We start from the raw sequence: 230,686 nt of genomic DNA on the forward strand, positions 1-230,686 counted from the left end.
TCCCAAATCCACTCTTCCTGGAGCTAAAGATGACAAAACGTTGAAGATTTCAGCGACTTTATATGGACTGTAATGTTGAAGCATAACTCCGCCAGAACCTATTCGAATCTGTTTGGTTTTTGCCAGAAGGTAGGAAATGAGAGCTTCTGGCGCAGAGCCAGCTAATTCCTCTGAATTATGATGCTCAGATACCCAAAAACGGTGATAACCCCATTTCTCTGCAAGTATTGCCAGATCCACTGTTTGTTTTAACGCATCTGCTGCTGTATCATTTTCTCCAATCGGACTTTGATCAAGAATGCTCAATTTTATTGACACACTTTCTTCCCCCCTTGTTTATTTCTTTTCCTCACAGCCCTATTTAATGTGCCTCTAGAAGTCCAGTCAGCAAAAGAAGCTGCAAAAAAGGCCCCCCAGATAAGAATGCATATCTTATCTGGGGCGCCTCCGGTTGACCAGTGGGCAATTCTTTATTCTTTCAATTCTTTAAATTATGAAATTTTAGATCCATTGAAAGAATATTATTCTTATTTTTCCGATAAATCAAGTTGGTTTTATAAAAATATTTTCGGACTATACAAAGGTCTACTAATCAAGATAAAAAGTCAGCTGTTTCCTGTTCTTCCTTGTTCTGCGTTTTTTCACGCAAACTGATTTTCCGGAAATTCCAGACCTAAGCTCTCTCGAAGAGTGACACCTTCATACTCCGATCGAAATAAACCCCTTTCTTGAAGAATAGGAACAGCTAATTCTATAAAGTAATCAGTTGTCTATAGTCCATCGATAAAGAGTCTTTATTAATTATTAATTATTTATGATTTCTTCAACCGGTTTTTTTACTGGGATTTTGGTTCCGCCAAATTCCTTCTTTATGAATTCCTGAACTTCTTTCGAATGATATATACTGCTTAATTTTTTAAAATTTTCATTTTTTTCGTTTTCTTTTTGAGTAACAAGAATATTAATATTTGCCTGTGTATCTTGATTGACCTCTTCATGGTAAATAGAATCTTTAATAGAATTCAATCCAGCATCAAGAGCAATGCTGTTTCCAATTAAGGAGGCATCTACATCGGGAAGAGACCGCGCTGTAGATGATCCGTCTACTGGAACAAATTTAATATTTTTCGGGTTTTCTACAATATCTTGAATCGTTCCAAATGAATCAAAATCATCCTTTAACGTAATGACACCTGCATTTCGCAATACGCGTAGAGCTCGAGCTGTATTTGCCGGATCATTAGGAATGGCTATTCCAGCATTTTCCGGAATTTCTTCAAGTGACTTCAAGCGTTTAGAATAAATACCCATTGGTTCTAAATAAGTTGTTGCTATTGCGGCTAAATCTGCATTTTTACTTTTCACATAATCTTGAAAATATGATAGTGATTGAAAAGCATTTACATCAAGGATTCCGTCATTTGTAGCCTCATTAATTTGCAGGCCGTCATTAAATTCTTTTACTTCAATCTCAATTCCGGCTTCTTTGGCTGCTTTTGATTTTGAAATAAAGTTCCATACTTGAGCATCTGATCCAGATGAACCTACGACAATTTTGTTGTTTTCAGATGCATTTGAGTTTATGTTGCATCCTGATAAAATAATGAATATGATTCCGGCTAGAAGTGTAATCGATAATTTTTTCATTTTTGTTTTCTCCCTTTTTCATTTTTTTTAAATCCTTAATATTGCGAGTTCTCACCGCCCATCAAAAATTGCGTAAAATAAAAACCCTTTCTAAAATAAGAAAGAGTTTCGGATTAAACGAATATCTCATCTTATCTTTCAAGCACTTTCATGCTTGCTGGAATTAGCACAGTACTTTTATATAAGCCTGTTGCCGAGGTTTCATAGGGCCATTCCCTCCACCTCTCTAAATAAGAATATATGTTTTTTTCATCCATTAATGGATTCATCACTCCTTAATTAATCATGTTAAATGAACGAAAGGCTTCCATCTCAAGTTCTCAGGGTACTTGAGTGAAAGCCTCTGGTTATCCAGTGAGCGCTGTAATTGAAAAATTTGTTAATATTAAATTAATACAATAAATCATATGTGTCAAGTCGGAATTAAAAATAATAATTACTTTCTATACTGCATTGATTAAATCAATTATGCCTAATACACATTGTAATTACTGTTTATTTCTTGTATTAAGGGCATAAAAATTTATTCCTAATAACATTGCAATTCTTATCTCCTCCCAAAATTCTCTCTTTGAAAAATAGGAAAAAGAAAAATTGGTTTATTCATATTTACTCACATCAAGGTTGATTTAACTTTCTATTTGTTAATAAAAAAGACACCCCTATTTTTTGCTGCGTTGAAGGTAACTTCACGTGCAAATAGAAGAGTGTCTTTTTGAAAAACTATCAAACTGCTTTTAAAAAAGAATCGTTTTCACTTGATTTGTTTTAATTTTCGATTGTACTTTATTTTCTTCCACCTCTATAACTTCAGAACATTTTTCATTAAGATTTGCCGTATATGCTTGTTGAATAGAACGGTTTATTTTAAATGAAACGACCTTTTCTTCGTCGGTTGGATTATAGAAACGCAATACGAATTGATCATCCTTTTCGGCTTTCTTCAAAGTACTTAAAACAGAATCCTGATGTACTTCTTTTATAAAGCTGAAAGAGGCCGGCGTTTTAACATCCGCTGTATTAAGTTTCATTGCATTAAATGGAATTTTGTTATAGAGATCAATTGGTGTTAAGTACTCTTTAGCCATCCGTGCAGCATTAGCTTTTAATGCAGATTGCTGATGTGTAACAATCGCAAACTCTAACGTTAGTTTTCCAAGCATTTGTGAGTCTGGAGTAGGTAATTTAATTCCAGAAGGACGGCCCGGCCTTCTGAGCAGTTCTTCCTTACCCAGCACTCCTACACCTCTGAACAAGGTTATAGCAATTGTGTCGTATGCTTCACCGACAATCTCATACTCTCTTGTACTATTTGTTAGTACACTCACACCATATGCTTCATTGGATAGACTAACAAAACTTAACATTGGATAAATGGAATCTGGACGTTCATCCCATTCTTCCTGCTCCCAAATATCCATTGCACTATCGTAAACATCACGTTTCAAACAACCAAATTGGTTATCAGATACAGAAAATGCTGAAGCAATTCCCGTTGGAATTAACGCTCTTAAACGATGATCTTTAGCGTGATTATCTATCTCAAGCTTGATTTCAATAATTGGCTTGTGATTTGGAATGGTGAGTTTAATATGCACATCTGCAGAGCTATCTAAAATATGATCTTTTCTCTTATTTAGATCTTCTGGAATTGCAAGGGTATAACGAATATCTATAGTAGCCTCATACTGCCCCTGTTTAATTTCAACGTCCGCCTTTACGTTGTTACTATAGATTAGCGTTTCATCTCTTAATGGAGAAAAGTCATATTCATCTCCATCATCCCCTCCATCTTCAAGTAACAGAACATCGTTGAAGGTCTTGTTTAACTTCTTATCAAAAATATTCAACGAACCATTTGAATTTACGCTGATTTCGTAGAAATCTGTTGTAACTTCACTTTTTGGAGAAATTGAATTTTTCATTTCCCCATCATTTTCAACTATAAAATAGGTTTTATAGCCTAATGCAGGAAATTGGTCTTTTAATTGAACGGTATATTTAATAAAGGGATCATAGTTTCCGTAATGAACGATTTGACGGTCAATTAACCCAGGATCAATAACAACGCTGTCTATTACTTCAAACTCAATTTCCTTTGACATTTCATCAATTAACTTAAAGGACTTTAATTTTGTAGTAACTTCTGTTGTAATGACTTCCTCCCGATCATAGGGAAGTAAGTTAAAAGCAGAAAGACGATCATAATTCCATTCTGTATCTACTGAATCAACAATTTTTCTCTTATAGAAGCTGATAAGTTGATCGACTTTTTCTTCTGCAAGAAAAAATCGGTTAACAATTTCTTGATGGACTTTATCTGAGCAGCAGCATCCTATACTGTCATGCGCATGATTTTTCATAATTTCTTTCCAAATAAGTTCTATTAGACCGTGATGATATTCAAAACCTAGGCTGTACGCAAGAGTTGCAAGTGGTTCTAATATGTTTGTGAGCTTATTTTCAATTCTTGCATTGGCAGCTTTAATATCCATGCGTGTGGAATAAATACTTCGGTGAACGCGTGAATACTTTCCATCTATAAATTCACCCTGCAGTGTAGGAAGTTCCTCATTTTTTTCTAATTCACCAAAGATGTTTTCATATTTGCTCAAGAAAAACTCGCGGTCTGGGTACATTGCCTGCAGTTTATCCATAACAGTAAAGATATTTTTTTGAATAGGCATTTGATCATGACCATTTGGCAAAATGATATTCTCTGTCGTAGCACCGTGATCTAACACCTTAAAATACTTATCAATACGTTCTTGAAGCTTTTGTTCATCCTCCGGCAAATACTTTCCAATCGCGTATCCTAGAGGAAATAATTGTACCAGAACTTTAGAACCTTCATCTGTTTCCCAATAGAATTCCGTTTTGTCTGTGCCGTGACGTTCAGTAGCCCCTCGCCAAAAAATCGAATACTTAATATCAAAACCATTTAAAATTTGCGGCATTTGTGAAGATTGTCCAAAGGAATCTGGAAGGTATCCGATTTTCATGTGACTCCCGAACTCTTCACAATCTTTTATTCCATATAATAAATTTCGTACAATCGATTCTCCGCCAACCACCATCTCGTCTGTTTGTGTATACCATGGTCCAATGATCAGCTTTCCTTTTTGAACTAGACTTTTGACTCTTTCCTTACTTTCCGGCTTAACAGCAAAGTAATCCTCTAAAATTGACGTTTGACCATCTAGTACATAGTGTGGATAATCTGGATTATTTTCTAGCATCTCCATTATTTCTTCCATATTGTTAACCAAAAGAATTCTAGATTCTTCCGTTGAAAAATACCATTCTCTGTCCCAATGCATATGTGGAACGATATGAACTTTTGTCATGATGTCCTCCAATTACGATGTATTTGTATATCACTTAAGCAACTTAAGTGCGATAGATTATAACCGCCAAAAATCTAAGCAGCCATTCGGGAAGATTTTTTATTCTTTTCTCTTTTCAGCTTGCTTTTTCTTGTTGCAATCAACAAAATCGTTGAAACAACAGCACCAATTAATGCGGCGCCAAACCATATACTGGCTGCTAATAGCATCGGCTTTCCTTGTAATAGTGCAAGCGAGAAAATTCCGGCTCCAGGAACGTTTAAACCGATATTAAAATAAGATACAATAGCTCCTGTAATAGCAGACCCTGCAACTAAAGATGGAATTACTCGAAGTGGATCATTCATCATAAACGGAATAGCTCCTTCTGTAATACCAGCTAAACCCAATAACCATGTTTGTTTTCCTATTTCTTTTTCCTGTTTGGTGAAATTCTTCTTATCAATAAGTGTTGCTCCTGTTACGGAAAAGGCTGAAACCATTTTCACAGAGGCAAAGGCAGCATAAGGAATGAAATTTCCACTTGCCATTGCACCAATGCAAAACGTGTAAGCTGCTTTATTAATTGGGCCTCCCAGATCAAACGAAACCATGGCGCCTATTATAGCTCCTAAAATAAGCGCATTTGTTCCGGACATGCCTTGTAACCAATCAAGTAATCCTTGATTTAATAGGGCTAATGGTTTCCCTACCAAAAACAACATAACCGATCCAACAACAAGCGTACCAACAACCGGGTATACCCAAAAACTGATGAATCCGGCAAATGTTCCTTTTGGTTTTACATAATGCTTTAAGAATTTAAGGAAATAACCTGCTAAAATCCCTCCAAGCATACCGCCCAAGAAACCGCTGCCAATTAAATTCGCAGCTACCCCTGCTGCGAAACCTGGTCCTAATGCAGGTTTATCCGCAATTGAATAGGCCATGTATGCTGCAAGAATTGGCACCAATAATGTTCCTAATAGTGTCCCGCCTAACTGTCTCAACAACCAAAGCCAAGAACCTTCTGTATTATAGAGTTCTTGAAGATCAAAGGCTTGGGATAGCAGAACTGCTGCAGCGAGCGTCATGCCCCCAGCTACAATTACTGGAATGATGTACGATATACCTGTTAAGATAGAATCTTTTATTTCTGTCTTAAAGGATTTTTTTTCATCCTCATCTTCTTCAAAAGAGACACTTTCTTCATTAGAACTATCCTTCTTGGGAGCGTTTTCAGATTTCTCTAAAGCTTGACTGATAATCCCTTTTGCATCTTTCAATGGTGCTGCCACTGCCGTTTTAACTTTCGGAAGATGACTATATCTTTCTTCGTTTTTTACAGCTACGTCTACAGAGAAAATCACAGCATCAGCACTGTTTAATTGTCCTTTCGTGTGGCGGTCTTCAATACCGTTCGCACCTTGCTTCTCAACAAACACATCTACACCTAAATCTTTCCCTGCTTTTACTAATGCTTCTGCTGCCATGTAAGTGTGCGCAATACCTGCTGGACATGCAGTTACTGCTAATATGGTTTTATTTATCTTCTTTACTTCTGGCACTTCTTCTATTTCATCTTGACGATCCAGGTTATTAAAAAGCTCTAGATTTGTGTTAGATCTCAATAATCGATTTTTATACTCTTCATTAGACAACCTTGTCACTAGCTCTGATAATAAGGATAGATGTGTTGAACCAGCTTCATCATCTGGAATCGCTAGTAAAATAATTAGCTCTACCTGATTGGTTGGATCAATGCTTTCCCAAGTGCTCAATGGTTTCTGAAGGGTTGCGATGGCAAATGATGCTTCTTTTACTGCTTTTGACTTCCCATGAGGTATTGCTAGACCACCTTCAAAGCCTGTAGGTGATAACTTTTCTCTATCAATTACCGCTTGATACAGCTCTTCTTCAGAATGCAGTTTTCCTTCATTTGCTAACTGTCTAATTAAAAATTTTATAATTTCTTCTTTAGTGTCAAAGGATTGTTTGGTACTAACTAAAGTTGGTGATGTAAGACTTTTCAATAACATTTTTGTACCCCCTTCACTTTCTTTTTTCTGTTAATTAATGAGTGACCCCATAGTAGCATAAAAAAAAAGAAGAAGAGGTTATCTTCTTCTTTTTACACAGTCACACCTCCAAAATAGCGCTTACATGTGTATTTATACACAACTACTTAGTAAAATTCCAATAGAATTCAGATAATGTTCTGATGATAGCCATAAGTGGAGTTTTATCAGTGATATTATACCCATTCAGCAATTTCTTGGGAGTAAAACAAAATAAGTTTACATCTGCTAACTTCTGAAGAGCATTTCGATTAAAATGGGTGAGGGAAATGATTTTAATTCCTTTTTCTTTCCCTAACTCCGCAACCTCCAGAACCTGGGAAGTTTCTCCAGATAAACTAATGAGGAAAAGAATACCTTCATTATTAAGCTGATTGATTCCATGTATAATTTCATGACGATGAATAAAAAAATCTGATTCCTTCCCTGCAATTTTAAGATTTTTCGTCATCATCTCACAAAAAAGAGCCGTATCTCCCACTCCAAAAAAAAGAACTCTCTTCGCTTCATATATCATTTTGGACACTTTCTCAATAATATCTATATCAATTAAGTCAAATGTTGTTTTCAGATTATACTGTAAGCTGTCCTCTTGTTTTTCATGATCAGAGTGTAATTCTTCTTTAAGACTATTCTTCAAATGTGCATATCCATCGTATCCTAATTTTTTAGAAAATCTAATGATCGTATTAGGGACAGTAAATAAGTTGGCAGCTAAAGATTGAATAGATGCGTTGACCACTTGCTTTCTATTTTTTACTATATAGTCAATAATTTGGTCATCTGTATCGTTTAACTTATATTCGAATTTCCGAACGCGATCTTCAAAATACAACTTCAAATCACCTCTAAGCATCTTATTCTAATATTTATACTACTAATTTTTTATTATAACAAAAGTGTGTTTAATTCAGTACGAACAAAGCAAGGTTGGCTCCTCAGTTTCATTCCATTTAATGTTAAATGTCAAAAGAAATTTCACTTTTTACATAAAAAAAGTCGTCATCAAATTCTAGATCTGTTGTATAGCATTATTCATGTGAGGTTGACATACATGTCCTAACAGAAGTTCCTTATCACAAAATCCCTGGGCGACAAGGGGTTTCAATTTGTAACAATTTATTGTTTATGCAAGATTTTATAAATCGTTGATAAAATCAACGTTTACGTGCGCTTAAGCTCGCCTGATAGTTGCATGAAAAATGGGGTTTTATGCAAACTCTTATTCAATTAAATGGCCCTTTAATTGAATAACTTGACTAGCAATTAAAAACATCTTTATTATCATTCAACAAAAATCGTTCGAAAAAGTGTATTTTTTCTAACGGAGCATCGTTTTGAATCATATCTCTATCAAAGTCACCAAACCCAAATATGTTGTTCATTTTTAATTGAAATCGTATACAATAATAGTAATAACATACAAGGAGGCCATTTTCATGAAAAACATGACGAATCAAACAGCTTCAACATATAAGGGTGAAACACTTTCTTAAAGTAATCTGTGTACTCTCCCCTTATATGTGTACTTAAATAACACAAAAAGGGGTAAATCATGCGTTTTCCAGTAAAAAAATTTTTATCCTATTATAAACCGTATTTAACGGTGTTTTTTTCAGTATTGGCATGCGCCTTTATCGTATCAGCTGTGACTTTGACGTTTCCTTTACTAGTCAGGTATATCACAAAGGATGTTCTGGAAGGAGATTTGTCCATCGCGCTAAGTAAAGTGTATTGGATTGGCGGGCTGATGCTAGTGTTAGTCGCAGTTCAGAATATCGGGAACTATTTTGTGGACTACAAAGGTCATGAAATAGGTGCGCGTATGGAAAGAGATTTGCGAAGCGAGCTGTTCACGCACATGCAGAAGCTTTCTTTTAGCTTTTACGATAAGGAAAAGACAGGTCAGCTCATGTCGCGAATAACAAACGACCTGCTGCTGCTTTCCGAGCTGTACCATCATGGTCCAGAGGACTACGTCAAATACCTTGTCCGTTTTATTGGGGCGTTTGTTATATTGTTCTTTATAAATGCTCCATTAACGATTGCTGTCTTCTGTTTTCTGCCATTCTTAGGTGTCTTTGCCCTATACTTTAATAAAATGCTGAACAGGGCATTACGAAGCAATAAAGAAAGAATTGGGGACGTAAACGCACAGGTAGAGGATAGTTTATCTGGAATTCGCACAGTAAAGTCATTTGCCAATGAGCAAATAGAGATCGAGAAGTTCAACCGGGAAAATAATCGTTTCCTTCATAGCCGGAAAAGAACGTACCAGGCTGAAGCACTCTTATACAATAGTTTTGAAACGATTATACAGCTGATTACGATCACAGTGATTATCTTTGGCAGTGCCAGTATTGTCAACAACACATTAGATTTAGCGGATTTGATCACTTTTTTACTGTATATCAGCTATATGATCGAGCCAATTCAGCGATTGACTCATATGAGCACGCAGCTTCAGGAAGGAATCACTGGATTTCAGCGTTTTATGGAAATCATGAATCTGAGGCCGGCAATTGAAAATAAACCGAACCCTGTGACTTTGTCAGAAGTATCTGGTGAAATTGAGTTCAATCAAGTTTCCTTCAGGTACGAAGAACATTTGAACAATGTCATACAAAACCTGTCGCTTCGAATCCTTCCTGGAGAGTATGTTGCGCTAGTTGGTCCGTCTGGCGCTGGAAAAACTACCTTATGCTCACTCATCCCCCGCTTTTATGATGTGACAGATGGAGGCGTTTTCCTTGACGGAGTCAATGTCCGCGATATTGATCTGGAATCATTAAGAAATAATATCGGTATTGTACAACAGGATGTTTACCTATTTGCGGGAACAGTAATGGAAAATATCCGATACGGAGATCCGGCAGCCAGTGATAACGAAATTATTGAGGCGGCAAAGCTTGCCAATGCACATGACTTTATCATGAACTTGCCAAAAGGCTACAGTTCAGAAATCGGACAACGAGGAGTCAAACTGTCTGGGGGCCAAAAGCAGCGGCTTTGTATTGCTCGTGTATTTTTAAAGAATCCGCCAATTCTCATTTTGGATGAGGCAACGAGCGCACTAGATAACGAGAGTGAGAGCATCATCAAGGAATCACTGGAATTATTAGCAAAAGGCCGTACAACTATTGTCATTGCCCATCGCCTTTCAACTATCCGTAATGCGAAGCGGATTATTGTCATAACAGAAGACGGTATTGCTGAACAGGGGAATCACAATTCGTTGCTTGCATGTGATGGGTCGTATGCAAGACTTTATTCTAAGCAGTTTGAGTTACTATGATAAGCTATCTAACCAAAAACAGCTGCACTTCTTAACCAAGGAGAGCAGCTGTTTTTCCTTTTATTTAATTGATCATGCCCGACTATCAGCTTTGCCGGTATTACAAATGGTATTCCATTCTGGATATTTTTTTTCCGTACTAAATAAATGCTCCCATAGCAGCTCCATGAAAAAAAGATATAATGCTTCCTGCAAACTGGCACCCGGTTCATAAAGCTCAATATATATATCAATCTTGTATAAATGTTATCAAATGTTCAGCCAAGGTATAAGGTCTTCGTGTTTATAAGCATTCTCCGTTTCTAAAATGAGCTGAGTAAGGAGAATATCAAGGGAATCTGTTAATGAGGTTAGCGTCTGTTGAACAAATCCTTTCTCAAATTGATCTAATGGCTCTGGTAACTCATTCTCGTCTAAAATAAAGAAGTCTCCATTAGGAAGAACAATTATATCAATAATCAGATCCTCAAAGGATACCACCTTATCAGTTATATATGTATTTTTTACAATATTAAAATAGGAACCCAGGTAATCCCCCTTATGATCTCTCCAAATGTATAAATTATATGGACGATCGCTCCAGTAATACGCTATTGTATAACTGCCTCTGGGAATGGTTAATTTAGTTTGGTTTGCTGTCATCGAAAAGGATTCAAGTATTTTATGGAATAGCACGGCATTTTGATTTTTTGCTTTTAGAAGCATACAGGTATGTTCTACAATTTCTGAGTCGTACTTTATTTTTCTTTCTATTATTTTCACCAAGCGTTTGGACATCGCTTTCTTTACTCCTTTCAAATTAGTTTTCTACTCCAGAACAAATCTTAATTAAAATTATATCATTAGGAATTTGGCCTTCCATTGTTTTAGCCGTTTAGGCAAATCATTGATTTTGATTTCAGATAAAGCCTGCTCATTTCAAATAAACTAGTTTTAGACAACCACTTCTCTGTGAAAATGATCGAATACAAAAAAGACGCATTCATATAAAAGAATGCGCTGATTGTGGATTAGATTCACATGAAGCAGGTTTAAACTACTAAACAAACCTCCGATTGTTTAATAGAAAGGCAGAAGCCCTTGTTGCCAGCAGTCATTCAATAAAATACATCTTTCCATTCATTTCAAGAGACACCGATGATTGTTTCATCTCTTCCTTTAAATATTCAGCATAGGCGACTACTTGATTAATCTTTTTCTTGTCCAAATCTTCTGCAAAGCTATACACAATCGTAACCTTCTCCTTAATCAGCTGATCATTATCAGATAACCAGGATCCAGTTCCCTCAATGGCTGTTGCTCCTCCAAACATTTTTGTGAATTTCTCTAATGACCTGTTAACAAATGGAGTATTATCAATTGGCTGATCACCGTTATAGGTGGAAGGCACATAGATTTTCACCACGTCATCGAGATGGAATTGCCCCTTCAATGCAGAAGGTTGTTTTACATTAGATGATTCCTGGTGCCCTGCAGCGTACACAGCATTGCCTAAAAAGCCGATTAACAGAATCAAAGGGATGATCCAAATGAAGATTTTTTTCTTTTCCAACATTGCCACTCCTTTTTATTTAATAGTTTTGTAAGCAAAACAATTGTGAATTTCTATCTATGATTATAATTACAGAGAATGAATTTTTCATGGTAATTTTTTACTGATTTTCAGTTTAATCTTTTGTTTTCATTCAGAAAGAGAATGTTGAACTTTATTAAAAAATGGACCTTCTTAATAAGAAGGTCCGAACTTTGAATGTGAATTATTTTTTAATCTCTTGCTGTATTCATTCCAAAAATCTCATATATTTCTTCGTCATAATCATCAAAAATTCTATTATCTTCGGAGTTATCAAAGAATTTTTTTGCTTGCATGGCAAATGAAACTACTTGTTTTATATATTCAGTTCACCATGTTTATAAATCCGCTTAAAATTCACTTAATTCCTTCTATACCATCAATATCTCCCGTATGTCCTCTTCAGTAAGAGAGGAAGACCCTTTTTCCTCAGAATCGATGATTTCTTCAATCAGATGTTTCTTTTTCTCTTGAAGTTCATTCATTTTTTCTTCGATTGTGCCTTTGGCAACAAGCTTGATTACCTGTAGACGATTTGTTTGACCAATTCGATGGGCTCGGTCAGCTGCTTGTTCCTCAACTGCAGGATTCCACCAGATATCATATAAAATAACAGTATCAGCACCTGTCAGATTGAGGCCTGTCCCCCCCGCTTTCAATGAAATGAGAAATAAATCATGTTCTCCTGCATTAAACCGGCGGCAAATTTCCACTCGTTCTTCAGAAGGAGTTTGTCCATCGAGATAGAAAAAAGAATGCCCCTGAATCGTTAATTCTCTGCCTATAAGCTCAAGCATTTTCGTAAACTGGGAGAAAATCAGCACTCTTCTGCCAGCAAGCTTTGATTCTTCTACAATCTGCATCAGCTGTTCAAATTTCGCAGATTTCCCTTTATAGCCATCCACAAACAAGGCGGGGTGACAGCAAATCTGACGTAACCTCGTTAAACCAGCGAGGATTTTGATACGGTTCTTACGGAATGTATCCTTGTCAAGATGCTTTAATGTATCATGTCGCAGCTTGGCCAGATAGGCAGCATACAGCTTCTTCTGATCAGGAAGCAATTCTGCAGATTCCATTGACTCAATTTTTTCAGGCAGCTCTGGCAGGACATCCTCTTTCAGTCTTCGAAGTAAAAATGGCCTGATTCTTCGGGCTATCGTTTTTCTGGATAGGTTACTGTATTCCTTTAATCCCATAAATAGTTCGGGAAAAACAACGTGAAAAATGGACCATAACTCCTGCAGTGAATTCTCCACCGGTGTACCTGTGAGGGCGAACCGATGAGCTGCCTGGATCTTCTTCACAGATCGTGCTGTTTGTGTCATAGGATTTTTAAAGACCTGAGCTTCATCAAAAAACACAGTATGAAAGCCATGTTTTTCAAACCACTTTATGTCTCTGCGCAACAATGGATATGAGATAATGACTACATCCATATCCATTACATCCTTCTGTATCTTGAATCTTTCGGTTTTAGTGCCATCAACGACAATGGCCTGTACTTCCGGTGCAAATTTGCTGATTTCACTAAGCCAGTTATACGTCAATGATGAAGGTGAAACAATCAGGACCGGGAGCTTTTTTTTACGGATGACAGAAAGCTCTGATAGAATAAACGCAATGCTCTGCAGCGTTTTACCCAATCCCATATCATCTGCAAGAATTCCACCAAATCTATAGCTGGCAAGTGTTTTCAACCATTTAAAACCAAGTTTTTGATAGTCTCGCAATATCAGTTCTAAACTCTTTGGCACCTCGAATTCCAGACTATCCGGATTGCGGATGTTTTCCAAAAACTGACGGAACGATTCCTCTAACTTTAATAAAGAACGATCATTAATAGAATCAAGATGCTGAATCCCCCGAACAATTGGTACATTCATGCCGCTCTCCAGTTCTTCAATTTGGCCCGGAAGTTCACGAAGAAAACGATTCATTTCTTCAAATTCCCTCGTCTCCAATGAAAGCAGCGAACCGTTCTGCAAACGAAAATACTTCCGTTTTTCCTCTAAAGCTAGTAGAACCTCACGTTTTTGTTTTTCAGGAATGTTATCCATTTCAAATTTATATTCCAGCCAATTGGTCCGTTCTTTATTAATCTTTATCCTAACGTGCGGACGAGAATTACCTTTAAAAAGCCGATTTCTCACTGCGGTAGTTGCATATATCTGTACAAGCTTATGAAGTTTGGGAACGATATGGTACAAAAATTCATACTCCAGCTCTTCATTTTGCAAAAAATATCCTCCGTCCGTCTTTGCAAACATGCTATCTTCCATCAGCTTCAGGATGGCATCTTCCTTTTCCACGTCCCTAATAAGTTTGGAGCCTGCGTGGAGATCCTTATTTTCCAATGGATTAACGATTATATTTTCATAATGAAACTCAAGTCCTGCGAGCAAGCGATTTTTCACGCGATCCAAGTAGAGCTTGGTCACTAACGGTGTCTTTACAAACTGTTTGGATATAGCTTCGGATAACTGGACTTCTCCCAGTCTTTTCAAGCCTGGAACCACTTTTTCCATAAAAAAATCGATTTGCTCCTGAGTAATCGGAATTTGATTCGCTGCTGCAGCATCCAGCATCTGTTTTAGATCTGAAAGACGATTACAATCTTCCATTTTCATCTGTTTTAGTTTTCCTTCAAATAGGACAGACCTATATGAATTCATTATCACCATTCGATTAAGCCCTCTGATTTTAAGTAGATAGCCTTTACCCTCGCCTGCATCAAATTGGAATTGTAAAGGCAATGGTTCATTTGATAAGCGAAGACCCTCATAATTATTAGAGTCATACATCACCTTGACAAATGCTGCTTTCTCAAGTATAGGAAAAAGCCTGTCCCAAGAGGATGGAGGAATAATGAGTATATGTTTACCCCATACATCGCCTGATTTCTCGGATATCTCGTCAATATACGCTTTTTCATCATGAATTACTTGTATAAGCTGTTGAATCACTGCATCCGTATCATTTTGAAAGCAATGAAGACTTGGGTCGTAAATGAAAGAATTAGAAAGCAAGCTTGACAGACCTTTTTTCACATGCTCAAGAAAACCTCGTATATTTCGTACATTCGTCTGGCCAATCTTAACCTCAATTCCGAACAAGTATCGTCCCTTCCCAATGTTTACGGGTTTACAAATAAACTCTGCATCAAGTACTTGTCTTTTTTCAAAGTGCAGCTGCTGGCCCGCTGACCGTTTAGGCTGATCATTGAAAAGTGTCAGCAATTCTTCTGTCAGCGCTTGATTTGTTGAAGAATCAGAGTTTTCACCCCCAGGACCAATGGGAATTGTTCCTTGTCGCTGGTGTTCGTAAATCGATAGTAAAACGGCTGCTATATGCTGGCAATCCATTTTATAGGAATCTAGCGCAGGGCAGCTGCATTTCGTGCGCAAGCCTCCGCTCTCATCCTTTTCAATAAACACATGAAAATCTTCCTTGCCTGTAACCGTGGCTTTACAGCCATCAGGACAATAATTTTCAAATGTCACGTTATTACTTCGATAAAAAGAGTCTCCTTTCTTGAAGGAGACTGTACCGCATATTTCTTTAATGATTTTTTCATTTAATTTTATATTCAATTGCTTTGCTCCCTCTTTAGGATACTTCTCAAAAATGGAGATCTAGTATGAGCTCTTTCAGTCTTTCCTCTGATAAAATATTTACCACAATTGTATCATTAGGATGAAATAATATCCTGGGCACCCGATTGTTTAGGATCCATGAAGCTATAGAAGGCTGCCGCATATTAAAAGAAACACCATTAAAAAAACGCTCCTTACCATATTGTAAAGGAACGCAATTATGAATATCAAAATATGATTTCTTCAATTGAAAAATTATTTAAGTAAAGAAGTCATTTCCTTTTCTGCAGAAATGATTAAAAACATAGGTCTCCGGATTTCATCTTTCATATCAGGTACACTCTTTACCATTTCATCTGAAGGAACAGGTTCTTTGATTACTCTTATACTAAAACCAGCGCCAATTAAGTCATTAATATATGTGGAAATCGTACGATGATATTTTACAACGTTCTCAGTTAAGAATGTTGTTTCTCGCAATCCTTCTGATTGATAGTTGTCAACTGGCCAATGGATACGGATCCCCTGTTCATCTATAAACCAATCCTGTTCTTCTCGAGCAGTGAAGATTGGGTGTTCAACAGAAAAAACAAACGTACCGCCAGGTGCTAGACACTCATAGACTTTTTTGCATATTGTGTCAAATGACTTAATATAGTGAAAGGCTAATGAACTGATAACCACATCGAATTGCGAGTCTGAAAAATGAATCTCTTCTATTGGCATTTTGATATATGAAATGAAAGGATCATCTGTTTTTTCACGAGCCTTTTGAAGCATTTTTTCAGAAATATCGATCCCTGTAACTGACCTTGCCTGCTGCTCACGTGCATATCGGCAATGCCAGCCAAAACCGCATCCCAGATCAAGAACATTTTTATTAGACAACTCTGGTAATAATGCTTTTAATACATGCCATTCTCCAGCAGCTTTAAGCCCATCTATTGACCGGGGCATTTGTTCATATGCTGAAAAGAAATTTGCATCATCATACTTATTTTGTTTCATCAGATATCCATCTCCTGTAAATTGAATTAGCCTCCTAAAATGTTTCACTTCTAATTCAGGAGGCTGCCTATATTCTTCTAACCATTACTATCACCCCATGAGATTATAATCTTTATGCTATTAAAAACATTATTCTTGTTTACCTAAATTGAACTGTAATTTCCCTTATTTTACTAAACCTATTCATACTATCATTAAAGCCCAGCTTTTTACCAACAGTTCCACCTATCTCGTGCAGCAGAAGTGAGTCCTTATCATTTAATATACATGTAAATAAAGGTAAAAGCCCTCAAAATCAAAAAGTTTTCTGGATATCTAATTTAAATGAATTAAGGCGCCCTCTTTTGGATAAGCACCCATAGTAAGGAAAATCAGACTGAGAAAGTTCAAACTTTCGAAAAATCAATGAATCAGGGAAACCTGACAACTTCAGATGCAAGAGCTTTTTGCAGGCCACTTGAATTGTCATCGTGATTTGGACATCCGTATTTTTTAATGAAAGATTCCTGCTTTTATTACACTGATGTGATGTGTTAACAATACTTTTTCCTAATTTATAAGGACTTTTTTCCTCCGTATTAAAAAGAAGTCCATTTGGATCTCTATTTATTACAATCGTTAAATTCAATGAAATGAAAGACAGTTTCCTCAATAAAATCCATATTTTACCATAGAATTGAAACAATTTTACAAATGAAGTCATAATGCTCAACTTATGTAAATTTATGGATGAATTCTAGACTTATTTACATATTTATCCTTTAGTTGAAAATTAAGGATAAAATACCCTTAAAATTACCTTTCACAGGGTGTAATGTGGTGAAGTGTTTTAAAAATGTTTTGAATAATTGGAAAGAGGTGACTTTTTATGAATGTCTTTCGCAGAGTATTTACCTGTATTTCAATGACCCTTGCAGCTTTTTTTGTTCTTTTTGGCTCTCTGGATTTCACAGATAAGGTTTATGCAGAAACTCACGTCTATGATGGAAAAAGTCCTTATTACAATAGTTGTGCGGCTAGTGCAGTTACAAAGAAAAGTGTAAAAATTTATGCAAATGGGGCAACTGCCGATTTAGAGCTGAAATTCAGCACAAAATGTAAAACCGCATGGGCGAAAATTACACTTAGCAGACCTGCCAAAGCTGATGGTGAAGCAACTGCTTTAGTCGTGAGAAACACTGATAACAAACAATATAGCTGTTCCTCTTCCGGAGGAAATGGGGAAATAAATAAGGGGCAAACGTCTTGTTATACACCAATGGTTTACGATTTAGATCCAAGAAAAGCGAAGGCAGTTGGATTCTGGCCGTATACAGCTGGAGAAACAGACTGGTATTAATTTATCAGCAAAACCTTCATCTGCTTTTATTTACGAAAGGATGAAAAGATTGAAGAAAAAGATAGGTTTATCAATCATAATGACTTTGTCGATGGTCTTTGTATCATTTGGATTTGGGGCTGGCCAAACAAGTGCTGAAAATCATTCTTATGATGGAAAAAGCCCCTATTATAACAGTTGCGCAAGTTCTGCTGTGACAAAAGATAAAGTGTGGATTGATTCCGTTTCTTATGTGGAATTAAAATATAGCACCACTTGTAAAACTGCCTGGGCGAAAGTTACGGTTACTAGGCCGGCAGTATACACTCATGAAGCAGACGCAAGAATTATTCGAAGCACAGACGGCAAAGCTTATACGTGTAATAGCTCAGGAGGCAATGGGGTCGTAAATAAAGGTCAAACCTCTTGTTATACGTCAATGGTTTATGACTTAGACCCGCGAAAAGCTCAAGCTCAGGGAATTCACGCCATTCCTAATAGTGATGCCTATAAAAAAGCAGTAACAATTTGGTATTAGGTAAATAAAGCTTATTTACCACAAACATGAAAAACCTCCGTTCACTATCAGAACGGAGGTTTTTGTTTAAAAACAAAAAGAAAATAACATTTCAATAGCAGGCATTTACCCCTAAATCATCCATTTTTCTTTGCTGAATGAAAAAGCGTGCGAAACTGAAACTGCAGCATCGCACGCCTTGGACCAAAAATCAACTTTAAACAAAGCGAATGATCGTTTAGTTACTCAAATCATCTCTCCTGAGTATCTGCTGGGACACGCTTGCTTATTCCCAAAGCGTAATAACTAATTATCACGATGCCAAGGAAAACAATCCCTACTATAAGCGATATACGCGTTTCATCATTAAACCACATACCGATTAATACCATCATCAAGAAGGCAATTGTCAAATAGTTTGTAACAGGAGCAAAAGGCATTTTAAATGGATGTTTGGCCATTTCAGCCCCTTTTTCTCTTCTGAATCGAATTTGACTAATAAGGATGACAAACCATGGAATCATACCCGGCAGCACACTTGCACTGTATACGTACACAAATATCTTTGGCGGAGCAATATAGTTTAAAACAACACCAATGGCTAAACCGATAAGTACTGCAATCGTTCCATATAATGGCACTCCATTACGTGAGATTTTCGTAAATAATTTTGGCGCTTGACCATTCACTCCCAATGTATAGAGCATGCGCCCGGCACTGAATATACCACTATTACAGCCAGACATTGCTGCTGTAATTACAACAAAGTTAATAATACCAGCTGCTGCTGTAATCCCAATTTTCGCAAAAGTTGAGACAAACGGGCTTCCAAGAGTATCAAGCTGATCCCAAGGAAAAACAGTGACAATAACAAAAATAGCACCAATATAGAAGATTAAAATACGCCAAATAATACTTTGAATCGCGTTTGTGATCGTTTTTTGCGGATTTTTCGCTTCTCCAGCTGTAATCCCGATGAGTTCGACCCCTTGATAAGCTGCAATAACCAGTGATAATGCAAAGAAAAATCCTGACCAGCCGCCTGTAAAGAAACCGCCATGTGCCCAAAGGTTAGATAAACCGATTGCATCTCCTCCGTTGCCAAATCCGAAGAAAATAAGACCAATCCCTGCAATAATCATCAAGATTATTGTAACGATTTTAATCATCGCAAACCAAAATTCAAATTCACCGAATGACTTTACGGAAATTAAGTTGGCTGCACCAAGAATGACCATAGCGATGATACCTGGTATCCAAGCAGGCAGATCCGGGAACCAGTACTTCATGTATGCCCCAACCGCTATAATTTCTGATATTCCTACGACAACCCACTGGAACCAGTTACTCCAAGCAGTCATATAACCTGCTAATGGATGTATGTACTTATGGCCGAAAGTCGCAAATGAACCTGTACTTGGCTCTAAATACAGCATTTCTCCCATTGCACGCATAATAAAAAATATAAATATTCCGCAGATTGCATAAGCAAGCAGTACTGACGGACCCGTCCATTGGATAGTGCTAGCTGACCCCATAAATAAACCAACACCAATAGTACCGCCAAGAGCAATCATCTGAATGTGACGAGATTCCAAGCCTCTCTTCAGTTCTTTGTTTGCCATTCCATTTCCTCCCCTAACACTATTAATAACGCAAAACTTAAGCAAGATACGATCAATCTCTCACTATTCGGGACCGAAATGAAGAAGCAGGGCTTTCTTTTTTTCAATCTATTTTAGGAAGATTACCTCAAAATTCATTCTTTACTTCCCTTTAATCTCCATTCCTTATAGTTTGAAAGATTCATTATCTTAATAACGGTTTTTAATCGCCATTTATTTATTTTATAATAATAAATTTACTTAAAAAATACAAATGTTTTTTTCAGGTAAACACTTTACTATTAATAATCAAAATCCATTATTTACAAAACAGTAAATGTAATAATAAATATTTTAATACAATGAAAATTTAAAAAAATCCTTATAAGAATATACTTCTTATTGGACTCAGTTAAGCATTAGTTTTCTTTTTTATGAAATATACCTACGCTTTCATAGAATTTTCAAATAAACAATATCGCAATTTAAACCCCAATTCAATTTACAATAATCGGAATATCAATAGATCTATTTACACTTTTTCCACACTTTTTTTAATATAGATAAGATTTTGATAGAAAAGTATAGGTCTAAAACCCTCTAAAATTACCCCAATTGTTATTCATTTCATCTCACTATAAAATTCTATTAAATTAAGTGCCTCTTAAAAACCATCTGATCTTCAGCCAGAATTACATACTTCCATTCAGAATTGCTGATTAATTGGCCTAGGAGGTGTTTCTGCTCTATTAGCTGGTACTAAATTTCCTTTTTTTATGAACGATCTAGAAATTAATTCCCTGCTCCAGAGACATGACACATTCTAATTATCCGATTTTAGCTATTAGGAGGAAGTATTTTGAAAAAAATGAATATGAAAACGTTTTTAGCTGCCTCTCTTTCCACAGTTTTACTTGCTTCACCCCTTTATGATGTAAAAGCATCCGATAAAACGAATCTTGAAAAGTCATTGGAGAGTTCTGTGATTGTAAACAGTAAAAGCGGTCATGATGTACAAACCATTACCTTAATCACTGGGGATGTCGTTGAAATACGGACGATCGAAGGCGGCAAGAGTGTCATCAATGTAGAACCTGCTGATCGCAATGGAGCTGGCGCACAAGTTCTGAATATAGGTGAAGACACCTATGTAATCCCGAGTTCAGCCATGCCATATCTTGCGGCTGACAAATTAGACAAGGATTTGTTTAATGTTACTAAGTTGATTAAAAATGGATATGATGACAAGAAGTTTGCTTCATTACCGATTATCGTAGAATATGCAGACTCAAAATCCAGATCTATTCACCAAAAGAAACCAGCCCTTAAAGGAACTCAAATCGAACGAGTATTAGAAAGCATCAATGGTGCTGCTCTTTCGACTTCTAAAAAAGAAGCGGATACGTTTTGGGATGAGATTATCCCCCAAAATGCAACAGTACAAAAAGCAAAAACAGATTCTTTACAATTTGAGCATGGAATCGAAAAGATTTGGCTCGATGGCCGTGTAGAAGCAACGTTAGAAAATAGTGTTCCCCAGATAGGTGCACCGACCGCATGGGAATCAGGTTTTACAGGTAAAGGGATTAAGGTGGCGGTACTTGATTCAGGCATCGACCGGAATCACCCTGACGTTGCAGGACAGTTAGACGAGGCAGTAAGTTTTGTACCCGGAGAAACCGTAGATGATGGGAATGGTCACGGGACACATGTCGCTTCGACTGTATTAGGAACCGGAGCAGCTTCAGATGGAAAAAACAAAGGAGTTGCGCCTGAAGCCCGTCTAGTTGTAGGTAAAGTGTTAAGTGATCAAGGAAGCGGCTTAGATTCTTGGATTATTGACGGGATGGAATGGGCTTCTGAACGTGCAAAAGTAGTGAATATGAGTCTGGGAACCTCAGAGCCTTCTGATGGAACGGATCCAATGTCTCAAGCAGTAAACAGACTCAGCAAGAAAAATGGCACACTATTTGTTATTGCTGCAGGTAATAGCGGAGCAGAAGGCAGTATCGGTTCACCTGGTGCAGCTGATTCCGCGCTGACAATCGGAGCGGTTGATAAAACAGACAATCTTGCTTATTTTTCTTCAAAAGGACCTCGATTTGGAGATATGGGTCTAAAACCTGACTTGTCTGCACCAGGTGTCGGTATTATCGCAGCACGTTCCAATTTTGCACCGGGAAGCGGTTTTTATTCGAGTAAGGATGGTACTTCTATGGCAACTCCACATGTGGCTGGTGCAGCTGCAATCCTTTTACAGAAGAATCCTGACTGGAACGGTTCTCAACTAAAAGAAACATTAATGAGCACCTCCAAGAAACTAAATTACTCTGCTTTTCATGCTGGAACCGGCCGACTGGATGTACCAGCAGCATTAAGCGAAGTAAGTGCAACAGGTTCACTGTCGTTCGGATTTTTCAAATGGCCTCATGATCAAGTAGAGCCTGTTCAAAAAACAGTCACCTATACAAACGATGGCGATCAAGCTGTGACATTAAATCTCCAAGCTGATTTTAAAAATACAACTGGTCAAGATGCACCCGCTGGAATGTTAAGTGTATCTGAGAGCCAAATCACTGTTCCCGCAAACAGTAAGAAAGAAGTAACTGTAACCTTGAATGCTGATCTAGGTGAATTAGGCTCTCGCTATCAAGGGCATCTAACTGCAAAAGACCTTTCAGGCAAACAAATTGCACATACAGCAATGGGCATGGTGAAAGAAGAGGAAAAATACTCTCTTACATTTAAAGCCACTGACCGTAAAGGTGACCCTGCCCTTACGTATGTTGGTCTAGTCAACAAAGATATGGATGTCGAATTCGTTGCTGTTAACGGAACAACAGAATTACGTTTACGCCCTGGAACATATTCTGCTATGTCCATGATGGAAGTGGATACAGATACAGACCAGCATGGCATAGCTTTGGTGGGTACTCCTGAAATCAACTTAGACGGTCCTAAAACGGTAGAACTCGATGCGCGAAAAGCGAAAGAAATAACAACCGAAGTGCCGAAGAAAACAGAACCAAGCTACCAGCGTATGGAGTATTACCGATCAATTGAGGACAAATCTATCAATCATATCTATTTAATGCCTGTTTGGATTGATAAAATGTACGCTGTTCCAACAAAAGAAGTAGCGACCGGAGAGTTTGAATATTTGACTAGATGGCGATTAACGAAACCAGTTCTTGAAATTAATTTTAAAGGAAAAGTACTGGATGATATTCCGCTTGCGGGGAGTACGCCTCTTGATGGAAAATATAACTTATCAGCGGTCTATGCAGGAAAAGGAAGTTCTTCTGATTATGAGCGCTTGAAAGCAAAAGGAAAAGCGGTTCTCGTGGATCGCAGCAGTGAGGTTTCAACATCTGAACAAGCCATCGCAGCAAATGCAGCAGGTGCTAAGCTTCTTATTATCGCAAACTATGAAAATAAGGAATTTAGTGAGTATGCAGGAAATTCAGATTATACGGACTTGCCTCTGGCTGTTGCCTCAATAAGTAAAAGAGAAGGTGACAAGCTCATTACTGCTTCTCGCTCAGGTAATCTTAAACTTCAAGTAGAAGGTGAAGTAAATACACCTTACGTTTATGATTTAATGGATGTACATGAGGGCAACATTCCTAAAGATTTAACGTATGCCCCTTCAAACAATGAGCTAGTCAAAATTGATACTCGTTATAAATCAGACCGTGAAGCTCCTGGCGGAGAGTTCCGCTATGATCTGCGCCCGCATACAAGAGGAGCGGTAGGATTTTTATACAAATTAGCGTTGCCTTCTGTTCGAGCTGAATGGGTATCAGCAACGGAAGATACAAGATGGTATCACCAGGCAAATGTCATCGACAGTCCCTGGGAAATTCGTCAGCCTGCGGTTACTTATAAAAAGGGTCAAAGGCTTCAGGAAAACTGGTTCTCACCAGTATCACGTCCGCGGTTGGGTGAAGGATATTGGACTCCGTTCCGACAAGGGAACTCTTTCCAATTTAATATTCCGGCTTGGGCGGACTCAGGAAAAGGACATACTGGCGGAGCCACTTATGATGTTTCCATTAAAAATCAGACTCTCAAGCTATTTCAAGGAGATGCGCTTGTAAAAGAAGGTAAAGGGCAAGCTCTAAATATTTTCAGCGGAGTTTCTGAAGATCGTAAACAATACCGTCTGGTGAGTGATGCTGTTCGTGATGCCGAGCGCTGGTCCACGTCCGTGAGCACACATACAGAATGGACGTTCTGGTCACAAGAACAGGATGAAATGCGCAACAGCCTCCCGTTTTATTCTCTTGATTATAACGTAGAGACAGATATGAATGGGAACGCATTGGCTGCTCCCTCCACCACGCTTGATTTATCAGTGTCTAAACTGGAAGGTGCAGAAGGCTACGGCAACATTTCAGGTGCCGCTTTAGAAGTTTCGTTTAATGAAGGAAAGTCATGGAAATCAGTAAAACTTGAACAGAAAGCAAATGGTCAGTGGACAGCCAAAATCAACAATCCAAAATCTGGTAAATATGTTTCCTTAAGAGCAGCAGCTTGGGATGATCAAGGCAATAAAATTTCTCAGGAAGTCATTAAGGCATACGGTTTAAGATAACATACTGAATAAGTCAGAGTTCTGCAGCATATCCACATTAGATGGGTATGCTTATTTTTATCCAGTATCTACGCTGAAACAGCAAATAAAGAGCAAAATCACTAAAGATCTGCTCTTGCTATTTTATCCCCCAATTAGATATGTTCCAACTGTTATCCTGCTTTCAATAAAGGATCCAAAAAGCATTAGAGAAATTATCATTTTCACTCCAAGGCTTTCTCTTTAAGAAAGCCCTATCGCCCTCTTCCGGAGCCTTTTATGTAACGTAAAATCTTCTTAATTGCGTTCATACGAATACTCCTCACATTCGTTTTTTGACATTTTATATACAAGAAAATCCTTTTATTTCCTCCTAAACCATATCATATAACTCAAGAAAAATGGGTAATATCTGTTATTTTTCTAAATCCAAATAAAAAATGCAATCCCTGTCCCTGGATTGCATTTTTATATTCATGAACAGAGTCCGATTAGTTATTTATAGGCAGGTAATTACTATTTGGCCCTTTATATCTTTTAGGCATCTTAAAACCATGCTGAGACATGACTTCACGGAGACGGTCTGGATAATCAGTTATGATGCCGTCCGCTCCATCCTCTACTAGTTTGTGCATTGTTGGAGAATCATTTACTGTCCATGGAATCACTTTCATTCCGGCTTCGTGAGCATCTGCCACCATTTGTTTTGTTACGTATGGTTCGTAGTTTTCATCGGTGATTTTGCCGTTCTGTGGAAATCCGTGTACTGGCGAGATTGCATCTGCTCCAAATGATTTGGCGGCTGCAACTAAGTCTCCGTCAAAAGTGTCGATATCGATTCCACCCAGCCATGGAGATGCTCCCGGCTGGCCTGGCTGCAAAAATTGCGGACCGTTTGTCAGCGCTATGATAGGGAGACTTGGCTCAACTTCACGCATTCGCATAAGTGACCCCCAGTCAAAGCTTTGAATGGAGACTCTGTCAAGCATTCCTGCCTCACGGACTTCTCGGGCAACAATTTGAACAAATTCTTCACGCGGGGCGGTTTCATGAGGAGCACCCGCTTCTACCTTTGTTTCGATATTCATTCGGACCTTTTTTGCGTTGTAGCGTTTGACCAGATCGAAAACTTCAGTCAGCAGCGGCATCTTAGCTCCTGGACTAGTCTCCTGTCCTGGATACTGCGGCTTTGTTTTTGAACCGCAGTCAAGAGTGCGGATTTGCTCAAGCGTTAGATTTTTTATGTATTTTCCAACATACGGGTACTCGGGATCACCTGAAAATGCCGGAGCTGTATCCTGACAGTTTCCTCCTGAAATCTTGCGGTCATGTGTCACAACAGCTTGATGATCCTCAGTGATCTGCACATCTAGCTCAAGGGTATTTACTCCGAGTTCAAGAGCTTTAGAGAATGATGCAATAGTAGATTCAACTGTCAGCCCTATTCCGCCGCGGTGTGCCTGGAGATCAAATTCAGTTGATCCATAGCCTGTCCTCTCAGCCGCTGAAACGGTCTGTCCATCTCCAGTTGAAACCATAGTACTCACTATCAGTGCTGCAATTGCTGCATTAAAAAACTTTTTTCTTTTCATCTGACATCTCCTTTATACTCTTAAAAGTATTATCCGAATAAAGTATAAAGTGATTTTGTTAATTCTAGTGCATACAAATAATAAGAAAATATAAAGAAAAATAAGAAGAATGACATAGTTATAGTTACCTAGTTACTCCGCCGATACATTGATCAAACCTTTTTTGTTAATGAACAAATCCTCTTAAAATCAAACGAATCCTCTGTTCACTCGAGAATGTCTTTAGTGTTTTCTTCTCAACATAACGATGATTTATCGGCATGAAAATCTCCATCTTATCTTTTATATCTTTCGATGGGTGACTGACGATTCTTTCACCTTTTGCTAATCCTTGCAGCACCTCAGTGCGGTTATTTACCTCTAGCCCAAGATTTATTTCTCTTTTTTCCAGTCTTCCATTTTTAACAACGTAAACATAGGTTTTTCCTGCCTTTTTTTGAATAACGGAATCAGGTATGACAACAACTCCATTTCGCTCATCAAGAACGATATCAAGACTGATGTGATAGCCGTGATGCCAAGTTCCGTCAGCTTCGATCATTTCAGCCCGAAATGGATAAAAGCTTTCTTTTTCTTCGACGGATGGCACTCCGATTGGATCCATTTTCAATTCTTTTACCGTACCCTCTTTTTTCTGATCAGGCAAAACGTTTGCGGATGCGATTACTTTTTGTCCCTCTTTCACTTTGGCCGCTTGTTTTTCTGAAAGCTTTCCTTCAATGAGAAAAGGCTGATTTGAATTAATTGAGACTACAGCTTCATTCTCACTTTGTGGATATGGATTGATTTCAGTAACTGTTCCATCCATTTTGCTGGTAATCGTATATTTCGCTTTCTCCCCATGCAACTGGGTGATTTTCTGATTCACCCCGTCCACCTGCAAATTGAGATCCTCAATTTGATCCTGTTTGTCGCCAATTTGATTGCTTATCACTTCTTCACTGTTTTCATTATCTCTATTATCACTATTATTACTATCAATACTATTATTTTCAGTATCAAAGAGATCAGGTGAGGAGTCAGCCTGTGCCTCACTCAGCTGCTGCTCTAGAGAAGACAAATCAGATTCAGCTGAACTCATCCTGGCATTCAATCTGCTGATCTGCTGTTCCAGTCCCTCAATTTCAGCATCTATATGTCCAGTTTGATATTCAATGAGAATGTCCCCTGCCAAAATCACATCTCCCTCAGACACCTTTACTTCATTAATCGTTCCTAACGATTTATCATATTTTATGGAATAATTCGAAGAAGGAATCACGACTCCTTTAGTAGAAAGCAGTTTCTTTAAGTCCCCATTTTCAATATTGGAATACGAGTTTAATGCTTTAGACCTCTCTATGTGATCTGTGCTCAGAATGATGCTTATATTTATTATGATGAATGCTAGACTGATAGTGATGATAATCCCGATCAACGTTTGCTTTTTCATATATCCCCCTACAGCGAAATCCCCAGGTTTTGTGTTAATAAAACGAATGAAGCAGTAACCAAAATAAAAATGAAATAAGCAAATAGCACGATGCTTATGATTGATTTCATGGTTTTATCCGACATCTTCTGCAAAGCTATCATTTGGATCCAGGCACTCCATACCAGAAAGATTGTGACATGACTTAGTGCATTCACAAGAAATGGCTGGTTTGAAATTAACTGGATAAGGACGCCTAAACCGAATGGAGAGGATTCCGAATTAATTCCTAAATAATAGAAGAGCGGGAAGTTCAGCACTTTTTCTATGAATAACAGAAATGCCGGAAACAATCCGATTGTAAAAAGCCTGACCCACCCTATTTCATAAAAAAACACTCTATATACTAATGTAAAGAATAGAAGAGTGAATATAGGAGAAAGTAATCCCGATAAAAGTCCGCCAATCCCAAATAGAAGCTTAGCGAATTCCAGCTTCTCCTTTTCAATCGTATCCATCAATTTCATAATTTCTTCCGTATGTATGCCTAAATAAGCGCTGCCTGCAGCAAGGAGCAGACTTAATCCAATGAGTGCAGCAATTCTTAACCAGAGACCCTTCACTTTTTCTGATTGATGAAGCTTTTCAAAATGTGTAATTGGATCTAGTAAGCCTTCGAGTATACGAACTTGGTGCATGGTAGTCCTCCTGTCAAAAATAAAAACGGTTACTAGAAATTTATAGCATATTTTCACACTTAATAACAGTTACTTCCGGAATATAACATGAGAAAAATTGAAATGAATCTTAACTGGATATATTAAAAAATGAAACTATATATAAACGTTACTTTTAATGGAGAAGGAATCGGTTGGATATATACCATTGGCTCGACAATAGGATATATAATATTAATCAGCTAAATAAAACCTGCAAATTTAATCAATAATTTCTATATTTAGATTTTAGACTTCTCCCATTTCTAATTATACTAAAAAAATGCGACTCTTCTTCTTTTGAAGGATCGCATTTTTTTATTAAAAGATCTGACGTCCTATTTGCCCTAAAGCATACAGAATTCCGTGCTGCAGAGTTTGAAAACAATCAAATTTAGAGAAATCTATTTCCGATTGAGTGATTTGCATACTTAGTTCAGGAGAAATTCCCACAAGAACTGTTTTCGTGCCTGTAAGATTTGCTGCAGATCCAATTCTTGAAATAAAACTTGTTGTTTGCTCGCTAAGATCGTTATCTAAACCTGTCAAATCAAGGACAAGGTAAATTGCTTGATGTGATGGAAGATTCGATAACGTTTTTTCACAAAGTTCTTCAGATCTTTCCTCATCATATTTTCCAATTAAAGGAACAACCACAATTCCTTCAAGTACGGGAATGATTGGAGAAGAAAGTTGTTTAACAAGTGCTTTCAATTCTCTTGTTTTATCTTCAACTAAAGCTTCTAACTGTATAATTTGTTCGGTTTCCTTTTTTCTGGCTAATTGGTGAATGTTATTTGTTATAGTAATGTCTGATGGAAAGTATTCAATCACACTTTGTGTGTGTCCTTCGAGTTGATGCTGAACGACTTTGTACCATATATTTGCACCAAAAAGTCCAGTAAAAATCCCTGCATAATGTGCAGGAAGAAAATTGCCTCCCTTGGTCTTTCTTTGCGCTATATTAATCTTATGTTCCCAGCTGTCTTTCAGCTCAACTGTCAGTTTTTTTAAGTCTAAATGAATATGATTTATTTCAGCACGGCCCCAGCCAGCTGAAGCATATGTATTTGTAATTAACTCTGTCGCTTCTATAATACTGACATTTTTCAATTTCGCAAAGTACTCTCCAACCACTAGCCCCTGTCTGAATCCTGTAGTCTCAAAAACTAAATTAGATGCTTCCTCACCAGAAATTTCTTCAATAGTATCAAAGAACGTTTTCATTGCACTTGAAATCCAGAAAAGAACGGCATCTTGTTCCTCAAATAAAAATTGACCTTTTTCCAAGTCCCATTTAAAATCAAGACCGCCTATATTAATAGAAGAGTTCATTATTTTCTCCTTTTCGAATAAGTACCATGTATTTATATGTAAACTATATATATAATAGCATACTACTGTTGAACAGGAGCAGAGTGTCGGTTACTTCTTTAAATAGTGAATGATCATAATTTTAGTCCAATATTTCTAAATTTAATAAAAGTAATAATCGCAGAAGACACCTGAGTATAATGAGACCTCTCTAATAGTTCAGCAATAATCATTTTCTTTTGAGTATATAAGGAATTACATTGCTCAATTCCAGCTGTCCACCTGAAAGATGAAGATATTGTGCGGCCATCTCAGCATCCATCCATGTGATTTCTTCAATTTCTTCCGGCAATAAGATTTCTTGTTTTCCACCGATTATTCGGCCAATAAAAGTAAAGAAAATGACATGATGCCCTCTTTCTTCAAAAAATGCTTCGCTTACACTAATGATGCCATTAACGGAAACTTCTAACCCCGTTTCTTCTTTAACTTCTCGAATTGCAGCTTGCTCAAGGGTTTCACCATTCTCAACTGCGCCACCAGGTAATGTATAGTAGGAGGAAGGACGTTTTCCTTTATTTTTCACCATTAATATCTTGTTATTTTTATCATCGTATAAAAATACATAAGCTACATCTACTCTTTTCATTTGATGTCTCCCCCTTTAAACTAGTTTATTTCATAAAACAAATATAGTAAGTATTACAATATTTTAACATAGGAATTCTAATGTTCAGAACAATTTAAAAGCGAATACTATGCATTTTTATACGATTCATGGTAAACTTATCATTATTTTAATTTTCAAAAAACAAATGTTAAAAAGATGGAATCCATTCCAGTAAAAAGAGGTGCATAGAATGACGGTAAAAACAGAAATCATACAAGATCGTGATCATAACGCGGCACTGCGCCGTGATGTAAAGTTCCTTGGTAACATGCTGGGTGATGTGCTCGTTCACCAGGGCGGACAGCCGCTGTTAGATAAGGTCGAAAAAATCCGGGAGATGACAAAATCGCTTCGCAGCCATGCGGATGATTCTATATATTCCGATTTAAAAAGGGAAATAAGAACGCTTGAACCTCCGCTTAGAAAGCAGGTTATCAGAGCCTTTGCAGTCTACTTTCATTTAGTCAATATCGCAGAACAGAACCACCGAATCAGACGAAAACGCGATTATCAATTTCAGGAAGAGTCTGTGAAACAGCCAGGTTCATTGGAAAATGCCGTTGCTTCTTTAAAAGAAAATGGTATTGCTGCTGACGTTATTCAGAATCTGCTCAAGACCCTTTCGCTGGAGCTGATTATCACAGCGCATCCAACAGAGGCGACAAGACGAAGTGTCCTAGAAATTCATAAACGGATAGCCGTGCTGCTTAATAGTCTGGATCAGCCGATTCATACAAAGCGTGAACGTGCAGAGCTTGAGGATCGACTATTTAATGAGGTCGTGATTTTGTGGCAGACGGATGAACTGCGAGACCGTAAGCCTACAGTAATGGATGAAGTCGCAAATGGGCTTTATTATTTTGATGAAACATTATTTGAAGTGCTGCCTCAAATTCATCAGGAATTGGAGGATTGTCTGAAGACTCACTATCAGGATAGTGAGTGGCAGGTACCTAACTTTCTCCGCTTCGGATCGTGGATTGGCGGAGACCGAGACGGAAATCCAAATGTAACGGCGGATATCACATGGAAAACGCTGAATAAACACAGAACCCTTGCTGTCCGGAAATACAAAGAATCGCTGAAGCAATTGAGAAAGCGACTTAGCCAATCGACAAAACGTGTGACTGTCAGTGATGAGCTGCTTACTTCAGTGCACACTGAAGTTTCACTGTTAAGCAAAAAAGAAAGATGGCAAGTTGAGCATGAAGTGTATCGCTGCAAATTAACGATTATGTTAAAAAAATTAGATCCGCAGAGTGATTACGGCTATAGAACTTCTAATCAATTTTTGGATGATCTGAAGCTGATTCAGAAAAGTGTCAAGCTTCATCATCCTAAAGGGTATGACCTGAAAAGTCTGCAGAAGCTGATCCGTCAGGTCGAACTGTTTGGCTTTCATCTTGCAACCCTTGATATCCGCAATCACAGCGGCGAGCATGAGGCTGCAATTAAAGAAATTTTCCATTCCGTAAAGCTTGCTGAGGATTATTCGAGCCTGTCAGAGGAAGAAAAAATGAAGCTTCTCGGAGATGTTCTTCAGGATCCAAGACCTCTTGTTTCCTTTAAAGAGGATTACTCAAAAGAAACTCAGGATGTTTTGGAAGTTTTCCAAATGATCCGCAGCGCACACAAGGAATTTGGCGAGAGATCAATTGAAGTGTACTTAGTGAGCATGACGCAATCAGCGAGTGATTTGCTTGAAGTGCTGGTTCTTGCCAAGGAAGCAGGCCTTTATCGTCTTCACCCTGATGGACGGATTGAAAGCAAGCTGAATGTTGCTCCCCTGCTTGAGACAATTGATGATTTGATTGCAGGTCCTAAAATTATGGAGAAGCTTTTCCAATTGGATTTTTACCGCAAGCATCTGCAGGAGCAAAACAACCTGCAGGAAATCATGCTCGGCTACTCGGATGGAAGTAAGGATGGCGGGACGCTTACAGCCAACTGGAAGCTCTACAAAGCTCAGCAGGAAATTCATGATATGGCAAAGCAGTACAGCATTCGTCTGAAGTTTTTCCATGGACGCGGCGGTTCGCTTGGACGCGGCGGCGGTCCTCTTAACCGCAGTCTTCTTTCTCAGCCGGCTGAGACCCTTGGTGACGGAGTTAAAATTACCGAGCAGGGCGAGGTTCTCTCCTCCCGCTATGGTTTATATGACATAGCTTACCGCAGCCTTGAGCAGGCAGCTTCAACACTCCTTACAGCTGCAGCACACGTTTCAAGCGAAGCGGAACAGTCAGATATCCGCACAAACGACTGGGAAGAAGCCATGGATCAAATCTCTTCTGTGTCTCTGAGTAAATATCAGGAGCTTGTATTTAAAGATCCAGACTTCTTAACTTATTTTAAACAAGCGACTCCGCTGCCTGAACTCGGGGCGCTTAATATCGGTTCCCGCCCGATGAGCCGAAAAGGAAGTGAGCGGTTTGAAGATTTGCGTGCTATTCCGTGGGTGTTCGCATGGACACAGAGCCGTCAGCTCCTCCCTGCTTGGTATGCAGCCGGAACTGGATTACATGGAGGGATAAAGGATGCAGCAAACCTTGACCGCCTTCAGCAAATGTACAAAAGCTGGCCGTTTTTCCGTTCAACGATCGACAATCTGCAAATGGCTTTATTAAAAGCCGATTTGATGGCAGCAAAAGAATATCTCGGCATGGTCGACAATCAGCAGGCAGCTGAACGGATCTTTAACGATATCAAAGCAGAATACAACCGAACTAAAGAAATCCTGCTCCAGATTACAGAGCAGTCAGAGTTAATGGATCACATTCCAAACATCCAGGAATCTGTAAGACTCCGAAATCCTTATGTAGACCCATTAAGCTTTTTCCAGGTTGAAGTGATTTCGAAATTGCGTGAAGCAGGAGATGATCGCCCTCATGAAGAGCTGTTAAGCGAAGTGCTTCTGACAATAAACGGAATCGCTGCAGGACTCCGGAATACAGGCTGATTTAAGAAAAATCACAAGAGCCTTGTTCTGACCGAGGAGCTAGAAATCAATACACTAGATTGGATACTCCCTCATGGCAGGATCACTAAAAAAATCGGACATGTTATGTGTCCGATTTTTTTCTGCGTTTTTTATAAAGAAAATAATGTTGATTACTAATCCGGCCCGCCAGTCAAGCCATTTCAGAAAAGATCATTTAATGTACCATTCATCTGCTAGTCAGCTGAACTTTAAATATTTTCAATTAAAGGATTTCCAAAAAAATGAGAACAATCCGTGAAAACAGTTGCTTTTCTCCCACTGAACTGTCAAGCTTAGATAGGTAAAAAAACTTAACAGGAAAGATCATACAGGTGACGAAATGATTGAAATCAAAACATCTTCCCTCAGCGACGGGGAATTTAATAGAGGCGTGTTCGCTACACGCGACATCGCAAAAGGAGAAATTATCCACGAGGCTCCGGTCATTCCTTATCCAAACGCCGAGCATGAGCATATCGAAAAAACAACACTTGCTGATTACGCATTTGAATATGGCCAGAACCACACAGCCATCCTATTAGGCTACGGCATGCTGTTCAACCATTCCTATACACCAAATGCCACTTATGAAATCAGCTTCGAAAACCATACATTTATCTTCAGCGCATACAAAGACATAAAAGCTGGAGAAGAAATTCTCATCAACTACAACGGCGACGAAGAAGATCAGGAACTGCTTTGGTTTGACCGGGAAGATGAAAAAGACGACAGCAAATAAGGGAAAACTGACTTGGGTTGAGTCAGTTTTTTTTAACTCCTTAAGTTGGATTTAATCTAAAAGAGAGAGCATTTTATTGATGATTGTAGAGTTCATTAATTACATAGGGTGGCACTTGAAGCCGCGAAGCAGATTGAATTTATGGTGCTTATGATTCCTCTTTTTTGGCTCAACCCTGGATTTGGGTACTCATTGCTTGTGTATGATTCCTCTTTTCTGGCTTAACCCTGAATTTGAGTACTCATTGCTTGTGTATGATTCCTCTTTTCTGGCTCTCCACTGGATTTGGGTACTCATTGCTTGTATATGATTCCTCTTTTCTGGCTTAATCCCAAATTTGGGTACTCATTGGGTGTGTTTGATTCCTCTTTTCTGGCTTAATCCCGAATTTGGGTACTCATTGCTTGCGTATGATTCCTCTTTTTTGGCTTAACCCCGAATTTGGGTACTCATTGGGTGGGTATGATTCCTCTTTTCTGGCTTAATTCCGAATTTGAGTACTCATTGGGTGGGTATGATTCCTCTTTTCTGGCTTAATCCCGAATTTGGGTACTCATTTGGTGTGTATGATTCCTCTTTTCTGGCTTAATCCCGAATTTGGGTACTCATTGGGTGTGTATGATTCCTCTTTTCTGGCTTAATCCCGAATTTGGGTACTCATTGAGTGCGTATGATTCCTCTTTTCTAGCTCAACACTGGATTTGGGTACTCATTGGGTGTGTATGATTCCTCTTTTCTGGCTCAATCCCGAATTTGGGTACTCATTGGGTGTGTATGATTCCTCTTTTCTGGCTTAATCCCGAATTTGAGTACTCATTGCTTGCGTATGATTCCTCTTTTTTGGCTCAACTCTGGATTTAGGTACTCATTTCGTGCGTATGATTCCTCTTTTTTGGCTCAACCCTGGATTTGGGTACTCATTGAGAGTGTTTGATTCCCCTTTTTTGGCCCAATCCTGGATTTGGGTACTCATTGCTTGCGTATGATTCCTCTTTTTTGGCTCAACCCTGGATTTGAGTACTCATTGCTTGCGTTTGATTCCCCTTTTTTGGCCCAATCCTGGATTTGGAAACTCATTGCTTGCGTATGATTCCTCTTTTTTGGCTCACTCCTGGATTTTGGGTACTCATTGAGCGCGTTTGATTCCCCTTTTATAAGCTCATTTCTGAATTTAAGTACTCATTGAGTACATATGATTTCCCTTTTCTTCCTCAATTCTAAATGAAAAATCATAGAACCCTGCGAATCTTAAAAAAGATTATCCAAAAGTAAGGTATTCAAAGAATATCTATATAATTAGCAGATTTCCCATGCCCTTCTTTTTTAAAGTTCTTAGAAAGAATTTTCCAAATGAATTTTTTATTTTTTATGATGCTGCACCAATCATGTATTTGGTTTGTAGTAATTTGGGATTTTGGAAACAGCATTCTAAATTCTTCCGCGCTCCGTAAGACAGCGCTTTGGTGCCTCTCTATCCCCTTGCATCTATCGCATATTAGTGCCATTTTGTTTAAGGACCTATAGAATGTATAGCACACTGGGCAGAGAATTCCTTTTTCAAGTTGATCGTAGCAATAGTTAGGTAGGCGGGAGTATGGAGACTCAGTTAGATGAAGAGATAACAATTTCTGACCTAAGGCTGTATGAACTCCTTTTAGTTTGTTCGATGTTATCGTTATTTTTTCAGCAAAACGGTTTAGCTGTGCAGGTAATATGATTGGAAGATTTAGAGGTGTTTGATAGAGTTGAAATTCGGGGTTGATAAAAATAAGATAAGCTTCAACCTGAAATGTAAATTTAAGCTCCTGGAGTAATCGCCGTAATAAGGATTCATTTCTTTTTAATTGATGCATGGGATTTTTAATTTCTAATTTTGATGATGAATACCATTTATCCTCTTCGATGAAAAAATCACCCTCATAATTTTTAACTTCAAAAAGATAAATTATGTTTGATGAAACATATAAAGAATCTATTTGGAATAAGGAATGGTGCGTTTCAAATAATAAATCATTTAAAATTAATCCCTCACCTGCAAATTCCTTCATCCATTCGTCAAACTTCTGCTCCCCTTCATATCCTTTTTTGAGATTGGCATAATGATTTTTATCCTTTGCGGGCAAATCTATGCGGGCATTTAAATACCTCAAGATTCTTAATTCTAATGATTCACAGCGAGGTTTCATGATCAAAGAATATTTCTCCTTTCATCTTTTCTTAATGATAAAGTGTATTAAGAATAACGGCAAATCTTAAAAATTCAATTTTAAGTTGCTCTCTCCATGTTTCTGGCGCGTTCTTTACCCAGAAACAGGCTAATTATTAGACTTGGGCACTCATTTAGACTGTTTGATTCCTCAAATCAGCCTAAACCCTAAACTTCGATACTCAAAGACCCTCTATGCTTCCCCAAATTCTACTAAGCCCCTGACTTGGATACTCATAGACCCCCTATGCTTCCCAAAATTCTACTAAATCCCAAACTTGGATACTCATAGACCCCCTATGCTTCCCCAAATTCTACTAAACCTCTGACTTCGATACTCATAGACCCTCTATGCTTCCCAAAATTCTACTAAGCCCCAAACTTCGATACTCATAGACCCCCTATGCTTCCCAAAATTTCTACTAAATCCCAGACTTGGATACTCATAGACCCCTTTGCCATCAATGTTGATCAGCCGGAACAAATTGACACGGCAATTGAACAAGTCAGAAGCTGCTGCGGAAAAATATCAAGAGTGCCAAGCGACGCCTTTTGGGGAGGAAGAACAGCTTTCTGCGATCCTGAAAATAATTTAAGGGATTGAATGGAATCCTGATTCGACCTTTGATGAGCGTGGTGCCATGCTTAGTTTATAATAAGAAAAGAGCTTGGGTCAGTGTGGACCCAAGCTCTTAATTTTAGCATCCTACTCCATATTGCTATGTTTCTGAAACGCCTGTTCATTGCTGATTTTTTTCATTTCTGCATATTGCAGGCAGATGCTGTCAAAAAGAATATGAACACATTGATCGAATAAGGACCCTAATGGCTGAATCGTCGGCTGTTCGCCTTCTTTTCGATATTTTGTTGCTGCCGGTACATGAAGAATATAGTTGGCAAGTACTGCTAGCTGCGCTTCTTTATCAGCAGTTACAGCAACAATCATACAGCCGATTGATTTTGCTTTTTCCGCCGTCCAGACCACATTTTTTGTTGTGCCGGACCCTGATACAGCTACTAAAATATCATTCTCAGATATACTCGGTGTGATTGTTTCGCCTACAACATAGACTTCTGCTCCCAAATGCATCAGACGCATTGCGAAGGATTTGGCCATCAGTCCTGAACGGCCTTCACCGATGACGAAAATACGCTGATCTTTTAAAAGCTCGCTGACAATCGGTTCAATTTGCTGTGAGCTGCTTCTTTTTATGACTGTTTCTATTTCAGATAGAATGGTTTCAAGCTGATCCATGTGATTCCGCCTTCTTTCTCTCAATTATTTCACTTAATGCTTCAGCTGCTTTTTCAGGCTGCGGGGCTTTTGTGATTGCTGATCCAATAACGACGATATCAGGAAGCGGTCCTGCCATAGTTTGAATAGATTCTCCTGTTATGCCTCCTGCAATTGCCCACTGCAAAGAAGGATCAAAAGTGGCTGAAGCTGTGTTATGAAGTCCTGACTTTTCCTGTACATCTTTACTGACATGATCACAAAAAATAGCCTCTGTATAAGGAAAAAGAGCTGTTCTTTGTTCTTCCGATGTGTTTAATAAATCAATCATTGTTTTTTTCTGATGCTCTGCAGCTGCTTCGAGGCATGTTTCAATTGTCTGAAGTGGGCTTACTCCCATGACAGTCGCCATGTCAGCACCAGCTTCAAAGCATAACTGGAATTCATATATAGCATTATCCATGGTTTTCATATCTGCCAATATAAGTTTATCCGGAAAGGCTTCTTTCAATCTGGAGATACTGACTATTCCGTATTCCTTAATTAGTGAAGTTCCTACTTCAAAGATGTCTATAAATTTTTCAGCCTGTCCGGCTATCTTAATGGCTTCTTCAATCGATAAACGGTCCAATGCCAGTTGAATTTTCATTCCATCTCCTCCTAAACCGGTTTAGTAATGGTTTAAAAAAAGAGAATCGCTTACGAAGATTCTCTAATTATGAGTTCACAAGGGAAAACATGCTCGTGAAGCCCGTTCCATTCTTTGTTAATTTGCTTCAGCAGGATTTCAGCTGCTTTTTGTCCCATTTCATAGCCTGGCTGGGCAATTGTTGTGACTTGTGTTTCAGCTAAATGAGCAAGCGGGATATTGTCAAACACTATTAACGCTGCATCTTTCCCGATTTTCATCTGTTTATCTTTAAAAAATTCCAGAATCTCAATAAAAACTAAATCGTTTCCGGCAAAAAGGGCGGTTGGCGGATCTTTTAATGCAAAGAGCTTTTCCAATTCATGTTTCATCTGCTCCCGATCAGCATGTATCATATACTCATTGATGAGCGGAATACCTTCTTCACTCAGCGCCTGCTTGTAACCCTTAAGCCTGTCAATCCTTGGACTGATTATCAGCGGCTGCGTAGCGATTGCTATTTTAGTATGGCCGCGGGAAAGGAAATGTCTAATGGATTTTTCCGTTGCATCACGGTTTGCTGCCACGACATAATTGGCTTTTAACCCTTCAACTTTACGGTCCATAAAAACAACCGGATAGTCTTCATCTATCAGCTTCTGATACAGGTCCATGTTTTGTCCTGTCGGAAAAATAATCAGTCCATCTACTTGCTTCGCATGAAGAACTTCAATATATTTGCGCTCTTTTTCAGGGTTGTCATCGGCATTGCATAGGATGGCGTGAATATCATGCTTATGACAATAGTCCTCAATCGAACGGCTGACCTCTGTTGAGAGCCTGTGCATGATGTTTCCGACGATAATGCCGATCATTGATGTTCGTTTCTGCTTTAAGCTTCTTGCCAGGTAGTTGGGCTGATAACCAAGGAATTTAATCGCTTCATCAATTTTTTTCTTGGTTTCTTCACCCATATATTCATAGCGTTTATTTATAAATTGAGAGACCGTGCTTTTAGAAACTCCTGCTTCTTTGGCTACATCAGCCATCGTCACTCTTGCCATCTTATCAACTCTTTCCAATCTGTTCGTACCAATCATTTTATCGGATAACCAGACATTAATCCACTCTCCTCTACATTTACTAAAAACGCAGCCGCTCAAAATCGGGCAGTCATTTGGATTTCTTCTCTTGCCTTCTTTACTTCATTGATAAAATCAGCTGCTTTTTCTTTCATATTAAAAAGGGCTTCTTCCGTTAATGGTTTTTTCGTATTCACAAGGGTGCTCCCTACCCCAACCGCAACAGCCCCTGCTTTCATATAATCAGCTGTGTTATGAAGATCAACTCCGCCTGTCGGCATCAGCGGGATATGCGGCAGCGGGCCGGCAAGGTTTTTTAAATAGGAAGGTCCAAAAGCATCAGCAGGGAAAACTTTAATCAAATCTGCACCATATTCATAGGCAGTAAGAATTTCCGTCGGTGTAAAAGCACCAGGTACACTAATGACGCCATAGCGTTTAGCCATAGTAATTGTTTCTTTTCGCACAGTTGGTGAAAAAATGAATTTTGCCCCTGACAGGATGGCCACCCGTGCAGTTTCCGGATCAAGGACGGTCCCAGCTCCAACAAGCACTTCGTCTCCAAAATATGCCGCTGCAGCCTCAATAACAGACGCTGCTCTTGGCGTTTCCATTGTAATTTCAAGGGCAGTGACACCGCCGTCTTTTAAAGCATTGCCAATCGAAATAATGGATTCAGGTGTTGCTCCTCTTATGACTGCTACAACCCCGCGGTTTCTAATTTCAGTTACTCCCATTTTCTCCACTCCTCATTCTATTATGAAATGTTGGTATTAAGGTTCGGCTGTTTTAAATGCTTTTCCTTAGCCTGTTTCGTCGCAACAATGGTTAAAATGGCGGACAGCAGCAAGGACCCGGCCATAAAGATGTATGAAGCCGCGAAACCGCCGGTAGAACCGTTCAAATACCCAACGACATAAGATCCGACAAATGATCCGAGAGCACCCATTGAATTGATTAAGGCCATTGCACCGCCAGCCACATTTCGAGGAAGAATCTCTGGAATAATCGCGAAAAACGGTCCATATGGAGCGTACATTGCGCCTCCAGCTATAATTAGCAAGACGAAGCTGATCCAGAAGTGATCCGGTCCAATCAAGTATGATGCATAAAAAGCAATTGCACCGATAAACAGGAACGGCCAGACAAATTCTTTCCGCTTTTGCAGCTTATCTGAAAAATGCGAAGCTGTAAGCATAAGGATGACGGCCAGTACATAAGGAACTGCTGATAACCAGCCCGTTTGAACAATGCTCATATTCGGGGCTGCTTTAATAATAGAAGGAAGCCACATGACGAATCCGTAAAGTCCAACACTCCATAGAGCGTATTGAGCAGCAAGTAAAATAACAACTTTCGATTTGAACGCTTCCCGGTAGTTTTTAACGGGTTTGATTCCTTCCTGTTCTTTTTCTAGGGCAGCCTGAAGGTCGGCTTTTTCTTTAGCGCTCAGCCATTTTGCATCTTTAGGATGATCAAACACAAGCTTCCACCATAAAAAGGCCCAAATAACCGCTGGAAGTCCCTCAATAATAAACATCCATCTCCAGCCATATGCTTCCAATAAATAACCTGAAACGATCGACATCCATAAAACAGTTACCGGATTTCCAAGGATAAGGAATGTATTGGCTCGTGAACGCTCTGCTTTAGTGAACCAGTGACTTAAAAAGACAAGCATAGCCGGCATTACAGCACTTTCTACAACGCCAAGCATAAATCTGATGATAAATAAGAAATTAACATTTGAAACCATTCCTGTTAAGGTTGCAAGTGCACCCCAAGCAATTAACGACCAGAAAATCAGGACTTTGGCACTTTTCTTTTCGGCATAATGAGCACCGGGAACTTGGAAAAAGAAATAGCCTAAAAAGAAAAGAGAGCCAAGTAATGAAGAGATGGCAGGAGTAATCTGGAGATCCTGCGCCATTCCGCCTGCTGCGCCGAACGCATAGTTCGCGCGGTCTAAGTAGGCAAGGCTGTATGTGATAAAAACAACTGGTATTAACCGGATCCATCTTTGTTTTGCCAATGTTTGCTTCATCGTAAGCCCTCCTTAAATAGGTAAATTCATATAATCGATTAATGTCTGACGATCAGGGTATCCGTCATTGTCTCCTGGGGATTGAACAGCCAAAGAACCAATGGCATTACCCCTGAGCACAGCTTCCTTGAGCGTCAGCTTCTCAATCAGACCGCTTATCAGGCCGACCGCAAATCCATCTCCCGCTCCTACTGTATCAACCACTTTTTCAACTTCAAATGGCTTCACTTCGGCTTCTTCTGAATGATTTTTATAAAATGCACCTTGTTCACCAAGCTTGATCACAACAAGACTGACTCCTTTTTCTAAATAAAAGGACGCTATGTCACGGGGGCTGCTGTATCCTGTAAGCAGTTCACCTTCTGAAATGCCTGGAAGAACATAGTCAGCTTTAAAAGCAAACTCGTTCACTACTTCAATCATTTCCTGCTGCGAGGCCCATAGTGTCGGTCTCAGGTTAGGATCAAAACTGACAGTGCGCCCCGCTTCTTTCATATGAGTTAAAGCTTTTTGGGCAAACGAGCGAGTATGTTTTGAAATAGCGAGAGGAATTCCAGTCATATGAAGATGCCTGGCGCTGCTAAAATAGTCCTTCTGAAAATCATCAGCACTCATAAAGCTTGCAGCTGAGCCTTTGCGGAAATACTGAACCGCAGGATCTCCCTTCAATGCTTTTTCTTTGAGCTGAAATCCCGTTGGATAGCGGTCATCTTTGAAAACATGATCAACATTCACATTCTCTTCTGCAAGCCTTTTCATAATAAAAGTTCCAAAGGCATCAGCTCCAACCTTGCTTGCCCATCCTGATTTCAGACCGAGTCTTGCGAGCCCAATCGCAACATTGGTTTCAGCGCCAGCGAGCTCCCTTGTAAAGTGCCGGACCTCATCTAACGGTCCTGGATTTTCTGCCATAAACAGTGCCATCGCTTCACCGAACGTGACTACATCTAACTTTTGCATACAGCCTCACCTTTTCTTTTTGATATATTGGTATTGACCATTTCTATAAACACTTTCAGACGGCCGACAGGATGAATCGGAAATTCCAGTGCTCTAGGAAGACCTCCCGGCAGCTGTTCTGCCACCTTGCGCCAATCAGCAGTTTCACTCTTTGATAGTTCAGTCGTAACTAATCCCCTGCCGGTTTGAACCACTTCCTTTAAATGCAAATAGGATATATAATCTTTCAGCATTTCGAATGCTTTAATTTGGTGTTCATTCGTAAAAAGCCAGTTTCCTGTATCGAATGTCATCTTAACTGGAACGCCTGCAATAGAAGCGCTTTCAAAAAAAGATCTCAAGGTTTCCACATTCCCCCCATGCAGTGTCTGATCATTTTCAATCAGCAGTTCCAGCGAATCAAAATGATCTAATAATTGATTCAGCTTTTCTAAGTCAGATACGCCTTTTATGTAGTGGCCGAGCGATACTTTTACCCATCTCGCACCAAGCAATAGGGCCTCCTCTTTGATTACCTGAATCTTCTCATCATTAAGAGATCCATCCATTTTCCATAGTTCAACAGGGGCGGAATAGACGGTAAACAATGAACCTGCAATCTTTTCCCTCAGCTGCTTTAAAGGTAAATCTTGCTCAGAAAATAATTCCCTTCTGATCTCAACGCCGTAAGCTCCTGATGCTTGAATGATGCTAATAAATGAAAGCTGCCCATTCTCTAAAACTTCTTTTCTATCAAATGCATTAAGCGGAATGATTACATGATTCAAAGAAATGCTCCTTTCTTTTTAATAAATCGGTTTAGTAAATCGGTTTATTTGAATTATAATCTGTATGAAAGCGTTTTACAACCCTTTTCAAAAAAAAAGAATGAACAGCCGGAGCAGTTCATTCCAGTATCATTGGAAAAGATGCATTACTTTCTTACAACTTGTAAAATCATTCCGATTAATTCATTCGTGTACGTTTCCAAATCGACTTTTTTGCTACTGGGGACGTCAGCATATATTCACTTATTGCACCTTGAATCATAATGATGAAACAAAAAAACCATTTTGGAGTGAATTTCCAAAATGGTTTCCTTTTCGTTTAGTTTTCCGACTGTTTTTTATTTTTCAAGCGGTTTACCATTAAACATTTTCACTTGAAGCGGAGCTGCCATAAATTGCGGAGCTTTGCCAACAAAAGAAGTGAAGTGTTCACTTGAGTTGTGTGCTGCAACTGCTTCATCACTTTCCCAAACCTCCACCATTGTATAAGCGCCATCCTGTTCTGTATCTTTCATTAAATCATATGAGATATTGCCGCTTTCAGCTCTTGAAGCTGCAACTAAAGAGCGAATTTCGTTTAAAAAATCATTTTCCTTTTCGGCATTTACCTTAAATCCAGCATGAATAATAATCATTCTATTTCCCCATTTCAATAAATAATTTTTGAACTTACTTCCACTCTGCAATAGCACCAATCGGCAGACGCACAGATTTGTACCCTTCATCAGCAGCTTTCCCGATTGACAGCAGCATAACAGGATAATAACGGTTCTTGTCCAAGTCAAAGGCTTCCGCAATTTGATCTTTTTCAAAACCGCCGATCGGGTTCGTGTCATAGCCGTGTGCACGCGCGACCAGCATGAGCTGCATTGATACTAGACCTGCATCAATCAGATTCATTTCTTTCGTTTGTTCAAATGTCATCGCTTCAAAGAACCCTTTTATCGCAGGCACTTGCTGATCTCTTACTTCAGCAGGCATGTGCCCTTCTTCCACTGCTTTATTATAAATTTCATCAAGGTATAAATCACTTTGCATATCTGCAAACACGGCGATTACAGCTGAAGAAGTCTCTACTTGTCTTTGATTGAATCTGGCAAGAGGAGCAAGAGTTTCTTTTCCTTCTTTCGAGTCAATCACAACAAAACGCCATGGCTGCAAGTTAACAGATGATGGAGCAAGTGCAGCTTCAGTTAAAATTTCAGTCATTTCCTCTTTGCTGATTTTTACACTTGGATCATAGTTGCGAATGGAACGGCGTCCAGTTACAATTTCCTTAAAATCGTTTACTAATGTTTTATTCATAGTTCATTCTCCTTTTATGTCTTGTCATGCTGTGTTCGTTTTCTGCTACTGGATCTTCTCAACATTTCCTTGAATACGGCTAAGCATATTTAACAAAGAAGAACGTTCCTCTTCTGAAAAGTCCTTTAAAACATTTGAAATGAATCGCTGCTTTTCTTCTTTATAAGCAACAATTTTCATCCTGCCTTCTTCTGTCAGCTTCACAAAAGTGACCCGGTTATCAGCAGGATTTTTCCGCCGCGTTACCATTCCTTTTTCCTCGAGCTGTTTTAAATGTCTTGTAACTGCCGCATTATCAATGTTCACTTTCTTTTGCAGGGCAGTCTGGCTGATTTCATCTGCTTCATAAAGCTCATGCAAGAGCTCCAGCCTTGACTGGCTGATTCCTGTGCACCGCTCAAATTTAGGCATTGTAAGTTTATTTATCTCATATAATCGATAGACTATTTTTTCATCCAGATTGCACGAATTGGACAAAAGCATCCTCCTCCTTTAATTAATTAGTTGACGGGTCAATCATTGACCTATCAACTAATATAATAGAGTTTCTTATTAAAGTCAAATAAATGATTAGAACTTGCATATTAAAAGTAAAAAGCAAATTAAAGCAGCAAGTTAAAGCCAATTTTCTTCATTTTTTGATTTTGCTGCTTGAAGCAAACCTTCAACTTATCAGGTTTCCTTACTGCACATCGGACAGATAGCACTTTTTCCCGTAATTTTTTTGCTGTTTCAAAGCCCGCTTTTCCATCAAAACCTGTACTAATACCTTTATTTTCTCTCATCCATTGGAACAAATGAAGGGATATAAAAAATTAGTTGAGTATTAAGTTTTACGCTTTTTCCTAAACAAAACAACAATGAACAACAGCAATGGCAGTCCTGTTTGTAATGGAAGATGCAGATAAACAGGAACGATTTTCAGTCCGATATACATGTGTTCCTGGATGTTTTCAGCGTTAAAATGAGAGGCAGCCAGAGTTAATAGACATATAACAGAAACAAGAGCGGGGTGCTTTCGTTTTTTGAACAAATTTGCTGTTCCAATAACCGCTGCATATGTAAAAATGGAGATTTTAACGAAACAGCCAATAACTAATATCGAAATGACGAGTGCATCTAATCGCTGAAGAAAATCACCAATGGTTACCTTGCTGACAGTTTCAAGCAGAGGAAAAATGGATGTTTGTACCATTTGCGGTCCAAGAACCGCAATATCAATAGCAGATATATAACTTAGAATGAATCCGCATACCAGTATTGAAAACAGGCCGGTCTTTAAATTTGAATCTGGCCGATTTAAATATGGCATCAACATGGTAAACACGATCACCTCTCCGAACGGGAAAGTAAACGTCAACGGAAAAGCCGTTTTCAAAACAGGCTTCCATCCACCTTCCAGTATAGGCAATAAATTTTCTGGCTTTACCAAACCTGATGCGAAAATGAAAAAATTACTCGATATTAGAAAGAAAATAAAAAAGAAAAAGAAAATCTCTCCTGCTCTAGCTAATGGCTCTATCCCCAGATAATTTGCATATGCGATAATTAATATTACCAATAAATTTATCACCAATAAAGGTGTTTGGGTCAATGTAGAAATGACTAAAAGGCTGCCTAAATCCCGCAATACTCTTGAAGCGATATAAATAAAATAAAGAATGTATAAGACGGCCACTGGATATCCAATTATTTTTCCGAAAACCTTAGGGATATAACCAGTCAAAGGAAGATCAGGATATTGACGAAAGAGGTAGTGGTAGATACAAAAAAGAACCATGCCGCCAAGCATCCCAATTAGGATGGAAATCCATGCATCTTGTTTTGCGTTTACCCCCACCGCTACTACAACAGCACTGCCAAGTTCAAATAAAATGATGAGGGAAAACATTTGAAAAGGACTTATTTTTACTTTCTCCATTAGAAGGACCATCCCTTTGTTCATTGGTTTTCATTCTTAGAATGAACGCATCTCCTCATTCCTTTTATAAACCGAGCTATTATTTTAATTCTTTCAGAAATGAATTACCAACCGTGCCTATACGCCGTATTTTCGCTTCAACCTTGATATTCACAGGTAATTCTTCAAATTCCTTATCCCAATTTTTACTTAGTTTTTTCCAAGCTTTCGGATCTGCTCGATGAACGGCTTCACCAAAACCAAAAATATCTACTTCAAACTCTTCCTGAACTTGTTTGATGGACTGTTCGAACATTTTTGTGGCTCTTTGTTCCTCTATCTTCTCTAATTTGTCAATAGTTTCCGGTTTCGTTAGATCAATATTACACTCTATTTCCCCGACGTTATATTCTCTGTGAAATTCAATATCTATTTCAGGTTTGCCATTCTTTACTTTGCCTTTTACTTTCGCTTTTGACTTAAGGAGCTGTAAAACGGCTTTCCCCTCTTTAGGACATGATATATTCACAACTGTACTTTTGACTTTATTTGTAACGGCATTATAAGTTCTGCCCTGTTTCTCATTAAGCCAGCCTATTAATTTATCCTTATCAAATACCGCTAAACCGTCAAATAGCAATCGTGCCGGGGAATCGATCATCTCTTCATTCCTTTTGCTTAAAGCGGCCTCTTCATTACCTTTTATAAATGCCTCTATTCCAGTTAACACAGGTTGTTTCCCGTCGCTTACCAAATCCGCAATCAGGTCGTCTAATGTAACAGAACTTGTCGCTGACCATGCCTTTTCTGATACTTTAAGAGTATCAAACAAATGATTAGCAGGTATCTTTTCTAAAGTTGTTGGCACCTTTAAGATATCTTCTGCATTCATTCCCTTTGCTATGGAAATATAAAAATCAGAACGAAGTTCCCAGTCCCTGAAAAGCAGATCTAACGGCTTACCAATTCCTTCTTTTGCCAATGACTCTCCAATCACTAGAATTCGAAGGTGTGAAGGATATATTTTTCTTGGTGCTTCCCTTGTCATTTTTCGGAAAGCCTCAAATACGGTTTCACCTGTCGCCTGATAGATGACTACTGATGAACTTCCGCTGCCTCCTTCTGAGGCTACTTCTCCCGGGTTGACTACTTGAGCAGTTACAAGATATTGACCATCCATAGTCGTATCTAATCCAATGGCCAGAGTAATGGCAAGTTCGTTTATCTCACGGCGGTTCCAGCAGCCAGTTGTGAATAAAAGAACGATTATCAGTATGATTAGTATTTTAAAACTCCATTTCATAGATTAATCTCCTATCGAACTTCTTTATCATAAGTTTGCCAAAAGGATAACCGCCATTTATTCTTACTTAAAGTTTAAACCTTTGCATTTTTTCTTATCTCCCCTTCAATGCCTTTAAATCTCTTTTGCATACTCTCATCACTTTAATAAAGTTTCAATCAAATCGGAAAGAGGCTGATAAATAACTGTAATCCAATCTACTGGATTGGGTATCTCGATATGTAAAGCTTGAGCTATGCTTAATGATATGCCGATTAGCAGAAGGATGAAAAATACCCATAGCTCCTTCTTTTCTTTTTTTCTTAATAGAGAAGGAACATCGATCGCGATGATCACCCCGGCAATGACAAGGATTCCTGCAACAGCCACCACTTTCGTTGCTCCTTTCTTCATTTGCTATATTTAAGGTCGATAGAGTATTTTAATATGCCACTTTAAAAACTTAACAATTAATCAACGTTCTTCTGCCGGTCCTGTTTCAAAGTTTGTTCACGTCTAATGTTTTTCTGACTGATTAAACGGGGACGAAAAAACATCCGTCCTCTGGGAACGCGAATAATTGTATCGTGAATGTCTTCCTTAATAAATGGACCAAATGGACTCATATAAGGAACCCCGAAGGAACGCAAACTGCACAAATGAAGAATTAGGGCAATAAACCCGATAAGTATCCCGAACAAGCCAAACGAAGCGGCAAGAGCCATCATCGGGAACCTGAGCATTCTAATTGACATGGACATGGCAAATGAAGGAAGCACAAAGCTTGAAATTGCCGTGATCGCGACTACGATTACCATAGCAGCCGAAACGATTCCAGCCTCTACTGCAGCTGTACCAATCACAAGTGTTCCTACAATAGAAATAGCTTGTGCTATAGCCTTAGGCATCCGTAAACTTGCCTCACGCAAAATTTCAAATGCGGTCTCCATCATAAGTGCTTCTATAAATGCCGGAAAAGGAACCCCTTCACGTTGGGCAGCTAAATTTATTAGAAGACCCGTTGGCAGCATTTCCTGATGAAAGGTGGTGATGGCGATATATAGAGAGGGGCCCAGTAAAGCAATAAAAAGACTAAAAAAACGAAGCAAACGTATCAGGGTGCTGATATCTGCACGCTGATAATAATCTTCGGCGGCCTGTATAAAGGATACGAAAAGAGCAGGAACTACCAGAACAATTGGCGTGCCATCCACTAAAATAGCAATTTTTCCTTCCAAAAGCTCGGCAGCAATCTTATCAGGCCGTTCCGAATAATAGACAGTCGGAAAAGGACTTAAAGCTTCATCCTGAATCAATTCCTCAATATAGCCGCTTTCCAGAATTCCATCGATTTCGATTCGATCCAAACGCCTATGCACTTCTTTAATAACCTTATCATTCGCAATTCCATCGATATACATGATCGCTACATCTGTGACTGTCTCTCTGCCGATTTTTTTTGATTCCAGCCAAAGATGAGGGGTTTTTATTTTCCGGCGTATTAAAGCCGTATTCGTGCGCAAATTCTCCGTAAACCCCTCCTTCGGTCCGCGAACAACGGTTTCCGTAGTGGATTCCATTACACCACGGTCCTTCCCGCCCCGCATACAGATTTCGAAACCTTGTGAATACCCATCCACTAAGAGGATAACATCCCCTGATAAAAGAGAATTCATTAAAGAGCTGAATTCAGTTACATCTTGTATATCTCCAACGGCCAGGATTCTATCTTTCAATACTTGTACTATATTCTGTTCTGATGATAGCAATAGATCTTGATCGTCTAACATGAGCGATTTCATGATATAGTTCTGAATGGAATTGGTATCCACCAATCCATCTGTATAGAAAAGACAAGCTTTAATAAGTCTCCCTTTGCCAATCTGAATTTCACGAATCACGAGGTCGCTGCTGTTCCCAAGCAGTTGCTTAACATGCTGAATGTTTTCATTCAGGTTTGTTCTTAACATATCTTCGTTTATCTCATTACGTTCGTCTTTATGATCTAATGAAGATTGGTTTATTCTTTTTTTTGTTTTTTTCTTAAAAAAACTCACACATATAATCCCCTCTCATTATGTTTAAAGTGGTTTGCCTGATTTTTGGGGAAATGAATCGGTCCTTATACATCATTCATTTGAAATAATAACAGGATCTTACTCTTCGATATAGCTCTGCTCTATTTAATGATCATTTTTTACCAATTTACCATGATTTAAACATAAATAGGTTCTTGAGAAACGGGAATTTTATGTAAAGAAAATAGAATGATTGGATAATAAGCATCTGATATACTCAACGCTTTAAATACTGCGGGGAGTTTAATCTAACAAAACAAGGTCAAGAATAGAGATTATAACCATCGATAGGAAGTTGGACTATGGAGAAAAATCATAAAATTAGTGCGCGGCAATTTGCAATACTAGTTATTTTATTTACTATTGGCACTACCATCTTGGTGATTCCTGGCGACCTTGCTCAAGAGGTGGAACAAGATGCATGGCTTGCAGCTATAATCGGTACAGGTTTAAGTTTAATCCTTACGGTATTATTCATAGCAGTTGGCAGGATGTTCCCCAATATGACAATTGTTGAAATCAATGAAAAGCTTCTTGGTAAATGGTTAGGAAAGGCAGTCTCTCTTTCATTTGTTTTTTTTTCACTTTATTGCACTACTTCATTATTTCAAATAGTAGGCACTTTCTTAACAACACATATCATGCCTGATACACCAATTGAAGCAATACATATTCTTTTCGCATGCATCTTATTTATGGGAATCCGCCTCGGTCTTGAAACATTAGCCCGTGCTGCAGAAATATTATTTCCATTTTTCATTTTTCTTTTCATTATTTTAGCAGCTTCGATTTCTCCCCAGATTGATTTTCAGAACATGCAGCCCGTACTTGAAACAGGGATTAAACCGATGATCAGAGCTGTTTTTCTATTTCTAAGTTTTTTTTCATTACCTTTGGTTGTCGTATTAATGATTTTCCCTGTTTCAGTGAATCGGCCAAAAGAAGCTGAAAAACCTCTATTAAAGGGCATTCTCTTAGGAGGACTCTTTTTAATCATTATTATCCTTTTAACTATTTTAGTTTTAGGCGCTGAAAATAGCACAAGACATATGTACTCAAGTTATGAATTAGCCAGAAAAATAAACGTAGGGAATTTTCTGCAGCGGATAGAAGCCATTTTGGCGATTATGTGGATGATAACGATCTATTTTAAGGTTTCGCTTTATTTTTACGCATCTGTGGTAGGACTTGCAAAAACATTGAATATGAAAGATTACAGACCCCTTACGCTCCCATTTGGAATGATTGCCGTTTCCCTTTCTTTAATCATTCATCCCAATGTGATCCACTCATCCACATTTGATAAAGAAATTTGGCCATTTTTTGCTTCAACTTTCGGACTTGTTCTTCCAATACTCTTATTAGTAATAAATGCAGTCCGGACAAAAATACTCAGAAAAAAAGGAACGTGAACGTTCCTTTTTTTCTGAGTTCCCGTTCCCGCTGTCAGGAAGATATTTTCTGCTCAATAAAACTGCTTTAATAGAAAACTACAGCTTATTCTTGCTCATAACATGATGCATTTTTATGGAGTCCATTGTTATTTCCAGACAATTAAGCTGGCCTCCATATGCACATGAGCCATCAATCCCTATTTTATTATTGCCAATATAAATATCATTGCTTTTATGTATGAGGGTATTTGGTGTATGTCCATGTACAATTGTATGATTATGGGTATGATCATTAAATAAAAATTGATCTCTTATCCACATAAAATCTTGTTCATCTGTCAGTTTCCAATTTTTCAGCTTAGGATTAATTCCAGCATGGACAAAGATATAATCTTCGTTTTCATAAAAATAAGGAAGTTTTTCGATAAATTCCAAATGAGCTTGATCGTGATCTTGAATGAGCCGCTTTGCTTTTTTTACTAAATCATTATCATAGCCAATTTCTTTAAACCACCCGTTGCCAACATAACTTGTAATTGTTGCATAACCGCCGTTTCTAAAAAAATGAAGATCATTTCGTTCATTATCTATTTGAATCCAATCATAAAACATTTGATCGTGATTTCCCCTGAGAGCAATTGCTCCTTCGTCAACCAGGCTCATGACCTCGGATAGGGTTTCCTTGCTCCTTGGTCCCCTATCTAAGTAATCACCCAGCAAAATTAATTGGTCGTTTGCAGGATTGTATTTTATCAATTCCAGTAATTTAAGGAATTCATCGTAACATCCGTGTATATCACTTATCGCTAAAATTCTTTTGATGTGAATCGACTCCTCGTATAACTTTATTTATAGTATTTTTCCACTTATGGCCAATCAATCCCTTCTTTTTCTTTTCTTTATCCCTGCTTATCGTTATGTAAAAAAAGTGCTTCTTCCTTTATGGAGAAACGCTGCTTATAAATCAGGAAAAGAAAACATATCCTTTTTCTGATTGGATGCTCGATAAGATTTTTTTATAATTCCTGATAGATTATTGAAATCCTCTAATCGAGCTGCTCATAATGCTGCTGTTATTGTGAAGCTAGGCTTGTCTCTTTTACATTAAAAAAAGATAAGAGAGGATTAAATGGGCTAAATTTAAGCCTCTTTTTCTTGTTTTTCCTGTTCGAAAAAGCCAGAAAATCTTCATTCAATGAAAATCTGAGTGAATAGGACTGCAGTTTGGCACCTCAGTATTAGATGATTCTGCCAGTTTTATCAGGTAATAGCACTCTTCTCTCATCATATGGTCTGCCATAAGTGCCGAGAATGAGCTCAGCATCTGATTTGAAATTTCTAATTCTTCAATTTCGCTCAGGAATAATTGAAACAACTCGATCTCAAGCTTCACGTCCTTGTTCATTCTGGCCAATGCGGGAAAGGAATTGAGGTTAGTCCTTAAATAACCTGTTAATTCTACTGCCTTCAGGTAAAATTGTTCAAAATGCTTCGTAAACTCATCACTCTTATTTTTTAATTTCTTTTCAACGGAATCCAGGGAATCAGATATGGCTCCGGCGTGGCCTGCTGCATCCACTGTCCATAATAAATGGTGATGAAGCTCGTGAAAAACAGGCGGTATTTCCCCTTTTTTTAAGTATTGAATGATTAATAGATATTCGTCTAATTCATTTACCATATGGTTTAGAAAAGTTGGAGTTAAATGAATAACAAATTGGCTTGTCAATTGTTTTTTTAGAATATCCAGCTTAAATTTCCTTAACTCCTCAGTGAGTTTTTCCGCCTCGAGTGTTAAAGTCTTATACTCGCTGCTGCTATTTGCTCTTTCTCTGAGTTCTTTAAAGCTTTCAACAAAACGTTTCGCAGCTGCGATCTCACCTTTCTCCTTCTCAGCCAATGCTTCTAATATAAATGTTGAATGATCCGCCATGATCCTAAGCCAAAATCCATGTTCAAAGGCAGCCTTTTCATTAAATAAAGCCAAGATGATCACCTCTTATTTTATAAGTCTACTTATATATAAATGAATGAAATTATTTATTATTCCACTTAAATTTATGAATGATACTAAGGTGAATTCTCCTTAGTAAATAAAAAAGAACCCGCTTGGGGTCCTAGAATTGTTTGATTGATTCAACTGCAGCTGTCAGGCATATTTAAATTCTTTATTAAAATTTTTACTTTTGGATCTGTTCTTGTTGCTAAGGACATAAAAAAGCAAGCAGGCATGTGATTCCCATCACACTGTCTTCTTTTTCACTTTTTGAAACCAAGACTCCAAAAGCTCCTGCTCTCTTTCTTGAGAGATCCCCGCTTTGAGTTCTTTAACCTCTCTTTCTTTCTCCCATCGATATATATTATTAATAGTATCACCAAGAGGCCGGAAGGAAAGGCCAGAGTTAACAGCTTTTTCTATACTTATGGAAAAAGTGCCTTTCCATGGTTCTGTTTCACCCTCTATCGGGTAGTGTTCCGGAATCCACAATGGCATTTCCGTCCATGGCTGTACTTTATGCTCCAATACAAATTGTTCATCTGCCCAAATGAATTCCGCATCACTGTTTGTAACAGCCTTACAGGTGTTTAATAGCTCTTCTATAGTCAATTCATTTTCCGGTCCTGTTACATTGAACGTCCCTGCCTTTCTTTTTTCCGCCAAATTGAACACCCACACTGCTATATCTTTTACGTCAATCAACTGAACTGGTCGATCTTTCCGACCAGGCACCAGTACTTCTCCACCTTTGGCTACACGCTTAACCCAGTACGGAAGCCTATCTGTATAGTCTAACGGGCCAACAAGCAGTCCTGCTCTTATATGCAAAACACGCCCTGGCCAATGGTTTTCTGCTTCTGCTTCACATAGTACTTTCAACGCCCCGTAATACTCGTAAGGAGAAATTGTTCTCTCCTCAACGGCTTTCAATTTATCCGCCGGCAAGGATTGTAAATGATAGTGTTCCTTAATATTGTTGGGAATCCAATCTTTATATACAGAAATACTTGAGATATATGTGTAATGCTCTATGTTATCCCCGAGTACGGCTGCTATTTTTTTAATTTGATGAGGAGCAAATCCGCATGTATCCATTACAACGTCCCATTTCCGGTTTTTCAGTTGTGATACATCACTGTCTCTATTTCCGACCAGCTGCTCCACTCCAGGAAAAGCCTCAATGTTTGTGCCGCGATTAAATAAGGTAATTTCGTGCCCTCTTGATAATCCTTCTTCTGTCAAAGCTTTTCCTAAAAAACGTGTACCGCCCAATATAAGGACTTTCATGATTTTCCCCCATTCAATTAAATAGTCTGAAAAAAACCTTTCAATTTACAAACGATTTTCCTTAGTAAAAAGATACGGATAGATTGAAAAAATCATGACATTAATTAAGAAAGGTGCGATTGTTGAATGACACTTATGTTAACTGGTCATATAAAATAAAGCATTACAAATAAAGCTGTATATAAACAGCTGAAAATATAACCATTCTAAAAAAAGAGCCTTATGGCTCATTTCAATATTAAAAGTATTTAGATAAGAGTGCTCCCATAATTACACTCGTTAATCAGATCAGGTTTAAGCCGTCATCATTCATGAAATTAAATTACCTTCCATTTTCAAACCAATGATCTGGAACCCTTAAAGTTCCTGGTAATTTAGTGTTCCTATCGCCTTTTGCCGAGTTCATTTGTGGCTGGGTGAGAAAAATACTTTCTGTAAGATCTGCACCTCTTATATCAGCGTCTCTAAAATCTGCACCAATTAGATCAGTCAATCTCATGTCAGAGTCTCTGAGATCCGCGGCAATAAGCAGAGCTCCTCTTAAATTAGCTCCTCTAAGATTTTCACCTCTTAAATTTGCACCGATAAGGTCACTGCCCCTTCCTATTTTATGGTTTTTATTTTTTTGATTCTTTTTTTTCTTTTGGCCAGCTTTTGCCCTTACATATTCACTTGTACGCAAAAGTAACTCGTTAACGGCCATTCTATGTGATTGAATATTTAGATCAAGGATAGACTTAGGGCTTAAATAAGTCAGTGATTTCGTCTCATCAAGCGCAGCCTGCAAATCTTTATGTATAGATTTAGCCTCTTCTAAACTAAGGGCTTCATTTAAGAAGTAAAGCATTTCATGAAGCTGCTGCATAATAGGAAATACTTCGAACATTTCTTTTGCAGCTGCTGGATGATCCCGCCAATCATTCCCTTCATAAGTTACTTGAGATACGTGCTGTCCAGCGCCAAAACATTCATAAACAGCACATCCCCTAAATCCTTTTTGTCTAAGATTCCGATGAATTCCGCACCTGAAATCTGCTTGCAGGTTCGGACAAGGATCTCCGCCATCTTTATTGAGTGCAAAATCAGCAGATTGTGCAAAAGGTAAAGCCGTACAGCACAACCCGAAGCAGTTTTCACAGTCTGAACTTAAATTAAGTTGATCGTTATTGTTTATTAAATTAGCCATTATGAATACTTCCTTTTTAAGATATCTTATATAAATCAATAGCTCCATTCAAAGATGGAAAAAAGTCAAAATCCAGAGACTCAAATTGATAGCGTATCTGAATGATAGCTGCTGATAATTTCCTCAACTTTCAGCAGATCATCAATTATATAATCAGCTTGAGAAAGTTCTTCTTCCTGTGCAAAGTCGAATCTGCAGCCAATTGAAATTAGATTATTATCTTTGGCGGCCAAAATATCTGAAAGCCTGTCCCCCACCACAAAACCTTTTTTCAGTTTATATTTTTTAACGATTTTGCCGACTAACTCCGATTTGTTTTGTGATGCTATTTGCTGAATACTGAACATTTCTGTAATCAATTCTTGAAGACTATAATAATGAACAATTGCATCCAAATATTCTGTCTGCCCATTACTGGCAATAAAAATAGGAAAATGGTTGTTTTTTAGTTTTCGAAATATTTCAGCCACATTCGGGTATAATTCTCCCCTGCCAGAATGAATATAACCTATTAATTGCTTTTGAAAAAAATCATTGGCCAGATTTCTTGTATCTATAGAGTGATTTGGGAGGAGCGTTTCCCACACTGCAGGCAGCGGAACACCCATTATCCTCCTATATTTGTCTATCGGTGTTTCTTTATCCCACAGATTTTTTCCCCTTAATAACTCAAATGTTTCTTCGAGTGACAATTCAAGAATCCTGTTGGTTTGAAAAAGTGTGCCATCCATATCAAATATGACTGCTGTAGACATGATTCCTGCTCCTATTTTACAATTTTTCATGCAGCCTCAATCTCTTTTTTTCTCTTCTTATATTCTCTTAATATGAAAAAAAACCTATAACACTTAAACAAAAAGGAAATTCGATTAAAACTAATAGAATGAGAGCTTCTACACTGTTTTCCATCTGTGTTTATTTTCTCTCTTAAATAGATAAGTCATGTGGGATATATAGAGTAATTCTTTCCAGCACAACCTCATCCTTTTATTGATAATTATACCATTTCGCCCTCTTAGATGTTTCAAATTATTCATGTAAGTTATCTCTGTATTTAGAACGGTTCAAACACAAACTAAATTAATCAATTATGAAGGAAAAAAAGCTTCATATATCCTTTTAAATGTAACTAGGTTAATTGTAACGAATGATTTTCTATGCTGTAGTATGCATGCTACATAGCGGTAACTGTTCTCCTCATAGCCTTTATTTAGTACATCGACAAAAACACCCCAGGATAATATCGTTTGAAATAATGAGGTGTAACAGGCAACATTTGTATAATCACCTTTACTATGAATGTCAGTATTTCCATTTACAACACTGCCATCAACAGTAAACATTGTCATCTATACGTGTAAAGCTCCCGATTGAAGAAGATCGTTTTGCAGCAGCTGTGTCCTGGATTGCATAATAGCTCCCTATTATTAAATAAGACACTTATAATTCTTAACTAATTGTGTCCCTTAATTTAGTAAATGTCCTTCGAAATGCTTTTTCACTTTTGCCCATTCTTCCTTAATGACACTATACAGGACAGTATGACGGATAATCCCTTCTTTTCGAATCATATGATTTCGAAGAATGCCTTCTTTTACCGCTCCAATCCGTTCTATCGCTTTTTGTGAACGGAAGTTTTCATGTCCTGTTTTTATTTGTACACGGTTAAGGTGCAGTTCTTCAAAACAATATTTCAATAATAAATATTTACAATTCGTATTGATATTTGTTCGCCAAAAATTAGGGTTAATCCAAGTTGATCCGATTTCAAGGCATTTGTGTTGTTTTGAAATATCAAGAAGCCAAGTAGCACCAATTATTTTCTCTGTATTTTTATTTACAATTACAAACGCAATATCAGTACCATGCTCACGTTTTTGCAAGGCATCTTGAACATATTGAAGTACGCAGTTTTTCTCTGTTAAATCAACCGACATATGCTCCCAAATACGTTTATCTTGCGCTGCTTCATAAATTCTTTCGACATGTTCAAGTTCCATTGGGATTAACTGTACAACATTATTTTCTAATTTTTTCATTTTCATCACTCCTTGGATCTATTAAACCTTTTTCTGATATGATAAAAATAACCAAAAATGAAATTAACTATAATACCAAGGGATGATGAGATGGAACTTCAAATTCTGCTAACGGATGATAAAACAAAATATATGCAAATTTATGAACAAATTCGACAAGCGATTTTGGAAAAAACACTATTAGCCCATTCTAAGCTTCCTGCTAAACGACGATTGGCTGAACAATTAAACATAAGTATCATGACTGTACAAATGGCTTACGAACAACTGCAGAGTGAAGGCTACAGTTATTCTGTTGAACGGCAAGGATATTTTGTTTCGGAAATTGAAGATGAATGGCACTATGCTGAAAATGCTCAGACTTCTCTGAAGAAACCGGAGCAGCCTGAGCATTTTATTAATTTTAAAAATGGCCAGGTTGATGCAGATGTCTTCCCTTTCAAACTATGGAACAGGCTATATCGAAAGGAGCTTAATGAATTCAACGGATACAATGCACCGTGGCAAGGTGAATATGCGTTGCGCTTGCAAATTGCACGGTATTTACAACAAGCTAGAGGGTTAGCTTGTCAGCCGGAGCAAGTGTATATTTTTAGTGGATTTCAGCAACAGTTAATGAATGTATGTCTGTTTTTTAATCGGGGAGCTATCGGAACAGAAGAACCAGGTTTTATTCGGGCAAAATCTGTTTTTGAGCAATTACAGCTGCAATATCATCCGATTTCTGTGGATGAGGAAGGCTGTTGTGTGCCTAATGAGACAATTAAACTATTATATACAACACCAGCTCATCAATATCCAACCGGTGCAATTATGTCCGCGGCCAGGAGGATACAGTTATTACAATGGGCACTTAAACAGGACGCTTACATTATAGAGGATGACTATGATTCTGAATTTCGTTACAAAGGGGCACCCATTGCAACATTATCCCATTTAGATTCATCTGAACGGGTCCTTTACTTTGGTACATTTTCAAAAACATTATTACCATCACTTCGTATGAGTTATCTTATTATGCCAGCATCTCTTCAATCGGACTTTGAACAGTTCAATACTTATCAAAAATCTACCGTTTCAAGAATCGATCAGCAAGTCGTCGCAAAATTAATGGCAGAAGGACATTATACGGGACATATAGCAAAAATGAGAACTTTATATCGAGCAAAAAGAAGCTGTTTAATTGAAAGCATAACTAACCAATTAGGAGAAGAATTTGAAATCATGGGAGATGCAGCAGGCTTACATATCATTGTTCAACTACCAGATAGATTAAATGAATCTATTGCAATAGAGCTAGCGAAGTCAAAAGGAGTTGAAATCGATGCTGTCTCCACAATGTATCAGCTTCACAAACCAAGTCACCAAGTTATGCTGGGATATGGTGCACCATCCCTGGACGAAATTCAGAAAGGTGTGAGTTTATTAGCTGCAGTATGGAAAAAAAGCTTAAGTAATTAGCATTTTATAAGGTTATCCAGATTTTTCCTGTTAACCTTATAATGTGAAGCACCCGTTAGCTGATTTAAGAAATAACTGAAAGCTTTTTTTGACTTTGTACGTATATTCATGCTGATTTTAGACCAAAAGTAAACCGCCTTCCTGATTAGGCGGTTAATTGAACTATCTATATATCCGTTAGCTTAACAATTGTGGGTTAATCAGACCTTTGCCTACAAGATTTGCTGACACAGGCTTTTTGCCGATTTCTCTAGCCCAGACCGATAACTGCCCAACATGGTGGATTTGATGTGCGATTACGTGGCGCATGACTTCACCCCACGCATCGACATCCATTGTCCCGTTGGGTCGGGGGTCGAAAAATGGGCGAGTTTCCATACTCAACTCCCAGGACTGTACAAACTCTTCCACTTCCGGTCGGAACGCCGCATCCAGTTTGCGGACCTTCTCCAAACCATTGTAACTTTCAAAACTTTCTTGAAAACCTGATTTTCCCTGCAGTTCCTGAATCCAGCTCCACTCCACATCGATAATGTGAAAGAGGGTATGTAAAATCCCTCCGACTCCACCTGTTCGGGTACGCTGCAGTTCCTCCACTGATACGTCCTCACACCAGCGGTACCATTCTTCCCTGACCAACCAATTGTAACGGAACATGGTTTGCATGATATTCCTCCATTCGAGTGATTTCTTTTCATGATTGAATATAATCTTACTTTAGTCGAACAAAGAACCCAGAACATTTCTTGAAAATCTCTTTGATCCTTACTTGTTCTAGATAAAATAGTTATCTCCTTCTTCAATTAACCTGCTTGTGGTATTAACTGGGATGAGTTTGATATCTCTTATGAAAAACAGGAAATTACGTATTGGACTAACGTCGCAGGATAGATTAAAAACAGTTATTGAAGAGTGAAAATATCGTTCTTTTTATTCGTGTTTGCAGATATGAATGAATAGAACGAATTGGAGGAATATAAGTGAAAGCAATTGTGTATACAAACTACGGTCCACCCGACGTTCTTCAATTGAAAGATGTAAAAAAACCTATTCCGAAGGAAAATGAAATACTGGTAAAAGTAAAAGCAACAACCGTAACAGTAGCAGATATTCGGTCACGGAGTTTTACAGTTCCTCCCGCTTTTTGGCTCCCTGCCCGAATTACACTTGGTTTCAGACAACCAAAAAAAGAGATATTGGGGATGGAGTTAGCTGGAGAAGTAGAGTCAGTAGGGAAAGATGTCAAAAGATTTAAGGAAGGTGACCAGGTTTTTGCTGCTTCCCTAATGGGTTTTGGTGCTTATGCCGAATATAGGTGTCTGCCTGAAGATGGACCAGTAACTCTTAAACCCTCCAATATAACTTATGAGGAAGCCGCAGCTATTCCAATTGGGGCACGCACAGCATTGTATTATCTTAGAAAAGCTAACATTCAGAGCGGTCAAAAGGTCCTTGTCTATGGTGCTTCAGGAAGTGTAGGAAGTTATGCAGTACAGATTGCCAAGTATTTCGGAGCAAACGTTACAGGGGTATGCAGTACATCGAATTTAGAATTGGTAAAATCTCTGGGAGCCGATCAGGTAATTGATTATACTGCAGAAGATTTTTCTATTAAGGGTGAGACTTATGATGTGATCTTTGAAGCAGTAAACAAGAGTTCGTTTTCAGCTTGTATGAAATCGTTAAAGAAGGACGGTACCTATTTAAATGTCACTGAACCATTACCAGGTGTTCGAATGCTATGGACTAAATTGACAAGCAGCAAGAAACTAATATTGGGTCAAAATTCACCTGAAACTTCCGAAGCACTAAACTTCCTTAAAGAACTTGTTGAGATGGGGAAGTTAAAAGTAGTCATTGACAGATACTATGCGTTTGAAGAGATAGTAGAAGCTCATAGATATGTCGAGAAAGGACACAAGAAGGGAAATGTCGTCATAAATGTGGAACATTACAACAAATCCTACTAAATGAAACACTATTTATTCTTTCAACGATCAGGGCATAGGAAATTCATTTGATGCAGCCATAGAAATTCTATATAACAGGGTTTCTGATTATGGGTTAGGAAACAATGGAAACACAAAAGTGAATTTTCAATTATGATAACATCAAGCTATCTTAAGCACGGGTGCTTTTCTTGAATAATCACCAATTCTTATCCATTTCCCTAAGTCTAATAAGATGCAAAAATCCCAGCTTTTTAATCAAAAATCTGGGATTTTTGCTATGTTAATATATTGCCGTTTTTCTCAAAGCACTGCACTGCATTGAAAAATAGATGATGAAATGAAATAGGCTGCTACACAAAAAAATTAACATGATTCAGAAAAAAGATTCATACATAAGACAGAGGGAGTTTTTCTTTTCCTTCCTAAAAAATATGAGTTAAGGAGGTCTTTATATGATTCAACAAACAGTTGAACTGAACAGTATAGGGGGGTTATATGGACGTTCTGTTACAGAATTGATTCAGACCGCCTCTCGTTATAGTTCTGATATTTTTCTAACTTATAATGGACGCAAGGTTAATTTGAAGTCCATATTGGGTGTTTTATCACTTGGAATACAAAACAAGGCAGAAATAAAATTAGAAGCTTCCGGACGGGATGAAGAAGAAGCTCTCCAACAAGTAATTAAAACTTTAACATCATTAGATTGAGTTAAGAAAGACATACACCCCTAACATGCTAATGAGCCTTTGCTCCCGTTGAGCAAAGGCTTTTTTTGATGAGTTTCCTCTATTTTACATTGTTATTTTTATTGCTTCTACTCAAGATCTTCAGTCTGATCTTTCCTGTTAACTTTTATTATGCAAATTTACGAATAGCCATAACCTGGCATAAACGAAAATCCCAATTTTACTCCTCCTTATTTATTGAACAAAGGAATAAACATTTTTTCCTTTGTACTTAGTTTTTAGAAATTATTTTTATTAAATAAATCATAAATCTGAGCCTATGTGGCCCAACGGTTTAAAAACATTAAAAAAGACCGAAAATCTCGGTCTATTTGTGCTATATATTCAGATCTCTTTTGTTATAAAAAACATAGGTAATAATCGAAAGGGCCGCAATTAACCCTATAGACAACATGATAAAGCTTGCTTCGAAACCGCCGCCATACATGACATTTTTCGCTTCAAAATATTTGAATGGTGTAAAGTATATTAAGACTTCAATGTTCTCATTCAAATCAATAACGATTGATAACATATAAGCAAGTAATAGGATTCCAGCAGCTGCTGATGCAGCCGATTTTGGATTCTTTTTGACAGCAGCAAGCGAGCTGCCTATTACCATAAACAAGACCTGCAAAATGAACATTGCCGCCATTAAGATGGCAATTTCACCATTAACCGCCTCATCCCCTCTGTATTTCCCAATAAGAATAACGGACGAAGCGAATGTTGCGAGATTAAAGATCACGACATTGGTGAATGCTGCCAATAATTTTGCGGTAATAATGGTACTTCTTGATACTGGCTTTACGAATAAAAACTCTGACGTTTTGTCCCGCTCTTCTTTGGCAATAATCGTTGCTCCAAGCATCGCCGCATGGATAGTTGCCATTAATAACAAATAGAGAAAGAGCATACCATAGTAGCCGCTGGCCTTCGATAAATCCAAAGTACTGAAACCCAATACAGCCCTCAGTGATTTTGGGATATCACCCATCAGATCATTTATCGATTGGCCAGATGATGAATAGGCAGAATACTTAGCCATTCCAGATGCCACCACAAGAAAGACACCGATGCTCCAAAAGATAAGCGCTTTTCGATGAGACTTCAATTCTTTTAAATATATATTCATGACCCCACCCCTCCGTATAGCTCTCCATATGCATAGCCAAAATTCTTATACAGCATGGATATCCTTCTTTGTATAGACGACATAACTAGCTGCAATGGCAAGAATAATAATCACTGCACCTACAATCAAAAATGATGCTTCATAGCCGGAATGTTTAATGATATAGGCGGTGTCAAAATATTTAAATGGTGAAAAATAACGTTTCACTTCATCGTCTTTCGTATCACTGAACACTCCCAGAAAATAGAAAGCAAAGACGGTAGCAAGCGAGACGGGCAGCACGGATTTGATCTTATGGACCATAACGGAAATGATAATTCCTATAGCCAGGAAAATCAGTTGAATGAAAAAAATCGTAAGGGAAAGTAAAAAGAAAGTTTTCAAGCTAAAATCATCGGTCTTGACTTGTATTGCCACAAAGCTCGCTGCAGCGAAATAAACGATATTCGTTATGACTAGCGAAACCGATGCTGCCAATAACTTGGATGTCAAAATTTCAGTCCGGGTAACTGGCTTCGTGAGCAAAAAGTCTGCGGTTTTTTCACGGACTTCTTTGCTGACAATGGAAGTACCGAGATTCATTGCCTGGATTGCTGCGCAAAGAGTAATAAACGATAATGGGAAGCTATAGAAGCCTAGAATAGTAAAGAAATTCCCTTGATTAAACCCAAGTGCATTTCTTATCGCCTCCGGATAACTTTCCAAAATTTTCATAAAACCTTCTGCATCCTCTTTAAAGGAAGAATACATCGACATAAAAATAACGATGATCACAATTAACGATAGCGACCATATGATCGTAGACTTCCGATACGCCTTCAATTCATGAAAAAATATATTCATAGCGTCCTAGACCTCCTTTTCATAGTAGTGCATAAAAATCTCCTCAAGGTCCGGCTCTTCTATCCAGAGGTTCGTGATTTCAATGTCGGCTATTTTTTTCATGACCGTATTGATATTTCCCTTAAATATAAAGCTGGCAACATTATTTTTCACCTCTAAATTGTTGACACCCGTTAAATTAAAATAAGTTGGTTCAAGCTTTAACTTTGCTTCAATTTTGAATTTTTTATAGGTGTTTTCTTGTAATGTACTAATTTTTTCAACTGTAACGATTTTTCCCTCTTTAATAATGGCAACACGATTACATAAACGCTGTACCTCATTTAAAATGTGAGATGAAAAAAGTATTGTGGCACCTTTTTTATTCTCTTCCTCAAGCAATTCAAAGAAATTTTGCTGCATCAGAGGATCAAGTCCACTCGTAGGTTCATCGAGAATGATCAGCTTAGGCTCATGAAGCAGCCCTTGAACAATACCGACCTTCTTTTTGTTTCCTAAAGAGAGGTCATCTATTTTTTTATTGAGATCCAAATCCATGATTTCAGCCAATTCTTTTATTCTTTTACTGCAATCTTTTTTATAAAAGCTGGCTGAATATTTTAATAAATCCTTTACTTTCATATTTTCATAATAAAAAACTTCTGAAGGTAAATAGCCTATTTCCTTTTTAATTTCAGGACCTGATTGAACACAATCCTTTCCAAAAATAGTTGCACTGCCGCTTGTGGGATAGATGAGAGATAACAGCGTACGGATCGTTGTCGACTTCCCAGCGCCATTAGGCCCAATAAACCCGAAAATCTCACCCTGTTCAACATTAAAACTAATATCAGATATCCCTCTTGCCTTGCCGTAAGTTTTGGTTAGATTTTTTATTTCTATAACGTTCATTTATCTTACCTCCCTTTTCTCTCCTCAATCAGTTATGCGGAATGGCCAATTTTGTAATAGGATTGATCACCCCCTTATTCGTATAAAGAATTTCTTAATATTTTCAGGTACTCTTCCATTTCTGCCATTGTCTCTTCGATATCGAGTTGCTCCAGAGATAGGGCCAATGCTTTTTCTTGATATTGATAGGCGAACCCTTCCAATGTCCAATTTATAATGTTAATCGCTTTTTTGATCTCAATCCCTTTTTTAAATTTGGAAAGATCAATATCGGAAAATAATTTATTGAAGGAACTTTCGAACAACTCTTTCCCCCTGCGGTTTATATCAATTTTCACTGCAGGAGAGGAGTCTTTATAAATTGACTTGGCGAAACTCAACATTTCCGGGTAAATTTGATATATCTCAATTTTCAGCAATGCGATTTGCCGATAGCGGGCAAAAATGTCTTTTTCATCCCAATTTATTTTTTCCATAATTTTTTCCATTAGAATATCGACCATATGATCATACAAGAATAAATATAATTGCTTTTTATTTTGGAAATAGTGGAATAACAAACCCTTTGATATTCCCGCTTCCTTGACGATTTCATTTGTCGATGCCTTATCATAACCGTTCTGGGCAAATTCCTTCATTGCCGAATTTATGATGCGGTCCTGTTTTTCCTTATCCAGATTCAAAAATTTCGAAAACATCTTGGCAGCCCTCTTTCTACATTAGCTAATGCGAGGTTGTTGACCATACCGGTCAACACCATTGTAATCCCGTTGACCTCTCTGGTCAATGGTGTTCAAGCTATATTTTTTACAAAAAAATGAAATTGTTGCTTAGAAACATTGTAGGTGTTTCCGGAATATTCACTTCCTCTTTATGGGGGCGTTATAAAAGCCTATCCAAAACATATTATGGCCGTTCCTCGAGCAATAACTTTCATTCCCTTCCTGCACCTTTGAATAAAGTTTGATTAAATTAACGATCTAATTCTTTATACAAGAGCAAAAAGAAAAAAGCTTATTTTGAAAAAGATTAATCAAAACAAGCTCATCAGGTTCCTTCACGTTGTCACATCCGTAAAAATAAGAGAGCAAGATTTCAAAATGAATTTTTCATCAAAATTTGTCATAATAAGAATGAAGAAAGGAGGCAATTCATGCTTCGACTGTATGGAGCCCTAATCGGGCTTAGTTTAATTTGGGGTTTATCGTTTGTTTTTATGAAATGGCTGCTTCCGCCAGCTGGTGTATGGGGAATTGTGTTTCTCCGCTGTATAGCAGGTGCAATCATCCTGCTGCCGGTTTTAGTGTGGAGACGCAGAGAAATCAAAGGGAGGCTGCCTTGGAAAGCACTAATTGTTGTTGGTATATTTAACTGTGGTTTGGCATGGGGCTTGATACCTTTAAGCGAAACTGTGATAGACAGTACGACCGCTTCGATTCTGAACGCGACTACGCCGATTTGGACAGGTCTTATTGGATTTATTCTTTTTTCTTATCGACTTACCAGCCGTCAGTGGATTGGCATATTAATTGGTTTCTTCGGAATACTTATGCTGATGGATTTCCAATTCGGCCAGCTTTTCGGAAAGAATTTTATTGGAATTGGGACAATGCTTGCTGCCGCCATCTGCTACGGACTTGCCGGCCAGTTAACAAAGCGTTTTTTGTCGGAGATAGGGGTGCTGGTTATAACAACTTCCACCTTACTTACTGGTGCTCTTGTCGGTTTAATCGGGATGCTGCTTACTGAGCCGTTCAAACTTGATTTGCTCCTTGATCCTCTTCCGTTTTTTGCGGTAATCGGTCTTGGCTGTTTCGGTTCAGGGCTAGGACAACTGATCTATTTCTATATCAATAAAAACGGCAGTCCTGAGTTAGCAGCAACTGTCACTTACCTGATTCCTGGTTCGGCTATAATCTGGGGTTATTTCCTGCTGGAAGAAACGATTACTCCAAATATAATTGTCGGACTGCTAATTATTTTTGCAGGCGTTTATCTTTCATCGAATAAGTCAAAATATAAAAGTGCGAATTCTCCTGTTGTTCATCAACAAGATTAACATTAGTTTTTATAGTAAGGATCTTTGGGTTTATCTCAAAGATTTTTTCACATTATTACGTGTATCGCAGAGAAAAAAATATCCAAGCCATCAAACATTCCCCGATTGTCTTCATTATTTTACAATTAGTTACTGCGGTGCTTGTTAGCAAAGCACCTTTTCATTCAATAAGAAGAAATGAATTTTTTTGAAGCTGTTATGACAACAAAATCTGACCAAAACAAAAAGAGCATTGAATTTTAATGCTCTACCGTTTATTTATGTGGAAGTCCCTTTTCTTAAAATGTCCTTTTAAAATTTTTCGGTATAGTTGGTCTAAACATTGACAAGCAGCCTTACAATTCTAGATATTTTTAATTTCTTTGCAGGGAGCACCCACTCATCAATTCGATCTTTACCAATTCAGGTTCAAAATCACAGTATACTACACCCAATCTCATCTTTTCTTTTAAGTCCATTATTTATCCTTTATTCACATTTCTTTTATTTTGATTAGAGCGAAATTAGCTTACCTTAAGGGACTTTTTAATTTTTGACTGCTGGGTAGATTTTGAAGAAGAATCTTTATTCAAAGCCAATAAAACAATCATTCCAATGATACAAGCAGTACCAAACCATTGGAAAATTCCAAAGGATTCTCTTAGCCAAAAGACTGTTGTTAGAACAGCCGCCAGTGGTTCTATGCTACCTAAAAAGCTCGATTCTTTTGGCGACAGACTTTGTAAACTTTCGATATAAAACCAAAAAGCAATCATAGTACCAAATACGATAACGAAAATTAAGTATAAATAAGCCTCTAATGTTAAGCTTTTATAGTCCAATTGCCAAGGTGAGTGAATCAAACTCATGGCAAAACCGCCAATAATCATAGCCCAGCCAACAATAACAAGGGAATCGTATTGCTTCAGTAAAGGAACAGCATATAACGTATAAAAGGCTAACGCTATTCCAGATAAAATGCCCCAAACTATTGCAAGTGCCGACACAGATAATTGAGAGATTGAGCCGTTGGTTAATAAGAAAAAGCATCCAGCCAAAGCAAGCGAAACTGTTATTAAATCCTTTCTTGTTAGAACGGATTGTTTGCGTAAAATTAAATAAATAATAATCATGACAGGCGCTAAGTATTGCAATAGCGTTGCGACAGCAGCATTCCCGTGTTTAATGGATGCCATATACGTGTATTGAACGGCAAGCATACCCAATAATCCAAAGATAATCAGCGGAACAGCAGTCCTTTTACTTTTCCATACACCAAGTATCTGAGAAGGGTCTTTGCCAAAAAATTGAATGGTCAAGAGTAAAGGGCCTGCTATAAGTAATCGTATAGTTACAAGCCAATTTACATTGATTGCGTATTGATGAAAAAGCTTTTGTGCAACGGTGCCCCCAATACCCCAAAAAATCGCACCCGTAATAACGAGAAATAATCCTTTTCTTCTATTCATATTTAGCTCTCCACCTTTAAATACAAAAATAGTGTTATAATATTGTCATAATAAGTGAAAAATCAGTTAAATAATACCTAAATTGAATGTGAAAATATAAATATATTGAGGCGGTAATATGCAAATAAAAGATTTTAAGATTGACCAAAGTTTAAAAGAATTAACAGAACATCGTACCGTTGTGTTACCGATTGCATGTTACGAAACAACGATTAACCAAAATATTAATGGATTTATACCACTTCATTGGCATGATGAAATTCAATTTGTTCTAATTATAAAAGGAGAAGCCATATTTCAAATAAATGAAGAAAAAGCAGAGGTTCGTGAAGGTGAGGGGATATTTATAAATAGTGGCTGTCTGCACATGGCGGAAGAAAAAAATCTTTCCGGGTGTGTTTATATTTGTTTAAACGTTTCTCCGCATTTTGTTTTATCACAAGAACTCTATACTACTTATGTAAATCCCTATATTCAAGCGACTAATTTATCTTACTTACACTTAAATACAAAGGAACTTTGGGAGAAAAACATTTTAGATGCCATTATAAAAATCAATCAATTGATTCAACAAAAGCCACCATACTACGAAATTGACATCACCGTACAGCTAACGTTCATTTGGCAAAACTTAATCGTTAATGGCTTCAAATTAGAGTACGAACAGACAGAAATGTTAAAGAATCATCGAATGAAGCAAATGTTAAATTGGATACATCTACATTATGCTGAGAAAATCATGTTAGATGATATTGCAAAAGCCGGACAATTGAGCCGATCGGAATGCTGTCGATATTTCAAGCGAATGTTAAAGAAAACACCTTTGAATTACGTAACAGATTTTCGAATTCAAAAAAGCTTAGTCTTACTACTGCAACCAGATTCCAATGTCACAGATGTTGCCTATCAAGTAGGATTTAATAGTACAAGCTATTTTATTGATAAGTTCCGGAAGTCTATAAACATGACACCGTTAGCATACAAAAAGTATAAAAATGGGTAATTATCTGAATGTTATTTTGTTCATTCAATTTTTCATGTGTTAAAACACTAAAGAGAACGGCTTAATATTTAATAGGAGGGTCTTTCTTGGAACTTTTCGGTCTCTTTCTTACTTGAACTAACCAGCTTCGCGAGTTTAAGTGTAATCCTTCACAAACATTCTTCCTTAGTATTCTAATTCTTCCAGCTCTCCTCAACAATCTGGACATTTAATGGCGCAACATACTGAAATTTAACGTGAGTATAGTCGTACTGTGCATTTAAAGCGGAAGTGCTTAATCAGTAGTTTTCATTAATATGACATATATCAGATCACCTTCTAATACCTTTTATTATCGTAAATAATAATTGAAGCGAATACAGGGAGAGGAAAATATGGCAATAAGACCTCCGTTGCTGCAAAGAGGTGATACGATTGGTTTGGTGACGCCTGGCAGCCCTCTTGATACAAAAATTATAAATGACAGAGTCCAATATTTGAAAGATTTGGGCTATAATGTCGTTTTTGGGAAGCACGTTTATTCTTATGAGGGCATCACAGCTGCACCAGCTGAGCAAAGAGCCGAAGATGTCATGAATATGTTTAAAGATCCAAGTGTCAATATGATTCTATCAACAAGAGGAGGAACTGGGGTTCAGACCATCCTTCCTTACCTGGATTTTGATGTCATAAGAGAGAATCCTAAAATTATATCTGGATATAGTGACATAACCGTATTACTAAATAGTTTGTATCTATCTAGTAATTTAATAACGTTCCATAGTCTAATGCTGATTGATTTTAGAATAGAGACACCCGTTTATAATTTCAATCAATTCTTTGAAGCAACTTCTACATTGAATTCTCCCAGAATTATTCAAAACCCGCCAGATATTCTCCTGAAGAGTTTAGTGCCGGGAAATGTAACGGGTCCAATAGTGGGTGGAAATATAACTTCTTTAGTCAATACCCTTGGTACTCCATATGAAATAGATACACAAGGTAAAATCTTTTTTTTAGAAGACACACATGCACCTACTACAATGATTTTTCGGTATCTGACTCAATTAATGATGTCAGGTAAATTTCAAGATTGTCTTGGCATTATCATGGGAGAATGTACGAATTGCCTTGTATCTTATGATACAACTTATGAAGATTTAATTAATTTATTGTTAGTCCCTATAGGAAAACCACTGATCATCAATCTTGCTTCAGGGCATGGGTTTTATAAAGCTGCTATTCCAATAGGTGCTAATGTTAATCTCAATTCGACTGATACAATATTGACTGTGCTTGAACCAACCGTTACTTAGCGATATGAAGGAGTTGGTTCAGCCAGAATGATCAGCAATCTCAGTAAACCCCTCCTCAACCTTGTTCAGCACATAGAAACAATGAATTCCCAGATCCCTTTCAGAAGCGTATTAATTGGCAAATTAAAAATCCTATTGATATTGAGTGGGGAATAGACCATTTGGAGTTCCTAGCAATGCTGGATTTTTACTGGGAATTCATTCTAACGAGACATAAATGTATTGAATGATATCATCATGTATTACAACAGAGTCAATTACACTATTGTTTTTTTCTCTATACATCCAAAAATCTTTTACATTGGTTGTTATAAATAATAAGGTAAAACTCATGCTCTAAATTCATGTTTTCCTCCTTAAAATAAGGCTCTCATTATTTCTAATAATAGTAGTCCATCTTCATATATAAGCAAAGTAAAAAAGACGCTTCCTGCGGAAACGCCCAATTAATTGAAGATCGTTCTGGAACATCCACGCCGCATGGATATTCCAGAAAAACCCCCTTTAATAAACGACAACGCCAACTCTTTATTATTGTTGTACGCACCACGGCAGTATTTAGAGAATCTATTTCGATCAAGGAAAAATAGATTATTCAGCAATGCTATTTCTTCAAATGATAACCTATCCTAGTTATCTAAAAGAGAAAGTGCTTTCCTAGCTTTTTCGGATTACTGTTTGCTTACTACTTTACTAACTATTTCAGTTACAGCAGTTCTGCTCATTTTTTCCTTTCCCTCCATCAAGGCATCAAGCGTACCATGTGCGAGAGCTATCGGGATTTTACAAAAATTAAGGATAGGACCAGGTTTAATATTCTCCAAGTAAACGTCAGCAAGAGCTAGATTACGTCGTGCGTACATAAACATATCTTCTAACTCCCACCCATCGGGAAAGAAATCTACACCTCTCTCTAAATCCTCAGCGCGGTTACGAAGAATATTAACGGACTGTAAGCCGCGGCCAAAGGCTATGGCGAGAGTCTCATCTGTTTCAGTAGCATCATACCACTTCCAAATATCTGAGAGCATGACTCCAACCAAACCAGCCACGTAGAAAGTGTATTGATTCAAATCTTCTTCACTCTTAATCCGCCACTCTTTTAAAACCCAGTCAGCCATCCCTTTCGCCATAGTGGATGTTGCATTCAAAACATCCTCTACAATTGTCGGTGGACAAAGCTTGATCCAATCACCAAGACGTAAGGTAACATCCGGAAGAAGGGAGTTGTATGGAAGAAAAATATCCATTAACTCGTTGTTATTAAAAGGTTTTTGCAAGAGTTGGCTGATTGAACGCAATAGATTGCTTTTGGTTTCAGCATGGAGTTCAGGATGATCTTCAATCTCGTCAATGGCTCTCATGCATAAGTAGGCGGATGTAACCGTTTCTCTTAATCCTGGCGATAGAAGACTTATAGGAATAAAGAATGTCCGGCTTGTTGCCATTAACATGTCTCTCGCGTCGCTATGTAAATTTATTGTTTCACTCATATTTGTACTATCTCCTTTATTTTTTTAGTCTTATTAAATCCTTTCATTAATTTCAATAATTGCAAGTAGTGTTAGGATGATTAGCTGCATAAAATCCTAGTTTCTTCATAAGAAGTCTATCATGTATTTATTGACTTTTACAAAAATAATCTCTTTTTACCATTAAACAACATATTCATGCCTAACTCTTAAATGCAATTAGCCTTCCATCATTTTAAACTATTATTTGTGCTTTTTTTATACTTTCGAGAAAATCTGACCGTGCAACGGTTATTACCTGTTTTTTATATTTTCGAACTGTTTGAAATTCGTAAAAAGCAGGCTTCTTTCCTTTAACTACCTTCTCCGTCAGACCAGGCCTCTTAAAGCACCTCATTCCAATCTTTTTACTTTAGGATATGTTTTATTGTTTTTCAGTTAAAATTTATTGATAATTTAAAAAAGAACGCTTTGATTCAATCTCAAGCGTTCCTTTAGTAGTACTTTTCATTTCGAGTATTAACCTACCTATAACCTTCTGCGTTTGCAGGTTTACCCGCCTCTTGAACCTCAGGAATATACCTCCAGCAGTCCGGCTGGGAACCGTCAATGTCTTTAAATTTGTATTTTTTTGCAAGCTGTCCGCTTGAGAAAGATTGACCGCTCATGTTGATTTTGTCAGGGTCATTAGCAATTGCTGCGATTGCCCTTCCAGTAAAACGCGGAGTTTCAGAAATGACAAAATGAGGTTCTTTTTCTAATGCATCACGCCAATTTTCTTCCTTCACTCCAAACTCTTCAAGCATGATTTCTGAACGCATCCAGCCAGGTGTTACAGATACGGCTGTACATTCATATGGTGCGAGCTCATGTGACAGGGATTTAGCAATACGAATGATTGAACTTTTGGCTAAATCATAAAAGAGCGATAATCTATAATGGCTGTTGTTGTATTCTTCTGTTCCGTCCGTCATTTCTACCACTAATCCTCCTTTGTTTTTAATCAGTAAAGGAAGCGCATAGTGACTTGTGATGATATGAGTATCAACAGCAAGTCGAAGCAGTCTAAATCCTTTATCCAAAGACTGCTGCCATACTGGACTGTTCCATTCCGTTAAATACTCTCCTCCCCATATATCATTGACTAATATGTCCAATCTTCCCTGTTCCATCTCTATCCTTTTTAACAATGACTCCACTTGTTCATGAACAAGATGGTCAACTTGAACCGGAATACCTATCCCGCCTAAGTCAGTTACTAATTCAGCCGTCTCTTCGATTGTTTCCGGACGTCCATATTCCGAAATTTGGTTCCGGGTAGTGCGGCCGGTAATATAGACAGTCGCTCCGGCAGCTCCAAGTTCCATTGCAATTCCTCGTCCCGCTCCCCTTGTTCCGCCCGCAACCAGTGCTACTTTGTCTTTTAAAGGTCTCATCTGTTGAACCTCCTTTTAGGTAATACTTTAAGTATAATTAATAATCACGACATTTTTTGTCATAGATTATATAGATTTCTTCACTTTTCTTTTTACAAACCGCAGGAAAAGCTCCAGTTATCAAACTGGAGCTCCTGTTTCTGCTTATTATTAAAGGGAAAAGTTTTCACCCACACTAGCTTCAATCGCTTTTTTAAAAACTTGAACAGCAACCATCGTATCTAGATAGCCAATCCCAACGGACTTATAAAATGTAATCTCGTCATCGTACATTCGAGCTTCTTTTTCTCCACAAATGATTTCCCCAATTTCACCGTAAATAGATTGAGGGCTCCAAGATCCCTCTTTCATTGGAACTAGAAAATCTCCAGTTTCATGAAGCGCTCCTTCAATGGTATCAACAACGATTTTGCCGCTTTTTTTCAGCGTGTGAACGTCGACTTCCTGCATATGCGGCTGATACGAGCCAATCGCGTTAATATGAGTTCCTGGCTTTAGCAGGTTCCCATTAAACAGCGGGGTAGTAGATTTGGTGCTGCAAATGATGATATCAGCTTTCTCAACAGCCTTGTTTGCATCACTATTAAAAACAATGTTTCCATTCCAATTGGGATAAAGTGCACGAAGTTTTTCACCTAATTGTTCTGCTTTTTCTATCGTGCGGTTATAAAGGATGATCTCGTCCAGATTTCTGACAGCCATAATAGCTTGAATTTGTCCCAGCGATTGAGCACCGCAGCCCAGAACAGCACAAATCCTGGATTTTTCGCGTGCTAAATATTTTGTGGCAACTCCGCTTGATGCTCCGGTCCTGAGTATGGTCAAGTAACTGGCATCCATCATCGCTACGTGTTCTCCTGTAATCGCATCTGTTAATAAAATAATGCTTTGGAGCACTTTTTTCCCTTGTTTAGCATTATTAGGAAAAATGCTTACAATCTTAACGGCAGTGTAGTCCTCTGATTCAATGTACGAAGGCATATATAGCGTTTCTGCTGACATCTTCTTATGAGGGATAGACATCCTGATTGGAGCAATTGTTTTACCTTCCCGTCCATAACGGAATGCTTTTTCTACATCATCTATACAATCTGCCATGGAGTACAACTCTGTGATCTTCTGTTCATTTAATAACAGCATTTTTTCACTCCTTGGTCTATTAGGTCGTAATTTTTTACATGGCCTTGCTTTGGGGTTTCCCATCCGTATCGATTGGTCTAGTTTCACGAGTAAAAGAAACCGCAATTAATGAGATGATTGCCGCAGCGATGATATACAAAGCAACGGGAACAAATGAATTATTATATGCACTCAGCAATGCCGTTGCAATAAGTGGAGCTGTACCGCCGGCAATTGCAGCCCCCAGCTGATACCCAACTGTTACACCTGTATAGCGGACACTTGTTGAAAAAATTTCTGAAAACATCGTTCCCAATACTGCAGTAATAGGTGCCCAAATAATACCTAGTCCAATGATTGTTGCCACTGTTAACCATAGGACAGAATCTAATGATAGTAAGTAAAAGTACGGAAAGGCGAATAGGATCATGGCTACGGTTCCACCTATATACAGCGGCTTACGGCCAACCTTATCTGATAATTTACCCATAAACGGAATCATGATTGTTGTGACCAGAGTTGCGATTGTAACGGCATTCAATGTAGAACTTCTTTCAAACCCAAGAGTACCGGTAGCATATGAAATAATAAATGTTCCAAAAATATAGAATGGTGCTGTTTCAACTACTTTGGCCCCTACTGCAATAAGAACTTCTTTCCAATGATATTTGAACGTGTCAATAAGAGGCACTTTAGAAATATTGCCTGATTCTTTTGCTTCCTTGAATGCTGGAGTTTCGTCTATGCCGCCTCGAATCCATAATCCTATAAATACTAACAGTGCGCTTAAAATAAACGGCACCCGCCACCCCCAGGCTTCAAACTGTGCATTAGGCAATAGAGTCATGAAAGATATCGATAATGTTCCAAGCAGCAAGCCGATCGTGACACCCATTTGTGGAATACTGCCGAAAAATCCCCGTTTTTCAGGAGGTGCATACTCTGTCGCTAATAATAGTGCTCCCCCCCACTCACCGCCAATACCAAGACCTTGAATTAAGCGCAAAGCGATTAGGAGAATCGGAGCCCATATGCCGATCGCTTCATATGTAGGCAGCAAGCCAATTAATACAGTGGCTCCTCCCATTAATGATAGTGTCATGACAAGCGTCTTTTTCCGGCCAATTTTATCCCCAATGTGACTGAAAATTACTCCGCCTAACGGTCGAATGAAAAAGGGAAGAGCGAAGGATGTGTACGCAAGCATTAATCCGACAACCGGATCGCCTGATGGGAAATATAACTTGCTGAAAATAAGTGCAGCAATTGTTCCGTATAAAAAATAATCATACCACTCAATAGAACTTCCTATTAAACTGGCTATCAAGGCTTTTGTTGCTATTTTTTTATCCCCTTTGTTTTGAGCCATTTTTGACACCTCTCCGTTTTATATTTTATCCCCTTTAAAATAATTCTTTTACTCTTGATTCTACGACATCTATCATTTGGTTTAATGCTAATCTGGCAAGTTCTGGCTGTTTATTTTTTACGTAAAAATAGATGTCTTCATGAAAGTGATAGGTTTCTTCAAAAATGGAATTAGAATTTTCATTTTTTCTCCAAAATTCATTAAACGATTCGTATACAGTGGCAATCATCTTAAATAAGACAGGATTGTGTGAAGCTTCATAAAGAGTTTGGTGAAAATCTAAATCTGCCTGAACAGAATCTTCGCTTAAAATTTTTACACTTTCATAAATTTTAAGATTCGTTTCCATTCTGACCAGCTGTTCCTCTGTTGCTCTGCTCGCAGCAAGTTCTATTGCTTGCCCTTCAAGCCCCCTTCTTACTTCACATAACTGAAGCAAAAAGGTCAGCTCACTTTCAATAAATATACGGGTTTGAAGCTGATGAGCATTTGCATCCTTTACAAGGATCCCTTTTCCATTCACAATTTCAACGAAATGTTGAGCCTCAAGTTGTCGAAGTGCCTCTCTAATGCTCGTCCGGCTGACGCCAAACTTCACTGCGAGATCGGCCATGGAGGGCAGTTTATCGCCCTTTTGAAATTTATTGCTTCGAATCAGCCTTTTAATTTCTTCTGCTGCTAATTCATGTACCAATTGTTTTTTAACTAGAGGCATCTTCCTCCTCCCCTTCATATGCTATCTACCTATCATATAGGTCATTATATAATGAGTTATTTAAATTTTGCAAATTTTATTTTTATTAATATTTTAGATTAACTATACAAAAATAGCGTAAGCCATATAAAATCAATCAGAATAAAAAGAAATGACCCCAGTGCAATAACGGAGTCATTTATTAACTGCTTAAGTTTTTATGACGAGACAGCTGCTTCGCCAATTCGATTTCAAGAACGGCATCTCAGCAGCCTAAATCTAAAATGTGCTTTCCGCTTACCTCTCCTTAAAAAATCCCCTTCAGCGTAAGCAGCCGAACCTTTGTATTTCATGTTAAGTTTTCTCCGTTCTGTGTCAGCAGTTCCAGCAGGTTTTCAGGAACTAATCGCAGGTTTCCATCCTGAAACTCACTTAAAGATTTCCAATAAAGCTTTAAAATTGTGCCATTATCTTCTATTCCTTCAAATGATTCCAGCTCATAATAGGATGGGTCAGTAATTTCGGCATGACAGACCTGAACGATTTCATGCCCCTGACTGCCGTTATAAATAAAGATATTCTCAATTCTCGCTAATAACAGGTGGTTAACCCTGTTAACCTAGTTAAACAAAGTATCTTTACCACGCTATTCTTTTAAGGCACTTCCTGAGACATTGACTCTCTTTGATACAAAGAAATATACGAATACATAAACAAATAAACTTCCAATTACAAGATTTAATAAGTTAGCAGTAGAAGTATGCCTGAACATTGCGAAATATAGAATAAAAAATTGTGCATATAGTATGACCAAGACAAACTTTAAGAAAGAATCTTTTATCTGAGATTTTGAAATAGGATAAAGTAATACACTTTGTTTCATTTCATTTTGTAAAGGAATTACTTGAAATCCAGTCATAAATAAAATGAGGAGATTAAAGATCCAACCACTTGCTGGCATCGCATAATTAACAAATATGCCAATTACAGTTAGTCTTAAATAAAGATAAAAGTAATCATTATATCTTACAAACAAGTGTGAGTATAAATATACGAATGTACTACTTTGACTATATGGGATACACCTTTTCAGAATCATAGTAAGTAAACGTCTTTTCCGAAAAGAACGTTTAAGATTAGGGACATCCATGAAAATATTAATAAATTTAAAGTTACTTAATAATGCACTTTCTTCTTCAACTATTAGCCACTGCCAATTCAGATTTCTTTTTTTTCCTATAAAATAAATTAAATAGACGAAATTTATACTCATTAAAACAAGCTCAAAAATCCAGTCATTATTAAACAAAAAGTAACACATTAAATATATTGAAAAAAACCTATTTAGCCTATGTAACACAAATTGTACATGGTTCTTTAACCATTGTTCAGTCCACTTCATTAAAATGTTATAAGCAGCAATCCCCACTATAAAAAAAAGAAAGAGAAGATTTATATTAGTTGTGTGCAAAAATAGGGATAAAAAAACAGTTATGAAACTTACCAATTTAATAACATCAATAACAAAACTATATATAAGTGATTTAATAAAATACGGCTTTAATCCCCATTCTAATGGCAACAAAAAGATTATATCTGCCCTTTTAACAAAAGTACGGACTTTTGTCTGTTTTAAAATGAAGGTTATAAATAGTGATAAGATTACTTCAACAGATATTTGAGAGGGTATCCACTGAAGAAATAAATTAAAATAATAAATAAAGATACTACTAATGATCAGAAAAAAATAAACAACATTCGCACCAATTATTGAATAGTACCTGAACATTTTTCTATAAAATTCCTGAACCCTTAAACCCCATAATGTTTTTTTATCCATTAATACACCCATACTTTCATGAATCTTCTCAAAAACATACGGAAGATCACTTATTTTGCAATTGACGCTTCTCTATACCTCATTTTGAAAACAGTTTGTTCCACCATGGCTTTTTTGTTTCTTTTTCTTCTTGTGCAGCAGCAATTTCCAATCGTCTTTCTTCCAATGATCGATTCAATTGTTGGGTTAAAATTCTATCTCTCTTTTCCACAACATCATTCATTTTGGCTTCAAATGCTTTGAACATAACTTCTCGTTCCTTTTCTATTGCCTGTTCGATCATGGATTGTAATTCTTCTTTAGATACCGCAATTTGAACGCCTTTTTGTTGGTGAACGTCATTGTTCCTATATAAGAAATATTGGAAATGACGGCTCCGATTTCCTCTTCAACTTCTCTTCCCGAGCGCAGCAGAACTGCTTTCTCCAAACTCTATACCTCCGCCGATCGGCCGGTAAAAAAAATCCTCCTTGCTTTCGTCAAAACCTTAAGCAACTAAAATCCGGCTGTTTTTTTGAAAAGGACAAATAACTAATGGGCGAATGATTCCCTTCCTCATACTTACTCCTCCAAACCTAATCTTTTAACAAACAGAACACGATCCTTGTTTTCCCCGTCGTAATTTGCGGTTACATGTACACCATTTACGATCTTGTCTCCATTTTCAATTTCAAACCCCATCTTCTTGTGAAACTGGATAGAACCTGTATTTACGGGAGATGTGATACAGCGCACAGTCTGGCATCCATGCTGCATGACTAATTTGAAAAACTCATTGTAAAGCTGCTGTCCTGCCTTGTTTTTTCTAAAAAGCGGATGGACGCCGACAAAGTGGATATATGCTTCTCTTTGCTTTGTTTGAGACAGAAATCCAATTAAAAAGCCGATGATTTGTCCGTTCTTCTCCATGATTAAACTAGTATCTTGAAAATGATCAAAAAACAGCTTGGGAAGCATATATGTCATCTTTCTTCCTCCCCACCACTCATCTAGCAAAGGAGAAATGAGATAGAAATCTTTTGAGGATACATATCGGAGTTTCAAATTTATCACCTTTCTTTCCTCGCGAAAAAGGCGCCTTTATAAAAGAATCGCCATCGTTTGAACAAAAAATCGAATTCATGATTTCAACCTGAAATTATATCAGTTGTTTCTTTGAAGAAATGTTTTTTAGAAGGGATTATCACAGTAATAAAAAGAATGGCAGCAAACAAAACACTAATGGCTGAAAAAATCTGGCACACAAGCTGAAGCGTGAACCATTCTGCTGTTAATCCAAGAATCAGCGTTAAAACTATTTGAATAATCCCCTGGATCATCTCCGCAACACTTCCGAAGCGTCCCATAATCTCAACTGGCACATTGTTTTGAAAAAAAGTCGCATACCCTGTGTTGGCAAATGCCATGAAGAAACCTAAAAAGATAAATGAGAGTGTTGCCGTTAAAAAGCTGTATGAACTGTAAAAAAACAAATAACCGACTGATGTCAGCAGCATTCCTGCCCCAATATAAAAGTTGAGCTTTAGTTTATTTGCCGCTAGTGCAGCAGCTCCCGCCCCTGCAAGTGAACCAAGACCCGTTAGACTCACGATGAGTCCATAATCTTTGTCTGTGAGATTCAGATGCTGTTTTATGAATGTAGCCTCTTGAGAATCAAGGGCAAATCCGATGAGCATGGCTGTTTGAAATAATAGATAGACTGTTATAAAAAATACAGCACCCTTTCCAAATTGAATAACCGCGTTCCAATCAGCAATTAAAGTTTTAACTTTGATTGGATCTCTTGCCTGTTCAAGCTTTCCATCTACATTTGGAAGCAGAAAAATGAAAAATGCACATGCAATAAATGTGAACGCATTAATGAAAATGCACACATCCGTTCCAGCATACATGATCAGAAACCCCGCAATGGCGGGACCTGTTAAAAATGCTCCTGAACTTGTCATACTCATGATAGAGTTAAAACGTTTTCTCTTATCAGAAGGAATCAGTTTCGTTATGTATACAGAAGAGCTTGGTCCAAAAAAGGACCCAGCGATATTAATAAAAAACACAATGAGATAAATTGTCCATAATGAGGATAAAAAAGGAATACTAAACACGAACACCCCTCTAATGATATCCACCGCAATCATTAATTTCCGCTTGTTCACTCGGTCTATCACACTTCCTGACCAAGTATTTGTTACAAGAACAGCAAGAGGCCGGATCATATAGAGACCGGCGACTGCAGCCGCAGACCCTGTCAGATTCAAAACAGAGAGATTAATCGCAATTAAATAAATCCAGCTGCCCAAATAGGATATGCCGATCCCGGAAATAAGCAGAAAAGGATTTTTCCAATTCCCCATTTTATCACCTTGCTTAAAGTATTATTTCTAGTCAATGATACCATTTTGATCAGCCAAAAAGTCTATTAATTGTGAATATTAACCAAAATCTATTTGCAGAGAATATGTTCAATTCCTTCAGAGCAGTTTTTTCCAATTTTTGAAACTACCCTTTAAACTCCTCATAAAATTCACGAATAAAATTGCGGTCTCTAACCTGCAAGACCCATAGAACCCTATTGCCACTCCTCTTCAGATGTTCTGATCCTGGGCATCCATCCACCCCTCTATTTCTTTTTCTATTTTTATTTCAGCCACATGATGCCATTCGCTTTTTTTCCTTTAAGCCAGCCTGTACAATAGAAGGGAAAGGACGTGAGAGCATGGCAGTCATTTTGCCTCATATTGAAGATGCCAACTTAACGAATTATATTCCTCCGGCTGGAGAGTATGAATTTTTTGCTGATGAAGCCCATTACGAAGATAAAGTGAAAGAATGGGGCCTGAGAGCAAAAAAAGAGTACTGGTATAAAGACCGAACCCATCAGAGGCTTGTGACTATAAAAGGGTATCAAACATTTGGTGACACCTCCTCTAATCATACAATCATCATTGAATTTCAGGACGGCAATCTTTCTTGTATCCACCCTGCTTATTTAAAAGAAATGCAGTCCTCAAATTTCGGAAAAGAATTGAAACAGGAGCCTGAAGCTGAAAAAGCGGAACCTAAAGCTGAAGCTCCTGTCAAACCGGCGGAACCTGCAGTAGAGACAAAAGCTCCTGGCAAGCCTGCTAAGGAGAAAAAAGAAAAAACGGCCAAGCTTGTTCTGCCTGATGACAAAGTTCATTTTACAGGCAAAGTGAAGCAATTTGCCCTTAGCTGGAACCATTTTAATGAAGAAAATGATGAAGTGGTTGTAATTGAAGATTTGCGGATTGATGGAGATGAACCGATAGAAGTCGGACTTGCCTGGTGTTCACACAGCAAAACACTGAAAAAGTTTGAATTGTCTCCTGGAGACGACCTCGATTTTAACGGAAAAATCGTAAAGAAGAGTCTTCCTAAAGGGAAAGATGTCGAAGACGAAGCATTTCTCCTAGATGTATCAGTCCCTTATAAAATCAACAATCCCTCTAAAATTGTGAAAAAGTAGAAGCACACCGATTCCGGTGTGCTTTTTGATTTGGTTACAGCTTCTCAACCGATCTTCATCTTTTATCGACCGAATCTGATTCTGCAAAAGAAAAACCTTTTGCATCCAATGCTTCCTTAAGCTGCCTTATTACTTTCGGCCCCATGCCATGCAGCTGCTAGAGATCAATCTGTTCCAGTATAAACATCCGGCACCTTCAAGCGACCGGCGTACAGGCTTTGCTAATTTCAATGGCAGATTGCAGCCCTTGCATTTGGTAACCTCCTTCATTTAAATCCTTGCTCAGCAAATCCTATTTTCCCTTCATGCCCTTTATACACTGCGTGTTTTAAAATTTTATTACAACCCTCAGCTTAAATAATTATCACGATTTAGAAAATAATAACGTTTAGAATAAGCCGCGAGGGGTATTTATGCTACATCAGTGTACTGGCAATACATACAGCGAACTTACTATTAATAATGAGGTGAAACCCAAACAATGAAGAAGCAAAAGAAGATGAACAGAGGGATCATTACAGCTATCAGTGCAATTGCAATCGCACAAGGCCTTAAAGTATTTACTTATAAAAGGCTGTCAGGAAAATGGGATATCAAACAGGTAATGACTACAGGCGGAATGCCAAGCTCGCATTCAGCAGGCGTTGCAGCACTTTCTTCTTACGTTGCCGCTAAAAATGGAACAACATCCATTGAAACAGCGATTGCGGTTATCTTTGGAATCATCGTGATGTATGATGCCCAGGGAATCAGACGCCACACAGGCGAAATTGCCAAGCTGATAAACGATATTGACGGCGAAATGGCTGTTATTTCGGAGCAGCTTCCTGGTCTAGGACATATTAAACGAACCGAAGAATTAAAAGAAGTTCTTGGCCATCAGCCTTTAGAGGTAGTAGGCGGAGCTGTTTTAGGTGTTTTGCTTGGACTGGCAAGCGCCAAGCTTGAAGATGCTTAATTAAGAAAAAGACACCATTGACAATGATATTGGTGTCTTTTTTTGCTGAAATAAATAGTTAGAACGCATTAGCATTATTTTAAAGTGCAAAATCGATTTCAATAACGATTATAAATTCTCTTCTTCTTTTTAATAATGATGAAGACCGATTAAATAAGCATGATTATTAGAATAATCGTCAGAATGACAGGAATTAGTTTTACACTCCTAAATTATTTATTTTTATTTTACTGTGATTTCTTCTGCATAAAAATTTCATAACAAAAAAAGAGAGCCGAATCTTAGTGATCGCTCTCATCAAAAATTCAATCAAGTTCTCTTTAGCTTTCGTCCACACTTTTTATAACACCGCAAGCCTGCCTGTCACCTGCATCACCTGTTTTCATCGTTTCTTCATCTGGACCAGGTTTTCCTTCTGATTGATACCGGTCAGGAATATTTGCAGCGTTATCCGGATTTGCATGAACAATAATGGCTTTTTCCTGCTCCATTAACTGATCCATAGTTACCCTGTCAAATGCTGCTGAAAATTCTGCTTTGCCGTCTTCATTTACAAATAAAGAAGGCATATCCCCGGCATGCTCAGAGTGGGTGCTTTCATCAGGATTAAAGTGACCTTCAGCTGTTGTAAATGGACCTCCTTCTGCATCAGGCTCGCAAACACCCTTTTCATGAATGTGGAAACCGTGATATCCAGGCTCGAGCCCTTCCATTTTTGCTTCAATAATCATTTGATTGTCATGCTCAGTGAACGCAACCGTGCCGACATTTTTATTTTCCGTATTCTTTACTTCAGCAATTGCGCCAGATTTCAGCTCTTCATTAGCTGTTTTTGCAGCTTCTTCCATGTTTGTTTTTTCAGTATCCTCCATAGTCCCGTCTGAACATCCGATTGTCATCACCATTGCAAAAAATGGCAGCATCCATTTCAACCTTATTTTTGACATTCTCTCACTCCTCCTTACTATCTCTGTTCCACTTAAATGGGAAGGTAAACAATATCCGCCAAAGATGAGAGAATAGTCTGAAAAGAAGATGATCCTTTAGTTCTTCTTCCTTTTACCTGATATAAAACTCTTTACCCTAGCTCCCGCTTAGCTATTTTTTCTAAAAGCATGTTTTTAAACCGTGCAACGTCCATTGCTTCTGAGCTCTTCCCGCCATGTACTCTTACATTCACAACATTTTTTTCAATTTCCTGATCTCCAATTACAACCATATAGGGAACTCTGCTTTTTTGTGCCTTGCGAATTTTATAATTCAGTTTTTCGCTGCTCCTGTCTATGCATACTCTAAGCCCGCATTGTTCCAGTTGATTTTTCAGCTTTTCGGCTGAGTCAAGATGAACTTCAGCCACCGGGACTATCGCAGCTTGAACAGGTGCAAGCCATAATGGGAAGCTGCCGTCAAAATGCTCAATCAAGATTCCAAGAAATCTGTCTAGAGAGCCTGATATTGCCCTGTGAATGACAACAGGCCTTTGCTTTTCATTTTTTTCATCGATGTAGCTTAGATTAAATTTCTCAGGCATTTGAAAATCGAGCTGCACTGTTGCACACTGATGGCTTCTTTTCATTGCATCTTTTATATGAAAATCGATTTTCGGACCGTAAAAGGCTCCATCACCTGCATTTAATTGATAAGGAAGGCTTAAATCTTCAAGCACTTGTTTCAGTGATTGTTCGGCCTTCTCCCAAAGCTTATCAGAACCCATTGAGTTCAGGGGCCTAGTAGATAGTTCAACAGAATAATCAAAGCCGAAAGTACGATACACCTTGTCTATCTGTAGAAGCACACTTTTAATCTCATCTTCAATCTGATCTGGCCGGACAAACAAGTGGGCATCATCCTGACAGAAAGTGCGGACTCGGAGCAGCCCATTCAGCGCTCCGCTGTATTCGTGCCGGTGAACCTGCCCGAATTCTGCAAGTCTGACGGGAAGGTCCCGGTATGAATATAGCTGGTTTTTAAAAATCATCATGTGCCCCGGACAATTCATAGGCTTTAAAGCAAACTTCGCTTCATCCACATCCGAAAAATACATATTTTCATGATAATGATCCCAGTGCCCTGACTGCCTCCACAGCTTTTCATTCATCATTAATGGAGTCTGCACCTCACGATAGCCTGCTTCCCCTTGAACCTCTCGAAGAAAATTCTGCAGCTCATTTCTCATTAATTGGCCGTTTGGCAAAAAGAATGGCATACCAGGAGCCTCTTCTGAAAACATGAACAGCTCCATTTCTTTTCCAATCTTGCGGTGATCCCGCTTTTTTAGTTCCTCAAGCTCTTTTAAATGGAGTGCTAATTCTTTTTTACTTGAAAAGGCAATTCCTGAAATCCTCTGCATGACGATATTATCTTTATCTCCCTTCCAGTAGGAACCGGAAACAGCATTTAACTTAAATGCTTTAATAAATTTTAATGAAGGCAAATGAGGCCCGCTGCATAAATCAATAAATTCTCCATGCTTACTAATGGGAATTAGGTTACGTTCCCTTTGTTCATGGATAAGCTCAAGTTTCAGTGCCTCACCTTGTTTAGAAAGAACAGCTTCGGCTTTTTCATATGGCAGTTTCAGCTGTTCAAGTTCCTGCTGTTCGTTCATTATTTTCAGCATTTCCTGTTCGATCATCGGCAGTTCTTCTTCCCTGATGCTGTGAGGCAGCTGAAACTCATAGTAAAACCCGCTGTCCTCATAAGAGCTGCTTCCCAAAATCGCCCCTTTATACAATCTCTTTACCGCCTGGGCAAGAACATATGAACAAGTATGATTCAAGAAAATATGACGTTCATCAGATTCACTTGTAATAAGCTCAACTTCTGAGATATCATCCACAATGTCATGTAGACTTAAGACCTTTCCATTTACCTTCCCTCCTATTACTTTCTTATTTTCTTGATGGGAATTGGCCAAATCATTCAACAAAATTTTATTCTCCATGTTTAAACACTCCTTTTATAATATAAAAAACGCACTCATCCCTAAAATAGGGACGAGTGCGTTTACCCGTGGTTCCACCCAGCTTTCCATTCTAAAAAAAGAATGGCTCCAGCGCCATAACGCAGCGTCTGCGGCACGGCATTTCCTCCGTGCAGTTCCAAGGCGGTAAGTTCATTTTTCCGCATTAGGAAGTTCTCAGCTTTCCTTCCCTCTCTGTAAACCGGCAAAATGACTCATGTCCTTATCTGTACTTCTTTTATGAAATTAAAAAAACGCACTCATCCCTAAAATAGGGACGAGTGCGTATACCCGTGGTTCCACCCAGCTTTCCATTCTAAAAAAAGAATGGCTCCAGTGCTTTAACGCAGCGTCTGCGGCACGGTATTTCCTCCATGCAGTTCCAAGGCGGTAAGTTCATTTTTCCTGCATTAGGAAGTTCTCAGCTTTCCTTCCCTCTCTGTAAACCGGCAAAATGACTCATGTCCTTATCTGTACTTCTTTTATGAAATTAAAAAAACGCACTCATCCCTAAAATAGGGACGAGTGCGTTTACCCGTGGTTCCACCCAGCTTTCCATTCTAAAAAAGAATGGCTCCAGTGCTTTAACGCAGCAACTGCGGCACGGCATTTCCTCCGTGCAGTATCAAGGCGGTAAGTTCATTTTCTGCGTTAGGAAGCTCTCAGCAATCCTTCCCTCTCTGAAAACCGTTTAAATGACTCATGTCCTTTTCATCACTTTTCAAATAATTATTTTTGAGTTTACAATACATTCCATTATAATTCAACTATTATTTTACAATATTCATCGGATTTTTTTGTGTTCCTACTTTGGCGGGAAATCTTTGCGGAAAAATTCAAATGTCTCTCTTCTTTAAAAAACTCTTTCGGAATGAAGCAGCCCTCTATGATAATCTATTAGAGAAGCAAAGGAGCTGAGACGATGATTATTACTGACAGAATCTATGGAGAGTTTAAAGTAGACGGCATTCTGGAAGAAATAATAAGAAGTAAACCGCTGCAAAGGTTAAAAGGCATTCATCAGGGCGGTGCAAGCTATCTGGTAAATCCAAATTGGAACGTGACCCGATACGAACATTCCATTGGTGTCATGCTATTAATAAAAAAACTTGGCGGTTCTTTAAAAGAACAAATTGCCGGGCTGCTTCACGATATTTCCCACACTGCTTTTTCACATGTTATTGATTTTGTCATTGAAAATGATGAAGAAGATTACCACGAAAAAATAGTTAAAACTGTTATTGAGGGATCTGACATACCAAATATTCTCAATAAATATGGCTATGATTATAAAGAAATCGTCCTCGATGATTCAGTATGGACCATTCTTGAACAGCCAGCTCCTAACTTATGTGCAGACCGTGTAGATTATACGCTTCGCGACATGAGCGCATATGGTCAAATCACTCCACTTGAGGTTAGGCTGTTTCTTGAGAATTTATCTGTAAAAGACGGAAAAATGATTCTTCATAACATTGAAGCAGCAGAATGGTTTACAGAAACCTATTACAAAGAAGTCATTGATTTTTTTATGCATCCATTAAATATCTATGGCTATGATCTTTTAGTAAAAGCATTAAAGGCCTCCTTAATGAAACAGGTCATAAACCTTGACGATCTGCTTCGAACAGACGATGAGGTAATGGATATTCTTCGCTCTTCTGAGGATCAAGAAATCCTGTCTATCATTAGAAAAATTCACCCAGGGGTGATTGTTAAAGAAGATCCCTGCTCCTGGGATTTACATCGCAAAACAAAAATAAGGATTATTGATCCAGAAGTGCTGCATGAAGGCATCCTTTCAAATTCATCCGTCCTATCACAAAATGTCAGAGCAACAGGAAAAAAAATCTTAAAAAAAGCAGCAGAAGGATCGTTTGTTAGAATTGTATCAGATGAAAAAAAGGTAATAATCAGATAGTTAAAAGTCAATTTCCAATAGCTGGGTCTAAAAGAAATGAGATCATTAAATAGATTTCAGATAGTTGGAACATGATTTCAGCGAGTTTGATAGCCGCCACAAATGCTTTTCAGCATTAAAATGAAACAAAAAAACACCAATCCTATGATTGATGCACTAAGATGCAAAAAAAGTTTCGTTATTCTTATAAATCAAGTATCTCTGCAAGCCCCTTGTTTGTTCATAAGCATTTTCCGCATGTTTTTTAGCAGAAGTTTTGTTTCCTTGTTTATGAGAAACTTCTGAAAGAATGCTTTCTTTCATCCAGCCTTTAGGCAGCTGCTCTGCCAGTCTTTTCGCACCTTCATATTGTCTGGATTTAACTGCGATTAAGGCCTCATAATAGGTTCGGTAAACAGGCGGTTTGATAGAAACGGCATGTTTTTTAGCTTCGGATACATCGTTTCGATAGAGTGCAAATGTTGTATTCATTAGTGCCTGCCGGTGAGAGTTTTTGTATTTGGCATTAAATTTAGCCAGTGCCGCTTCTGCCTCATCGTCCAAGTTATTGGCAATAGCATAATAAAAATGATACATCGGGTTTTTCTGATGCTTCAGGATGAATTTTTCAGATTTATGAACATCCTTTGAAAACAGAATCGGACTGATTTGGACATACATATACCAGCTCATCGAGATGATCAGCAGCAATGCAATCAAATAGAATGGAGCCTGTATAAATCCGAGCAGAAAACATAACAAAAAAACAACTGAATAAAATAGTACGTGCTGTTTCAAAAATAGTGCCCCCTCTTTATGTACTCTAACCTTATGATACTTATTAAAGAGGAAGGAATCAATGTGCAAAATGATGCAGCTCCTATTCTAAAAACCTTACAAGCTCTCGATTGAATTTCTCAAGCTCATCATAAAACAGACCGTGTCCGCTGTACTTAAAGGGAATAATCTCTGAATCTTTTATCCCCTCATTCATAAGCTTCGCAAAAATAAACGGGCATATCTGGTCTTTCATTCCGTGGAAAATAGCGGCGGGTACGTTTATCTTTCCTAAATCCAAACGAAGATCCTCATCCCGGAGTGATACAGCAGTCAGAGCTGTGCCATGGCCTGAACCTTCAAGACCAAGATCCTGGAACCAGTTTTTAAAGCTGTCAGTAAGATACTTTGAAAAAAAGATTTGACCAAAACCAGATAGCATTTCCGGACGGTCCTTATAGGTTTGGTCTATCAATTTGTTTACCTCTGTTTTGGACATGCCATAAGGATAATCTGGCCGCTTTGTGAAAGAAGGTGCTGCTGCTCCAAAAAGGACAAGTTTAGCTACTTGGTGTCCTGCATGACGGGCCATATAGCGAATCGCAATCGCCCCGCCCATTGAAAAGCCGGCTAATGTAATTTCTTTAAGCTTCAGGGAGTCTATCACTGCCAGAACATCATCTGCGAGTCTGTCATAGGAATAGCCGGTCCACGGCCTGTCTGACTTCCCAAAACCCCGAATGTCCATTGCAATGCACCTGAATCCAAGACGCGGCAGCTGGTTCACCTGATACTCAAACATTTTATGATTAACGGGCCAGCCATGAATAAAAAAGATGACACGGCCATCTTTTGGGCCAATGTCCTCTACAAATAAATTGACATCTTCCTCTGCTCTTATATAATACCCCACGTTTCACTCCCCCTATAAAACCTTTTCTCATCTAAAAAAAGAGATGTTTATTATGAGAAAAAGCCTTTTTGCTTATTTTTTTTCAGTGCAATATGGCTTGGATAATTCTGCTCTGTCATCGAAATCCAATCAGACACTTCCTTCAGCATGCCCTGTACTTCCTCACGGGTTAAGCCTTCCTCAGCTGCCCTGTACCAAATATCCTCCATAATCGAGCTTAAATTTCGTGGATAAGAAACATAATCATGACGGAGAACATAGCTTAATATTGGTTCAGCATCCCGTCCGCCCTGTTCACTTTGAGACATGTGCTTGATGAGCCAGCCTTCCTCGTTGCGAAGCAAAGTATACCTGTCATGATGTCCCCATTTCCGAGTGAAAACATCCAGATAAAAAGTTTCGCCAAGGGTTTGATCAACCGGCTCATCATTTGCATGTGTATCATCCAAATAATTCAAGAGCTCTTCAACTGGGCGAATATGATGATAGAATTCCGGGTGCTCAGGCTTCAATCCCCTCAGACGGAGAGTTTCACGCTGAAGCTTCGGTTTTGGATCGAGCGTCATATGCAATTTGTGTGCTGCTTTCCCCATTTCTCCATACACTTTTTCAATCTTTTCGTAAGATTGTTTTTGCCGTTCTTCTCTAGTTAAATTAAGAAAATGCACAATGACATCCAGTTTCTCTTCTATTAGCTTTCTTATTTTTTTCTGCTCAGGACTTAGTTCAACTTTCATCGCCATACCTCCAATCAAATCAAGACCTTACCAGACATCCCTGCTGAATTTTAAATCAATTTTTTCATTTTGATGCAAATAAGGTTCATATTTTGAATCTCCGATTTTCACTGATAGAAAAACAATTTTATTTTCCAGGCTGTACAACTTAATATCTGCCGGGTTGAGCGTGTAGTTAAAAGAAGCCCCATTTTCATCTTCTACCTCTATTTTCAATACATCCAGCTGAATATCATGCTCCTCAGGGTTCTTCAGACGCAGCCTAATCTGGAGGCAAAGACTGTCTTTAGGATCGATCCGGATTCCCTCTAAACTGCAGGTGATCAATTTCCTGTCTCTTTTTTCATCATCTGCAAGCTGATTCACGTTGCGAATCGCCTGCTCACATATTTTCACCAAAAATGTACCGGGAGGCTTATCAAGCTTAAAAACTTCTCTCGCATTCTCAAGAAATTCATACAGCCGGTCCAAGTCATTCAGCTTGAACGAAACCTGATTTGGATTTATGGCTCCTTTCATTTCCTTATAATCAAAAGCCGGCGTTAATATAGCCGTGTATTTTTTATTCAAAATCCAGCAGGCGCCCATTTCGTTCAAGCATGCAGGACTTCTATAATAATGTTCAGACAGCACATAAATGATCCATGAATTACCGCTTAGTTTTTTGTGAAGATATTCATATATATCCTCGTCATTTGGTATGTGATAGCCTGGATACGAACTGCATACAATATTCGGGACTTTGAGCATCGTCAGCAAATTAACCAATTCCCGCACGTATACTTCATCACGGTGAGCATGACTGATAAATATAGTATCGATCAAGAGCAGGGTCTCCTTCCCTAATATTAATCCTTATACGGCTTTGTGCAGTCACTTGAAATATATTCACTCTAGTAGAGAGATATGAATAATTGAAGGAGAATCCTCAGGTGAAAATAGCCTTCTTCGAGAAGAACGCTAGGGGATTTAATAGATTCCAACTAAAACCGACTATTGGTTGGTCTTTTAGATCATATATGACATCGTTCTACAATTTCATTCTCAAGGAAATCTTTCAAAAAGCCTCATCGTATTAACCTTCCGAGGTAAAACCATGTTCCAATACCGCCAGCAGCAGACCGTATGACTAAACTAACGAGCATTCACCCAGTCACACGCATCAGTTTTGATCCGAAGTTCATACTTGAAAGTCAGCAAAATGAGATCCAGCCAGAAGCTGGTCTATAATTTTCAGTCCTGCCAGGCAGGCTCGGTTCCAGATTTATTAGCCCGTATAGACGCTTAGAATTATTTTTTTCAAGGGATGCATGCAGCTCCTTCTTCCACCTCATTCATTCCGGTATGCTATTTTATCTTTCTCCTTTGCAGCCGGCTTATCACATGCCGCAGCGTTCACATATTATCTTTTTGACGAATAAAGGATTGAGGTAAATAGACAATCAAATTTCAGTCTTGTTTTAAAGGTTAGGCATAAGGATTGGGGAATAAAGTAAAAAAGTACGCTGCTTATTTGCTGCGCACTTTTTTACTTTATTCTCAAGTTATCCTTCATCAATTCAGCTATTTGTATGGCATTTTCTGTATTCAAATTTTAAGATGAGAGTTTGGAATATACCTATTTCCCCCTCTCTAATCACTTTTTAAATGAACATCTGTCTCCTGTTTTGATCTGTGCATTCAGCCAAACTTACGGATTTTACAGTTTTTTTTACAGACGTTTCTCCAACTCTTTCAGCCGGAATTTTGTATGTAAAGTCTTTGTTCGTTTCTTTCATCTGAAATCCTTCTTTTTAACCTGAAGTCTACAGCATTTTCATCCTTCGCTTAGGTAACGCCTGAATCTGACTAAATAGAAAAAACTTATTTTTCCAGCTCAGCATTTATTCAAACCAGGATCAAATACAACAAAAAGCAAACAAAAAAACAGCCCTGAAATAAGGGCTGCCCGGACGTTTTATATGGATTATGCTTTGCGAACGTTAGTTGCTTGAAGTCCACGTTGACCTTGCTCAGTTTCAAATGTAACTGATTGGCCTTCTTCTAATGTTTTGTAGCCTTCTCCTTGAATAGCTGAGAAATGAACGAATACGTCTTCTCCACCTTCAACTTCGATGAATCCAAAACCTTTTTCTGAGTTAAACCATTTTACTTTACCTTGTTCCATGTTATGTTGCCTCCTAGTGTGTAAACACACAATGTATTACTATTCTTGTTCATGTTCAGTTCAATCAAGACGTATGCTTTTTGAAACTTGTACTGCGAACAAAAATAATTCTCCTTCATCATAACAGTTCGACAAGTGAATAGCAATTTTATTTCAAATTTTTCCTATTGAAACACAAAATGGGGAATTAATCCCTATATTTATTCACTTCATTTTATAATTTTGCACTTCTATTATACCAATGCGAGATCAGCATTTCATCCTGCACCTTTTTTCCATAAAGAAAAAAGCCTCTTATGAGAGGCTTTCCGTTTTCAACTAGCAAATATAAGCTGAACCAACAATAATTAACAAAATAAACAAGACAACAATCAAGACAAAGCTGCTTCCATACCCGCCGCCTTGAACAGGGTAAGAAGGATAAGAGCATCCGCAGTCATAACCGTACATAAACAAACACCTCTTCATTTTTGATTTTCTTTACAGTGTTACTTTATGAGATAGGTGGTTGTCCCGTATGTGCATTCGCCTATTTCCTGAAAAAAGAAAAAATAACCTTTAAAGCAAATTTTTAAAAATATTCTCCTGTTCTAACACTTTTACGAATCCAAGCTTTTCATAAAAAGCTCTGGATGCTGCTTCATTGACCGTTATAAGGTAAGCACATGCTGCTCCGAGTCGCTTGGACTCATTTAAAAGACATTTCATAAAAGATGAGCCATATCCCCTGCGCTGATATTCATCCAATATCGCTACCTCTTCAATTTTCACAATGTTTGTGACAGGGGAAATGTAAAGCTCCGCGCTGCCAACCGGCACTCCATTTTCATAACAAACGTAAAGACGTATTTCTTTTGAAAGATAAAAAGGTTTTTTCCGCTTCATTTTATTTTTTGCGAATGAAGCGCTAATATGTCTGGCATCATAAAGCTCCATGGCATGACATGCATCATGTAGGGCATCACCTTCACCTAGCTTTGTTATGACTTTGGTGCAGGTATCCAGATGTTTTAAATCATGATAATAATACAAGTCAAGATCACAAAAGTAGTCTTCAGATGTTAAATAGGACAGCATTTTTTTATCTACTCTTGCATTAAGAGGAAGCTTTACGTGGATGAAACTGCGATTTAATGCCTGCCTGGATGACGAGAGCACTTCTCTTAATAGGATGGGGTGATAAGGAGTCGTCATTTTAGCAAAATGATGACTGTACATTCCTTTTAGCGCATCATCCTTGAATGCTTTATAAAGCGCTGTTTCTTTCACGCGGCAAAATAAATGCAGATACTCTTCTTCCGCTGTATCCAGCTCTTTGGAAAAATTCATCATCCTAACCATTCATCGGTTCGAAATACTCAATCCACTCACCATCTGGTCCTTTAAAAAAGAGATATTTCGCTCCGTTTGGCAAAGCAGTGATTTCGTCATAAATAAATTCGGCACCAAGGCCGCGCAGTCTTTCCTCTTCGGATTCGATATTGCTTACCTTAAAAGCAACATGATGCACTTTTCCTTCTGCAGGAAGAGTTGAATTGTACCCTTCTATCAATTCGACGATTATGGAATTATTTATACCTAAAAAAGCAAGTTTCATATTCCCGTCAGTATGTAAAAATCGATCCATCAGTTCTAACCCTGCGACAGATTGATAAAACTCAATTGATTTCTCTATATCCGCTACTTGTATTCCAACATGTTCAAACCCTTTAATTGTCATAGCGAGATCCTCTCCTCTTGCATTTGTTTATAAGATTATATCAAATTCCTAAGATTCTATCAGAAAAGGTTGATATTTCAGATAAAAATTCTTTTAGTACATCCAGTACATCAAATATGCATACATTTTGTACAACTATTGTTTATCCATTGATGGCAGCAATGGTTTTCCTTTCGGATTTGGGTACAGGAGTTTATGCAACTGAGAATAATACAATGATCAGAAATGTACATCCTTCTCCAGATGCCCGGCAATCGATGTTGTCCTGGACGGAAAAACTTTTGCTGAAAAACAGATATGGCAGGAAGGTATTTTCAGGGATAACTATTTGAACAGCTGGCTCTATTTCAGTTCTATTTTCGAAAATGGGACATTTATTATCCCAATGCTCACTTTTATTATCGATTTTCCGCAATTTATTATCGAAGACATTAGAATGATTTTCAGATAATAAATTGCGCCTCCAAAAAAAAGGACAGCCTGAAGGCTGTCCTCTTGCTTTTCTGTTCTATTGAAAAAGCACCAAATATTTTCCGTATCCCTCTTTTTCAAGTTCTTCTTTAGGAACAAATCGGAGTGCTGCTGAGTTAATGCAGTATCTGAGACCGTTTGGACCTGGTCCGTCGTTAAATACATGACCGAGATGTGAATCCGCAGATTTACTTCTAACTTCCGTTCGGATCATGAAATGAGAAAGATCTTTTTTCTCTACAACTTCATGTTCTGTAATTGGCTGGGTGAAGCTTGGCCAGCCGCAGCCTGCATCGTATTTATCTGTTGAACTGAAAAGCGGTTTACCTGAAACGATATCCACGTAAATACCGTCTTGTTCTAGATCGTAATACTCATTTTGAAATGGACGCTCCGTGCCATTGTTTTGAGTGACTTCATACTGAATAGGCGTTAGTTTTTCTTTCAGATTGCTTTTGTCCCAATGGTTTTTTATATATGCATCGCGGCCTGTGGCTTTGCGGTACTGATTATATCTTACAGGACTTTTTTGATAGTATTGCTGGTGGTAGTCTTCTGCCTCGTAAAACGGTTTGGCCGGCAAAATCTCTGTAACAATCGGCTTTTTAAAGCGTCCGCTTTCTTCAAGCTGCTTCTTTGATTCTTCCGCAAGCTGCTGCTGCTTTTCATTATGGAAGAAGATAGCTGTGCGGTAAGAATCTCCTCGGTCAAAAAATTGGCCTCCTGCATCCGTAGGATCAATTTGCTGCCAGTATAGTTCAAGCAATCTCTCGTACGGAAAAATATCAGGATTGAATGCAATTTGCACGGCCTCATAATGACCGGTTGTCTCACTGCAGACTTCTTCATACGTTGGATTTTCTTTATGTCCGCCAGTATAGCCTGAAGTTACGCTGATAATGCCAGGCAGTTCATCAAAAGGCTGAACCATGCACCAGAAGCAGCCACCAGCAAATGTGGCAAGCTCTGTTTTTTTCTCAGTCATCTTATTTCCTCCTTTTCGAGTGAATCTATGTTCCAATTATATCATTTCCAGTTTTAAATCCCAGAATTCTGCTCTCTTCCTCCGTTCTTCTTGACAATCTATGTTTGTTTCATTACATTTAATGAATATTTATGTAGATGAACGATGCCGTTCTCTATTGTTCTGCCCGGGAGGTCTGGAAGTGGAAAATCGTGAACAAATGATGTATGAAATGGAATCCTTAATGAGGAATATCGTTCGGCAGCTCAGAAATGAAATTAACCATGTGCTCAGCAACGTATTGTCGCGAAACGAATTTATTGTTCTGAAGAGCTTAAAAGATAACGGACCGTTAAATTCAAGCGTATTGGCTAAAGAGCTGGATGTTTCGGCAAGCCATATTACAACCGTAACGGATTCTCTGATTGCCAAAGAGCTGATTACAAGAAAAAGGTCTCCAAACGATCGCCGCATCACCGTGATTGAACTCACTGAAAATGGACATCTTGTATTAGCAGAATTTGAAAATAAGAAAACCGAATTTTTTTCAAAGCGCTTTGAATGCTATACAGATGAAGAGCTTTACCAGCTGATTCAGCTTTTCGGAAAACTCGACCGCTCCAAATAGAGTTCAGTAATCTCAGGCAAATACATAATCTTCACTTGTTATGGAAAAAATACCCCTATAACAAGAGGAGGTTTCAATATGACTGCACCTTATCTGTGTCCGAACTGCAAAACGAATCGAACAAGGTTTAACTTAATTGAACAGACACCAAAGTCCGTTAAGCTTGATCCTCAAACCGGAAGCGTTGTTCAGGAATTTTCTCAAGAAGCACTCGATCCTTTCCATATTGCCTATAAAGGCCCGCATTACAAAGTTCAATGCGGCGTGTGCGGATTGATTGAGGATGAACTTACGTTTGTGAAGCTTGCCCAATTGAATCAAAATTAAAACGCTTAGAGTCATTTGGTTGAGAAAATCCATATAATTAAACATTAGAAAACGCTTAGTGATTCTTTCTAGGCGTTTTTTTGTGTTATTATTTTTTTCTTTATAAAAACAATCTCAACTGCAATCATATAGGCAGATTGAGTCTTCAAACTGGACAACTCCTGGGTTTTGGGGACTCATAGAGCGCGATGAGTACTCTAACTAAACTAATTCCGGATTTTGAGAACTTATAGATCGCGATTGAGTACTCTTACTGAACTAATTCGGGATTTTGAGAACTCATACAGCGCGATTGAGTACTCTAACTGGACTAATTCGGGATTTTGAGAACTCATAGAGCGCGTTTGAGTACTCTAACTGGACTATTTCGGGATTTTGAGAACTCATAGAGCGCGATTGAGTACTCTAACTGGACTAATTCCGGATTTTGAGAACTTATAGATCGCGATTGAGTACTCTTACTGAACTAATTCTGATTTTGAGAACTCATAGAGCGCGATTGAGTACTCTAACTGGACTAATTCCGGATTTTGAGAACTCATAGAGAGCGGTTGAGTACTCTAGCTGAACTAATTCCGGATTTTGAAAACTCGTAGAGCCGGTTGAGTACTCTAGCTGAACTACATCGGGATTTTGAGAACTCATTGTGCCCGGTTGAGTACTCAAGCTGAACTACATCGGGATTTTGAGAACTCATAGAGCACGGTTGAGTACTCTAACTGAACTAATTCGAGATTTTGAAAACTCATTGTGCCCGGTTGAGCACTCTAACTGAACTAATTCCGGATTTTGAAAACTCATAGAGCGCGGTTGAGTACTCTAGCTGAACTAATTCCGGATTTTAAGAACTCATAGTGCACGGTTGAGTACTCAAGCTGAACTACATTGGAATTTTGAGAACTCATACAGCGCGATTGAGTACTCTAACTAAACTAATTCCGGATTTTGAGAACTCATACAGTGCGATTGAGTACTCTAACTGGACTATTTCGGAATTTTAAGAACTCATACATCGCGATTGAGTACTCTAACTGGACTACACTTGAGTTTTTGAGAACTCACACAGCGCGATTGAGTCCTCATTCAGGCGTTCTCCCGGGTTTTAGGACTCATACAAAGCAGATGATTCTTAAAAAATGGACTACTAAATGGTTTTGATACTCATAAAGTTCAGCAATTACCCAAATCTGTCTTACGGCTAATCCATTAAACAGCCAACCCCATTTGAGCAACAAGCCATTAAAAACAATAAAAAATGGTTACTAAATTGAACATCAATTCAGTAACCATTTCCATCTATATTTTGCCGTTTTTTTCAAGGAATTCAAAGATGATTTCCGTTAATTTTTCAGGCTCCTCAAGCATTCCCATATGCCCGCTGTGTTCAAGCAGGCGTTCAGTTATATGATTTCCCTTATGTAAAAACGTTTTTTCTGCAGGAATGATTTGATCTTCTCTGCCTGCTATTACCAGAATGGGCAGTTCTTCTTTTTTCAGCACCTCCTGAAGATCAGCGCGGTTTTTCATAGCCTCTAATGCACCTATAGCCCCGTACTGAGAGGTTTTAAAACCGATTTGTTTTGCTGACTCCACTTCACCCTTTAATCTTTCCAAATTTCCTGGAGCAAAAAGCTTTGGAATTAAGTCTTCAACAAATCCTTCTATTCCCTCTTCCTTAATCCGTTTCATTCCCTTTTCACGATTAGCTTTTCCGCCTTCATCATCAGGAAGTGCTGTTGAATGCAGAAGTGAAAATGAGTGAAGCATATCTGAGAACCGGTTTGCAAATGCAAGTGTAACATATCCTCCCAGAGAGTGGCCGATCATGGTTACTTTGTCAATTTCGAGAACTTGAATCAATTTAGCAATATCGTCCGCCATTTGTTCAATCCTGTAATCACCCTTAGCTGTGCTTGAATGGCCATGCCCTCTTAAGTCAACAGCAATAACGCGATGCTTTTTTGACAGTTCTGGAATGATTTTATTAAAGTATTCGCGGCTGCCGCAAAACCCGTGCAGCAGAATAATACAATGTCCGGCTCCATCGTCTGAGTAAGACAGTGTGACTTCTCCAACGTTTTGATCATAATGCTCCATTTTAAATTCCTCCAGATTTAGACCTCAAGAGTAAGCTACCCTCCTTGCTGCCAACTGAAACATGGTTTAGTGGAATAAAAAAAAAATAGTGACAAACACCTATCTCCCCTCATATGTTAATGACGAATGAATAGATGGGAGTGCGCTTATATGAATGAGAAAAATAAATATTCCGAAAAAGCTATAATGTATGACATGCTTGCCCAATTTTACAAGTACAGCGATCCTCAGAAGCATGTCATGTATTATCAAAAACATTTAAATGAGATGCAAAAATGGATTTATAGCATGCAATATCAGGCTGCACGTTTTCCGCAGGCTCAATTGGAGCCCGGAATGTCAAGAGTAAGAGTGATTCATGCATCGCCAGACGCCCCGGCTGTAGATATTTACATTAACGGGAAACTGACTCTGCAAAATGTAAAATACAAAGAAATCAGTGACTATCTCCAATTTCCTGCAGGACAGTACAGGGTAGATCTTTATGCTGCCGGAACAACCAACCGTCCTGTTCTGACAGATATGTATATGCTGCTGCCGGGAATTACTTACACGATTGCGGCAGCAGGAAATCTATCCGCACTCAGGCTGATTCCATTTGTTGATAGAACGTTCGTGCCGGCAGGCGAAGCAAGTGTTAAGTTTGTCCACTTATCTCCTGATGCTCCTGCAGTTGACATTGCCGTTAAAAATGGTGACATCCTCTTTAAAAATGTTCCATTTCTCGAGGCTACCAAAAACATTAAAGTGGCTCCAGGAAGAGTAGATTTGGAAATTCGCATCGCCGAAACGGATAATGTCGTCCTGACTGTCCCTAAAGTTCAATTTAAGGCAGATACAGCCTATACGATTTTTGCTGTTGGCTTTGCAAATGGCACACCACAGCTAGAAGTAATCGTAACTATTGGATAAAAAAACAAATTTTAACAAATTGTAAAATTAATAAGCGAATGTAAAAAGCATGTTCAGTTTTCGTAAAAATGACATTTTCCCTCCAAAAATCGATTATGATGAGTTTGACCAGCAGACATGCAGGTTAAAAAATCTCATTCAGATAGGTTACAAGGGAGGAAAAAGAAAATGAAGAAAGATATGCTATTAAAAGTTGGGGCTTCTTTATTGGCGATCTCATTAATGACTGCTTGTAACGACACAGAAACGGACGCACCTGAAGAAGACAGCACGGAAGAAACAGAAGGTACAGAAGAAGAAACTACTACTGAAGAGGGCACTGAAGAAGAAACTACTGAAGAAGCTCCTGAAGAAGGAACTGAAGAAGCTCCTGAAGAAGAAACTGAAGAAGGCAAATAATAGTCAGATAGACAAAAAGGAGGCATACCGCCTCCTCTTTGTAATGGATTAATTGTTTTTCTGTCTTTTCTTTTCATCTTTTAAATGAAGAGAATAAACCGCTGCACTCAGGAAAATTGCACAATATGAGACATTCATAAACACCTCATCTGTTTTTTCCTCTACATAGGCAAAATAAGCAATTCCTCCAAAATACATGGAAATGAATAAGCCCGCCACACTAAATAACATAAATATATCTTTCATTCACATCACCCCTTCACTTTTTCTTTTCTTCAATTATTCTTGCCTGTTCATTTTCATATGCCACTATATAAGAAGCTTTATATTTCTGCTCAGTTTTTTTGCTGTTTTGTTTAATCTCAGCGATTATGTCTGCATCTACTTGAATCTTTTCACCTTTTTTTACTGTATTGAGATGTTGAATTTTGATGGACAACAAATTGTTAAACTGCTTTCTAAAGGCTTCATATGACAATTCAGACTGCAAACTGCTCCCTAATAATGAATAGGCCGTAACATAGTCATGGAAGTTAACACTTTCTATGTAGTAGCTGATTAAATAATCAGCTGTTTCTAACTTTTTATTTTCACTTATTTCCTCTGAAACGTCAAGACCTAGATCTGTTGGAAGAGATTTCATCGGGTTTTGTGACCAGCTTTCTGCTAGTGGAAGTATATCTTCAATAGGTATGCTGAATCCGATTTCTCCTTCTTCCATTCTGGCGGAATTCATTCCGATGACTTGTCCATCTTTCCGATCCAAAAGGGGTCCCCCGCTGTTTCCAGGTGCTATGGGTGCAGAAATCTGATGAACTCCCGAATACTTGTAGGGAGGCAGATCAAAATCTCTGTTTGTTCCGCTGATGATTCCTGTAGTAACAGTATTTTGCAATCCAAGCGGACTTCCAAGCGCTAATATTTCCTCTCCCAGCTCTGCATCATGATGCTTTGATATCCGCACCGGCTCCTGATTCTTTAATGCTTCTACTCTCACTAACGCCACATCTGTTTCAGTGCTGATTCCAATCACTTTCCCGTCAAATCCTTTCGCATCGGTGGTTCTGACTTTAACATCTTCAACACCTGCGACGACATGCGCGTTTGTGATAATGTCTCCCTTTTTATTATAAAGAAACCCTGAACCAACTGTTCCATCTGCAAGCTCCACCATTACAACCTTCTTTTGGGCTTCCCTGATAATTTCTTTTAATTCAAGTTCCGTCTCCTTCTGCTTTTCATTCTTTTCAAGGAGGATTTCTGACTCGGCGAATACATTTTCTGCTGCAGAATGCTGAATGCGGAAATAGCCAAAAACACCTGCTGAAATAATTAAAATAGACAATGTGATGCTTATCACCCAGTATTTTTTCATATTCCTGCCTTTCTTATCCTTTAATAAATTCGGCACAAAGCTGATTGCTAAATGGACCGACTGAAGCGGCCCATCGACGTCACGTATTACAAATGCCCATCGGTAAAACAGGAATTAGTCTTGGTACCATATGATATTTTCAATAGTGAAGACAACTTCGTCATTTACGCCATACGTGATGTGTTCAAAGGCTGCCTCTTTTCCCGGTTTCAATTCATTCGGATAGACGTTTGTTTTGCCTCTTTCAATCTCTTTTCCATCTTTGTCTGAAACCGTGAATTGGACGGTTATAGAGTGAATGGCAGATTTAGAAGTGTTTTTAATTTTTCCTGAGGTCTTTGCATCTCCGAATTCATCTACTGTCACTTTTGTTTCTAACACCTTAACAGCTTCATCTTTTAAGCGTTTTTCTTCTTTTGCAGCTGTAACAGCTCTCTCTATCCTTTTTTGTTCAGCCTGTTCGAATGCCGTTTTCTCAGAAAGGATCTTATCTTTTAAAGACAGTAGCTTTTCATTGTCACCATCATATTGCAATGCTTTATCCACTATCAAAATGGCTGAGTTGAATTGCTTTTGAGTTAAATCCTCTTCAGCATTCAATGAACCAATCATCACCATTTTAGATTTGATTTGTTCTTTCACTATGTCTGCTTCAGCTGCATCAAGCACAGTGACCTCTTTAAGCTTTTCAGCTAACTGATCAATGGAATTCAGTTCATTTATTTGTTCTTTGATTTCTCCGACTGTCACATTCATGTCTGCTTTGCTGAGTTCAGACTGCAGACGGCTGTAAAGGGGAGATGTATGTCCGCTGATAATTCTGGTTAATAAATCTATCTCTGTTGAGGCTTGATCATAGTTGCTTTTTTGAATATGTTCTTTAATTTGTTCTAGATCCTGATTATATTCCTGAATGAGCATAATCAGCTCTTTTTCCTGTTTTAGCACATCATATCCACTTCTTAAATGGATGCCCTTTTCAGCATATTGAAGTGCTTTATTGTATTCTCCTGCTAAAGCTGATTGCTCTGCTTTTTTTTGAAGCTTAACTACTTCTTCATTTTTTGCTGCTTCATGCTCGTATACAGCAAATAATAGACTTGAAACCAAAACAAAGCTCGCAGCAGGAAGTATGTATAAAGAACGTTTGGATAACCGATAGAGTTTCCGGTCCCTGTCATTCAGGAATAATTTATTTCCGCAATGCGGACAATAGTTTGAGAATTTTTCAATCTCTCTTTCTCCGCAATAATGACATTGCATTGAGGTTGCCTCCTCTGCTGGCATGTCCTAAACCGCCTAATTTCGACGAAATCTTTCATAAGTATACATGCTTCATTATGATCCTTCTACCCTCATTTTTTCTTATTAATCCACTGAACATATGACTTAATTCCTATACATCTAACTTAGGAATCTGTGAAAGCGTATGCTCCTGAAAATGAAGTTTCTACCATAGGTAGCATTCATTCATTTTTACAGCCTTAAATTCACTTAAAGCGAATCATTCGGTGACTTTTGAATGATTTTCAAATAAATAAACACCATATTCAAGTCAGAATATGGTGTTTTTAACGTAATCAATTTTGAATATCCATTGGAACAAACAATTTAAATTTTATATCGTCATTTTTCAGATCAAATGATTCTGCTTTAGCACGCAGGTTATTTTTAAATTCAAGCTCCGTAATTTGAACATCAATGCTTTCATTTTTCGGATCAATGTATACATAATCCGGCAATGGATAGGTCTTTTTAATATAGCTCATGACGTAAGGAACAGGTATAGGCAGACGGCCTATAGATAATTGCTTCACTTTAAGCAGCATATTGCCGTCTTCTTTCACTTGAGGATCGAATGAAAGAGTAAGATCAACGTCTTTATTGAATGCTTTTACGGTTCCGTATAAATTCACTTCTTCGTCAAGCTCTACGCGGTAATTCAGCTCTTTTGCTTTTGCTTCTTTAACCAGGTAATAATTAATCAGCAAATTTAGATCTTTTTTTGAAGAACTCACGGTAAAAGGTATCGTATCTGAACTTGTCAGCTCTGCTGTCTCCGTTTTGGGCCTTTCAGCAGGCAGAAAAGGCGATACGATGATAAAAAGCAGAAAGACGAGGTTTAAGCTGAGTAAAACAATAAAGGCTGTTTTCCATTTTCTCATACAGTAATCATCCAATCTTTTTAAATCTAGTCTGAGAGGTTTGAGTATACCCTGTCTGCTATTAATGAATACCCTGTTTCACTCGGATGAAACTCATCAATATATAGAAGTTTTCCAACTGATTTATTAGAAAAGAGGTCTTGGATAGGGACAAAAATGGCATTTCCATCTTCCATGATAATGCGGTTTGATGTCTGATTCCATTCTTCTACAATCGTGTCAATTTCACTGAGCTCAGGGAGCATATACTTAAAAGGGTTATATAAGCCTGTATAAACAATGACTGCATCAGGGTTTGCTGTCCGAATCGTTTTCATGATTTTTTTGAACCGTTTTTCAAAAAGAGGCTGTTCCTCTCGGTATGGTTCAAGTTTAAGGTTTATTATATGATTGCGTGTAACCTTCATAATATCATTTCCGCCAATTGTCATCAAAATGATATCGGCATCTCTCAATTTTTCAATGACTTTTTCATTTCCAAGAACTTTTATCAAATCTGTCGTTTTATGACCTCTGACTCCAAAATTAGACACATCTACAGAGGAAATGTTTTCTTCGCGCTGCAGCAAATCGCTGACATCCCCGACGTAGCCTCCATTATTATCGGCATCTCCTACTCCGGCGGTTAATGAATCTCCAATAGCAACTACATTTAAATTACTTGGGACAAAGTTTTTGGGGATGGGTTCCTTCATCAGATGCTCTTTATTATTGACCGGTTTTGCAGCCATATCAGCAGGATTCCCTGATAAAGCATTACATCCGGAAAGAAGCATCAGTAATCCCATGAGCAAAATAAACAGATTCCGTATCATAATCATCCCCTTTCACCGTTCTTTTAGCCTATGATTATATCATGTAATTGCGTACAGTTACAGTAAAAACGGATGAGTATGAGTCTATTCATTTATGCTTCCATACAATTAACATTGATGCCTCATCTTGACAGGTTATACTTTCACAGCGGTATTGAATCTTAAAAAGAACCATCAGGAATGCTGTTTTTTTCGATCATCATTTTCCCTGTATTCAATTGATTCTCAAATATATGAAGGAACCGTCTATGTAATAAAAGTTTTATAAAAAAACGCTATTTTCCCTCTTAGAAAAATAGCGTTTTTTCTATCGCTTAGATACTTAACATCTCATTCAGTGATTTGCGCATATATTAAAAAGCAGATTAAAAAATTAAGCTGTTGATGAAAGGAGCAGGTATTATGGAATCGCCGCTCTCAAAGAGATCCATTCGTAAAAATATACCCCAGCCCATTAGAGAAGATGGTGCCGGTGCTACAGATCTTGGTCCGCGGGACATCATGCGTGACATTGAAAATCCTGATTTACTGGTTCCGCCTGTAACAGATGCCGGAAGTTTACCGAACTTGAAATTCTCTTTTTCTGACACACATATGCAATTAAATCATGGCGGCTGGTCTAGAGAAATCACAATTAGAGAACTGCCGATTGCTACTACACTTTCAGGAGTCAATATGCGTTTGACGCCGGGTGGAATTAGGGAATTGCACTGGCATCAGCAAGCAGAGTGGTCTTATATGATTCTTGGCAAGGCGAGGATCACAGCAGTAGATCAAAATGGCCGAAACTTTATAGCGGATGTTGAGCAAGGAGATCTTTGGTATTTTCCTCCTGGAATCCCGCACTCCATTCAAGGGTTGGAAGAAGGATGTGAATTTCTCCTTGTATTTGACGATGGAAGCTTTTCTGATCTGAATACACTTTCGATATCTGATTGGTTTGCACACACACCGAAGGAAGTACTGGGAAAGAATTTCGGTGTGCCTGAAACTGCTTTTGCCCAAATTCCAACACAGCAAAAATATATATTTCAGGCACAGGTTCCTGGATCCCTTGAAAGCCAAATTGTACCTGATCCTTATGGTACTGTCCCAGAAAGTTTAATCCATAAAGTGCATGAGCAAGAACCAATCGTAACACCAGGAGGATCTGTACGTATAGTTGACTCTTCAACCTTTCCCATTTCAAAAACCATAGCAGCTGCTTTGGTAGAAATCAAACCTGGTGCAATGAGGGAAATGCACTGGCATCCCAATAACGATGAATGGCAATATTACCTTACAGGTACTGGCCGAATGACAGTCTTTGCAGCTGATGGCAGAGCACGGACATTTGATTATCGTGCCGGTGATGTTGGATATGTTCCATTTGCCTATGGCCATTATATTGAGAATACCGGCACTGAAACCCTGTGGTTCTTTGAGATATTTAAAAGCGACCGGTTTGCAGACATATCTTTAAATCAATGGATGGCCCTTACCCCAAAGGATTTAGTCCGTGAAAATATTAATGCTGTTCCAGAGCTGATGGAGGCTCTTCGTAAACAAAAGCGGCCTGTGGTTTAATAATCTGAAAGTGCTCAAATGTTCTGAGCCGCATGACTTTTAATCAGAATGCTTATTGGCTGAAGAACAAGTATCATATTGTTCTATTAATACCCAGTATAGTACCCGGCAGGTGCATATGATTGCCCATAAGATTGATGTGGATAATTTTGATGATAGATTTGTTTTGTATTTCCTGCACGTTCTTGCCCGCAGTTCTTATAAGGACCAATATATGTTGATGGTTTAATCGGCTCAGTTGCTTTTTTCCATTGATTTTCATCAAGACAATAAGTATGAGCCATAATATTTGAAGGTGTGAATTTTAAGATGTCAGACCCTAAAATCACCTCAGGGCTTGAACCATCAAAAATAGCCAAAAGGTGAGTATGGTCAGCTGTTGCTATTTCGTAATGCCACCAGCCCTGGGGAACATTAGCCACTTGCCCTGGAGTAATCGGGTAATTGAGAATTTGTTTTGTATATGGGTTTAGGATAGAAACAACAGCAGCTCCTGAAATACAATAGACCAGCTCGGCTGCATTTTGATGATAATGCGGCTCCACAACATTTTGAGCACTAAGAAATATATCAAGCAGAGATACATTTTCCAGACTATTTAGCTGTTTTATCCCTAAGACGTTTATATAATTTCTGCTGTCCTTTTTAAATAAGGTGCTTTTATTTACGTCAAACGTGTATTGAACGGATGGAGAAGTATAATCTATATATGAAACCATATCTTTCCCTTCACCTCTTTGATTTGATCGCCAATTTAGGTGTATTGTATTCTTCGTAAATCCAATAGGTGAAGATCAGATTTATTTTGAAACATTATCTGTACTAAAAAAAATCCGCAATTTGCGGATTTTTTCACTATTGTATCTTTTTTACATCATCAATAATTTCATCATATGCTACATTTTCCACACCGTCATAGTCTTTCATGACCTTGCCGTTCTGATCAATTAAATAAAACAATGTTCCGTGAATGACTTGATCCTGCCCTTCAGGCTTTTGAACAATCGTTTTAAAGCTGTTTTTAGCAAAGTTGTCGATTTCCTTTTGAGAATATCCGGTCAAGAAATCCCAATTTTCAAGGGAAAGAGGATATCTGCCTGCAAATTCCTTTAATTTCTCGGGTGTGTCAACTTCAGGGTCAACACTGAATGAGACAAGACGCACATCTAATCCAGCTTCTTTCATCTGCTTCTGCAGTTCGGTCATATGCGCCGTCATTGGCGGACAAACCGTATCACAGCTTGTAAAAATAAAATTAGCTACCCATACTTCCCCTTTTAGATCGCTTAAACCAACTTTCTTTCCATCCTGATTTATGTAGGAAAAATCATCAATTTCATAATTAAGAGCCCCTTTTATTCCGCTGGAACCGCATCCTGATAAGAGAGTAATAGCAAGTAAAAATAATAGTATATAGTGTTTTTTCATTGCAGGGTGTCACCTTTCCTATATAATCCAATATGAAAAGTTTATCAAAACATTGAGAGATTGGGAAGCATATGCTTGAAAGTGGTTACACAGTTCAAATGATTGACACAATTACCTTCCCTTCATGATGCTCTCAAAATCAGCAATAAAAGCATCATAGTTAAATTTAACCGCAATTCTGTGGACGGGGTAATCAGCAAGGGTTTTATAAGGTCTGAAGTCTGCTATACTCTGTCCTCTCGCATATTCAGATTCAAGAATAATTTTAACAGGCTTTTCTACAAGAGTTATTTGCTTTTCATTCACTGCACCCCATAGGGTCAGCAGGTCGTGCAGAGGTCCTCCCGCTATTTTCGGGGTGTTTTTTTTATAAAAATTGGTATAAAATCAATCATCGGTTTTAGCAGCATTCCTACTTCGTCATTTTTCCGCTGATAATATTGATCTAAATCCGCTATCATCTTCTCGGGTATGATTGCATAATTGGTGACAGATACTGAGAAGCCTGAAGTTTGAGCAGAAAAAAACGGATTTCCCAAAGTGGAACATCCGTTTTTTAAATCTAGAATGAGTTTCCGTCTCCTCCATTGCTGTTCATTGCATTTCCTGATAGAAAACCTGAATGCTCATCCTGTTTTGAGTGTTCAGGAAGACTCATTCCGGATACTTTGTCAGAATAGATGGCGAGGGCAGATATAAGGAGCAGAGGTGTTAATAGAATGATCCAAAGCATTTTTGATCACCTGCTTCATAGGATACTTCCTATATATATACGTTTGTCAGGATGGAAGGTTTCAATTTTCTGAAAACATGCACATAATCTTGCATATATCGCCTTTATACTGGTTAAATTATCAGGATCTATTGTGCTCCGATGATTTTAATAATTAATTCCATTACTTTCGGATTATACAAAATTAATTCCCTTTATAAAGTGAACTAGAAAGAACTCATAAAAAAACGCATGGATTTCCCCATGCGTCATTATCTCTATTCAGCAAAATACATAAATCCTATGGCACCTGGACCAGTATGTGTTGAAATAACAGGTGTTGTGTAGCATATATCAATTGGATAGTCTGCATTCATTTCGAGGAGAGTATTTTTTAAGTTTGTTGCAAGGGCTAATGAATCTGCATGCGCGATGCCAACAGCTTTTACTGTTTTGTTTTTCACATCTTCCGCGAACTGTTTGGCCAGAAATTTCACAATTTGTGAGTGGCTCCGCACTTTTGTAACAGGAGTATAAACGCCATCTGCAAGCGACGCAATCGGCTTGATATTAAGAAGTGAACCAATCATAGCTTTGCCTCGGCCAATTCTGCCGCCTTTCACCAAATTTTCAAGTGTATCTACTGTTACGAAAAGCTGGCTGTTTTTGCGAATGTGTTCAATCCGTTCGAGAATTTCCTGTTTGGAGGCACCTGCCTGGGCCATTTTTGCAGCTTCAATCACTTGAAAGGCCAGTGCCCTTGAAATAAACATGGAGTCGATTACTGTAACATCTGCATCTGTCATACCTGCTGCACTTTCAGCTGAACGAACGGTGCCGCTCATGCCCCCGGTCATATGTATAGAAATGATACTGCTGCCGTCTGCACCAAGTTCATCGTAAACTTGTGCAAACTTTCCAGCAGGCGGCTGAGAGCTTTTTGGAAGCTCGACCGCTTCTTTCATCTTTTTTATAAATTCTTCCGGCTCTATGTCCACACGGTCAAGATAAGACTCATCGTCAATCACGATCGTCAGCGGAATGACATTAATATCGTATTTTTCAATCATTTCATGACTTAGATCTCCTGTGGAATCAGTCACAATTTTAACCTTTGTCAATAGTATCACTTCCCTATTAATCTAACTATCTTGTATTATACCCTCAATTAAAGATGTTTCAATCTTATTTGCTTTCAATTCTTATATAAAACTCTTTCCTAGCTTTTAAATAAAATGGATATTTTATTCTCATTTTAACAAAAGAAAAGACCGCAATTTGTCTATGCGGTCTTAAGGCGTGCTATGCGTTATGTTTTAAAATGTCAGGTTGATAAATGGCTTCATAATCTGGCCACTTTATTGTTTTTTTTAAGTAATCCCTGAACGAATAAATATCGTTTGGATGCTTATGTGCTGTGATTTTTGATAAAAACGTCTGCAGTCGGATTTGAACGAGAAATCGGTATTGATTATCTTCCTCCAATACTGGAATATCTGTGATTTTTACCTTATGTCCATTTAACAGCTTGAACTCTAGGCTCTTGAATAACAAGTTATCAATCCTCTTTTTCACCCGTTTCTTATATTATAACCCAACTAAAAGCAGAAGTCTGTCTAATTGTGTCAGTAAAGGCTAAAATTTTCATCCAAAAAATCAGATGAAAAGATGAAATAAACTGCTGTCTTTTTTCACTTCAGTAAATGGAAAACCTTTTCGCTGCATTCTATTCAGCAAACCCGTGTAGTCCTCTTTGTTTTTCAGCTCAATCCCAACAAATGCAGGTCCGCTGTCGCGATTGTTCTTTTTCGTATATTCAAATCTGGAAATGTCATCGTTTGGACCGAGCACTTCATCTAGAAATTCTCTAAGTGCGCCGGCGCGCTGAGGAAAATTCACAATAAAATAGTGCTGCAGCCCTTCATACATAAGCGAGCGCTCTTTCATTTCCTGCATGCGGCCAATGTCATTATTACCTCCGCTCACAATACAGACAATGTTTTTCCCCTTGATTTCGTCTCTGTAAAAATCAAGGGCAGCGATTGGAAGAGCACCTGCAGGCTCCGCAACAATTGCATTCTCATTGTACAGGCTTAAAATCGTGGTGCAAACTTTTCCCTCCGGCACAAGGATATGATCATCCACAGTCTGTCTGCAAATCGAGAAATTGTGATCTCCAATCCGTTTCACTGCTGCTCCGTCCACAAATTTATCAATATTGGCAAGCTCCACTACTTTTCCGGCTGTAATCGATTCCGCAAAAGAAGGTGCCCCCTCAGGTTCAACGCCTATGACCTTCGTGCCCGGGGAAACTTGTTTAAAATAACTCCCGATTCCAGATATCAGTCCTCCGCCTCCAATACTTGCAAATACATAATCAAGCTCTGCATCACAGTCATTAAGAATCTCAATGGCAATCGTTCCCTGTCCGGCGATGACATCTAAATCATCAAATGGATGAATAAAGGCCCTATTCTCTGACTCGCTGCATTCTCTTGCCTTTTTATATGAATCATCAAACGTGTCGCCCGTAAGAATAATCTCAACATGCCCTCGCCCGAAAAGCTCTACCTGGGATACTTTTTGTCTAGGGGTTGTAGACGGCATAAAGATTTTGCCATGAATATTCAATTGCTTGCAGGAATAGGCTACTCCTTGCGCATGATTCCCGGCGCTGGCACAAACAATACCATTAACGGTTTCTTCTTTTGTCAGCTGTTTAATTTTGTTATAGGCGCCTCTTAATTTGAAAGAACGGACTATCTGAAGATCTTCTCGTTTCAAATAGACGCTGCAATCATATTTTTCAGAAAGGCGTTCATCTTTTTGAAGAGGTGTATGAATGACAACATCTTTTAACAAATGGTGCGCCTTTAAGATGTCTGCCACATGTAGCGCGGGTTCAAGATTCATCATTTGTTTCATAGGTAAAATCCTTTCTGCATCAATGATTTAATTGGAACATTATATCATGAATATTCATAATTAAAAGTTATTATTAAAAAATTCTCATAATTTCTTAACATCGGAGGTTCTTTTCTTGGAATTTGAACTTAAAGCTGCTGATTGCAGCAGATGAAGACAATGGCCGTTTTTTGATCATTACGAGCGGTAAGGTTTTCAACTCGGAACACGAAATATCATAATGGATCAGTGAAAACTGGTCAGAGGAACAGTTAAAAAGGGATTAATGCTCGATGACACAGTCCCTTTTTAACTCGGGAAGCGACTTTCCTCTATCACCATTTCATCCCCGGGTAAAGCATGTTCTTTGAGCTCAGCCTGTCCTTTGATCTTAAAATTTCCTAAAAAAATAATTTTATTGGTTCCAATTAGTTGTGTTTGGGTGTTATAATAAACCCAATTAATCAAATAAGGAGCTGAAAATCATCGAAAAACATGCATCCGCTTATTATTTTGATGATATTATTGGAGACCATCCTCTTTTCATTGAAAAAAAATATATAGCAAAAAAGCTCGCAAAAGCAGATTTGCCCATCATTATTGAAGGTTCAACCGGAACCGGCAAGCAAATGTTTGCAAATGCCATCCATAATGAGTCAGGGCGGGCACAAAAGCCGTTTGCCGCAATAAACTGCAGTACATATTCAGAAGATGTCCTGGAATATGAACTTTTCGGCAATGTACAAGATAATAAACAGGGGCTTTTTGAAAAGGCTGATGGCGGAACTGTTTTTCTTAAAGAAATTTCAGGCCTGAGTATGAAACTTCAGGCGCAATTGCTTCGTGTTCTGCAGGAGAAACAAGTGCAGAGAATTGGATCTTCAAAGCCTGGTTTGGTGGATGTACGAATTATAGCCTCATCAACTGTTCATTTAAAAGCATTAATTGATGAAGGAAGCCTGCGCGAAGACTTCTACTATTATTTAAACGTATTAAAGCTGACATTGCCGTCTTTAAACGAGCGGAGCAGCGATATTCCTATCCTGTCCGCTTCATTTATAAAGCAGCGGGGCCAGGACGTCCGCATGGATAAAACGGTTTTGGACATTCTTACGAAATATCAATGGCCTGGAAATGTGCTTGAACTGAAGAACACAATGGATTATTTACTGACAGTCTGTGACGGCCGTTCCATTCAGCTGCACGATCTTCCTAAAGAACCATTCATGTCGCAGGAGTCTGCCAAACAGAAAAAAGAACCAAAAAATCAAAAGGATAAGCCGCTTACTCTCATGGACAAACAAGAATATCTTTTTATTCTGGAATCCATCCGTTCAAGCAATGAGGAAGGGGAACCTGCAAGCCGGAGAATAATCTCGGACAGCAGCAAGAATTCGCGTCATCCTCTAACTCCTCAGCAGGTAAGGCATCGACTCGATTTTCTCGAGAAAAATGATTATGTGACAAAAGGACGGGGACGTGCAGGAACGAAAATTACCCTTGAAGGCCTGGATTTTCTTCAGTCCTTAACGGAAAATCTTCAAACGATAAACAAGGAGGCAGCGCAAAATGGAGTACTCGATTAAAGAAGAAATTGCAAACGCCATAACACATGGGATTGGTGTCCTGCTAAGTATACCCGCATTGGTCTATCTAATCATCTTTGCTTCAAAATACGGTGACGCCTGGCATATTGTCAGCTTTTCAATCTTTGGCGCAACTATGATCCTTTTATATCTTTTTTCAACCTTGCTGCACGCAATTCCTCACCGCAAGGCAAAGGATGTTTTTGAAGTTTTGGATCATTCCGCCATCTATTTGCTGATTGCAGGCACATATACACCGTTTCTGCTTGTTCCTCTCCGGGGAACACTGGGCTTTACCCTGCTTGGTATTGTTTGGGGACTTGCAATTGCAGGAATCGTGCTGAAAATTTTCTTTGTTAAGAAGTTTGTTATTTTATCAACACTTGCCTATATCCTGATGGGATGGCTGATTATTATCGCCATAAAACCTCTATATGCATTTTTGAGTCCTGAAGGATTTGCGCTGCTCCTTACTGGAGGACTGCTGTATACGATCGGAGCGATTTTCTATGTATGGCGAAAAATACCATATCACCACGCAATCTGGCACGGCTTTGTTTTAGCCGGCAGTGCAGCTATGTTTTTCTGTGTCCTGTTCTATGTACCGGATGTACCATTTATATAGGTAATAAAAAAACTCTCAGATGGCTTTGCCTTTGAGAGTTTTTGCGATTATATCCTTTAATTCTTCAGCTGATTTTTTTAACCATGTCTTGTTTCTTCATCCATTGTTCATAAGAAAAGCCCCTCATTAGGCGAGAGGCTTTTGATTGAATCTTCTATTTTTCAAAAACGATAAATTCATAATCATACGGGTTTTTTTCATCTTTTGGACCTTTTTCCCTATGAATGATTTTGTAAAGATCTTCTTTAAACTCAGGAAAATAAGTATCTCCCTCAAACGTTTCATAAATTTTTGTCACATACAGTCTGTCTGCTGAATAAAGACACTCTTTAAAAATTTCAGCTCCGCCGATGATAAATAGATTTTGATCTGCATAAGCTTCATTTACGAGCACTTCATCCAATGAATGAATAACTTTAATTCCTTCATGTGAATACTGCTCATTTCTAGTAAGAACGATATTCTCTCTGCCAGGCAGAGGTTTTCCAATCGAATCAAACGTTTTTCTTCCCATCAGGATGGGATGTCCCATCGTAACCTTTTTAAAATAAGCCAAATCTGCCGGGATTCGCCAAGGAAGATCATTGTTGCGCCCTATTAACTGATTTTCATCCATCGCCACAATCATTGAAATCATACGCTGACTGCTCCCTTAATATGAGGATGCGGATCATAGCCTTCTAATGTAAAATCTTCATATGTAAAATCAAAAATTGACTTTACATCAGGATTCAGTCTCATTTTTGGAAGCGCCCGTGCATCACGGGTTAACTGAAGATCTACCTGTTCAAGATGATTTTTATAAATATGCACATCTCCAAACGTATGAACAAACTCACCCGGTTCTAAATCTGTCACATGAGCCACCATCATCGTTAATAATGCATAGGATGCAATGTTAAATGGCACACCAAGAAAAACGTCTGCAGAACGCTGGTAAAGCTGGCAGGACAGCTTGCCGTCAGCTACGTAAAATTGAAAAAAACAATGACACGGAGGCAGTGCCATTTCATCGACATCTGCAGGATTCCATGCACTCACAATGAGCCTGCGTGAATCAGGATTGTTTTTAATTTGGTCTATCAGCTTTGAGATCTGATCAACCGTCTGACCGTCCGCCCCTGCCCATGAGCGCCATTGATGTCCGTATACAGGACCAAGCTCGCCATTTTCATCCGCCCATTCATTCCAGATGCGCACTCCATTTTCCTGCAGGTATTTTACGTTCGTATCTCCCCGCAAAAACCAGATTAGTTCATGTATGATTGACTTCAAGTGAAGCTTTTTCGTAGTCAAAAGAGGAAATCCTTCTTTTAAATCAAATCTCATTTGATATCCGAATGTGCTGATTGTTCCAGTTCCTGTCCGGTCTTCTTTTACGGTTCCAGATTGCAGCACGTGTTTGCATAAGTCCAAATATTGCTTCATTTAAAGACACTTCCTTCGTTTAGATACTAGAGATAATTGTATAGGAAGTTACTCTAGTTTTCTACCGTTTTGTGAAGTTTTGAAATAAATCTATAAGACAGCGGAGCCTTTTGACGCAGCTCATCTTTTGTTTTTTCATTCAAATAATACATAGCAAAAATCTCAGCAAAATATTCTTCTGGAAAACGCTGAAAGTATGTTTTTCCTGAAAAGAGCAAGCTGGCCTCCTTCTTCCATATATTCAAATAAAAAGGATTGCTTCTTATGTTTGAAAAAACATTCCGATCAGCGGCATGTGCAAACTCATGAAGCTCAAGCGAAACTGAACCATGTCCCAGGCCATATTGACTGTGGCCAATCTTGACAAAGACTCTGTTGTTTTCCGTCATACCCGGCACACTGTCCCAATCTGATTTCGCTGAATAGCCCCGGGGAGTCCGTCCTGATAAGTGCTCAAGTCCCTCTTCATCAGTCAGCTTCCCTGTAAACAATTTAATAGTCACGTTTTGCTGCAGAGCTTTTGTCAAAATCATAGGATGGACATGATTTAAATTGCCCAGCATAACTTCTGCATCCTTTTCCGAAAAGGAATTTTCAGGTAAATAAACCATTTTGTATAGCGAAGAGCCGGAAGTCAGCGAGACTTTAGAAGAAAGCGAATGATTTTCAAGAAGACTGCCTGACGAAGCATCTGCAAAAACAAATTGATAGATAGAAAACATCGATATAAGCGAGATGAAGAGAACAAGCAGTTTTATTTTCATAATATATGTGTAACTCCTTGAAGGATTTTCTGATTGTTTCGAACAATATATATATGAAAATAGTAACATATTAATTTTGTGCCGAACAGATATTGGACTCTGTAACTTTTTTGCAAACTTCACCATATGATGGAAATTATCATGGAAATTGGGTGAAAAACATGAGGATGCTATTAAACAGGAATATTCCTTATCAACAGCGGCAGCAGCTGACACAAGAAGTGATTGAAGTTATGACGCTTAAAAGCTACATGGTTCTCGACGGACTCACATCAATCGGACTGATATCCATTTTTTATTTATATTTCAAAGGAATCCTTTAGAAATACGAGGGCAAATAAAAAAAGCCGCAAATGCGGCTTTTTTAATGACGGATCAAACGCCAGTGCTATTGCTTTGACTTGATTTTTTGCGGTAATAGTTAAGAGCAAATGTACCTACGAACATCACTAGGATGATGATGAAGAATACGGAGTGCTCAATATGAACACCTGCAACGCTTAATCCCATTTTGATAGCGATTAAAGCAATAAGAATATATGCAGTTGTTTCAAGTTCAGGAACTCTGTCGATCAATTTAAGGAAGACTCCTGCAACTCCGCGCATCATAAGAACCCCTAGAACTCCTCCGAGAAGAAGGACCCATACCTGCTCACTGACGCCGAACGCTGCAAGTACGCTGTCTACAGAGAATGCAATATCCATTAATTCAACTGCAACAACCGTTCCCCAGAATGTACCGAAAAGACGGATAAGAAGACCACTTTTATTAATGCCGCCGTGTTCTTCATCACCTTCAGCATTTTCTTTTGATTTATCAATGAAGTATTTCACAGCAAGCCAAGCGAGATATGCTGCACCTAAAATCTTAACCCACCATAGTTTAATTAAGAATACACCGACACCTATCGCAATGAAACGGAAGATGTATGCTCCGAGCAAACCATAGAATAAAGCTTTTTTTCGCTGCTTTTCAGGTAAATGTCTTACCATTACAGCCAGTACAAGAGCATTATCTGCTGATAATAACCCTTCGAGAATAACTAATGTACCGATAAGTCCCCATGCAACTGGATCAGTAAGAACTTCTCCCCACATTTCCCAATTGAAAAATTGTGCGTACGTGTCAAGCATTCCTTGCAAAATTGACATCTACCATTTCCTCCTAAACATTACGTTAACTTTTTCATTATACTGAATAAAAGATTGCTTGTTAAGTATTTTGATGTTTCGTCATAAAATATACATCTTTATTCAATATCCTCCATATGCCTATACGTTTGGGCGGAGGAAAAGTTTCATATGAAAGCAAAAAAAACGCATGAAATGATTTCATGCGCTTTGAATCTTTATACTGTTGCCTGAGTCTGTCTGCCATCTGCAATATCCCGGGCCCGGTGTGCCATTCTGCTTGCTGCAGCAGCGGCAAGTGCTGCAACCAGATCATCAAGAAATGTATTCACGCGATTTCCGCTGTGTTCATCCAGAGCCTTAATGATTCCAAATTTTTCTTTATCCAAATAACCAAAATTGGTCAATCCAATCGAGCCATATACATTTACGATGGAAAGCGGAATGATTTCGTCAATGCCATAAAGAGGTTCATCTGTTTCAACCAGATGCTGCAGCGGCTGCGGAAGCAATTTTTGCTCAGCTAGCTGATCAAGGGCAAGACCGGTTAAAACGGCATGCACAATTTCACGTTTATTAAGGACCTTCTCTACATTTTCAACACAATCTTCAAGTGTAATATTCGGGATGTATTTTCGCTGCAGGGTCATCACAATATCAGCGATATCCTCTAATGTAACACCCCTATCATTCAGCATTTCTTTCGTCGTTTTTACCATTTCATCGATTGTGTATTTGCTCAATGGACATTGCACCCCTTTAATGTGTCATCCAATTTGGCGGCATGTTCTGATTCCAGTAGATGCTGCCAAGTTCGTGATGCTTTTGAAAAGAATCGTGGTGCGTATGATAATGAAAATTAAACCAATACCCCTGCTTTGGCGGATGATCGCGGCGGACATGAAATCTAAGCACATCCTGTCCTGTCTGTTTGTTATACAGGTGAAAGATTTTCTCGCCTTTGCCGTCTGCAGGTTTTTTTGAAATGGCCAAATCCCGAATATCTTCATCAGAGTACTCTTCAACATATTGTTTTATGGCTTCTTCTATTTTCGGAAGAATGATCTGCCTGAATTCATCCTCAATGACGGTTCCGATTCTGTCTCCGAATTTTTGAAAGGACTGAACCTCGGCTGCTTCAACAAAAGTTGAGATGCAGGACTCTTTAGGCTGTTGCCAGTAAGCGGTTTCATCAGTGAAAAAGTATTTGTCTGAGTTGGTTAATTTAGCGGTTGAATCTTCAGAGGAATGTTCCTCGACTGTGAGGGCAGCTGGAGGAGCGACCATTCCGAAGGTTGCAATAGTAAATAAGATGATCAGCGTTTTCCGCATCCATTTGTTCATCATTTTCTCTATTCCTCCCAGTCTTCCTATTATAATATTATTCTATCATAGATAAATTCTAAATTTATAGAAATTTTTCGCAAAAAAAGAAAATCTAGTGCCTTAAAGGGTTTTAAAAAGAGATGAAAAAGTTTACACTAAAGAAGACGTTGGAAATAAAATACTTTCACACTATTGGAGTGAATCAGATTGGGTTTTGAATCAGTATTTATTATTGCATCGTTCGTTACTCTGGCATATTTTATATTCGCAGAAATAACAGATTAAAAAAACTCATGGCGCTCGCCATGAGTTTTTTGCTGATTACTGTTTCTGCTTTTTATTTGCTGAAGATTGCTTGCGGCCAGTTTCACTTACTGTCGTCCCCTGACCTTCAACTTCCGGAGAACCAAGCTGTGACTTTGATGGGTCACTTTTGCGTTTTGACATTAGATGAGCACCTCCTCATCCTATTTTTTACGAATCTTTTATTTCTATCACACCAAAATGGAATTTCGCTGATTTTCGTTTATAAACATGAAAGCCAAGTTTTTCAAAAGAAGAACTTTTGTAGTGGTTTTTTAAAACAATTCTTTTCTTGGCCACCCGTTTAGCTTCTTTGATAATGTCTTCTGTAATCTCCTGATGCACACTCAGGAACCTTAATTGTTCGATCCCATTTGATTCATCTATTTGCTCCTCAAACATTGGATCAAAATAGACAACATCAAATGAATTTGTGTCTAAGGATTGCAGGTATTTCGCATGATTCATTCCTATAACTTGGATTCTTCGCATACATTTATCAAATTCGGCAATTCCTGTTTCCCATTTGCTGAGACCTTTTTCTACAAGGTAAGCAATGAAAGGATTTGCTTCAGCTGCTGTGACCATTCCTGTTTCACCTGCCGCGTAGCTTGCTATTATACTGTCGGATCCAAGTCCCAATGTGCAATCTAAAAAACGGTCTCCTTCTTTTAAATCTGATGCAAAAATTAAAGGATCGCTCTCCCCTTTTTGCAATCGTTTCAGGCGGAACATGGCTGAGTTAGGATGGAAGAAGAAAGGATCGGCGTTCCCTTCCTCATGGAGTTCGAGCCGGTTCTGCCCAACGACGAGTACATCCGATTTATATTCTTCTTTCATTTTGGCAATGGATCGTTTTTTTCGGGCTTTATATTCAGCTTTTAAATCTGAAGAAATCTCTTCAGCAAGTTTGATCATCCCAAGATTTGTCCTGCCTGCTGTTGTTACAATCAAAGTCTTTCACTCCGTATCATTCTTCATTCATAAAAAAGGATGCCCTAATAGGCATCCTTTCCATTATTTATTAGCTTCAAATGCATTTAATAAATTTTCCATGATTTGTTCAATTGAGTTGCCTTCAATTTCGTGACGAGGAATAAAGTGTACCACTTCTTTTCCTTTAAGAAGTGCCATTGAAGGAGATGAAGGTTCATAGCCTTCAAAGTACTCTCTCATCACAGCTGTTGCATCTTTATCCTGTCCAGCAAAAACTGTCACAAGATTAGCTGGTGCATGCTCAGCCTGCATAACAGCCTGAGTGGCAGCAGGTCTTGCAAGTCCTGCTGCACATCCGCAGACAGAATTCACAACAACCAATGTTGTTCCTTCAGCTCGTTCCATAAATTCTTTTACTTCTTCTTCCGTTGTTAATTCGTTAAATCCTGCGTTCGTAAGCTCTGCGCGCATTGGCTTCACCATTTGACGCATGTATTCTTCATATGCCATTGACATAGTCATTCCTCCTAAACCTTCGCATGTAGTAAAAGAATACTACAGGAGGAATGACAATTCAACAAACGAGCCTCAGTGTGTTTTCTGCGGTTCCTTAACATCTTCAAATGCATCTGTAACTGCACCCTGCGAAGCACATGAAACAGTTCTTGCATATTTTCCTAACACTCCGCGCTTTCTAAGCGGCGGAGCAGACCAAGTAAGTCTTCTTTCTGCTAATTCTTCATCAGAAACATGGAGATGAAGCTCACGGTTATCACTATCGACGGTAATTAAGTCGCCTGACTTTACAAGAGCGATCGGTCCGCCTACTTGAGCTTCCGGAGTAATGTGGCCTACTACAAGGCCATGAGTGCCTCCAGAGAAGCGGCCATCTGTCAGAAGAGCAACACTCTCTCCTAAACCCTTCCCTACAATGATAGAGGAAAGAGACAGCATCTCAGGCATTCCAGGACCGCCCTTTGGACCTTCGTAGCGAATAATCAGAACGTCGCCTGCAACTACTTCATTTGTTAAAACGGCTTCTGTTGCTTCCTCTTCTGTATCAAATACTTTTGCAGGACCTGTCATCTTTGTAACTTTTAGGCCAGAAACCTTGGCAACTGCTCCGCTTGGAGATAAATTCCCTTTTAAAATAACAAGCGGACCATCCTTTCTCAATGCCTGCTCAAGTGGATAAATGACTTTTTGACCCTCTCTCAGGCCTTCCTGCTCACTAAGATTTTCTGCAATTGTTTTTCCTGTTACCGTTAAACAATCTCCATGAATCAAGCCATGCTCAAGCAAAAGCTTCATAACAGCAGGGACACCGCCCGCTTCGTGCAGATCCTGCATCACGTATTTTCCGCTCGGTTTTAGATCGGCGATGTGAGGAACGGTTCTTTGGATGCGCTCAAAATCCTCAAGAGATAGATCTACATCAATCGAATGGGCAATCGCCATTAGATGGAGAATGGCATTTGTAGATCCTCCGAGAGCCATAACAACTGTGATGGCATTTTCAAATGCTTTTTTGGTCATAATATCTTTTGGATAAATGTCTTGTTCAAGCATGCGATAAACAGCTTGGCCTGCTTCATAGCAATCATTTTCTTTAAATTCTGATTCAGCAGGATTTGATGAGCTTCCAGGCAAGCTCATTCCCATTGCTTCAATAGCTGATGCCATCGTATTTGCTGTATACATTCCTCCGCAGGAACCCGCACCAGGACAGGCATGGCATTCAATCTGATGCAATCCGTCGCTGTCAATATCACCATTATTAAATTTTCCTACCCCTTCAAATGCAGAAACGATATCAATGTCTTTGTCGTTTAATCTTCCAGGTTTAATTGTTCCTCCGTATACGAAAACAGCCGGCACTTCTGCACGCGCAATTGCGATCATACAGCCCGGCATGTTTTTATCACAGCCCCCGATTGCAACAAACGCATCTAAATTCTCAGCTCCGACAACTGTTTCAATCGAGTCTGCAATGACTTCACGACTTGGAAGTGAGTAGCGCATGCCCTCTGTTCCCATTGATATACCGTCAGAAACCGTAATGGTGCCGAAAATAAGTGCAGCACCGCCAGCTGAACTTGCGCCTTTTTTAGACAGCTTTGCAAGCTTATCAATATGAATATTACAAGGAGTGACTTCGCTCCACGTAGAGGCAATGCCGATCATCGGCTTTTTAAAGTCCTCATCCTGAAGTCCTACCGCACGAAGCATGGCGCGGTTTGGCATTCGTTTCATATCATCGCTGATTACTTTACTTTTGATTCTAAGATCTTTTTTGCTCACTTTCTTCACCCCGTTAAATTTGTATTGTTATATACTATAGTCCGAATTCTTTAGTATTTCAACAATATTCGCATAATTTTCAAAAATAATATGTTAAAAAAGCTAAATTTGTCATTCTGCTCTTTAATCAATCCTCCTTGATAGAAAAAAAAGCGACCTCTGTTTATGGTTAACAGAGGTACGCTTCTTTCCAAGATCTTATTGTTCTGTTAAAATCAACGGGCCGTTTTTGGTAATCGCAACAGTGTGTTCATACTGAGCAGACAATTTTCCATCAACTGTTCGTGCCGTCCAGCCGTTATCATCCATTTTAGAATACCATGTGCCTGCGTTTAACATTGGCTCTATTGTAATGACCATCCCTTCTCTCAGCCTTAGCCCCTTGCCTGGTTTGCCGTAATGAAGCACAGTCGGCTCCTCATGCATCGTTTTCCCGATGCCATGACCTGTAAAATCTCGTACGACAGAAAAAGATTCTCCTTCTGCGTAAGACTGTATCGCATGACCGATGTCACCGAGACGGCTGCCGATGACAGCCTGCTCAATCCCCTTATACATGGCTGTTTTTGTAACATCCATTAACTTTTGCGCCTCTTCTGATATAGTGCCTGCAGAATGTGTCCAGGCAGAATCAGCCAATGCTCCATTTAAATTCACGACAAAATCGATTGTGACAATATCACCGTTTTTCAATGGTTTTTTACTGGGAAATCCATGACAGATTTCATCATTCACAGAAGCACAAGTTGCATATTCATACCCTTTATAGCCTTTCTGCTCTGCTGTTGCTCCATGTTTTTTCAAATAGTCATCTACGAAAGCGTCAATTTCAAGTGTCGTGACACCCGGCTTAATTAACTTAGCCACTTCTTTATGACATGAAGCCAGAAGTTTGCCTGCCTCATGCATTTGGTTAATTTCTCTTTCGCTTTTTAATATAATCATTGTTTATCTCCTCTTCCGTTCCTAATCTGCAAACTTTCTTGATGTTGCTTTTATGATAAGAAAATGAGGATTCGTCATGATATACTCATAGTTCTCTGGGTAATTTTCCTTAAAGCTTTCTGTGCCTCTTGGTTCAGAAAGTTCATCTATGACAAAAAAACGGCTTGTTTCGGTTACAATTTTCTCCAGCGGTTTTCTGTAAAAGCTGACCTCAAAAGATGTACCCGCTTTCTTCCAAGTATCATGAAGCAGCACTTCTTCAAAGTAGTTTTCACAATTAAATAGTTTAAAATCCATAAATGGATGATGCGTGGAAAAGAGCAGCAGCCCTTTTGGTTTCAGGACTCTGCTGAACTCTTTAAAAATAGGAAACCAGTCTTTACAATAATGCAGAGTGAGTGAACTGACAATCATATCAAAAGAATGAGCTTCAAAAGGAAGCGGCTGGTTTAAATCATGGCAAATAATACGGGCTGCACCTCCCGTTCTTCGTGCTGCTGCCTTCACCATTTCAGGACTGATGTCTATTGCTGTTACGGCCGCGCCTTTTTCAAGCAACGTCTTTGTATACCAGCCTGCTGAACAGCCTGCATCGAGTATAGCCAGGCCTTCCAGCTTATCTGGAAGCATGCTCAGCATCGCAGGGCGTTCGTAATCCGTATTGTACGGACTGTCTTGTTCTACTTGCTGTTCATAAATACGGGCTAATTTATCAAATGCATCCTTTGGGGAATGTGTCATTCGTTCACCCATCCTTTTTTGCATAATAAAAAGGTTCGTTGATTACGCTAATTATCAATTTGACATGTTTTGGGGTCTTATTTAGGTCCTTTGATTCCCCTTTTTCCCGATTAGAGCTGGCTTGAGCACTCATACAGACCCTTTGATTATCCAACTCCTCGATTTCAACTGATTTGAGTACTCATACAGATCCTATGATTACCCTTCTCTTCGATCTCAACTGGTTTGAGTACTCATTCAGATCCTTTGATTACCCTTCTCTTCAATTTCAACTGGTTTGAGTACTCATTCAGATCCTTTGATTACCCTTCTCTTCAATTTCAACTGGTTTGAGTACTCATTCAGATCCTTTGATTACCCTTCTCTTCGATCTCAACTGGTTTGAGTACTCATTCAGATCCTTTGATTACCCTTCTCTTCGATTTCAACTGGTTTGAGTACTCATAGACCCTATGATTACCCTTCTCTTCGATCTCAACAGATTTGAGCACTCATACAGCCCCTTTGATTACCCATCACTTCGATTTCACTGGTTTGAGTGCTCATTCAGATCCTTTGATTACCCTTCTCTTCAATTTCAACTGGTTCGAGTACTCATTCAGATCCTTTGATTACTCATCTCTTCAATTTCAACTGGTTTGAGTACTCAATCAGATCCTATGATTACCCTTCTCTTCGATTTCAACTGAATTGAGCACTCATACAGACCCTTTGATTACCCTTCTCTTCGATTTCATCTGGTTTGAGTACTCATACAGATCCTATGATTATCCAACTTCTCGATTTAAACTTGTATGAGCACTCATACAGATCCTATAATTACCCTTTTTCTCATTTTGAGCTGCTTTGGGGACTCATACTGACCCTTCGATTCCCCTATTTCTCAAACTCAGCATTTATTAGGCTTCATACAAACACACATGCTAACCCTATTCTTCGTTTTGAGCTGTTTAAGTGCTTCATACAGGAAAGACCCCAAGTATTCATCTTCCCAGAAATATCAGCGGCCTGATTTATCGCTCGCAAAAAGACTAAATCACATTAAGATGATTTAGTCTTTACTCATTACTTTCTGCTTTCAGTCATTTGCTTCCAGACCGAGCCTTTTGCTTCTTCTCCGCCTTCAATTCGCTCAATTGCCATTTTGATTTGAAGGCTTACTTCAAACTCAGGGTCATTTTCAGCTTGTTTTAATGCTTTCAGAGCACTTTCATCGCCCACCTCATATAAAAACATGGCCGCTCTCCATCTGACTAGCTTATTTTTATCGTTTAAGGCAAGCATCATTTCCTGCATGGCACTTGGGTCACCAATGTCTGAGAGACAATCTCCCGCTGTTCTGCGGACCGTTACAGATTTATCTTTCAATGCTTTGTAAAGATAAGGAAGAACAGCAGGTTCTTCAATCATTCCTAAATAGACAGCAGCAAGTCTGCGTATGGACGCTTTCTCGTCATTCAGCGCTTTGTCTAAAACGGGTAAATCACTTTCTTTCGGGTTCATCTGCTCAAGATGCGCATAACGGACAGTCCAATCGGGTTCATTAAGCATTTCCGAGGTAACTTCATACGATTTGCGGGCAGGAACCGGTTCTGATTTATCTTTTTGCAGCAGTGCTTCTGTCATTTTTGTTAACCGTTCATCGCTGTACGCTGCCTGAAGCTCTTCAACAACATCCTTGCCGATTTCATCAAAATCTCCGTATCTGACGCCTTGTTCCTTCCACTTTCTTTCCAGAACGACGTTATCTGCATTTTGCTGTGCCTGCAGGACGGCTTTTTGGAAGCGTTCCGGGAGTCCAAATCTTTTTTCAGTCTCCCCGTCCGAAAGCTTCACCTGCATCGGGATTCCGCTGAATATTTGAACGTGCACATTCACTTCTCCAAAATGTTCGTTGATCTGAGGTTTGTTTTCTGCTCCTTCTTCAACACTTTCTCCGAAGGCAGCACGGACTTTAGGAAGAATTTCCTTCCAGTCAAATTTCGCATTGCGTTCTACAGCAAGGAAATCAGCCACATGATAAACGCCTTTTACGCCTTCAACTTTCAGGATTTCCTGAATAACCTTCGGCGCCCCTTCTGCCGTTTCTTTTTTATAATTATTGCTTTTTCCGCCTGGAAGCTCTTCGTCTAATATAACTTTCATCGTATTTGGACTTGGAGTCGGTTCAATCGATTTGATATTCAAAGCCATGTCACTCCTTGTTTAATCTCTGCACTCATTCTAACATAGCTGAAAGCGGTCGTGCCATTTAGAGAAACCGGCTTATAGTCCTCTGTTCGGTCCTTCCCATTCAAGGAAAAATTGAGACAAGTAGCCGACCATGAATTGGTGACGCTGCTGTGCGAGCATTTTGCCTTCTTCCGTATTCATTAAATCCTTGAGCTTCAGCAGTTTTTCATAGAAATGATTGATCGATGTTGATTTAATTGTTCGGTATTCTTCGTAGGTCATGCTCTCACGTGTTGGAATGGCAGGATCATAAATAAGGTTTCCTTTTGATCCTCCGTAAGAGAAGACTCTGGCTATGCCAATTGCGCCCATCGCATCCAGCCTGTCTGCATCCTGGACAATCTGTGCTTCTATTGAAGAAACCGCTCTCCCTTTTCCGCCTTTAAAGGAAATGGTTGAAATAATGGTCAGAACTTCCTGAATCGAATCAGGATCGAGTCCTTCTTCTCTCAAGAGATTTGCAACCTCATCCGTTTTCATCCGGATGTCATCACTCAGTTTGTCGTCGATTAAATCATGCAATAAAGCCGATAGTTCGATAATCGTTAAATCACACGAGTATTTTTTTGCAAGGTTTAGAGCCGTTCTGCGGACTCTGTCAATATGCAGCCAATCGTGCCCCGTTCCCTCTGTTTCAAGACGGGATTTAACAAACTTTTCTACATTTTCTGCGATTTGTTTCACATTGACACTTCCTATTCTTCAAACCATGTCACGCCTACGACATCATCTCCTGTATGAACTCCAATTGTTGTACAGAGCGGAACAAGTTTGATATAAATGGCAGGAAATTCTTTTTGAAGTACTTCATACAGTTTAGAAGATTTGTCGAGTTTGGAGCTGAATAAAATGGCTATTTCATGAATGGCGTGATTTTGATTTCCTTCTTTAATTAGATTGATAATAAACTGAAACCCTTTTTTCTCTGATCTTACTTTTTCTGCTGTAGAAAGCTTGCCTGATTCCACGCGGATGATTGGCTGTATGTTTAATAGACTTCCCAGATAATATTGTGTCCCTGACATTCTGCCGCTCTTATGGAGCCTTGTTAAATCGCCGATCAGGACATATGTGCGGTGTTTTTCACGGAGTGTTTTAAGCTTTGATGCTATATCACCCGGTTCAAGCCCGGATTCATGCATTTTTACCGCTGCCTTAACCAGCCTTGTCAAAGGTTCTGATAATGTCAAAGAATCGACAACAGTTACAGGAATGTCTACTTCAGCAGCAGCCTGTACAGCAGAAGTATATGTACCGCTAAGCAAACTGGATAGGTGGATAGAAACAATTTCATCATAATCCTCTGCAAGCTTAGTATAGAGCTCCACAAATGCACCCGGAGGCGGCTGTGAGGTAGTAATGGCATTAGATGAGTCTTTTAATAAGACATATAGTTCTTCAGCCTGAAGATTCACTCCGTCAAGATATTCTTCATCATTTATGCAGATGACCATCGGCACCCAGTAGACGTCTGGATGATCTTTCAGCTCCGCATCTATGCTTGCAGTGCTGTCAGTTACCCATGCAATTTTTCTCTTCATATATGACTACCCCTTTGTTTAGTATTCAAACTATCCCCTATCCTTTTATTAAGCAACCGCGATTAAGAATCCTCTTTTAGAACAGTATTTAATTTTGGAAATAATGTCAGCGCATTCTTGTAAAAAAAGTTTTCGTGATGCTCCTCAGGTATTATTTCCTTATACAAATCGATAAACGGCTTTACGCCCATTAATGGCCAGTCCGTACCGAATATAAGCTTTTCATAGTGTTCACCATAAGATAAGGCATGCATCAGATGATCAAAAAACCTTGTTTTCTTTTTATCTGAAATGTCCTTTTCTGTGCCGACAATCAGTCCGGACAAATCTGCGAACATATTGTCATTTTTATTGACAACTTCTGCCCCGTCCAGCACCCACGGATCTCCCAAATGCGCCATCATAAACTGAATATCGCGGTTTTCTACTGCCACTTCGTCAAGTGTAAGCGGATGACTGTATTTTAAAAGGCCGCGTTCTGAGTATGTATCACCAGTGTGAAAGACAACTGGGAGCCTGTACGCTTTTGCAAGTTCATATATAGGTCCATAAACCTTGTCATAGGCGTAATAAGGATAATACCCTAAATAGATCTTGATTCCGGCAGTCTGCGGATTCTGAAGCGATTTTTCAAGCAATAACAGGTTCTGATTATTCAATTTATTCGGATTTATACCCGGACAATAAAAAAACTCTTTTGGAACAGGTCCATCGAGATCAATACCCATTGGCGTTTCCGCTTCGGAATCAGGAAAACCTCCAGGTTTTGTTTCTGTTACTCCCATGGCTACCGCAGCGACAACACCTGCTTCTTCATATTCTTTTTGCAGGCCGCCAATCGAGTAGTCGACAAATGATAATGTTTCAGCCGTTTGTTTAAAACTTTGAATATTTGAGATATGCATATGAGCATCAATGATTTTCATGAAAAATCCTCCTTAGTCAAAGATAGAAGAAAAGAAGCCGATTGCTCAGGCTTCTTCTTTTAACAATTGCTGAATTTTCTCTTCCATTTCCTTAGGATCCGTATTTGGTGAAAACCTTTCGACAGCTTTTCCATGTCGATCTATAAGAAATTTCGTAAAGTTCCACTTCACAGCTTTTGAACCTAAAAGTCCCGGCGCTTCTTTTGTTAAATGTGTAAAAAGCGGATGTGCATCAGAGCCGTTTACATCAACTTTTGCAAACATTGGAAATGTTACACCGTAATTCAATTGGCAAAAGCTTTTAATTTCTTCTTCGTCTCCCGGCTCCTGGCTCATAAACTGGTTGCACGGAAAGCCCAGGATTTCAAGCCCCTCAGATTGATAACGTTCATAAAGTTCCTGCAGCGCCTTATATTGTGGAGTGAAGCCGCATTTGCTGGCTGTGTTTACAATGACAAGAACTTTGCCTTTATAGGTACTCATAGATTGTTCTTCACCGTTAATGGTTTTAATTTTTATATCAAATATACTCATCACTTTGCTCCTTCTTTTATTTTTTCGAGAGTATCGATGGCATGATCAGTCATAGTGATTAAGTCATCTACCTGTTCTTCTCCTATAAGCCGGTTGAAATGTACTTTAAATGTATGGTGATAGTGCTCAAAAGGAACTTTGTATGAAATCTGATGGGTAATTGAATAAACACCCCAAAGCTCTTCAACTATAGATTTGACAGTTGTTTCAGCAGATGATGATCGTGCTTGAAAGGTTAAGATAACTTCACACTCCGGAACAGCATTTGTTTTTAATAGTTCTCCGGATAATTGAGATAGGTTCATTGATAACTGAAATTCAGCAGAAACCGTTTTGTTTCCTTTTTTTAACTGAAACGTATTTTGATAGCATCTTGACATGGCTGCAAGATCCACTAGATCTTTACGTCCGATTACAGTTATGACGCCCCCAAGATCTGCGTCGTAAATAGCCCCTTCCAGTACAACCTTCAAGTTATCAAAAGCAGTTGGATCAAACATCAAAACAGCCCTCTTGCCTTCCCTTTTTCGTCTACATTCATCGAAAGCGCAGCAGGTTTTTTCGGCAGCCCCGGCATTGTCATAATGTCTCCAGTTAAACAAACCAGGAATCCCGCGCCAATTGATGGCTTCAGTTCACGAATTGTCAGTGTGAAATCCTTCGGACGGCCAAGAAGCTCAGGCTGATCAGAAAGGGAGTATTGTGTTTTCGCCATGCAAATCGGCAAATTTGACCATCCATACTGTTCAAAATCTTTTACTTGTTTCAATGCCTTTGAAGTAAAATCAACGGCTTTAGCTCCATAAACGGCTTTGGCAACTTTTTCAATCTTGTCCTTAATGCTGTCATTCAAGTCATACAAGTAATCAAAGTGATTTTCTGTATGCTCGATTGTTTCAAGCACTTTTTCTGCAAGCTCTATTCCTCCGGCACCGCCTTTTTCCCAGACCTCCGTGAGAGCTGCAGGATGAGAATGAACCTCGCACCACTTCATAAGAGCATCGGTTTCTTCCTGTGTGTCTGTCACAAAACGGTTAACGGCTACTACATAAGGAAGTCCGAATTTTTCAATCGATTCTATATGCTTCGCAAGATTCTCTGCACCTGCAAGCATTGCATCTTTATCTGAGATGCCAAGCTGATCTTTTGGGACGCCGCCATGCATTTTTAATGCCCTTACAGTTGCAACAATAACGACCGCAGCAGGTGAAAATTCTCCTGCACGGGTTTTAATATGCAGAAATTTCTCTGCGCCGAGATCCGCTCCAAACCCTGCTTCTGTAACAACATAGTCAGCAAGCTTTGCAGCCATTTTTGTTCCCAGAAGGCTATTGCAGCCGTGTGCGATATTAGCAAATGGTCCGCCGTGGATAATGGCCGGTGTATGTTCAAGTGTTTGAACAATATTCGGTTTCAAGGCGTCTTTTAATAAAAGTGTAAGAGCTCCTTCAAATCCCAAATCGCCGACTGTTACAGGCTCCCGCTGATAGGAAAATCCAATTACAATTTTAGAAAGTCTGTTTGTTAAATCCTTTAGATCAGACGCCAAACACAGGATGGCCATGATTTCAGATGCAACCGTGATGTCAAAGTGATCTTCGCGCGGTGTTCCGTTTGCAGGTCCTCCCAGTCCGATTACTATATTTCTGAGAGCCCGGTCATTTAAATCCATGACCCTTTTCCAAGTAATTCTTCTCGGGTCGATTTGGCATTCATTGCCTTGATGTATATGATTGTCAATCAATGCTGCCAATGCATTATTAGCTGTTGTGATTGCGTGAATGTCACCTGTGAAATGCAGGTTGATTTCTTCCATGGGTATGACTTGCGAGTAGCCTCCTCCGGCAGCTCCGCCCTTGATTCCCATTGTAGGTCCAAGTGAAGGCTCCCTTATGGCAATTACTGCTTTTTTCTTAAGCTGATTAAGCGCCTGGCCAAGTCCGACAGTTACAGTTGATTTTCCTTCTCCTGCAGGAGTGGGAGTAATGGCCGTCACCAGGATCACTTTTCCGTCAGGATTCGTTTTAACACGATTTAAAAATTCCAAAGATATTTTCGCTTTGTATTTTCCGTAATATTCAATTTCATCTTCTAAAATATCAAGACCGCCAATAATCTCCTGAATCGGCTTGATTGGTGCTTCCTGAGCGATTTCGATGTCTGATTTATGTTTAATTTTTAACACACAGCGCCCTACTTTCTGCTTATAAATATAGATTCCCCGCACAATTGTAACACAAAAGCAAATTGAATTATTATTCTAAACTTTCTATAATAGAGAAAACTCAGAATGATAAAGAAAGTTGAGGTTCTTTCATGCCTATTAATATTCCAGCTGACCTTCCCGCCAAAGAAATTCTCGAAAAAGAAAACATCTTCATTATGGATGATGCCAGAGCCTATCAGCAGGACATCAGGCCTTTAAATATTGTGATTTTAAATATTATGCCCGAAAAACAAAAAACAGAGGTGCAATTATTGCGCCTTCTCGGAAACTCGCCGCTGCAGCTGAACATTACCTTTTTGCGTCCTGAAACACATGTTTCAAAAACAGAAAAGCAGCAGCATCTTCAGCAGTTTTATACGACGTTTAATAAAATCCGCCATAAAAAATTTGACGGAATGATAATAACAGGGGCACCGATTGAGCATCTGGAATTTGAAGAGGTGTCATACTGGGAAGAGCTTAAAGAAATTTTCGAATGGACTAACCAGAATGTCACTTCAACTCTGCATATATGCTGGGGTGCACAAGCAGGACTTTACTATCATTACGGCGTAAATAAATATAGTCTGAAAGAAAAATGCTTCGGTGTTTTCAAACATGATATTTGTAATACTTCTGTAAAAATTGTCAGAGGCTTCGATGATCAATACTATGTGCCGCATTCCCGGCATACGGATATAAAGAGACAAGATATTGAAGCGGTTGAAGCACTGGACATTATCAGTGAATCTGCTGAAGCCGGGGTTTGTCTGGTCTCTTCAAAGGATGCAAAACAAGTATTTCTGACAGGTCATCCAGAATACGATTTATTTACGCTGAAAGAGGAGTATGAACGGGATCTCTCAAAAGGCATGAAAACCACCATTCCGCTGTACTATTATCCGGATAATGATACGGGGAGAAAGCCAGTACAGAAATGGAAATCCCATGCACATCTTTTATTTGCAAACTGGCTAAATTATTGCGTTTACCAGGAAACCCCTTACGAATGGGAATGATTCTGAAAATATGCTTACAACAATTGGATTTTTTTGTTAAAATTAAGCGAAATTTAATTTAAATTTTATGTAAACTTTATATTTCTTAAATATTCATATGTTACGCTTGTCATAGTTAATCATGTTTCTTTGTTTTTCAGATTAAATTTGAGGTGAATGCATTGTTAAAAAAACCAAAAGTGCTTATCTTAACTGCAAAATACGGGAATGGACACGTTCAAGTCTCAAAAACACTTGTAAAGCAATGCAGGGAACTGGGCATCGAGGAAGTGGTTGTGTCGGATTTATATGCGGAATCGAATCCCGTATTTACAGAGATTACTCAGTACCTCTATTTAAAAAGCTTTACAATTGGAAAGCAATTTTACCGCATGTTTTACTACGGCGTAGATAAAATTTACAACAAGAAGCTGCTTACTCTTTATTTTAAACTGGGCAACAAAAGACTGCACGAGCTGATTGAAAAAGAGCAGCCTGACATCATTATTAATACGTTTCCTATCATTGTCGTACCTGAATACCGCAGGCGCACAGGAAATATTATCCCGACTTTTAATGTTCTTACAGATTTCTGCCTTCATAAAATATGGGTTCATAAAAACATAGACAAATATTATGTCGCAAGCAAAAGAGTAAAAGAAAAAGTCATGAGTCTTGGAATTCATCCCGCTTCGGTAAAGGTAACAGGCATTCCAATCCGCTCTCAGTTTGAAGAAAATTTAAATGAAGAGGCCATTTATAAAAAATATAACTTGGATCCATCCAAGAAAACACTGCTCGTCATGGCGGGAGCGCACGGAGTTTTAAAAAATGTTAAAGAGCTGTGCGAATCATTTTTAGAAGAACAAAACCTGCAGACTGTTGTTGTCTGCGGTAACAACACGGCATTAAAAGAAAGTCTGGAGAGCATTACCGGAAAAAACAAAGAAAACTTAAAACTCCTCGGCTACGTTGAGCGTGTTGATGAATTGTTCCGAATCGCTTCATGCATGGTGACAAAACCAGGCGGTATCACCCTGAGCGAAGCAGCTGCAGTCGGTGTACCAGTTATACTTTATAAACCTGTGCCAGGCCAGGAAAAAGAAAATGCTCTCTTCTTTCAGGAAAACGAGGCGGCTCTTGTCGTAAACCGTTCAGAAGAAGTATATGAGGCTGTCAGCAACCTGCTTCAAAATGACAAAAAGCTGAGAAGAATGAAGAGGAATATTAAACGGCTTCATCATCCAAACTCTTCGCTTACTATTATGGAAGATATCGTGAAAGAAGCTGCTGTCTTTAAAGAGAAAAAATATATAAAAGCGCAGTAAAATCTGCCCGATTCAGGATGAAGGGGAATTGAATCCTGGAGGTCAGTACATGGATACGAGCACACATATTACGATGGGATTTGGTCTTGCCGGTCTTGCTTTTATTGACCCTGCAGTTGCAGCTGGCACTGAACTGGCTTCAGCTGTTCTAATTGGTACCGTACTTGGGTCAAATGCACCTGATTTTGATTACGGAATCAAAATAGTAAAAGGAAATGGAATGTATACAGAGCATCACCGCGGACTGTCACATTCTATCCCTGCATGGTTTATGTGGACTGGATTGTTAACTGCTATTATCTATCTTTTTCATTCAAATCTCTCAATACCTGAACTGATTCATTTATCCGGGTGGATCTTTCTTGCCGTACTGCTTCATGTCATATTTGATATATGTAACGCATATGGCACACAGGCAGCCAGACCCTTTACGAAAAAATGGCTTTCACTGAATTTCATTTCTCTGTTTGACCCGTTTATTATATTTTTGCACCTACTTGGATTCGCTTTGTGGGGATTGCTCGATTCTCCGGGGATCATTTTCCTGTTGATCTATTCAACAATAGGGCTTTATCTTTTAGAACGATTTTTCAGTTCCAGAAGAGCAATGACCATTGTGAAGAAGAAATTAGGCGGAAATGGCTCAATCACCATCATTCCAACCATTCTCTGGTCTGTCTGGCATATCGTCTCTGAAACAGACTCCTGTTTAAGATCTTTCGAACTGCGGTCGAAAGATCTTAAATTGATTCATACTTTCGAAAAGTCAGATCCAGAGTCTTCCATCATAGCTAATGCAAAAAAGGATCAGAATGTATGCCACTTTTTAAATAATTCAAAGCACGTTCAAACTGTTGTACTCCCAATCCCTTCTGGCTATGAAATCCGATTTTTCGATTTGAGATTTCGCACGAAAAACCATTATCCTTATATGGCCGTCTGTCAAATGACTAAAGACGGAATGATCCTCTCCTCTTGTACAGGATGGTTTCACCAGGCAGATAAATTCAAAAGCAAGCTGATTTCACACGAGAATTCCGGGAAAAATCAATTAGAAGCTTAAAAAAAAACAAAGGATGACCTTATGAACGCTAAGTGCGTTAATAGTCATCCTTTGTTTATTGTTCTTTGTTTAATTCTTCTTCAAAATAAAAGGTTGATGGATATTCCTTCAGAATATAAGAGTAGCGGTTCATATTTTTTATATATTTTGATTGCATGACAGTGACGCTTTCCCCTGTTTTCACAATTTGGACAGATTCACCATTTTGAAACTTGCTGGCATTGCTCTTCATTCAGCACTTCCTTTCATCTTATCCCTATTATACCATAGCTTCTATGATTTTTAAGGAGAGGGAGAAAAGAATGAACAAAGCATTTCTCCCGTCAGCTTGTCGTTTCTCTGAAATACACCTCTTCAAAAGGCTGGACAATTACAAAGCCTTCTCCTTCAAATTTCATTTGAATGGACTCTCCGCTGCCGCGGCCTAATATAGTTTTCAAAGAAATATCTGTTACAAATTCTGGAGTTAAATTGCCGGACCATGCAACAGTTGCATTCGGATCCGTATATACCGGATCACCGGGCTTCACAATAAGGGTTAATGGCTCATAATGAGAGGTAATGGCTATCAGCCCTCTTCCTTCAAGCTTCACATTAAATAAACCGCCTGAGAGCATGCCTGCAATTTTTCTCATCATTTTAATATCCCACGAAATAGATGGTTCAAATGCAAGCAAATCATTACCATTTACATATAATTTTTCCCCGTTAAGGTTCAAAATCGAAATCTTTTTCCCTTGATCCGCTAAATACAGCTTTCCATTTCCAGTCGCCTTCATTAAAGAGGTGCCTTCTCCAGTAAACGCTTTTTTGAACATCTTGCCGATCCCATGCTCAAGTATGCCTTCCCGTTCATATTTAATTTGCCCCCGGTAAGAAACCATTGCTCCAGATTTCGCCCAAATCTGCCCATTTAAATTGATTTCCAGCAGTCTTTCTGTCTCAAGTTCAAATAAGCCCTGTCCTTTATCCTGCTGCTCAGTCTTTTCAACAAACTCTTCAATAGAATATCGATTCATTCGATCTCTCCTTCTTTCTTCTGCAGCATAAACAGCCATAAAAATGAAAGGGACTGTTTTAATTCTGGTGAAAGCACGCGGGTCATTTCTTCCGTTACGCCCCGTTTGTAAACTCCCTGACTTCCCGCCAGTTCCCATCCATTCTCAATGGCCAGTTTTTCGAATTCCCAAGGCATCATGGTGTTGCAGATGACAGGATTTCCATAAAGTCTGTCAAAGCTGTTCGTCCGTGGATGGGCAGTGGGTCCCAAAATGGCAATGCATAAATAGCCATCGGTTTTGACGATACGCTTTAATTCGTTTAATGCTGCTAATGGATTCTCCGTCCATTCTATACAATTAATTGTAAGCAGAGCATCTGCTTTTTCATCCTCAAAAGGAAGCTCCATCATATTCGCTTGAATAAATGTAAGCTTTCCCTCTTCTTCATGTTTCTTGGCGAGCTTAATCATTTCAGGCGAAAGATCTACTCCTGTAACCTTCAGCCCCTCTTTCATCAATAGAAAAGAGCCATAACCGTCTCCGCAGCCAATGTCAATCACTTCTGCTTCCGGTTTTATATACTTCATGAAAAAAGGCACAATGGAGCTTCTGCTTCCCGAGTCCCACATCTCCTTGCTTCCTTTATTCCAGAACACAGCACGCTCATCCCACTTCTTTTCAGCTTCTTTTTCCCAATTAAATTTATTCTTCATTTTTCAAAATCAGCTCCATAATTTATCATCTTCTACTATTTCTAGAAAATCAGCGGAAATCCTTTTCTGAGGAATAATTGATATAAATAGTTGAACACTATGAAAGAAAGGAGTGCTGAAGATGGAAAAAGAATCTTTTGTGGCTGCACAGAAAAATGGAGACGGAGATCTCGTCTCATTCAAAACATCAGCAGGAAGAACGCTCTCCTATCAAGAAGCACTGATGGAAATCGACAAAGGTTCGATTGCGGGTGTAAATACCTTTAAAGGAAAAGACGGAGAGATGTATATTCGGAGCAACCCGGATCACAATAAAGCAAATAACCTTGATTCATTACCACCATTTTAGGAGGTCTTCATTATGACAAAGAAATTTAACAAAGGCAGCGAAAACGGCAACTCCCCTAGAAAGGGCCACTTTCAGGAAGAATTCGGCCAAGAAATCATTTCTGGCGATAACAGCAAAGGAAACAAACGGAATAAAGATCAACAATCGAAGACTGCAGAAAAGTAAATATCCTGAGGCCGGCTGCCTAAAGCAGCTGGCTTTTTTAAATAGAGGTTTGGTTGCTGAATTTGGATCACTATCTCACAGGAACGTTATGACCCGCCCAACTCGATTTTTGACCGTTCGCTGTTAGTTTTTACTGTCAAACAAGATTTCTGACCGTTCACCGTTTTGTGCCTATTCAGCCAATTCGTTCCATATTTCACTGCCCATTGAATGCTCCATTCACCTGCTTTTACGCACTTTTTTCTACAGTAAGGCGCTTTTCTGCTTCAATCATCCCCATTAAGTATTATTTCTACTAAGATGTTTACTACCATTCATCCAGTTCGATCTAATTACAAGCGCCCTTGCATCTTATACAAAAAAAACTGCAGACACAGCCTGCAATTTTTCAGTCTTCCTTATCAAATTCAGCTTCATCATTTCTGCCTCTGTCAATTGTAATAGCAGCTGTTTCATTATTCATGTACAGCGGTATTTGCATCTTGTCGCCGTTATCATAAAAGGCTTCATTGATTTTTTCGTTTGCCCTCGATGTTTCTTCACTGCCTAGATAAGATGATTTATCCTTTTTCCGGGTCATTCGCTCGCCTCCATTCATATTTATCATTCCCCATGAAATAAAAAAAATCTCCCAGTTCAAGGAGATTTTCCGGCAAGGCTTAAGCACCTAATTGTTCTGCTATGATCACACGCTCAACTGCCTCAATGGCGTCTTTTTCATCACTGCCTTCTGCAGATACCACAATTGTTGTACCTTTAGAGATTCCAAGAGACATAACACCCATGATTGATTTTAAGTTTACTTTACGGCCGTTTGCTTCTAAATTCACATCAGCTGTGAATGAGTTGACTGCATTTACTAATGAAGTTGCAGGACGTGCGTGGATTCCAGATTCACTTGTAATTTCAAATGATTTTTGTATCATTGCTTACTTCCCCTCCCATATTGTTAACAAACAATATTATAATCGTTTTCGGATAAAAGAAAACTGTTTTTTTTGGAGTTACGCAAGCTTGACGATCTCCTCGTGCATGATGTAGCTGTGAAGATAAATGGTGCATGTTTCTGTGCTCTTTTTTTCAATAATAATCGTATTTTGGAGCGGATCTTTAATTAGAATGAGCCGTTCATGCTCAAAATCCAGCAAGGACTCAAGTGTCTCAAGCTGGCGGCAGGCAAGCAGAAAACGCTCGTCACTCATTTTACGGTCTTTTTTAAAAATAACCTGTTTATCCCTAATGCTTGTTTTGTACACGTTTCCCACATCCCTTTACAAGTTATTCCACCTTATATTTAAAATATCTGAAATTTCAATAAAAAGCTATAGGCAACTTGACGACAAATTTTCAATAGTGTATATTAAAATCATCATTTAGCTAATAGTTAGTGAGCTATTGTTGTAATAAACAATGTTTACGCATACATATTTGCTGCATGATAAATATTTCCAGGTAGCAACACCTTGTGCTACAGTATTAGGAGGATAAAGTACTATGCAAAACGGTAAAGTAAAATGGTTCAACAACGAAAAAGGTTTCGGTTTTATCGAAGTTGAAGGCGGAGACGATGTATTTGTACATTTCTCAGCTATCGAAGGCGACGGCTACAAGTCTTTAGAAGAAGGACAGGAAGTCTCTTTTGAAATCGTTGAAGGAAACCGTGGACCACAAGCTGCTAACGTTGTGAAATTATAATTACAAACGTACATTATATTTGATCATATACGATGCAAGAAAGAGGCTGAGTTAACTCAGCCTCTTTCTTTCGTGAAATCCTGGCTGATCATTAAGTATTCCACTGCCTTTATATTCTGTTTAAGCTTTTTTTCGATTCTGCTTACTTCAAACTGATTAAAAACATTTCCATTCTTCGCCATAAACAGCAGCATGTCCAAATCTCCATATATCTCATAAAATACATTTTTAACATCTTCATTTATGCTGACCCTGGTTCTCATGGAAAGCTATCTCCCTCCTTATCCAATCGTCCTTCTAGTCTAAAAGATTCAATTTTATTTTATATGCAACATAATTCTGTTATAAGGAACGAGAATCCTTCTTTTTAACGAATTATTTTTTATTCTGAAAATTCATTTTGTTCCTTTAGACTCATTTTTCAGATGTATATTTTAAGGAAGATGTCGAACGATAAGTAAGTGGAGGTGACTAACATGGACCAGATTAATCATACAGGCCTTATCAGCGGCTTCAATAATCTAAAACAATTAGAAATGGCTGTAGCAGCGGCACAAAAAATGACAGGATCTGCAACGATGAGCATGGATCCTGAGGCGATTCAAAACGCGGAAAAAGCACTTCAGGATGCAAAAGCTATCTATCAGACTGCAGGGGATACAGGAGTTGACCAGGACTTTCTCAGCAATCAGAATGAACTTCTTCTGCAATGCGAGCACCAGCTTAACGAGGCGAAACAATAGTAAGCATATAAAAATCCGCTGAATTTAGATGTCAGCGGATTTTTATGTCAGCTTCTTGCCGTATTCTTTTATTTTTTGACCAACCGTGCATTCTTCAATACAGAAAGAATGAGCATACTTTTTTCCGTATTCCTTGCGAAAATGCTTCTTTAATAAACAATCCGTACAATAGGTGTCGAGCAGCTGGTCGATTTCACAAACAACTTGTTTTTTCTCCAATTCATTCAACTCCATCAATCGCTGTCAAGCTTCCATTCACTTGCAATTGTTATTCCTTTTAATCCTTGTCCTGCAAGCTTATCTGCTTCTTCGTTTTCTTTTCGAGCAATTTGCATGCATATTGGACGCACTTTCATTTTTTTCAGCGCTGCTTCAATTTTATCAAGCCAGCGGGTGTAAGCTTCTTCATAGACAGGCCACTCTCCGGACAGCTGGTTAAGCACAACTTGCGAATCTCCTTTGAACGTTACATCCTGATAACGTACGCCGAGTTCATCAAGTTTTTGCACCATAAAGTAAACCGCCATGTATTCTGCTTCGTTATTGGATTCTGCACCATCAGCTTTTGCACTGAATCTCATTCTTGTCCTTTTCTCGTTGATTGTATAATAGATCACAGCGCCAAGACCTGCTTCTTTTGTTTGTTTATTGTAGTTGCCGTCAAAATAAGCTTCAACGTCGACAGGCTCATGCACGACTTCCAATTTTAATTTCTTTAATTCTTTAAGTGACCATGCTGTGCCGCGTGTATCAATAAATTCTATTGATTTCACCCTGCCGGTTTTTTCGAGATCATCACCAATTACAATGGCTGAATCAAGATCTGTTTCGTTATCAGATGTAAAAAGTAAGTTCTTTTTTTTCGGGCTGATGTACATCCAGTGTATGAGATATTTCACCTGTTCCACTCCTAATTCGGCTGAGCATTATATGCATTAGTTTTGCTCATACCATCAAATGTATTCACTGTGCTATAATCATATTCGGTAATTAACCAATGCGCTTGCCGTTTGATCAAAAAACAGCCTATACGAAAGGAGCTTAACTAAACATTTAAGCAAGGAGAGAGACTGTATCCCAATTGAAATCTTATGGCTTGGTTTTGCGTAAATCAATTTTAGCATTGTTCTTTTGTTTTATAAACTATTCGGCAAAAGGGGATTGTTTGTCTGGATTTTCAATTAACCATTCGTCTTTTTTGTAAAAAATTGCAGCCCAATGAGTAAGGAGTTGAAGACATAGATGATCGAAGTATATGTAGACGGTGCTAGTGCAGGAGATCCTGGGCCTTCAGGAGCCGGCATTTTCATTAAAGGGCACGGCAAAGGGGAAAAGTTCTCAGTCCCTCTTGGCATCATGACGAATCATGAAGCCGAGTATCATGCCCTAATAAAAAGCCTGGAAATTTGTCTTGAGAAAGGATTTTCGATTATTTCAGTCAGAACGGATTCACAGCTTGTAGAACGTGCTGTTGAAAAGGAATATGTGAAAAATCCAGCTTTCGTTCCGCTGCTTGAGAAGGTTCTAGGCTTAAAAAATCAATTTGAGCTGTTTTTTATTAAATGGATTCCGAGCAAACAAAACAGTGTAGCCGATCAGCTGTCACGAGATGCCATTCGGCTGAATGGAGATACATAATGATGAAGCTGAAAAAATCTTCAGTTGCCGATCTCAGTCTCTTGTTAGTAGCTTTTATATGGGGATCTACGTTTGTGATTGTCCAAAAAGCCATTCACTTTATGCCGCCGCACTTTTTTAATGGCATTCGTTTTTTTGCTGCAGCCGTTATACTGACTATGATTAGTATAAGAGTAACCCGCTTTCGACTTTCAAAAGACACATTGCTTGCCGGAATGTCGCTTGGTGTCTTTTTGTTTTTAGGATACGCCTTTCAGACTGTCGGCTTGTTGTATACAACCTCTTCAAAAACTGGATTTATTACTGGTTTAAGTGTGATGATCGTTCCTCTATTGTCCATCTGGCTTCTTAGGGAACGCGCCAGAAAAACAGTTTATTTTGCAGCTGGACTTGGAACAGCAGGCTTGTATCTTTTAACCCTGAGTGATTTCTCATCACTAAATATTGGAGATTTGCTTGTTCTCTTTTGCGCCGCTGCGTTTGCTTTGCATATTATCTTTACAGGGAGGTTTTCCGGCAGTCATGATGCTTGGATGCTGACGATCGTTCAGCTTTCAACGGTTTCTATCCTGAGCTTTCTTGCTTCCGGGGTATTTGAAGCTGCAAATGTGAAAGAGAATTTCGGCAGCATGTTTACATTTGAAGTTCTGTTTGCCCTTATCATTACCGCCTTATTTGCAACTGCATTCGCCTTTTTCGTTCAAACAAAGCTTCAGCAGTACACAACAGCATCAAGAGTTGCTCTCATTTATGCCTCAGAGCCAGTGTTCGCTGCTTTAACCGCTTTTATTTTCATTGGAGAGCGAATGACAGTATACGGCATGATCGGCTGTCTGCTTATATTGGCAGCTATGCTTACAGCTGAATGGAAGCAAAACAGCACGGAAGAATCTCTTTCCATATAAAAATCCCGGGATTCCCGAGATTTTTTTAAAACGCAATTATAAAATTATATGAATTGATGGCAAGCGGAAGCGCCTGAATCCTCGTCAGAAGGCTCTCAAAAAAAGTCAAATCCTTACTTTTCCGTCGGAGCCTTGTCTGTCATGCCTGTGCGACAAATCCGCTTCCGCTTTCTAATTAGATTAAATTCAGTTTTTGTGCCACAAGAACTGCCTGTGTGCGGTTTTTTGCCTTTTCTTTTGTCAGCCTTTCAAGAAGTGAGACAAAGAATGAGCCGTCAAATTCCTTCTGTGCTTTTAATGTCAGCTCAATCGCAGCTATGACCAGCTCGTCCTCGGCACCAGTGTAATGTTTGCCGAACTCGATAAAGCCAAGAGCATCTTCCTTAAGCTGAAATCCTTTATCTTTTAAATGCAGCAAATAATCTTTAACCGACTGTTTCGTATGTAGCAAGCAGACCCCGCCTTAGGTGTAAAGTTTCATCCATCCTAATTTTAGCTGATGGATAAAAAAATTTCTATACCATTTCTCCCTAGTAATAACCTATTTCATGAATTTCATCTGATTGAAAAGTGATAACGAGCGGATCATTATTTTGCGCTTCTTTAACCATTGCTTTTGCAACTGTTTTTGCATGGATGGGTTTCATTATTTTTAATTTTCCGACAAAAAGAAATCCAAAACTTTTAGCCATCCATACGCCTAACTTTTCTCCGAAACGAAATTCTTCCCTGTCACCAAGCAGCAGAGACGGCCTGAACAAGATAACCGAAGGCAGACCGAGATTCCTTAAGGCATCCTCCATCTGTCCTTTTACTCGATTATAGTAAAACAGTGAATCACAATCGGCTCCGACAGCAGAGACGGCAAGGACTTTTTTAACACCTTGCTGTTTGGCCAGACGGGCTGCTTCTACTGCATATTCAAAATCCACTTTATAAAACGCTTCCTTGGATTTGGCTTGCTTCATCGTGGTACCTAAACAAATAAACAATTCATCTGCGGCAAATTCACTGCCATACTGAGATAATTGATCAAAATCGGGTATGATTGTATTTTTATGTTTGGCATTTTCATGGGTTAATGGCTTTCTTGTAATCGTCTTCACTTCTGAGTACTGCTTAGATGCAAGCAGGAGGCTGAGCAATTCTGTTCCTATCAAACCGGTTGCTCCAATAATCAATGCTTTCTTCACGATCGCCACTCCAATCTTATACTTAGAATCATAAAGGAATCAGAGCAATTAATCAAAAAAGAGAGGTCACATTGCCTCTCTCACTGCCAGGGCATCTGATAAAAACGTATGCAGCCCTCTAAGTTCCATTTCCTCAATCATCTGAACAGCGCGGTTATGCTCAACGTTCAGAAGGGCTTCATTAAGCGGGCACTCTACTGGAACATCACACGTAATTTCAGCTAGTTTCCTTGATAAATGAAGCATTTCAAGATCCTGTTCAATCTTAGATCGCTGAGCTTTGGTCAGCTCTTCTAAGCTGCTTAGCAGGCCTTCTATAGACTTGTATTTCGCAATCAGTTTATATGCTGTTTTTTCTCCAATCCCGCGAACGCCGGGATAGTTATCACTGCTGTCTCCCATTAGTCCTTTTACATCGATAAGATGAGCGGGAAGAATGCCTGTTTCTTCTGTGAAGAAGTCGTGCGTATAAACTTTATACTGCCCGATTCCTTTTTGCATTAGGACAACCTGTACATCCTCAGTTAATAACTGCAGCAGATCACGGTCACCTGTCAAAATGGAGACATTCATTTCCCCTCCGTAAAGTTTCGCAAGTGTGCCGATGCAATCATCTGCCTCATAGCCTGCAAGTCCAACATTCGGTATGTTTAAAGCTTCAACAACTTCTTTAGCCAGATCAAACTGAGGAAGCATTTCAACTGGAGCTTCCGGACGGTTTGCTTTATAGTGGTCAAACAATTCTGTGCGATACGTTTTGCTCCCCATATCCCAGCAGCAAATCACATGACTCGGGTTAAAGTGTTTAATTGATGCCAGTAAATGCTTTAAAAAACCGTTCACTGCATTCGTCGGCACCCCTTTGCTGTTGATCATAAAATTGCCGTAAACAGATGTTGCATAAAAAGCTCTAAAAAGAAGCGCCATGCCATCTACTATTAATAAATGCTGTTTATTTTTCATCTATTATCAAGTCTCCTATCTAAAAAAATCAAGTACCTCTATCATATCATAATAAGTGGGACAGACTGAAAGGGAAAAACATGAAAAAGACCCTCACCATTTGTGAAGGCCTTTTGTGTTTTGATATCTATTTAGACTCCTGGTTCTTTTTGCTGTTCATTTTTTTCACTTCTGTTTCTGCATAAGAAGCGAATTCTTCGTTAAAGCCATTTTTCTTTTTAGCATTGTTGTTGCGCTGTGCATTTGCATTTCCGCTTTTCGTTCTGCCCATTTTTAACACCTCTTTTCAGTTGTGCTAGTCTTAGGATTTCCGTTAAGCGGGTATGATTACACGCAGAAGTTATTGGTTATCTGCAGGGTATTTTCGCTGTACAAATTCTCGGACCATTTCATCAGAGACCCGTTTTCTTGTCGGTATGATGCCCTGTTTAGCAAGTTCATTGATCTCAGCTGTAACGGCATTGATGCCGACAACAGAGAATGGCTGTGAGTGTCTGCATTGCTGAACGGCCTGTTCAATAAGCGCTTCTCTTTTTTCTTCTAACGCTATAAATGCGGAAACAATCGCATGTTGTTTTTTACTGTGAGCTGAAATTTCTTCATGTACGTTTGTCATTGGTCAAGTCTCCTCTTTTTTTCATCAGGTTCAGTACTTTTTCAGTAGGTGTCCAGCAATCGAAAGAATAATCCGGCTTTGTTTCAAAACCGAGCCGGCCGCAGCGGTACATCATTTATCCGCCGCTGCGGAAGCTTTGAAAATGAGTACATGCGGCACAAACCTGATATTGTTTACTGTTCATCTCTTTCTAGCTCCATCATAATTTGCTTTAGAGTCAGATTTCCTTTTTGATGCAGGGTTAAATCATTGTTTGTATAAGCAGATAAAAGAGCCTCGTAGTAATTCTCTGCCTGATTGGCAAGGTTCTCAAGCAGCAGGCTGCATTCATTCATGAACTGCTCTAGATAATACTCGCCAAATTGATCCTGGTGTGCTGATAAGATATCCGTTATCGGCGTGTCGAGTTTTCCCTGCAGCTCGTCACTCATGGTTTTCTTTTCATTTTTTTCAAAAAAGGATTTCGTGTTTTTAAATTTTTTCAATGGCTGGCGGATTTCCGCTGATTTTATGTCTTTTAATGCAGCTTGCAGCTTTGGTGTATGAAACTTGGTGAATTCAGGCATTGATGTCCGGAGCTCGTTATTAGTCAATGCAATCTCCTTGGAATGACGCTTAAACACATTCTCAAGCAGCTTGTGGGTGTACTTTTCAAGCCTTAGTGTTGTTGCCTGCAGTTCTTGCAGAACATGAAATTGCAGCGATACAAGCAGGTCCTGCAGGCAGTTCTCAAGGATTTCTTTTGTTTGTTTTGAAGATCCCGCAAAAGCTCCAGGATGAAAGGATTCTTTAAATAAGTCTGGAAACCTCAGCATCGTCCGCTGTTTGACATAAAAAAGCTGTTCTTTAATTTCCTGCAGAACCTGTTTTTGCTCAAGCTGGTGTTCATCTGTACGAAGCATGGATACGATCTCGGCACGTTCGGATGACAGTCTCTTAAGTTCATTCTTTCTCTTTTCCTGATCATCATCTGCAGCGTTCAGGATCGACTGCAATTGCTGCTTTGCAATAGACAGCTCTACTTTGGCGGACATAATCATCGAAGCGGATAAGTCGTTATTGATAAAGTGCATAAAATCATCCTGGAACTGAGTGAATTCAGATATTGCAGGGTCTGACGTTTTTTCAAGCTCCATCAAACTTGATATGCCATAAAGACGCGGATGGCGTATCTCATGGGTAAGCAGCTGCCCGGTAATATACTCTTTTACCATTTCAATTTCTTCCTTGCTCTCTGCAAGATCAATGGCGTTGATGACAAAGAACATCTTATCCATGGTAAATGTATCTTTCACGCGACCAAGCTGTTTCAGAAATTCACGGTCTCCTTTTGAAAAAGGATGATTATAATACGTAACAAATAAAATGGCATCCGCATTTTTAATGTAATCAAAGGCTACTTCTGTATGCCGCGAGTTAAAGGAGTCTGCACCCGGTGTATCAACAATCGTAATTCCATTTCGAGTGAGGGGGCTGTCAAAATAGATGATGACCTCCTCTACCATGCAGGCTTTTTCTTCATTGGCGACAAACTCTTTGTATTCCTCTCTCTCAACTGCTCTTACCGTTCCGCTGATTGAAGGGAAATCCTTTAAAGCATGAGTGTAGAGCGGGAGAAGGGATTTCAGCCTCTCATTCCCGCCTTCTAGCTCATTGAGTTTTGAAAGAGCTGAATGAACCGATTCTGCTTCTATCGAAAATAAATCGGCGATTTCCGTCAGAAATGCTTCTTCTGATTTAAACTTCACTTCAATTAAACCGTGAGGCTTATCCGCTGTAACAGGCACAATTTTGTTAATTGTCGCCGTAGTAGGCGTTGGAGAAGAAGGCAAAAGCTTTTCGCCGAGAAGGGCATTTGCAAATGACGACTTTCCTGCACTGAAAGCACCGAATAAAGCAACGGTAAAAGATTTATTTTGAAGCGATTGTGCCTTCTCTAAAAGAGAAGCCGACAGCATGTGAAAACCGGGAATATCCCGCATGGCATCTGAAGCCCTGGCAATCTGCATTGAAAAGAAATCCTGATCGAGATGGAGTTCATGCTTTGGCAGTTCTTCTGTAAGCTCATCTCTCAAGGCAGAAACAGGTTTATGAGGCTCAAGTACCCCTTCAACAGGCTCCTTCATAGGGTACTTCTGCAGCCACTCCGTAATATTGATATCTGGAAAGCTTTGCTGATCCATCAGTTCACTTAAATCATTTTTCACTTGTTCAAATGAAATCAGGCTGTGATAGGTCTCATTTAATTCTTCAAGCTGTTTGTTCGCTTCGTCAACTTCTTTTTCAAGGGCTTTTATCTGATCTGCACTCTGGTTCTTCAGATGGTGTTCAATCTCTTCGATAAGAGGCAGGACCTGCTGTTTGCACTCTTTTTTTACAGCCTCGCTTAAATCATTGGAATAGGTCAGCGTATATTGCGAGTTTACTGTTGCACCTTTATGGATTGAATCCTGCAGCAGCTGTGGCTGAATCTTTACATCGAACGATTGAATGTCATTTAAAATAACTGGATCATGGATTTCATATTCAGCACTTTTTTTCTTTAAAAGTTCAGACAAATGCCACGTTATTTGTGACTGCAAGTGACGTGTTATTTCATCAAAAAGGTCAGACTCGCGCTTTTGCCGCTCTTCCATTGTTTTCACTTTAGAGAAAAGCAGGCCGACTTTAAATCCGGGCTGTGCAGCTGCAATATATCGCTCCGCCTTGGACCTTGTTTCAAATGGAATCAAATTCGCATTTTTTAGGATATACTGAAGCTGTTCCTTCATATCAAAAACTGCGCTGTTCACTTTATCAAACAGGCTTTGAAGTGCTGAAGCAGATGCCTCTCTGTTTACTTGCACTGATTCTAATCGCTGAATTAATTCCTCTGCCTGGATGTCTTTTATCTCAAGATCGTCCTCTTTCCACTTCAAAAATTCATTTACTAATGATTTCAATGTGGACTGGGCACTCTGGACAACAAGATGATCTTCGGCGATTGTATCGCGAATGAGTTTTTTTACTGTCTGAAGCTGATTATGTGTATTTTCATGATCTACTAAAGATGTATAAAAGATATGGTTTTTAGAAAGACCGGCTCCTCCAAATGTCGTTTCGATCTGTGATCTAAAATAAGAAAAAGAAACTTCTTCCTCTCTATGTTTATCAATTTGATTCACAATCAGGTATACATTTTTGCCTTTGTGTATCATTTCACTAATAAAAGTCACATTCTCTTCAGACTGCACATGATTATAGTCTGTAACATAGAAAATCAGATCTGCAAGATGCAGTGTTGATTCTGTTGCCATCCGGTGGGCGGCATCTGTTGAATCAATGCCGGGCGTATCCATAATCACCACATTTTCAGGCAGAGCCTGATATAAATCGCTGATCTCAACTTTCATAATTTCTTCGCCCTGTTTACAATAATCTTTCACTTGCTGAATGGAATATTCTCCGTTCAATTTCAGCAGATTCCCGCTGCTGTCATGCAAAATGACCGACTTGTCCCCTTTTTGGAGCAGCACCACATTAGCACTGGTCGGGATCGGACTTGTAGGCAGAATAGATTCTTCAAGGATCGTATTGATCATTGTTGATTTACCGGCAGAAAAGTGACCGGTAAATGCAATGTGTTTTGTTTCTTTATGTACTTTATAAATAAGCTCTTTTACCTTATCTGCAGCGGCCTTATCTTCTTTCACTTTTTCGAAAACAGCAGCTGAACGCGGCAGCAGATGGTGTTTTAACGTTTTCGTGCTCATTGCCTAAACCCCTTTGTCTAGCGTATATTGCTATTTTACTTGATTTTTTGTCTTTTTCCCATCATATTATAGAATGTATGAATTGTTCTCTAGAAACCTGAAACTTTTTTTAAGCATGACTCGTATAACGAGTAATTGCAAATAGTTTTTTCAATAGCTGAAAGGTGGGCATTTTCTTGTTGTTTGGAAAGGTATTGTGTAAATTTGGAGTCGGCTCTGCAAAAATTGATCTTGTTCTAAAAGGTGATACATACTGCATCGGCGATATGATCAAAGGCGAGTATATTATTAATGGCGGTGTTGTTGAACAGCGATTAAAACGAGTTGAATCAGATCTTGTGCAGACAACTTCAGATGATGACCGCAAAATAGTGATTCATACGAATACGATTTTCTCTTCAGCTATGATTTTGGCACAGGAAAAAAAAGTGATGGGTTTCTCTTTTAAGCTTCCATCTTCCCTTCAGCCATCTGATCACCGTGTATCTTATAAATTTATTACACGGCTGGTTTTTACAGACGGCATCAGCAGTGTAGATCATGATGAAATTATCATTCAGCCTGATTAAACCCCGGCAAAAGGTGACGTTATGCTCAGGTCACCTTTTTTCATGTTTACAATTATCAATTTCAAGCCTTATTGAATACTTGCCAGGGCCTGCTCCATTATCGAGAATATGCGCTTTTTCAGGAAGGTATTGTTTTATGTACCGGTAATTATTATATATTCGAGCGGTTCACGGTTTAGCCGTGTCCATTCTCGTTCAGCAAAACCGGTATCATAGTCAATCACTGACTCCATCTTTCTTCACTCTTTACAAGGAATATTCATAAATTATACCATTTAATGTTTTTGCAATATGAAAAAACGCTCTATAAATAGAACGTTTTTTTGTTTACTTAATTTTCCGGCTGTTTCATTTTAGACTCAGCTTTTTTCGTACCTTTCCATTTGAAGATTTTATTCATGAAAAGATAGATGGCTTTTGACTCTTTCGTTAACAATGGGCCTAGGATTGCTAATATCAGCACATAGAGTGCTGAGAATGGTTTTAGAATCGGCATCAGACCCCCAGCTATCCCTAAGTTAGCCATGATGATCGAAAACTCTCCTCTTGAGACGATGGTCAGTCCGATGTTTAGTGAACCTTTATGAGATAACCCGGCTCTTCTGCCTGCGATCATACCTGCTGTGATATTACCGAAAATCGTCAGTACAACAGCGCCAAGAGCAAGCCATACAGCGCCTCCAAGTGAAAATGGATCAATGCTTAGTCCGAAGCTGAAGAAAAAGAGTGCTCCGAAAAAATCACGAAAAGGAACAACTAAATGTTCAATTCGGTCGCTGTGGTCTGTTTCTGAAAACACCAGACCTAACAGCAGCGCGCCAATTGCTTCAGCAACATGGATTGTTTCTGAAAAACCGGCAATAAAGAACAGGGAAGCAAATACGACGATGATAAAGATTTCATCTGAAGAAATACTCAATAGTTTGTTTAGGATTGGTGTTGCTTTTCTGGCAACAATGAAAAATAAAAGCATGTATCCGAGGGCAATAAGAATAGAGGTTAATGCTCCGCCAATAGATGTTGCATCTCCAAGAACGAGGCCTGATACGACAGATAAGTAAACAGCTAAGAAGATATCCTCGAACATAATAATTCCCAAAATAAGTTCGGTCTCGGTATTACCGGTTCTTCTTAAATCAACCAATACTTTAGCGACTATGGCACTGGAGGAAATTGTGATGATGCCTGCAATAATCAAGATTTCAAGCAGAGGGAATCCAGCAAGGTAGGCAAAAAGCAAACCTATAGAAAAATTTATTAAAATATAGATTGACCCGCCCATCACAATGGACTTTCCTGATTTGATCAATTTTCCGATAGAAAACTCGAGTCCCAGGTAAAAAAGGAGAAATAGAACACCCATGCGTCCCATAAACTCGATTATTTCCGCACTCTCAATGAAAGTTAAATCAATGACTCCAATCTTTGGAGCGTGAGGACCTACCAGCATTCCTAGGACTATGAGGAATGGAATAATGGAGAACTTAAATTTCCCAGCTAAAAGGGCTGCAATTGCTACTAAAACTAATGCTGTTCCTACTTCAAATACTAAATGATCCATCTATACATACTCCCCCTTAAGAAGATAATAAATTTTTAATTAGCGCTTTCAAATCCTTTCTTTCTCCTGAAATAACTAAAGTGTCACCAGCTTCGATCCGTGTTTCCGGTCCTGGATTCAATACTTTTTTCTGATTTTTTTTCATGATAGCAATGACGGTTACGCCGTACTCGTTTCGAATATCAATGTCTAAAATGGATTTATTCACAGCAGGAGCACCCGGCTCTACTTTGAACCATTCAATCACAAGATCATTTAGGGCAATTTCAATGGACTCCAAAGCTTTTGGCTTGTATACCATGCCGCCTAATATGGCTGCAACTTGTCTTGCTTCAGAATCATTAAAAGTAACACTTGAGATGCTTTCCTCATGATCATCCGCATCAAAATGATAAATTTCTCTTCTTCCATCATCGTGAATCACGATGACAATTTTATCATTTGTTTTTGTAATCACTTCAAACTTTCTGCCGATTCCGGGCAATTCACTTTCTCTGCAATTCACACCTATTCCTCCTTCACATTTTGGGCAAAAAAATAGAGGCCTTTTATAAGGTCTCCAATTTTCTTACTTTCATTGTATCGAACTTTTTTGATGTATTCAAATAGTTTGCACTTTTATTCACAAAGTATTCAAAGGTTCTAAAACTCTTTCGATGAAAACGGCAAAAAGTATTTAACCCCTCTTCTATTAAATGGAAGTACCTTCATATCTGCAATCAAATGACTTGCATACCCCGCTGTGCTCACTATAAATAAATTATCCATCCCGATTGCCTGCTCAAATTGAAAGGCAATAACTGAAAAAAAAGCAAGGCCTGCAAGAGAATGCGTGTAGCTTCGATGGGGCACAAAGGAAGCAATCACGATAAATACTCCCAGCATGATAATCCAGCTCTCCTGTAAAGAAAGACCCCCAGCAAGAACCCCAATCCCTGTCATTGTCAGCATGTGTCTTTGCCTAAAAAAAGCAGAAAGAACGATAATGGCAGTGCCTGATCCCATTCCAATCCAGATTTCATTTCCTTTCCCTTGAAAAAAACTGTACATAATCATTAAGAAACCAATAATTTGTGCAAGTGTGCGAACAAACTGATGGGAAAAAGTGATCCGATTACTTAATTTTCCGTCTATATCAATATCCGGTATAAGTGCAGTCAGTCCGCCAAGACCTGATAATATCAATGTTGTCTGCAGGTCGGTCTGCATGGAGCTTGCAATAATAAATCCTGTTCCTGCCCCAATAGCCATATGTGATGTTCCATTCATAGATGCTTCCAGTCTCCTTTTTTGTTAATCCTATTATTCTAATATAAAAAAGTCCTTCTGGGAGGACTTTTTTGGAAAAAGTTTCTGATTTATAGTTGGACTACTTTTACAGGTGACATTCCCAGTTAAGTTTTTAAAACACGAAGCACAATTTCAAATAACCTTTTTTCCTTGATCCAGTTGGGTCATTTCAGTATCCAATAAAAAAAGATCCCCCTACGGAGATCTTTAGCTATTAAAACGAATGAGCCAAGTCTTTAGCGCGTGCAATACCATTTTCTTTGATTTCTTGTGCTTTATCAGGCATTGCTGCTTGACCTTCAATGAATAAGCCATCAAATGATGGAACTCCGAAGAAATTCATCATGATTCCAATGTAACGATGTCCCATTTCCATTTCAGCTGCTGGTCCAGTTGAGTAAATACCGCCGCGAGCCTGGATGTGAAGAGCTTTTTTATCTGTTAATAAACCAACAGGTCCTTGCTCTGTGTATTTGAATGTTTTGCCTGCAACAGCTACTGAGTCAAGATATGCTTTCATAACCGGAGGGAATGAGAAGTTCCACATCGGTGTTACGAAAACATATTTGTCAGCTGAAACAAATTGTTCGCTCAGTTCTGACAGACGTCCAACTTTTGCTTTTTCTTCTGCAGAAAGCTCCTCAAAGCCTTTACCGGTTTGAAGTTTGCCCCAGCCGCTGAATACATCAGCATCGATATGCGGAATGTTCTCTTTATAAAGATCGATGTGAACGACCTCATCGTTTGAATTAACTTCTTTGTAACTATCTAAAAATGCTTTTCCTGCTGCCATGCTAAATGAAGCTGTGTCGTCATGCGGATGTGCTGTGATGTATAAAACTTTTGCCATTTTTCATTTCACCTTTCCTTGTTTAAAATTAGAGACATTTTATTATTGTATTAAATCGAAAGATTAAAACAATAAATTATGAATCTTTAAATTAAAAATCTTTAATTCGAGATAATAATATCGAATATTTTCTTCTTTGTCAATTGATTTGAATTTAAATAAAAAAGAGATATGATTTTCCTCACTCTTTTCCTTTTGGCATCTGAACTTTTTTGAAACATAAACTAAGTAACGAAGAAAAATAATATAGCTAAGACATAGAAAGCAAAGAGTTAAAAAATGCAAATCAACCCTGCATCAGACGAATCTCACTCTTATAACTCGCACAAATTTTATCTTTTTTCATGTCCATAAAAAATGACTGCCGTTCAGGACGGCAGCCGATATAAACAGATATGATCATTTTATTAATTGTCTTAACTCTTTTGTCATTTGCTCAGTCAGCTCGGGTCTGCCGTGAAATTTGGCTGGGGTATTCTGAAAAAGCTGTATGAGCCATTTATCTTCTCTTTTTACTGCGATCAGCGTCTGGTGAGTATTAACATCGGGATTCAGATCTGTCTGCCCTGGCGGAACCATTCCTGCAATGGCACGCAAAATGGCTGCTTCTGTATTGAGAAGCTGCACATTTTTCACTTTGGTGATAAAGGGGGCAGTAGGATGACTTTCAAAAATAGGGCTGAGATGCCCGTAAATATCGCTGCGCCCAATTGCCAGGCTGCCGTCAAACCCAATCATTTCTCCTTCTTCTGCAAATAAATCGGCCATTTCACGTGCATTACGGTTATTCCAAGCTTCTATAAGCTGATGATAAAGGATATGTATCGTATTCATGTTCATTTCCTCCCTGCGTCCTTTATTCTGATTTTACATTAAATTATTTCTCATAGAAAACATCCAGTTCAATACTATATAAAAAGTGAGAAGGATGAGATTATGACCGAATTTCCTGTAATTCACACAAATGTTTGGGATGCAATCGCGGCGGTACCCGCAGTTTTGATCCTAACTCAAATTTTAAAGCTCTATTTTCATATTCCTGGAAGATACGTTCCCAGTCTTGCCGGATTGCTGGGAATGGGAATCTCCATTTTCATCAGCCATCCGCATCACTTATCTTCAGGAATTTTTATCGGTTTTTTTTACGGCAGTGCAGCAGTTGGTACCTATTCTTCGCTTAAGACTTAGATCTTGGCTTACCGCGGGCGATCAAAGTATGGTGATAAATCAGCATAAAAAAAACTGCCATTATGGCAGCGAATATATTTAAGAAGCAGTATTTACCTTTTTAAGTATGTAACCAATTAATGCGCTGTAGACTAAGACGGTACCTAATAGAAATAACATTGTCATTGTCCCACACAACCTTTTCACTGAGAATGATTCTTAAAATCAGTGTAGCACGAATGAAAATCATTTTCAACAAGAAAAAAGGAACCGACTGTTCAGACTCGGGCAGACAGATAAGAATTCTACCGAAAAGTCCGGGTAAGAAAGTCCCGAAAGAGACCTCATGGTTCCTCTTTTCCAGGAATAAACCTTCTTTTATTTAAAAACGACTTCTTATAATCCGTATGCTGCATCAGTGCTTTTTCTTCTTCTCGAATCCGGATGGTCAAAACTGCGGCATTGAGAACTGTGAAAAGAATGGCAGTAGCGTAAGCTTGAAAAAAAATTGGCAGAAAAAGAATTTCAACAGCTACAACTAAATAATTTGGATGCCTCATAAACCTGTATGGACCTTTTGCAACGACTTCAAGGTCCGGGACGATAATGATCTTTGTATTCCAAAAAGCCCCTAAACTGACGACCGCCCAGTACCTGATTATCTGAGTAATTAAAATAACCGGCAGGATCATCATCCAAAGCGGTGATACTTCTTTATTAAAGACAATTACTTCTAGTGTGAATGAAAGCAGAAACAGCAGATGAACGGCTACAATCAGCGGATAATGTTCCCTGCCGTGCTCTTTTCCTCCCATGCTTTTCATGTGTGCTTCGTTTCTCCTGGCAATAAATAATTCAGAGACTCTTTGAACAATGATAATAATAAGGAAGAAATAAAAAATCATACAGCTGTCTTCCATTCAACTAGTAAAAGCTCGGAGCAAAATCCTGGCCCGAGGGCTGCAATTATGCCTAAATCCGATTCCGCAGCAATCCGGCTGTTTAAGTATTCTTCCATTACGTACATAACTGTGGCAGATGACATATTTCCATGATTTTTCAGAACTTTTTTGGAAACTTGGAGCTGTTCATCGGCAAATCCAAGGCTTGATTGATAGGCTTGAAGCACTTTCTTCCCGCCTGGATGTGCTAGAAAATGTTTAATTTGCTTAAGCGGAATGTTTTCTTCTTGCAGGTAGTCTGCAACGGTCTGTTTTAGCCAGTTTTTAATAATACTCGGTATATCCCTGGAGAAAATGACGTAAAATCCGTTATTTTTAATATCCCATCCCATGACGTCTTCAGAATCCTTCATAAAGGTTGAGCGCGTAGAGAGTGTATTAGGGACAGTTTTAAGCGAAGAAAGCTCTTTTATCTTAATTCCTTCTCCTGCAAGCAGCGTACATGCTACACCATCTGCAAACAAAGAAGTGCCAATGAAGTTGCTTTTCGATAAATCATCATGCTGAAAAGTCAGGCTGCACAGTTCCACACAAACGACAATCACTTTAGCAAACGGATAGGCTTTGCAGTAGTCATGAGCTCTGGACAGACCTGATGCTCCTCCTGCGCAGCCAAGACCCCAGATAGGCACCCTTTTTGTTGAATCCTTAAAAGGCAATTGATTCATTATTTTAGCATCAATGCTCGGAGTCGAAATGCCTGTGCTTGAAATAAAGAATATCGCATCAATTTCTTCGCAGCCAATGTCTCTTTTTAAAAATTGTTTTGCAGTTAAGCAGTTGACTATCGCTTCTGTTCCAAGTGTAACCGCTGCTTCAATATACGTATTATTTTTATCCTCAAAAGAATGTTTAGAAGTATACCAGTCCATATTTTTCACGAACTGTCTGCTTTCAATGTCCCCATTTTTAAAAGCAGGCAGCAGTCTATTAATGTCTTTAAACGTTCCTTCAAATAGTTCCTTTGCGAATTCAACGGTCGCATCCTGGGGCATTTGATTCGGCGGTATACTTTTTCCTACCGACAAGATATATGCCATAAATACACCTCATTTTTCACCTAATAAGGGTACTTTTTCCATTTAGTATGAATTTTATGTAGGACTTTCCGGTGAACAAAAAAAAGCTCTTCCCGTTAAATGGGAAAAGCAACGTTTTAAAGGAGTTGTTGTTGTGCTCTTTTATTATAACCTTAAAATCCTGTTTGAAAAGAAAAGATTGAATGGGAATTAATGTATGTTAACAAGAAAAGCGGAACCGACTGGGCAGACAGATAAGAGTTTACCTGAAAAGTCCGTGTTCTGACCGAGGAGTGGGGACTGCATATAAATACGCAAACTTTTATACTTTCCTATGCTGTAAAAAAATAGGCCATATGAATTTCATCATCAAACTTTCCATTTAGAATTACCTGATCACGCTGAATTCCTTCACTAACAAAACCATATTTTTGATACAGCTTCAGTGCAATTTCATTAGATGCAAAAACAGTTAAGCACAGTTTATGGAGATTGTTTGTTTTGCACCACTCAAGCGTAGCACTCATCAGTTCTTTGCCAATGCCAAGTCCTTGAGCAGAATCTGAAAGCCACGTCCGGAAAAGTCCTGTATGCTTTTTCATCTCCAATTCACCGCGGATGACTCTAGCAATGCCGACAATTTTACCTTTTAGTTCAACACCTAAGTAAAGGTTGTTGTTTTCTCTCATTTCGGAAATAAAGTCCACTTCTTCCTGAATAGACCTCGGTCGTTCTTTTTGTATGTACGTCCCGGAATCAATAATGCTTTTTACGGCTTGGATAATATCTTCCGCATCTTCTTCTCTTATCGGACGCAAAGTCACCTGTTCACCGTTCTTTGCTGTAAATACTGTTTTAATCTCTTGAGTAATCATGATGTTCAGCTCCTTCGGTTTAGTATATCTCAGAGACCTAAGAAGTAACACATTATACATCTTGATTCTCATTTTTTCAAAGCATAAGTCTGCCAGATTGGCGCAAATATGCTTCAACTTCTTTAAAATTGTTTACACCAACATATTTGATTCCCTTTTCTTCTAACAGCCCGCAAAGGGAATCCTTGGCGAAGGTTGTATCCGCATATGCAGCAGGGTGAGAGTCAGGTTCGCTGTCTCCAAAGAAATAAACGGTTTCATATTTTTCCTTCAGCTTTAAAATTACTTTCGATTTATCAATGCCGTATCGCTCTGAATATTTCCAGTCTTCTTTGTCAATTTTCAAATGGATATTCCTGCCGTGGTAATATCCCTCATTCGAAAAAATTTCTACATCCAGAGCACCAATATCATCAAGAATATGCCGTATGTAGTAATCTGTACCTGCACTTAAAATGAAAAAATCTCCCCCATTTTTTTGAACAAGTTGGATAAATTGTCCAATATGCTCATCCATAGGCATCGTCAGGATCGATTTTATAAGCTGCTCTTCCTCTTCATGGATTGAGGTGAAAACATGGCTTAAAAAATCAATGTCGAGCATCTGCCCAGCCTTCCATTTTTTATATAGATCATCACCCTCTGGAAAGTAATTTTCTATGACATGATTATAAAAATCTTTCTTGGAGATGGTGCCGTCAAAATCTGATACAAAAGCCCACTTTTTCATTGAATTGACCTCCTGAGATTAATTTTCAATATTTGGATATATACAGGGAGTATTCTCATATGATGTAGTAATTGTTTTTTATTATTACATCAAAGGGGATGCACATGAAAAAAATACTCGTTATTTTCACCTTGGCGCTGATTATGTTTTTTGGCGCGGGAATCAGCAAAAGCTATGCAGCTGGAAATGATTTTATCATCATCAACAAATCAAAAAATCAGCTAGCCTACTATCAAAACAGCAAATTAAAAAGCGTATTCAGAGTAGCTACAGGCAGGCAGCCTTCCTACACCCCGGAAGGAAAGTTTAAAATTGTCAGCAAAATTGTCAACAGACCTTATTACAAAAAAGGCATTCCAGGAGGCGATCCCCGCAATCCGCTGGGTAACCGCTGGCTTGGAATCAATGCCAGAGGAACTTGGGGCACTACTTATGCTATTCACGGCAATAACAATCCAAATTCAATCGGACAATACATCAGTGATGGATGCATCCGTATGTATGACAGCGAAGTTGAGTGGCTTTACAGCCAGGTGAAAATGAACACACCTGTAATTATCACCACTTCAGGCAAAACATTCGATTCAATTGCGCTTTCAAATGGCTACAAAGTCAGCGGAAGCAAAGGAGTCCCTTCTAAACCAGCTGCATCTTCCGGCCAAAATCTAAAAAAAGGCAGCCGGGGCAGCGAAGTAAAGCAGCTTCAGCAGCTATTGACATCAAAGGGCTTTAATACAAAGGGCATTGATGGAATTTTTGGAAACAATACTGATAAAGCGGTCAGATCATTCCAAAAGAGCAAAAAGCTTGTTGTTGATGGAATTGTCGGCCCTGCGACTAAAAAAGCACTTAGTATGTATTAATAGATTATGAAAGCCCTAAAATTCATTTTTAGGGCTTTTTTCATGATATCTCCATCAATTCGAGATGAAAGTCACCTGTTGCATCTTTTTCATATAAATTTGTCAGCGAGGCCGTGTAATTAGTGATGGTTCCTTTAAAAGAAAGATTTCGATCAGGAATATCCACATCAAATGTCTGATTATATAGCAGGGTCGTAATGGCATGATAGTTTTCAGAGTGAACTTTAAAGTCCATTGTTACTTTCTGTGCGCCGTTTTTGGCAGCCTCTTCTTTTAAAAAATAGGGATTGATCTCAGTTTGATTTAAGAAAACCGAATAGGTCATTTCTCCGCATCTCCTGTAAGTTGATAGGGGAATGGTAACATGACTGGGTTAATAATACCAAGAATACAGCTCGGTATATAAATAAAAAAACCTCGCATTTTATTGCGAGGGGGCCAAACTATTAGGAAGCATGTTTTCCATTTAATGCAACGATTCCGCTTTTCTTTTCTTTTCGCACGATGTTGAAAAGAATATTTAATAGAATGGCTGTTAAACTTCCAGCAACAATCCCATTATTCGTTAAAATTTTAACCGATTCAGGAAGATTAGCAAACATATCAGGCACAGCTGTTACGCCAAGACCCATTCCAACGGAGCAGGCAATAATCAGCAGATTTTCCTGTGAAGCAAATTCCACTTGACTGAGCATCTTGATTCCATAGGCAATGACCATTCCAAACATGGCAACCATTGCCCCGCCAAGCACGGCTTCCGGAATGATTGTCGTAAATGCCGCAATCTTTGGAACCAGACCCAGAATCATCAACATACCTGCTGCCGTGTAAATGACATTTTTGGATTTAACACCTGAAAGTGAAATTAATCCGACATTTTGAGAGTAAGCTGTGTATGGAAAGGCGTTAAATATGCCTCCCAATAAATAAGCAACACCTTCTGCGCGATATCCTTTAGCAAGATCCTCTTTCGTAATTTTCTGCTTTGTGAGATCCCCTAAAGCATAATAGACACCTGTTGATTCAACCATACTGACAATTGCAACTAAAATCATGGTTAATATCGGTGCAATTTCAAACGTAGGCGTTCCAAAGTAAAACGGTTTTCCAACTTGAAACCAGCTTGCTTCATACACTGGCTGAATATCGACTTTTCCCATAAAGGCTGCAGCTGCTGTTCCCGCAAGAAGACCGATCAATATGGAAATTGAGCGAATAAATCCTGTGAAAAAACGGTACAGGAGAATGATGAAAAGCAATACACCAAATGCAAGTCCTATATTTGAAATAGAACCAAAATCAGGCGATCCCTGCCCTCCCGCCATATTATTCATGGCAACAGGAATTAGAGTGATCCCAATAATCGTTACAACCGATCCTGTTACAACAGGCGGAAAAAATTTCGCGAGCTTGCCAAAAACAGTTGAAATTAATATGACAAAAAGTCCAGAAGCAAGAATCGCTCCGTAGATAGAAGATATGCCGTACTCCGTTCCAATCGCAATCATTGGTCCAACAGCTGTAAACGTACACCCGAGTACGACCGGCAAACCAATTCCAAAGAATTTATTCTTCCATACTTGAAGAAGAGTAGCCAGTCCGCACATGAAAATATCAATCGATACAAGGTAGGTAAGCTGTTCTGCAGTAAGTCCCAGTGCTCCCCCAACGATAAGCGGAACGATGATCGCACCTGCATACATCGCCAGAACATGCTGAATCCCTAATGAAAAAACCTTGAATTTGCCGTTAATCATACCGCAGCCTCCTCCGTTTCTTCAAGAAATTGTACTTCATGATTTTCGAGTGATTTTATTCGTGCAAGTGATTCGACGCGGAATCCTTTCTCGCGAAGAATTTTTCCGCCTTCTTGAAAGGATTTCTCAATCACAATTCCGATTCCTGCAAGTGAAGCACCTGCTTGTTCTACTATTTCAGCAAGACCAAGTGCAGCTTGTCCATTTGCAAGGAAATCATCAATGACTAAAACACGGTCTTCGGAAGTCAGATGCTCGCCTGAGACAGCAATGGTATTTTCTTCTTGTTTTGTAAAAGAGTAAACAGCAGCAGTTAAAAGCTGATCTGTAAGCGTCAGTGACTTTCTTTTGCGGGCAAACACAACAGGAACGTTCAGCTCAAGTGCAGCCATAACAGATGGAGCAATTCCTGAAGATTCAATTGTCACGATTTTTGTAATACCATCGTTTTTGAATCGATAGGCAAATTCTTTCCCAACTTCTTTCATGAGGAATGCATCAATCTGATGGTTCAAAAAGGAATCCACTTTCAATACTTGGTTTGAAAGAACTTTCCCCTCTTTTATAATTTTATCCTGTAGTTGCTTCATGTTTAAAATCCCTCCAAATAATAAGAAAAGTGCAAGCGCCCTTTAGCTCCGGCAGACAGAACAAATCCGGCAGAAAAGTCCGGGTTTGACTTTTTGACGGATTTGTTCTGTCCGAGGAACTTGGCGATGGAGCTAGACATCAATGCGCTAATTTAATGTTCCTTAAAACAAAAAACGGCATTGCCTCACATAGAGTGAGACAATGCCGCTATATCCGGAAAAAAGAAAAGAAGTTCCCTATAAGGACCTTTTTCGAATAGAAACAACACTGCTCACTCATAGTCAGATGATTTACGGTCATCCGGTAGAAACTTGCAGGCCATATCCCTGCGATTATATGAGTGCTCGTTTATTTGATTAGTTGCATTATAACAAGGATTTTATAGTATGTGAAGTACTTTTCCGGAGAAAATACGAATAATAGCACCGAAAAAGTTTTTAATTATTCGTATTTTCAAACAAGTTAGATATGATTTGGTTATGATCTATTTATGATTTTGTGTAACTCATCTTCCAGGAAACACCATATTAATCTTACTTCTCACTGACTGAAGAGGCTGCAAGCGGCATTAATACGCTGCATCCTTTTAATAGTTTTTCAAAGGCGTCACAAGCAACAAAAAGGAAATTGCCGGTGTAAAAAAAACATGCTGGACGATGCTGTCGATACACATGATTTCCTGCCCTTTTAAAGTATACAATGCTTGCAGGACAGATCCGTTTTCATGATGATGGATGCTGTTTATCTTTCCTTCAAAAATAGATACATAATCATTCATCGCCTCTTCAGTTTTTCTGAAAACATAAGAAACGGCATCACTTTTTGTTGATTCAGTCCATTCTCTCCTTAAATAGAAAGACCGCACCTCTATACTGTGCGGTCTTTCTATTTTATTTTGCAGCCTCTAATTGGTAAAGCTTTGCATATTTCGTTTCAAGATGCTCAATCAAATATTTGGCATTCAGGCCTTCACCTGTGACATCATGAAGGATTTCAAGCGGCTGTTTCATTTTTCCATATTGATGGATGTTTTCAGTAAGCCAGTTTTTAATCGTGCCGAATTCTCCATTTTCAACAAGCTCATCAAAATTTGGAAGGTCTTTCAGCATTGCATTTTTAAACTGCGCTGCATACATATATCCCAATGCATATGAAGGGAAATAGCCGAACATCCCGCCAGACCAGTGCACATCCTGAAGAACGCCTTCTCCGTCATTTGATGGTGTTACCCCTAAGTATTCCTCATATTTCTCATTCCAAATACGCGGAAGATCTTCAACTTCAATCTCGTCGTTAAATAAACCTTTTTCAATTTCATAACGGATCATGATATGAAGCGGATATGTCAACTCATCTGCTTCAATTCGAATAAGTGAAGGCTTAGATTCGTTTACGCCTCTATAAAAATCCTCTAAAGAGACATCATCAAATTGACCTCCGGCATGCTGTTTCAAAGAATCATAGTAGCGATTCCAGAAGCCTGGATTTTTCCCTATGAATTTTTCATAGAAGAGTGACTGTGATTCATGAATTCCCATTGAAGTTCCGTCACACAGCAGCGTACCTTCAAGCTCTTCAGAAATATTCTGCTCATATAAGGCGTGCCCGCACTCATGAATGGTGCCAAATAACGCTGTGCGGAAATCCTTCTCTGCATACTTCGTTGTGACCCTTACGTCCCCGCGGTTTAAGCTGATTGCAAATGGATGCACCGTTTCATCCAAACGGCCTGCTTCAAAATCATAGCCAAGCTCTTTTAAGAAAAATTCAGAGATTTGACGCTGTTTTTCTTTTGAGATCGGCTCATATAAAAAACCCGTTTCAGGCTGATTAGGAGATTCTGTAATACTCTTTACGAGCGGAACAATGCGTTCCCTGAGCTCACCAAATACACGGTCAAGCACTTCCACCGTTACACCAGGCTCATATTGATCCAAAAAAGTATCATATTTGTTTTCTTTATATCCCCAGTACTCAAGAAACTTTTTGTTTGTTTCAACAAGTTTCTTTAAATATGGTGCAAACAAGCTGAAGTCTGATTTATCTTTTGCTTCCTCCCATACGGATTCTGCTTTTGATTTAAGAATGACGTATTCCTTAAATTCATCCTGTGGAATCACTTTGCTTAGCTTGTATTCTTTCTCGCACTCCAGCGCTGCTTTATACGCAATTTCTGAAACTTCATCTTTCGCCTGTAAAACCTGATCAATATATGATCTCATCTGATCAGACGTCGCCATTTGAAAAACTTCTGTAGACAGGACACCAATTGCCTGAGACCGCTGCTCAACAGCTTTCTTAGGCGCCCCTGTTCTAAGATCCCAGAACATGAGAGAAATTGCTTCATTATAGCTTTTCATTTTTTGAAGGTACTCTAAAAATTCTTTTTCAACGGATTGAATGGACATACTGCTCACCCCTTGATTTTTTATGTAAATAAATAGTAATAATTTTCTAACATTTTCAGATTAAATGATAGGAAAGGTTTTTGTCAATCATTTTTATCGACTGGTTAGTCTGTTTTAAGAAAAGCGGAACCGACTGTTCAGACCCGAAAGAAACCGAATTAGTTATTAAGAAGGGCATGAAGAAATGGTATAATCGCTCCAGAATGACTGCCAAAATTCAAAGCGTCATTTACAAGGCGCGCACAAATATGGGGCAGCCGTCGGCATTATGCTTCGTATAACCTGTCATTATTAAAAATTCCATAAAAAAAAGCGAAGGATTCCCTTCGCTTTTAAACGATTTCAGGCTCAACCGGCAATACTGCTTTAACCTGATCCATTACTTTTACATCACGCTCGTTAGAAAGGTAAATCGAGATTTCCCCCTGATCAGTGCTGGTTCTGATCAATCGCCCGATGCCCTGCTTCAATCTTAGAATCATGTATGGCATATCTACATCAGCAAATGGATTTGCCGTGCTGCCGCGTTTTGATTCAAAAACAGGATCTGTTGGAGGAAACGGGAGTGACCAAATGATTACATTAGACAGAGATGCACCTGGAATATCAAGACCTTCCCATAAATGCACAGCACATAAAATAGACGTTTCGTCATTTTGGAATTCAGATACAAGCTGGCTGATTTCCTGATCTCCTTCAAATAGGAATGAGTATTCAGTGTTCTGTTCACTTGTATATTGTTTAAAGACTTCGAGTTCGTTCATGGCACTGAACAAGATGAGTGCCCGGCCGCCGGTCTTTTTAACTTTTTCCAGAGTCTGAATACACTTCATTTTATTTAAATCTTGTGAAGCTGATAGATCATGAAGTTTTATTTTCATATTTTCTTCATAATCAAATGGCGACTCCACAGTGAGAGACAAGTAATCTTTAACTCCAAGACTCCCCGCAATGAAATCAAATGATTTATTGTTAGACAGAGTGGCAGAAGAGAAAACATATGGTTTTTTCTGTGAAAATACTTTTTCTCTCAGCACTTCTTCAACAGTCCGCGGCATAATAATCAGCGAAAAATCCTGCTCTCCGCTTTCTATCCAATGAATGGCGCCGCTTTGCTTATTAAAGAGAGAAATGGAGAACTCCATAGAATCCAAGTATTCTTCGACAATTTTAAGCTCATAAGAATCAATGGTATACATTTCGCTTTCAAAAACGAGTGCTTCCCCGATTTCAGCAAGAAGCCTGTGCAGCTGAATGCCCTGCTTTTTTAAAGTATTATTCATCATAATTTTTGAACGGTGCGAGCCTGGAACTTCTTCAGAGGCATCAAGCAGGCTGTCGAAAAACTCTTCATTTACTACAAGTGTATCTTCTACTAAGTGAGCGAATTCTTCCCGGATATCATTTTGAAGAAGTCTTTCCAGCAGAACAGCAAGTGTGCTGCTTTTCACTCTGTATGTTAAGGCTTTTTGCGCTGCATATTCTAAAAGATGGCCTTCGTCAAATACGACAGAGCTGTGCTCTGGAAGAAGCGGCAGCTGGCCTTCGCGCTTTCTGGAATCAAACGTCCAAATATGCTCCATATAAAAATCATGGGAGCAGACAATCAGATCTGCAGCTTTTCTGTAATGATCGCGTGAAAGAGTTAAGCCGCAGCGATGTCTTTGATCGCATGACAGACAATCCTGAAACGAATCATAATTTACAGTGTTCCACTCTTCATCTGATAAATGAGGATATTCTTTCCGGTCACCATAATGGCTGAAAGATTGCATGCCGGCTTTTTCGTGCACAAACGACGGCAGGGATTCAAATAAATCCAGAAAAAGATCATCGCCAGTACGCTGAATCGTTTGATCCAGTTTCTTAAGACATAGATATTGATCCTGTGACTTCCCTAAACGAACATCGATATTCAAGTCCAAATGCTTGCGAAGCTTTGCAATATCGCCTTCATTTTTAACAAGCTGTTCAATCAGTGTTTCATCCGCACAAGCAATAATGGCTGGTTTTCCTGTGTATCTTGCATAGCTTATTGCATAAAGCAAATAAACAAGAGTTTTACCCGTACCTACTCCCGCTTCAGCAAACATGACGTTTTTTTCTCGGAACGCACGTTCAAGCTGAAACGCCATAAATATTTGTTCATCTCTAAGTTCAAAGCCTTTTTCAGGCAAAATATCATAAAAAACATCGCCGATCCAGTTATTTAATCCTTCATAGAAGGTTTCATTCTTTGATACGGCAAAAGGCAGACGTGACGTCGGCATGTATCAGATCCCCCACATTCTTTTATACTCGAAAGGACATTATTTCACTTAACGCACTCATAGTCAAGATTTCATGCCTATGAATGAACGTAGAATTAGATTGGGTTTTTTATAGCGATGCTGCCTTTTCCCACTAAAAAAGATAGGCTTTCATCACGAGAAAGCCTATCTCTTAACGGTCATAAAGTGTATCAATCAGTACCTTCTGATCAATAGCAGAGGCGTGGGCAACAGCTTTTAGAAAATCAGCGCGAGCATTGCTCAGCGATGCATGAGCTGCTGCGTCCTGACCATTTTCTATGAGCGACAGATAGGAAGACGACAGCGCCTTCGATATTAAGTTAAAGTCTTCGTTTACGTGCAAAAAAACCACTCCCCTGAATTTTATCAATACTGATTCTAGTGTATTCAAGGGAGGATCAATCTATACCTGTTTCTTTTCACGCGGAGGGCGTTTCCCCCAGAATTGGTAATAATCTGTTTCGATAAATCCATTAAACAGTTTGCGTTTTTTTGTAGCCTGTCTTCCGTAAAATTGCTCAAATCCTTTATGGGAAGTCAGCATATAAACAGACCATGTATCATGAGGAGCCAGTGCCCGTCCTAATTCCTTATACATCTGTTCCACTTCTTCTTTTTCGCCGAGACGTTCACCGTATGGCGGATTGCCGACGATAACACCGTACTCTTTTCTGGTCGTGAAGTCGCTGACTTGCATTTGTTTAAACTGAATAATGCCTCCAAGGCCAGCTTCATCCGCGTTTTCTTCAGCTATGCGGATCATGCGGTGATCGATATCATGACCTGCTATGTCAAGAGGGACATCATAATTTGCCAAGTCCTCAGCTTCCACTCTTGCATTGTTCCAGTGCTGCTTATTAATCCAGTTCCATTGTTCAGATATAAATTCACGATTAAAACCAGGAGCAATGTTCTGCCCAATTAAAGCTGCTTCAATAGGAATCGTGCCTGAACCGCAAAATAGATCCGCAAAAGGGCGGTCCGGTGTCCAGTTGGTCAGCATGACAAGCGCTGCTGCCAGTGTTTCTTTTAATGGAGCTCCACCCTGATCAAGCCTGAAGCCTCTTTTATGGAGTCCTGCGCCGCTTGTGTCAATGGTCAGCGTGGCAACATCTTTTAAAAGGGCAATTTCCACTTTATAAAGCGGGCCGGATTCCTCGTACCAGTCAGACGCAATTTTATGATGGCTTTTCAGTTTTTCAACGATTGCCTTTTTCACAATCCGCTGACAGTCAGAGACACTGAACAGCTTTGATTTAACTGATTTCCCAGTGACAGGAAATTCAGCTTGTGCAGGAATAATATCTCCCCAGTTTAATGCTTTTGTTTTCTCAAAAAGCTCATCAAATGAATAGGCTTTGAATTCTCCTACTTTTAATTTGACGCGGTCTGCAGTGCGCAGCCACAAATTTACCCGAGGAATGTCTTTTGCTTCTGCCTGGAATGTAACCTTGCCGTTTTCTGTCGTGCATTCATAGCCAAGATCACGCACTTCTTTTGCAACCAAAGCTTCGAGGCCCATTGCTGCAGTAGCAATTAATGTGACTTTTTCCATGAAATCACCTTCTTTTCTGTATGATCGTACTGTTATCTCAAACTTCTGTATGCTTGATTAACCGAAATTTTATGTAAATGAAAAGCTCTCATCTAAGTGAAGAGAGCCTGTTTCGCATTTATAGTAACCTGTAATAACGTTCTGTAAGCCATGTTTTGTCCCTTTGTACTGCAAACGGCCGGTATCACCTCGTACTCCGGTGGTAATCATCTATCTACAGAAGCGAATCGCTTCCGGCCTTCTCCTTGTTCAATTCCTAAGAGAAGGTGCCCCTACCTATATTTGGGTTTCTCGCTCGAGGGGTTTACCGCGTTCCACTCTTTCAGTTTCCCGAAAGACTACGTCACTGTGGCACTTTCAAGGTATTAGAGCCATATCCCGGATGGGACTTAGGCTTGTTCCCTGCCGTCAGCCAAAATCTTTGGCTGCCCTAGCTTATGACTTCGCTAGGCACGAACACTACGGGCATCTCAGCACCGTGCGAGCATGGACTTTCCTCTACAGCCCTAAAGACTGCAGCGATTACCTGAACGTTATTATTTTTTAAGAGCAAATATTAGTATAGTTAATTTAAGAGAGTATTGCAAGTGTAAATAAATGGAATCAATCGTAAAGCTTGCTGCCAAAAACGTGTTTCTCTAAGTTAGATAAACGTTTCAGAATATCAAAATTCGTGGTATTTGTTTGTACTGGCTGAGCCTGTTTGCGATTAAAAGAATCTTCAAGCTGCTTTGTCAAACGAAGGTTTTCCTGCTGCAGCTCCTCAATTTCCTGATGAAACGTTTCATAATCTTTAATCACTAAGTCTAAAAATTTATCAACATCTTCCTGCTTATAACCGCGCATACCCTGTTTAAATTCTTTTTCTAAAATTTCTTTAGCCGTTAATTTAATTTTATCAGAAAGCATCTCTTTCACCTCGTCACACTGAAATCATCTTTTCATATTTTTTCACATTTTAATTGCAATTGTCAATTTCTCTTCGCTAACTTGACCAAAATCCATCCGATTTACTCTGTTCTTCTTCTACAATCATTTGCAGATCTGAAAAAGAAATCATCATTATTGAATATTCGTTTGTTTCCGCCTTTTTTCTGGCCGTCTCCAGCAAAAATTTTGGAGAACCCTGATTTTCTTCATCATAAACAAGAAGCAAACCTTGACTCTTTGAAACAAAAAACTCATTTTTTAAGCGAAACTGGTTTGGATTTTCATATTTTCGTTTTGTAATACTATCAACGAAATCAGCTTGAGACAGAATGAATTCATAGTATTCTTTATTCTCGTCATTCCACTTCTCTTCCTGATCCAGAAAAGGTGTAAGCACACCCAGCTTTAATTCATCATACTCCAACTGCAAATCAAAGACAACCTCTGCGGCCCATAGCTCAATACCAAGCTGTCCGCTTATCAATACCCATTCTAAGCCATCATCAATCAGCTGACGCAATGACTTTTCAATTGCCTTTTTAATATACCCTATGGAAGGATCATCTTTTTTAAATATGCCCAGCTCAAATGGCTTGTAGCCGGAAACTGTTACTACTTTCATCTATGTATCGTCTCCCTTCAAAAGAAGATAGGAGCTGATACCCTAGCATCAGCTCCTACTATCTGAGGTTAACGGCCGTAAGGACTAAATGGTGGTCTTGGACCGCCGCCGCAGTTAAATTGTTGGTTTGAAACTTGATTTGCCATAGATTGTGTTTGAGGGAAAAAATGTTTATGCTGGACCATTTGATGATTTACTACAGTAGTATGGGTTGGATGAATGTGCGGAACGACTGTTGTAGAAAATGTATGCTGAACACAGCATTTTGTCGGATGGACAATCGGCGGACACATTTTAGTAGGTCCCATAGGTCCCATCATTGCTGGCGATACCATATTTGGTGCAGGCATATTTGGGCCCATTTGAGCTCCGCCCACTGCAGGCATATTCGGTCCCATCATACTGGGTGATACCATATTTGGCATATTATTATTAGGCATCATATTTGTTTTGACTCCTTTCCTTCATTTCTTATCTGTCTTACATTGATAGTCTATGAAGAAAAGTGTGTACATGTACTGATGCATTAACCTAATTTTTACAAGAAAGCGTAGAATGTGTCCTTGAAGTTTGAAAAGATAAAAACTGTTGCAAATAAAACGATGAAAAACAAGTAGAAAATACCTTTGTACATATTCCGATCACCCCAGGCAGATAGTGTTTACAGTCCTTAATTTTACACACATCTACACCATTCTACAATTACCTATTTTATTCTTTGCAAAATTTCACAATATCGACAAATTCTCCGCGAAATACCGCTGATTTTGCGCTTCCCCGGGGAATAATCAGCGGCTTTTATTTCCTAATCGCTTCATTCTTTTTAAGAGCGCAAGCTTTTCTTTTTCAGAATCGGTTTTTAATGTTTGATCTTTTGCTTTAATCGTTAAGTAAGCAGATGCAGCATATGACAGTGCTTTTTCATAGTTCTTTTCTTTGTGTTCATAATACTTCGCAAGCTCTACGGCAGCTTTCGCCTTCTGTTTCAAACTCTTGCTCTCAGCAACAGAATGAAATAATGGCAGGGCTTCCTTCAGTTGTTTTTTCCTTTTCAAATGCATGGCCATTTCGAATTTCGCCTCGAATTCTTTAGCCTCGCTGCGGTCTGCTACAGATCTGAATGTGTCGAACGCTGTTTCTTGATCTCCGGCAGACTGCAGCCATCTTGCCACTTCATACTGCTCTGTATCCGTTGCTTCGACATCCGGGAACAAGATTCGGTAAGAAAGATGTGTGTACAAAGTAATTAAAGAAAGAATATCAATCTCGTTATGAATCATCACACCCTCGATATGATCAGGATCCTGAGATTGAACAAAGGTAAAATAAAGCATAGGAGCAAGATAGCCAGGAACATCATGCTCACGTTCAATACCCAGTATTTCTTTCTCTACTATGCTGAGTTTTACTGATTCCAAACTAGATTTCCATAACCTTCTTGCGGCATGGAACAAATCAAAGTGGCCGAAAGCTGGGAGTTTTGGCACTTGTTCGCGTACTAGAGTATGCCTTGTTTTTACCTGAGGCCAATCGAACGCTTTACCGTTATAGGTAACGAGAGTTTTTGTATTTACATGGCTTAAAAAGCTTTGATAAAGGGCGACTTCGTTTCCCGGTTTGGGGAGAAAATGCTGCTTGACAACCACTTTGTCATGGAAAACCTGTGCGTGCCCAAGCAGAAAGATTGTATTGCCTGCACCGCCCCCAAGTCCCGTCGTTTCTGTATCAAAGAAAAACAATTCAAAAGAATCATGGTCTTTCGATGATAATGGATGCAGGCTGTTTCTTTCATTCCAAAGAGAAACGGCTCTATGAAATTCACCCATTTGATAGAGACCATGTTTAAAGTCAAGCGGATACGTGCGTTCCCTGACCATGCAATACTCTCCATCGAACCAAAAGGGCTTGGCATCCAGAGCCTTCCACTTTTCAAGGTTTGGAATTTCCTCCGAATGGGCTGCCTGTGCAGTTTCTGAACTGCCTTCAAGTGACATATGTGTTTTTAATCGATTTAACTTTCTTTTTAATGACAAGGATTCTCTGCTCCTTTTAACTGAACTAATAATTGAAGGGTATCGTTTTTTTGATGATCAGACCCTTCAATTCCTGTGCACGATGGGCATCCGGATTCGCATGGACAGCCTGCAATCATCCCTATCGCCTCCTGCAGGACGAACTCCATTGTTTCAAACACCTTATTTGAAAGCCCCACCCCTCCCGGATAACGGTCATACAGAAATACAGTCGGCAGGTCATTATGAGTGGCTTTCATTTGCGGAATAACACTAATATCGGATGGATCACACATCACACTCAACGGGACGATATGCTTCAGAGCATGTGCAATTCCCAGCAGCGCTTCCTCGAGCCTGTCTTTTTTAAGCGATTTTGACAGTTCATCCGATAAACTGATCCATGCCGCATTTGTATGCAGCTCTTCTTCCGGCAGATGAATGGGTCCTGAACCGATGTTTTCATGTGTATCGAATTTAATTTTTTTGAAGATCGTAGCCATCGCCTGAACCGTTACATCTCCAAATCCAAGCTGATGCGTTTCAGTGCTTTTTGATTTATCTTCCTCCAGCACTTTTAACTGGACAGCAAGATTTGCGTCCGTAAAATAATCAACATCCACTTCTCTCACAAATGCCTTTTTTTCTTCCCAGTCTAGCTTCTCAACCTGATATTGAATCCCCTGATGCAGGTAGATGGCTTCATCATGCAGCAGAGTCATTGCGCTGAATCGGTCCATTTCCCCAATAACTTTAACGTGAGCGATATTTGTCTGATCAACGATAATGACGTTTTCCTGGGAAGCTGATCTCAGGCTGATGTTATGGGCTGGAAACGAATCGTTCATCCAATGATAACGCTCACGGTTGAAATAAAGCACCTTTTCTTCCGTCAAAAATTCAAGGATATCCTCAAGCTCAGCATTTCCAAAATTTTCACCTTTTTTGAAGGGCAGTTCAAACGCCGCACATTTCACATGGTCTACTAAAACAATGAGATTATCTGGATTTATTATGGCTGTCTCGGGATTTTGCTTAAAAAAGTAATCGGGATGCTGAATAATATACTGGTCAATCGGCGTCGATCCTGCAACCATGACAATAAGCGCCTCTCCGCTTCTTCTTCCGGCTCTTCCAGCCTGCTGCCACGCACTTGCAATGGTCCCGGGATATCCCGTCATTATGCACACCTGAAGCTGGCCGATGTCTACTCCAAGTTCAAGGGCATTTGTACTGACAACTCCAAGAATGTCGCCGTTTCTAAGCCCTTTTTCAATCTCTCGCCTCTGCTTAGGCAAATATCCTCCGCGATATCCGCGTATCGTCTGATTGCCAAGCTCCCCTTTAATTAGCTCCTGCAAATACGTTAAGATAATCTCGACACGCACTCTGCTTCTTGCAAAAACAATCGTCTGAATCTTGTTTTTTAATAGTTCGCTTGCAATTTTTCTTACCTCAAGTGTAGCGCTTTTTCGGATATTCAGCGGTTTGTTCACGATAGGAGGATTGTAAAATAAAAAATGCTTTCTCCCTGATGGTGCACCGTTGTTATTAACAAGAGACATCTCCTCTTCCAGCAAATTCTCTGCGAGTTCCTGCGGATTTGCGATAGTTGCAGATGTACAGATAAACACCGGATTACTTCCATAAAAACGGCAAATACGCTTCAATCTTCTTATGACATTAGCAACGTGGCTGCCAAATATCCCCCTGTAAATATGAAGCTCATCGATGACAATATATTTTAAGTTCTCGAAAAGAGAGACCCATTTCGTATGGTGCGGCAAAATGGCAGAGTGAAGCATATCCGGATTTGTCATGACGATATGCCCCGCTTTGCGAATGACATTTCGGATGTTTGGCGCCGTGTCACCGTCATACGTATATGAATTAATATTGACTCCAAGCTCTGTGATCAGTTCGTTCAATTCGCTTTTCTGATCCTGCGCTAGTGCTTTCGTTGGAAACAAATAGAGAGCTCTGCTTGATTCATCATTTAGAATTTGCTGCAGCACCGGCAAATTGTAGCACAGCGTTTTCCCTGATGCTGTCGGTGTAACAGCTACAAAGCTTTTTTTCATATGTGCAAGCTCATAGGCCGCAGCCTGATGAGTATATAAATTATGTATGCCTCTTGCTGCAAGGGCTGATTTTAATTTTGGGTCCACTGAAGCAGGCATTTCAGCCGTTTTTGCTTCTTTTGGTTCAATTGTATGAGCATGTACAACCTGATGCTTAAACTGCTCATCCTTTTTTAGAAATTCAATGATTTCAGCCAGTGACTGCTTTCTTCTCATTCGCTTCACCTCTCTATTCATTTTAACAGAATAAATGTTCGTTTTTAAGTGGAACAACCCATAATTAATTATTGGAAATTTTGATGAGGTTTACATGAGAAATAGGAGATGTCTGAGGTTTGGAGACCTGATTTAAGAATTAATTCCATGACTTTTTTTATGATTTCTTTACATTGGTGAACTAATGAAAGCCATTCTGTTACTCTGCCAATAAAAAAAGCAGGCAGCTGCCCGCTTTATACATTTCGTTATTTAACTTTTATTTCAAAAACTTTATCAGAGCCGCCTTTAACCTCGCCTAATGGAGATTTTTGCACATTCTCGATAATGTCGCCGTTTGTGATGATGATTGGTGTTATGGTGCTGGCTGCTTTTTCTTTAATTAAATTCAGATCAAACGTAATTAATTTGTCTCCAGGTTTTACTTTATCGCCCTCTTTCACAAAAGCTTCAAAGCCTTCCCCGTTCATTGCAACCGTTTCAAGTCCGATATGAAGCAAAATTTCCATGCCTGTCTGGCTTTTAATTCCAATCGCATGTTTAGTGTGGAAAAGCTGTATGATTTCTCCTTCAACCGGAGATACAAGGATACCTTCAGAAGGTTCAATAGCCATTCCGTCACCCATCATTTTTTGAGAAAAGACCGGATCCGGAACATCTTCAAGATTAAGTAATCTTCCTGTTAGAGGTGCGTAAACCGTTTCTTCTGTTTGCTTTTCAGTCTTTTTTCCAAATAATTTTTTCAGCATGTTCATTCTCCTTTTCTGCTTTCGTTTCTATTATTAGAAATACCCGGTACCCCTGAATTTAAACGCTTCCTTAAGCCCGTCCCCATCTTAATCATCACTATTTAATCACAAAAAGCTTGAATCAAGCAACCAATTCACGGCTTCTTGCATAATTTAGCCTAAAAGAACGGGGAGAGCCCAAAAATGACTAAGAAAAAACAAAATCCTTTTTATGAGCTCGCAGAACAATTTTTTGGCGATAGCTCTTTTAAACAGCATTTAAATGAATTTGAAAAATTGTTTCAGAAAAAAACGAACACATCCTATCTGAAAATTTCTCAGTACGAAGAAAACGGACATTATTTTGTTAAAGCAGAGCTTCCGGGAATAAGCAGGGAACAAATCCGCATTGAACTGCATGAATGCTATTTGACCATCACCATCACCCATCAGGAAGAAATCAACATCCAGCACACAGGAGGTTCGAGCGTTTCAAAGAAATGCGAGCACATCTCTAAAACAGTATTATTGCCTTTTGCCCCGGATAAAAATCAATTATATACAACTTATAAAAACAGCTGTCTGCTGATTTCAATACCTATTGGAGAATCTTTTCCCCCGTCCAAAAATTAACACTATAATTATGCCTCACCTATAAGAAACTATAGGCAGGAGGTGCAATTCATGCAAAATGAACATATGAAAAGAATAAGCGCAGAACCCTCAGATTCCCCAAAGCTTGTGATTAAGACAAATCTGGACTCTTCAACCTCTGCTGAAGAGAATCCTTATTTTTCCGGCAGCGATAAAGAAAAAGTCAAAAAGTATTTTGAGGACCGCTGAAGATGGATAAATCATTAAGCTATTTGCGCGAGGTCCTGTCTAATTATCTGGAAGATCATGAAGTAAGCAGACATTTATATCAAAAGCTGTCTCAAAAAGTCTATGATGACGAAAAACATTTTGCCCGAGATTTATCTGAAAAAGAACAATCGTTTTTAAATAAGATGCTGCCTCATGAAATCAAGCACGCAATGGGTGAACAGGATTATGTGCGTGTTGATCAGCTAAATGAAGTTTATGAAGAACTGCTGTAGAGGTGTTTAAAATGAAGAATGGGACTGGTTTTTCAAATACAAAGCAATACAGCAATACTGATATTGAAAAAGTGAAACAGCTGAATGCCCAGTCAGGCCTGTCTTATCAGGATGCAAAACGGGTTCTGGCTCTTAAATATGCATCAGATCACAAAGAACCATAACAAAAAAAACGCGTGCTGACTTTCACGCGTTTTTGTTTTGTTCATCATTATTTCTTTCGACCAGTGATTGTTTATATGCCTGATGAGTTGTAATCGCTGCACCTGCTGCAATAAATCCATTTGCAATGCTGCTTACGGAAAAACCAAGTGTAAAAATGCTTGCGATGATGCCCGCGCCCAGCAAAATCCAGATAATCATCCAATCTTGAACTTTAGGAGTCCTTTTTAAGGCACTTCCTAAAATCATCAAAGCTGGTACAACAATAACTAGTTGAGGATGAACGCTGATTTGATCAAACACGTTTGAAAGTGCGCCTATCACCAATTTGAACACCTCTTTTCAATTCTTCCTTCATGCATATAATCCTTTTTATACCTTAAACATTGATGTAACACCTTTTACGAGGGAACTCATCTGGTTCACAGCACCCATCATCTGCCCCGCAGTGTCCATCACCTTATTGAAGTCCATTTGTCCGTCCGGTTTTTTAAATTGGGACATGACAGTTGAGATTCCTCCTGCCTGGTTTTTAGGATTTGGCATAGGCTTCGGATAAGGATTGGCATACATGGCGTTCGGGATAGTTTGCGGCTGCTGCGCTGGAAATCCTTGAGCTTGATAGCCATTCATATAAGGCGGCATTTGACCTTGCTGAAAGTATCCTGGATTTTGCTGCATTTGTTGATAATTATGTTGAACCTGAGGTAAATATGTCGGGTTTTCAAATGGCGGATATCCTTCGTATGGATAGTAATAGCTAATTCTCTCTTCTTTTTTCCTTCTGCGGTTTTTAAATGAATTTGCTCCGGCTGAATACATGATTCATACCCCTTTCAGATACATTAGGCTATTTCATAGGTATGCAGAAAAAAGAGCAGCCGTGCTTGTCCTTCAAAACGAAAAAATATGTCAACTCTTGTCGGAAGTTTAAATTTTACAAAAAATTAAGAAAAATAAATGACATGGTAGGATATTAAAAAGGGAATGGGAGGAGATACAAGATGAATTTGCAAAGCATAAAAACAGCATTTTTTGAAGCGAAGCATTTTGAACCAAAAAGCATGAGCGAACTCCTGAATTTTATTAAAACTATGTACATCAATGGGGAATTATCCATCAGCGAGTACCGAACTGCCGTCATGCTGCTTGAAACGTCTGAAACATCGAATCCCGGACATGAAGTAAAAATATAGCCATTATTTTCTTAAACAGAGAGGCGATTCCTACTCTGTTTTTTCTTTTAAAATACATAATCCTGCTGAATGAAACCATATTATGAAGGACTCTTAAATTAAATACTTGGAGGTTTTCAATATGGGAAGAGGCAAAGATTTTAATCATAAGAAAAAAGGGCATGAATTAACGATTTCAAAAAAAGGACAGCCCGTCGCTGCAAAACATTCTAAAGATGTCGAATATGCAATTGAACCTGCTGCAAGTAAAGGAGAACGTGCTGTCACCTTTCAGGAAGCTCGTGAAATTGATGAATAGATCGTGCAGGCCGGCTCAAGTTTAGCCGGTTTATTGCTTTTTAATAACACAAAAAAGCTCCTCTTTAATTAGGAGCTCTTCATCTGAATGTGTGCAATTACTTGCTCAATCACATAGTCTACGGACTGTTTCATGTTTTTGAATCGAATTGGTTTTGACTCTTTATAAAAAGATTGCAGCACAAGCTGTTCGAAATTTTCTACTGTAGAGTCAATTTGAGCTGGAAATAAATATTTTGGTCTTGCCGTGATCCTCCATGTCAAGACATCTTCTTTCCACTCATTCATGATAGCCATCGCCTCTTCAAACGCAGGCTTTACTTCATTAAAGAAATCAACCTCATCCTTCTTTTTTGCATCATTTTCAAATCGGCTGACACATTCGCCTGTTATATGAAGGAGCTTATTTGAGTTTTTCAGAATTTTGGTATTCATGCTCTGACACCGCCTCTATGAGGTATCTTACCAAACATGAACACGAAATTCCATCATCTGCTGTGCATTAGTAACTTAATCGATATCTCGGCTGAACTCTGGAGTTCGTGTCCTCCCTTGTCCCATCATCATTAATGAACTGGCTTGCTTCGGTTAAATGCAAAACAGCGCCTTCCATGTTCTTATATAGCTCTTCTTCACTCTGGCATATCGTTTCTGTTACTCTTTTTTGTATGGCAAGTTCTAATTTCGTCATCTCTTCATCTAATTCCATCAATAACTTTTCAACAACCATCTTAGGTATGAGGTGCTCCACGCTGACTCCTCCTTTCAATCTACAGGTACTATTCGAGAAGCTTTACCTTCCACCCTTCATGGGTGACAAAACTAGTTCGTATTCGGCAAAGAAAGAAGAAAATACTGGATAAAGGTTAATTTTCGACATCCTCTAATGCGACATTCTGCATGAAATCAATCTGCGTGCAAACAATATTGATAGGAGGTGGCATCATGGCAAAAGAAACGAAAAAGAAACAGCAAAAACAATCTCAGGCACCATCAAAAAATGACCTGGATAAAAAGCTTGGAGGGCCGAACCGCCCTTCGACATAGAAAAGCGGAATCGCCCGTTAGCTCAGGCATGACTGATACGGATCAGCCAGTAAAGGCGATATTTGCCTTTGCTGGCTGATCCGTTCTCGCCGAAGAGTTGGGCGATGGAGCTGGACAATACGAAAAGCGGAACCGACTGGTTAGACCCGACAGACAGTTAAGGCTCTGCCGGAACTTGCTTAAGAAAAGAAAGCAAGGATCGATTAATCCTTGCTTCTTTTTCCTTTATTGTGAATGTATTCATTTAACAATGAAAATGCATGCATCTGATTTTGCTTTTTTATAAGCCACTCGGTCATTTCAAATTCTTTTGGTGACGGCTGAGGTCTGTACCATTTATTCATTGGCTGGCCATGAAACCAATTTCTTTCTTTTACGTCTAATTGGTGGGAGATCACCGGAAAGGATGTTCTTAAATAGGGTGTTTCTCTTTTTCTTCCACCTTTTAAGTATTTTTCATAATCATATCTCGACCCTGTATGGACTGTCCGGTCTGAAAAGTCCATAAACTCCTGATAATAATCCGGGTGAAAAAGCAGCCACGATAAAGACCTTCCGAGTTTGATGCGGCTTTTCAGTTTTTTAAAATCATTAACGGAAAAACCGAATAATCTGCCTTCTATAGTAGGGAAAACGACTGTGCTAAAATGAAAGAGGTCCTGAAATAAAAAAAGAGGTGTATGAAAGACCTTTCTCTTAAAAATAGCCTTTTCAATAATCGGCTTCTGAATTAAATGCTGTTCGTTAATAATCAGCGAGGTCATTAAGTGTCCTATGTTTTTTTTTCTCCAAAAAATCTGCCATTCTCTTTTCATAAACGGCGAAACATGAAATTCATCTAGCAAGTGAAAAAGAGGATGCCCTTTTTGTTTTGAAATCTCATACAGCATGAGCTGGGGATATGCATCGGAGAAAATGAGCCAGTTAGCATCCTCATAAGTCAGAAACAATGCTTTTATCATTTTTTTATTTATCATTTTTTGAAACCAAGTGCCTTTTAAATCCGTCATACAGTAGCCGGCATTTCGTGAAACCATGCTCGCTAGAAATGCCCATCTAATTTCAGGATTCCTTATATAATAGCTATGGTAGCTTTCGGTTCTCGAAATGTTGTCGTAATTTTTTTTTAATGTCGTATTCTTTATAAGTGCTATAATATTATTTTCTTCCATTGTTCTTTGATTCGACTGCAAATCTTTATCGCTGTGCATACGATCTCACCTCACTCCTTATAGACTCTCCTGATTGAGGCTGAAGTACACATATGCAGCGTTAACAAAATCGAAACTTTTTATCCATGTCTTTTTCTTTTTTTTTGATATGATAAGTAGTAGTTTTACCTGAGGAGGGAAGAAATGATTTTTCGTTATCCTAACGGAAAAACGTATAACCCGAGCACTGCTCCGCCTAAACAGCGCCAGCCGAAAGAAACATACAGCAACAGAGGGATGACGCTTGAGGAAGATTTGAATGAGACTAACAGTTATTATTTAGACAGAGGCATCGCTGTCATCCATAAAAAACCGACCCCTGTTCAAATAGTAAATGTTGATTTCCCTAAACGGAGTGCAGCTGTCATACGCGAAGCTTATTTCAAACAGTCATCTACAACGGACTACAACGGTGTTTATAAAGGAAAGTATATTGATTTTGAAGCTAAAGAAACTAGGAGCTCCACTTCCTTTCCGCTTCAAAACTTCCATGAACATCAGATCAGGCATATGAAAATGGTGCTTGATCAGGGGGGATTATCTTTTGTCATTCTCTCTGCCTTCCAAACATTTTATCTGATGGAAGCAGCCATCCTGCTTGAATTTTGGGAGAGAAAAGAAAACGGCGGAAGAAAATCAATCACAAAAAAAGAAATTGAATTAACATCCCACCCCATTCCGCTTGGCTATCAGCCCAGAATTGATTATATTAAGGTATTGGAAAAACTATATTTTCTCTGATCCTTTAGCAAAGCGGATTTTGTAAAATGAAAGGTTGGAAAAAGTAATGTCAGATCAATATAAAAGTCGTGAAGAACGCAGAAAAGCGTTAGCACAAACAAGTAAAAGTAATAGTAAAAGCAAAAACAAAAAACCGAATAAACCTGAACGGGGCTCTCTCTTTAAACGCATCCTGTTCATATTAGTTTCCATTGGCCTGATCGGCCTGATCGCAGGCGGTGTTACTTTTGCAGTGATTGCTGCAGGGGCTCCGAAGCTTGATGAAAAAAAATTAAAGGATTCTTATTCTTCCACAATTTTTGATAAAGAAGGCAACGAAATTTCAGAAGTAGGCGCCCAAAAACGCACCTATATTTCTTATAATGATATTCCCAAAAAATTAGAAGAAGCTGTACTTGCGACAGAGGACGCCCGTTTTTACGAGCATAGCGGTGTAGATATCATCCGTCTCGGCGGAGCTGTAGTGGCCAACATTACACAGGGTTTCGGCTCACAGGGCGGGAGTACCATTACTCAGCAGGTTATTAAAAATTCCTTTTTCACACATGAGAAAACAATTACAAGAAAAATACAGGAACTATGGCTCGCTTTTCAATTAGAACAAAAATATTCAAAGCATGAGATTCTCGAAATGTATTTAAACAAAATCTATTACCACCCTCAATATTACGGTGTAGGGAAAGCTGCAGAAGGATTTTACGGAAAAGAATTAAAGGATCTTGAACTTCATGAAGCAGCGATGCTTGCTGGCATTCCGCAAAGCCCGACGAATTTTGATCCTAGAAAGAATCCTGAATCTGCAGAAAAAAGACGAAATATTGTTCTTAACTTAATGGTGAAGCAAGGATTCATTACAGACCAAGAAGCAGAAGATGCTAAGAAAGTGCCTGTGCAGTCAACGGTCGTTCCAGAGAAGGAAAAATCGAATCCATACAGCGCGTATGTGGAACAAGTTATTGAAGAAGTGAAAGATAAAACGGATATAGATGTAAGTTCAGCAGGTGCAAAAATCTATACAACGATTGATACAGATGCACAAAAATATGTGGAAGAATTGCTCAATGGCAGTGAGATCGCCTATCCGGATGAAAACTTCCAGGCCGGTGTTACCCTCATTGATACTGAAACCGGCGAAATTCGCGCAATCGGCGGAGGCCGGAACCAGAATGTCGGAGACTTTAACTATGCGATTGACACAAGAAGACAGCCAGGTTCAACTATTAAGCCTGTGCTTGATTATGGTCCTGCAATCGAATACTTAAAATGGTCAACGTACGAACAAATTAAAGACGAACCTTATACTTACTCAAATGGAGTCAAAATCAATAACTTTGACAGAAGCTTTAAAGGACAAATGTCCATACGTGATGCTCTTGCAGAGTCCCGTAATATTCCTGCTCTTAAAGCCATGCAGGAGGTCGGACTGGATAAAGCACGTGACTTTGCAGCAGGACTTGGCATCCCGCTTGAAGAGGAAATACCGGAAGCTTATTCGATAGGCGGTTTTGATACTGGTGTCTCCCCTCTTCATATGGCAGGAGCCTTTGCCGCATTCGGAAATAACGGAATTTACACAGAGCCGCACGCAGTAACAAAAGTTGTTTTAAGCGACGGCACAGAAATTGACCTGTCTCCTGAACCGGAAACCGCCATGAGCGATTATACAGCTTACATGACAACTGACATGATGATCTCTGTAGTAGAAGAAGGTACAGGTACAGCTGCCCGTGTACCAGGTGTTACTGTGGCAGGAAAAACAGGAACAACGAACTTCTCTGAAGAAGACAAACAAAAATACAACGTTCCTTCAGGAGGAGCGAAAGACAGCTGGTTTGTTGGATTTACACCAGAATATTCAGCAGCAGTATGGACTGGATATATGAAAAACGATGAAAAAATGCACTTGACGAAAACGGATCAGCAGCTTGCAAAAAAAATCTTTAAAGAAGTAATTTCAGAGGTTTCAAGCGGTGAAGGAAAAGACTTCAAAAAACCGAATTCCGTCGTTAAAGTAACGGTTGAAAATGGTTCTAACCCTCCGAAGTTAGCAAGCAAATATACTCCTGACAGCAAAAAAATCAGCGAGTACTTTGTAAAAGGAACAGAACCGACAAAGGTTTCAGAGCATTATAAACGTCTTGCGAAGCCATCTGGCTTCAATGTGAATTATGATCAAACAAGCAATCAAATTACACTCAGCTGGGACTATAGAGAAGACTTAAGAGATGCTGTATCATTTGAAATCAGCCAATCTGTCGACGATAGTCCTGCACAAGTAATCAATAAAACAAAAGATACAAGTATGGTTATCCCTAATGCTGTTCCAGGTTCGACTTATAAGTTCCAGGTAACAGCAGTAAGCGATGATGACAACTCGAACCGCAGTGATTCTGCTGCTGCTGTTTTACAGGTCCCTGAAGCTATCATTGAAGAGCCTGTTATACCAGAGGAGCCTGAGGAAGAACCAGGTGAAGGTGAAGGTGAACTGCCTCCTGGTGAGGAGCTTCCTGGTGAAGAATTGCCTGGTGAAGGTGAACTGCCTCCTGGCGAGGAACCTCCTGGCGACGGCGATGATGAGGGCGACGGCGATGGCGATGGACAGCCTGGTGAAGGTGAAAACCCTCAAGAACCAAGCACCCCGATCGTTCCAGTCCCTCCAACAAATCCTCCTGGCAACGGGAATGGGAATAATGGCAATGGCAACGGCGGAAATGGTGATGGTGATGGTGATCAAGGCGGCGACAATGGATAATAATTTAAACCCCTCTGCTTAGGCAGAGGGGTTTTTTGTTTGGTGTGTATTTACAATTTTCTGTGGAGAAAAGATGATTGGTTATCGTATTTTTTTTGAAATTTAAAAATATCCCTAATTTGTTGATCACATTCCCCTTCAAAAATAATAAAAACGCAAGAATCAAATGCTGATTCTTGCGTTTTATTTTTCCCGGCTTCTCATGGCTCTATTTTTATAATACTGCTTAATCATTTCTTCAATAAGCTGATTGAGCTGAACGAAAGAATGATACTGTTCAGGTTTTAATAGGACATACATCAGTCTTTCAGATGCATTTATTGGCTTCACCGAAAAAGCTGTGAAATCATCAGATTTAATATCAAGATCATGAATGGGGCATTCATTGCTCCAATAAATCAGGCAGATCAGGATTGAGATCCCCTTGATCATCTTGGCTTTATCGGCTTTTTTTGCATTTGAACGGATTCTGCTTTTGATTGTCTCCTGAATTGAATGCCATTCATCTATTAGGACGGGAATACTTAATTCAGGATTTTTCCATGGATAAAAATCAATGGGCACATTTGCTTTAAAACAGATATCAAAATAAAAAGGATTGCTTTTAATGATTTCTTCCACCGCAGACGAAGAATTTAAAGGAATTGCGTGTTCATCCCTGCAAAAAAACGGCTCATACATAAAGGCTTCTGGCAAATCAATCAATCGCAGCATTCCGAACCGTTCCTTTTTTCATTCTTTTTTGCCCTTCACGGCACATATGAAGCAGCGGGCATTCCGTACATTTTGGAGCCTGTGCTTTACAGTGGTACCTTCCAAAAAAGATGAGGCGATGATGAGTAAGCGACCATTCTTCTTGCGGCACTTTCCGCATAAGTGTCTTTTCTACTTCCAGCACGGAATCTTTCCATTTGCATATAGCAAGTCTCTTGCTGACTCTTTCTACATGCGTATCAACCGCAATAGCAGGAACTCCAAATGCAACTGAAACAACCACATTGGCTGTTTTGCGGCCTACACCGGGAAGCTTCGTCAGCTCGTCTCTGTCTTTCGGCACCACTCCCCTATATTCTTCCAAAAGGAGGGTGCAGAGTTTTTGTATATTTTTAGCTTTATTGCGGTATAATCCAATGGATCTGATATCATTTTGAAGTTCTTCAATGGATACAGATAAATAATCCTCAGGCGTTTTGTATTTTTCAAAAAGCTTTTTCGTCACTTTATTGACCAGGACATCTGTACACTGTGCAGATAGTGCCACCGCGATGACAAGTTCAAAAGGATTGCTATGATTCAGTTCACAATGTGCATCAGGAAACAGCTCCCCCATTGTATCAAGAGCTTCTCTGATTTGATTCTTATTCAGCATGCGATCACCTTTTAATTATTGTTTAAATTCATTCCTTGAAATTTAACTTTCCAGCCAATTATAAAACGGCACTTTTCGTTTATACTCTTCATCCGATTGATTTTGCTTCTGAGGCTGGGATTGATGCTGCCGGAATCGTTTGCCGTAATTTCTTGCCTGATCGATTGTCCGAATCCCATTTTTCTTCCACTCAAAAAGAATTCTGTCAATATACCTGAAGTTAAGTTTACCGGAAATGACCGCTTCTTTTAAAGCTGCTTTGATGATAATCGGATCATGATAATCCTGATCCATCCAGATCGAAAGTGTCTCAACTTCAAACGGTGAAAGAGGCCTTCCGAATTCACTTTCAAATACAGGGTACAAATTAACGTTTTCCTGCTGCTGTATTTCTTCTGTTTTTTTCTCATCTTTCATTAACATAAATTCATATATTTTTCCCCAAAGAGGCTTCAGAGAATACCGTTCGTATTTGATGGAAGCTTGCTCATACTCCTCGATGTCTAAAAGTCCTCTTTGCAGCAAACTTCTGAGAAGGGATGTACATGAAGATACAGATATGGACATATGACTTGATAATTCGCTGGGGGTAGGAAATTGATTTCCATTTTGAAGATGGAGATTTACTTGAAGAAGCAAAACGAGCTCCTCTTCTTTTATTCCAAATTGATGATAATGCATAATTAATGCTGCAGGAACAGATAAAGACCCCTGCTCTTGCATGTTTACAAATTGTTCCTTATTCATAACGAGCCACCTCACCTAAAATAGTATAACATGTCTCGGCAGAAAAACGGTGATGGACTTTCATTCCAATTTAGAAAAGCGGAATTGCCCGTTTAGCCCCGACAGGCAGATAAGGATCCGGCAGAAAAGGCGCATTTTTCCTTTACTTGGCGGATCTGTTCTGACCGAGGGGCTGGGCGATATAGCTAGGGCTACATGAAAAGCGGAGCCGATTGTTCAGCCCACTTAAGTGTATAAAAATAAGGCAATTCAAATACATCAACTCGAGCCTGTAAATAAAATGTGAGCCTCCTATCAAGGAGACTCACATTTATTATTACGGATATAATCTGTTAAGCAAACGAGGGAACGGAATGGATTCGCGGACGTGTTCTACACCGCTGATCCATGCAACTGTGCGCTCAAGGCCAAGACCGAATCCTGAATGCGGAACAGATCCAAATTCACGCAGCTGCAGGTACCACTGATAAGCGTCTTGTGATAGATCGTGCTCGTCGATGCGCTGCTTTAATAGTTCATGATCATGAATACGCTGTGATCCGCCGATGATCTCGCCGTAGCCTTCTGGTGCGATTAAGTCCGCGCAAAGGACGACATCATCACGATCAGGAGCAGGCTGCATATAGAAAGGCTTAATACCTGTAGGGTAATGAGTAATGAATACTGGCTTGTCAAAGCTTTCTGCGATAGCTGTTTCGTGCGGTGCGCCAAAATCTTCGCCCCATTTAATGTCATCAAATCCTTTTTCATTTAAGAATTTGATTGCATCGTCATATGAAATTCGAGGGAATGGCGCTTTTATCTGTTCAAGTTTAGCTGTATCACGTCCAAGGGTTGTCAGTTCAAGCTTGCAGTTTTCAAGAACGCTTTGCACGATATAAGACACATAGTTCTCTTGTACAACCAGGTTGTCTTCGAATTCATAGAAGGCCATCTCAGGCTCGATCATCCAAAATTCGATCAAGTGGCGTCTTGTTTTTGATTTTTCAGCGCGGAATGTCGGTCCGAATGAAAAGACCTTTCCAAGTGCCATTGCTGCTGCTTCCATGTATAGCTGACCGCTTTGAGATAGATAAGCATCTTCATCGAAATATTTCGTTGCAAAAAGCTCTGATGTTCCTTCTGGTGCGCTGCCTGTTAAGATAGGAGGATCTACTTTTGAGAAACCTTCTTTATTGAAGAACTCATAAGTTGCACGGATGATTTCATTTCTGATTTTCATTACAGCATGCTGACGCTTGGAGCGCAGCCATAAATGGCGGTGGTCCATTAAAAATTCAGTGCCGTGTTCTTTTGGAGTAATTGGATAGTTCACGGACTCGTGAATCACTTCAATGCCCGTTACCCCAAGTTCGTATCCGAACGGTGAACGCTCGTCCACTCTGACAACACCTGTTACATAAATAGAAGACTCCTGAGTAATAGATTTTGCTGTCTGGAATACTTCTTCATCTACTTCTGCTTTTACGACTACGCCCTGAATGAAGCCCGTGCCGTCGCGCAATTGTAAAAAGGCAATTTTGCCGCTTGAACGTTTATTCGCAATCCAGGCGCCAATTGTGACTTCTTTATCTACAAATTTGCTTACTTCTTTAATTGTTGTTTTCACTTAATTGTTCCCTCCAAAAACCGGATCATAAATATATGTATATAGTTGCTATTATACATTTGTTGCATGCTTCGTTCAAACATAAATGTGAGCCGTCAAATGACGGCTCATCTTTATCAATGAACACTGTTTTCTTTTACAAATCGATCAATTCTGACTAAAGCCTCTTCTAGTGTATGAAGAGAAGTTGCATATGAAAGCCTTACATTTTCAGGTGCTCCAAATCCGGATCCAGGGACAATCGCCACTTTTTCCTTTTCAAGCAATGCTTCTACAAAGTCATCTACATTTGCAAAGCCGGTAATTTCTGCCGCTTGCTTGGCATTAGGGAAAAGATAAAAAGCTCCCTGAGGCTTTAAGCATGTAATTCCAGGAATCGAAACAAGCTTGTCATAAATAATGTTCAGGCGTTCTTCAAATGCTTTTCTCATCTCTTCTACCGGTTCCTGTGAACCTGCATATGCAGCAATTGATGCATATTGAGCAATTGAAGTCGGATTCGATGTGCTGTGGCTTGCAAGATTTGTCATTGCTTTAATGATTTGCTCATTTCCGGCGGCGTATCCAATTCTCCAGCCAGTCATCGAATGCGATTTTGAAACACCGTTAATGATGATTGTCTGCTGTTTTAATTCCTCAGAAATCTCGGCAATGGATACATGAGTGTTTTCGCCATAAATTAATTTTTCATAAATTTCATCTGAAACAATCAGCACATTTTGCTGAAGGCAGATTTTTCCCAGCTCTTCAAGCTCTTCTTTTGAATAAAGCATTCCTGTTGGATTGCTTGGAGAGTTAATGATGACTGCCTTCGTTTTATCTGTGATTGCTGCTTTAAGCTGATCCGGAGTCATTTTAAACTGATTCTCTTCGAGCGCATTAACATATACAGGCACACCATCTGCAAGCTTGACTTGTTCAGGATAGCTTACCCAATAAGGAGCAGGAATGATCACTTCATCCCCTTTATTGAGAAGAACTTGAAAAAGAGTGTAAAGAGCATGCTTTGCACCTGTGCAGACGATAATTTCACCCGGTTTATAAGCAAGATTTTGATCCTGCTGAAACTTCCCGATAATTTCTTTTTTCAGCTCTGCAAGTCCGCCTGCAGGTGTATATTTTGTTTGTCCCGCATTCATTGAATGAACAGCCGCATCAATAATATGCTGCGGTGTATTAAAATCAGGTTCTCCAGCTCCTAGTCCAATCACATCATGACCGGCTTCTTTAAGCTCTTTTGCTTTTGCTGTAATCGCTAAAGTGGATGAAGGTGTTAATGCAGATACTCTATCGGCTAATTTCATGGATATGTCCCCCTATTTTTTAATCGCAATATGCTTTCTTATTTCTCCATTGCTGAAATTTATTAAATCATATGTATAACGATTTCGATCGTCAATATATTTTACTTCCCAAAGCGGTATGGTCTTTTCCATTCCAAGCTTGACGCTTATCACTTTTTCAGGATTTTGTTTTGCTTTTACAATTTCCAGCGCTTTTTTTTCTGAAATGCCGTCAGCGGCAAGCTTCAGCACAGGTTTTTCCTTGCTGTCCTCAGGAACCCAAACGTAAACAGCTTCATTGCTCTTATTCAAGCCTGTAATCACGTAATATTGTTTAAGGCCATTAAATGTTTCAACACTTTCGGCATTTTTCAGGTCCGTTTCTTTCAATGCACGCTCAATAGCTTCTTCATGTCCATCGTTTTTTTGAGCCATGGCTGAATGATAAACGTTAAAAAAGGCTCCCAGTGCAGCCAGCAGAAAAACGGCTAAAACACTTGCTCCGATTGTTATTTTTTTCCCCATGTTTCGAATCCCTACGTTCTGTAAATCGTAAATACGGCTTTATTTTTATCATCCTGATCAAGTGCAAGCCCAAACATCAAATTTTCTCTCTTCAACGTCCGATTTAACCCATCGACAATTTTATAGAGGTCATCTGAGTGCTCTACGGTTACGGTTGATAAAATCTCAATTTTACTTTCCATGACCTATTCCTCCTATGCAAAAACAAAAATTGTAACTTATATGTCAGCCTCAAAGGGCAACAATAACAAATACAGACAACACAATGTTGTTTTATGTACCCATTATAACAGTATCATTATCAATTAGTGAAAATAAATTTTCTCCTACCCACACCATTGCCTGTGCTGCTCGCACAGGCTTTTTTTTATATGCCTATTTTTGTAAGTTTCACATTTTTTTGGCCCTGAACAAACTAATGCGTGACGCCGTCATTCATTATTATTCCAGCGGACAATTTCATTATGAAGGCGCTCCATAGTTTCTACATGGACATCTATGGACGGCAAAGATGCAATAAAGTGTCTGCCGTACTTTGCTTCTATTATTCGCTTATCAAATACAAAGAGCAGTCCTTTATCTCTCTCCGTCCTGATCAGTCTGCCGAATCCCTGTTTAAATTTCAGGATTGCTTCAGGAAGTGAATAGTTGTAAAAAGCATTTTCCCCCTGCTTTGTGATCTGTTCGCATTTTGCTGCAACAACTGGATCATCCGGCGGAGAAAATGGAAGTCTGACGATAATCAAAGTTGTCAGTTCATCACCTGGGAAATCCATGCCTTCCCAAAAAGTGCTCGTTCCAAGAAGAATAGCCTGATCAAATTGACGGAAATTCTTTGTCAGCTTTGAAATGCTGCCGCCTCCCTGACCCATGATCATAAAATCTTCCAGGCTCGAATCGGCTTTTAAGAGCAGATTTGTTTTTTTCAGCATGTCATAAGCCGTAAACAATACGAGCAGCTTTCCTTTTGTGGCCTTAGCAATTGTTGAAACATTTTTAGCAATAGCTGCCGTGTATTCATCAAGTGTCACATGCTGCACAGCCGGAAAATCTGAAGGAATCATTAATTTTGCCTGTTTTTTATATTCAAACGGCGATTTTATTATAAATGTCTTCGGATAATAATCCGCAAGACCAAGTTCTCTGATCATGTAATCAAATGAATGATCTACAGTCAGGGTAGCTGATGTCAGAATCACGCTTTTCATCTCTGCGAAAAATCCATCTGCCAATTGTTCAGATACAGAAACGGGCTGTGAATAGACACTGACAGCGTTTTTGGCACCTCTTGATTCGATTTCTATCCATTTGACAGCTTCTAATTGTTCTTTGAAAAAAAGTGTGTCCAAATCCTTGTATGCATCCCCGAATTTATCAAGCACGGCAAAGTATTCATAAAGAATAAAAGATTCTTCTTCATTTTTTATCTTGTGAAAATCTTCTTTTTGTTTATTCATGATTTTCATTAAATCATGGAGCTGAAATTTCACTCTTGCTGCCACCTCTAAAATGGCAAGCCATTTTCTGCTCTGCTTTTGGTTATGTTTAAAACGATGAGTGATCCTGTTCGTCTGCACTTCTTTTTCATTTTGAAGGACGTAGCTGTGCAGGGTGCTGAACAGCACTCCATTGTCTTCAACGAGCTGTTTTAAGATGGCATCCATCTCAAGAAAGGCATCATTTAACCCATTTTTCGAAAAAAGATCCTGAGTTCTTCGAAGCAAGCCGTTTGTATACAGGTTTCCAAGCTGATTTGTTAAAGCCTGCAGGGTTAAATAGTGCATTCTTGTACCTAAATGTTCGCATGCGATTCTCTCAAAATGATGTGCCTCATCAATGATCACTTCCTCTACATCATCAAGTAAATGACTTGATGATGAGATGCTTGAAAGCAAAAGATTGTGATTGGTTATTACAACATCCGCTTTTTTGGCGTTTTCATATGCTCTTTTGAAAAAGCAGCGCGACAGCCAGGGATTTTTATCTGAATTTGATGATTTCTCATCATAATGAAGTCTTTGCCAGAGCAACTTCCCGCCAGAAGGCAAATTCAGTTCATCAAAGTCCCCTGTCTCTGTTTCAGTCAGCCATATTAAGAGCTGTGATTTGGTTAAAATATTATCGTAGTTGTAATCATCTTCGTGCAGGTATTTTTCGAATTTACGCAGGCATAAATAATGCGACTTGCCTTTAAGAACGGCCATATGGAAGGGCTGATCGATGGCTTTCCGGAGCATTGGAAATTCTTTTGCCATGACCTGCTGCTGCAAAGCGTTCGTATATGTACTGACTAATACACTTTTTCTTTCTGACATTGCGTAATAAATGACCGGGATTAAATAGGCAAGCGTTTTTCCGGTTCCTGTACCCGCTTCTATTAACGCATGCTGATGAGATTGAAAGGACTCATAAATTTCCTTCATCATTTTCACTTGCTCTGTCCGCACTTCATACTGCTGAAATTGTCCTGCAATTGGGCCGTTTTTGCTCATCAGCCGATCCGAAAAGGCCTGAAAATCCTCTGTAAGCCTGCTATCATGATCATGAGCCTGTTTGGAATGTTTTTTAATTGCAATTGAGCGAAAGACTTCAATATGCTCAGGTTCACTAAGGTTAAGCAGCCTCTCAGATATGATATCCTCAAGTACATCTTCAATATCGCTGATAAACGAACGTGATAAACGCTTCAGCGCTTGAAGAGTGGCAGGAGGCAGCCCGACTAGTTTTTTAAGAATATGTACAAACAGCTCCCCAGTTACCTCAGCATCGCTGTCGGCACGATGGGGATTGTCATGCCTGATGTTCAGCTCTTCGCACAGCTCAGACAATTTATAGCTGTCTGCTCCCGGAAAAACAATCCTTGATAGCTCAACAGTGTCAAGCACAGGTCCAGTAAATCTCTGCAGCCCGCTCCGCTCGAGTTCTTCTTGTATAAAGGAAAGATCAAAATGAACGTTATGCGCCACGAAATAAGCATCACTTAAAAGAGCAGAGACTCTTTCAGCAATGTCTTCAAACGGGGCTGCATCCTTTACCATTTCATTTGAAATACCGGTTAATTGCTCAATAAAATGAGGGATTGGCTTCAGTGGATTGACAAAGCTTGAAAAACGCTCTGCCACTTTGCCGTTTTCAATCACCACAGCTGCAAGCTGAATAATTCGATCCCCTTTCTTTGGAGAATTGCCAGTCGTTTCAACATCTATTACAACAAATCTTTGTTTCATTTTGATACACCTCAATTAATCGAAAAACCAATAACGTTATTTTACCACTTATAAAGCAAAATCCCCCAATAATCGGGGGATTTTTTAAAATTTTTATAGGATGGTTGCCGCAGGCTCCTGACCGAGGAGTTCGACAATCTGATTTTTTTCATTCATGATGGCAACCTTGGGTTTATGATCATGAACTTTTTCCTCAGCGACCATTGCATATGAAATTATTATGACGACATCATCTTCTTGAACAAGCCTTGCTGCTGCCCCATTCAGGCAAACAACGCCAGACCCTCGCGGACCAGGGATAATATATGTTTCAAATCGTGCGCCATTATTGTTGTTGACGATTTGAACCTTTTCATTAGGAAGCATATCAACGGCCTCCAGAATATCTTCATCAATTGTGATGCTGCCGACATAATTCAAGTTTGCTTCAGTGACTCTTGCACGATGAATTTTTCCCTTCATCATTGTACGAAACATTAAAATCTCCTCCACAGCTGTTTTCTATCTAAATTTCATTCTTTATCATTTAAATCGATTGTAATATTATCAATAAGCCTGGCTTTTGTAAACTTGACTGCAATTGCGAGGATAACCTCCCCCTTCAATTCCGCCAATGCCTTAAGTTCAGGATAAGAATAGATCTCGACATAATCTATCACGCCATCTGTATGAGCTGACAGATAGGATGTCACTGATTCAATGACCGTTTCTGCTGATTTTTCCCCTTTAAGCATCATTTCTCTTCCTGTCTGCAGGGCTTTATAAAGATGCGGGGCCTGTTTTCTTTCTTCTGCAGATAGATAAACGTTTCGGGAGCTTTTTGCAAGGCCATCCTCTTCCCTTACTGTCTGAATCGGAACAAGCTCAACAGGGAAATGAAAGTCTGAAATGAGCCCGCTGACAACCGCTACCTGCTGAGCATCCTTCATTCCGAAATAGGCACGGTCAGGACCAACCAGGTTAAAAAGCTTGGTCAGCACCGTTGCTACTCCGTCAAAGTGGCCAGCTCTTGATTTTCCGCATAAAACGTCAGTCCGCTTTTCCACTTTTACTGTAACGGAAGGCTCGTCTTTGTACATTTCGTTAACTGATGGGGCAAAGATATAATCAGCCCCCGCCTCTTTTGCAAGCTGTGAATCCCTCTCCATATTTCTCGGATAGGAATCAAAATCCTCATTCTCTCCAAATTGCAGTGGATTTACGAAAATGCTGATGATCATAATTTCATTCTGGCTTCTTGCTTCTTGCATTAATTTCAAATGCCCTTCATGAAGAAAGCCCATGGTTGGGACAAAGCCGATCGTCTGCTGTGATTTCTTATGGACTTTCATTGTCTGCTGCAGTTCATTTATCGTAGTAATGATTTTCATTTAGATTGCGTACCTCCATATAAGGACTGAAGTTCATCATCCTTCATCGTGAAGGTATGTTTTTGCTCAGGAAAGTGTCTGCTTTTTACCTCTTGTACGTATTCATTCAAAGAAGTTTTTATTTGACCGCCGATGTTCGTGTATTGCTTAACAAATTTCGGCACACGGTTCACACCGTATCCCAGTACATCATGATAAACAAGCACCTGTCCATCTGTTTCTGCTCCTGCACCGATTCCGATGACAGGTATATTTAATCTATTTGAAATTTCTGAAGCAAGCTGTTTTGGAACACATTCAAGCACTAATGCAATTGCGCCTGCTTCTTCGCACTGTTTTGCGTCATGAATTAATTTTTTTGCACTTTCTGCATCTTTTGCCTGTACCTTATAACCGCCAAGTACACCAACTGACTGAGGAGTAAGCCCTAAATGGGCAACGACAGGCACCCCCGCGTTTGTAAGCGCTTCAATAATAACAAGCACATCATCAGCACCTTCAACCTTTACTGCATGCGCCCCGCTTTGCTGCATTATTTCAGCTGCATTTTTTAAAGATTGCTCTTTTGAAAAGTGATACGACATAAAAGGCATATCTGTCACAATGAAAGTAGAAGGCGCACCTCTTTTGACAGCCTTTGTGTGATGAATCATATCACTTACTGTAACCGGCACTGTAGAATCATACCCGAGTACAACCATGCCAAGGGAATCACCGACTAAAATCATATCCACTCCAGACTCTTCTGCAAGCTTAGCTGAAGGAAAATCGTATGCTGTTAGCATCACTATCGGTTCATGCTGCTGCTTCATTTTCATAAAATCTAATCTTGTCTTCATTTTTTCCCCTCCCATTAATTGCAGAGGAATTTCGTAACCGAAAAGACATGAAAAAACCTTCTTCAAATAGGAAGAAGGATTATACTCATCATATCCAGCCAGCTGTTCATCCCTCTGTCCCAGTCCGCATTCCGGATCAAGGCAGAACTTTTATTAAAATTGTAAGAAAACTTAGTGCAGGTGCAGTTCCAAATAAGGATACTACCCGACAAGAATTATAACAGAAAATAAAACGGGAAGCCACTTTATTAGGCTCATGTTAAAGTAATAATATTGGCTAAAACTTACTATGACTGAATTTCGATATCGGCAGAATATATTTTTTCAATGTTGCCTTCGTTTGTTTCAAGAAGCAGCACACCTTCATCATCTATTCCGATGGCACGCCCGCGAATTGTGCCCTGAAGGGTTCTTGCAATCAGATTTTTATTCAGGCTGATGGCATAGCTTTCCCATAGCAGCTTTACAGGTTTAAATCCATGAACTAAATAGCTGGTATAGAGCTTTTCAAAATTCATCATTATGGCCTGAATAACCTGTGCTCTGTCCGCTTGCTCACCTGTTTCTGCAGCAATGGAAGTTGCGGTTGCCTGCAGCTCCTCGGGAAATTGATCCAAAGTGTGATTGACATTCATACCGACACCGATGATCACGGAATGCACTCTGTCTGCTTCTGCCTGAAGTTCCGTCAGGATGCCGACAATTTTTTTGCCGTTTATGAGAATATCATTCGGCCACTTGATTTCTGGTGTGAGGCCTGTCACTTCTTCAATCGCCTGGATTAGTGCGACAGCAGTCAGCAGCGTTAATTGAGGGGTTTTGTTAATCGGAATCTTTGGTCTTAGAATCATGCTCATCCAAATACCTGTCTGCTTCGGAGAATACCACGCTCTTGCCAGTCTGCCTCTCCCGCTTGTCTGCTGATCCGCTACGACAATTGTTCCTTCCTTCGCTCCATCCCCAGCTAATGTGTGGGCAATTTTTTGCGTCGAAGAAAGAACCTCTTCAAAATGGATATGACGGCCCATAAACTCTGTCTTCAGTCCAAGCTGTATTTCATTTCCGCTGATTTTGTCAGGCTTATAAGTGATCCTGTAGCCTCGCTTTCTCACAGCCTCAAGCTCATACCCTTCACTTCTTAAATCTTCAATATGTTTCCAGACTGCCGTTCTTGAGCAGCCAAGTGTTTCACTTAGTTTTTGACCGGATAGAAATTCACCTTCAGCTTCTGAAAAAGCCTGCAACAATCGTGTTCTTAGATCAGATTGCACGATCTTAACATCTCCTTAATAGCTTCCTTGCTGTTTTCGACTTCATCGTTCACAACGGCGAGCTCAATCTTTTTAAGTAACTCACCCATCCACGGGCCAGGCTTTTGACTGCTGAACTGCATCAGGTCAGCTCCGCCAATCGCGAGTTCATTTTTAGAGTGAATCGGCAGATTTTTATAGAATGCCTGTAGTTCTGCGATTAGCCCTTTTGACATCGTTTCTCCTTTTATTAAACAATAAACGGCTTCCACTTCAAGAGTGCATGGCAAGCCTGCCTCGTATACGGACTGCCTTGTCAAATCACCCTCCTTGCGTTTCTGCAAATAAAAGATGTTTTTTGCGATCATCCCGATTTGTCGGTTTGAAAGCTTCCATCTCTTTAAAAATGCTTCAATGCTGCTTATTTCTAATACATCCAGCAATGCCGTCCATCGTTCTTCATTTGAAGACAAGCCGCTGATTGGCAGAATACTGGCATTCAGCAGCTGCTGTTTTTTCCCTTCTAAACCTGGAAGGTAATCGATGATGCCTGTATCCGCTACAAGCTTCATCGCTTCTCCGCTTCCTTCACCTGCCATGATTTTTTCAAACTCTGCCGTTTTTCGCTCGACAGATATATTTTCAAGCAATGGCACTTTTTCGCATATTGCATCTAGTGTTTCTCTGCTTAAAGAAAACCCTAGCTGGCTGACAAATCTGACCGCTCTCATGATTCTTAACGCATCTTCGGAAAAACGCTCATGCGGACTGCCGACTGTGGTAATTATCTTAGCTTCGGCATGTTCTTTGCCTTGAAAAAAATCAATAATGGTTCCTGCATCATCCATCGCCATTGCATTTACAGTAAAATCCCGTCTTTTCAAATCTTCTTTCAGGGAAGATACAAATGTGACCCCTGTTGGTCTGCGGTTGTCTTCATAAGCAGACTCTGTTCTGAAAGTCGTAATTTCATAATGGATGCCATTGACAATTACAATGATTGTTCCATGCTCTGAACCAATATCAATTGTTTTCTCAAATAGAGCTTTAACTTGTTCCGGGGTTGCAGACGATGCGATATCTACATCTTTTATTTCTTTTTTAAGCAGCTGATCTCTTACAGAACCGCCGACAAAATAAGCATCAAAACCATGTTCTTTTAACCTTTTTAAAACAGGAAGAGCCTCTTGAAATTCTTTATTCATCCCGCTCACCTGAAGAAAGGAGACTATAATACAGAGCCTCATACTGTTTGACAATAATGCTTGAATGAAACTCTTCCTTTGCAACTCTCATCGATTCTGAAGCCATTCGGCTGTGCAGCTGTTTGTCCGTCAGAATAGAAGTTGTTTTCTCAGTGATCGTTTTAATATCTCCTACGTCACATAAGAAACCGGACATTCCGTCTCTAATTACTTCAGGAATGCCTCCAATGTTTGTCGCAACACAAGGAACTCCGCAGGCCATTGCCTCTAAGAGCACAAGTCCAAAGCTCTCTTTTTCAGAGAGAAGGAGCTTTACATCACTAATGGAATATAACTCTTCCAAGTGATTTTGCTTTCCAAGAAATAGGACGTTTTTTTCGACTCCAAGTTCCCTGACAAGCTTGCACACAGATGTCATTTCAGGTCCGTCGCCTACAAGCAGAAGCTTTGATTTTACGTTGTCTAAAACACGTGCAAACACACGGACAACATCCTGAACACGTTTCACCTGCCGGAAATTAGAGACATGGATAATGACCTTTTCGTCTTCTGAAATTCCGTACTCCCTTTTTAAATGATCAGCATTCTGTTTTTGATAAATGCGTTCATCAATAAAATTATAAACGGTCTGAATTTTTTTATCAGGGTTCAGCAGATCATAGGTTTGGTCAGCGAGTGCTCTAGATACAGCTGTAACAGCATCAGATGCTTCAATGCCAAACTTGATCATATTTGAAAGGGATAAATCATGTCCCAAAACCGTAATATCCGTACCATGCAGAGTAGTGACAATCTTCAGATGATCACCTGTCATTTGTTTGGCCAGGTGCGCGCAAATGGCATGAGGAACAGCATAGTGGACATGAAACAGGTCCAGTTCTTCCCGCTTTGCTACTTCTGCCATTTTACTTGCAAGGGCAAGATCGTACGGCGGATGTTTAAAGACAGAGTACTGATTAACATCTACTTCATGGAAAAAAATATTATGATACATTTTGTTTAATCGGAACGGTCTGCTAGTTGTGACAAAATGTATCTCATGTCCATTTTCAGCCAGTTTTTTTCCAAGCTCCGTTGCCACCACGCCTGAACCGCCCACTGTAGGGTAGCAGGTTATGCCTATTTTTAATTTCTTCATAAACTGTCACCTATTAAATCTTTGTCGAGCAAAATCGGGGATTTTGTTAAAAATCCCTCTGCGTACTTAACGCCTGCCTCTTTGCCGAATAAGCGCTCACGGCTCTCAACACTTTCTATATAACCATTAATTAATGGCGTGATTAATGAAGCATCACTTTTAATAAACTGACTTTCATATGCTCTTAAACTAGCGAGTTTTTTCTCCATAGTATCTGTTATATCCACAACAAAATCAGGCTTGTGATACCCATTAATCATGTAATAGTAGAGGCGGTTTACCCGATGAGGCATAAGACCGCCGGGTTCCCTTACCTTTTTCACACCTGCTGAAAAGCTCGCTTCTTCCACCAATTTCGCACAATTTCCATGATCGGGATGGCGATCTTCGAACCACGGAACAAACACAAGCCGCGGCTTATATTCCCGAATAATCGTTACGATCTTTTCAATATATTGTTCTTTCAGGAATAGTCCTCTGTCAGGCAGGTTGAGAAAAATCCGTTTATGTATGCCGAGAATACTTGATGCCTGTTCTGCTTCTTCCTGTCTGAGCTCTACCGTTCCATTGGATGAAAGCTCAGCTTCTGTTAAATCGCATATGCCAATTTTATAACCCTGCTCTGCGTATTTTGCAAGAGTTCCACCCATCCCGATTTCGGCATCATCAGGATGAGCTCCGAAGGCAAGGATATCAAGTTTATTCTTTTCCATAGTCGTCATCGATTTCTTTGTCATTTACAATTGATCTCCAAGTCATATCACCGCGTTCGAGTCCATGAATAAGAATTTCAGCAGTTCCCATGTTTGTCGCAAGCGGAACGGCATATACATCACATAAACGGATAAGAGCTGTAACATCAGGTTCATGGGGCTGCGCTGTCAGCGGATCTCGGAAAAAGATGACCATATCCATTGCATTGTTTGCGATGCAGGCTCCAATTTCCTGATCGCCCCCGAGAGGGCCTGATTGAAAACGGTGGATATTGAGTCCGGTAGCTTCAGATACTTTAAAACCGGTGGTACCTGTTGCATATAGCTTGTGCTTCTCAAGGATTCCTTTATAAGCAAGCGTAAATTGAATTAAATCATTTTTTTTCTTATCGTGAGCTATGAGTGCAATATTCATCAGACATTCCCCTTTAGTCGATTAAATTTTCAAGCCCGTAAACCAATACATCAAGTTTCATAACCTGCTCCACACATAATTTTACGCCAGACATGAAGGATGCCCGATTAAAAGAATCGTGACGGATGGACAATGTCTGACCGTCCCCTCCAAACAAAACTTCCTGATGGGCGACAAGTCCAGGCAGACGGATGCTGTGAACATGAATTCCCTGATAATTCGCTCCCCTTGCTCCCTTTAATGTTTCTTCTTCGTTAGGATGGCCCTGTTCTTTTGCCTCTCTCACCATTGAAATCATTTCGGCTGTTTTAAGACCTGTTCCAGACGGTGCATCAAGCTTTTGATCATGATGCATTTCGAGGATTTCTACGTCGCTGAAGTATTTTGCAGCCATTTGTGAAAATTTCATCATTAAAATAGCTCCAATTGCAAAGTTTGGTGCGATAATGGCACCAATCCCCCTGTTTTCGGTAAGCTCTTCAAGCTCTTTTAAATCTGCCTCCGAAAAGCCAGTCGTTCCCACTACAGGCCTTACGCCATATTCAAGTGCCTTCTTTGTATGGATTTTTCCAATTTCAGGTGTTGTTAAATCAATTAAAACATCTGGCTTCGTCTCGGAAAAGCATTTCTCAATATCTGTGTAGATAATGGCGTCACTATTAAAATCATCTGCTTCACTGAGCTTTTGTCCTTCATATTTGTGATCAATTACACCGGCAAGAGAAAAGTGTGCTGTTTCCTCTACAAGCTTTACTGCTTCTCTTCCCATTCTTCCCCTAGGCCCTGCAATTACAATTTTGATTGTTTCCATGTCTGTTTCTCCTTAAGAATCTTTTTTTGTCCAGCGGTCTTTGTCTCTAGTATTAAATTTTTTCATCACAAGATTATGAGCTTCTTCGAGATCAATATTTAAGGAATTGGCTAGACAAATTAACACAAATAGAATGTCGCCTGCTTCTTCCTCTATCTTTTTTTCCTGTTCTGAATGCTTTTTTGGTTTTTCACCGTATGTATGATTTATTTCACGGGCGAGTTCGCCCATTTCTTCTGTCAGCCTTGCCATCATGGCAAGCGGGCTGAAGTAGCCTTCTTTAAACTGCCCGATATAGGCGTCAACTTCTTTTTGAAGATCTTTTATCGTTTTATTGCTCATGATTCATCACCTCTTCTTTATTCCTTTCCATGTTAGCGGGTCAGAGCCTTTTTGACAAATTTTTAGGTATTGTTTCAGGCTCAGATTGCACCTTTTGTTTCCATCATCTATAATATTATCGCTAAGACTTAGAGCAGAGGATGATGTACAGCATGTTCAATCAGTTAAAAATACGAAATATTTTCTTTATTTTACTCGGATCAGCTATATTTGCGTTTGGTCTAGTTCATTTTAACATGCAGAACAATTTGGCTGAAGGCGGTTTTACCGGAATTACCCTGCTTTTATATTTTATTTTTAATATCGACCCTTCCATTTCAAATCTCGTGCTTAACATTCCGATTTTTTTTATCGGCTGGAAACTGCTTGGCAGGACAACCTTCCTCTATACCCTAATAGGAACTGTCGCATTATCTGTTTTTCTATGGCTGTTTCAGCGATTCCAGATTAATATGCCGCTAAAAGACGACCTGACTCTAGCCGCTTTATTTGCAGGAGTTTTTATCGGTGTCGGGCTTGGAATCATCTTCAGATACGGCGGAACAACAGGCGGTGTAGACATCATTGCCCGACTTGTACATAAATATAAAGGCGTGAGCATGGGCAAAACAATGTTCATGTTTGATTTTGTAGTCATTGCTCTCTCTCTTGTCACATATTTATCCTATAAGGAAGCGATGTATACATTAGTGGCGGTATTCATTGCGGCAAAAGTCATTGACTTTATGCAGGAAGGTGCTTATGCAGCCAAAGGAGCCACCATCATATCTGAGCGAAACGGGGAGATTGCGGATAAAATCATGCAGGAGATGGACCGAGGCGTAACCATCTTAAAAGGTCAGGGTTCTTTCACTAAAATGGACCGCAACGTTTTATATTGTGTGGTCGGCAAAAATGAAATTGTCCGCCTTAAAACGGTCATTACCTCTGTTGATCCCCATGCATTTGTCGCAGTAAGCGATGTTCACGATGTGCTTGGCGAGGGATTTACATTAGATGCGGATAAAAATCCGATTCACCGTTAAAACATTTTAAACAATCCATTCAAGCAAAAAAGCCTCTTCCGGAGGCTTTTTATTTATTCATATCACGTTCACGATTCACTTTATCCTTCTCGCCTCTGTACTTCCGCCATCCAGTATACGAAAGGGATAAAAAGATAATGCTGCCAGTTGAAATCATAACCCACAATAATGAGGGATCTGCATCGTCCTCTTTTACCCGATTAAACAAATTCTGCAATTCCTCCTCCATCAATGCAAGCTGATTTACTTGAGACTCTACTGGAATTTGTGTGAAAATAGCATCTTCAACAACAGATCTATGGGCATCCATTCTCTTAAGCTGTTCTGAATCGATATCCATCATCATGCTTGGATAGACTGTTTCATATAGAGAGACAAATTCATCCCAGTTCTGCTGAAAAGATTGATGATCTCCCATTTTCACATCACCCTTCACTTGAGAAAAAGCCGACATGACGGGCTCTTCCATTGAGCTCCATAAAGGCTGATGCTCAGATGCTGCTGCATCCACCACAAGTCTCAGCTGAATAAGCGCTCTAACTTTCTCATCAGGAGTTATGCCCGTCTCCTGCAGCATTTTGGCTGCTGTTTGCTGTGATGCAGATATTGTGCGAATATCTCTTGCTGAAATACTGCCGTCATCTTTTAAAGTCTTTTCAAACTCTCTTTGAAAATACTCAACAAGCTGAAGTGATTCTTCAAAACGGTTTTGCTTTGACAGCTGAAGAGCTGTATCTGAGAGTTTATTTAAATCTTCCCATTCACCTGTGTGATTTGCCTGATGATCAGCTAAAGCCCAATAAGGAAGTGCGACTATCAATATGACGAAAAGCGCAATCACCATTTTTCTTTTTTTCATCCTTGTCCCTCCTACAGCTTCTACTAAAAAAGTATGAAAAAGTGGACAAGGTTAGACCACCTTTTTCACTCGAACATCAAAAGGCGGTCTGCTGTTAAAGAAAATTTAATTTAAGGGAATTCTTTCTTACGACAAAATGGTATGCGAGATAAATGGAGAAAAGGCTCAGCCAAAATGTAAAATATCCGATTTCAGGCAAATAATTCATCAGAACACTGTATTTTGGCATCATGCCAAACACATAGTCTATGATTTCGTTATGCAGAGTCCAGACAGCCGCAGCTATTAAATGCCATGCCTTGAATCTGTAATATGGGGCATACAGCAGCCCCTGAACAGCCATTCCGAGATGAGAAAGAATGAGCATATAGCCGACCGGATCAAGCACACCTGTCTCATTAAGCACCAGAAGGTTCATCACAACTGCCCAAATACCGTACTTAAAAAGAGTAATAATGGCAAGGGCTTCAATCAGGGGGAGATTTTTCTTAAATAAAAACCCGAGCATGACGATTGTGAAAAAAAGACTCGCTGTTGGACTGTCAGGGACAAACGGAAGAAAAATAGGCGGTGTCTCATAAAGCTGATATCTATACCAATAATATCCATAAATCGTTCCGAATAAATTAACAGTGAACATCATAAACAAAAAAGGCTGTTTAACAAGCAGATATTGAAACCACTTCATGTTTGTTCAACTTCTTTCATTCTCAAATATGTATCTATCCTTAAACGTAGAAAAAAAGCTGACTTTTCGTCAGCTTTTCATTTATTTTGATGTAACACCAGAAACAAACTCAGAAAGGACTTTTAATTCTTCATCCGTGCCTTTGAAAATGCCAGCAGGCATTCCACCTTGTCCCTCTTTTGCAATCTTAGCAATTTCTTCTGGTTTTAATCCATTATCAACTAATGAAGGACCAGCAGCTCCTCCTGCTAAGGTATCGCCATGACAGGAAACACACGTTTGTTCAGTGAAAATTTTGTAACCTTCTGATTCTTTGTCTATTTCAGCTTCAGCCTTAATTTTCCCTTGTTCTGCAGCTGCTTCCCAGTCATGAGTAGCAACAGATTCCCAAGTTAAGAAAATAGTTGCTGAAACTGCAAGAAGCATCATACCAACAGCAACAGGACGTTTTGAAGGCTTGCGTTCTGGTCCGCGGTCAATAAACGGTGCAAGAAGCAGTGCTCCAAATGCAAGTCCTGGCATAATAAATGCGCCAATGACTGTATATGGACCTGCAGCATATGTGTATTTCAGCAATTGATATAAGAATAAGAAATACCAGTCCGGCAATGGAATATATCCAGTGTCAGTCGGATCTGCAACACGTTCAAGCGGCGATGGATGCGCCACAGTCAAACATAGGTATCCAATTAGGAAAACGGCTCCGACAAGCCACTCTTTTAAGAGGAAGTTCGGCCAGAACGCTTCCGTTTTACCCGGGTATTCAGAATAATCTTTTGGAATATTCGGTTTTTTTTCAGCTGGAATACGTGAATCTCCAACAAATTTCATCCCTTTTCCGCGATGCATGATTTCCCCTCCTTCTTTGGCAGTTCCGCAAACGAAGTCCGTTTCACTTGCGGTCAATTATTAAAATCAATTATTTTATAGAGGTCCAGATATACCCTGCTTTCGAATCATAATGAAGTGAGCTCCCATTAATCCAAACAGTGCTGCAGGAAGGAAGAACACATGAATGGCAAAGAAACGAGTCAATGTCTGTGCACCGACGATTTCAGGATGGCCTGCAAGCAATGTTTTTACTTGAGTGCCGATAAGCGGTGTGGCTTCAGCTATTTGAAGACCAACTTTTGTGGCAAATAGCGCTTTCATATCCCAAGGCAATAAATACCCTGTGAAACCCAACCCTAACATAACGAAGAAAATTAAAACGCCAACTACCCAGTTAAGTTCACGAGGCTTTTTGTAGGCACCTTGGAAGAATACCCGCAAAGTATGTAGGAACATCATAACGATAACGAGACTTGCTCCCCAGTGATGCATGCCGCGGACAATTTGTCCGAAAGCGACTTCATTTTGCAGGTAATAAACAGATTCCCATGCATTTTTAATATCGGGAACATAATACATCGTTAAAAACATACCTGATAATACCTGAATAACTGTTACAAAGAACGTCAGTCCGCCAAAGCAGTATACGAAAGCTGAAAAATGGTGCGCTGGATTTACATGTTCTGGCACTTCATGGTCAGCTATATCTCTCCACATAGGCGTAATATCTAAACGTTCATCAACCCAATCATAAATTTTGTTTAACATTGATTACGCCTCCTTTCGCGGTTTAGCTGAACCAAGATACAAAAATCCATCTTTCACTTCACTGACGAATACATCGAGTGGAGCAAGCGGCGGTGTGCCAGGTACATTTGTACCGTCTTTTTCATAGCGCCCATAGTGGCAAGGACAAAAGAATTGGTTAGGATTTTCAGGGTCACTGTTCCAGTTAACCGTGCATCCTAAATGTTTACATACAGGAGAAAGAGCAACTATATCCCCTTTGTCATTTTTAAAAACCCATGCTGCTCTAGGTTCTTCAGACTTGTGCCAGGCATCAACTTGTTTAATTTTAAAATTAAATCGTTGAGGTTCTTTAGTAATTTCATCTACTTTCACTACCTGTACAAGATCTTGATCTTCAACCTTGCCCAGTACAGGGTCGAGCGCAAAGCGAACCATTGGCATTAGCATACCCGCAGCCATGAAACCGCCTACACCTGTCAGCGTATAGTTGAGAAATTGTCGTCTTGAAACCCGATGTTTTTTCTCGCTCATCATTTTCCCCCCTCTATCTTAAGCTGAAGTCCGTCAGGACATACGATAAAACCATATAAAACTAGGACAATCTCATGATATATCAATCTTCCAGTAAGGTCAATATTATCCTTTTTTGGAACTTTAAAAATGTAAGGGTTTTTATGAAACCCTCCAAGATTGTAAGAAAATGTTCAAAATTTGACTCACTTGATCCTCAATCATCTTCCTTTTCAGTGACTCGTCCATATGTTCCATAGGAATTGGAGGAATATAGATCACGCTGTCCTTATGCGGACCGCCTTCATTTCTCCACAATTTATCGCTCGTCACGAAAAAAATATGTTTGAAATTGTCCTTTAATTCATGATACCATTGTAAAATTGTTTTTTCTCTGTCATGCATTTGTTCTGATATGTACGTGCAGGCCGGAAGCAAAAAGATTCTTCCTTTAAGCTGGCGTTCAAGATCTTCTGTGATCAGCGATGTGTACTCTCCCTCTCCCGCCAAAGATTTCAGATTATCTCCAAATCCTATTTGAACAAGCGGGATAATGGCGGTATCTACGTATTCTTTTGACTGAAGAAACATGTCAGCGTCTTCTGATGTCCATTTCATGACTTACAGCTCCCTCTCCTTATTATGTAATAATTATATAGATTTTATATGTGTTTGTTAATAAGGTTTTGAAATTGAGGAAGATATTGGGCTATTGTGAAGAACCTTTTGTTCCAAAATCAGTCTGATTAATATGTTATTTCTGCTTCCCTAAATCTCTTATCGGATGCTGATTATTAATTGATTCTTGAGCATGGTATGTTTACTCATTTTGTTCTCCTAAAGTTTTATCGTTTTTATTATTTTTTCTCTTTCTTCTTTTCTTAAACACATTATACCGGTTTCTTCCATAAAAAATAAAAGCCCCTTCATAGATAGAAGGGGCTTTATTTTTAAGTTTTTTGGTATTTTTTTCGAAACAAAATCGTTCCCAATATCAGCAAGACAGCTCCTATCATCATGTAAGTATAGGTATTTGTCGAAGTCGCAGGAAGCTTATTGTTTTCATTCTTAGAATCTTTTTCACCTGCTGGTTTGCTTTCTGATAGATGTTCATTGGATTTATTTTGACCCTGAACTGTTCCGTTTTCTTCATCAATGCCACTCGGACCCGGAGAATTTTCTCCTTCTGCCGGAGGCTCAGTCCTTTTATTTTCAAGTGATAAAATGAACGTACCTCCAAGCTCCCGATCCGCTAAGTCAACCGTTACTTGCTGTTCACTGGAAACCTTGTATTTTTTACCGCTGTATAAATCAATAACATCAGCAGCTTTTTCAAATGGCACATCAATTGTTATCTGCTGAATTTCTTCTGTCGTGTTTAATCCGATAACCAGAGATTGATCTTTGTATTCTCTCTTGAAGACAAGGTATCCATCTTCATTGCTGCCTGCTACTTTTGCCCGATCTCCTTTTGCAAAAACGCTTGAATAGTCTTTACGGATGTTTAATAGCTTCTGGTAGTGAGTTAACAGATCATTATTTTCCGTATTGTCCCAGTCAAGATTATAACGATTTTCATTAAACTCGCCTTTATCCATATCGCCAGCGTGTTTTCCGGTTTGCCCAAGCTCTTCTCCGTAATAGATAACCGGCTGTCCTTTTGCTGTTATTTGAAGAGCAGCAGCAATTTTCTGCTTGCTTTTATCTCCGCCTGCATGCGCCAGCAAGAAACCGTCTTCATCATGGCTGCTCAGGAACTGTCCCATTGTCGCCGTGTTCGAGAGCTTGCCGCCCCGCTCCTCAAGTCTTGCTTCAACTGCCTCAATCTCACCATTAATAAAATCTCTTGCTTCGTATTTAAAATTGAAATCGAGCAGAGAATCCATCTGTCCGCTGTTTAAATAGCCGCCTGTATTATCAATGCCGCCGCCATAATACTCCCCAATCAGTTTAAAATCAGGATTTACTTTAGTGAGTTTATTTTTAAATGCTTTCCATGTTGTATCTTCCACATGTTTCACAGTGTCTACCCGGAAATAGTCAATTGAATTTCCTTTTTTTGTTTTATGAGATGCCCACGCTGTCTGCCAGTCAATGATTTGCTCTCTTACAGCTGAATCTTCTGTAATCAGGTCCGGCAGTCCGGCAAGCTCGCCTCTTATGACATCCGTCCCCCCGCTGCGAAGCATACCTTTGAAGCGTTCACGATCTTCATCCAGAGGAAAGTTCGGGATGTTCTGATCAAACTTGTCTGATTCTTTTAATCCATAGCCGGTATGATTCAATACAACATCGACCATAATCTTTATTTTACGTTCATGTGCCTTATCCAGCAATTCATTCAAATCCTCCATCTCGCCAAGATGTTCATCAAGCTTTGAGAAGTCCTTTGCCCAATATCCGTGGTAACCGTATTGATTGCCGTTTTTATTATGACGAAGATCCCAATCAATATTATCCACAATTGGTGTAATCCAGATTGTATTGATGCCAAGATCATCAAGATAGTCAAGCTTTTCGGATATTCCTTTAAAATCTCCGCCGTGATATGATTCAGGATGATTCACATCATATTTTTCATTATTGGGATCGTTATTCCCCTGGTCGCCATCATTGAACCGGTCAGTCAGCATAAAATAGATTCTTGCCTCGTCCCAGTCAAAATCTCCTTCTCCTTCGGAAACCCTTGGTTTTACTGAAATCGCTGCTGTTGTTGTATGTTTGTTGCCAAATTCATCAACAGCTGTAACCGGAATTTCTTTATCACCGGCAGGCACCGAACTCTTTACTGACAAAGTCACTTCTTTTAATTGTGGATCGATCTGCAAGTCATCCGGTCCTCCAATAGATGAAGCATCAGCATACGTATCTGAAAACAGGATGTTTTCCTGATCAGATTTTATATCCAGACTTAAGACAGCATTCTGATTGGATGTCACTTCTTTTGGAGATACAGCTGCTTTCATCTTTACTTTTGGAATGACGTAGTCGATATATGATTTTTCATTATATGGATCTGTTACTTCTTTCGTTGTTCCGCCCATTGTGACAAGAAACTTGTATTCATACTTCCCCTCTTTTGGCAGTTCAAATGTATATAAGAAATATTCATTTTTCTCATCATATTTCATGTCAAATTGCTTGCCGTCAATTTTTATTTTTACATGATCAATATCAGACATCGCATTGTTTTCGAATAGCTCCTGATCGCGATAGAAGAATGTTGCTTTTCCTTCCGATATGACAGGACCCTTTATCGCTGGAATTGTGTGAAACTCACTCTTACCGCTTTCGACAAACACTTTTGTCAGCGGCTGTGATGGATCTGTTTCAATATACCTGTCTTGATCATATGGATCCTTTACAGCCCAGTCCTGACCTTTTCTAATCACAAATCCTATGTTCGATGCCTCCGCTCCTACTTCAAACTTTGAAACGGCACCTCTATCATTCTCTTCAGTAAACAGCTTTTCGCCATCTTCAAGTCCCGTTTGCCAAGTCCAAATATTCCAGCCGTCATAATCGGCATCCTCTCTGGAATACGTAAACTGTACATACCTTTTAACCGGACTGTTCATCTCACTTGTTTTTAAAGAAAGAGAGAGATCCTGCTCTAATGCTGTTCCTGATTTTTCTCCGGTGATGGATTGTTTTGGAACAGTAAGCGTATAATCTAGCTCTTTTTGCAGAATCTCAGGAACTATTTTCAGCTGGTTTGCAGCCGCAGTAATTTCTGAATTTACAGCCTGTCCACCATTTTCTATAAGGGAAATGCTATTCGGCTGCTCCAGTTTTATTGGCTCATTGAACGTCAGGGTAATTGGTGAAGTTGTTTTAACATCCGCAGCTCCATCAGCAGGTGCTGCTGAAGTAAGTTCAAGCTGTTTTGCATCGATGATTCCTTTAATGGTATATTCAGCGCCATAGACTGATTGCTTATTTGAATCATCTTTTTCATTCCATGATCCTGCAGCAGTATTTCCGCTGGCCTCAGGGCTTACATCAAATGCACCATGTTCAGCAGCAGTATTTCCGCTTAATACGGCAATTGCTTTTAGTGAATCATTATTTTCAAGCCCCATTTCACTTAATGGGATTTTCCCTTCAAATCCCTTCGTGCGGTCAGATGCAAACTGTGCACCTTTGATATTTTCCCAAGTGGAAAGTCTGGGATGATTAAAATCTTCTGCACTGTATAACGCAGCTCGGGCTATTTCACGATCATTCTTTATTCTTGAAACGATATGAAACTGAGGTTTTGCATCTGTACCTCCAAAATGGAATGGTGCTCCCCATGGATTTCCTTCCACATTCGAATCTTCGTTATTTACGTTTAATGCCAGATTCATGTACATGCCATTGTCGCCCCAGTTTGGGACATTTTTAGCATCAACCCAGTAATAGAGAAATTTGCTGTCATTTTTCAGATAGACATTTCCGAGATGAAATCCTTCATATCCCGGGTTTGCAGATGATGCCAGCGGTTCTGTTCCTGCCCAGTCATGATCGTTTCCATCAACCGTTATTACGCTTTTTTCATCAGCGGCAAATGCCTGCCAAGAACTCATTACACCACTTGACAGGAGCAGAATAATTAACAGAAAGGATGTCCATTTCCTTCTCATTCTCCTCATCCCATTCCCCCCTTTTACTGTAAGCATAATCGTTTATACAATTTAGATGGTTTCATATATGTAAACGATTGCACTCATCAATGATATTTTGTCATGATATGACCGATAAATCAATTGAAAATTCTGAAAATATCTTTTCTCTTTCCTTGTTCAATCAAAAAAAGAACCTCATCTAATGGAGGTTCCTTCCTTATTTCAAACATTTCAGTTTTTCAGTCAAGCTTTCAAACGCTTCTTTATCCTGGCGGTCAAGTGCGTCATCAATCATTTGAAGTAATTTTTCTTTTTGGAACGTTTGAATCGATTGCTCTAAAATGCGTTCAGCTACTACACGGTCTTTTTCATTAATGTTGAGATGTTTCGGCATAAATGGATTGGCTTCCAGCACTGCTGCATAATTCGGCGATTGATAGGCCGAGCGGAAGTTGAGCTGAATGAACAGATCCTCGTCTTTATTTAACCGAATGTCATGGAAGGATTTTTCTGCATCCGTTGTCATGACATTTTCTTTGTAAAAACGAAACGGCACTTCCTCTACGCAGTGGGTTGACATGATAATCCCGCGCGGACAATATTGGGCCTGCTCAACGAAATGCACTTTTTCCATCAGCGTGTCGTGACTCATTAAGTAATTCAAGATCCAAACACATTCCCGTCTTTTCAACTGATAATGATTTAAAAACCACCTGATAAAATCCTTCTTCTCAATGACAGATACAGGGGCCATCATATGCATTTCCCTCCTCTGCTAACTGTAGATTCTTATTCTTAAAGTTCAACAGATCCTAGGTGAAATCCTTCCGATTGGACGTTAAAAATCATCTTCTAATTGTATCAAAATCTCTTCGATTTCGACATTCGCCGGATCATGCTTTAATGCCTGGCGGAACATTTCCCTGGCGGCGGCGCGATTTCCGTCCTCTAACAGGTAATAACCGTACTCCGTAAGAAAATCTGGTTCTTCCTTGAAGAAATTATATGCTCGCTGGTAATGGTTTAATGCATCCGAATATTGCTCTGTTTCATGATAAGCTCGTGCTAATTTGCGGTCATATTCAGGATCTTCCTCGCCGTACCTCATCACTTCTTTCAGACAGTCAATAACCTCTTCATATTTTTGCTCCTGCATATAAATATTTGTCAGTGTAATGGTTGCTTCGACATGTCCTGGATCAATGGCAATGGCTTGCTGAAGCAAGGCTGATGCTTCGTTTGGCTCATTATTTTTTAAAGCGATTTTCCCTCCGTAAACATAAAGCTCCTTATTATACTCATCCACCTTCAATCCGTCTTTTACAGTTTCAAGACTTTCCTTCAGCATGCCTTCTTCTTCATATGCTTTTGCTAAATATAAATAAAGAGATGTATATTCATGATCGAGTTCTTTTAATTTTAAAAACTGATCAATTGCTGTCTTAGGATAATTTGCCTGAAGTGCTGTAAAACCATAACCGAACAACGTGTGCAAATCTACTTGTTGATCGACTGCTTTTTCATAGTACGGAAGAGCTTCTTCAAATTCACCTGAAGCACTGATCGATTCTGCAAGCCTCTGATAGACATTGACACCGGTTATAACTGTATGCTCTTTTAATACATCTTTAAAATAGGGGATGGCTTTGTGGTAATGCCCTTGATGAAAATATAGTTCTCCGAGAGCAAAGTCGATCACAGGTTCATTCGGCACCATTTTTTTAGCAGACAGGAGCTTTTGTTCACTTACTTCATTTAATCCCTGCATTTGATACAAATCAGCAGAAAGGATCAAAGCCTGTACATAAGCGGTGTCTGTTTCAGGGATTGTACCCAGCAGTTCAATTGCTTTTTCTTCTTCGTCCATATCTATATAGACTTCTGCTAAAAATACCGTAACCTCAGATTCTTCCGGGTACAATAAATGCATGTCTTCCATTATATTCAGCGCATGCTCCGTATTGCCCCATTGGTAGTATTTTTCCGCAAGCAGAAATTTTTCTTCATCATGAAGAGTCTTCTCAAGCCCTGAAAGTTTTTTTAGGCCTTCTTCAGCTTGTCCTGACTCAACTAATTCTATTGCTTCAATTAGTGAATTTTTCAACTTGTAACGCCCTTTCCAAGGAAATCCTTATGGGACAGCATTTGCAGCAAACCTGCCCGACATGGAGATTTCACAAAACTCTCCAAATCCAGGCCTTATGCAAACTTTTTCATCCACTTTGATCAGCTGTCCCTTATGAATCGTAAATGTAGGAATATGATTATGATACCTGCTAGCGGACATTTCTTCAACTGAATTGAATCCATTTCGCACATAGAGGTTATAATCAACTTCGCCGCCGATCCTGATATCTCCTTTTTCAGGGTAAATCCCGATTTTCATTAACAGTGATTTTTCAAGCGGTTCATGTTCTGAAGGACAGTCTGGTTCTGCGGACATTCGGTGTCTATTCATCAATTCAGAAAACTGTTTTCTCCTTTTATCTGAATGTATTCCGGTCCATTGAGGAAGGAATGTCATCGGGAATCCGTATATGCTTCCGCGGATCCATTCCCATGGAAAATCAGCGATTGAATCTTCTGGATGAATCTCTAAAATGAGCAGTGGAATTTTATTTTTTTTGCAGCTAATGAGCAATGATGGGGTCAATCTTTTCAGCGGAACTTTCACACCGATGCAGTAATCGATTGGAGAATTGATCATCATTTGTTTCTTTTTGCGAATGGCTTCGGGGAGATCCCGTTCATATTCTGTCTCGGCAATTGCTATTACAGTGGTACAGCCTTTTGCGATCAGTTTTTCTGTGAAGATTCGTTTTATTTCTGAAAAAGAACCTCCAATAGAAAAATCAAGCATCACATGACCAGATGTTAACAGATAGTCCGCAGCATTCATTTTCATGCATGTCATCTTCTGCATCGAAGAACTCATGTAATCAATTTTGTTATTTCGTATTAGAATCGAGGTCTTAACGATTTCGCCATTTTTTAAAATATTTGCATCTTCAATAAGGTAGGCCAAAGCCTTTCATCCCTCCCTTACAACCTTCTTAAGACAAGCTATGAAGGGAAGGCGAAGGATATGACAGTTAAAGAAGAAACCTGCAGGAAAACTTTTTTCCTGCAGGCATTTTTCCTGAGTGAATTAGAAAGTTTAAAAGTTTGCTCATTACTGTCCAGCTTCACAGCCCAACTCCTCGGCCAGAACAAATCCGGCAAATAAGTCAAACCTGGACTTTTTTCCGGACTCTAAACTGTCAGGCCTAAGCTAGACGGGCGCTTCCGCTTTTCTTATCAGCGAGCTGGTTTAAGTGTTCAAAAAATTGCGGATAGGATACATTGATTGCTTCATGACCTGACAATGAAACCTCTCCTTCTGTTATAAGAGCCGCAACTGCAAGCATCATACCGATTCTATGATCACCATGGCTTGATACCGATGCTGACGTTCTTAAGGCCTGCTTGCCCCGGATAATCATGCCGTCATCTGTAGGCTCAATATCTGCTCCAAGCTTCTTAAGCTCCTGCACAACCGTATCAATGCGGTTTGTTTCTTTCACCTTCAGCTCACTTGCATCTTTAATGATTGTCTCCCCTTCAGCTTGAGTGGCAAGCAATGCAATAACGGGAATTTCATCGATCAATCGCGGAATTAATTCTCCTGATATCACTGTTCCTTTTAATTCAGACGCTGAAATCGTTAAATCCGCAACAGGCTCATGGGCGTGAGATCCTTTCTCTTTAATCGTTAAATCTGCACCCATTTTTTTAAGAACTTCAATAATCCCTGTTCTGGTCGGATTGATCCCTACATTTTTCAGCGTAATGGTACTGTCTGGAACAATTGCACCTGCTACTAAGAAAAAGGCTGCAGAAGAAATATCACCGGGAACCTGAATGGATGCAGCCTTAAGAGACTGACCGCCGATAATCTCTGCTGATCGATCATTTTCCTTCACTTCAACACCGAAAGCTCTAAGCATTCTTTCCGTATGATCTCTTGATTTATGAGGTTCTGTTACTCGCGTTTTTTCATTTTTTGCCTGCAGCCCTGCAAGCAGAATAGCAGACTTAACTTGAGCGCTAGCTACAGGTGATACATAGTCTAATCCTTTAAGTGTGCCTCCGCGAATGGAAATAGGCGTATAATTGCCGTTTTGTCTGCCATCAATAGATGCACCCATCTCTCTTAGAGGATCAGTGACACGTGTCATCGGCCTTTTAGCAATTGATTCATCGCCGATGATGCAGGCATGGAACGGACGTCCTGCTAAAATGCCCAGCATTAGACGGGTAGTTGTACCTGAATTGCCTACATCCAATAATTCTTCAGGTTCCCTTAGAGAATCAATTCCTTTCCCTGAGACTTTCACCTTCGCTCCGTCCTGTTCTATTTCAACGCCCATTTGTCTGAAGCAGGCAATAGTGGATAAACAGTCTGCTCCAGCAAGGAAGTTTTCAATAACTGTCTCACCATTTGCAAGAGCTCCGAACATGACCGCTCTATGCGAAATGGATTTATCACCGGGAATGGCAATTTCGCCGCTTAAAGTCTCTGCTCTTCGCAATTTCTTTTCATTTGACATGCTGATCACCTCATTAACTGAAAAATGTTTTGTAGTCTGTATGTTTCTCGATGCATTTTTGAGCCCGTTCACGGTCGACATCCGTCTGAAAGCTTAATCTCAGCACACCATAAATCTCTTCGCGTGTTTCAATAATCCGAATGTTCGTAATGCTGATTTCCTCTATTGCAAGGTAACCTGTAATTTCAGAAATGACCCCGGGATAATCCGGAACGTCCACATATAAATCGTAAAAAGAAGGAATCGCGCCTTTCTCTCTCTCCGGCAGGCCATCTCTAAAATCCTTAGCTTCCTGAAAATACGAAAATAATGCATCTCCGTCAAGTTCATCTACAAGCTCTCTGACACGGTCCATTTCGTATCGCCAGTCATCAAACAAAGCAAGAAGCTTCTCTTTATTATGAAGAAGTATATCTCTCCACATTGCAGGGCTGCTTGATGCAATCCTTGTGATATCCCTGAATCCGCCGGCTGCCAGACGTTTTATGACAGGATGATTGTCTTCAAATCTTCCTGCCTGGTGAACAAGGCTCGCTGCGACGATATGCGGAAAATGACTGATGATGCCAGTAACCTCGTCATGTTCAGCTGGAGTCATTTCAACAAAATGAGCCTTTGTTCCTTTAAGAACGTGCTGAAGGATGCCAATCGATTCCCTTGAGGTATGCTCCATAGGCGTCAGGATATAAAAGGCATTTTCAAAAAGGTGGGCTTTTGCCGCAATAACACCTGATTTATGTGATCCGGCCATCGGATGTCCGCCAATAAACTGCACATTGCCCCCGAAAACAGAAGCTGCATGATTGCTGATTTTTTGTTTTGTGCTGCCTACATCCGTAATAATGACACTTTCTTTTAATGAAAGTGAACTTAATGCGGCGATAATAGACAAAGTCTGCTCAACCGGTGTAGCAAGAATAATTATATCGGCTGTCTCTATGCCGTCAAATTGATCTGCGGCTATTTCATCAATTACAGTCAGAGTCTTTGCGATTTCAGTCTGGCTTTGATTAATATCATATCCGGCAATCGTTATGGCAGGAAACTCCTGCTTTATAGCAAGAGCGATAGAACCGCCTATTAACCCTAATCCTACTATATGTATTTTTTCGATCTGCTGTTCCATTTCTTATCACCTTCAGCTGCAGTATGTATAGGAAAAGCGTAATCGCCCATTTAGCTCGGGCATGATAGATAATTCCGGCAGAAAAGTCCGGGTCTGATGAGTTTTTGACGGATTTGTTCTGACTGAGAAGTTGGGCGATCGTGCTAGACATCAAAGTATATAATGATATTTCCTATAGTTATAAGAAAGAGGTGATTAAGATCACCTCTTCTTTTATGAAATCAATTCTGTTAAAATCTGCAGAATCTCTTCGTTTTGTTCTTTCGTTCCGATCGTGATGCGGATAGACGTCGGAAATCCGAGTGCTTTACCGGAACGGACGATATAGCCTTTTTCCAGGAGCGCCTGAAATACTTCATCAGCATCGCGGTTAAAATCAATCAGAATAAAGTTTCCTTCTGAAGGATAGTAGGATAGACCGTGTTCTTTGCTGAATTGATAAAATTGTTCGAGACCCTGTTTATTTTTTTCTGCACATTGTTTAATGAACTCCTGGTCACTTAAAGCATGCAGAGCTGCAGTTTGCCCTAAACGGTTCGTATTAAAAGGCTCTCTTGCAGGTTCGATGCTTTTGATTAACTCCTTGTTCGCAATTCCATATCCGACGCGGAGTGCTGCAAGACCGTATGCTTTTGAGAATGTACGCAGAATCATGACGTTTTTATATTCTTTGATTAATGGCAGCGTTTCTGGAAAATCAGAGGCTGTCACATATTCATAATAAGCTTCATCCAGAATAACCAGCACATGATCAGGAACCTTATTCATAAAAGCATGCAAAGACTGCTCGTTAATATAAGTGCCTGTAGGATTGTTAGGTGAACAGAGCCAAATGACCTTTGTTTGTTCATCAATTGCTGCAAGCATGGAGTCAAGATCGTGATTTCCATTAATCAGCGGAATTTCCTTAATATCTGCGTCTTCGATGACGGCATTGTGGCGGTATTGAGGAAATGTCGGTGTTGCCATCACTGTGTTTGTCCCTTTTTTCAAAAATGCCCGGCAAATGATCTGAACAATTTCATCGGATCCATTTCCAAAAATAATTTCGTTTTCCTCTACTTTTAAAAAACGTGCCAGCGATTCACGGAGCTGTGCACTGTAGCCGTCTGGGTACAGTGCAAGCTGATTCAGTTCATCCTGAATCGCTTTTTTCGCACGTTCTGAGCTGCCGTATGGGTTTTCGTTGGAAGCGAGCTTCACAATGTGAGTTAAGTTATATTCTTTTTTTACTTCTTCAATTGGTTTTCCCGGCTGATACGGTTTTAAGTTTGTAAGTTGATCTTTAATTTGCATGAATGGACACCTCTTCTGTTATAAAAGCGAAAACTTTATTCGCTTACTGCTCATTTCATCCTGTTCTTACTTTAGCATCTGAAACAAATGAGCCAGCTTTTTCTTCAAACTCAAGCAGCGCAGCATCCAGTGAGTCAGCCACTTTCAATTTTGAAGATAACCTCTCTATTTCTTCTATTAATGCGCTCCCAACAACAATTCCGTCACATACCTTCGTCAGTTCATCTACATGTTCCCTTGATGAAACACCAAAACCGACAACGACAGGGACTGAAGCTTCTCGGGTTACCTCACTCAGAAAATCGAAAATGCGCTGATCAAACGTCTTTCTCGAACCCGTTACACCTAACGATGAAACACAGTATAGAAAGCCTTCAGCACTTGAAACAATTTTCTTGAGCCGCTGCACAGAAGTAGGGGCAACCATTGAAATAAAAGTGACTCCATGCTGCTTGCAGGACTCTCTTAACTCCCCGCTCTCCTCAAAAGGAAGATCTGGTATCAGCAGTCCGTCTATTGTGTTTTTCTCCGCTAAAGTAAAGAAGGATTCTTTTCCTAATTGTAACACAGGATTATAATACGTAAAAAGAATTATTGGAATAGTTAGACCTCTTTCACGCATGGAGGGTACAAGTTCCATGGCTTTTACAATATTCATTCCTTCTGACAGCGCTCTTTGTGATGCCCTCTGGATGACAGGCCCGTCCGCAAGGGGATCTGAATATGGGATGCCGAGTTCAATAGCTGCAGCTCCTGCTTTCTGAAGAGTAAGAGCGAGCCCGATTGTAGCTTCGCCATTCGGGTCGCCTGCTGTAATAAATGGGATAAATAATTTCTTATTTTGTTCCAGCTGCTTCTGCAAGTATTCCTGCATTCTTATCGCTCCCTTCAAGTGAACTCATTAGTGTATGAACATCTTTGTCTCCGCGTCCTGATAGACAAATGAGCAGTGTTTCGTCCGAATCCATTTCCTGCGCAAGCTGGAATGCTTTTGCGAGAGCATGAGCAGTTTCAATAGCCGCAAGAATTCCTTCTTCCTTGGCTAAGCAGGTTAAAGCTTCTAATGCCTCATCGTCTGTTACACTCTCATATTTCACTCGGCCGGTGTCTGCAAGGTGCGCATGTTCAGGTCCTATTCCAGGGTAATCAAGCCCTGCAGATATAGAATATGGTTCAATAATCTGTCCGTACTGATCCTGCAAAAGGTACGTGAGTGAACCATGAATAACCCCTTTTGTGCCTTTAGTGATTGTTGCAGCATGAAGAGGTGTATCAACGCCTTTACCGGCAGCTTCTACTCCTACAAGGTCTACATCTTCTTCAATGAAGGCTGCAAACATGCCGATCGCATTGCTTCCTCCGCCGACACATGCAACCACTTTATCAGGAAGGCAGTCCATTCGTTCAGCCAGCTGCTGCTTTGCTTCTTCTCCTATTACTCTTTGAAACTCTCTGACCATTTGCGGATAGGGATGAGGCCCGACTACTGAACCAATCATATAGAAATGATCCTCGCAATGCTGAACCCAGTATCTGATCGCCTCGTTTGTAGCATCCTTCAGTGTTTTATTGCCGCTGTGAACAGGAATGACTTCTGCCCCGAGCAGTTTCATACGAAAGACATTGAGCTGCTGTCTCATGACATCTTCTTCACCCATAAAGACTTTGCATTCCAGTCCAAACTTTGCTGCAACCGTTGCTGCCGCAACACCGTGCTGGCCTGCACCAGTCTCTGCAATGATCTTTGTTTTCCCCATTTTCTGTGCAAGCAGGGCTTGCCCAATTGCATTATTGATTTTGTGGGCGCCAGTATGGTTAAGATCCTCGCGTTTCAAGAAAATTTTTGCTCCGCTAAGTTTTTTCGTCACGTTTTCGGCATACGTCAATGCTGTAGGCCTTCCAGAATATTCAATTAGAAGACGATGATATTCATTCATAAATGCAGGATCTGCCACCGCTTCTGCAAATGCCTCTTGCAGCTCCTCAAGCGGCTGCATTAACGTTTCAGGTACATACTTTCCTCCAAATTCTCCAAATCTGCCAAATTCATCTGGAAACTGATACATGGTGATTCACCCTTTCTTCAAGCCTTGTCAACAAGGTCTCATCTTTTTTTCCGTTTTGTTCAATCCCGCTTGAAATATCGATTCCCGGCGGATGTAGTCCCAGCAGCTGATGAATATTGTCAGGTGCAATGCCTCCTGCAATGAAGAGCGTTTTGTTTAGCTCTTCAGCTGCCTGTATATAACACGGCACTTTTGACCAATCAAATGTCTGTCCTGTTCCTCCAAATGCGTCTTTGACTTTAGAATCAATCACAAAGCCGTCCGCTGCTTCTGCATATTTTTTCATATCAGACAGTGTTCCCTCGTAATGGGGCAATGCTTTCCATACTCTCCTATTAAAATGATGTTTGATATTAGCTATGTCTCTGACTGTTTCTGAGCCGTGGCATTGAATGACATCAATTGGAAGATTTTTCATTATATCTTCTATTTCATTCAGGCTGGCATTTACAAAAATCGCAACTAACTGTTTCTCCTTTATATCAACCGAATCAAGCCATTCTTTTACTTGATGGGCTTGCACCCTGCGCTTACTTTCGGCAAAGATAAGTCCGAGATAGTCTGCATTTGACTCGCTTGTCATTTTTAAATCTTCCAAAGAACGATTTCCGCACAGCTTAATCAAAGGCCTATTCATTTTCTTCTCCGTACAGGGCTTTGATGGCAAATGTTTGATCATTCTCCCGCATGAGGGATTCTCCGACTAAAATGGCATTAGCGCCTTCTTGCTGAACAGTCTTTACATCTTCAAATGTAAAAATCCCGCTTTCACTTACAAGCAGTGTATCTTTTGGAACGGATCTGCTTATCGTCTTTATTTGATGGATATCAGTCTTAAAGGTTGAAAGATCTCTATTATTCACACCAAGTATTTCTGGGGTGAACTCAGGCAGAAGCTTTTCCAGAACTGCCAGAGAATGCACTTCCACTAAAACATCCATGCCCAACTCATATGCATGCAAATACAGTTCGTGCAGCTCTCTTGCTTCAAGTGCCTCCCCTATTAAGAGGATGGCATCTGCTCCTATATTCTTGGATTCCTGAACTTGCTTGTGATCAATAATGAAATCCTTTCTTAAAACAGGGAGACTGACTTCTTTCTTAATTTCAGCTATAAAATCACGATGACCCTGAAAAAAGCTTTCATCCGTTAAAACAGAGAGACAATCTGCTTTTCCAGCTTCATATGCTTTTGCAATTTCCACCGGATGAAAGTTTTCTTTAATGACCCCTTTAGAGGGAGATGCCTTCTTTACTTCTGCAATTAAAGCCGGTTTTCGGTTTGATTGCTTCAGGGCATTGTAAAATGACCGTTCAGAAACGTTTATTCTTTCAGGAATAGTAAGCGAAAGGACTTCTTCCCGTTTCTTTTCAAGAATTTCAGTAAGCATATTGCTCCTCCTTCTTACTTTGAAGACGGGCGAGCTGACGATAGGCTGTGCCATTTTCGATTGCGTCCGCCGCTTTTTTCACTCCATCAGCAAATGAATCAGTCTTGCCTGCTATATATAAAGCAGCACCAGCATTCAGTGCAACAATGTCTGCTGCTGCCCCTTCGCGTTTCCCCTCGAATACATCGAGAATCAGTTTTGCGCTTTCTGCAGGACTCTCAACCTGGATATCTTTTAATTCGCCGCGTTCAAGACCCATCTCTTCAGGGGTTATTTCATAACGGTCAATCTTGCCTTTTTTCAGTTCAACAATATCTGTTACACCTGTAATGCTGCATTCGTCAAGGCCATCTCTTCCGGTTACAAGAAGAACATGCTCTGAGCCAAGTTCGCGAAGGGCATAGGCTATTTTCTCTGCATACTCTGTAGAAAACACCCCCATCACTTGGCGCTTCGCATTAGCAGGATTTGCTAATGGACCAAGTAGATTAAAGACCGTTCTAAAGCCAATTTCCTGCCTTGGACTTACGGCGTGCTTCATTGAAGAATGGTAGATTGGCGCGAACAGAAAACTCATATCATAAGCCTGCAGAGCGAGCTTCGCTTCTTCCGGTGTTGTTTGAATGGAGATTCCAAGCTGTTCAAGCACATCTGCACTGCCGCTTTTTGATGAGATTGCGCGATTGCCGTGTTTTGCTACTTTTGCTCCGAGAGAAGATGCAAGAATGGCTGATGCAGTCGAGATATTAAATGTCGATGCCCCATCTCCCCCTGTACCGCACGTATCAATCAGATCCTCTGCATAATCAATGCGGGTCATATGCTGTTTCATTGCCTTTGCAAAACCGACAAGCTCGTCAACCGTTTCGCCGCGGAATCTTAATATGGAAATAAAACTTGCGATTTGGCTGGAAGTGGCTTTTCCCTCCATTACCTGATTCATGGCAGCAGTTGCTTCTTCTTCTGTCAGCGTATGGCCTTCAATGCATTTGCTGAGTAATGTTTTCATTTTTGAGCCTCCTCCTTTTTGCCAAACACTTTTTCAGCAAGTTCAATCGTTTTGATTAAGGCACTTGCTTTATTTCTCGTCTCTTTCCATTCAAGTTCTGGCTTTGAATCAGCTACTATTCCAGCTCCTGCCTGAACATAGGCTTTTCCGCCCTGCAGCGCAATCGTCCTGATCGTAATACATGAATCTATATTCCCGTCAAAGCCAATATAAGCGATGCACCCTGCATAAGCGTTTCTTGCTGTTGGCTCAAGCTCCTGCAGAATCTGCATGGCACGGACTTTCGGGGCACCTGATACCGTTCCTGCAGGGAAAGATGACAGCAGGGCATCAATTGGATGTGTGCCGGTTTTTAATTGGCCGGTCACCTTTGAAATTAAATGCATCACGTGTGAAAATCGTCCGAGCTCCATTAACACCGGGGTTTTGACTGACCCGTAATCGGCAACTCTCCCAATATCATTTCTTGCCAGGTCCACAAGCATATAATGCTCTGCTTTTTCCTTTTCATCGCTGCGCAGATCTTCCTCAAGCCGCAGATCCTCTTCTTCTGTCTTTCCGCGTTTTCTGGTCCCTGCAATCGGGTGGATTTCCAAGTAGCCGTCCTGCACGTAGATCAGTCTTTCCGGAGAACTGCCGATCAGCTCAGTCTCATCAAATTTAATGTAGAACATATAGGGCGAGGGATTCACGACCCTCAGCATTCGATATAAATCGAAGCCTTTGGCCGTAATCGGCACTTCAAATCTTTGAGAAAGAACTCCCTGAAAGATATCGCCTGCTTTGATATAATCTTTGATTTTTTCAACTGAATTCAGAAAATCATTTTTTTCAAAATTGGAGCTTACTCCTTCGAACGAAACAGATGCCTGATCCATCGGAGAGAGCATCAAATCATTGAAGTCTCTTTTTTCGGTCAATTGTGAGATCAGCTGATTGATTTTAGCTTCAGCAATCTCATAGACTGCTCGCTTGCCTGCTTCTGATTCTTTTCCAGATAGACGTTCGTAATGAATAAAAGAGAGTGTTTTATCAATATGATCGAACGCTATCATCGTATGGCAAACGAATAATAAGCACTTTTTAAAATTTAAATCTTGATTGTCATGCTTTTGAACTCGTTCAAACATCGTGACAGAATCATATCCTAAATAGCCTACGGCTCCCCCTGCAAAAGGAATATCAAGATCTGGAAGCTTTACTTTTAAATAGCCGTCCATCCATAGGAAGATTTCTTTCAAAGAAGATGATTCATAGATTGTTTTTCTTTGCTTGGATCTCACACAGTAACGGTCATTTTCTTCCTCAATGAACAAAAAAGGATTTAATCCAATAAATGAATAACGTGACCACGACGATTCTTCATCTTTGCTTTCTAATAAATACACCGCTTCATCTTCAAACACTTTGAAGAGCTGAATAGGGGTAAACGTATCAACTTGAAAAGATTTAATAACAGGTATTGTTTGATAGCTTATACTATCTTGTTTAAATGAGGCAAAATCGGTATGAAACATAAGTACTCACTCCTCCAGCATTGTGGAGAATAAGTATTTAGGAGGTTTTAAGCGGAAACGCTACGGTAAAAAGAAAAAACCCAAAAACAAAAAATCTGTTTTTGGGTAGTCTTAACCGTAGCGGAAAATATAAAAGACCTCAGCTAAACTCATTCTCGGCTACCCTAAACTCATGCTAAACTAATTCCTTTTTGACTAAACTGATTTGACTCTCTCACTATACTCATCTAACGAACTGGAACATATTAGAAGCTTTCTTCTAATTTCTATTCTTGGGGTTTATCTTAATACACATGCTGTTTTCTGTCAACGAAATGATGGTGCCTCCGAGGGGACATTTATGCTCATCATAGTTAACAGATAAACTGATCTAGGGGCACTCATTTAAATGCTGATTTTATTCTTTCATCTGTTAAATCAGGTCTTAACACAATCGCTTTCCCCTGATAAACATGCTTTACTTCTTTTTGTTTTAGGCCGGTCTGCACTGTCATCATGACCCTGATGCACTTTTCAAGACTTCCTGCTACAGGGATTTCCTGCATGCACATGACAGGGACATATTCCCAGCCATCAAAGTTTCGCAGAGCTTTTGCTGGAAACACCGCATCTAAATCCCCTGTCATTGAGAGCAGGACAGATGCGACATCTTCAGGATCTACATTGTTTTTTTTAATCATTTCTAAAACCAGAGCTTCAGTTGCTTTGATGATTTGAGCTTCATCATTAAGTTCAACTGTTGCAGCCCCTCTAATTGCACGAATCAAACTGATCCCCCCTGTCTCCATGTTTCTAGCAAGGATTTTAATTGATCTCTTTCGAAAGGAGAAATTTCTGGTGCTCCGATCGTTCTTAACAAAACCATTGTGATCGTTCCGGAATGCGACTTTTTATCTTTTAGCATTCTGCTGATTAACGCATCAGTAGATAAGTTTTCCGGAACTTCAACCGGAAAGCCTAATTCTTTAAACCACTTTTTGATTTTTTCATATGGAAGATTCAATTTATAAACTCTTCCGCTTAGCCAAATCGCAAAAAGCATACCTATGGCAACACCATCACCGTGGCTGATCTTTCCATATCCTGCTTCTGCTTCAATCGCATGTCCCAGGGTATGGCCAAAGTTCAAATGAGCTCTCACACCAGTTTCCTTTTCATCTTCTTTTACGACTGCCGCTTTTACACGAATACCTTCAATAATTAGATGCTGAAGTTTTTCATCAATTAGATCATTAAGAACAGAAATTTCAGCAGTCAGCCAATGATAGAAATCAGCATTTCCAATTAGTCCATGCTTAATTACTTCAGCAAAGCCAGAACGAAGCTCATGACCTGGCAATGTTGATAAAAAAGCCAAATCATATATGACCGCACGGGGCTGATAAAACGCACCGATCATATTCTTTCCTTCTGGATGGTTAATGGCGACTTTTCCTCCGACGGCACTATCGTGTGCAAGCAGAGTAGTCGGAAGCTGAATAAACGGGATGCCTCTCATGTATGTTGCAGCAGCAAAACCAGCCAAGTCACCGATGACTCCTCCGCCGAATGCAAGAATGAGAGATTTCCGGTCAAGTCCAAGTTTAAGAGCGAATGATTGAATATTATAATAAGATTCAAATGATTTATATTCTTCCCCGCTAGGTACAATGTAGACTTCCGTCTTGTAAGAACTCCTCAGTAAATTCAGCAGCTGTTTACCATACAGGCTTTGAACAGCTGAATCAGCAATAATCAGGATGCTTGTAGGCTTAATTTCCCCAATTTGCTCAACCAGCTTTGTTTCAATGATATTTCTTCCTACTGAAACAGGATATGATCCGGATGCAGTTTCAATAAGCAAATTCTTCATTAGAACTTCCTCGCATACTCGCGCATTTCCTGAACGTGCTCACGAATCGAATCCATCCGGTCTGAACCGAATTGTTCAAGAATCGCATTTGCAATTTCCCATGCCACAACTGCTTCAGCGACAACACTTGCAGCCGGGACTGCACAGCTGTCAGAACGTTCAATACTTGCTGAAAATGGTTCTTTCGTTTCAATATCCACACTTTGAAGCGGTTTATAAAGAGTTGGTATCGGCTTCATGACCCCTCTGACCACAATCGGCATGCCAGTAGACATTCCGCCTTCTAAACCGCCTAAACGATTTGTTTTACGGGAGTATCCTGTCTCTTCACTCCAAATAATTTCGTCATGTACTTCACTGCCAAATCTTCGGGCTGCTTCAAAGCCAATACCAAATTCAACACCTTTAAAAGCATTGATGCTTACGATGGCTGCTGCAATTTTCGAATCAAGCTTGCGGTCGTAATGAACGTAGCTTCCTACGCCTGCAGGCATTCCTTCAACAATGACTTCCACAACACCGCCAATAGAATCGCCGTTGCTTTTTGCATCATCAATGGCCTGCATCATTTTCACTGCAGCATTCTCATCCAGGCAGCGAACAGGTGATTCCTCTGTGACCCGCTGTAACTCTTCTATTGAAGAATACTCTGTTTTTTCAGCTTTTATGGATCCTATTTCCACTACATGACCTGCCACTTTAATGCCAAGTTCTGCCAATAATTTCTTTGCTACTGCGCCTACCGCAACTCTTACAGTTGTTTCACGCGCAGAAGATCGCTCAAGCACGTTGCGTATATCACGGTGACCATATTTGATGGCGCCGTTTAAATCGGCATGACCAGGCCGCGGGCGGGTAATCTGGCGTTTAATATCTTTTTCTTCGCCATCTTCTAAAGGCTCTATGCCCATAATATTCGTCCAATGTTTCCAATCATTATTTTCAACTACAAGTGCGATTGGAGAGCCGAGTGCTTTTCCATGACGGATTCCGCTTGTAATCTGAACCTCGTCCTTCTCAATCTGCATTCTTCTTCCTCTGCCATGTCCCTTTTGTCTGCGCGAAAGATCGAGGTTAATATCCTCTGCAGTAATTGACAGCCCCGCCGGCACTCCTTCAACAATAGCGGTTAACTGCGGTCCATGTGATTCTCCTGCTGTTAAGTATCTCATCTAAAGCTCTCCCTTCAGCGCACTAACGCTTTTAAGTAACACTATACCATATGTATGAAAAATTGAATAGAAAGTTTATAGCTGTATTTTCCTGTAAAAAAAAGTTCCTGCTGATTCAAGGTCATATTGATGACTGCAGAAAATTTGTTCTGTACTCCCTATAAAAAAGATTCCCCTGTTTTTTAAAGCTTTTGAAAACTTGTGATAGAGCAAATTTTTCGCTTCTTCTGTAAAATAAATCAGCACATTTCGGCAAACGATTAAATCAAATTCGTTTTCAAAAGGGTCTGAGAGCAGATTGTGTTTTTTGAATTTTACCGTCTCAATAATTTCTTTACTAATTTGATAGCCTGCCCCATCCTGAGCAAAATATTTGCGTTTCATCTCTTCCGGCAGCTCAGAAAGGCTTCTTTCGGGATAAATTCCAAGCTTTGCTCTCGCTATGACATTTTCATCTAGATCTGTCGCCAGGATATGAATAGACCGAAATGGCAAATATTTTGACAGAATCATCGCTATCGTATAAGGTTCTTCACCGGTTGAACAGGCTGCACTCCATATTTTCAGCGGGCGGGATCGGTTTAGCATAGAAGGCAGCAATTCAGTCTCTAAAAGATCCCAGCGCTTTTTATTTCTAAAAAACTCTGTTACGTTAATCGTTATTCTGTCCAAAAGCTCATAGAGCAGTGACTTCTCTCTTTTTATTGCTGAATAATACTCTTTAAAATCCTTATATCCCCTTTTCAAATAAAGAGAGGTGATTCTTCTTTTCATTTGTGCCTCTTTATAAAAGGCAAGATCTATCCCTGTTAACTTCTTAAACTCTTTCTGAAATTGAATATAATCCATCTTTCTCAACTCTCCTGCGGAAATTCCCCTATGTACAGTATATCGGAAATTGTTAGATTCTTGTGAGGTACAGATAAAAAAATCTGAAAACTTATAAAGATTCGCGAGAAAGGTTTTAAAAGGAGGGATATTTGAATATGGGAAAAGCCAGCATCTCTGCTGGCTTTATGCGGATTAATAAATCCAATTATGAATATCTTTGTCGTATTCTACTAATTCTTCTTGATTGAAGAAAAGGTTAATTTCGCGCTCTGCACTCTCAGGTGAATCGGAACCGTGGATAATGTTTTTCCCGACGAATAAACCATAGTCGCCTCTGATTGTACCCGGCAATGCTTCGGCTGGTTTTGTTTTCCCCATCATTGTGCGTGAGATCTCAATCACATTTTCCCCTTCCCATACCATAGCGAAAACTGGTCCGGAAGTTATAAAATCAACAAGTTCCCCAAAGAACGGCTTCCCGTTGTGTTCTCCGTAATGCTGCTCTGCGAGTCCAACTGGGATTTGCATTAATTTTGCCCCAACTAAATGTAAGCCCTTACTTTCGAATCTTGAAATAATTTTTCCGATAAGCTGACGCTGAACGCCATCAGGTTTAACCATCATAAATGTTTTTTCCATCTTAATTTCTCCACCCCGCGATTGTTATGTATGGGCTTTCATGCCCCATGGAAATCGTATCATTTTTTCACTCTTTTCGCAATCGTATGGGGCGGAGGAATTTAAAATTTTCTTTTTCCAATATATTTTGCAATATTGGTTAAGGCAGATCTAGCTCTATTTTTCGGCAATTGGTTTAAAATGCTGAACCCTTTCTGAAGATACATGTCACTGACTTGGATGGACCGCTCAATTGCATCGGAAGTTGAGATGGCATCAATAATGTCCGCCATTTCCGCATGGGTCGCATCACTAGTTACCTTGCTGATTTTCTTTTTTAACTCGGGATTTTCCATTGCATAAAGAACGGGAAGGGTAATGTTGCCCTGAAGCAAGTCTCCGCCAACTGGCTTTCCAAGCTCTTCTTCTGTAGAGGTAAAATCGAGAATATCGTCTGTAATTTGAAAGGACATTCCTACATAATAGCCGAAAAGAAATAATTTTTTATGTATGGATTCAGGAACACCGCCGGCAATCGCTCCAAGCTGACAGCTGGCAGCAATCAATAACGCAGTTTTCCGTTTTATGCGTCTTAAATAAACACGCAGATTCTGGTCATAATCATACTTGTCTTTTATTTGTTCTATTTCACCAAGCGAAACTTCAACAATCGTTTTTGAGAGGATCTGATGAGCCGCAATATTTTCTAAAGATGTCATAATCTCAAGAGATCTTGCAAATAAGTAATCCCCTGTATACATTGCAATGCGGTTATCCCACTTTGCTTTTATTGTCGGTTTCCCGCGTCTGAGCTCGGCGTCGTCAATCACATCATCATGCACTAAAGATGCCATATGAATAATTTCTAGAGCGATGGCCACTTTTTTCACTTTATCGATATCATATTCGCCAAACATGGCAGAAAGCAATACAAAAACAGGGCGGATGCGCTTTCCCCCTGCCTGAAGAAGGTGAAGCCCAGCCTCGCTGAGCAGAGGCTCTGTTGAGCTTACCGTTTTTTCAAGTTCCTGTTCAATCAGATCAAGATCTGCATTTAAGAACGAATACACCATTTTAAATTTCATTCAATTCACCTAAATACTCGCATTTTTAAAACATGGCATTTTTAAAACATGGCTGTTTCATAATATTGTTGTGATTCATGCATGAATATGTCCGAAGTCTTTCCATTATAGAAGCAGACCGTCAGAACTATAAACAACAAAGCTAAAATAAGTGCCTAAATCATTTACAGCCGAGATGCATAGCCGCTACGCCGCCTGTAAATGGCTTCACTTCCACATCTTTTAAACCAGCATCTCTGAACATTTGTGCAAGTTCCCTCATTCCGGGAAAATCCCTTGCTGATTCCTGCAGCCATGAATATTCATTATAGCTTTTAGCAAACAGTTTTCCAAAAACAGGCATCACAAATCGGAAGTAACCATAGTAAAGCTGCTTAAATCCGATCATGGTCGGCTGTGAGGTTTCAAGGCAGACTACTTTTCCGCCCGGCTTTACAACACGGTGCATTTCCTTAAGCACAGTCATATAGTCAGGAACATTCCGAAGTCCAAATCCAATCGTAACATAATCAAACGTATCATCTTCAAATGGAAGTTCCATGGCATTGCCGTGAACTAATTCAATATTGGAGTAATTTTTTATTTTCTCTCTGCCAATCTTCAGCATATTGTTGCTGAAATCAAGTCCAACTGCTCTGCCCTTCTTCCCAACTGCATCAGCCATGGCAATTGTCCAGTCAGCTGTACCGCAGCAAACGTCCAGGGCAATCGAACCTTGTTTGACATTCATTCGTTTCATTGTTTCCCGGCGCCAGGCAATATGGCGCTGAAAACTGATAACCGAATTCATCTTATCGTAGTTTTTATATATTTTTTCAAATACAGAATGAACTCTTTCCTCTTTCGACTGCTGCATTTCATAAACCTTCTTCCGCGAGCGTAGTATACCTTATATCTTGATTGTACTTGAATGATTGCAATCTTGCTAATAAGACTTTCTGCAGAGAAGACGGCTGCTGAAAACAGCTTTCTAAAAGGTCGGCTGTCTCTTCAAAATAACGGTTGCAGAACTCTTTTAAATACACACCGGTAAATTCGATTGTGCCGATATTTTTCTTTTTTTTCTCCAAATTTTTCATGATGGATAAGGACTCTGCGCTGTATCTGTTTTTCTCAAGCGTCAGCCGTTTGTAAGACAGAAATTTAGTCGTCAGCTTAGAGAATAATCCTGCCTGAAAATAATCAGAAACATGCTGAAAAAGAGCTGTTTCTACTTTTATTATACTTGCAACGAATGAATCAAAATCACTTACAGTCTCTTCGTACAGGCGAATTTTATGTTCGTTAATCTCTTTTATTGCCGTTGCTAACGTTCGAATCATTCCAATGTCCTGCATTTCTGATAATAACGCGTAATACAGAGCGCTGAAGTAGTCTCCTGCAAGAACAATGAGCTGTCTTTGCATGAACTCTTCTTGCTTTAAATGAACGGAAGTGGATACTTCATCATGAGTATCAAGGGCAATTTGCACAAGCATCGCTGTAATTATGTAGTTCTCTTTTTTTTCATCTGGAAGATCAATCTGATCGAACAAAGCATAGAAGAGGAGCAGTTTATCTTCATCAATAACAGGAGAAGGTATATATTTTGCTAAGTATGGATGAGTGAGCTTTAAGTGTAACGCGTCTTTTATCTTAGCCATTTGTACATAGATGTCTTGCAAATGAATCACCCTTGTCCCCATGTAAATAGATATTTTTTCGAAAAAGCCAGCAACAGCAACAAACATTTACAGCTGAATACTACTCATTATACCATATCTGCAGCCCTCAGAAAATTATCTTCTGGAGTCGCTTTCTATTTCTCCGTAGCTTGTTTGAATAATGGCTTTCCCTCTTATCTTAATAGCAGATGTGTGTTCTGTAAATTGGGCAATCATTACCTCGCCTTTATCCAGCTTCTCTGAATGATGAAATCTAGTATCCGATCCGCGGGTCAGACCGATGACATTCACTCCATCCTCTACCGCTTTTATCACTAAAAAATCATTTGTGTTGTCTTTCATATGTTCACCCCCGAAACCTTATTCTTTGATAAATGATAATACTTCAGCTCTGGCTGCAGGATCTTTAACAAAAACACCTCTGACAGCGGATGTGATCGTTTTGCTTCCCGGCTTTTTGACTCCTCGCATTGTCATGCACATATGTTCAGCCTCTACAACCACCATTACGCCATGCGGTTCTAGAGAATCAACAATGCTCTCTGCAATCGTCGAGGTAATTCTCTCTTGAAGCTGAGGTCTTCTGCAAACTGCTTCCACAGCTCTGGCAAGCTTGCTCAGCCCTGTTACTTTTCCGCCTTTTGGTATGTATGCAATGTGAGCCTTTCCAAAAAACGGTACCAGGTGATGCTCACACATCGAATAAAATGGAATATCCTTGACTAACACTAGTTCTTCATGGTCTTCTCCGAACACCGTTTTAAAATGTTCTTTTGGATCTTCGCTAAGTCCAGAGAATACTTCGGCATACATTTTAGCAACACGTTTGGGAGTATCAAGAAGCCCTTCGCGATTTGGATCTTCCCCGATCGCCTCAAGTATGAGCCTTACCGCCTCTTCGATCTGCTTTGTATTGATTTGCCCCATAAATATCCTCCTAAAAAACAATATATTTGATACAGATTCTAGCATAGGTAAGAGATTAAAAGCAAAGAATGATGTATCTTGTGAAGTTTATAAGAGAGAGGATGTCAGGCTCATGTCTGCAATTTGTGCCAAAACAAAGGAAAAGCCCCTATAAAAGGGGCTATCCATAGCATTGTGTATGTAATTTATGCATCATACACGGGTAAGAGCACATTATTTTCCAGCAACAGCGTCTTTAAGAGCTTTACCTGGTTTGAACGCAGGCACTTTGCTTGCTGCGATTTCGATTTCTTCGCCAGTTTGTGGGTTGCGTCCTTTACGAGCCGCGCGCTCACGTACTTCGAAGTTACCAAAACCGATCAATTGTACTTTATCACCGTTTTTAAGTGCATCCAAAAGTGTATCGAAAACAGCATCAACAGCTTTCGTTGCATCTTTTTTTGATAATTCGCTAGCTTCTGCTACCGCGTTGATAAGTTCTGTTTTATTCATGCCTTTCACCTCCTCCCAAAGATTGATTGTTAAGCAATAAAAGCATTCTGTTATTTTCATTTCTTCACAGATTATGCAGAATCTATACATGATAGATAAGCATTTTACTGTTAACACGCTAATCTTATACGATTAACGGCTATAATTCAATGATTTTCCGCATGAATATTGGGTTTCTAGGAAGAATCGACCAATACAGAAAATAATTTCTGATAGTAGATTAACATATCCTTTTTCGCTAAGCAAGGAGAAACCTTTATAAAACCTATATAAATCAATAAGTGAAGGTGCTTTCAGCGAACGTGCATTCCCGCCCGGAACTTATTTTACAAAAAAATAATAGAAGATGCAAATATTATTTTGGAATATGTAAAACTTATTAAAAACACTAATACATATTGAGAAAGAAGTAAACATTAATTTTATTAAAATAAAATTTTGTAAGCTGATTGTCATTGAATTGAAAACTATTTTTAAAGACAAAAGATGACCACTTTTTTTGTGGTCATCTGTTCTCTTGCCTATTCTATAGGATAATCGCGATTAAACCGCCAGATCCTTCGTTAATAATGCGTTCAAGCGTTTCTTTCAGCTTATATCTGGCATTTTCAGGCATTAATGAAAGTTTTGCCTGAATTCCTTCTCTTACGATTGAACTCAGACTGCGTCCGAAGATATCGGAATTCCAGATCGACAGCGGGTTATCTTCAAAATCCTGCATCAAGTATCGAACCAGTTCTTCACTTTGTTTTTCTGTTCCGATAATTGGAGCAAATTCTGACTCCACATCCACTTTAATCATATGAATCGATGGGGCCACAGCTTTTAACCGAACTCCGAATCTTGCACCCTGCCTGATAATTTCCGGCTCATCAAGGCTCATGTCGCTGAGTGCAGGCGCTGCAATGCCATAGCCAGTTTGTTTTACCATTCTAAGTGCATCCGATACTTGATCATATTCCGCTTTCGCATAAGCAAAGTCCTGCATAAGCTGCAGCAAGTGATCTTTCCCCCGGATTTCTACTCCAACAACCTCTTTTAAAATTTGATCATATAAATCATCAGGCGCATACAGGTCAATTTCAGCAATGCCCTGCCCCATTTCAATGCCTGCAAGACTTGCCCGGTCAATGAAATCATATTCACTGAAATATCCTACCACTCGATCAACATCTCGTAGCCTTTTAATATCCTGAACCGTGTCTTTGACTGCTTCCTGATAGCTTTCCCGCAGCCAGTGATTGTCTCGGAGAACCATTACCCAGCTAGGCAGATTCACATTTACCTCCAGCACCGGGAATTCATACAGCGCTTCACGGAGAACGTTCATGACATCTGTCTCGCGGATACTTTCCACACTCATCGCAAGGACCGGAATGTCATATTTTTCACTGAGCTGTCTGCGGAGTGTTTCTGTTTCAGGATGATACGGCTGAACCGTATTAATAATCATAATGAAAGGCTTTCCGACTTCCTTTAATTCTTCGATGACCCGTTCTTCAGCATCAATATAATCTCTTCTTGGGATTTCGCCAATTGAGCCGTCTGTCGTAATGACGACACCGATAGTTGAATGCTCCTGAATCACCTTGCGGGTGCCGATCTCAGCCGCTTCATGGAAAGGAATCGGCTCCTCATACCACGGAGTATTGATCATTCTCGGTCCATTTTCGTCTTCATACCCTTTTGCTCCAGGTACTGTATAACCAACGCAATCTACCAATCTAATATTGACGTCAAGTCCCTCTTCAACATGGATTGAAACCGCTTGATTCGGAACAAATTTAGGCTCTGTCGTCATGATGGTTTTTCCAGCAGCACTTTGCGGCAGCTCATCCTGCGCACGTGCCTTATCTGCTTCATTATCAATATTCGGAAGCACGACTTGCTCCATGAACTTTTTGATAAAAGTAGATTTGCCTGTTCTTACTGCTCCCACTACTCCGAGATAGATATCGCCGCCAGTGCGCTCTGCGATATCTTTAAAAATATCTACCTTTTCCAAGTGATCCCCTCCCGATCATAGGCTTCTTGGGTTATTGACCGTCTGCTTCTTCGTGTTTTAGGACACTATATATTTATGACGTTGTCCTATTTATTTATGACAGTGATCTGAAATTTTTTTCATTTCATTTTTCTTATATGATTTTAAAAAATGAAAAACCCTTCTTTCAGAGTTTATTTCTCTTAAGAAGGGTTCATGACTTATTTATCTAAAAAGACAGGTTCATTTTTTT

The 230,686-nt window shown here is 39.3% G+C and carries 236 protein-coding genes, 1 other RNA gene, 2 riboswitches and 3 other annotated features (2 of these 242 only partly in view); of the genes, 47 read left to right on the plus strand and 190 right to left on the minus strand.

Annotated elements, in window-relative coordinates; all coding sequences use genetic code 11:
* The 5 genes from QLQ22_RS15495 to QLQ22_RS15520 all read right to left on the minus strand — a co-directional run.
* Nucleotides 1-318, minus strand: the 5' end (the start) of a protein-coding gene (locus QLQ22_RS15495; protein ID WP_349654960.1) for an LLM class flavin-dependent oxidoreductase. It extends 720 nt beyond the left edge of the window; the window shows 318 of its 1,038 coding nt (coding positions 1-318); its start codon is at nt 316-318; its stop codon lies beyond the left edge, outside the window.
* Between the two features lie 486 nt (nt 319-804).
* Entirely contained in the window at nt 805-1,647 is an 843-nt protein-coding gene (locus QLQ22_RS15505) for a MetQ/NlpA family ABC transporter substrate-binding protein (protein WP_223435879.1), read from the minus strand.
* Nucleotides 1,648-1,775: 128 nt separating this feature from the next.
* Nucleotides 1,776-1,884: riboswitch (SAM riboswitch) on the minus strand.
* A 500-nt stretch (nt 1,885-2,384) separates the two neighbouring features.
* Complete coding sequence (mngB, locus tag QLQ22_RS15510) at nt 2,385-4,994, minus strand: mannosylglycerate hydrolase (RefSeq protein WP_223435881.1); 2,610 nt, start codon at nt 4,992-4,994, stop codon at nt 2,385-2,387.
* Nucleotides 4,995-5,068: 74 nt separating this feature from the next.
* The gene (mngA, locus tag QLQ22_RS15515) at nt 5,069-7,012 is read right to left on the minus strand and encodes a PTS 2-O-a-mannosyl-D-glycerate transporter subunit IIABC (RefSeq protein WP_223435882.1); all 1,944 of its coding nucleotides are present in this window, start codon (nt 7,010-7,012) and stop codon (nt 5,069-5,071) included.
* A gap of 142 nt (nt 7,013-7,154) precedes the next feature.
* Complete coding sequence (locus QLQ22_RS15520; protein WP_223435885.1) at nt 7,155-7,886, minus strand: MurR/RpiR family transcriptional regulator; 732 nt, start codon at nt 7,884-7,886, stop codon at nt 7,155-7,157.
* 720 nt (nt 7,887-8,606) lie between these two features.
* Between QLQ22_RS15520 and QLQ22_RS15525 the strand changes: the two genes are divergently transcribed.
* Nucleotides 8,607-10,346 carry an ABC transporter ATP-binding protein gene (locus QLQ22_RS15525; RefSeq protein ID WP_284015148.1) on the plus strand — a complete coding sequence of 580 codons (1,740 nt, stop codon included), beginning with the start codon at nt 8,607-8,609 and terminating at the stop codon, nt 10,344-10,346.
* Nucleotides 10,347-10,595: 249 nt separating this feature from the next.
* Here QLQ22_RS15525 and QLQ22_RS15530 read toward each other — a convergent pair whose 3' ends face one another.
* The 4 genes from QLQ22_RS15530 to QLQ22_RS15545 form a co-directional block, all read right to left on the minus strand.
* Nucleotides 10,596-11,123, minus strand: coding sequence for a ribonuclease FAU-1 family protein (locus QLQ22_RS15530; RefSeq protein ID WP_284016853.1), 528 nt, complete (start codon nt 11,121-11,123; stop codon nt 10,596-10,598).
* Between the two features lie 316 nt (nt 11,124-11,439).
* Nucleotides 11,440-11,901 (minus strand): DUF3574 domain-containing protein, encoded by a 462-nt coding sequence (locus QLQ22_RS15535; RefSeq protein ID WP_423246207.1) that lies wholly within the window; start codon nt 11,899-11,901, stop codon nt 11,440-11,442.
* Between the two features lie 389 nt (nt 11,902-12,290).
* Nucleotides 12,291-15,512, minus strand: a complete 3,222-nt coding sequence (locus tag QLQ22_RS15540; RefSeq protein ID WP_284015150.1) for a DEAD/DEAH box helicase — start codon at nt 15,510-15,512, stop codon at nt 12,291-12,293.
* Nucleotides 15,513-15,770: 258 nt separating this feature from the next.
* Nucleotides 15,771-16,523, minus strand: coding sequence for a class I SAM-dependent methyltransferase (locus QLQ22_RS15545; RefSeq protein ID WP_223435903.1), 753 nt, complete (start codon nt 16,521-16,523; stop codon nt 15,771-15,773).
* An 868-nt stretch (nt 16,524-17,391) separates the two neighbouring features.
* Between QLQ22_RS15545 and QLQ22_RS15550 the strand changes: the two genes are divergently transcribed.
* Together QLQ22_RS15550 and QLQ22_RS15555 are read left to right on the plus strand one after the other, a co-directional pair.
* Entirely contained in the window at nt 17,392-17,862 is a 471-nt protein-coding gene (locus QLQ22_RS15550) for a YjfA family protein (RefSeq protein ID WP_252207111.1), read from the plus strand.
* A 79-nt stretch (nt 17,863-17,941) separates the two neighbouring features.
* On the plus strand, nt 17,942-18,379 hold the full coding sequence (locus QLQ22_RS15555) for a DUF2690 domain-containing protein (RefSeq protein ID WP_423246263.1): 438 nt from the start codon (nt 17,942-17,944) through the stop codon (nt 18,377-18,379).
* 230 nt (nt 18,380-18,609) lie between these two features.
* Here QLQ22_RS15555 and QLQ22_RS15560 read toward each other — a convergent pair whose 3' ends face one another.
* On the minus strand, nt 18,610-19,983 hold the full coding sequence (locus QLQ22_RS15560) for an amino acid permease (protein WP_223435905.1): 1,374 nt from the start codon (nt 19,981-19,983) through the stop codon (nt 18,610-18,612).
* Nucleotides 19,984-20,830: 847 nt separating this feature from the next.
* On the opposite strand from QLQ22_RS15560, the gene QLQ22_RS15565 reads away from it, so the two are divergent.
* Nucleotides 20,831-24,559, plus strand: coding sequence for a S8 family peptidase (locus QLQ22_RS15565; RefSeq protein WP_284016856.1), 3,729 nt, complete (start codon nt 20,831-20,833; stop codon nt 24,557-24,559).
* Between the two features lie 470 nt (nt 24,560-25,029).
* Here the strand turns inward: QLQ22_RS15565 and QLQ22_RS15570 are convergent, their stop codons facing one another.
* The 5 genes from QLQ22_RS15570 to QLQ22_RS15590 form a co-directional block, all read right to left on the minus strand.
* Nucleotides 25,030-26,130 (minus strand): glycerophosphodiester phosphodiesterase, encoded by a 1,101-nt coding sequence (locus tag QLQ22_RS15570; protein WP_284015151.1) that lies wholly within the window; start codon nt 26,128-26,130, stop codon nt 25,030-25,032.
* Between the two features lie 166 nt (nt 26,131-26,296).
* Nucleotides 26,297-27,562, minus strand: coding sequence for an efflux RND transporter periplasmic adaptor subunit (locus QLQ22_RS15575; RefSeq protein ID WP_284015152.1), 1,266 nt, complete (start codon nt 27,560-27,562; stop codon nt 26,297-26,299).
* Between the two features lie 8 nt (nt 27,563-27,570).
* On the minus strand, nt 27,571-28,239 hold the full coding sequence (locus QLQ22_RS15580) for a hypothetical protein (RefSeq protein ID WP_223435909.1): 669 nt from the start codon (nt 28,237-28,239) through the stop codon (nt 27,571-27,573).
* A 339-nt stretch (nt 28,240-28,578) separates the two neighbouring features.
* On the minus strand, nt 28,579-29,592 hold the full coding sequence (locus QLQ22_RS15585; RefSeq protein ID WP_284015153.1) for an STAS domain-containing protein: 1,014 nt from the start codon (nt 29,590-29,592) through the stop codon (nt 28,579-28,581).
* Nucleotides 29,593-29,800: 208 nt separating this feature from the next.
* A complete protein-coding gene (locus tag QLQ22_RS15590) occupies nt 29,801-30,220 on the minus strand; it encodes an NUDIX hydrolase (protein ID WP_252207113.1) in 420 nt (139 codons plus the stop codon).
* A 211-nt stretch (nt 30,221-30,431) separates the two neighbouring features.
* Between QLQ22_RS15590 and ppc the strand changes: the two genes are divergently transcribed.
* Nucleotides 30,432-33,197, plus strand: coding sequence for a phosphoenolpyruvate carboxylase (gene ppc, locus QLQ22_RS15595; protein WP_284015154.1), 2,766 nt, complete (start codon nt 30,432-30,434; stop codon nt 33,195-33,197).
* A 361-nt stretch (nt 33,198-33,558) separates the two neighbouring features.
* Nucleotides 33,559-33,957: an SET domain-containing protein gene (locus QLQ22_RS15600; RefSeq protein ID WP_223435917.1), complete on the plus strand. Its 399-nt coding sequence runs from the start codon at nt 33,559-33,561 to the stop codon at nt 33,955-33,957.
* A gap of 1,277 nt (nt 33,958-35,234) precedes the next feature.
* Here QLQ22_RS15600 and QLQ22_RS15605 read toward each other — a convergent pair.
* The 15 genes from QLQ22_RS15605 to QLQ22_RS15675 all read right to left on the minus strand — a co-directional run bounded on the left by QLQ22_RS15605 (nt 35,235) and on the right by QLQ22_RS15675 (nt 49,422).
* Complete coding sequence (locus QLQ22_RS15605; RefSeq protein WP_284016858.1) at nt 35,235-36,143, minus strand: nuclease-related domain-containing protein; 909 nt, start codon at nt 36,141-36,143, stop codon at nt 35,235-35,237.
* A gap of 726 nt (nt 36,144-36,869) precedes the next feature.
* Nucleotides 36,870-37,418 carry a 6-phospho-3-hexuloisomerase gene (gene hxlB, locus QLQ22_RS15610; RefSeq protein ID WP_223435921.1) on the minus strand — a complete coding sequence of 183 codons (549 nt, stop codon included), beginning with the start codon at nt 37,416-37,418 and terminating at the stop codon, nt 36,870-36,872.
* A complete protein-coding gene (hxlA, locus tag QLQ22_RS15615) occupies nt 37,405-38,046 on the minus strand; it encodes a 3-hexulose-6-phosphate synthase (RefSeq protein WP_284015155.1) in 642 nt (213 codons plus the stop codon). Before hxlA ends, hxlB begins: the two co-directional genes overlap by 14 nt.
* Before the next feature lie 50 nt (nt 38,047-38,096).
* Complete coding sequence (locus QLQ22_RS15620) at nt 38,097-39,089, minus strand: LacI family DNA-binding transcriptional regulator (RefSeq protein WP_284015156.1); 993 nt, start codon at nt 39,087-39,089, stop codon at nt 38,097-38,099.
* A 95-nt stretch (nt 39,090-39,184) separates the two neighbouring features.
* Entirely contained in the window at nt 39,185-39,844 is a 660-nt protein-coding gene (locus tag QLQ22_RS15625) for a bifunctional 4-hydroxy-2-oxoglutarate aldolase/2-dehydro-3-deoxy-phosphogluconate aldolase (protein ID WP_284015157.1), read from the minus strand.
* 20 nt (nt 39,845-39,864) lie between these two features.
* The gene (locus QLQ22_RS15630) at nt 39,865-41,151 is read right to left on the minus strand and encodes an MFS transporter (protein WP_284015158.1); all 1,287 of its coding nucleotides are present in this window, start codon (nt 41,149-41,151) and stop codon (nt 39,865-39,867) included.
* A gap of 12 nt (nt 41,152-41,163) precedes the next feature.
* Nucleotides 41,164-42,111, minus strand: a complete 948-nt coding sequence (locus QLQ22_RS15635) for a sugar kinase (RefSeq protein WP_252207114.1) — start codon at nt 42,109-42,111, stop codon at nt 41,164-41,166.
* The gene (locus tag QLQ22_RS15640; protein ID WP_284015159.1) at nt 42,099-42,878 is read right to left on the minus strand and encodes a sugar phosphate isomerase/epimerase family protein; all 780 of its coding nucleotides are present in this window, start codon (nt 42,876-42,878) and stop codon (nt 42,099-42,101) included. Before QLQ22_RS15640 ends, QLQ22_RS15635 begins: the two co-directional genes overlap by 13 nt.
* Before the next feature lie 338 nt (nt 42,879-43,216).
* A complete protein-coding gene (locus QLQ22_RS15645) occupies nt 43,217-43,513 on the minus strand; it encodes a putative quinol monooxygenase (protein ID WP_284015160.1) in 297 nt (98 codons plus the stop codon).
* A 34-nt stretch (nt 43,514-43,547) separates the two neighbouring features.
* Nucleotides 43,548-44,183: a nitroreductase family protein gene (locus tag QLQ22_RS15650; protein WP_223435937.1), complete on the minus strand. Its 636-nt coding sequence runs from the start codon at nt 44,181-44,183 to the stop codon at nt 43,548-43,550.
* A gap of 45 nt (nt 44,184-44,228) precedes the next feature.
* Nucleotides 44,229-44,666, minus strand: coding sequence for a MarR family winged helix-turn-helix transcriptional regulator (locus QLQ22_RS15655; protein ID WP_284015161.1), 438 nt, complete (start codon nt 44,664-44,666; stop codon nt 44,229-44,231).
* A 343-nt stretch (nt 44,667-45,009) separates the two neighbouring features.
* Nucleotides 45,010-46,104, minus strand: a complete 1,095-nt coding sequence (locus QLQ22_RS15660) for a GerAB/ArcD/ProY family transporter (RefSeq protein WP_284015162.1) — start codon at nt 46,102-46,104, stop codon at nt 45,010-45,012.
* Between the two features lie 79 nt (nt 46,105-46,183).
* Nucleotides 46,184-47,386: a Ger(x)C family spore germination protein gene (locus QLQ22_RS15665; RefSeq protein ID WP_284015163.1), complete on the minus strand. Its 1,203-nt coding sequence runs from the start codon at nt 47,384-47,386 to the stop codon at nt 46,184-46,186.
* 138 nt (nt 47,387-47,524) lie between these two features.
* Entirely contained in the window at nt 47,525-47,758 is a 234-nt protein-coding gene (locus tag QLQ22_RS15670; RefSeq protein WP_284015164.1) for a hypothetical protein, read from the minus strand.
* Nucleotides 47,759-47,835: 77 nt separating this feature from the next.
* Nucleotides 47,836-49,422 carry a spore germination protein gene (locus QLQ22_RS15675; RefSeq protein WP_284015165.1) on the minus strand — a complete coding sequence of 529 codons (1,587 nt, stop codon included), beginning with the start codon at nt 49,420-49,422 and terminating at the stop codon, nt 47,836-47,838.
* 323 nt (nt 49,423-49,745) lie between these two features.
* On the opposite strand from QLQ22_RS15675, the gene QLQ22_RS15680 reads away from it, so the two are divergent.
* Nucleotides 49,746-50,855, plus strand: a complete 1,110-nt coding sequence (locus tag QLQ22_RS15680) for a GerAB/ArcD/ProY family transporter (RefSeq protein ID WP_284015166.1) — start codon at nt 49,746-49,748, stop codon at nt 50,853-50,855.
* A gap of 78 nt (nt 50,856-50,933) precedes the next feature.
* On the opposite strand, the gene QLQ22_RS15685 is transcribed toward QLQ22_RS15680, so the two are convergent.
* The 6 genes from QLQ22_RS15685 to QLQ22_RS15710 all read right to left on the minus strand — a co-directional run bounded on the left by QLQ22_RS15685 (nt 50,934) and on the right by QLQ22_RS15710 (nt 57,348).
* Nucleotides 50,934-51,686, minus strand: coding sequence for a metallophosphoesterase family protein (locus tag QLQ22_RS15685; protein ID WP_349654983.1), 753 nt, complete (start codon nt 51,684-51,686; stop codon nt 50,934-50,936).
* Nucleotides 51,687-52,029: 343 nt separating this feature from the next.
* Entirely contained in the window at nt 52,030-52,770 is a 741-nt protein-coding gene (locus QLQ22_RS15690) for a DUF2935 domain-containing protein (RefSeq protein ID WP_423246264.1), read from the minus strand.
* Between the two features lie 309 nt (nt 52,771-53,079).
* Entirely contained in the window at nt 53,080-54,123 is a 1,044-nt protein-coding gene (locus tag QLQ22_RS15695) for an SDR family oxidoreductase (protein ID WP_284015167.1), read from the minus strand.
* 322 nt (nt 54,124-54,445) lie between these two features.
* Nucleotides 54,446-55,309 carry a pentapeptide repeat-containing protein gene (locus QLQ22_RS15700; RefSeq protein WP_423246265.1) on the minus strand — a complete coding sequence of 288 codons (864 nt, stop codon included), beginning with the start codon at nt 55,307-55,309 and terminating at the stop codon, nt 54,446-54,448.
* An 80-nt stretch (nt 55,310-55,389) separates the two neighbouring features.
* Entirely contained in the window at nt 55,390-56,064 is a 675-nt protein-coding gene (locus QLQ22_RS15705) for an HAD hydrolase-like protein (protein ID WP_284015168.1), read from the minus strand.
* Between the two features lie 711 nt (nt 56,065-56,775).
* The gene (locus QLQ22_RS15710) at nt 56,776-57,348 is read right to left on the minus strand and encodes a GNAT family N-acetyltransferase (RefSeq protein WP_284015169.1); all 573 of its coding nucleotides are present in this window, start codon (nt 57,346-57,348) and stop codon (nt 56,776-56,778) included.
* Nucleotides 57,349-57,438: 90 nt separating this feature from the next.
* Here QLQ22_RS15710 and pdxR point away from each other — a divergent pair, with 90 nt between their 5' ends.
* Complete coding sequence (pdxR, locus tag QLQ22_RS15715) at nt 57,439-58,809, plus strand: MocR-like pyridoxine biosynthesis transcription factor PdxR (protein ID WP_284015170.1); 1,371 nt, start codon at nt 57,439-57,441, stop codon at nt 58,807-58,809.
* A gap of 177 nt (nt 58,810-58,986) precedes the next feature.
* Here the strand turns inward: pdxR and QLQ22_RS15720 are convergent, their stop codons facing one another.
* The gene (locus tag QLQ22_RS15720; RefSeq protein WP_284015171.1) at nt 58,987-59,475 is read right to left on the minus strand and encodes a DinB family protein; all 489 of its coding nucleotides are present in this window, start codon (nt 59,473-59,475) and stop codon (nt 58,987-58,989) included.
* A 314-nt stretch (nt 59,476-59,789) separates the two neighbouring features.
* On the opposite strand from QLQ22_RS15720, the gene QLQ22_RS15725 reads away from it, so the two are divergent.
* Both QLQ22_RS15725 and QLQ22_RS15730 read left to right on the plus strand, forming a co-directional pair.
* Complete coding sequence (locus tag QLQ22_RS15725) at nt 59,790-60,779, plus strand: NAD(P)-dependent alcohol dehydrogenase (protein WP_284015172.1); 990 nt, start codon at nt 59,790-59,792, stop codon at nt 60,777-60,779.
* Nucleotides 60,780-61,213: 434 nt separating this feature from the next.
* Entirely contained in the window at nt 61,214-61,471 is a 258-nt protein-coding gene (locus tag QLQ22_RS15730) for an HPr family phosphocarrier protein (protein WP_223435965.1), read from the plus strand.
* A 355-nt stretch (nt 61,472-61,826) separates the two neighbouring features.
* Here the strand turns inward: QLQ22_RS15730 and QLQ22_RS15735 are convergent, their stop codons facing one another.
* The 4 genes from QLQ22_RS15735 to QLQ22_RS15750 form a co-directional block, all read right to left on the minus strand.
* Nucleotides 61,827-62,624, minus strand: coding sequence for an ABC transporter permease subunit (locus QLQ22_RS15735; protein ID WP_284015173.1), 798 nt, complete (start codon nt 62,622-62,624; stop codon nt 61,827-61,829).
* Nucleotides 62,625-62,669: 45 nt separating this feature from the next.
* Nucleotides 62,670-63,467, minus strand: a complete 798-nt coding sequence (locus QLQ22_RS15740) for an ABC transporter permease subunit (RefSeq protein WP_284015174.1) — start codon at nt 63,465-63,467, stop codon at nt 62,670-62,672.
* Between the two features lie 6 nt (nt 63,468-63,473).
* Nucleotides 63,474-64,358 carry an ABC transporter ATP-binding protein gene (locus tag QLQ22_RS15745; protein WP_284015175.1) on the minus strand — a complete coding sequence of 295 codons (885 nt, stop codon included), beginning with the start codon at nt 64,356-64,358 and terminating at the stop codon, nt 63,474-63,476.
* Nucleotides 64,359-64,432: 74 nt separating this feature from the next.
* Complete coding sequence (locus tag QLQ22_RS15750; protein WP_223435973.1) at nt 64,433-65,056, minus strand: TetR/AcrR family transcriptional regulator; 624 nt, start codon at nt 65,054-65,056, stop codon at nt 64,433-64,435.
* Nucleotides 65,057-65,511: 455 nt separating this feature from the next.
* Between QLQ22_RS15750 and QLQ22_RS15755 the strand changes: the two genes are divergently transcribed.
* A complete protein-coding gene (locus tag QLQ22_RS15755) occupies nt 65,512-66,417 on the plus strand; it encodes a DMT family transporter (protein WP_252207118.1) in 906 nt (301 codons plus the stop codon).
* A gap of 503 nt (nt 66,418-66,920) precedes the next feature.
* Here QLQ22_RS15755 and QLQ22_RS15760 read toward each other — a convergent pair.
* A complete protein-coding gene (locus QLQ22_RS15760; protein WP_284015176.1) occupies nt 66,921-67,865 on the minus strand; it encodes an EamA family transporter in 945 nt (314 codons plus the stop codon).
* A gap of 118 nt (nt 67,866-67,983) precedes the next feature.
* Between QLQ22_RS15760 and QLQ22_RS15765 the strand changes: the two genes are divergently transcribed.
* Nucleotides 67,984-68,868, plus strand: coding sequence for an AraC family transcriptional regulator (locus tag QLQ22_RS15765; RefSeq protein WP_240549796.1), 885 nt, complete (start codon nt 67,984-67,986; stop codon nt 68,866-68,868).
* Nucleotides 68,869-69,242: 374 nt separating this feature from the next.
* Complete coding sequence (locus QLQ22_RS15770; RefSeq protein ID WP_223435978.1) at nt 69,243-70,163, plus strand: S66 peptidase family protein; 921 nt, start codon at nt 69,243-69,245, stop codon at nt 70,161-70,163.
* Between the two features lie 671 nt (nt 70,164-70,834).
* Here QLQ22_RS15770 and QLQ22_RS15775 read toward each other — a convergent pair.
* The 10 genes from QLQ22_RS15775 to QLQ22_RS15815 all read right to left on the minus strand — a co-directional run bounded on the left by QLQ22_RS15775 (nt 70,835) and on the right by QLQ22_RS15815 (nt 80,444).
* Complete coding sequence (locus tag QLQ22_RS15775; RefSeq protein ID WP_223435979.1) at nt 70,835-71,656, minus strand: squalene/phytoene synthase family protein; 822 nt, start codon at nt 71,654-71,656, stop codon at nt 70,835-70,837.
* A gap of 503 nt (nt 71,657-72,159) precedes the next feature.
* Nucleotides 72,160-73,071 (minus strand): SDR family oxidoreductase, encoded by a 912-nt coding sequence (locus QLQ22_RS15780; protein ID WP_284015177.1) that lies wholly within the window; start codon nt 73,069-73,071, stop codon nt 72,160-72,162.
* A 150-nt stretch (nt 73,072-73,221) separates the two neighbouring features.
* A complete protein-coding gene (locus QLQ22_RS15785; protein WP_284015178.1) occupies nt 73,222-74,211 on the minus strand; it encodes an ornithine cyclodeaminase family protein in 990 nt (329 codons plus the stop codon).
* Nucleotides 74,212-74,245: 34 nt separating this feature from the next.
* Nucleotides 74,246-75,559, minus strand: a complete 1,314-nt coding sequence (locus QLQ22_RS15790) for an MFS transporter (protein WP_284015179.1) — start codon at nt 75,557-75,559, stop codon at nt 74,246-74,248.
* 34 nt (nt 75,560-75,593) lie between these two features.
* Nucleotides 75,594-76,274: a FadR/GntR family transcriptional regulator gene (locus tag QLQ22_RS15795; RefSeq protein WP_284015180.1), complete on the minus strand. Its 681-nt coding sequence runs from the start codon at nt 76,272-76,274 to the stop codon at nt 75,594-75,596.
* A gap of 625 nt (nt 76,275-76,899) precedes the next feature.
* Nucleotides 76,900-78,105: an ABC transporter permease gene (locus tag QLQ22_RS25180; protein WP_423246208.1), complete on the minus strand. Its 1,206-nt coding sequence runs from the start codon at nt 78,103-78,105 to the stop codon at nt 76,900-76,902.
* 67 nt (nt 78,106-78,172) lie between these two features.
* The gene (locus QLQ22_RS15800) at nt 78,173-78,376 is read right to left on the minus strand and encodes a DUF3967 domain-containing protein (RefSeq protein ID WP_284015181.1); all 204 of its coding nucleotides are present in this window, start codon (nt 78,374-78,376) and stop codon (nt 78,173-78,175) included.
* Entirely contained in the window at nt 78,373-78,522 is a 150-nt protein-coding gene (locus tag QLQ22_RS15805) for a hypothetical protein (protein ID WP_284015182.1), read from the minus strand. The genes QLQ22_RS15800 and QLQ22_RS15805 overlap by 4 nt, the downstream gene beginning before the upstream one ends.
* A 132-nt stretch (nt 78,523-78,654) precedes the next feature.
* On the minus strand, nt 78,655-79,137 hold the full coding sequence (locus tag QLQ22_RS15810) for a GNAT family N-acetyltransferase (RefSeq protein WP_284016863.1): 483 nt from the start codon (nt 79,135-79,137) through the stop codon (nt 78,655-78,657).
* Between the two features lie 83 nt (nt 79,138-79,220).
* A complete protein-coding gene (locus QLQ22_RS15815; protein WP_284015183.1) occupies nt 79,221-80,444 on the minus strand; it encodes an MFS transporter in 1,224 nt (407 codons plus the stop codon).
* A gap of 362 nt (nt 80,445-80,806) precedes the next feature.
* Between QLQ22_RS15815 and QLQ22_RS15820 the strand changes: the two genes are divergently transcribed.
* Nucleotides 80,807-81,577: a hypothetical protein gene (locus tag QLQ22_RS15820; protein ID WP_284015184.1), complete on the plus strand. Its 771-nt coding sequence runs from the start codon at nt 80,807-80,809 to the stop codon at nt 81,575-81,577.
* Nucleotides 81,578-82,058: 481 nt separating this feature from the next.
* Nucleotides 82,059-82,535: a divergent PAP2 family protein gene (locus QLQ22_RS15825; RefSeq protein WP_223436001.1), complete on the plus strand. Its 477-nt coding sequence runs from the start codon at nt 82,059-82,061 to the stop codon at nt 82,533-82,535.
* A gap of 320 nt (nt 82,536-82,855) precedes the next feature.
* Here the strand turns inward: QLQ22_RS15825 and QLQ22_RS15830 are convergent, their stop codons facing one another.
* On the minus strand, nt 82,856-83,482 hold the full coding sequence (locus QLQ22_RS15830; RefSeq protein ID WP_284015185.1) for a superoxide dismutase family protein: 627 nt from the start codon (nt 83,480-83,482) through the stop codon (nt 82,856-82,858).
* Between the two features lie 131 nt (nt 83,483-83,613).
* Nucleotides 83,614-85,479, minus strand: coding sequence for a threonine--tRNA ligase (gene thrS / locus QLQ22_RS15835; protein ID WP_284015186.1), 1,866 nt, complete (start codon nt 85,477-85,479; stop codon nt 83,614-83,616).
* Nucleotides 85,480-85,524: 45 nt separating this feature from the next.
* Nucleotides 85,525-85,736 (minus strand) — a binding site (T-box leader).
* A gap of 31 nt (nt 85,737-85,767) precedes the next feature.
* Nucleotides 85,768-85,980, minus strand: a binding site (T-box leader).
* Between the two features lie 31 nt (nt 85,981-86,011).
* Nucleotides 86,012-86,221 (minus strand) — a binding site (T-box leader).
* A gap of 198 nt (nt 86,222-86,419) precedes the next feature.
* On the opposite strand from thrS, the gene QLQ22_RS15840 reads away from it, so the two are divergent.
* Nucleotides 86,420-87,418 carry an HD domain-containing protein gene (locus QLQ22_RS15840; protein WP_223436006.1) on the plus strand — a complete coding sequence of 333 codons (999 nt, stop codon included), beginning with the start codon at nt 86,420-86,422 and terminating at the stop codon, nt 87,416-87,418.
* A gap of 156 nt (nt 87,419-87,574) precedes the next feature.
* Here the strand turns inward: QLQ22_RS15840 and QLQ22_RS15845 are convergent, their stop codons facing one another.
* The 10 genes from QLQ22_RS15845 to msrA all read right to left on the minus strand — a co-directional run bounded on the left by QLQ22_RS15845 (nt 87,575) and on the right by msrA (nt 95,167).
* Nucleotides 87,575-88,195, minus strand: coding sequence for a hypothetical protein (locus QLQ22_RS15845; protein ID WP_252207122.1), 621 nt, complete (start codon nt 88,193-88,195; stop codon nt 87,575-87,577).
* 82 nt (nt 88,196-88,277) lie between these two features.
* A complete protein-coding gene (locus QLQ22_RS15850; RefSeq protein WP_223436011.1) occupies nt 88,278-89,087 on the minus strand; it encodes an alpha/beta fold hydrolase in 810 nt (269 codons plus the stop codon).
* Between the two features lie 50 nt (nt 89,088-89,137).
* On the minus strand, nt 89,138-89,824 hold the full coding sequence (locus QLQ22_RS15855; protein WP_223436013.1) for a hypothetical protein: 687 nt from the start codon (nt 89,822-89,824) through the stop codon (nt 89,138-89,140).
* A gap of 27 nt (nt 89,825-89,851) precedes the next feature.
* On the minus strand, nt 89,852-90,649 hold the full coding sequence (locus QLQ22_RS15860; RefSeq protein ID WP_284015188.1) for a toll/interleukin-1 receptor domain-containing protein: 798 nt from the start codon (nt 90,647-90,649) through the stop codon (nt 89,852-89,854).
* An 818-nt stretch (nt 90,650-91,467) separates the two neighbouring features.
* The gene (locus QLQ22_RS15865) at nt 91,468-91,602 is read right to left on the minus strand and encodes a hypothetical protein (RefSeq protein ID WP_275976712.1); all 135 of its coding nucleotides are present in this window, start codon (nt 91,600-91,602) and stop codon (nt 91,468-91,470) included.
* A 188-nt stretch (nt 91,603-91,790) separates the two neighbouring features.
* The gene (locus QLQ22_RS15870; protein WP_070877768.1) at nt 91,791-91,991 is read right to left on the minus strand and encodes a cold-shock protein; all 201 of its coding nucleotides are present in this window, start codon (nt 91,989-91,991) and stop codon (nt 91,791-91,793) included.
* A 318-nt stretch (nt 91,992-92,309) separates the two neighbouring features.
* Nucleotides 92,310-92,441: a YjcZ family sporulation protein gene (locus tag QLQ22_RS15875; RefSeq protein ID WP_284015189.1), complete on the minus strand. Its 132-nt coding sequence runs from the start codon at nt 92,439-92,441 to the stop codon at nt 92,310-92,312.
* 108 nt (nt 92,442-92,549) lie between these two features.
* A complete protein-coding gene (locus QLQ22_RS15880) occupies nt 92,550-93,323 on the minus strand; it encodes a GNAT family N-acetyltransferase (protein ID WP_252207123.1) in 774 nt (257 codons plus the stop codon).
* A gap of 1 nt (nt 93,324) precedes the next feature.
* Nucleotides 93,325-93,711, minus strand: coding sequence for a VOC family protein (locus tag QLQ22_RS15885; RefSeq protein ID WP_223436023.1), 387 nt, complete (start codon nt 93,709-93,711; stop codon nt 93,325-93,327).
* 508 nt (nt 93,712-94,219) lie between these two features.
* Nucleotides 94,220-95,167, minus strand: coding sequence for a peptide-methionine (S)-S-oxide reductase MsrA (msrA, locus tag QLQ22_RS15890; protein ID WP_284015190.1), 948 nt, complete (start codon nt 95,165-95,167; stop codon nt 94,220-94,222).
* 181 nt (nt 95,168-95,348) lie between these two features.
* Here msrA and QLQ22_RS15895 point away from each other — a divergent pair, with 181 nt between their 5' ends.
* Together QLQ22_RS15895 and QLQ22_RS15900 are read left to right on the plus strand one after the other, a co-directional pair.
* Nucleotides 95,349-95,774: a MarR family winged helix-turn-helix transcriptional regulator gene (locus QLQ22_RS15895; RefSeq protein ID WP_284015191.1), complete on the plus strand. Its 426-nt coding sequence runs from the start codon at nt 95,349-95,351 to the stop codon at nt 95,772-95,774.
* 78 nt (nt 95,775-95,852) lie between these two features.
* Nucleotides 95,853-96,101: a DNA alkylation repair protein gene (locus QLQ22_RS15900; RefSeq protein ID WP_223436028.1), complete on the plus strand. Its 249-nt coding sequence runs from the start codon at nt 95,853-95,855 to the stop codon at nt 96,099-96,101.
* Nucleotides 96,102-97,397: 1,296 nt separating this feature from the next.
* Here QLQ22_RS15900 and QLQ22_RS15905 read toward each other — a convergent pair.
* Nucleotides 97,398-98,198, minus strand: coding sequence for an alpha/beta fold hydrolase (locus QLQ22_RS15905; protein WP_284015192.1), 801 nt, complete (start codon nt 98,196-98,198; stop codon nt 97,398-97,400).
* 150 nt (nt 98,199-98,348) lie between these two features.
* Here QLQ22_RS15905 and QLQ22_RS15910 point away from each other — a divergent pair, with 150 nt between their 5' ends.
* Both QLQ22_RS15910 and QLQ22_RS15915 read left to right on the plus strand, forming a co-directional pair.
* Nucleotides 98,349-99,110 (plus strand): DUF4397 domain-containing protein, encoded by a 762-nt coding sequence (locus QLQ22_RS15910; RefSeq protein ID WP_223436031.1) that lies wholly within the window; start codon nt 98,349-98,351, stop codon nt 99,108-99,110.
* A gap of 168 nt (nt 99,111-99,278) precedes the next feature.
* The gene (locus QLQ22_RS15915; RefSeq protein ID WP_223436033.1) at nt 99,279-99,509 is read left to right on the plus strand and encodes a hypothetical protein; all 231 of its coding nucleotides are present in this window, start codon (nt 99,279-99,281) and stop codon (nt 99,507-99,509) included.
* A 48-nt stretch (nt 99,510-99,557) separates the two neighbouring features.
* Here the strand turns inward: QLQ22_RS15915 and ypmT are convergent, their stop codons facing one another.
* The 5 genes from ypmT to QLQ22_RS15940 form a co-directional block, all read right to left on the minus strand.
* Nucleotides 99,558-99,755: a protein YpmT gene (gene ypmT, locus QLQ22_RS15920; protein ID WP_223436036.1), complete on the minus strand. Its 198-nt coding sequence runs from the start codon at nt 99,753-99,755 to the stop codon at nt 99,558-99,560.
* A gap of 13 nt (nt 99,756-99,768) precedes the next feature.
* Nucleotides 99,769-100,884, minus strand: coding sequence for a S1C family serine protease (locus QLQ22_RS15925; RefSeq protein WP_284015193.1), 1,116 nt, complete (start codon nt 100,882-100,884; stop codon nt 99,769-99,771).
* Nucleotides 100,885-100,998: 114 nt separating this feature from the next.
* Nucleotides 100,999-102,147, minus strand: coding sequence for an FxLYD domain-containing protein (locus tag QLQ22_RS15930; RefSeq protein ID WP_284015194.1), 1,149 nt, complete (start codon nt 102,145-102,147; stop codon nt 100,999-101,001).
* A gap of 317 nt (nt 102,148-102,464) precedes the next feature.
* A complete protein-coding gene (locus tag QLQ22_RS15935) occupies nt 102,465-103,049 on the minus strand; it encodes a YpmS family protein (RefSeq protein WP_284015195.1) in 585 nt (194 codons plus the stop codon).
* 26 nt (nt 103,050-103,075) lie between these two features.
* Nucleotides 103,076-103,864 (minus strand): SGNH/GDSL hydrolase family protein, encoded by a 789-nt coding sequence (locus QLQ22_RS15940; RefSeq protein ID WP_284015196.1) that lies wholly within the window; start codon nt 103,862-103,864, stop codon nt 103,076-103,078.
* 402 nt (nt 103,865-104,266) lie between these two features.
* On the opposite strand from QLQ22_RS15940, the gene QLQ22_RS15945 reads away from it, so the two are divergent.
* Nucleotides 104,267-105,430, plus strand: coding sequence for an oxalate decarboxylase family bicupin (locus QLQ22_RS15945; protein ID WP_284015198.1), 1,164 nt, complete (start codon nt 104,267-104,269; stop codon nt 105,428-105,430).
* Between the two features lie 86 nt (nt 105,431-105,516).
* Here the strand turns inward: QLQ22_RS15945 and QLQ22_RS15950 are convergent, their stop codons facing one another.
* The 7 genes from QLQ22_RS15950 to ilvA form a co-directional block, all read right to left on the minus strand.
* Entirely contained in the window at nt 105,517-106,149 is a 633-nt protein-coding gene (locus QLQ22_RS15950; RefSeq protein WP_284015199.1) for a cupin domain-containing protein, read from the minus strand.
* Between the two features lie 136 nt (nt 106,150-106,285).
* On the minus strand, nt 106,286-106,858 hold the full coding sequence (locus tag QLQ22_RS15955; protein WP_223436050.1) for an SCO family protein: 573 nt from the start codon (nt 106,856-106,858) through the stop codon (nt 106,286-106,288).
* 111 nt (nt 106,859-106,969) lie between these two features.
* Nucleotides 106,970-107,164 carry a hypothetical protein gene (locus tag QLQ22_RS15960; protein WP_223436053.1) on the minus strand — a complete coding sequence of 65 codons (195 nt, stop codon included), beginning with the start codon at nt 107,162-107,164 and terminating at the stop codon, nt 106,970-106,972.
* Between the two features lie 256 nt (nt 107,165-107,420).
* A complete protein-coding gene (locus QLQ22_RS15965; protein ID WP_284015200.1) occupies nt 107,421-107,591 on the minus strand; it encodes a hypothetical protein in 171 nt (56 codons plus the stop codon).
* 257 nt (nt 107,592-107,848) lie between these two features.
* Nucleotides 107,849-108,691 carry a DegV family protein gene (locus QLQ22_RS15970; protein WP_223436057.1) on the minus strand — a complete coding sequence of 281 codons (843 nt, stop codon included), beginning with the start codon at nt 108,689-108,691 and terminating at the stop codon, nt 107,849-107,851.
* Between the two features lie 181 nt (nt 108,692-108,872).
* Nucleotides 108,873-109,124, minus strand: coding sequence for a DUF2535 family protein (locus tag QLQ22_RS15975; RefSeq protein ID WP_223436059.1), 252 nt, complete (start codon nt 109,122-109,124; stop codon nt 108,873-108,875).
* Between the two features lie 102 nt (nt 109,125-109,226).
* Entirely contained in the window at nt 109,227-110,495 is a 1,269-nt protein-coding gene (gene ilvA / locus QLQ22_RS15980) for a threonine ammonia-lyase IlvA (RefSeq protein ID WP_223436061.1), read from the minus strand.
* A 503-nt stretch (nt 110,496-110,998) separates the two neighbouring features.
* Here ilvA and QLQ22_RS15985 point away from each other — a divergent pair.
* Nucleotides 110,999-112,060: a sigma 54-interacting transcriptional regulator gene (locus tag QLQ22_RS15985; protein ID WP_223443510.1), complete on the plus strand. Its 1,062-nt coding sequence runs from the start codon at nt 110,999-111,001 to the stop codon at nt 112,058-112,060.
* Nucleotides 112,044-112,685 carry a PAQR family membrane homeostasis protein TrhA gene (gene trhA, locus QLQ22_RS15990; protein ID WP_284015201.1) on the plus strand — a complete coding sequence of 214 codons (642 nt, stop codon included), beginning with the start codon at nt 112,044-112,046 and terminating at the stop codon, nt 112,683-112,685. Before QLQ22_RS15985 ends, trhA begins: the two co-directional genes overlap by 17 nt.
* 154 nt (nt 112,686-112,839) lie before the next feature.
* Here trhA and QLQ22_RS15995 read toward each other — a convergent pair whose 3' ends face one another.
* Genes QLQ22_RS15995 through QLQ22_RS16005 form a run of 3 tightly spaced genes read right to left on the minus strand, consistent with a single transcriptional unit; the run spans nt 112,840 to nt 114,877 of the window.
* Nucleotides 112,840-113,322, minus strand: coding sequence for a dihydrofolate reductase (locus QLQ22_RS15995; protein WP_223436067.1), 483 nt, complete (start codon nt 113,320-113,322; stop codon nt 112,840-112,842).
* On the minus strand, nt 113,319-114,113 hold the full coding sequence (locus QLQ22_RS16000) for a thymidylate synthase (RefSeq protein WP_223436069.1): 795 nt from the start codon (nt 114,111-114,113) through the stop codon (nt 113,319-113,321). Before QLQ22_RS16000 ends, QLQ22_RS15995 begins: the two co-directional genes overlap by 4 nt.
* Nucleotides 114,114-114,166: 53 nt before the next feature.
* Nucleotides 114,167-114,877, minus strand: coding sequence for an anthrax toxin lethal factor-related metalloendopeptidase (locus QLQ22_RS16005; protein WP_223436071.1), 711 nt, complete (start codon nt 114,875-114,877; stop codon nt 114,167-114,169).
* Between the two features lie 161 nt (nt 114,878-115,038).
* Here QLQ22_RS16005 and QLQ22_RS16010 point away from each other — a divergent pair, with 161 nt between their 5' ends.
* Nucleotides 115,039-115,200 carry a hypothetical protein gene (locus tag QLQ22_RS16010; protein WP_223436073.1) on the plus strand — a complete coding sequence of 54 codons (162 nt, stop codon included), beginning with the start codon at nt 115,039-115,041 and terminating at the stop codon, nt 115,198-115,200.
* Between the two features lie 52 nt (nt 115,201-115,252).
* On the opposite strand, the gene QLQ22_RS16015 is transcribed toward QLQ22_RS16010, so the two are convergent.
* The 16 genes from QLQ22_RS16015 to QLQ22_RS16090 form a co-directional block, all read right to left on the minus strand.
* Nucleotides 115,253-116,029 (minus strand): TerC family protein, encoded by a 777-nt coding sequence (locus QLQ22_RS16015; RefSeq protein WP_223436075.1) that lies wholly within the window; start codon nt 116,027-116,029, stop codon nt 115,253-115,255.
* A 197-nt stretch (nt 116,030-116,226) separates the two neighbouring features.
* Nucleotides 116,227-116,751, minus strand: a complete 525-nt coding sequence (locus QLQ22_RS16020) for a phosphatidylglycerophosphatase A family protein (RefSeq protein ID WP_070877888.1) — start codon at nt 116,749-116,751, stop codon at nt 116,227-116,229.
* Nucleotides 116,752-116,767: 16 nt separating this feature from the next.
* Nucleotides 116,768-117,352, minus strand: a complete 585-nt coding sequence (locus tag QLQ22_RS16025; protein WP_223443513.1) for a YpjP family protein — start codon at nt 117,350-117,352, stop codon at nt 116,768-116,770.
* A 303-nt stretch (nt 117,353-117,655) separates the two neighbouring features.
* Nucleotides 117,656-117,781: a YuzL family protein gene (locus tag QLQ22_RS16030; protein WP_083328291.1), complete on the minus strand. Its 126-nt coding sequence runs from the start codon at nt 117,779-117,781 to the stop codon at nt 117,656-117,658.
* 27 nt (nt 117,782-117,808) lie between these two features.
* Complete coding sequence (locus QLQ22_RS16035) at nt 117,809-118,591, minus strand: class I SAM-dependent methyltransferase (RefSeq protein ID WP_223436077.1); 783 nt, start codon at nt 118,589-118,591, stop codon at nt 117,809-117,811.
* Nucleotides 118,592-118,654: 63 nt separating this feature from the next.
* A complete protein-coding gene (locus tag QLQ22_RS16040) occupies nt 118,655-119,089 on the minus strand; it encodes a BrxA/BrxB family bacilliredoxin (RefSeq protein WP_284015202.1) in 435 nt (144 codons plus the stop codon).
* A 72-nt stretch (nt 119,090-119,161) separates the two neighbouring features.
* The gene (ilvD, locus tag QLQ22_RS16045) at nt 119,162-120,874 is read right to left on the minus strand and encodes a dihydroxy-acid dehydratase (RefSeq protein WP_223436081.1); all 1,713 of its coding nucleotides are present in this window, start codon (nt 120,872-120,874) and stop codon (nt 119,162-119,164) included.
* 198 nt (nt 120,875-121,072) lie between these two features.
* On the minus strand, nt 121,073-121,819 hold the full coding sequence (gene map / locus QLQ22_RS16050) for a type I methionyl aminopeptidase (protein WP_223436083.1): 747 nt from the start codon (nt 121,817-121,819) through the stop codon (nt 121,073-121,075).
* Nucleotides 121,820-121,840: 21 nt separating this feature from the next.
* Nucleotides 121,841-122,560 carry a class I SAM-dependent methyltransferase gene (locus QLQ22_RS16055; protein WP_223436085.1) on the minus strand — a complete coding sequence of 240 codons (720 nt, stop codon included), beginning with the start codon at nt 122,558-122,560 and terminating at the stop codon, nt 121,841-121,843.
* A gap of 1,065 nt (nt 122,561-123,625) precedes the next feature.
* The gene (locus QLQ22_RS16060) at nt 123,626-124,747 is read right to left on the minus strand and encodes a conserved virulence factor C family protein (protein ID WP_284015203.1); all 1,122 of its coding nucleotides are present in this window, start codon (nt 124,745-124,747) and stop codon (nt 123,626-123,628) included.
* A gap of 78 nt (nt 124,748-124,825) precedes the next feature.
* Complete coding sequence (locus tag QLQ22_RS16065) at nt 124,826-125,476, minus strand: HD domain-containing protein (protein WP_223436088.1); 651 nt, start codon at nt 125,474-125,476, stop codon at nt 124,826-124,828.
* Nucleotides 125,477-125,487: 11 nt separating this feature from the next.
* On the minus strand, nt 125,488-126,333 hold the full coding sequence (locus QLQ22_RS16070) for a DegV family protein (protein WP_223436090.1): 846 nt from the start codon (nt 126,331-126,333) through the stop codon (nt 125,488-125,490).
* 62 nt (nt 126,334-126,395) lie between these two features.
* Nucleotides 126,396-127,259: an amidohydrolase family protein gene (locus tag QLQ22_RS16075; protein WP_284015204.1), complete on the minus strand. Its 864-nt coding sequence runs from the start codon at nt 127,257-127,259 to the stop codon at nt 126,396-126,398.
* Nucleotides 127,260-127,304: 45 nt separating this feature from the next.
* Nucleotides 127,305-127,793 carry a glutathione peroxidase gene (locus tag QLQ22_RS16080; protein ID WP_223436094.1) on the minus strand — a complete coding sequence of 163 codons (489 nt, stop codon included), beginning with the start codon at nt 127,791-127,793 and terminating at the stop codon, nt 127,305-127,307.
* Nucleotides 127,793-128,293, minus strand: a complete 501-nt coding sequence (locus tag QLQ22_RS16085; protein WP_223436096.1) for a hypothetical protein — start codon at nt 128,291-128,293, stop codon at nt 127,793-127,795. Before QLQ22_RS16085 ends, QLQ22_RS16080 begins: the two co-directional genes overlap by 1 nt.
* Nucleotides 128,293-129,978 carry a formate--tetrahydrofolate ligase gene (locus QLQ22_RS16090; RefSeq protein ID WP_223436098.1) on the minus strand — a complete coding sequence of 562 codons (1,686 nt, stop codon included), beginning with the start codon at nt 129,976-129,978 and terminating at the stop codon, nt 128,293-128,295. The genes QLQ22_RS16085 and QLQ22_RS16090 overlap by 1 nt, the downstream gene beginning before the upstream one ends.
* A gap of 131 nt (nt 129,979-130,109) precedes the next feature.
* On the opposite strand from QLQ22_RS16090, the gene metA reads away from it, so the two are divergent.
* From metA to QLQ22_RS16105, 3 genes are all read left to right on the plus strand, one after another.
* Nucleotides 130,110-131,018 carry a homoserine O-acetyltransferase MetA gene (metA, locus tag QLQ22_RS16095; protein ID WP_223436100.1) on the plus strand — a complete coding sequence of 303 codons (909 nt, stop codon included), beginning with the start codon at nt 130,110-130,112 and terminating at the stop codon, nt 131,016-131,018.
* Between the two features lie 161 nt (nt 131,019-131,179).
* Nucleotides 131,180-132,325, plus strand: a complete 1,146-nt coding sequence (locus tag QLQ22_RS16100) for a diglucosyl diacylglycerol synthase (protein WP_223436101.1) — start codon at nt 131,180-131,182, stop codon at nt 132,323-132,325.
* A 49-nt stretch (nt 132,326-132,374) separates the two neighbouring features.
* Nucleotides 132,375-133,388: a metal-dependent hydrolase gene (locus QLQ22_RS16105; RefSeq protein WP_223436103.1), complete on the plus strand. Its 1,014-nt coding sequence runs from the start codon at nt 132,375-132,377 to the stop codon at nt 133,386-133,388.
* 55 nt (nt 133,389-133,443) lie between these two features.
* Here QLQ22_RS16105 and QLQ22_RS16110 read toward each other — a convergent pair whose 3' ends face one another.
* The 3 genes from QLQ22_RS16110 to QLQ22_RS16120 all read right to left on the minus strand — a co-directional run bounded on the left by QLQ22_RS16110 (nt 133,444) and on the right by QLQ22_RS16120 (nt 135,102).
* Nucleotides 133,444-133,620 (minus strand): hypothetical protein, encoded by a 177-nt coding sequence (locus QLQ22_RS16110; protein WP_223436106.1) that lies wholly within the window; start codon nt 133,618-133,620, stop codon nt 133,444-133,446.
* 91 nt (nt 133,621-133,711) lie between these two features.
* Nucleotides 133,712-134,407 carry an AIM24 family protein gene (locus QLQ22_RS16115; protein WP_223436107.1) on the minus strand — a complete coding sequence of 232 codons (696 nt, stop codon included), beginning with the start codon at nt 134,405-134,407 and terminating at the stop codon, nt 133,712-133,714.
* Entirely contained in the window at nt 134,404-135,102 is a 699-nt protein-coding gene (locus QLQ22_RS16120) for a class I SAM-dependent methyltransferase (RefSeq protein ID WP_252207129.1), read from the minus strand. The genes QLQ22_RS16115 and QLQ22_RS16120 overlap by 4 nt, the downstream gene beginning before the upstream one ends.
* A gap of 121 nt (nt 135,103-135,223) precedes the next feature.
* On the opposite strand from QLQ22_RS16120, the gene QLQ22_RS16125 reads away from it, so the two are divergent.
* Nucleotides 135,224-135,451 carry a DUF3892 domain-containing protein gene (locus QLQ22_RS16125; RefSeq protein WP_223436111.1) on the plus strand — a complete coding sequence of 76 codons (228 nt, stop codon included), beginning with the start codon at nt 135,224-135,226 and terminating at the stop codon, nt 135,449-135,451.
* Between the two features lie 12 nt (nt 135,452-135,463).
* Nucleotides 135,464-135,616, plus strand: a complete 153-nt coding sequence (locus QLQ22_RS16130; protein WP_223436113.1) for a hypothetical protein — start codon at nt 135,464-135,466, stop codon at nt 135,614-135,616.
* 388 nt (nt 135,617-136,004) lie between these two features.
* Here QLQ22_RS16130 and QLQ22_RS16135 read toward each other — a convergent pair whose 3' ends face one another.
* From QLQ22_RS16135 to QLQ22_RS16145, 3 genes are all read right to left on the minus strand, one after another.
* A complete protein-coding gene (locus tag QLQ22_RS16135) occupies nt 136,005-136,196 on the minus strand; it encodes a hypothetical protein (protein WP_223436115.1) in 192 nt (63 codons plus the stop codon).
* 79 nt (nt 136,197-136,275) lie between these two features.
* Nucleotides 136,276-136,542: a phosphocarrier protein HPr gene (locus QLQ22_RS16140; protein WP_223436117.1), complete on the minus strand. Its 267-nt coding sequence runs from the start codon at nt 136,540-136,542 to the stop codon at nt 136,276-136,278.
* Between the two features lie 78 nt (nt 136,543-136,620).
* On the minus strand, nt 136,621-136,872 hold the full coding sequence (locus QLQ22_RS16145; protein ID WP_223436119.1) for a hypothetical protein: 252 nt from the start codon (nt 136,870-136,872) through the stop codon (nt 136,621-136,623).
* Between the two features lie 238 nt (nt 136,873-137,110).
* Between QLQ22_RS16145 and cspD the strand changes: the two genes are divergently transcribed.
* Nucleotides 137,111-137,311 carry a cold-shock protein CspD gene (cspD, locus tag QLQ22_RS16150; RefSeq protein WP_029280415.1) on the plus strand — a complete coding sequence of 67 codons (201 nt, stop codon included), beginning with the start codon at nt 137,111-137,113 and terminating at the stop codon, nt 137,309-137,311.
* 56 nt (nt 137,312-137,367) lie between these two features.
* On the opposite strand, the gene QLQ22_RS16155 is transcribed toward cspD, so the two are convergent.
* The gene (locus QLQ22_RS16155) at nt 137,368-137,574 is read right to left on the minus strand and encodes a hypothetical protein (protein WP_284015207.1); all 207 of its coding nucleotides are present in this window, start codon (nt 137,572-137,574) and stop codon (nt 137,368-137,370) included.
* A 213-nt stretch (nt 137,575-137,787) separates the two neighbouring features.
* Between QLQ22_RS16155 and QLQ22_RS16160 the strand changes: the two genes are divergently transcribed.
* Nucleotides 137,788-138,054 (plus strand): DUF2564 family protein, encoded by a 267-nt coding sequence (locus tag QLQ22_RS16160; RefSeq protein WP_223436123.1) that lies wholly within the window; start codon nt 137,788-137,790, stop codon nt 138,052-138,054.
* A 42-nt stretch (nt 138,055-138,096) separates the two neighbouring features.
* Here the strand turns inward: QLQ22_RS16160 and QLQ22_RS16165 are convergent, their stop codons facing one another.
* Both QLQ22_RS16165 and QLQ22_RS16170 read right to left on the minus strand, forming a co-directional pair.
* Nucleotides 138,097-138,273 (minus strand): zinc-finger domain-containing protein, encoded by a 177-nt coding sequence (locus tag QLQ22_RS16165; protein ID WP_223436125.1) that lies wholly within the window; start codon nt 138,271-138,273, stop codon nt 138,097-138,099.
* Nucleotides 138,274-138,287: 14 nt separating this feature from the next.
* Complete coding sequence (locus QLQ22_RS16170; RefSeq protein WP_223436127.1) at nt 138,288-138,953, minus strand: reverse transcriptase-like protein; 666 nt, start codon at nt 138,951-138,953, stop codon at nt 138,288-138,290.
* A 343-nt stretch (nt 138,954-139,296) separates the two neighbouring features.
* On the opposite strand from QLQ22_RS16170, the gene QLQ22_RS16180 reads away from it, so the two are divergent.
* Nucleotides 139,297-139,692 (plus strand): reverse transcriptase-like protein, encoded by a 396-nt coding sequence (locus QLQ22_RS16180; RefSeq protein ID WP_223436128.1) that lies wholly within the window; start codon nt 139,297-139,299, stop codon nt 139,690-139,692.
* On the plus strand, nt 139,692-140,597 hold the full coding sequence (locus tag QLQ22_RS16185; RefSeq protein WP_338036983.1) for a DMT family transporter: 906 nt from the start codon (nt 139,692-139,694) through the stop codon (nt 140,595-140,597). The genes QLQ22_RS16180 and QLQ22_RS16185 overlap by 1 nt, the downstream gene beginning before the upstream one ends.
* A 175-nt stretch (nt 140,598-140,772) precedes the next feature.
* Here QLQ22_RS16185 and QLQ22_RS16190 read toward each other — a convergent pair whose 3' ends face one another.
* From QLQ22_RS16190 to QLQ22_RS25260, 6 genes are all read right to left on the minus strand, one after another.
* Nucleotides 140,773-141,048: a DUF6123 family protein gene (locus QLQ22_RS16190; protein WP_223436130.1), complete on the minus strand. Its 276-nt coding sequence runs from the start codon at nt 141,046-141,048 to the stop codon at nt 140,773-140,775.
* A gap of 79 nt (nt 141,049-141,127) precedes the next feature.
* Nucleotides 141,128-141,790: an oxidoreductase gene (locus QLQ22_RS16195; protein ID WP_223436132.1), complete on the minus strand. Its 663-nt coding sequence runs from the start codon at nt 141,788-141,790 to the stop codon at nt 141,128-141,130.
* 66 nt (nt 141,791-141,856) lie between these two features.
* Complete coding sequence (locus QLQ22_RS16200; RefSeq protein ID WP_223436133.1) at nt 141,857-142,753, minus strand: 5'-3' exonuclease; 897 nt, start codon at nt 142,751-142,753, stop codon at nt 141,857-141,859.
* Between the two features lie 127 nt (nt 142,754-142,880).
* Nucleotides 142,881-143,024, minus strand: a complete 144-nt coding sequence (locus QLQ22_RS16205; RefSeq protein WP_223436135.1) for a hypothetical protein — start codon at nt 143,022-143,024, stop codon at nt 142,881-142,883.
* Between the two features lie 69 nt (nt 143,025-143,093).
* A complete protein-coding gene (locus QLQ22_RS16210) occupies nt 143,094-143,369 on the minus strand; it encodes a DUF2533 family protein (RefSeq protein WP_223436137.1) in 276 nt (91 codons plus the stop codon).
* Nucleotides 143,370-143,542: 173 nt separating this feature from the next.
* Nucleotides 143,543-147,121, minus strand: coding sequence for a dynamin family protein (locus tag QLQ22_RS25260; RefSeq protein ID WP_223436140.1), 3,579 nt, complete (start codon nt 147,119-147,121; stop codon nt 143,543-143,545).
* 176 nt (nt 147,122-147,297) lie between these two features.
* Here QLQ22_RS25260 and QLQ22_RS16225 point away from each other — a divergent pair, with 176 nt between their 5' ends.
* Nucleotides 147,298-147,690 (plus strand): sporulation protein, encoded by a 393-nt coding sequence (locus QLQ22_RS16225; protein ID WP_223436142.1) that lies wholly within the window; start codon nt 147,298-147,300, stop codon nt 147,688-147,690.
* Nucleotides 147,691-148,021: 331 nt separating this feature from the next.
* On the opposite strand, the gene QLQ22_RS16230 is transcribed toward QLQ22_RS16225, so the two are convergent.
* From QLQ22_RS16230 to QLQ22_RS16250, 5 genes are all read right to left on the minus strand, one after another.
* Complete coding sequence (locus tag QLQ22_RS16230; protein WP_223436144.1) at nt 148,022-149,251, minus strand: cation:proton antiporter; 1,230 nt, start codon at nt 149,249-149,251, stop codon at nt 148,022-148,024.
* 16 nt (nt 149,252-149,267) lie between these two features.
* Nucleotides 149,268-149,756 carry a cation:proton antiporter regulatory subunit gene (locus QLQ22_RS16235; RefSeq protein ID WP_252207131.1) on the minus strand — a complete coding sequence of 163 codons (489 nt, stop codon included), beginning with the start codon at nt 149,754-149,756 and terminating at the stop codon, nt 149,268-149,270.
* Nucleotides 149,757-149,893: 137 nt separating this feature from the next.
* Nucleotides 149,894-150,520: a metal-dependent hydrolase gene (locus tag QLQ22_RS16240; RefSeq protein ID WP_223436148.1), complete on the minus strand. Its 627-nt coding sequence runs from the start codon at nt 150,518-150,520 to the stop codon at nt 149,894-149,896.
* Nucleotides 150,521-150,755: 235 nt separating this feature from the next.
* A complete protein-coding gene (locus QLQ22_RS16245; protein WP_223436150.1) occupies nt 150,756-151,391 on the minus strand; it encodes an FMN-dependent NADH-azoreductase in 636 nt (211 codons plus the stop codon).
* Nucleotides 151,392-151,790: 399 nt separating this feature from the next.
* Nucleotides 151,791-152,225, minus strand: a complete 435-nt coding sequence (locus QLQ22_RS16250; RefSeq protein WP_252207132.1) for an SgcJ/EcaC family oxidoreductase — start codon at nt 152,223-152,225, stop codon at nt 151,791-151,793.
* Nucleotides 152,226-152,327: 102 nt separating this feature from the next.
* On the opposite strand from QLQ22_RS16250, the gene QLQ22_RS16255 reads away from it, so the two are divergent.
* The gene (locus QLQ22_RS16255; protein ID WP_284015208.1) at nt 152,328-152,579 is read left to right on the plus strand and encodes a hypothetical protein; all 252 of its coding nucleotides are present in this window, start codon (nt 152,328-152,330) and stop codon (nt 152,577-152,579) included.
* Between the two features lie 323 nt (nt 152,580-152,902).
* Here QLQ22_RS16255 and QLQ22_RS16260 read toward each other — a convergent pair whose 3' ends face one another.
* The 4 genes from QLQ22_RS16260 to QLQ22_RS16275 form a co-directional block, all read right to left on the minus strand.
* Nucleotides 152,903-153,460 (minus strand): isoprenylcysteine carboxyl methyltransferase family protein, encoded by a 558-nt coding sequence (locus QLQ22_RS16260; RefSeq protein ID WP_223443518.1) that lies wholly within the window; start codon nt 153,458-153,460, stop codon nt 152,903-152,905.
* On the minus strand, nt 153,460-154,560 hold the full coding sequence (locus QLQ22_RS16265) for a type III polyketide synthase (protein ID WP_223436154.1): 1,101 nt from the start codon (nt 154,558-154,560) through the stop codon (nt 153,460-153,462). The genes QLQ22_RS16260 and QLQ22_RS16265 overlap by 1 nt, the downstream gene beginning before the upstream one ends.
* 311 nt (nt 154,561-154,871) lie before the next feature.
* On the minus strand, nt 154,872-155,414 hold the full coding sequence (locus tag QLQ22_RS16270) for a GNAT family N-acetyltransferase (RefSeq protein WP_223436156.1): 543 nt from the start codon (nt 155,412-155,414) through the stop codon (nt 154,872-154,874).
* A 76-nt stretch (nt 155,415-155,490) separates the two neighbouring features.
* Complete coding sequence (locus QLQ22_RS16275; protein WP_223436158.1) at nt 155,491-156,144, minus strand: MtnX-like HAD-IB family phosphatase; 654 nt, start codon at nt 156,142-156,144, stop codon at nt 155,491-155,493.
* A gap of 104 nt (nt 156,145-156,248) precedes the next feature.
* Between QLQ22_RS16275 and QLQ22_RS16280 the strand changes: the two genes are divergently transcribed.
* The gene (locus QLQ22_RS16280; protein ID WP_223436160.1) at nt 156,249-157,007 is read left to right on the plus strand and encodes a L,D-transpeptidase family protein; all 759 of its coding nucleotides are present in this window, start codon (nt 156,249-156,251) and stop codon (nt 157,005-157,007) included.
* 40 nt (nt 157,008-157,047) lie between these two features.
* On the opposite strand, the gene QLQ22_RS16285 is transcribed toward QLQ22_RS16280, so the two are convergent.
* The 15 genes from QLQ22_RS16285 to QLQ22_RS16360 form a co-directional block, all read right to left on the minus strand.
* On the minus strand, nt 157,048-157,332 hold the full coding sequence (locus QLQ22_RS16285) for a DUF3219 family protein (protein ID WP_223436162.1): 285 nt from the start codon (nt 157,330-157,332) through the stop codon (nt 157,048-157,050).
* A 121-nt stretch (nt 157,333-157,453) separates the two neighbouring features.
* Nucleotides 157,454-158,764 carry a nucleobase:cation symporter-2 family protein gene (locus tag QLQ22_RS16290; protein WP_252207135.1) on the minus strand — a complete coding sequence of 437 codons (1,311 nt, stop codon included), beginning with the start codon at nt 158,762-158,764 and terminating at the stop codon, nt 157,454-157,456.
* A complete protein-coding gene (locus tag QLQ22_RS16295; protein ID WP_284015209.1) occupies nt 158,761-159,354 on the minus strand; it encodes a xanthine phosphoribosyltransferase in 594 nt (197 codons plus the stop codon). Before QLQ22_RS16295 ends, QLQ22_RS16290 begins: the two co-directional genes overlap by 4 nt.
* A 259-nt stretch (nt 159,355-159,613) precedes the next feature.
* Nucleotides 159,614-159,715, minus strand: a riboswitch (purine riboswitch).
* A 226-nt stretch (nt 159,716-159,941) separates the two neighbouring features.
* Entirely contained in the window at nt 159,942-160,133 is a 192-nt protein-coding gene (locus QLQ22_RS16300; RefSeq protein ID WP_252207136.1) for a VOC family protein, read from the minus strand.
* A 112-nt stretch (nt 160,134-160,245) separates the two neighbouring features.
* On the minus strand, nt 160,246-161,763 hold the full coding sequence (locus tag QLQ22_RS16305; RefSeq protein WP_223436170.1) for a carboxypeptidase M32: 1,518 nt from the start codon (nt 161,761-161,763) through the stop codon (nt 160,246-160,248).
* Nucleotides 161,764-162,095: 332 nt separating this feature from the next.
* Nucleotides 162,096-164,033 carry an ATP-dependent DNA helicase gene (locus tag QLQ22_RS16310; protein WP_223436173.1) on the minus strand — a complete coding sequence of 646 codons (1,938 nt, stop codon included), beginning with the start codon at nt 164,031-164,033 and terminating at the stop codon, nt 162,096-162,098.
* Nucleotides 164,034-164,205: 172 nt separating this feature from the next.
* Complete coding sequence (locus QLQ22_RS16315) at nt 164,206-164,397, minus strand: hypothetical protein (RefSeq protein WP_223436175.1); 192 nt, start codon at nt 164,395-164,397, stop codon at nt 164,206-164,208.
* Between the two features lie 60 nt (nt 164,398-164,457).
* Nucleotides 164,458-165,609: a THUMP domain-containing class I SAM-dependent RNA methyltransferase gene (locus QLQ22_RS16320; RefSeq protein WP_223436177.1), complete on the minus strand. Its 1,152-nt coding sequence runs from the start codon at nt 165,607-165,609 to the stop codon at nt 164,458-164,460.
* 139 nt (nt 165,610-165,748) lie between these two features.
* Nucleotides 165,749-166,143: RNase P RNA component class B (gene rnpB / locus QLQ22_RS16325), an RNA gene on the minus strand.
* A 69-nt stretch (nt 166,144-166,212) separates the two neighbouring features.
* Complete coding sequence (gpsB, locus tag QLQ22_RS16330) at nt 166,213-166,518, minus strand: cell division regulator GpsB (protein WP_070876299.1); 306 nt, start codon at nt 166,516-166,518, stop codon at nt 166,213-166,215.
* A 76-nt stretch (nt 166,519-166,594) separates the two neighbouring features.
* On the minus strand, nt 166,595-167,161 hold the full coding sequence (locus QLQ22_RS16335; protein WP_223436178.1) for an SLOG family protein: 567 nt from the start codon (nt 167,159-167,161) through the stop codon (nt 166,595-166,597).
* Nucleotides 167,162-167,229: 68 nt separating this feature from the next.
* Nucleotides 167,230-167,604, minus strand: coding sequence for a spore coat protein (locus tag QLQ22_RS16340; RefSeq protein ID WP_275976713.1), 375 nt, complete (start codon nt 167,602-167,604; stop codon nt 167,230-167,232).
* Between the two features lie 345 nt (nt 167,605-167,949).
* Nucleotides 167,950-169,194, minus strand: coding sequence for a ribonuclease H-like domain-containing protein (locus QLQ22_RS16350; protein ID WP_223436181.1), 1,245 nt, complete (start codon nt 169,192-169,194; stop codon nt 167,950-167,952).
* Nucleotides 169,185-171,470: a DEAD/DEAH box helicase gene (locus QLQ22_RS16355; RefSeq protein ID WP_223436183.1), complete on the minus strand. Its 2,286-nt coding sequence runs from the start codon at nt 171,468-171,470 to the stop codon at nt 169,185-169,187. The genes QLQ22_RS16350 and QLQ22_RS16355 overlap by 10 nt, the downstream gene beginning before the upstream one ends.
* Nucleotides 171,471-171,718: 248 nt before the next feature.
* Nucleotides 171,719-172,219, minus strand: a complete 501-nt coding sequence (locus tag QLQ22_RS16360; RefSeq protein WP_223436185.1) for a PTS sugar transporter subunit IIA — start codon at nt 172,217-172,219, stop codon at nt 171,719-171,721.
* Between the two features lie 183 nt (nt 172,220-172,402).
* On the opposite strand from QLQ22_RS16360, the gene QLQ22_RS16365 reads away from it, so the two are divergent.
* Genes QLQ22_RS16365 through QLQ22_RS16380 form a run of 4 tightly spaced genes read left to right on the plus strand, consistent with a single transcriptional unit; the run spans nt 172,403 to nt 173,459 of the window.
* A complete protein-coding gene (locus tag QLQ22_RS16365) occupies nt 172,403-172,831 on the plus strand; it encodes an Hsp20/alpha crystallin family protein (RefSeq protein ID WP_223436186.1) in 429 nt (142 codons plus the stop codon).
* 51 nt (nt 172,832-172,882) lie between these two features.
* Nucleotides 172,883-173,041, plus strand: coding sequence for a hypothetical protein (locus QLQ22_RS16370; RefSeq protein ID WP_223436189.1), 159 nt, complete (start codon nt 172,883-172,885; stop codon nt 173,039-173,041).
* A 2-nt stretch (nt 173,042-173,043) separates the two neighbouring features.
* Nucleotides 173,044-173,295 (plus strand): sigma-G-dependent sporulation-specific acid-soluble spore protein CsgA, encoded by a 252-nt coding sequence (locus QLQ22_RS16375; RefSeq protein ID WP_223436190.1) that lies wholly within the window; start codon nt 173,044-173,046, stop codon nt 173,293-173,295.
* An 11-nt stretch (nt 173,296-173,306) separates the two neighbouring features.
* Complete coding sequence (locus tag QLQ22_RS16380; RefSeq protein WP_223436194.1) at nt 173,307-173,459, plus strand: hypothetical protein; 153 nt, start codon at nt 173,307-173,309, stop codon at nt 173,457-173,459.
* Between the two features lie 22 nt (nt 173,460-173,481).
* On the opposite strand, the gene QLQ22_RS16385 is transcribed toward QLQ22_RS16380, so the two are convergent.
* On the minus strand, nt 173,482-173,781 hold the full coding sequence (locus QLQ22_RS16385; RefSeq protein ID WP_223443520.1) for a phage holin family protein: 300 nt from the start codon (nt 173,779-173,781) through the stop codon (nt 173,482-173,484).
* Between the two features lie 48 nt (nt 173,782-173,829).
* Nucleotides 173,830-174,279 carry a YppG family protein gene (locus tag QLQ22_RS16390; RefSeq protein WP_284015210.1) on the minus strand — a complete coding sequence of 150 codons (450 nt, stop codon included), beginning with the start codon at nt 174,277-174,279 and terminating at the stop codon, nt 173,830-173,832.
* 182 nt (nt 174,280-174,461) lie between these two features.
* Between QLQ22_RS16390 and yppF the strand changes: the two genes are divergently transcribed.
* The gene (yppF, locus tag QLQ22_RS16395; protein WP_223436197.1) at nt 174,462-174,653 is read left to right on the plus strand and encodes a YppF family protein; all 192 of its coding nucleotides are present in this window, start codon (nt 174,462-174,464) and stop codon (nt 174,651-174,653) included.
* Nucleotides 174,654-174,774: 121 nt separating this feature from the next.
* Complete coding sequence (locus tag QLQ22_RS16400; RefSeq protein WP_223436199.1) at nt 174,775-174,951, plus strand: hypothetical protein; 177 nt, start codon at nt 174,775-174,777, stop codon at nt 174,949-174,951.
* 68 nt (nt 174,952-175,019) lie between these two features.
* On the opposite strand, the gene QLQ22_RS16405 is transcribed toward QLQ22_RS16400, so the two are convergent.
* Both QLQ22_RS16405 and QLQ22_RS16410 read right to left on the minus strand, forming a co-directional pair.
* Complete coding sequence (locus QLQ22_RS16405; protein ID WP_223436202.1) at nt 175,020-175,385, minus strand: DUF1798 family protein; 366 nt, start codon at nt 175,383-175,385, stop codon at nt 175,020-175,022.
* Nucleotides 175,386-175,452: 67 nt separating this feature from the next.
* Nucleotides 175,453-175,701 (minus strand): hypothetical protein, encoded by a 249-nt coding sequence (locus QLQ22_RS16410; RefSeq protein ID WP_223436204.1) that lies wholly within the window; start codon nt 175,699-175,701, stop codon nt 175,453-175,455.
* 194 nt (nt 175,702-175,895) lie between these two features.
* Between QLQ22_RS16410 and QLQ22_RS16415 the strand changes: the two genes are divergently transcribed.
* The gene (locus QLQ22_RS16415; RefSeq protein ID WP_223436206.1) at nt 175,896-175,997 is read left to right on the plus strand and encodes a spore protein; all 102 of its coding nucleotides are present in this window, start codon (nt 175,896-175,898) and stop codon (nt 175,995-175,997) included.
* 203 nt (nt 175,998-176,200) lie between these two features.
* Here QLQ22_RS16415 and QLQ22_RS16420 read toward each other — a convergent pair whose 3' ends face one another.
* Nucleotides 176,201-177,208, minus strand: a complete 1,008-nt coding sequence (locus tag QLQ22_RS16420; RefSeq protein ID WP_284015211.1) for a DUF2515 family protein — start codon at nt 177,206-177,208, stop codon at nt 176,201-176,203.
* A gap of 147 nt (nt 177,209-177,355) precedes the next feature.
* On the opposite strand from QLQ22_RS16420, the gene recU reads away from it, so the two are divergent.
* Both recU and QLQ22_RS16430 read left to right on the plus strand, forming a co-directional pair.
* A complete protein-coding gene (recU, locus tag QLQ22_RS16425; RefSeq protein ID WP_275976766.1) occupies nt 177,356-177,949 on the plus strand; it encodes a Holliday junction resolvase RecU in 594 nt (197 codons plus the stop codon).
* Nucleotides 177,950-177,995: 46 nt separating this feature from the next.
* Nucleotides 177,996-180,701, plus strand: a complete 2,706-nt coding sequence (locus QLQ22_RS16430) for a penicillin-binding protein 1A (protein WP_284015212.1) — start codon at nt 177,996-177,998, stop codon at nt 180,699-180,701.
* A gap of 183 nt (nt 180,702-180,884) precedes the next feature.
* Here QLQ22_RS16430 and QLQ22_RS16435 read toward each other — a convergent pair whose 3' ends face one another.
* From QLQ22_RS16435 to QLQ22_RS16520, 18 genes are all read right to left on the minus strand, one after another.
* A complete protein-coding gene (locus tag QLQ22_RS16435) occupies nt 180,885-181,415 on the minus strand; it encodes a YpoC family protein (protein WP_252207140.1) in 531 nt (176 codons plus the stop codon).
* Nucleotides 181,399-182,070, minus strand: a complete 672-nt coding sequence (nth, locus tag QLQ22_RS16440; protein ID WP_223436215.1) for an endonuclease III — start codon at nt 182,068-182,070, stop codon at nt 181,399-181,401. The genes QLQ22_RS16435 and nth overlap by 17 nt, the downstream gene beginning before the upstream one ends.
* A 42-nt stretch (nt 182,071-182,112) precedes the next feature.
* Nucleotides 182,113-182,817 (minus strand): DnaD domain-containing protein, encoded by a 705-nt coding sequence (locus QLQ22_RS16445; RefSeq protein WP_252207141.1) that lies wholly within the window; start codon nt 182,815-182,817, stop codon nt 182,113-182,115.
* Between the two features lie 316 nt (nt 182,818-183,133).
* The gene (asnS, locus tag QLQ22_RS16450) at nt 183,134-184,426 is read right to left on the minus strand and encodes an asparagine--tRNA ligase (protein ID WP_223436218.1); all 1,293 of its coding nucleotides are present in this window, start codon (nt 184,424-184,426) and stop codon (nt 183,134-183,136) included.
* Nucleotides 184,427-184,542: 116 nt separating this feature from the next.
* Entirely contained in the window at nt 184,543-185,730 is a 1,188-nt protein-coding gene (locus QLQ22_RS16455) for a pyridoxal phosphate-dependent aminotransferase (RefSeq protein WP_252207142.1), read from the minus strand.
* Between the two features lie 12 nt (nt 185,731-185,742).
* On the minus strand, nt 185,743-186,234 hold the full coding sequence (locus QLQ22_RS16460; protein ID WP_223436222.1) for a cell wall elongation regulator TseB-like domain-containing protein: 492 nt from the start codon (nt 186,232-186,234) through the stop codon (nt 185,743-185,745).
* An 11-nt stretch (nt 186,235-186,245) separates the two neighbouring features.
* Nucleotides 186,246-186,416 carry a YpmA family protein gene (locus tag QLQ22_RS16465; protein WP_070878095.1) on the minus strand — a complete coding sequence of 57 codons (171 nt, stop codon included), beginning with the start codon at nt 186,414-186,416 and terminating at the stop codon, nt 186,246-186,248.
* Nucleotides 186,417-186,665: 249 nt separating this feature from the next.
* Nucleotides 186,666-189,461, minus strand: coding sequence for an ATP-dependent DNA helicase DinG (gene dinG / locus QLQ22_RS16470; protein ID WP_284015213.1), 2,796 nt, complete (start codon nt 189,459-189,461; stop codon nt 186,666-186,668).
* 93 nt (nt 189,462-189,554) lie between these two features.
* On the minus strand, nt 189,555-189,938 hold the full coding sequence (gene panD, locus QLQ22_RS16475) for an aspartate 1-decarboxylase (protein WP_223436228.1): 384 nt from the start codon (nt 189,936-189,938) through the stop codon (nt 189,555-189,557).
* 35 nt (nt 189,939-189,973) lie between these two features.
* Nucleotides 189,974-190,831 carry a pantoate--beta-alanine ligase gene (gene panC / locus QLQ22_RS16480; protein ID WP_284015214.1) on the minus strand — a complete coding sequence of 286 codons (858 nt, stop codon included), beginning with the start codon at nt 190,829-190,831 and terminating at the stop codon, nt 189,974-189,976.
* Nucleotides 190,828-191,670, minus strand: coding sequence for a 3-methyl-2-oxobutanoate hydroxymethyltransferase (gene panB / locus QLQ22_RS16485; protein ID WP_223436232.1), 843 nt, complete (start codon nt 191,668-191,670; stop codon nt 190,828-190,830). Before panB ends, panC begins: the two co-directional genes overlap by 4 nt.
* A gap of 287 nt (nt 191,671-191,957) precedes the next feature.
* Nucleotides 191,958-192,941 (minus strand): biotin--[acetyl-CoA-carboxylase] ligase, encoded by a 984-nt coding sequence (locus QLQ22_RS16490; RefSeq protein WP_223436234.1) that lies wholly within the window; start codon nt 192,939-192,941, stop codon nt 191,958-191,960.
* On the minus strand, nt 192,926-194,125 hold the full coding sequence (locus QLQ22_RS16495) for a CCA tRNA nucleotidyltransferase (protein ID WP_284015215.1): 1,200 nt from the start codon (nt 194,123-194,125) through the stop codon (nt 192,926-192,928). Before QLQ22_RS16495 ends, QLQ22_RS16490 begins: the two co-directional genes overlap by 16 nt.
* Complete coding sequence (gene bshA, locus QLQ22_RS16500) at nt 194,118-195,263, minus strand: N-acetyl-alpha-D-glucosaminyl L-malate synthase BshA (RefSeq protein ID WP_223436238.1); 1,146 nt, start codon at nt 195,261-195,263, stop codon at nt 194,118-194,120. Before bshA ends, QLQ22_RS16495 begins: the two co-directional genes overlap by 8 nt.
* Nucleotides 195,260-196,000: a bacillithiol biosynthesis deacetylase BshB1 gene (bshB1, locus tag QLQ22_RS16505; protein WP_223436240.1), complete on the minus strand. Its 741-nt coding sequence runs from the start codon at nt 195,998-196,000 to the stop codon at nt 195,260-195,262. The genes bshA and bshB1 overlap by 4 nt, the downstream gene beginning before the upstream one ends.
* Nucleotides 195,963-196,391, minus strand: coding sequence for a methylglyoxal synthase (gene mgsA / locus QLQ22_RS16510; RefSeq protein WP_223436242.1), 429 nt, complete (start codon nt 196,389-196,391; stop codon nt 195,963-195,965). The genes bshB1 and mgsA overlap by 38 nt, the downstream gene beginning before the upstream one ends.
* Before the next feature lie 13 nt (nt 196,392-196,404).
* On the minus strand, nt 196,405-197,202 hold the full coding sequence (gene dapB, locus QLQ22_RS16515) for a 4-hydroxy-tetrahydrodipicolinate reductase (RefSeq protein WP_223436244.1): 798 nt from the start codon (nt 197,200-197,202) through the stop codon (nt 196,405-196,407).
* Nucleotides 197,203-197,214: 12 nt separating this feature from the next.
* A complete protein-coding gene (locus QLQ22_RS16520) occupies nt 197,215-197,544 on the minus strand; it encodes a nucleotide pyrophosphohydrolase (protein ID WP_223436247.1) in 330 nt (109 codons plus the stop codon).
* A 152-nt stretch (nt 197,545-197,696) separates the two neighbouring features.
* Between QLQ22_RS16520 and QLQ22_RS16525 the strand changes: the two genes are divergently transcribed.
* Complete coding sequence (locus tag QLQ22_RS16525) at nt 197,697-198,569, plus strand: YitT family protein (protein ID WP_223436249.1); 873 nt, start codon at nt 197,697-197,699, stop codon at nt 198,567-198,569.
* A gap of 49 nt (nt 198,570-198,618) precedes the next feature.
* Here QLQ22_RS16525 and ypjB read toward each other — a convergent pair whose 3' ends face one another.
* The 10 genes from ypjB to QLQ22_RS16575 all read right to left on the minus strand — a co-directional run bounded on the left by ypjB (nt 198,619) and on the right by QLQ22_RS16575 (nt 209,839).
* The gene (gene ypjB, locus QLQ22_RS16530) at nt 198,619-199,428 is read right to left on the minus strand and encodes a sporulation protein YpjB (RefSeq protein WP_223436251.1); all 810 of its coding nucleotides are present in this window, start codon (nt 199,426-199,428) and stop codon (nt 198,619-198,621) included.
* A gap of 94 nt (nt 199,429-199,522) precedes the next feature.
* On the minus strand, nt 199,523-200,116 hold the full coding sequence (lhaT, locus tag QLQ22_RS16535; RefSeq protein WP_223436252.1) for a lipoprotein heptaprenylglyceryl N-acetyltransferase LhaT: 594 nt from the start codon (nt 200,114-200,116) through the stop codon (nt 199,523-199,525).
* An 81-nt stretch (nt 200,117-200,197) separates the two neighbouring features.
* Nucleotides 200,198-200,965, minus strand: a complete 768-nt coding sequence (locus QLQ22_RS16540) for a menaquinol-cytochrome c reductase cytochrome b/c subunit (RefSeq protein WP_223436254.1) — start codon at nt 200,963-200,965, stop codon at nt 200,198-200,200.
* Nucleotides 200,966-201,040: 75 nt separating this feature from the next.
* On the minus strand, nt 201,041-201,715 hold the full coding sequence (gene qcrB / locus QLQ22_RS16545; RefSeq protein ID WP_029280290.1) for a menaquinol-cytochrome c reductase cytochrome b subunit: 675 nt from the start codon (nt 201,713-201,715) through the stop codon (nt 201,041-201,043).
* Nucleotides 201,716-201,718: 3 nt separating this feature from the next.
* Nucleotides 201,719-202,228: a Rieske (2Fe-2S) protein gene (locus QLQ22_RS16550; RefSeq protein ID WP_223436256.1), complete on the minus strand. Its 510-nt coding sequence runs from the start codon at nt 202,226-202,228 to the stop codon at nt 201,719-201,721.
* Between the two features lie 141 nt (nt 202,229-202,369).
* A complete protein-coding gene (locus QLQ22_RS16555; protein WP_223436258.1) occupies nt 202,370-202,825 on the minus strand; it encodes a YpiF family protein in 456 nt (151 codons plus the stop codon).
* A 332-nt stretch (nt 202,826-203,157) separates the two neighbouring features.
* The gene (locus tag QLQ22_RS16560) at nt 203,158-206,841 is read right to left on the minus strand and encodes an alpha-amylase family glycosyl hydrolase (protein ID WP_284015216.1); all 3,684 of its coding nucleotides are present in this window, start codon (nt 206,839-206,841) and stop codon (nt 203,158-203,160) included.
* Nucleotides 206,842-207,031: 190 nt separating this feature from the next.
* Nucleotides 207,032-207,571 carry a ReoY family proteolytic degradation factor gene (locus QLQ22_RS16565; protein ID WP_223436262.1) on the minus strand — a complete coding sequence of 180 codons (540 nt, stop codon included), beginning with the start codon at nt 207,569-207,571 and terminating at the stop codon, nt 207,032-207,034.
* A gap of 81 nt (nt 207,572-207,652) precedes the next feature.
* The gene (locus QLQ22_RS16570; RefSeq protein WP_284015217.1) at nt 207,653-208,918 is read right to left on the minus strand and encodes a tetratricopeptide repeat protein; all 1,266 of its coding nucleotides are present in this window, start codon (nt 208,916-208,918) and stop codon (nt 207,653-207,655) included.
* Nucleotides 208,919-208,945: 27 nt separating this feature from the next.
* Nucleotides 208,946-209,839 (minus strand): amidohydrolase family protein, encoded by an 894-nt coding sequence (locus QLQ22_RS16575; RefSeq protein WP_284015218.1) that lies wholly within the window; start codon nt 209,837-209,839, stop codon nt 208,946-208,948.
* Nucleotides 209,840-209,899: 60 nt separating this feature from the next.
* Between QLQ22_RS16575 and QLQ22_RS16580 the strand changes: the two genes are divergently transcribed.
* On the plus strand, nt 209,900-210,040 hold the full coding sequence (locus QLQ22_RS16580) for a hypothetical protein (RefSeq protein WP_223436268.1): 141 nt from the start codon (nt 209,900-209,902) through the stop codon (nt 210,038-210,040).
* Nucleotides 210,041-210,080: 40 nt separating this feature from the next.
* Here QLQ22_RS16580 and aroA read toward each other — a convergent pair whose 3' ends face one another.
* The 22 genes from aroA to QLQ22_RS16690 form a co-directional block, all read right to left on the minus strand.
* A complete protein-coding gene (gene aroA, locus QLQ22_RS16585) occupies nt 210,081-211,403 on the minus strand; it encodes a 3-phosphoshikimate 1-carboxyvinyltransferase (RefSeq protein ID WP_284015219.1) in 1,323 nt (440 codons plus the stop codon).
* A gap of 13 nt (nt 211,404-211,416) precedes the next feature.
* The gene (locus QLQ22_RS16590) at nt 211,417-212,529 is read right to left on the minus strand and encodes a prephenate dehydrogenase (RefSeq protein ID WP_223436273.1); all 1,113 of its coding nucleotides are present in this window, start codon (nt 212,527-212,529) and stop codon (nt 211,417-211,419) included.
* Between the two features lie 213 nt (nt 212,530-212,742).
* Nucleotides 212,743-213,825, minus strand: coding sequence for a histidinol-phosphate transaminase (hisC, locus tag QLQ22_RS16595; RefSeq protein WP_284015220.1), 1,083 nt, complete (start codon nt 213,823-213,825; stop codon nt 212,743-212,745).
* A gap of 55 nt (nt 213,826-213,880) precedes the next feature.
* The gene (gene trpA / locus QLQ22_RS16600; RefSeq protein WP_223436276.1) at nt 213,881-214,699 is read right to left on the minus strand and encodes a tryptophan synthase subunit alpha; all 819 of its coding nucleotides are present in this window, start codon (nt 214,697-214,699) and stop codon (nt 213,881-213,883) included.
* Nucleotides 214,662-215,891, minus strand: coding sequence for a tryptophan synthase subunit beta (trpB, locus tag QLQ22_RS16605; protein WP_284015221.1), 1,230 nt, complete (start codon nt 215,889-215,891; stop codon nt 214,662-214,664). Before trpB ends, trpA begins: the two co-directional genes overlap by 38 nt.
* The gene (locus tag QLQ22_RS16610) at nt 215,872-216,528 is read right to left on the minus strand and encodes a phosphoribosylanthranilate isomerase (RefSeq protein WP_284015222.1); all 657 of its coding nucleotides are present in this window, start codon (nt 216,526-216,528) and stop codon (nt 215,872-215,874) included. The genes trpB and QLQ22_RS16610 overlap by 20 nt, the downstream gene beginning before the upstream one ends.
* Nucleotides 216,521-217,282: an indole-3-glycerol phosphate synthase TrpC gene (gene trpC / locus QLQ22_RS16615; RefSeq protein ID WP_284015223.1), complete on the minus strand. Its 762-nt coding sequence runs from the start codon at nt 217,280-217,282 to the stop codon at nt 216,521-216,523. The genes QLQ22_RS16610 and trpC overlap by 8 nt, the downstream gene beginning before the upstream one ends.
* Nucleotides 217,272-218,291 (minus strand): anthranilate phosphoribosyltransferase, encoded by a 1,020-nt coding sequence (gene trpD / locus QLQ22_RS16620; protein WP_284015224.1) that lies wholly within the window; start codon nt 218,289-218,291, stop codon nt 217,272-217,274. Before trpD ends, trpC begins: the two co-directional genes overlap by 11 nt.
* On the minus strand, nt 218,288-219,808 hold the full coding sequence (gene trpE, locus QLQ22_RS16625; protein WP_223436286.1) for an anthranilate synthase component I: 1,521 nt from the start codon (nt 219,806-219,808) through the stop codon (nt 218,288-218,290). Before trpE ends, trpD begins: the two co-directional genes overlap by 4 nt.
* Nucleotides 219,809-220,188: 380 nt before the next feature.
* Nucleotides 220,189-220,575: a chorismate mutase gene (gene aroH / locus QLQ22_RS16630; protein WP_284015225.1), complete on the minus strand. Its 387-nt coding sequence runs from the start codon at nt 220,573-220,575 to the stop codon at nt 220,189-220,191.
* The gene (gene aroB / locus QLQ22_RS16635) at nt 220,572-221,660 is read right to left on the minus strand and encodes a 3-dehydroquinate synthase (protein WP_284015226.1); all 1,089 of its coding nucleotides are present in this window, start codon (nt 221,658-221,660) and stop codon (nt 220,572-220,574) included. The genes aroH and aroB overlap by 4 nt, the downstream gene beginning before the upstream one ends.
* Complete coding sequence (aroC, locus tag QLQ22_RS16640; protein WP_223436293.1) at nt 221,660-222,832, minus strand: chorismate synthase; 1,173 nt, start codon at nt 222,830-222,832, stop codon at nt 221,660-221,662. The genes aroB and aroC overlap by 1 nt, the downstream gene beginning before the upstream one ends.
* Before the next feature lie 75 nt (nt 222,833-222,907).
* Complete coding sequence (locus QLQ22_RS16645) at nt 222,908-223,681, minus strand: CheR family methyltransferase (RefSeq protein ID WP_284015227.1); 774 nt, start codon at nt 223,679-223,681, stop codon at nt 222,908-222,910.
* A 174-nt stretch (nt 223,682-223,855) separates the two neighbouring features.
* Entirely contained in the window at nt 223,856-224,302 is a 447-nt protein-coding gene (ndk, locus tag QLQ22_RS16650) for a nucleoside-diphosphate kinase (RefSeq protein WP_223436297.1), read from the minus strand.
* 101 nt (nt 224,303-224,403) lie between these two features.
* A complete protein-coding gene (gene hepT / locus QLQ22_RS16655) occupies nt 224,404-225,366 on the minus strand; it encodes a heptaprenyl diphosphate synthase component II (protein ID WP_284015228.1) in 963 nt (320 codons plus the stop codon).
* Between the two features lie 160 nt (nt 225,367-225,526).
* Nucleotides 225,527-226,222, minus strand: a complete 696-nt coding sequence (locus tag QLQ22_RS16660; protein WP_284015229.1) for a demethylmenaquinone methyltransferase — start codon at nt 226,220-226,222, stop codon at nt 225,527-225,529.
* A gap of 1 nt (nt 226,223) precedes the next feature.
* The gene (locus QLQ22_RS16665; protein ID WP_223443522.1) at nt 226,224-227,030 is read right to left on the minus strand and encodes a heptaprenyl diphosphate synthase component 1; all 807 of its coding nucleotides are present in this window, start codon (nt 227,028-227,030) and stop codon (nt 226,224-226,226) included.
* 114 nt (nt 227,031-227,144) lie between these two features.
* On the minus strand, nt 227,145-227,372 hold the full coding sequence (gene mtrB, locus QLQ22_RS16670) for a trp RNA-binding attenuation protein MtrB (RefSeq protein WP_133310347.1): 228 nt from the start codon (nt 227,370-227,372) through the stop codon (nt 227,145-227,147).
* Nucleotides 227,373-227,390: 18 nt separating this feature from the next.
* On the minus strand, nt 227,391-227,957 hold the full coding sequence (gene folE / locus QLQ22_RS16675; RefSeq protein ID WP_223436302.1) for a GTP cyclohydrolase I FolE: 567 nt from the start codon (nt 227,955-227,957) through the stop codon (nt 227,391-227,393).
* A gap of 213 nt (nt 227,958-228,170) precedes the next feature.
* Entirely contained in the window at nt 228,171-228,449 is a 279-nt protein-coding gene (gene hbs, locus QLQ22_RS16680; RefSeq protein WP_029280242.1) for a non-specific DNA-binding protein Hbs, read from the minus strand.
* A 526-nt stretch (nt 228,450-228,975) separates the two neighbouring features.
* A complete protein-coding gene (gene spoIVA / locus QLQ22_RS16685; protein WP_223436304.1) occupies nt 228,976-230,454 on the minus strand; it encodes a stage IV sporulation protein A in 1,479 nt (492 codons plus the stop codon).
* Between the two features lie 200 nt (nt 230,455-230,654).
* Nucleotides 230,655-230,686, minus strand: the 3' end of a protein-coding gene (locus QLQ22_RS16690) for a hypothetical protein (RefSeq protein WP_252207149.1). Its footprint extends 691 nt past the window's final position; the window shows 32 of its 723 coding nt (coding positions 692-723); its start codon lies off the right edge, out of view; the stop codon is at nt 230,655-230,657.

This window comes from Metabacillus hrfriensis (assembly GCF_030127205.1).
Classification (GTDB): Bacteria; Bacillota; Bacilli; order Bacillales; family Bacillaceae; genus Bacillus_P; species Bacillus_P dongyingensis.

Bases quoted from the DNA above. Each gene is read 5' to 3' on its own strand.
- QLQ22_RS15560 (WP_223435905.1), bottom strand. From the start codon at position 19,983: ATGGCAAACAAAGAACTGAAGAGAGGCTTGGAATCTCGTCACATTCAG.
- QLQ22_RS15765 (WP_240549796.1), top strand. From the start codon at position 67,984: ATGCAAATAAAAGATTTTAAGATTGACCAAAGTTTAAAAGAATTAACA.
- QLQ22_RS16135 (WP_223436115.1), bottom strand. From the start codon at position 136,196: ATGACCCGGAAAAAGGATAAATCATCTTATCTAGGCAGTGAAGAAACA.
- QLQ22_RS15940 (WP_284015196.1), bottom strand. From the start codon at position 103,864: ATGATACGGAATCTGTTTATTTTGCTCATGGGATTACTGATGCTTCTT.
- QLQ22_RS15915 (WP_223436033.1), top strand. From the start codon at position 99,279: ATGAAGAAAGATATGCTATTAAAAGTTGGGGCTTCTTTATTGGCGATC.
- QLQ22_RS15870 (WP_070877768.1), bottom strand. From the start codon at position 91,991: ATGGAACAAGGTAAAGTAAAATGGTTTAACTCAGAAAAAGGTTTTGGA.
- panC (WP_284015214.1), bottom strand. From the start codon at position 190,831: ATGAAAATCATTACTACGATAAATGAACTGCAGCAGACAATGAAAGTC.
- QLQ22_RS16355 (WP_223436183.1), bottom strand. From the start codon at position 171,470: ATGAGAAGAAAGCAGTCACTGGCTGAAATCATTGAATTTCTAAAAAAG.
- ypjB (WP_223436251.1), bottom strand. From the start codon at position 199,428: ATGAAAAAAAGAAAAATGGTGATTGCGCTTTTCGTCATATTGATAGTC.
- QLQ22_RS15885 (WP_223436023.1), bottom strand. From the start codon at position 93,711: ATGACAATTAAAGGGTTTGAACATGTTGGAATACAAGTAGCGGATATA.
- QLQ22_RS15855 (WP_223436013.1), bottom strand. From the start codon at position 89,824: ATGAAAGTTGAACTAAGTCCTGAGCAGAAAAAAATAAGAAAGCTAATA.
- QLQ22_RS15710 (WP_284015169.1), bottom strand. From the start codon at position 57,348: ATGAAAAAATTAGAAAATAATGTTGTACAGTTAATCCCAATGGAACTT.
- QLQ22_RS16000 (WP_223436069.1), bottom strand. From the start codon at position 114,113: ATGAAGCAATATTTGGACTTATGCAAACACGTGCTGCAATCTGGAACC.
- QLQ22_RS16310 (WP_223436173.1), bottom strand. From the start codon at position 164,033: ATGCCGACGTCACGTCTGCCTTTTGCCGTATCAAAGAATGAAACCTTC.
- QLQ22_RS15585 (WP_284015153.1), bottom strand. From the start codon at position 29,592: ATGAACTCTTCTATTAATATAGGCGGTCTTGATTTTAAATGGGACTTG.
- QLQ22_RS16075 (WP_284015204.1), bottom strand. From the start codon at position 127,259: ATGAAAATCATTGATGCTCATATGCATATCTCAAATATTCAAAGTTTT.
- QLQ22_RS16015 (WP_223436075.1), bottom strand. From the start codon at position 116,029: ATGTCAATTTTGCAAGGAATGCTTGACACGTACGCACAATTTTTCAAT.
- hbs (WP_029280242.1), bottom strand. From the start codon at position 228,449: ATGAATAAAACAGAACTTATCAACGCGGTAGCAGAAGCTAGCGAATTA.
- QLQ22_RS15665 (WP_284015163.1), bottom strand. From the start codon at position 47,386: ATGAAATGGAGTTTTAAAATACTAATCATACTGATAATCGTTCTTTTA.
- aroB (WP_284015226.1), bottom strand. From the start codon at position 221,660: ATGAAGAATTTGCTTATTGAAACTGCATCCGGATCATATCCTGTTTCA.
- QLQ22_RS16080 (WP_223436094.1), bottom strand. From the start codon at position 127,793: ATGAGTATATTTGATATAAAAATTAAAACCATTAACGGTGAAGAACAA.
- QLQ22_RS16115 (WP_223436107.1), bottom strand. From the start codon at position 134,407: ATGAATCGATATTCTATTGAAGAGTTTGTTGAAAAGACTGAGCAGCAG.
- QLQ22_RS16400 (WP_223436199.1), top strand. From the start codon at position 174,775: ATGGGAAGAGGCAAAGATTTTAATCATAAGAAAAAAGGGCATGAATTA.
- QLQ22_RS16025 (WP_223443513.1), bottom strand. From the start codon at position 117,352: ATGAACAAATGGATGCGGAAAACGCTGATCATCTTATTTACTATTGCA.
- QLQ22_RS15930 (WP_284015194.1), bottom strand. From the start codon at position 102,147: ATGCAATGTCATTATTGCGGAGAAAGAGAGATTGAAAAATTCTCAAAC.
- QLQ22_RS16430 (WP_284015212.1), top strand. From the start codon at position 177,996: ATGTCAGATCAATATAAAAGTCGTGAAGAACGCAGAAAAGCGTTAGCA.
- QLQ22_RS16205 (WP_223436135.1), bottom strand. From the start codon at position 143,024: ATGGGCAGAACGAAAAGCGGAAATGCAAATGCACAGCGCAACAACAAT.
- ilvA (WP_223436061.1), bottom strand. From the start codon at position 110,495: ATGAAACAAATGATGAATCTTGAACCCGCGCTACATGTGGCAGACATC.
- bshA (WP_223436238.1), bottom strand. From the start codon at position 195,263: ATGAAGAAATTAAAAATAGGCATAACCTGCTACCCTACAGTGGGCGGT.
- QLQ22_RS15880 (WP_252207123.1), bottom strand. From the start codon at position 93,323: ATGATGAATTTTTCCAAAGAGCTGGATACAGCGGAAGAAGAGTATCTG.
- QLQ22_RS15705 (WP_284015168.1), bottom strand. From the start codon at position 56,064: ATGTCTACAGCAGTCATATTTGATATGGATGGCACACTTTTTCAAACC.
- QLQ22_RS16290 (WP_252207135.1), bottom strand. From the start codon at position 158,764: ATGATTAACGGCAAATTCAAGGTTTTTTCATTAGGGATTCAGCATGTT.
- pdxR (WP_284015170.1), top strand. From the start codon at position 57,439: ATGGAACTTCAAATTCTGCTAACGGATGATAAAACAAAATATATGCAA.
- QLQ22_RS16130 (WP_223436113.1), top strand. From the start codon at position 135,464: ATGACAAAGAAATTTAACAAAGGCAGCGAAAACGGCAACTCCCCTAGA.
- cspD (WP_029280415.1), top strand. From the start codon at position 137,111: ATGCAAAACGGTAAAGTAAAATGGTTCAACAACGAAAAAGGTTTCGGT.
- ppc (WP_284015154.1), top strand. From the start codon at position 30,432: ATGACGGTAAAAACAGAAATCATACAAGATCGTGATCATAACGCGGCA.
- QLQ22_RS16560 (WP_284015216.1), bottom strand. From the start codon at position 206,841: ATGAGGAGAATGAGAAGGAAATGGACATCCTTTCTGTTAATTATTCTG.
- QLQ22_RS16340 (WP_275976713.1), bottom strand. From the start codon at position 167,604: ATGATGCCTAATAATAATATGCCAAATATGGTATCACCCAGTATGATG.
- dapB (WP_223436244.1), bottom strand. From the start codon at position 197,202: ATGGAAACAATCAAAATTGTAATTGCAGGGCCTAGGGGAAGAATGGGA.
- hepT (WP_284015228.1), bottom strand. From the start codon at position 225,366: ATGAAATTTAAAATGGTGTATTCGTTCTTAAATGCAGATCTTGATCTG.
- QLQ22_RS15800 (WP_284015181.1), bottom strand. From the start codon at position 78,376: ATGATCGAACAGGCAATAGAAAAGGAACGAGAAGTTATGTTCAAAGCA.
- ypmT (WP_223436036.1), bottom strand. From the start codon at position 99,755: ATGAAAGATATATTTATGTTATTTAGTGTGGCGGGCTTATTCATTTCC.
- QLQ22_RS16005 (WP_223436071.1), bottom strand. From the start codon at position 114,877: ATGAAAATAAAACTGCTTGTTCTCTTCATCTCGCTTATATCGATGTTT.
- QLQ22_RS16610 (WP_284015222.1), bottom strand. From the start codon at position 216,528: ATGAATAGGCCTTTGATTAAGCTGTGCGGAAATCGTTCTTTGGAAGAT.
- QLQ22_RS15695 (WP_284015167.1), bottom strand. From the start codon at position 54,123: ATGAAAGTCCTTATATTGGGCGGTACACGTTTTTTAGGAAAAGCTTTG.
- QLQ22_RS15770 (WP_223435978.1), top strand. From the start codon at position 69,243: ATGGCAATAAGACCTCCGTTGCTGCAAAGAGGTGATACGATTGGTTTG.
- QLQ22_RS15650 (WP_223435937.1), bottom strand. From the start codon at position 44,183: ATGAATAAAACATTAGTAAACGATTTTAAGGAAATTGTAACTGGACGC.
- QLQ22_RS15830 (WP_284015185.1), bottom strand. From the start codon at position 83,482: ATGTCAAAAATAAGGTTGAAATGGATGCTGCCATTTTTTGCAATGGTG.
- QLQ22_RS15630 (WP_284015158.1), bottom strand. From the start codon at position 41,151: ATGAAGCAAACATTGGCAAAACAAAGATGGATCCGGTTAATACCAGTT.
- QLQ22_RS15995 (WP_223436067.1), bottom strand. From the start codon at position 113,322: ATGATTTCAATGATTGTGGCGATGGATGAAAATCAGTTAATAGGGCGC.
- QLQ22_RS16435 (WP_252207140.1), bottom strand. From the start codon at position 181,415: ATGCTGCGATTGATTGATTTGCCAGAAGCCTTTATGTATGAGCCGTTT.
- QLQ22_RS15900 (WP_223436028.1), top strand. From the start codon at position 95,853: ATGACTGCACCTTATCTGTGTCCGAACTGCAAAACGAATCGAACAAGG.
- gpsB (WP_070876299.1), bottom strand. From the start codon at position 166,518: ATGCTTTCTGATAAAATTAAATTAACGGCTAAAGAAATTTTAGAAAAA.
- QLQ22_RS16270 (WP_223436156.1), bottom strand. From the start codon at position 155,414: ATGATTACTCAAGAGATTAAAACAGTATTTACAGCAAAGAACGGTGAA.
- dinG (WP_284015213.1), bottom strand. From the start codon at position 189,461: ATGAAACAAAGATTTGTTGTAATAGATGTTGAAACGACTGGCAATTCT.
- QLQ22_RS16320 (WP_223436177.1), bottom strand. From the start codon at position 165,609: ATGGAAAAAGTCACATTAATTGCTACTGCAGCAATGGGCCTCGAAGCT.
- QLQ22_RS16660 (WP_284015229.1), bottom strand. From the start codon at position 226,222: ATGCAGCAGTCGAAAGAGGAAAGAGTTCATTCTGTATTTGAAAAAATA.
- QLQ22_RS15660 (WP_284015162.1), bottom strand. From the start codon at position 46,104: ATGGAGAAAGTAAAAATAAGTCCTTTTCAAATGTTTTCCCTCATCATT.
- trpC (WP_284015223.1), bottom strand. From the start codon at position 217,282: ATGCTTACTGAAATTCTTGAAAAGAAACGGGAAGAAGTCCTTTCGCTT.
- QLQ22_RS15750 (WP_223435973.1), bottom strand. From the start codon at position 65,056: ATGTTTTCGAAATTTTTGAATCTGGATAAGGAAAAACAGGACCGCATC.
- QLQ22_RS15875 (WP_284015189.1), bottom strand. From the start codon at position 92,441: ATGTACGGTTATGACTGCGGATGCTCTTATCCTTCTTACCCTGTTCAA.
- msrA (WP_284015190.1), bottom strand. From the start codon at position 95,167: ATGACTGAGAAAAAAACAGAGCTTGCCACATTTGCTGGTGGCTGCTTC.
- hisC (WP_284015220.1), bottom strand. From the start codon at position 213,825: ATGCAAATTAAAGATCAACTTACAAACTTAAAACCGTATCAGCCGGGA.
- QLQ22_RS15755 (WP_252207118.1), top strand. From the start codon at position 65,512: ATGCTTCGACTGTATGGAGCCCTAATCGGGCTTAGTTTAATTTGGGGT.
- QLQ22_RS16520 (WP_223436247.1), bottom strand. From the start codon at position 197,544: ATGAGCAATAAAACGATAAAAGATCTTCAAAAAGAAGTTGACGCCTAT.
- QLQ22_RS16525 (WP_223436249.1), top strand. From the start codon at position 197,697: ATGTTCAATCAGTTAAAAATACGAAATATTTTCTTTATTTTACTCGGA.
- QLQ22_RS16275 (WP_223436158.1), bottom strand. From the start codon at position 156,144: ATGAAAAAGTGGGCTTTTGTATCAGATTTTGACGGCACCATCTCCAAG.
- QLQ22_RS16335 (WP_223436178.1), bottom strand. From the start codon at position 167,161: ATGAAAGTAGTAACAGTTTCCGGCTACAAGCCATTTGAGCTGGGCATA.
- QLQ22_RS16300 (WP_252207136.1), bottom strand. From the start codon at position 160,133: ATGAATGATTATGTATCTATTTTTGAAGGAAAGATAAACAGCATCCAT.
- QLQ22_RS16455 (WP_252207142.1), bottom strand. From the start codon at position 185,730: ATGAAATTAGCCGATAGAGTATCTGCATTAACACCTTCATCCACTTTA.
- QLQ22_RS15925 (WP_284015193.1), bottom strand. From the start codon at position 100,884: ATGAAAAAATACTGGGTGATAAGCATCACATTGTCTATTTTAATTATT.
- trpA (WP_223436276.1), bottom strand. From the start codon at position 214,699: ATGCAGGAATACTTGCAGAAGCAGCTGGAACAAAATAAGAAATTATTT.
- trhA (WP_284015201.1), top strand. From the start codon at position 112,044: ATGGAGTACTCGATTAAAGAAGAAATTGCAAACGCCATAACACATGGG.
- hxlB (WP_223435921.1), bottom strand. From the start codon at position 37,418: ATGGATCAGCTTGAAACCATTCTATCTGAAATAGAAACAGTCATAAAA.
- QLQ22_RS15655 (WP_284015161.1), bottom strand. From the start codon at position 44,666: ATGCTTTTGTCCAATTCGTGCAATCTGGATGAAAAAATAGTCTATCGA.
- QLQ22_RS25260 (WP_223436140.1), bottom strand. From the start codon at position 147,121: ATGAGCACGAAAACGTTAAAACACCATCTGCTGCCGCGTTCAGCTGCT.
- QLQ22_RS16230 (WP_223436144.1), bottom strand. From the start codon at position 149,251: ATGGATCATTTAGTATTTGAAGTAGGAACAGCATTAGTTTTAGTAGCA.
- folE (WP_223436302.1), bottom strand. From the start codon at position 227,957: ATGGGGCAAATCAATACAAAGCAGATCGAAGAGGCGGTAAGGCTCATA.
- QLQ22_RS16280 (WP_223436160.1), top strand. From the start codon at position 156,249: ATGAAAAAAATACTCGTTATTTTCACCTTGGCGCTGATTATGTTTTTT.
- yppF (WP_223436197.1), top strand. From the start codon at position 174,462: ATGAATTTGCAAAGCATAAAAACAGCATTTTTTGAAGCGAAGCATTTT.
- QLQ22_RS16105 (WP_223436103.1), top strand. From the start codon at position 132,375: ATGGATACGAGCACACATATTACGATGGGATTTGGTCTTGCCGGTCTT.
- QLQ22_RS15760 (WP_284015176.1), bottom strand. From the start codon at position 67,865: ATGAATAGAAGAAAAGGATTATTTCTCGTTATTACGGGTGCGATTTTT.
- QLQ22_RS15525 (WP_284015148.1), top strand. From the start codon at position 8,607: ATGCGTTTTCCAGTAAAAAAATTTTTATCCTATTATAAACCGTATTTA.
- trpB (WP_284015221.1), bottom strand. From the start codon at position 215,891: ATGTATCAGTTTCCAGATGAATTTGGCAGATTTGGAGAATTTGGAGGA.
- QLQ22_RS16140 (WP_223436117.1), bottom strand. From the start codon at position 136,542: ATGATACAAAAATCATTTGAAATTACAAGTGAATCTGGAATCCACGCA.
- qcrB (WP_029280290.1), bottom strand. From the start codon at position 201,715: ATGTTAAACAAAATTTATGATTGGGTTGATGAACGTTTAGATATTACG.
- QLQ22_RS16565 (WP_223436262.1), bottom strand. From the start codon at position 207,571: ATGATGGCCCCTGTATCTGTCATTGAGAAGAAGGATTTTATCAGGTGG.
- QLQ22_RS15950 (WP_284015199.1), bottom strand. From the start codon at position 106,149: ATGGTTTCATATATAGATTATACTTCTCCATCCGTTCAATACACGTTT.
- QLQ22_RS15580 (WP_223435909.1), bottom strand. From the start codon at position 28,239: ATGCACCAAGTTCGTATACTCGAAGGCTTACTAGATCCAATTACACAT.
- QLQ22_RS16285 (WP_223436162.1), bottom strand. From the start codon at position 157,332: ATGACCTATTCGGTTTTCTTAAATCAAACTGAGATCAATCCCTATTTT.
- mtrB (WP_133310347.1), bottom strand. From the start codon at position 227,372: ATGAAAGACAACACAAATGATTTTTTAGTGATAAAAGCGGTAGAGGAT.
- QLQ22_RS16305 (WP_223436170.1), bottom strand. From the start codon at position 161,763: ATGTCCATTCAATCCGTTGAAAAAGAATTTTTAGAGTACCTTCAAAAA.
- nth (WP_223436215.1), bottom strand. From the start codon at position 182,070: ATGCTGAATAAGAATCAAATCAGAGAAGCTCTTGATACAATGGGGGAG.
- QLQ22_RS16200 (WP_223436133.1), bottom strand. From the start codon at position 142,753: ATGAAAAATAAACAGCATTTATTAATAGTAGATGGCATGGCGCTTCTT.
- ndk (WP_223436297.1), bottom strand. From the start codon at position 224,302: ATGGAAAAAACATTTATGATGGTTAAACCTGATGGCGTTCAGCGTCAG.
- QLQ22_RS16495 (WP_284015215.1), bottom strand. From the start codon at position 194,125: ATGAATAAAGAATTTCAAGAGGCTCTTCCTGTTTTAAAAAGGTTAAAA.
- QLQ22_RS15740 (WP_284015174.1), bottom strand. From the start codon at position 63,467: ATGAATATATTTTTTCATGAATTGAAGGCGTATCGGAAGTCTACGATC.
- QLQ22_RS15690 (WP_423246264.1), bottom strand. From the start codon at position 52,770: ATGGCGGATCATTCAACATTTATATTAGAAGCATTGGCTGAGAAGGAG.
- QLQ22_RS16555 (WP_223436258.1), bottom strand. From the start codon at position 202,825: ATGAAATGGACATCAGAAGACGCTGACATGTTTCTTCAGTCAAAAGAA.
- QLQ22_RS16265 (WP_223436154.1), bottom strand. From the start codon at position 154,560: ATGGCATATATCTTGTCGGTAGGAAAAAGTATACCGCCGAATCAAATG.
- bshB1 (WP_223436240.1), bottom strand. From the start codon at position 196,000: ATGACAAAGAAATCGATGACGACTATGGAAAAGAATAAACTTGATATC.
- QLQ22_RS15905 (WP_284015192.1), bottom strand. From the start codon at position 98,198: ATGGAGCATTATGATCAAAACGTTGGAGAAGTCACACTGTCTTACTCA.
- QLQ22_RS15570 (WP_284015151.1), bottom strand. From the start codon at position 26,130: ATGAAAAGAAAAAAGTTTTTTAATGCAGCAATTGCAGCACTGATAGTG.
- aroC (WP_223436293.1), bottom strand. From the start codon at position 222,832: ATGAGATACTTAACAGCAGGAGAATCACATGGACCGCAGTTAACCGCT.
- QLQ22_RS16465 (WP_070878095.1), bottom strand. From the start codon at position 186,416: ATGGAAAGTAAAATTGAGATTTTATCAACCGTAACCGTAGAGCACTCA.
- QLQ22_RS15590 (WP_252207113.1), bottom strand. From the start codon at position 30,220: ATGAAAAGAGTAGATGTAGCTTATGTATTTTTATACGATGATAAAAAT.
- QLQ22_RS15720 (WP_284015171.1), bottom strand. From the start codon at position 59,475: ATGCAAACCATGTTCCGTTACAATTGGTTGGTCAGGGAAGAATGGTAC.
- QLQ22_RS16255 (WP_284015208.1), top strand. From the start codon at position 152,328: ATGACCGAATTTCCTGTAATTCACACAAATGTTTGGGATGCAATCGCG.
- QLQ22_RS16240 (WP_223436148.1), bottom strand. From the start codon at position 150,520: ATGAATGGAACATCACATATGGCTATTGGGGCAGGAACAGGATTTATT.
- QLQ22_RS16120 (WP_252207129.1), bottom strand. From the start codon at position 135,102: ATGAAGAATAAATTTAATTGGGAAAAAGAAGCTGAAAAGAAGTGGGAT.
- QLQ22_RS15840 (WP_223436006.1), top strand. From the start codon at position 86,420: ATGATTATTACTGACAGAATCTATGGAGAGTTTAAAGTAGACGGCATT.
- QLQ22_RS15565 (WP_284016856.1), top strand. From the start codon at position 20,831: ATGAATATGAAAACGTTTTTAGCTGCCTCTCTTTCCACAGTTTTACTT.
- QLQ22_RS15935 (WP_284015195.1), bottom strand. From the start codon at position 103,049: ATGAGAAAATGGAAAACAGCCTTTATTGTTTTACTCAGCTTAAACCTC.
- QLQ22_RS15910 (WP_223436031.1), top strand. From the start codon at position 98,349: ATGAATGAGAAAAATAAATATTCCGAAAAAGCTATAATGTATGACATG.
- QLQ22_RS16085 (WP_223436096.1), bottom strand. From the start codon at position 128,293: ATGTTTGATCCAACTGCTTTTGATAACTTGAAGGTTGTACTGGAAGGG.
- QLQ22_RS15555 (WP_423246263.1), top strand. From the start codon at position 17,942: ATGACTTTGTCGATGGTCTTTGTATCATTTGGATTTGGGGCTGGCCAA.
- QLQ22_RS15530 (WP_284016853.1), bottom strand. From the start codon at position 11,123: ATGTCCAAACGCTTGGTGAAAATAATAGAAAGAAAAATAAAGTACGAC.
- QLQ22_RS16415 (WP_223436206.1), top strand. From the start codon at position 175,896: ATGGCAAAAGAAACGAAAAAGAAACAGCAAAAACAATCTCAGGCACCA.
- QLQ22_RS15825 (WP_223436001.1), top strand. From the start codon at position 82,059: ATGAAGAAGCAAAAGAAGATGAACAGAGGGATCATTACAGCTATCAGT.
- QLQ22_RS16405 (WP_223436202.1), bottom strand. From the start codon at position 175,385: ATGAATACCAAAATTCTGAAAAACTCAAATAAGCTCCTTCATATAACA.
- QLQ22_RS16295 (WP_284015209.1), bottom strand. From the start codon at position 159,354: ATGAAGCAACTACAGGATAAAATTATAAAAGAGGGGAAAGTTCTTTCA.
- QLQ22_RS15965 (WP_284015200.1), bottom strand. From the start codon at position 107,591: ATGCTTTGGATCATTCTATTAACACCTCTGCTCCTTATATCTGCCCTC.
- QLQ22_RS16030 (WP_083328291.1), bottom strand. From the start codon at position 117,781: ATGTCAAAACGCAAAAGTGACCCATCAAAGTCACAGCTTGGTTCTCCG.
- panB (WP_223436232.1), bottom strand. From the start codon at position 191,670: ATGAAGACAAGATTAGATTTTATGAAAATGAAGCAGCAGCATGAACCG.
- hxlA (WP_284015155.1), bottom strand. From the start codon at position 38,046: ATGAAAATTCAACTGGCATTGGACCGTTTATCGATTGAAGAAGCCATT.
- QLQ22_RS15505 (WP_223435879.1), bottom strand. From the start codon at position 1,647: ATGAAAAAATTATCGATTACACTTCTAGCCGGAATCATATTCATTATT.
- QLQ22_RS16445 (WP_252207141.1), bottom strand. From the start codon at position 182,817: ATGAATAAGGAACAATTTGTAAACATGCAAGAGCAGGGGTCTTTATCT.
- QLQ22_RS15700 (WP_423246265.1), bottom strand. From the start codon at position 55,309: ATGGCTAATTTAATAAACAATAACGATCAACTTAATTTAAGTTCAGAC.
- QLQ22_RS15790 (WP_284015179.1), bottom strand. From the start codon at position 75,559: ATGGCTCAAAACAAAGGGGATAAAAAAATAGCAACAAAAGCCTTGATA.
- QLQ22_RS16110 (WP_223436106.1), bottom strand. From the start codon at position 133,620: ATGAAGAGCAATGCCAGCAAGTTTCAAAATGGTGAATCTGTCCAAATT.
- QLQ22_RS16590 (WP_223436273.1), bottom strand. From the start codon at position 212,529: ATGGAACAGCAGATCGAAAAAATACATATAGTAGGATTAGGGTTAATA.
- QLQ22_RS16580 (WP_223436268.1), top strand. From the start codon at position 209,900: ATGACAGTTAAAGAAGAAACCTGCAGGAAAACTTTTTTCCTGCAGGCA.
- mngB (WP_223435881.1), bottom strand. From the start codon at position 4,994: ATGACAAAAGTTCATATCGTTCCACATATGCATTGGGACAGAGAATGG.
- panD (WP_223436228.1), bottom strand. From the start codon at position 189,938: ATGTTTCGTACAATGATGAAGGGAAAAATTCATCGTGCAAGAGTCACT.
- QLQ22_RS15550 (WP_252207111.1), top strand. From the start codon at position 17,392: ATGAATGTCTTTCGCAGAGTATTTACCTGTATTTCAATGACCCTTGCA.
- QLQ22_RS16180 (WP_223436128.1), top strand. From the start codon at position 139,297: ATGATCGAAGTATATGTAGACGGTGCTAGTGCAGGAGATCCTGGGCCT.
- QLQ22_RS16540 (WP_223436254.1), bottom strand. From the start codon at position 200,965: ATGCATCGCGGAAAAGGGATGAAATTTGTTGGAGATTCACGTATTCCA.
- QLQ22_RS16040 (WP_284015202.1), bottom strand. From the start codon at position 119,089: ATGTCAATGGCATATGAAGAATACATGCGTCAAATGGTGAAGCCAATG.
- QLQ22_RS16125 (WP_223436111.1), top strand. From the start codon at position 135,224: ATGGAAAAAGAATCTTTTGTGGCTGCACAGAAAAATGGAGACGGAGAT.
- QLQ22_RS16070 (WP_223436090.1), bottom strand. From the start codon at position 126,333: ATGAAGAGAAAAATTGCATGGGTAACTGACAGCACTGCAAGCATAGAT.
- mngA (WP_223435882.1), bottom strand. From the start codon at position 7,012: ATGTTATTGAAAAGTCTTACATCACCAACTTTAGTTAGTACCAAACAA.
- QLQ22_RS16360 (WP_223436185.1), bottom strand. From the start codon at position 172,219: ATGCTGAAAAAATTATTTGGAAAAAAGACTGAAAAGCAAACAGAAGAA.
- QLQ22_RS15945 (WP_284015198.1), top strand. From the start codon at position 104,267: ATGGAATCGCCGCTCTCAAAGAGATCCATTCGTAAAAATATACCCCAG.
- QLQ22_RS16010 (WP_223436073.1), top strand. From the start codon at position 115,039: ATGAGGATGCTATTAAACAGGAATATTCCTTATCAACAGCGGCAGCAG.
- map (WP_223436083.1), bottom strand. From the start codon at position 121,819: ATGATTATATTAAAAAGCGAAAGAGAAATTAACCAAATGCATGAGGCA.
- QLQ22_RS16160 (WP_223436123.1), top strand. From the start codon at position 137,788: ATGGACCAGATTAATCATACAGGCCTTATCAGCGGCTTCAATAATCTA.
- QLQ22_RS15605 (WP_284016858.1), bottom strand. From the start codon at position 36,143: ATGAAACCTCGCTGTGAATCATTAGAATTAAGAATCTTGAGGTATTTA.
- QLQ22_RS15775 (WP_223435979.1), bottom strand. From the start codon at position 71,656: ATGAGTGAAACAATAAATTTACATAGCGACGCGAGAGACATGTTAATG.
- QLQ22_RS15535 (WP_423246207.1), bottom strand. From the start codon at position 11,901: ATGTTGGAAAAGAAAAAAATCTTCATTTGGATCATCCCTTTGATTCTG.
- mgsA (WP_223436242.1), bottom strand. From the start codon at position 196,391: ATGAATATTGCACTCATAGCTCACGATAAGAAAAAAAATGATTTAATT.
- QLQ22_RS15600 (WP_223435917.1), top strand. From the start codon at position 33,559: ATGATTGAAATCAAAACATCTTCCCTCAGCGACGGGGAATTTAATAGA.
- QLQ22_RS16390 (WP_284015210.1), bottom strand. From the start codon at position 174,279: ATGTATTCAGCCGGAGCAAATTCATTTAAAAACCGCAGAAGGAAAAAA.
- QLQ22_RS15730 (WP_223435965.1), top strand. From the start codon at position 61,214: ATGATTCAACAAACAGTTGAACTGAACAGTATAGGGGGGTTATATGGA.
- QLQ22_RS15785 (WP_284015178.1), bottom strand. From the start codon at position 74,211: ATGCTGTTATTAAATGAACAGAAGATCACAGAGTTGTACTCCATGGCA.
- QLQ22_RS15620 (WP_284015156.1), bottom strand. From the start codon at position 39,089: ATGGCAAGAGTGACGATGGCTGATGTAGCCAAAGAAGCAGGAGTTTCT.
- lhaT (WP_223436252.1), bottom strand. From the start codon at position 200,116: ATGAAGTGGTTTCAATATCTGCTTGTTAAACAGCCTTTTTTGTTTATG.
- QLQ22_RS15820 (WP_284015184.1), top strand. From the start codon at position 80,807: ATGGCAGTCATTTTGCCTCATATTGAAGATGCCAACTTAACGAATTAT.
- QLQ22_RS16155 (WP_284015207.1), bottom strand. From the start codon at position 137,574: ATGAGAACCAGGGTCAGCATAAATGAAGATGTTAAAAATGTATTTTAT.
- QLQ22_RS15575 (WP_284015152.1), bottom strand. From the start codon at position 27,562: ATGAAAAAGCAAACGTTGATCGGGATTATCATCACTATCAGTCTAGCA.
- QLQ22_RS16380 (WP_223436194.1), top strand. From the start codon at position 173,307: ATGAAGAATGGGACTGGTTTTTCAAATACAAAGCAATACAGCAATACT.
- QLQ22_RS15745 (WP_284015175.1), bottom strand. From the start codon at position 64,358: ATGAACGTTATAGAAATAAAAAATCTAACCAAAACTTACGGCAAGGCA.
- aroA (WP_284015219.1), bottom strand. From the start codon at position 211,403: ATGTCAAATGAAAAGAAATTGCGAAGAGCAGAGACTTTAAGCGGCGAA.
- QLQ22_RS16370 (WP_223436189.1), top strand. From the start codon at position 172,883: ATGCAAAATGAACATATGAAAAGAATAAGCGCAGAACCCTCAGATTCC.
- QLQ22_RS16365 (WP_223436186.1), top strand. From the start codon at position 172,403: ATGACTAAGAAAAAACAAAATCCTTTTTATGAGCTCGCAGAACAATTT.
- QLQ22_RS16245 (WP_223436150.1), bottom strand. From the start codon at position 151,391: ATGGCAAAAGTTTTATACATCACAGCACATCCGCATGACGACACAGCT.
- QLQ22_RS15865 (WP_275976712.1), bottom strand. From the start codon at position 91,602: ATGAAAGAAACGAACAAAGACTTTACATACAAAATTCCGGCTGAAAGA.
- QLQ22_RS16550 (WP_223436256.1), bottom strand. From the start codon at position 202,228: ATGAGCGAGAAAAAACATCGGGTTTCAAGACGACAATTTCTCAACTAT.
- QLQ22_RS15680 (WP_284015166.1), top strand. From the start codon at position 49,746: ATGGAGAAAAATCATAAAATTAGTGCGCGGCAATTTGCAATACTAGTT.
- QLQ22_RS16210 (WP_223436137.1), bottom strand. From the start codon at position 143,369: ATGACAAACGTACATGAAGAAATTTCAGCTCACAGTAAAAAACAACAT.
- QLQ22_RS15780 (WP_284015177.1), bottom strand. From the start codon at position 73,071: ATGAGACCTTTAAAAGACAAAGTAGCACTGGTTGCGGGCGGAACAAGG.
- metA (WP_223436100.1), top strand. From the start codon at position 130,110: ATGCCTATTAATATTCCAGCTGACCTTCCCGCCAAAGAAATTCTCGAA.
- QLQ22_RS15795 (WP_284015180.1), bottom strand. From the start codon at position 76,274: ATGCCTCTAGTTAAAAAACAATTGGTACATGAATTAGCAGCAGAAGAA.
- QLQ22_RS16055 (WP_223436085.1), bottom strand. From the start codon at position 122,560: ATGACACATTCCCCAAAGGATGCATTTGATAAATTAGCCCGTATTTAT.
- QLQ22_RS15635 (WP_252207114.1), bottom strand. From the start codon at position 42,111: ATGCAAAAGTTAGATGTAGTCACGTTCGGTGAAGCGATGGCACTGTTT.
- QLQ22_RS16250 (WP_252207132.1), bottom strand. From the start codon at position 152,225: ATGAATACGATACATATCCTTTATCATCAGCTTATAGAAGCTTGGAAT.
- QLQ22_RS16460 (WP_223436222.1), bottom strand. From the start codon at position 186,234: ATGGGGAAAAAAATAACAATCGGAGCAAGTGTTTTAGCCGTTTTTCTG.
- trpD (WP_284015224.1), bottom strand. From the start codon at position 218,291: ATGAAAACATTACTCAGCAAATGCATTGAAGGCCATACGCTGACAGAA.
- QLQ22_RS15625 (WP_284015157.1), bottom strand. From the start codon at position 39,844: ATGGGAGTAACTGAAATTAGAAACCGCGGGGTTGTAGCAGTCATAAGA.
- trpE (WP_223436286.1), bottom strand. From the start codon at position 219,808: ATGTTTCATACCGATTTTGCCTCATTTAAACAAGATAGTATAAGCTAT.
- QLQ22_RS15645 (WP_284015160.1), bottom strand. From the start codon at position 43,513: ATGATTATTATTCATGCTGGATTTAAGGTAAATGCCGAAAAGGAAAAT.
- QLQ22_RS16185 (WP_338036983.1), top strand. From the start codon at position 139,692: ATGATGAAGCTGAAAAAATCTTCAGTTGCCGATCTCAGTCTCTTGTTA.
- QLQ22_RS25180 (WP_423246208.1), bottom strand. From the start codon at position 78,105: ATGGGTGTATTAATGGATAAAAAAACATTATGGGGTTTAAGGGTTCAG.
- QLQ22_RS16645 (WP_284015227.1), bottom strand. From the start codon at position 223,681: ATGGATTATATTCAATTTCAGAAAGAGTTTAAGAAGTTAACAGGGATA.
- QLQ22_RS15735 (WP_284015173.1), bottom strand. From the start codon at position 62,624: ATGAATATATATTTAAAAGAATTGAAGTCTCATCGAAAAGCGCTTATC.
- QLQ22_RS15955 (WP_223436050.1), bottom strand. From the start codon at position 106,858: ATGAAAAAACACTATATACTATTATTTTTACTTGCTATTACTCTCTTA.
- QLQ22_RS16420 (WP_284015211.1), bottom strand. From the start codon at position 177,208: ATGCACAGCGATAAAGATTTGCAGTCGAATCAAAGAACAATGGAAGAA.
- QLQ22_RS15815 (WP_284015183.1), bottom strand. From the start codon at position 80,444: ATGGGGAATTGGAAAAATCCTTTTCTGCTTATTTCCGGGATCGGCATA.
- QLQ22_RS16375 (WP_223436190.1), top strand. From the start codon at position 173,044: ATGGATAAATCATTAAGCTATTTGCGCGAGGTCCTGTCTAATTATCTG.
- thrS (WP_284015186.1), bottom strand. From the start codon at position 85,479: ATGGAGAATAAAATTTTGTTGAATGATTTGGCCAATTCCCATCAAGAA.
- QLQ22_RS15545 (WP_223435903.1), bottom strand. From the start codon at position 16,523: ATGAAACAAAATAAGTATGATGATGCAAATTTCTTTTCAGCATATGAA.